205 protein-coding genes, 1 tRNA gene and 8 pseudogenes (2 of these 214 only partly in view) are annotated in these 225678 nt (G+C 62.7%); 124 read left to right on the forward strand and 90 right to left on the reverse strand.

All coding sequences use genetic code 11. The annotated features are described in order from the left end of the window. The 6 genes from leuA to AAEQ75_RS13915 form a co-directional block, all read right to left on the reverse strand. Positions 1-726 carry the 5' end (the start) of a 2-isopropylmalate synthase gene (gene leuA, locus AAEQ75_RS13890; RefSeq protein ID WP_343349337.1) on the reverse strand. Its footprint begins 945 nt before the window's first position, so 726 of the gene's 1671 nt are visible here — the first part of the coding sequence; the start codon lies at positions 724-726; its stop codon lies off the left edge, out of view. A 305-nt stretch (positions 727-1031) separates the two neighbouring features. Beyond that, positions 1032-1697, reverse strand: a complete 666-nt coding sequence (locus tag AAEQ75_RS13895) for a glutathione S-transferase family protein (protein WP_343349338.1) — start codon at positions 1695-1697, stop codon at positions 1032-1034. A 67-nt stretch (positions 1698-1764) separates the two neighbouring features. After that, positions 1765-3027, reverse strand: coding sequence for a mechanosensitive ion channel family protein (locus tag AAEQ75_RS13900; RefSeq protein WP_343349339.1), 1263 nt, complete (start codon positions 3025-3027; stop codon positions 1765-1767). 120 nt (positions 3028-3147) lie between these two features. Then, complete coding sequence (locus AAEQ75_RS13905) at positions 3148-4053, reverse strand: peptidoglycan DD-metalloendopeptidase family protein (protein WP_343349340.1); 906 nt, start codon at positions 4051-4053, stop codon at positions 3148-3150. A gap of 4 nt (positions 4054-4057) precedes the next feature. Then, entirely contained in the window at positions 4058-5437 is a 1380-nt protein-coding gene (gene xseA, locus AAEQ75_RS13910) for an exodeoxyribonuclease VII large subunit (RefSeq protein WP_343349341.1), read from the reverse strand. Between the two features lie 43 nt (positions 5438-5480). Then, the gene (locus AAEQ75_RS13915; protein WP_343349342.1) at positions 5481-6413 is read right to left on the reverse strand and encodes a LysR family transcriptional regulator; all 933 of its coding nucleotides are present in this window, start codon (positions 6411-6413) and stop codon (positions 5481-5483) included. 34 nt (positions 6414-6447) lie between these two features. On the opposite strand from AAEQ75_RS13915, the gene AAEQ75_RS13920 reads away from it, so the two are divergent. Both AAEQ75_RS13920 and AAEQ75_RS13925 read left to right on the forward strand, forming a co-directional pair. Beyond that, a complete protein-coding gene (locus AAEQ75_RS13920) occupies positions 6448-6915 on the forward strand; it encodes a multidrug/biocide efflux PACE transporter (RefSeq protein ID WP_072426048.1) in 468 nt (155 codons plus the stop codon). A 56-nt stretch (positions 6916-6971) separates the two neighbouring features. Further along, a complete protein-coding gene (locus AAEQ75_RS13925) occupies positions 6972-7526 on the forward strand; it encodes a sugar ABC transporter ATPase (protein ID WP_256836802.1) in 555 nt (184 codons plus the stop codon). 89 nt (positions 7527-7615) lie between these two features. Here the strand turns inward: AAEQ75_RS13925 and AAEQ75_RS13930 are convergent. Continuing rightward, a pseudogene (locus AAEQ75_RS13930) lies at positions 7616-9708 on the reverse strand (TonB-dependent siderophore receptor). A gap of 144 nt (positions 9709-9852) precedes the next feature. Here AAEQ75_RS13930 and guaB point away from each other — a divergent pair. From guaB to AAEQ75_RS13945, 3 genes and pseudogenes are all read left to right on the forward strand, one after another. Beyond that, a complete protein-coding gene (gene guaB, locus AAEQ75_RS13935) occupies positions 9853-11322 on the forward strand; it encodes an IMP dehydrogenase (RefSeq protein WP_104727015.1) in 1470 nt (489 codons plus the stop codon). Positions 11323-11584: 262 nt separating this feature from the next. Beyond that, positions 11585-13162, forward strand: a complete 1578-nt coding sequence (gene guaA, locus AAEQ75_RS13940; RefSeq protein WP_343349343.1) for a glutamine-hydrolyzing GMP synthase — start codon at positions 11585-11587, stop codon at positions 13160-13162. A 305-nt stretch (positions 13163-13467) separates the two neighbouring features. Next, positions 13468-14091, forward strand: a pseudogene (locus AAEQ75_RS13945) (tyrosine-type recombinase/integrase); the annotation flags it as partial. Positions 14092-14097: 6 nt separating this feature from the next. On the opposite strand, the gene AAEQ75_RS13950 reads toward AAEQ75_RS13945, so the two are convergent. Next, a protein-coding gene (locus AAEQ75_RS13950; protein ID WP_430523416.1) for an IS3 family transposase occupies positions 14098-15251 on the reverse strand; the annotation gives its coding sequence in 2 pieces (ribosomal slippage) (positions 14098-15014 and positions 15014-15251; 1155 coding nt in all). A gap of 61 nt (positions 15252-15312) precedes the next feature. After that, positions 15313-16419, reverse strand: a pseudogene (istA, locus tag AAEQ75_RS13955) (IS21-like element ISPst3 family transposase); the annotation flags it as partial. 234 nt (positions 16420-16653) lie between these two features. Between istA and AAEQ75_RS13960 the strand changes: the two are divergent. The 4 genes from AAEQ75_RS13960 to AAEQ75_RS13975 all read left to right on the forward strand — a co-directional run bounded on the left by AAEQ75_RS13960 (position 16654) and on the right by AAEQ75_RS13975 (position 19482). Next, the gene (locus tag AAEQ75_RS13960; protein ID WP_343349344.1) at positions 16654-16842 is read left to right on the forward strand and encodes a hypothetical protein; all 189 of its coding nucleotides are present in this window, start codon (positions 16654-16656) and stop codon (positions 16840-16842) included. 262 nt (positions 16843-17104) lie between these two features. Beyond that, the gene (locus AAEQ75_RS13965; protein ID WP_343349345.1) at positions 17105-18475 is read left to right on the forward strand and encodes a multicopper oxidase family protein; all 1371 of its coding nucleotides are present in this window, start codon (positions 17105-17107) and stop codon (positions 18473-18475) included. A 41-nt stretch (positions 18476-18516) separates the two neighbouring features. After that, the gene (gene tadA, locus AAEQ75_RS13970) at positions 18517-18993 is read left to right on the forward strand and encodes a tRNA adenosine(34) deaminase TadA (RefSeq protein ID WP_343349346.1); all 477 of its coding nucleotides are present in this window, start codon (positions 18517-18519) and stop codon (positions 18991-18993) included. 21 nt (positions 18994-19014) lie between these two features. Beyond that, the gene (locus AAEQ75_RS13975; RefSeq protein WP_343349347.1) at positions 19015-19482 is read left to right on the forward strand and encodes a hypothetical protein; all 468 of its coding nucleotides are present in this window, start codon (positions 19015-19017) and stop codon (positions 19480-19482) included. Positions 19483-19486: 4 nt separating this feature from the next. On the opposite strand, the gene mltF is transcribed toward AAEQ75_RS13975, so the two are convergent. Continuing rightward, the gene (gene mltF / locus AAEQ75_RS13980) at positions 19487-20953 is read right to left on the reverse strand and encodes a membrane-bound lytic murein transglycosylase MltF (protein WP_343349348.1); all 1467 of its coding nucleotides are present in this window, start codon (positions 20951-20953) and stop codon (positions 19487-19489) included. Between the two features lie 167 nt (positions 20954-21120). On the opposite strand from mltF, the gene purL reads away from it, so the two are divergent. The 3 genes from purL to AAEQ75_RS13995 all read left to right on the forward strand — a co-directional run bounded on the left by purL (position 21121) and on the right by AAEQ75_RS13995 (position 25898). Further along, on the forward strand, positions 21121-25017 hold the full coding sequence (purL, locus tag AAEQ75_RS13985; RefSeq protein ID WP_343349349.1) for a phosphoribosylformylglycinamidine synthase: 3897 nt from the start codon (positions 21121-21123) through the stop codon (positions 25015-25017). A 230-nt stretch (positions 25018-25247) separates the two neighbouring features. Further along, positions 25248-25424: a CDGSH iron-sulfur domain-containing protein gene (locus AAEQ75_RS13990; RefSeq protein WP_260679057.1), complete on the forward strand. Its 177-nt coding sequence runs from the start codon at positions 25248-25250 to the stop codon at positions 25422-25424. Between the two features lie 156 nt (positions 25425-25580). Continuing rightward, positions 25581-25898 carry a YqfO family protein gene (locus AAEQ75_RS13995; RefSeq protein ID WP_099526535.1) on the forward strand — a complete coding sequence of 106 codons (318 nt, stop codon included), beginning with the start codon at positions 25581-25583 and terminating at the stop codon, positions 25896-25898. A gap of 45 nt (positions 25899-25943) precedes the next feature. Here AAEQ75_RS13995 and AAEQ75_RS14000 read toward each other — a convergent pair whose 3' ends face one another. Beyond that, positions 25944-26447, reverse strand: a complete 504-nt coding sequence (locus tag AAEQ75_RS14000) for a L,D-transpeptidase family protein (RefSeq protein ID WP_090336169.1) — start codon at positions 26445-26447, stop codon at positions 25944-25946. Between the two features lie 18 nt (positions 26448-26465). Continuing rightward, entirely contained in the window at positions 26466-27020 is a 555-nt protein-coding gene (locus AAEQ75_RS14005) for an NUDIX hydrolase (RefSeq protein WP_143505914.1), read from the reverse strand. Positions 27021-27169: 149 nt separating this feature from the next. On the opposite strand from AAEQ75_RS14005, the gene AAEQ75_RS14010 reads away from it, so the two are divergent. The 5 genes from AAEQ75_RS14010 to AAEQ75_RS14030 are packed head-to-tail and all read left to right on the forward strand — an operon-like array spanning position 27170 to position 30451. Next, entirely contained in the window at positions 27170-27775 is a 606-nt protein-coding gene (locus AAEQ75_RS14010; RefSeq protein ID WP_143505983.1) for a CoA pyrophosphatase, read from the forward strand. A gap of 21 nt (positions 27776-27796) precedes the next feature. Then, positions 27797-28324 (forward strand): gamma carbonic anhydrase family protein, encoded by a 528-nt coding sequence (locus AAEQ75_RS14015; protein WP_003462726.1) that lies wholly within the window; start codon positions 27797-27799, stop codon positions 28322-28324. Continuing rightward, a complete protein-coding gene (locus AAEQ75_RS14020; protein WP_143505913.1) occupies positions 28311-28517 on the forward strand; it encodes a DUF1289 domain-containing protein in 207 nt (68 codons plus the stop codon). The genes AAEQ75_RS14015 and AAEQ75_RS14020 overlap by 14 nt, the downstream gene beginning before the upstream one ends. A 21-nt stretch (positions 28518-28538) precedes the next feature. Then, positions 28539-29720: a formate-dependent phosphoribosylglycinamide formyltransferase gene (purT, locus tag AAEQ75_RS14025; protein WP_143505912.1), complete on the forward strand. Its 1182-nt coding sequence runs from the start codon at positions 28539-28541 to the stop codon at positions 29718-29720. After that, positions 29717-30451 (forward strand): SGNH/GDSL hydrolase family protein, encoded by a 735-nt coding sequence (locus AAEQ75_RS14030; protein ID WP_143505911.1) that lies wholly within the window; start codon positions 29717-29719, stop codon positions 30449-30451. The genes purT and AAEQ75_RS14030 overlap by 4 nt, the downstream gene beginning before the upstream one ends. On the opposite strand, the gene AAEQ75_RS14035 is transcribed toward AAEQ75_RS14030, so the two are convergent. After that, a complete protein-coding gene (locus AAEQ75_RS14035; protein WP_143505910.1) occupies positions 30423-31709 on the reverse strand; it encodes an HlyC/CorC family transporter in 1287 nt (428 codons plus the stop codon). The genes AAEQ75_RS14030 and AAEQ75_RS14035 overlap by 29 nt on opposite strands. Positions 31710-31719: 10 nt before the next feature. Next, positions 31720-32520 carry a cytochrome C assembly family protein gene (locus tag AAEQ75_RS14040; protein WP_143505909.1) on the reverse strand — a complete coding sequence of 267 codons (801 nt, stop codon included), beginning with the start codon at positions 32518-32520 and terminating at the stop codon, positions 31720-31722. Between the two features lie 157 nt (positions 32521-32677). Between AAEQ75_RS14040 and ffh the strand changes: the two genes are divergently transcribed. The 10 genes from ffh to thrC all read left to right on the forward strand — a co-directional run bounded on the left by ffh (position 32678) and on the right by thrC (position 41535). Next, a complete protein-coding gene (gene ffh / locus AAEQ75_RS14045; RefSeq protein ID WP_343349350.1) occupies positions 32678-34057 on the forward strand; it encodes a signal recognition particle protein in 1380 nt (459 codons plus the stop codon). Positions 34058-34198: 141 nt separating this feature from the next. Beyond that, on the forward strand, positions 34199-34450 hold the full coding sequence (gene rpsP, locus AAEQ75_RS14050) for a 30S ribosomal protein S16 (protein ID WP_037003051.1): 252 nt from the start codon (positions 34199-34201) through the stop codon (positions 34448-34450). A gap of 8 nt (positions 34451-34458) precedes the next feature. Next, a complete protein-coding gene (gene rimM / locus AAEQ75_RS14055; RefSeq protein WP_143505907.1) occupies positions 34459-34995 on the forward strand; it encodes a ribosome maturation factor RimM in 537 nt (178 codons plus the stop codon). 5 nt (positions 34996-35000) lie between these two features. Next, positions 35001-35744, forward strand: a complete 744-nt coding sequence (gene trmD / locus AAEQ75_RS14060; RefSeq protein ID WP_092377102.1) for a tRNA (guanosine(37)-N1)-methyltransferase TrmD — start codon at positions 35001-35003, stop codon at positions 35742-35744. Between the two features lie 42 nt (positions 35745-35786). Beyond that, a complete protein-coding gene (gene rplS / locus AAEQ75_RS14065) occupies positions 35787-36137 on the forward strand; it encodes a 50S ribosomal protein L19 (RefSeq protein WP_045734872.1) in 351 nt (116 codons plus the stop codon). An 81-nt stretch (positions 36138-36218) separates the two neighbouring features. Beyond that, positions 36219-36632 carry an acyl-CoA thioesterase gene (locus AAEQ75_RS14070; RefSeq protein WP_092377099.1) on the forward strand — a complete coding sequence of 138 codons (414 nt, stop codon included), beginning with the start codon at positions 36219-36221 and terminating at the stop codon, positions 36630-36632. A gap of 106 nt (positions 36633-36738) precedes the next feature. Further along, the gene (gene xerD / locus AAEQ75_RS14075) at positions 36739-37635 is read left to right on the forward strand and encodes a site-specific tyrosine recombinase XerD (protein WP_343349351.1); all 897 of its coding nucleotides are present in this window, start codon (positions 36739-36741) and stop codon (positions 37633-37635) included. A 119-nt stretch (positions 37636-37754) separates the two neighbouring features. Next, entirely contained in the window at positions 37755-38480 is a 726-nt protein-coding gene (gene dsbC / locus AAEQ75_RS14080; protein WP_143505905.1) for a bifunctional protein-disulfide isomerase/oxidoreductase DsbC, read from the forward strand. 248 nt (positions 38481-38728) lie between these two features. Beyond that, positions 38729-40033: a homoserine dehydrogenase gene (locus AAEQ75_RS14085; RefSeq protein WP_343349352.1), complete on the forward strand. Its 1305-nt coding sequence runs from the start codon at positions 38729-38731 to the stop codon at positions 40031-40033. Between the two features lie 92 nt (positions 40034-40125). Next, a complete protein-coding gene (gene thrC, locus AAEQ75_RS14090; RefSeq protein ID WP_343349353.1) occupies positions 40126-41535 on the forward strand; it encodes a threonine synthase in 1410 nt (469 codons plus the stop codon). Positions 41536-41593: 58 nt separating this feature from the next. Here thrC and AAEQ75_RS14095 read toward each other — a convergent pair whose 3' ends face one another. Then, the gene (locus tag AAEQ75_RS14095; RefSeq protein WP_099525788.1) at positions 41594-41845 is read right to left on the reverse strand and encodes a hypothetical protein; all 252 of its coding nucleotides are present in this window, start codon (positions 41843-41845) and stop codon (positions 41594-41596) included. 286 nt (positions 41846-42131) lie between these two features. On the opposite strand from AAEQ75_RS14095, the gene AAEQ75_RS14100 reads away from it, so the two are divergent. The 13 genes from AAEQ75_RS14100 to AAEQ75_RS14160 all read left to right on the forward strand — a co-directional run bounded on the left by AAEQ75_RS14100 (position 42132) and on the right by AAEQ75_RS14160 (position 62437). Beyond that, positions 42132-42752: a YjfI family protein gene (locus tag AAEQ75_RS14100; protein WP_343349354.1), complete on the forward strand. Its 621-nt coding sequence runs from the start codon at positions 42132-42134 to the stop codon at positions 42750-42752. A gap of 14 nt (positions 42753-42766) precedes the next feature. Beyond that, on the forward strand, positions 42767-43462 hold the full coding sequence (locus AAEQ75_RS14105; RefSeq protein WP_343349355.1) for a PspA/IM30 family protein: 696 nt from the start codon (positions 42767-42769) through the stop codon (positions 43460-43462). A 59-nt stretch (positions 43463-43521) separates the two neighbouring features. Beyond that, positions 43522-44163: a hypothetical protein gene (locus AAEQ75_RS14110; RefSeq protein WP_343349356.1), complete on the forward strand. Its 642-nt coding sequence runs from the start codon at positions 43522-43524 to the stop codon at positions 44161-44163. Between the two features lie 89 nt (positions 44164-44252). Beyond that, entirely contained in the window at positions 44253-46298 is a 2046-nt protein-coding gene (locus AAEQ75_RS14115; protein WP_343349357.1) for a flotillin family protein, read from the forward strand. Between the two features lie 231 nt (positions 46299-46529). Then, positions 46530-51770, forward strand: a complete 5241-nt coding sequence (locus AAEQ75_RS14120) for a DNA repair ATPase (RefSeq protein ID WP_343349358.1) — start codon at positions 46530-46532, stop codon at positions 51768-51770. After that, a complete protein-coding gene (locus AAEQ75_RS14125) occupies positions 51767-52318 on the forward strand; it encodes a rhomboid family intramembrane serine protease (RefSeq protein ID WP_143500999.1) in 552 nt (183 codons plus the stop codon). Before AAEQ75_RS14120 ends, AAEQ75_RS14125 begins: the two co-directional genes overlap by 4 nt. A 13-nt stretch (positions 52319-52331) precedes the next feature. Beyond that, positions 52332-53021 (forward strand): phospholipase D-like domain-containing protein, encoded by a 690-nt coding sequence (locus tag AAEQ75_RS14130; protein ID WP_143498450.1) that lies wholly within the window; start codon positions 52332-52334, stop codon positions 53019-53021. Further along, positions 53021-55732, forward strand: a complete 2712-nt coding sequence (locus tag AAEQ75_RS14135; RefSeq protein WP_343349359.1) for a DEAD/DEAH box helicase — start codon at positions 53021-53023, stop codon at positions 55730-55732. The genes AAEQ75_RS14130 and AAEQ75_RS14135 overlap by 1 nt, the downstream gene beginning before the upstream one ends. A gap of 228 nt (positions 55733-55960) precedes the next feature. Continuing rightward, positions 55961-57400 carry a sucrose phosphorylase gene (gene gtfA, locus AAEQ75_RS14140; protein WP_343349360.1) on the forward strand — a complete coding sequence of 480 codons (1440 nt, stop codon included), beginning with the start codon at positions 55961-55963 and terminating at the stop codon, positions 57398-57400. Between the two features lie 64 nt (positions 57401-57464). Further along, positions 57465-58004 carry a YaeQ family protein gene (locus tag AAEQ75_RS14145; RefSeq protein WP_072425875.1) on the forward strand — a complete coding sequence of 180 codons (540 nt, stop codon included), beginning with the start codon at positions 57465-57467 and terminating at the stop codon, positions 58002-58004. An 87-nt stretch (positions 58005-58091) separates the two neighbouring features. Continuing rightward, positions 58092-59801 carry a single-stranded-DNA-specific exonuclease RecJ gene (gene recJ, locus AAEQ75_RS14150; protein ID WP_343349361.1) on the forward strand — a complete coding sequence of 570 codons (1710 nt, stop codon included), beginning with the start codon at positions 58092-58094 and terminating at the stop codon, positions 59799-59801. Positions 59802-59967: 166 nt separating this feature from the next. Further along, entirely contained in the window at positions 59968-60693 is a 726-nt protein-coding gene (locus AAEQ75_RS14155; RefSeq protein ID WP_143505890.1) for a tellurite resistance TerB family protein, read from the forward strand. 91 nt (positions 60694-60784) lie between these two features. Beyond that, positions 60785-62437 carry a GMC family oxidoreductase gene (locus AAEQ75_RS14160; RefSeq protein WP_125836587.1) on the forward strand — a complete coding sequence of 551 codons (1653 nt, stop codon included), beginning with the start codon at positions 60785-60787 and terminating at the stop codon, positions 62435-62437. Here AAEQ75_RS14160 and AAEQ75_RS14165 read toward each other — a convergent pair. Beyond that, positions 62430-64076, reverse strand: a complete 1647-nt coding sequence (locus AAEQ75_RS14165) for a GGDEF domain-containing protein (RefSeq protein WP_343349362.1) — start codon at positions 64074-64076, stop codon at positions 62430-62432. The genes AAEQ75_RS14160 and AAEQ75_RS14165 overlap by 8 nt on opposite strands. 163 nt (positions 64077-64239) lie before the next feature. Here AAEQ75_RS14165 and prfB point away from each other — a divergent pair. From prfB to AAEQ75_RS14205, 8 genes are all read left to right on the forward strand, one after another. Beyond that, positions 64240-65335, forward strand: a protein-coding gene (gene prfB, locus AAEQ75_RS14170; protein ID WP_099525772.1) for a peptide chain release factor 2 whose coding sequence is annotated in 2 segments (ribosomal slippage) — positions 64240-64311 and positions 64313-65335 — 1095 coding nt in all. Because the reading frame shifts where the segments join, the coding sequence is not laid out codon by codon here. Positions 65336-65436: 101 nt separating this feature from the next. Then, positions 65437-66939, forward strand: a complete 1503-nt coding sequence (gene lysS / locus AAEQ75_RS14175; protein WP_125836589.1) for a lysine--tRNA ligase — start codon at positions 65437-65439, stop codon at positions 66937-66939. 165 nt (positions 66940-67104) lie between these two features. After that, positions 67105-67818: a TetR/AcrR family transcriptional regulator gene (locus AAEQ75_RS14180; protein WP_099525770.1), complete on the forward strand. Its 714-nt coding sequence runs from the start codon at positions 67105-67107 to the stop codon at positions 67816-67818. A gap of 43 nt (positions 67819-67861) precedes the next feature. After that, positions 67862-68413, forward strand: coding sequence for a hypothetical protein (locus tag AAEQ75_RS14185; RefSeq protein ID WP_099525769.1), 552 nt, complete (start codon positions 67862-67864; stop codon positions 68411-68413). 8 nt (positions 68414-68421) lie between these two features. Further along, positions 68422-69711 carry a flavohemoglobin expression-modulating QEGLA motif protein gene (locus tag AAEQ75_RS14190; RefSeq protein WP_106734401.1) on the forward strand — a complete coding sequence of 430 codons (1290 nt, stop codon included), beginning with the start codon at positions 68422-68424 and terminating at the stop codon, positions 69709-69711. A gap of 77 nt (positions 69712-69788) precedes the next feature. After that, positions 69789-70535 (forward strand): TIGR00266 family protein, encoded by a 747-nt coding sequence (locus tag AAEQ75_RS14195; RefSeq protein WP_099525767.1) that lies wholly within the window; start codon positions 69789-69791, stop codon positions 70533-70535. Then, positions 70525-71418, forward strand: a complete 894-nt coding sequence (locus AAEQ75_RS14200; RefSeq protein ID WP_343349363.1) for an alpha/beta hydrolase — start codon at positions 70525-70527, stop codon at positions 71416-71418. Before AAEQ75_RS14195 ends, AAEQ75_RS14200 begins: the two co-directional genes overlap by 11 nt. After that, positions 71415-71738: a hypothetical protein gene (locus tag AAEQ75_RS14205; RefSeq protein WP_099525765.1), complete on the forward strand. Its 324-nt coding sequence runs from the start codon at positions 71415-71417 to the stop codon at positions 71736-71738. The genes AAEQ75_RS14200 and AAEQ75_RS14205 overlap by 4 nt, the downstream gene beginning before the upstream one ends. A gap of 127 nt (positions 71739-71865) precedes the next feature. Here AAEQ75_RS14205 and AAEQ75_RS14210 read toward each other — a convergent pair whose 3' ends face one another. From AAEQ75_RS14210 to AAEQ75_RS14220, 3 genes are all read right to left on the reverse strand, one after another. Next, a complete protein-coding gene (locus tag AAEQ75_RS14210; protein WP_343349364.1) occupies positions 71866-72651 on the reverse strand; it encodes an OmpA family protein in 786 nt (261 codons plus the stop codon). Positions 72652-72702: 51 nt separating this feature from the next. Then, positions 72703-73095 carry a DUF4398 domain-containing protein gene (locus AAEQ75_RS14215; protein WP_343349365.1) on the reverse strand — a complete coding sequence of 131 codons (393 nt, stop codon included), beginning with the start codon at positions 73093-73095 and terminating at the stop codon, positions 72703-72705. A gap of 300 nt (positions 73096-73395) precedes the next feature. Further along, the gene (locus tag AAEQ75_RS14220; RefSeq protein ID WP_003283832.1) at positions 73396-73734 is read right to left on the reverse strand and encodes a hypothetical protein; all 339 of its coding nucleotides are present in this window, start codon (positions 73732-73734) and stop codon (positions 73396-73398) included. Between the two features lie 251 nt (positions 73735-73985). On the opposite strand from AAEQ75_RS14220, the gene ppc reads away from it, so the two are divergent. From ppc to AAEQ75_RS14255, 7 genes are all read left to right on the forward strand, one after another. Further along, positions 73986-76625, forward strand: coding sequence for a phosphoenolpyruvate carboxylase (gene ppc / locus AAEQ75_RS14225; RefSeq protein ID WP_343349366.1), 2640 nt, complete (start codon positions 73986-73988; stop codon positions 76623-76625). Positions 76626-76848: 223 nt separating this feature from the next. After that, the gene (gene adk / locus AAEQ75_RS14230; protein WP_125836591.1) at positions 76849-77496 is read left to right on the forward strand and encodes an adenylate kinase; all 648 of its coding nucleotides are present in this window, start codon (positions 76849-76851) and stop codon (positions 77494-77496) included. A gap of 180 nt (positions 77497-77676) precedes the next feature. After that, on the forward strand, positions 77677-78438 hold the full coding sequence (locus tag AAEQ75_RS14235; RefSeq protein WP_099525759.1) for a 5'-nucleotidase, lipoprotein e(P4) family: 762 nt from the start codon (positions 77677-77679) through the stop codon (positions 78436-78438). Positions 78439-78744: 306 nt separating this feature from the next. Next, the gene (gene tsaB, locus AAEQ75_RS14240) at positions 78745-79428 is read left to right on the forward strand and encodes a tRNA (adenosine(37)-N6)-threonylcarbamoyltransferase complex dimerization subunit type 1 TsaB (RefSeq protein ID WP_343349367.1); all 684 of its coding nucleotides are present in this window, start codon (positions 78745-78747) and stop codon (positions 79426-79428) included. 113 nt (positions 79429-79541) lie between these two features. Continuing rightward, on the forward strand, positions 79542-79886 hold the full coding sequence (locus AAEQ75_RS14245) for a hypothetical protein (protein WP_343349368.1): 345 nt from the start codon (positions 79542-79544) through the stop codon (positions 79884-79886). Positions 79887-79928: 42 nt separating this feature from the next. After that, on the forward strand, positions 79929-80798 hold the full coding sequence (locus AAEQ75_RS14250) for a DUF72 domain-containing protein (protein ID WP_343349369.1): 870 nt from the start codon (positions 79929-79931) through the stop codon (positions 80796-80798). Between the two features lie 12 nt (positions 80799-80810). Further along, positions 80811-81512, forward strand: coding sequence for an extensin family protein (locus AAEQ75_RS14255; RefSeq protein WP_343349370.1), 702 nt, complete (start codon positions 80811-80813; stop codon positions 81510-81512). A gap of 234 nt (positions 81513-81746) precedes the next feature. Here AAEQ75_RS14255 and AAEQ75_RS14260 read toward each other — a convergent pair whose 3' ends face one another. Beyond that, the gene (locus AAEQ75_RS14260) at positions 81747-82514 is read right to left on the reverse strand and encodes a hypothetical protein (RefSeq protein ID WP_343349371.1); all 768 of its coding nucleotides are present in this window, start codon (positions 82512-82514) and stop codon (positions 81747-81749) included. 106 nt (positions 82515-82620) lie between these two features. On the opposite strand from AAEQ75_RS14260, the gene AAEQ75_RS14265 reads away from it, so the two are divergent. Next, positions 82621-83406, forward strand: coding sequence for a class I SAM-dependent methyltransferase (locus tag AAEQ75_RS14265; RefSeq protein ID WP_343349372.1), 786 nt, complete (start codon positions 82621-82623; stop codon positions 83404-83406). Positions 83407-83418: 12 nt separating this feature from the next. On the opposite strand, the gene AAEQ75_RS14270 is transcribed toward AAEQ75_RS14265, so the two are convergent. Beyond that, entirely contained in the window at positions 83419-84054 is a 636-nt protein-coding gene (locus AAEQ75_RS14270; protein ID WP_106734412.1) for a TetR/AcrR family transcriptional regulator, read from the reverse strand. Positions 84055-84145: 91 nt separating this feature from the next. Here AAEQ75_RS14270 and AAEQ75_RS14275 point away from each other — a divergent pair, with 91 nt between their 5' ends. Both AAEQ75_RS14275 and AAEQ75_RS14280 read left to right on the forward strand, forming a co-directional pair. Further along, a complete protein-coding gene (locus AAEQ75_RS14275; RefSeq protein ID WP_343349373.1) occupies positions 84146-85249 on the forward strand; it encodes an efflux RND transporter periplasmic adaptor subunit in 1104 nt (367 codons plus the stop codon). A 6-nt stretch (positions 85250-85255) separates the two neighbouring features. After that, positions 85256-88330 carry an efflux RND transporter permease subunit gene (locus AAEQ75_RS14280; RefSeq protein WP_343349374.1) on the forward strand — a complete coding sequence of 1025 codons (3075 nt, stop codon included), beginning with the start codon at positions 85256-85258 and terminating at the stop codon, positions 88328-88330. 128 nt (positions 88331-88458) lie between these two features. Here AAEQ75_RS14280 and bfr read toward each other — a convergent pair whose 3' ends face one another. The 3 genes from bfr to AAEQ75_RS14295 form a co-directional block, all read right to left on the reverse strand. Next, positions 88459-88929 (reverse strand): bacterioferritin, encoded by a 471-nt coding sequence (gene bfr / locus AAEQ75_RS14285; protein ID WP_003462607.1) that lies wholly within the window; start codon positions 88927-88929, stop codon positions 88459-88461. Between the two features lie 268 nt (positions 88930-89197). Beyond that, positions 89198-90727, reverse strand: a complete 1530-nt coding sequence (gene glpD, locus AAEQ75_RS14290; protein WP_343349375.1) for a glycerol-3-phosphate dehydrogenase — start codon at positions 90725-90727, stop codon at positions 89198-89200. Between the two features lie 206 nt (positions 90728-90933). Beyond that, positions 90934-91692, reverse strand: a complete 759-nt coding sequence (locus AAEQ75_RS14295; RefSeq protein ID WP_106734416.1) for a DeoR/GlpR family DNA-binding transcription regulator — start codon at positions 91690-91692, stop codon at positions 90934-90936. 98 nt (positions 91693-91790) lie between these two features. Between AAEQ75_RS14295 and ybaK the strand changes: the two genes are divergently transcribed. The 3 genes from ybaK (at position 91791) to AAEQ75_RS14310 (ending at position 94766) form a co-directional block, all read left to right on the forward strand. Next, entirely contained in the window at positions 91791-92261 is a 471-nt protein-coding gene (gene ybaK, locus AAEQ75_RS14300) for a Cys-tRNA(Pro) deacylase (RefSeq protein ID WP_104728835.1), read from the forward strand. 83 nt (positions 92262-92344) lie between these two features. Continuing rightward, the gene (gene glpK / locus AAEQ75_RS14305) at positions 92345-93832 is read left to right on the forward strand and encodes a glycerol kinase GlpK (RefSeq protein ID WP_343349376.1); all 1488 of its coding nucleotides are present in this window, start codon (positions 92345-92347) and stop codon (positions 93830-93832) included. 127 nt (positions 93833-93959) lie between these two features. Beyond that, on the forward strand, positions 93960-94766 hold the full coding sequence (locus AAEQ75_RS14310) for a PhzF family phenazine biosynthesis protein (RefSeq protein ID WP_343349377.1): 807 nt from the start codon (positions 93960-93962) through the stop codon (positions 94764-94766). Here AAEQ75_RS14310 and AAEQ75_RS14315 read toward each other — a convergent pair whose 3' ends face one another. Together AAEQ75_RS14315 and argF are read right to left on the reverse strand one after the other, a co-directional pair. Beyond that, positions 94767-95873: an ABC transporter ATP-binding protein gene (locus AAEQ75_RS14315; protein WP_125880607.1), complete on the reverse strand. Its 1107-nt coding sequence runs from the start codon at positions 95871-95873 to the stop codon at positions 94767-94769. Continuing rightward, positions 95870-96790, reverse strand: a complete 921-nt coding sequence (argF, locus tag AAEQ75_RS14320; RefSeq protein ID WP_125836748.1) for an ornithine carbamoyltransferase — start codon at positions 96788-96790, stop codon at positions 95870-95872. Before argF ends, AAEQ75_RS14315 begins: the two co-directional genes overlap by 4 nt. A 382-nt stretch (positions 96791-97172) precedes the next feature. On the opposite strand from argF, the gene AAEQ75_RS14325 reads away from it, so the two are divergent. Both AAEQ75_RS14325 and grxD read left to right on the forward strand, forming a co-directional pair. Next, entirely contained in the window at positions 97173-99281 is a 2109-nt protein-coding gene (locus AAEQ75_RS14325; protein WP_343349378.1) for a molybdopterin oxidoreductase family protein, read from the forward strand. A 324-nt stretch (positions 99282-99605) separates the two neighbouring features. Beyond that, on the forward strand, positions 99606-99932 hold the full coding sequence (gene grxD / locus AAEQ75_RS14330; RefSeq protein WP_074682640.1) for a Grx4 family monothiol glutaredoxin: 327 nt from the start codon (positions 99606-99608) through the stop codon (positions 99930-99932). Between the two features lie 42 nt (positions 99933-99974). Here grxD and AAEQ75_RS14335 read toward each other — a convergent pair whose 3' ends face one another. The 4 genes from AAEQ75_RS14335 to AAEQ75_RS14350 form a co-directional block, all read right to left on the reverse strand. Beyond that, positions 99975-101306, reverse strand: coding sequence for an IS4 family transposase (locus AAEQ75_RS14335; RefSeq protein WP_343349379.1), 1332 nt, complete (start codon positions 101304-101306; stop codon positions 99975-99977). Positions 101307-101431: 125 nt separating this feature from the next. Beyond that, positions 101432-101770, reverse strand: coding sequence for a YdbL family protein (locus tag AAEQ75_RS14340; RefSeq protein ID WP_099525740.1), 339 nt, complete (start codon positions 101768-101770; stop codon positions 101432-101434). A 41-nt stretch (positions 101771-101811) separates the two neighbouring features. Further along, a complete protein-coding gene (locus tag AAEQ75_RS14345; RefSeq protein ID WP_099525739.1) occupies positions 101812-102003 on the reverse strand; it encodes a YnbE family lipoprotein in 192 nt (63 codons plus the stop codon). A gap of 4 nt (positions 102004-102007) precedes the next feature. Further along, entirely contained in the window at positions 102008-104563 is a 2556-nt protein-coding gene (locus AAEQ75_RS14350) for an intermembrane phospholipid transport protein YdbH family protein (RefSeq protein ID WP_343349380.1), read from the reverse strand. Positions 104564-105194: 631 nt separating this feature from the next. On the opposite strand from AAEQ75_RS14350, the gene AAEQ75_RS14355 reads away from it, so the two are divergent. Together AAEQ75_RS14355 and rmuC are read left to right on the forward strand one after the other, a co-directional pair. Further along, positions 105195-105446 (forward strand): sel1 repeat family protein, encoded by a 252-nt coding sequence (locus tag AAEQ75_RS14355; protein ID WP_013716752.1) that lies wholly within the window; start codon positions 105195-105197, stop codon positions 105444-105446. Positions 105447-105625: 179 nt separating this feature from the next. After that, entirely contained in the window at positions 105626-106987 is a 1362-nt protein-coding gene (gene rmuC / locus AAEQ75_RS14360) for a DNA recombination protein RmuC (RefSeq protein WP_343352393.1), read from the forward strand. Between the two features lie 74 nt (positions 106988-107061). On the opposite strand, the gene AAEQ75_RS14365 is transcribed toward rmuC, so the two are convergent. Next, positions 107062-110550, reverse strand: a complete 3489-nt coding sequence (locus AAEQ75_RS14365; RefSeq protein WP_343349381.1) for a hybrid sensor histidine kinase/response regulator — start codon at positions 110548-110550, stop codon at positions 107062-107064. Between the two features lie 202 nt (positions 110551-110752). On the opposite strand from AAEQ75_RS14365, the gene AAEQ75_RS14370 reads away from it, so the two are divergent. Together AAEQ75_RS14370 and AAEQ75_RS14375 are read left to right on the forward strand one after the other, a co-directional pair. Continuing rightward, on the forward strand, positions 110753-111322 hold the full coding sequence (locus AAEQ75_RS14370) for a GNAT family N-acetyltransferase (protein WP_343349382.1): 570 nt from the start codon (positions 110753-110755) through the stop codon (positions 111320-111322). A gap of 5 nt (positions 111323-111327) precedes the next feature. Next, positions 111328-112167 (forward strand): helix-turn-helix transcriptional regulator, encoded by an 840-nt coding sequence (locus AAEQ75_RS14375; RefSeq protein ID WP_343349383.1) that lies wholly within the window; start codon positions 111328-111330, stop codon positions 112165-112167. 813 nt (positions 112168-112980) lie between these two features. Here the strand turns inward: AAEQ75_RS14375 and AAEQ75_RS14380 are convergent. Then, positions 112981-114318 (reverse strand): imelysin family protein, encoded by a 1338-nt coding sequence (locus AAEQ75_RS14380; protein ID WP_343349384.1) that lies wholly within the window; start codon positions 114316-114318, stop codon positions 112981-112983. Positions 114319-114507: 189 nt separating this feature from the next. Between AAEQ75_RS14380 and AAEQ75_RS14385 the strand changes: the two genes are divergently transcribed. Further along, the gene (locus AAEQ75_RS14385) at positions 114508-115080 is read left to right on the forward strand and encodes a LemA family protein (protein WP_003462549.1); all 573 of its coding nucleotides are present in this window, start codon (positions 114508-114510) and stop codon (positions 115078-115080) included. A 10-nt stretch (positions 115081-115090) separates the two neighbouring features. After that, positions 115091-115996 carry a GIDE domain-containing protein gene (locus tag AAEQ75_RS14390; protein ID WP_343349385.1) on the forward strand — a complete coding sequence of 302 codons (906 nt, stop codon included), beginning with the start codon at positions 115091-115093 and terminating at the stop codon, positions 115994-115996. 64 nt (positions 115997-116060) lie between these two features. Here AAEQ75_RS14390 and AAEQ75_RS14395 read toward each other — a convergent pair whose 3' ends face one another. Beyond that, positions 116061-118115 carry an EAL domain-containing protein gene (locus AAEQ75_RS14395; protein ID WP_179574222.1) on the reverse strand — a complete coding sequence of 685 codons (2055 nt, stop codon included), beginning with the start codon at positions 118113-118115 and terminating at the stop codon, positions 116061-116063. Positions 118116-118196: 81 nt separating this feature from the next. Between AAEQ75_RS14395 and AAEQ75_RS14400 the strand changes: the two genes are divergently transcribed. Next, positions 118197-118520: a hypothetical protein gene (locus AAEQ75_RS14400; protein WP_256833538.1), complete on the forward strand. Its 324-nt coding sequence runs from the start codon at positions 118197-118199 to the stop codon at positions 118518-118520. Between the two features lie 3 nt (positions 118521-118523). Here AAEQ75_RS14400 and AAEQ75_RS14405 read toward each other — a convergent pair whose 3' ends face one another. The 8 genes from AAEQ75_RS14405 to AAEQ75_RS14440 form a co-directional block, all read right to left on the reverse strand. Next, entirely contained in the window at positions 118524-119105 is a 582-nt protein-coding gene (locus AAEQ75_RS14405) for a superoxide dismutase (RefSeq protein WP_003462535.1), read from the reverse strand. A 244-nt stretch (positions 119106-119349) separates the two neighbouring features. Next, the gene (locus tag AAEQ75_RS14410; RefSeq protein ID WP_343349388.1) at positions 119350-120681 is read right to left on the reverse strand and encodes a DUF58 domain-containing protein; all 1332 of its coding nucleotides are present in this window, start codon (positions 120679-120681) and stop codon (positions 119350-119352) included. Beyond that, positions 120678-121712, reverse strand: a complete 1035-nt coding sequence (locus AAEQ75_RS14415; protein WP_343349389.1) for an AAA family ATPase — start codon at positions 121710-121712, stop codon at positions 120678-120680. The genes AAEQ75_RS14410 and AAEQ75_RS14415 overlap by 4 nt, the downstream gene beginning before the upstream one ends. Next, a complete protein-coding gene (locus tag AAEQ75_RS14420) occupies positions 121709-122890 on the reverse strand; it encodes a DUF4350 domain-containing protein (protein WP_343349390.1) in 1182 nt (393 codons plus the stop codon). Before AAEQ75_RS14420 ends, AAEQ75_RS14415 begins: the two co-directional genes overlap by 4 nt. Next, positions 122887-124476 carry a DUF4129 domain-containing protein gene (locus AAEQ75_RS14425; RefSeq protein WP_343349391.1) on the reverse strand — a complete coding sequence of 530 codons (1590 nt, stop codon included), beginning with the start codon at positions 124474-124476 and terminating at the stop codon, positions 122887-122889. Before AAEQ75_RS14425 ends, AAEQ75_RS14420 begins: the two co-directional genes overlap by 4 nt. After that, positions 124463-125443, reverse strand: a complete 981-nt coding sequence (locus AAEQ75_RS14430) for a stage II sporulation protein M (RefSeq protein WP_343349392.1) — start codon at positions 125441-125443, stop codon at positions 124463-124465. Before AAEQ75_RS14430 ends, AAEQ75_RS14425 begins: the two co-directional genes overlap by 14 nt. Further along, positions 125440-126165, reverse strand: a complete 726-nt coding sequence (locus AAEQ75_RS14435; protein ID WP_343349393.1) for an RDD family protein — start codon at positions 126163-126165, stop codon at positions 125440-125442. The genes AAEQ75_RS14430 and AAEQ75_RS14435 overlap by 4 nt, the downstream gene beginning before the upstream one ends. A 102-nt stretch (positions 126166-126267) precedes the next feature. Continuing rightward, a complete protein-coding gene (locus AAEQ75_RS14440) occupies positions 126268-127026 on the reverse strand; it encodes a hypothetical protein (protein WP_125880588.1) in 759 nt (252 codons plus the stop codon). A 182-nt stretch (positions 127027-127208) separates the two neighbouring features. On the opposite strand from AAEQ75_RS14440, the gene sbcB reads away from it, so the two are divergent. Continuing rightward, positions 127209-128657 carry an exodeoxyribonuclease I gene (gene sbcB, locus AAEQ75_RS14445; protein WP_343349394.1) on the forward strand — a complete coding sequence of 483 codons (1449 nt, stop codon included), beginning with the start codon at positions 127209-127211 and terminating at the stop codon, positions 128655-128657. 199 nt (positions 128658-128856) lie between these two features. Here the strand turns inward: sbcB and mvaT are convergent, their stop codons facing one another. Beyond that, entirely contained in the window at positions 128857-129231 is a 375-nt protein-coding gene (gene mvaT, locus AAEQ75_RS14450; RefSeq protein ID WP_343349395.1) for a histone-like nucleoid-structuring protein MvaT, read from the reverse strand. Positions 129232-129527: 296 nt separating this feature from the next. On the opposite strand from mvaT, the gene purU reads away from it, so the two are divergent. From purU to AAEQ75_RS14465, 3 genes are read left to right on the forward strand one after another with little or no spacing between them, the layout of a single operon-like run. Beyond that, positions 129528-130379: a formyltetrahydrofolate deformylase gene (gene purU, locus AAEQ75_RS14455; protein WP_125836841.1), complete on the forward strand. Its 852-nt coding sequence runs from the start codon at positions 129528-129530 to the stop codon at positions 130377-130379. A gap of 45 nt (positions 130380-130424) precedes the next feature. After that, positions 130425-130850 (forward strand): CBS domain-containing protein, encoded by a 426-nt coding sequence (locus tag AAEQ75_RS14460; protein ID WP_099525716.1) that lies wholly within the window; start codon positions 130425-130427, stop codon positions 130848-130850. 11 nt (positions 130851-130861) lie between these two features. Next, the gene (locus tag AAEQ75_RS14465) at positions 130862-131041 is read left to right on the forward strand and encodes a hypothetical protein (protein WP_099525715.1); all 180 of its coding nucleotides are present in this window, start codon (positions 130862-130864) and stop codon (positions 131039-131041) included. A gap of 41 nt (positions 131042-131082) precedes the next feature. On the opposite strand, the gene AAEQ75_RS14470 is transcribed toward AAEQ75_RS14465, so the two are convergent. Beyond that, complete coding sequence (locus AAEQ75_RS14470) at positions 131083-132960, reverse strand: methyl-accepting chemotaxis protein (protein WP_343349396.1); 1878 nt, start codon at positions 132958-132960, stop codon at positions 131083-131085. Positions 132961-133116: 156 nt separating this feature from the next. On the opposite strand from AAEQ75_RS14470, the gene AAEQ75_RS14475 reads away from it, so the two are divergent. Next, positions 133117-134601, forward strand: a complete 1485-nt coding sequence (locus AAEQ75_RS14475; RefSeq protein ID WP_343349397.1) for a helicase HerA-like domain-containing protein — start codon at positions 133117-133119, stop codon at positions 134599-134601. Positions 134602-134649: 48 nt separating this feature from the next. Here the strand turns inward: AAEQ75_RS14475 and AAEQ75_RS14480 are convergent, their stop codons facing one another. Beyond that, entirely contained in the window at positions 134650-134868 is a 219-nt protein-coding gene (locus tag AAEQ75_RS14480) for a hypothetical protein (protein WP_099525712.1), read from the reverse strand. A gap of 244 nt (positions 134869-135112) precedes the next feature. Next, positions 135113-135988, reverse strand: a complete 876-nt coding sequence (locus AAEQ75_RS14485) for an aldose 1-epimerase (protein ID WP_343349398.1) — start codon at positions 135986-135988, stop codon at positions 135113-135115. A gap of 107 nt (positions 135989-136095) precedes the next feature. On the opposite strand from AAEQ75_RS14485, the gene AAEQ75_RS14490 reads away from it, so the two are divergent. Further along, positions 136096-136851, forward strand: coding sequence for a FadR/GntR family transcriptional regulator (locus AAEQ75_RS14490; RefSeq protein ID WP_099525710.1), 756 nt, complete (start codon positions 136096-136098; stop codon positions 136849-136851). 80 nt (positions 136852-136931) lie between these two features. Here AAEQ75_RS14490 and AAEQ75_RS14495 read toward each other — a convergent pair whose 3' ends face one another. The 6 genes from AAEQ75_RS14495 to AAEQ75_RS14520 all read right to left on the reverse strand — a co-directional run bounded on the left by AAEQ75_RS14495 (position 136932) and on the right by AAEQ75_RS14520 (position 142608). Further along, positions 136932-137837 (reverse strand): EamA family transporter, encoded by a 906-nt coding sequence (locus tag AAEQ75_RS14495; protein WP_343349401.1) that lies wholly within the window; start codon positions 137835-137837, stop codon positions 136932-136934. 92 nt (positions 137838-137929) lie between these two features. Further along, positions 137930-139210, reverse strand: a complete 1281-nt coding sequence (locus AAEQ75_RS14500) for a TRAP transporter large permease (RefSeq protein ID WP_099525708.1) — start codon at positions 139208-139210, stop codon at positions 137930-137932. Then, positions 139211-139738, reverse strand: a complete 528-nt coding sequence (locus AAEQ75_RS14505; RefSeq protein WP_099525707.1) for a TRAP transporter small permease — start codon at positions 139736-139738, stop codon at positions 139211-139213. It lies immediately after the preceding gene. A gap of 59 nt (positions 139739-139797) precedes the next feature. Beyond that, on the reverse strand, positions 139798-140772 hold the full coding sequence (locus tag AAEQ75_RS14510) for a TRAP transporter substrate-binding protein (RefSeq protein ID WP_343349403.1): 975 nt from the start codon (positions 140770-140772) through the stop codon (positions 139798-139800). Positions 140773-140849: 77 nt separating this feature from the next. Next, complete coding sequence (locus AAEQ75_RS14515; protein WP_343349405.1) at positions 140850-141725, reverse strand: SMP-30/gluconolactonase/LRE family protein; 876 nt, start codon at positions 141723-141725, stop codon at positions 140850-140852. A gap of 55 nt (positions 141726-141780) precedes the next feature. Next, positions 141781-142608 (reverse strand): NAD-dependent epimerase/dehydratase family protein, encoded by an 828-nt coding sequence (locus tag AAEQ75_RS14520; protein ID WP_343349406.1) that lies wholly within the window; start codon positions 142606-142608, stop codon positions 141781-141783. A 372-nt stretch (positions 142609-142980) separates the two neighbouring features. Here AAEQ75_RS14520 and AAEQ75_RS14525 point away from each other — a divergent pair, with 372 nt between their 5' ends. After that, positions 142981-144006: a LacI family DNA-binding transcriptional regulator gene (locus tag AAEQ75_RS14525; RefSeq protein ID WP_143505979.1), complete on the forward strand. Its 1026-nt coding sequence runs from the start codon at positions 142981-142983 to the stop codon at positions 144004-144006. On the opposite strand, the gene AAEQ75_RS14530 is transcribed toward AAEQ75_RS14525, so the two are convergent. From AAEQ75_RS14530 to AAEQ75_RS14540, 3 genes are read right to left on the reverse strand one after another with little or no spacing between them, the layout of a single operon-like run. After that, positions 144007-145110, reverse strand: a complete 1104-nt coding sequence (locus AAEQ75_RS14530) for a DUF1513 domain-containing protein (RefSeq protein WP_343349407.1) — start codon at positions 145108-145110, stop codon at positions 144007-144009. It lies immediately after the preceding gene. Between the two features lie 2 nt (positions 145111-145112). Then, the gene (locus AAEQ75_RS14535) at positions 145113-146174 is read right to left on the reverse strand and encodes an imelysin family protein (protein WP_343349408.1); all 1062 of its coding nucleotides are present in this window, start codon (positions 146172-146174) and stop codon (positions 145113-145115) included. Between the two features lie 10 nt (positions 146175-146184). Continuing rightward, positions 146185-147597: a di-heme oxidoredictase family protein gene (locus AAEQ75_RS14540; protein WP_343349409.1), complete on the reverse strand. Its 1413-nt coding sequence runs from the start codon at positions 147595-147597 to the stop codon at positions 146185-146187. A gap of 254 nt (positions 147598-147851) precedes the next feature. Here AAEQ75_RS14540 and AAEQ75_RS14545 point away from each other — a divergent pair, with 254 nt between their 5' ends. Together AAEQ75_RS14545 and AAEQ75_RS14550 are read left to right on the forward strand one after the other, a co-directional pair. After that, positions 147852-148562 carry an AzlC family ABC transporter permease gene (locus AAEQ75_RS14545; protein WP_343349410.1) on the forward strand — a complete coding sequence of 237 codons (711 nt, stop codon included), beginning with the start codon at positions 147852-147854 and terminating at the stop codon, positions 148560-148562. Then, complete coding sequence (locus tag AAEQ75_RS14550) at positions 148562-148891, forward strand: AzlD domain-containing protein (RefSeq protein ID WP_084340564.1); 330 nt, start codon at positions 148562-148564, stop codon at positions 148889-148891. Before AAEQ75_RS14545 ends, AAEQ75_RS14550 begins: the two co-directional genes overlap by 1 nt. A gap of 109 nt (positions 148892-149000) precedes the next feature. Here the strand turns inward: AAEQ75_RS14550 and AAEQ75_RS14555 are convergent, their stop codons facing one another. From AAEQ75_RS14555 to AAEQ75_RS14585, 7 genes are all read right to left on the reverse strand, one after another. Continuing rightward, positions 149001-149588: a putative glycolipid-binding domain-containing protein gene (locus AAEQ75_RS14555; RefSeq protein ID WP_343349411.1), complete on the reverse strand. Its 588-nt coding sequence runs from the start codon at positions 149586-149588 to the stop codon at positions 149001-149003. 164 nt (positions 149589-149752) lie between these two features. Beyond that, on the reverse strand, positions 149753-150094 hold the full coding sequence (locus AAEQ75_RS14560; RefSeq protein ID WP_343349412.1) for a HopJ type III effector protein: 342 nt from the start codon (positions 150092-150094) through the stop codon (positions 149753-149755). Further along, positions 150091-150384 carry a DUF1244 domain-containing protein gene (locus AAEQ75_RS14565; protein WP_256833502.1) on the reverse strand — a complete coding sequence of 98 codons (294 nt, stop codon included), beginning with the start codon at positions 150382-150384 and terminating at the stop codon, positions 150091-150093. Before AAEQ75_RS14565 ends, AAEQ75_RS14560 begins: the two co-directional genes overlap by 4 nt. 76 nt (positions 150385-150460) lie before the next feature. Continuing rightward, positions 150461-150832, reverse strand: coding sequence for a dihydroneopterin triphosphate 2'-epimerase (gene folX, locus AAEQ75_RS14570; RefSeq protein WP_003462464.1), 372 nt, complete (start codon positions 150830-150832; stop codon positions 150461-150463). Continuing rightward, positions 150832-151392: a GTP cyclohydrolase I FolE gene (gene folE / locus AAEQ75_RS14575; RefSeq protein WP_343349413.1), complete on the reverse strand. Its 561-nt coding sequence runs from the start codon at positions 151390-151392 to the stop codon at positions 150832-150834. Before folE ends, folX begins: the two co-directional genes overlap by 1 nt. Before the next feature lie 22 nt (positions 151393-151414). After that, complete coding sequence (folM, locus tag AAEQ75_RS14580; RefSeq protein ID WP_343349414.1) at positions 151415-152125, reverse strand: dihydromonapterin reductase; 711 nt, start codon at positions 152123-152125, stop codon at positions 151415-151417. Between the two features lie 316 nt (positions 152126-152441). Then, on the reverse strand, positions 152442-153008 hold the full coding sequence (locus tag AAEQ75_RS14585; protein WP_343349415.1) for an antibiotic biosynthesis monooxygenase: 567 nt from the start codon (positions 153006-153008) through the stop codon (positions 152442-152444). A gap of 367 nt (positions 153009-153375) precedes the next feature. On the opposite strand from AAEQ75_RS14585, the gene AAEQ75_RS14590 reads away from it, so the two are divergent. Continuing rightward, entirely contained in the window at positions 153376-154329 is a 954-nt protein-coding gene (locus tag AAEQ75_RS14590; RefSeq protein WP_343349416.1) for a MerR family transcriptional regulator, read from the forward strand. A gap of 21 nt (positions 154330-154350) precedes the next feature. On the opposite strand, the gene AAEQ75_RS14595 is transcribed toward AAEQ75_RS14590, so the two are convergent. Together AAEQ75_RS14595 and AAEQ75_RS14600 are read right to left on the reverse strand one after the other, a co-directional pair. Further along, entirely contained in the window at positions 154351-154959 is a 609-nt protein-coding gene (locus AAEQ75_RS14595) for a hypothetical protein (protein ID WP_343349417.1), read from the reverse strand. Between the two features lie 66 nt (positions 154960-155025). Beyond that, complete coding sequence (locus tag AAEQ75_RS14600; protein ID WP_179574199.1) at positions 155026-155472, reverse strand: PAS domain-containing protein; 447 nt, start codon at positions 155470-155472, stop codon at positions 155026-155028. A 102-nt stretch (positions 155473-155574) separates the two neighbouring features. On the opposite strand from AAEQ75_RS14600, the gene AAEQ75_RS14605 reads away from it, so the two are divergent. The 8 genes from AAEQ75_RS14605 (at position 155575) to AAEQ75_RS14640 (ending at position 161075) form a co-directional block, all read left to right on the forward strand. Then, a complete protein-coding gene (locus AAEQ75_RS14605; RefSeq protein WP_099525688.1) occupies positions 155575-156024 on the forward strand; it encodes a flavodoxin in 450 nt (149 codons plus the stop codon). 188 nt (positions 156025-156212) lie between these two features. Continuing rightward, the gene (locus tag AAEQ75_RS14610; protein WP_430523417.1) at positions 156213-156989 is read left to right on the forward strand and encodes a class II aldolase/adducin family protein; all 777 of its coding nucleotides are present in this window, start codon (positions 156213-156215) and stop codon (positions 156987-156989) included. Then, a complete protein-coding gene (locus tag AAEQ75_RS14615) occupies positions 156986-157879 on the forward strand; it encodes an alpha/beta fold hydrolase (protein ID WP_343349419.1) in 894 nt (297 codons plus the stop codon). Before AAEQ75_RS14610 ends, AAEQ75_RS14615 begins: the two co-directional genes overlap by 4 nt. After that, on the forward strand, positions 157872-158402 hold the full coding sequence (locus AAEQ75_RS14620) for a DUF1569 domain-containing protein (RefSeq protein WP_343349420.1): 531 nt from the start codon (positions 157872-157874) through the stop codon (positions 158400-158402). Before AAEQ75_RS14615 ends, AAEQ75_RS14620 begins: the two co-directional genes overlap by 8 nt. 106 nt (positions 158403-158508) lie before the next feature. Continuing rightward, on the forward strand, positions 158509-158781 hold the full coding sequence (locus tag AAEQ75_RS14625; protein WP_084340571.1) for a hypothetical protein: 273 nt from the start codon (positions 158509-158511) through the stop codon (positions 158779-158781). A 112-nt stretch (positions 158782-158893) separates the two neighbouring features. Continuing rightward, on the forward strand, positions 158894-159805 hold the full coding sequence (locus AAEQ75_RS14630) for an SDR family NAD(P)-dependent oxidoreductase (protein ID WP_179574195.1): 912 nt from the start codon (positions 158894-158896) through the stop codon (positions 159803-159805). Positions 159806-160035: 230 nt separating this feature from the next. Beyond that, on the forward strand, positions 160036-160620 hold the full coding sequence (locus AAEQ75_RS14635; protein WP_343352395.1) for a DJ-1/PfpI family protein: 585 nt from the start codon (positions 160036-160038) through the stop codon (positions 160618-160620). A gap of 152 nt (positions 160621-160772) precedes the next feature. Next, on the forward strand, positions 160773-161075 hold the full coding sequence (locus AAEQ75_RS14640; protein ID WP_343349421.1) for a ribbon-helix-helix domain-containing protein: 303 nt from the start codon (positions 160773-160775) through the stop codon (positions 161073-161075). Between the two features lie 235 nt (positions 161076-161310). Here AAEQ75_RS14640 and AAEQ75_RS14645 read toward each other — a convergent pair whose 3' ends face one another. The 8 genes from AAEQ75_RS14645 to AAEQ75_RS14680 all read right to left on the reverse strand — a co-directional run bounded on the left by AAEQ75_RS14645 (position 161311) and on the right by AAEQ75_RS14680 (position 168235). Further along, positions 161311-162798: an ATP-binding protein gene (locus tag AAEQ75_RS14645; RefSeq protein WP_343349422.1), complete on the reverse strand. Its 1488-nt coding sequence runs from the start codon at positions 162796-162798 to the stop codon at positions 161311-161313. After that, complete coding sequence (locus tag AAEQ75_RS14650; protein WP_106734472.1) at positions 162795-163451, reverse strand: response regulator; 657 nt, start codon at positions 163449-163451, stop codon at positions 162795-162797. The genes AAEQ75_RS14645 and AAEQ75_RS14650 overlap by 4 nt, the downstream gene beginning before the upstream one ends. Positions 163452-163478: 27 nt before the next feature. Further along, positions 163479-164129, reverse strand: coding sequence for a tetratricopeptide repeat protein (locus AAEQ75_RS14655; protein WP_343349423.1), 651 nt, complete (start codon positions 164127-164129; stop codon positions 163479-163481). Positions 164130-164140: 11 nt separating this feature from the next. Next, a complete protein-coding gene (locus AAEQ75_RS14660) occupies positions 164141-164932 on the reverse strand; it encodes an SDR family oxidoreductase (protein WP_256833481.1) in 792 nt (263 codons plus the stop codon). A gap of 4 nt (positions 164933-164936) precedes the next feature. Continuing rightward, entirely contained in the window at positions 164937-165596 is a 660-nt protein-coding gene (locus AAEQ75_RS14665; protein WP_106734475.1) for a TenA family transcriptional regulator, read from the reverse strand. Further along, entirely contained in the window at positions 165593-167041 is a 1449-nt protein-coding gene (locus tag AAEQ75_RS14670; protein WP_343349426.1) for an AMP-binding protein, read from the reverse strand. Before AAEQ75_RS14670 ends, AAEQ75_RS14665 begins: the two co-directional genes overlap by 4 nt. Beyond that, positions 167025-167714: a thermostable hemolysin gene (locus AAEQ75_RS14675; protein ID WP_343349428.1), complete on the reverse strand. Its 690-nt coding sequence runs from the start codon at positions 167712-167714 to the stop codon at positions 167025-167027. Before AAEQ75_RS14675 ends, AAEQ75_RS14670 begins: the two co-directional genes overlap by 17 nt. Before the next feature lie 122 nt (positions 167715-167836). Beyond that, a complete protein-coding gene (locus AAEQ75_RS14680) occupies positions 167837-168235 on the reverse strand; it encodes a nuclear transport factor 2 family protein (protein WP_343349429.1) in 399 nt (132 codons plus the stop codon). 111 nt (positions 168236-168346) lie between these two features. On the opposite strand from AAEQ75_RS14680, the gene AAEQ75_RS14685 reads away from it, so the two are divergent. Genes AAEQ75_RS14685 through zapE form a run of 3 tightly spaced genes read left to right on the forward strand, consistent with a single transcriptional unit; the run spans position 168347 to position 170933 of the window. Further along, positions 168347-168937 carry a GNAT family N-acetyltransferase gene (locus AAEQ75_RS14685; protein WP_343349430.1) on the forward strand — a complete coding sequence of 197 codons (591 nt, stop codon included), beginning with the start codon at positions 168347-168349 and terminating at the stop codon, positions 168935-168937. After that, on the forward strand, positions 168934-169818 hold the full coding sequence (locus tag AAEQ75_RS14690; protein ID WP_343349431.1) for a carbon-nitrogen hydrolase family protein: 885 nt from the start codon (positions 168934-168936) through the stop codon (positions 169816-169818). Before AAEQ75_RS14685 ends, AAEQ75_RS14690 begins: the two co-directional genes overlap by 4 nt. Positions 169819-169823: 5 nt before the next feature. After that, positions 169824-170933 carry a cell division protein ZapE gene (zapE, locus tag AAEQ75_RS14695; protein ID WP_343352397.1) on the forward strand — a complete coding sequence of 370 codons (1110 nt, stop codon included), beginning with the start codon at positions 169824-169826 and terminating at the stop codon, positions 170931-170933. Between the two features lies 1 nt (position 170934). Here the strand turns inward: zapE and AAEQ75_RS14700 are convergent, their stop codons facing one another. After that, the gene (locus AAEQ75_RS14700; protein WP_343349433.1) at positions 170935-171483 is read right to left on the reverse strand and encodes a cysteine hydrolase family protein; all 549 of its coding nucleotides are present in this window, start codon (positions 171481-171483) and stop codon (positions 170935-170937) included. A gap of 94 nt (positions 171484-171577) precedes the next feature. Between AAEQ75_RS14700 and AAEQ75_RS14705 the strand changes: the two genes are divergently transcribed. Beyond that, a complete protein-coding gene (locus AAEQ75_RS14705; RefSeq protein ID WP_343349435.1) occupies positions 171578-172552 on the forward strand; it encodes a GlxA family transcriptional regulator in 975 nt (324 codons plus the stop codon). Here AAEQ75_RS14705 and AAEQ75_RS14710 read toward each other — a convergent pair. Then, positions 172549-173223 carry a DUF1028 domain-containing protein gene (locus AAEQ75_RS14710; protein WP_343349436.1) on the reverse strand — a complete coding sequence of 225 codons (675 nt, stop codon included), beginning with the start codon at positions 173221-173223 and terminating at the stop codon, positions 172549-172551. The genes AAEQ75_RS14705 and AAEQ75_RS14710 overlap by 4 nt on opposite strands. Before the next feature lie 140 nt (positions 173224-173363). Here AAEQ75_RS14710 and dsdA point away from each other — a divergent pair, with 140 nt between their 5' ends. Next, the gene (gene dsdA, locus AAEQ75_RS14715; protein ID WP_343349437.1) at positions 173364-174719 is read left to right on the forward strand and encodes a D-serine ammonia-lyase; all 1356 of its coding nucleotides are present in this window, start codon (positions 173364-173366) and stop codon (positions 174717-174719) included. Positions 174720-174770: 51 nt separating this feature from the next. Here the strand turns inward: dsdA and AAEQ75_RS14720 are convergent, their stop codons facing one another. Next, positions 174771-176294, reverse strand: a complete 1524-nt coding sequence (locus tag AAEQ75_RS14720; RefSeq protein ID WP_143505955.1) for a fumarate hydratase — start codon at positions 176292-176294, stop codon at positions 174771-174773. A 473-nt stretch (positions 176295-176767) separates the two neighbouring features. On the opposite strand from AAEQ75_RS14720, the gene AAEQ75_RS14725 reads away from it, so the two are divergent. From AAEQ75_RS14725 to AAEQ75_RS14735, 3 genes are all read left to right on the forward strand, one after another. After that, a complete protein-coding gene (locus tag AAEQ75_RS14725) occupies positions 176768-177895 on the forward strand; it encodes a GGDEF domain-containing protein (protein WP_125880545.1) in 1128 nt (375 codons plus the stop codon). Next, on the forward strand, positions 177888-178826 hold the full coding sequence (locus AAEQ75_RS14730) for an iron-sulfur-binding ferredoxin reductase (RefSeq protein ID WP_343349440.1): 939 nt from the start codon (positions 177888-177890) through the stop codon (positions 178824-178826). The genes AAEQ75_RS14725 and AAEQ75_RS14730 overlap by 8 nt, the downstream gene beginning before the upstream one ends. Before the next feature lie 61 nt (positions 178827-178887). Further along, positions 178888-179661 carry an enoyl-CoA hydratase gene (locus tag AAEQ75_RS14735; RefSeq protein WP_343349441.1) on the forward strand — a complete coding sequence of 258 codons (774 nt, stop codon included), beginning with the start codon at positions 178888-178890 and terminating at the stop codon, positions 179659-179661. A 147-nt stretch (positions 179662-179808) separates the two neighbouring features. Here the strand turns inward: AAEQ75_RS14735 and pyk are convergent, their stop codons facing one another. Both pyk and AAEQ75_RS14745 read right to left on the reverse strand, forming a co-directional pair. Then, entirely contained in the window at positions 179809-181260 is a 1452-nt protein-coding gene (gene pyk, locus AAEQ75_RS14740; RefSeq protein WP_017362690.1) for a pyruvate kinase, read from the reverse strand. 71 nt (positions 181261-181331) lie between these two features. After that, on the reverse strand, positions 181332-182240 hold the full coding sequence (locus tag AAEQ75_RS14745; protein WP_343349442.1) for a universal stress protein: 909 nt from the start codon (positions 182238-182240) through the stop codon (positions 181332-181334). 227 nt (positions 182241-182467) lie between these two features. On the opposite strand from AAEQ75_RS14745, the gene AAEQ75_RS14750 reads away from it, so the two are divergent. The 3 genes from AAEQ75_RS14750 to AAEQ75_RS14760 all read left to right on the forward strand — a co-directional run bounded on the left by AAEQ75_RS14750 (position 182468) and on the right by AAEQ75_RS14760 (position 183755). Then, positions 182468-182842, forward strand: a complete 375-nt coding sequence (locus AAEQ75_RS14750) for a tetratricopeptide repeat protein (protein WP_099525661.1) — start codon at positions 182468-182470, stop codon at positions 182840-182842. Positions 182843-182916: 74 nt separating this feature from the next. Next, positions 182917-183339 (forward strand): DUF4124 domain-containing protein, encoded by a 423-nt coding sequence (locus AAEQ75_RS14755; RefSeq protein WP_343349444.1) that lies wholly within the window; start codon positions 182917-182919, stop codon positions 183337-183339. Between the two features lie 59 nt (positions 183340-183398). Continuing rightward, a complete protein-coding gene (locus AAEQ75_RS14760; protein ID WP_125835502.1) occupies positions 183399-183755 on the forward strand; it encodes a PilZ domain-containing protein in 357 nt (118 codons plus the stop codon). 36 nt (positions 183756-183791) lie between these two features. Here AAEQ75_RS14760 and AAEQ75_RS14765 read toward each other — a convergent pair whose 3' ends face one another. Continuing rightward, positions 183792-184595: a SirB1 family protein gene (locus tag AAEQ75_RS14765; RefSeq protein WP_343349445.1), complete on the reverse strand. Its 804-nt coding sequence runs from the start codon at positions 184593-184595 to the stop codon at positions 183792-183794. 100 nt (positions 184596-184695) lie between these two features. On the opposite strand from AAEQ75_RS14765, the gene AAEQ75_RS14770 reads away from it, so the two are divergent. Both AAEQ75_RS14770 and AAEQ75_RS14775 read left to right on the forward strand, forming a co-directional pair. Further along, complete coding sequence (locus tag AAEQ75_RS14770; protein ID WP_343349447.1) at positions 184696-185718, forward strand: Leu/Phe/Val dehydrogenase; 1023 nt, start codon at positions 184696-184698, stop codon at positions 185716-185718. A 153-nt stretch (positions 185719-185871) separates the two neighbouring features. Beyond that, positions 185872-186114 carry a hypothetical protein gene (locus AAEQ75_RS14775; RefSeq protein ID WP_003462367.1) on the forward strand — a complete coding sequence of 81 codons (243 nt, stop codon included), beginning with the start codon at positions 185872-185874 and terminating at the stop codon, positions 186112-186114. A gap of 57 nt (positions 186115-186171) precedes the next feature. Here the strand turns inward: AAEQ75_RS14775 and AAEQ75_RS14780 are convergent, their stop codons facing one another. Continuing rightward, positions 186172-186435: a YebG family protein gene (locus AAEQ75_RS14780; protein WP_003462365.1), complete on the reverse strand. Its 264-nt coding sequence runs from the start codon at positions 186433-186435 to the stop codon at positions 186172-186174. 108 nt (positions 186436-186543) lie between these two features. After that, entirely contained in the window at positions 186544-187518 is a 975-nt protein-coding gene (locus AAEQ75_RS14785; protein ID WP_343349449.1) for an MBL fold metallo-hydrolase, read from the reverse strand. A 226-nt stretch (positions 187519-187744) separates the two neighbouring features. On the opposite strand from AAEQ75_RS14785, the gene AAEQ75_RS14790 reads away from it, so the two are divergent. Next, positions 187745-188239 (forward strand): phosphate-starvation-inducible protein PsiE, encoded by a 495-nt coding sequence (locus tag AAEQ75_RS14790; RefSeq protein WP_279532478.1) that lies wholly within the window; start codon positions 187745-187747, stop codon positions 188237-188239. A 15-nt stretch (positions 188240-188254) separates the two neighbouring features. On the opposite strand, the gene AAEQ75_RS14795 is transcribed toward AAEQ75_RS14790, so the two are convergent. Beyond that, entirely contained in the window at positions 188255-190885 is a 2631-nt protein-coding gene (locus tag AAEQ75_RS14795; RefSeq protein WP_343349451.1) for a DEAD/DEAH box helicase, read from the reverse strand. 200 nt (positions 190886-191085) lie between these two features. Further along, positions 191086-191957 (reverse strand): annotated as a pseudogene (locus AAEQ75_RS14800) (helix-turn-helix domain-containing protein). A 207-nt stretch (positions 191958-192164) separates the two neighbouring features. Between AAEQ75_RS14800 and bglX the strand changes: the two are divergent. The 4 genes from bglX to AAEQ75_RS14820 all read left to right on the forward strand — a co-directional run bounded on the left by bglX (position 192165) and on the right by AAEQ75_RS14820 (position 199498). Next, positions 192165-194459, forward strand: coding sequence for a beta-glucosidase BglX (gene bglX, locus AAEQ75_RS14805; protein ID WP_343349452.1), 2295 nt, complete (start codon positions 192165-192167; stop codon positions 194457-194459). 260 nt (positions 194460-194719) lie between these two features. Beyond that, entirely contained in the window at positions 194720-196255 is a 1536-nt protein-coding gene (locus AAEQ75_RS14810; protein WP_343349453.1) for a glucan biosynthesis protein G, read from the forward strand. After that, positions 196248-198788 carry a glucans biosynthesis glucosyltransferase MdoH gene (gene mdoH / locus AAEQ75_RS14815; RefSeq protein WP_343349454.1) on the forward strand — a complete coding sequence of 847 codons (2541 nt, stop codon included), beginning with the start codon at positions 196248-196250 and terminating at the stop codon, positions 198786-198788. Before AAEQ75_RS14810 ends, mdoH begins: the two co-directional genes overlap by 8 nt. A gap of 179 nt (positions 198789-198967) precedes the next feature. Then, positions 198968-199498 (forward strand): cytochrome b, encoded by a 531-nt coding sequence (locus tag AAEQ75_RS14820; protein ID WP_256833438.1) that lies wholly within the window; start codon positions 198968-198970, stop codon positions 199496-199498. Between the two features lie 352 nt (positions 199499-199850). Here the strand turns inward: AAEQ75_RS14820 and AAEQ75_RS14825 are convergent, their stop codons facing one another. Beyond that, the gene (locus AAEQ75_RS14825) at positions 199851-201737 is read right to left on the reverse strand and encodes a DEAD/DEAH box helicase (RefSeq protein WP_343349455.1); all 1887 of its coding nucleotides are present in this window, start codon (positions 201735-201737) and stop codon (positions 199851-199853) included. A 150-nt stretch (positions 201738-201887) separates the two neighbouring features. Here AAEQ75_RS14825 and AAEQ75_RS14830 point away from each other — a divergent pair, with 150 nt between their 5' ends. Continuing rightward, positions 201888-202781: a DMT family transporter gene (locus AAEQ75_RS14830; RefSeq protein WP_343349456.1), complete on the forward strand. Its 894-nt coding sequence runs from the start codon at positions 201888-201890 to the stop codon at positions 202779-202781. Positions 202782-203024: 243 nt separating this feature from the next. On the opposite strand, the gene mnmC is transcribed toward AAEQ75_RS14830, so the two are convergent. Next, the gene (gene mnmC, locus AAEQ75_RS14835; RefSeq protein ID WP_343349458.1) at positions 203025-204983 is read right to left on the reverse strand and encodes a bifunctional tRNA (5-methylaminomethyl-2-thiouridine)(34)-methyltransferase MnmD/FAD-dependent 5-carboxymethylaminomethyl-2-thiouridine(34) oxidoreductase MnmC; all 1959 of its coding nucleotides are present in this window, start codon (positions 204981-204983) and stop codon (positions 203025-203027) included. Positions 204984-205105: 122 nt separating this feature from the next. Between mnmC and pap the strand changes: the two genes are divergently transcribed. The 7 genes and pseudogenes from pap to AAEQ75_RS14865 form a co-directional block, all read left to right on the forward strand. Continuing rightward, the gene (pap, locus tag AAEQ75_RS14840) at positions 205106-206587 is read left to right on the forward strand and encodes a polyphosphate:AMP phosphotransferase (RefSeq protein ID WP_343349459.1); all 1482 of its coding nucleotides are present in this window, start codon (positions 205106-205108) and stop codon (positions 206585-206587) included. Positions 206588-206788: 201 nt separating this feature from the next. Then, a complete protein-coding gene (locus tag AAEQ75_RS14845) occupies positions 206789-207976 on the forward strand; it encodes a thiolase family protein (protein ID WP_343349461.1) in 1188 nt (395 codons plus the stop codon). A gap of 32 nt (positions 207977-208008) precedes the next feature. Then, complete coding sequence (locus AAEQ75_RS21995) at positions 208009-208170, forward strand: hypothetical protein (protein WP_430523418.1); 162 nt, start codon at positions 208009-208011, stop codon at positions 208168-208170. Then, entirely contained in the window at positions 208119-208739 is a 621-nt protein-coding gene (locus AAEQ75_RS14850) for a LysE family translocator (protein WP_343349462.1), read from the forward strand. The genes AAEQ75_RS21995 and AAEQ75_RS14850 overlap by 52 nt, the downstream gene beginning before the upstream one ends. Positions 208740-208802: 63 nt before the next feature. Beyond that, positions 208803-209207: pseudogene (locus AAEQ75_RS14855) on the forward strand (LysR family transcriptional regulator); the annotation flags it as partial. A 3-nt stretch (positions 209208-209210) separates the two neighbouring features. Continuing rightward, positions 209211-209474 (forward strand): annotated as a pseudogene (locus tag AAEQ75_RS14860) (LysR family transcriptional regulator); the annotation flags it as partial. Next, positions 209466-209750: pseudogene (locus tag AAEQ75_RS14865) on the forward strand (FAD-binding oxidoreductase); the annotation flags it as partial. The pseudogenes AAEQ75_RS14860 and AAEQ75_RS14865, both read left to right, overlap by 9 nt. 193 nt (positions 209751-209943) lie before the next feature. Here the strand turns inward: AAEQ75_RS14865 and AAEQ75_RS14870 are convergent. Then, positions 209944-210366 (reverse strand): annotated as a pseudogene (locus AAEQ75_RS14870) (SDR family NAD(P)-dependent oxidoreductase); the annotation flags it as partial. Positions 210367-210590: 224 nt separating this feature from the next. Between AAEQ75_RS14870 and AAEQ75_RS14875 the strand changes: the two are divergent. Further along, positions 210591-211076: a hypothetical protein gene (locus tag AAEQ75_RS14875; protein WP_143505934.1), complete on the forward strand. Its 486-nt coding sequence runs from the start codon at positions 210591-210593 to the stop codon at positions 211074-211076. Positions 211077-211182: 106 nt separating this feature from the next. On the opposite strand, the gene AAEQ75_RS14880 is transcribed toward AAEQ75_RS14875, so the two are convergent. Further along, entirely contained in the window at positions 211183-213231 is a 2049-nt protein-coding gene (locus tag AAEQ75_RS14880; protein ID WP_343349463.1) for a TonB-dependent receptor plug domain-containing protein, read from the reverse strand. A gap of 321 nt (positions 213232-213552) precedes the next feature. Between AAEQ75_RS14880 and AAEQ75_RS14885 the strand changes: the two genes are divergently transcribed. Together AAEQ75_RS14885 and AAEQ75_RS14890 are read left to right on the forward strand one after the other, a co-directional pair. Then, complete coding sequence (locus tag AAEQ75_RS14885; protein ID WP_343349464.1) at positions 213553-214443, forward strand: NAD(P)-dependent oxidoreductase; 891 nt, start codon at positions 213553-213555, stop codon at positions 214441-214443. Next, complete coding sequence (locus tag AAEQ75_RS14890; RefSeq protein WP_179574162.1) at positions 214440-215225, forward strand: TIM barrel protein; 786 nt, start codon at positions 214440-214442, stop codon at positions 215223-215225. Before AAEQ75_RS14885 ends, AAEQ75_RS14890 begins: the two co-directional genes overlap by 4 nt. 156 nt (positions 215226-215381) lie before the next feature. Here the strand turns inward: AAEQ75_RS14890 and AAEQ75_RS14895 are convergent, their stop codons facing one another. Further along, positions 215382-217478: a putative bifunctional diguanylate cyclase/phosphodiesterase gene (locus tag AAEQ75_RS14895; RefSeq protein ID WP_343349465.1), complete on the reverse strand. Its 2097-nt coding sequence runs from the start codon at positions 217476-217478 to the stop codon at positions 215382-215384. A gap of 498 nt (positions 217479-217976) precedes the next feature. Beyond that, positions 217977-218954: a zinc-dependent alcohol dehydrogenase family protein gene (locus tag AAEQ75_RS14900; protein ID WP_099525596.1), complete on the reverse strand. Its 978-nt coding sequence runs from the start codon at positions 218952-218954 to the stop codon at positions 217977-217979. Between the two features lie 171 nt (positions 218955-219125). Here AAEQ75_RS14900 and AAEQ75_RS14905 point away from each other — a divergent pair, with 171 nt between their 5' ends. Then, positions 219126-219827: a substrate-binding periplasmic protein gene (locus AAEQ75_RS14905; RefSeq protein ID WP_343352399.1), complete on the forward strand. Its 702-nt coding sequence runs from the start codon at positions 219126-219128 to the stop codon at positions 219825-219827. Positions 219828-219910: 83 nt separating this feature from the next. Then, positions 219911-221056, forward strand: a complete 1146-nt coding sequence (locus tag AAEQ75_RS14910; RefSeq protein ID WP_343352401.1) for a PQQ-dependent sugar dehydrogenase — start codon at positions 219911-219913, stop codon at positions 221054-221056. Between the two features lie 45 nt (positions 221057-221101). Here AAEQ75_RS14910 and AAEQ75_RS14915 read toward each other — a convergent pair whose 3' ends face one another. After that, positions 221102-221293, reverse strand: a complete 192-nt coding sequence (locus tag AAEQ75_RS14915; protein ID WP_003462311.1) for a hypothetical protein — start codon at positions 221291-221293, stop codon at positions 221102-221104. A 240-nt stretch (positions 221294-221533) separates the two neighbouring features. Between AAEQ75_RS14915 and AAEQ75_RS14920 the strand changes: the two genes are divergently transcribed. The 3 genes from AAEQ75_RS14920 (at position 221534) to AAEQ75_RS14930 (ending at position 222976) form a co-directional block, all read left to right on the forward strand. After that, positions 221534-222376 carry a CvfB family protein gene (locus AAEQ75_RS14920; RefSeq protein WP_279921536.1) on the forward strand — a complete coding sequence of 281 codons (843 nt, stop codon included), beginning with the start codon at positions 221534-221536 and terminating at the stop codon, positions 222374-222376. A 55-nt stretch (positions 222377-222431) separates the two neighbouring features. Further along, positions 222432-222507, forward strand: a tRNA-Thr gene (locus AAEQ75_RS14925). A 142-nt stretch (positions 222508-222649) separates the two neighbouring features. After that, the gene (locus AAEQ75_RS14930) at positions 222650-222976 is read left to right on the forward strand and encodes a hypothetical protein (protein WP_343349470.1); all 327 of its coding nucleotides are present in this window, start codon (positions 222650-222652) and stop codon (positions 222974-222976) included. A 4-nt stretch (positions 222977-222980) separates the two neighbouring features. On the opposite strand, the gene AAEQ75_RS14935 is transcribed toward AAEQ75_RS14930, so the two are convergent. Together AAEQ75_RS14935 and AAEQ75_RS14940 are read right to left on the reverse strand one after the other, a co-directional pair. After that, entirely contained in the window at positions 222981-224018 is a 1038-nt protein-coding gene (locus AAEQ75_RS14935; protein ID WP_343349472.1) for a GGDEF domain-containing protein, read from the reverse strand. A gap of 108 nt (positions 224019-224126) precedes the next feature. After that, positions 224127-224537, reverse strand: coding sequence for a GNAT family N-acetyltransferase (locus tag AAEQ75_RS14940; RefSeq protein ID WP_343349474.1), 411 nt, complete (start codon positions 224535-224537; stop codon positions 224127-224129). Positions 224538-224677: 140 nt separating this feature from the next. On the opposite strand from AAEQ75_RS14940, the gene AAEQ75_RS14945 reads away from it, so the two are divergent. After that, complete coding sequence (locus AAEQ75_RS14945) at positions 224678-225466, forward strand: PP2C family protein-serine/threonine phosphatase (protein WP_343349477.1); 789 nt, start codon at positions 224678-224680, stop codon at positions 225464-225466. 16 nt (positions 225467-225482) lie between these two features. Beyond that, a protein-coding gene (locus AAEQ75_RS14950; RefSeq protein WP_343349478.1) for a serine/threonine-protein kinase crosses the window boundary here: on the forward strand, positions 225483-225678 show its 5' end (the start). It continues 1283 nt past the right edge of the window; the window shows 196 of its 1479 coding nt (coding positions 1-196); the start codon lies at positions 225483-225485; the stop codon falls past the right edge of the window.

Consider the following 225678-nt stretch of genomic DNA (forward strand, 5'->3'; position numbering starts at 1 on the left):
CAGCACGCTGTCACGGCGGTCGACGTGACGACCGAACCACTCGATCTGGTCGGCGTAGTTATTCGGCGTGGCGCACTCGATGGTGGCGGGCAGGTTGAGGATCAGCTTGTTCGCCGGGGTCGGCTGGAACACGCCGATCACTGCGTTGCACACCTCGACGGCGAAGTCGATTTCGGTGCTGCTGAACACTTCCGGCGAATACTCGAAGCCCCACTGGGTTTCCGGCGCGGCATCGGCCAGGCGCTTGATGGTGGTGCCAGCGGCCACGGCGATAGCTTTGACGCCGGCCTTGTCCTGGTTGAAGACGATCTTGCGGAAGCTCGGTGCGCAGGCGTTGTAGTAGTGGACGATGGCCTTCTTGGCGCCTTTGAGCGACTCGAAGGTGCGCTCGATGAGGTCGTCACGGGCCTGGGTCAGCACCTGGATGGTCACATCGTCCGGAATGTGGCCGCCTTCGATCAGCTCACGCACGAAGTCGAAATCGGTCTGCGAGGCGGACGGGAAGCCCACTTCGATTTCCTTCAGACCCACGGCCACCAGGCACTTGAAGAAGCGCATCTTCTTCTCGGCATCCATCGGCTCGATCAGCGACTGGTTGCCATCGCGCAGGTCGGTGGACAGCCAGATCGGCGCCTTGTCGATGATCTTGTCCGGCCAGGTACGGTCCGGAATCTGGATCTGAGTGAACGGGCGGTACTTCTTCGACGGGTCTTTGAGCATGGTCATGAGCGGGTCCTGCGAAATGGGAGTCGAACACGAGGCCGGGCGGCCATGAAACGGGGTTTCAGGCGGGGCTTCGCAGTCGCGGGCTGACCAGTCGCAGGCATGCGAGCTGGCGGACGAGAAAGATGTTTTTCATGTGGGCACCCTATCCATAGCAGGTGGATATGGCAATGCTTGCTTAAAAAACGCCGATTTATTGCCGGATAGCTTTTGTTGGCGGATTTTATTGCTTTGAAAGTGATTTTTTCGGCGAATCGTGTTTCCAGGGGGCGTGCACAGGCTCGCCCCCGTCCCTCGATGATCCGTCTTCAGTCGGCGTAGTCGTAGGCGCCGCCTTTTTCCAGGGCACGGCGATAGGCTGGCCTGGCATGGATGCGTTGCAGGAAATCGCTCAGGCGCGGGTGGTTGTTGAGTACGCCACGGGCGGCAGCTGCTTCAAGTGGGAAACTGAGCTGAATATCGGCAGCGCTGAACGCATCGCCTGCGAACCAGTCGTGCTCGCTCAGTTGGCCCTCCAGGTAGTCGAAATGCAGTTTCAACTGCGGCGAGATGAACGCCTGACTGACCTTGTTCGCGATGCCGCGGGCGATTGGCTTCATGAAGAACGGCATTGGCGCGCTGCGCAGCTTGTCGAACACCAGCTTGAGCAGCAGTGGCGGCATCGCCGATCCTTCGGCGTAATGCAGCCAGTAGCGGCAGCGCAAGCGTTCCGCGCTGCCAGCGGCAGGCAGTAACCAATCGCCATAGCGCTCGGCCAGGTATTCGATGATGGCGCCGGACTCGGCAAGGGTCAGTTCGCCATCGGTGATCAGCGGCGACTTGCCCAGAGGATGCACCTGGCGCAATTCGGCAGGGGCGAGCATGGTCTGCGGGTCGCGCTGGTAATGCTTGACCTGATAGTCGATACCAATCTCTTCGAGCATCCATAGGATGCGTTGCGAGCGCGAGTTGTTCAGGTGATGCAGAGTGATCATGGCAAGCTCCGGCCGATTCTGGGGCAGGGTTCTGTAATACGTCGTTCCGGGACGCACCACTAGCGTTCTATTGCACCGCCCTTGGCTGCTCGGCGATGGTGGGTCGCAATTCGCGCATGTCCGCACCGCTCGGGTGCTGGAACACGCGCAGGCCGAACTCGGGGAGGATGGCCAGCAGGTGGTCGAAGATGTCCGACTGGATGCCTTCGTAGGCATTCCAGGCGATGGTGTTGGTGAAACAGTAGATTTCCAGCGGCAGGCCGTCGGCAGTCGGGCTGAGCTGGCGCACCAGCAGGGTCATGTTCTGGTGGATGTTCGGGTTGTGCCGCAGGTAGTGCTCGACGTAGGCGCGGAAGCTGCCGATGTTGGTGATACGGCGGGTGTTCACCGCCTCCTTGCCGTGTTCGGCCAGCCTGGTGTTCCAGTCCTGCAGCTCCTGATCCTTGCGGTCGAGGTATTCGTCGAGGAGCATGAAGCGGCGTAGCCGTGCGATTTCTTCGTCGCTGAGGAAGTGAACGCTGGTCTGGTCCAGAAACATCGCGCGCTTGATCCGACGTCCGCCGGACTCCTGCATGCCACGCCAGTTCTTGAACGGGTCGGTGATGAAGCGCTTGGTCGGGATGGTGGTGATGGTCTTGTCCCAGTTCTGCACCTTGACCGTGTGCAGGGCGATGTCGATCACATCGCCGTCGGCGTTGAGCTGCGGCATTTCCACCCAGTCGCCGACGCGGATGATATCGCTGGAGGAGATCTGCACGCTGGCCACCAGCGATAGCAGAGTGTCCTGGAAGATCAACATCAGCACCGCAGCCATGGCGCCGAGGCCGGACAGCAGAATCAGCGGAGAGCGGTCGATCAGGGCGGCCACCATCAGGATCGCGGCGATGGCGAAGATGGCAATCTTGATCACCTGCAGATAGCCCTTGATCGGCTTCAGGTGCGCATTCGGGCGGCGCTGGTAGAGGGTGTTGAGAATATCCAGCAGCGCGCCAATGGCCATGGCGATGGTCAGCACCACGAAGGCACCACAGACGTTGCGCGTCACTTCCACCACGGCAGCAGGCATGCCGGGTACCAAGACCACGCCGCTGGACAGCACCAGCGCCGGCACGATGTTGGACAGGCGCTTGATGATACCGCTTTCCTTGATCTGGCCATGGCGGCCCAGGGCGGTCGCGCCGACCAGTCGGTAGATGGCGCGGACCAGAATGCGTTTGACCACCCAGTTCGACAGCCAGGCGGCGACGATCAGGACGAGGGTAGCGGTGAGGGTGAGCAGTTCCGGCTGAGTGTTCAGCCAGTTCATCCAGGTAGTGAGCTCATTCGGCATTTCCGGCTCCGAAGCAGGCAGGAGGAAAGGCCGACGCTACACGGCCGGCCATCTGAGCCGCCGTACCCTAGCAAAAATGTGTCGTTAACCCAAACGGCAGGTGTTGCACGCTGCGTCGGTTCAGGGCTTGAACGCACCAATGAAGATCGCCGGATCAACCCGCGCATCGTTGAGGCTGACGTTCCAATGCAGGTGCGGGCCGGTGGCGCGTCCGGTGGCGCCGACCTTGCCGACATGGCCGCCTCGGGCGATTTCGTCGCCTAGCTTCACATCGATCTCGGACAGGTGGCAGAACATGCTGATCAGCCCCTGGCCGTGATCAAGGAACACCGTCTTGCCATTGAAGAAGTAGTCGCCGATGAGGATCACCTTGCCGGCCGCGGGGGCCTTGATCGGCGTGCCGCGGTTGGCGGCGAAGTCCAGGCCCGAATGCGGGTTGCGCTCCTCGCCGTTGAAGACGCGGCGCAGGCCGAACGGGCTGGACAGCGGGCCGTTGACCGGTTTGTCGAACATCAGGTTGCTCGGCTGGCGCGCGCTGAACTGCTGGTAGGCACGGGTCTGCTCGGCCAGCTCGCGCTCGATGCGTTTCAGGTTGGCGGCGTTGGGGGTGACCTGCTGCTGGTTCTTGATGGTGATGCGCTGCTCGGCGTAGTGCTTGGCGCCGACCTGGAAGGTCAAGTGGCCACCGCCCTCGATCTCGGCCTGTTGAGTCCCTGGCTTGACGCTGAGCGGGATGCCGACAACGGCGATCCAGCGTTGGCCATCTTCGTGAACGGTCAGCACCGGCTTACCCTGATAGCGCACTTTGGGTGCCTGCGCCGGGTTGCCCAGATCGACCACCGCCACACCGCCCGGCACCGGCTTGTTCAGCAGGCGAGTGATAAAACCTTCGGCATGGGCGGGTAGGGTAAGACACAGAGCCAGTACGAACAGACACAACTTGTGTAGGAGCGAGCTCTGCTCGCGAAAAGAGGGACTGAAAAAGCTTCGCGAGCAGAGCTCGCTCCTACGCAGAGATGCTGGCATTGGCTCAATCCAGTAGCGACAAGGTCGCCGGTTGTATGTGGTTGTCTTCGACGCGCACGTCCAGTTCGCCTTCGCTCAGGCGCGCCTTGAGGCGTTGGCCCGGGCGGGTCTGCGCGGCGCTGCGCACGGCCTGACCGCGTTCGTCGAGGAGGATGCTGTAGCCACGACCGAGGGTGGCCAGGGGGCTGACGATCTGCAGTTGCGCGGCCAGTGCGCCCAGTTGCTGGCGCTGGCTACGTAGCTGGCCTTGCATGGCGCGTGGCAGGCGCGTAGCCAGGCCATCCAGACGCTGTCGCAGCAGTGCCAGGTTGCGGCCCGGATGCTGGGAGGCGAGGCGCGCGTCGAGACGGGCCAGGCGTTCGCGCTGATTGGCCAGTTGCTGGTTGAAGGCGCGGCGCAGGCGCATGTCCAGGTCATCCAGGCGCTGGACTTGCTGGCGCAGGCGCTCGCCAGGGTGACGCAGGCGTTTGCTCACGCCTTCCAGACGCAGACGTTCGCGGGCCAGACGGCCCTGCATCTGCAGCACCAAGCGTCGTTGCAGATTGTGCAGGCGCTGCACCAGCTCACTGCTGTCCGGGGCCAGCAGTTCGGCGGCGGCCGACGGGGTTGGCGCGCGCACGTCAGCGACGAAGTCGGCGATGGAAACGTCCGTCTCGTGGCCCACGGCGCTGACTATGGGTGTTACGCATGCGGCTACGGCACGGGCCACGGCCTCCTCGTTGAAGCACCAGAGGTCTTCCAGTGAGCCGCCGCCACGGGCCAGGATCAGCGCATCGAAACCCTGCGTGTCGGCGCGTTGCAGGGCGCGCACGATCTGTGCGGTGGCCTCGCGCCCCTGTACGGCAGTGGGGATCAGGTTCAGCTCCACCTGCGGCGCGCGGCGGCGAAAGACGCTGATGATGTCGCGGATCACCGCGCCGGTGGGTGAGGTGACGATGCCGATGCGCTTGGGATGCGCGGGTAGGGCGATCTTGCGTTCGGTGGCGAACAGGCCTTCGGTGCCGAGCTTTTCCTTCAGCGCCTCGAAAGCCAGGCGCAGCGCGCCGTCACCGGCAGGCTCGACAGCTTCGAGAATCAGCTGATAATCGCCGCGCCCCTCGAACAGCGAGACCTTGCCGCGTACCTTCACCGCCAATCCGTCGCGCAGCGCCTGGCGTACGCGCGCAGCGTTCTGCCGGAACAGCGCGCAGCGCACCTGGGCCTGACTGTCTTTCAGGGTGAAGTAGATGTGGCCGGACGCTGGACGGGCGAGGTTGGAAATTTCCCCCTCGACCCAGATGCCGGCGAACACGTCTTCCAGCAGCAGCCGGGCGCGGTTGTTGAGCTGGCTGACGCTGAGCACCTCGCGGTCGAGGTTCAGGCGTGCAAAGGGATCATTGATCATGGGGCGGCATGATAAGCCGAGAGGCCCGCAGGTGCGACCTTCATCAGGTGTCCTGCAGCAGACGCTCGAGCAACCAGGCTGCGACCGGGCCGAGTTCGCGCTGGCGTGACCAGATGGCGTCCACCGTGACCCGCCGTGGCCAACCACTGCAGGGCAGTTCATGCAGGCTGTCGAAGCCGTAGGCATCGACCAGTTGTCGTGGCAGTTCGGCCCAGCCGAAGCCCAGGCGCGCCATTTCCAGCAGCATCAGGTAGTCCGGCGCGGCCCAGCAACGTCCGCCGCTGCCGGGCAGGTCATCGGTATTGGCATCGTCATGGGCGACGCTGCTCAGGCGCAGCAAGCGCCAGCGCGACAAGTCGTCCTGGCGTACCTGGGCCAGCCTGCTCAGCGGATGATCCTTGGCCACGAACAGGCCGAACTCGCTGCTCATTTCCAGGCGGGCGTGGGCGATATGCGGCGGGTAGGTCGGTTGCGCGCCTAGCAGCCCCAATTGCGCACGGCCCTGGGTGACCAAGTCGAGCACATCGGCTTGTTCGGCGATCAGGCTTTCGAACTGCAAGTCGGGGAAGCGCTGATCCAGCTCCTGCAGGCGAACCTCGTATTGTTTCGGCTGATACGCATCGGACAGAGCCAGGGTCAGGCGCGCTTCCTGGCCTCTGGCCAAACCTGCCGCGTGTCGCGCCAGGCGGTCGCTGGCACATAGCACCTCTTCTGCATGGGCCAGCAGGCTGGCCCCGGCGTCGGTCAGTTGCAATGTGCGTGGGCCGCGCTCGAATAGCGTCACGCCCAGGTCGATTTCCAGGCGCGCGACGGCCTCGCTGATGGTCGACTGACTCTTGCCCAGGCGCCGCGCCGCAGCGCTGAGCGAGCCGCAGTTGGCGGCTTGAGCGAAAGCTTGCAGCGATTCAGGTGAAATATTCATATCGGTTTTGTCGATGGCAGCTGCCTTTGGGTTGGCTGATATTCCGATGATCATAGCGCTCGTCGTCACTTATCACGAGGTTCGCTTCATGACTCAGCCCTTGCCGCGCTCTCTGCGTGAACGCATCGGTCACGCCCTGGCCTTCGAAGGTATTGCCGTGCTTATCTGTGCGCCGGCCATGGCCTGGTTCATGGATAAACCGCTGCTGCATCTGGGTGTGCTGACTCTGATGTTCTCCACCGTGGCGATGTTGTGGAACATGCTGTTCAACTACCTCTTCGACCGCGCACAGAGTCGTCTGGGCTTCGAGCGCGGTTTTCGAGCGCGGGTCAGCCATGCGCTGCTGTTCGAGGTGGGCTTGATCGTCGTGCTGGTACCGCTGGCGGCCTGGTGGTTGTCGATCGGTCTGCTCGAGGCGCTGCTCTTGGATATCGTGCTGATCCTATTTTTCCTGCCGTACACCATGGCGTTCAACTGGATCTACGACGTGCTGCGTGCTCGCTGGGTGGCCCGTCGTGAAGCGCAGCAGGCTGCTGTGATCTGTCGTGGGGCTTGATTTGCCGGCGGTAGCGCCTAAGCTGCCGCCCTTTCCTTGCCAGCCGTTCGAACACCATGACCGCGCAACTGATCCTCGTCCCGCAGATATCCACGCTTCCCGCTCACGAGCAAAAGGCCCAGGCCATGCTGCGCTGGCTGGTCAAACGGGAAATCGTCGAGGCATTGCCGACCACCTGCGGCCAGGGTGGTAACGGTATGGCCTACGCCATCGGACCAGGCGCGCGGCGTATCGCCCAGCGTCCCGATTTGCTGCCTTATGGCCAGGCGCACAATGGTCTGGAGATCATTACCCACCGCTGCATCTATGTACCGACGCGCGGCTTTCTCGAAGAGGCGGGCTGCGCCGAATGCCGAAGGGAAGTGGGTGTGCCGCTGTTCGACAGCCTGGAGGTGTGGTGGCCGGGGGAAACCGACAACTTCACCTGCCCGGAATGCGGGCATGAAGATGACATCAACGGTTTCCTGTTCCTGCAGCCGTGCGGCTTTTCCAACCTGGGCTTCATCTTCAACGGCTGGGCTGAAGCCGGCCTGCGCCCGGCGTTCGTCGAAGAGTTCGGCGAGCGTCTGGGCTTTGCCGTGAGCCAGGTGCGGGTCGACGATCCGGCTTGAGCGCGGCTTGCTCTCGCGCTTGTGGGAGGGGCTTTAGCCGCGATGTTCTCGAATCCCTTCGCGGCTGAAGCCGCTCCTACAAAGGCTTTTTAGAACTCGACACTGGCCGACAGGCGCAGCTCGCCTACGGCAACGCGTAGATTGCCGCCGCTGGAGGGGTAGTAGCGCTCGTTGAACAGGTTACGTACGTTCAATTGCAGGCGCGTCTTTTCTCCAAGCAATTGGCTGTCCCAAGTGACGAAGGCATCGGCCACGGTGTAGCTATCCAGCCAGAATGTGTTGGCGTTGTCGCCAGCACGCTCGCCGACGTAGCGGGCGCCACCACCCAGTTTCCACTGACCCAGCTCCAGGGGTAGATGCAGGTGATGGACGAGGTAGAGACTGCCGACATTGCGTGCGGCGTTGACCAGCTCGTTGCCTTCGTTGCTCGGGTCATCGAGGATTTCCGTATCGGTGTAGGCGTAGCTGCCGAGCAGCTCCCAGCGCTCGCTCAGGCGGCCACTGATATCCAGTTCCACGCCGCGCGAACCGACCTTGCCTGCTGCTTCCGATACGGAGTTGTTGGTGACCACGACGTTTTTCTTCTCGATATCGAACAGCGCCAGGCTGGCGCCGATGCCTTGAGGCAGATCGAGTTTCACCCCAGCTCGTAGCTGCGGCCCTCTTCGGGATCGAATGCCTGGCCAGTATTGGTATCGGAGGCATTGGGCACGAAGGAGCGGCTGTAATTGCCATAGAACGCCACCTGGTCGCTCAGCTGGAATACCAGGCCACCGAAGGGCAGGAAGGTGGTATCGGTACGGTCGGTGGTGCGGGTATAGGTAGCGCCGCGGCCCTGTTCCACGAGTTGCTCGAAGCGCTGGTAGCGGCCGCCCAGTACCAAAATCCATTGATCGCTCAGGTGCCAGTTGTCCTTGGCGTAGATCGAGCGCGAGTGCAGTTCGTCGCTGCGGTCACTGTCTTTGAGGCTCAGCGTCGAGGGCGCGGCGAGATTACCGTACACGGGGTTGTAGATATTGAAGCCGCCGATTGCCGGGCCGCGCCAAGTATCGCCACGGAAGTTGTCGACGCGCTCGTTGTCGGCGCCGATCAGCAGGTCATGACGTTGGTCGAACAACGTGGCGTTGCCGATCCAGTCCCAGGCCAGGTACTGGGTCTGGTTGTCATGCTCGCTACCGTCAGAACGGCGGCTTAGCGCGCCTGTAGTGGCATTCAGCTCGTTGGGGCGAGCTTCGGCATAGTCGTAGCGCTCGTTGTTCCAGCCATAAGTGACGCGGGTTGACCAGTCGTCGCTCAGCTGATATTCGGCGGTGGCGGTGAGCAGTTCGTCGATACCTTCAGCCTTGGACCAGCTTTCACCGAAGCGGTCGTTGTAGGACACCTTGGCCGGCTTGCCGTTGATGATCACCGTGCCGCGATCCACCGGGCTGCTGTATTCCTTGTATTCGTAGGCGATGTTGAGGCGCAGGCGTTCGCCTTCCCAGCTCAGCGAGGGTGCGATCAAACTGTGTTCTTCCTCGCCGAAATTGCGCCAGTAGTCTTCGTGCTGGCGCTCGGCAACAAGACGGAAGGCCAGGCCGCTGTCGGCAATGGGGCCGGTAACGTCGACTGCCAGGCTGCCTCCGCCGAAGCTGGAGCTGTCCGCGCTCAGTTGCGTGCCCCATTGGTACTGCGGCTTCTTGCTGATGACGTTGATCAGGCCGCCTGGCTCCAGCGCGCCATATAACAGCGAGGCCGGCCCTTTGAGCACTTCCACGCGTTCAGTGGTGGCGCTGAAGTTGCGCGACAGGCTGGATCGAATGCCGTCGCGCAGGATGGAGCCATCGGCGTTGCTACCAAAACCGCGTTTGACGAAGCCATCCTGCGTGCCAGCCAGGGTGTTGCTCTGGGTCATGCCACTGACGAACTTCATCGCATCGTCCAGCGATCTGACCTGAAAGTCCTCGATGGTCTGTGGCGTTACCACCTGTACCGACTGGGCTTCATCCTTGAGTGCCACTGAAGATTTGCTCGCCGTACTGGCACGCTTGGCCTGGTAGCCATTCTCGTCAGCCACGGGCGCCGCGACGACTTCCTGGCTGGGCAGCTCCAGCTCCTGGGCCAGCAGGTGGCCTGCTGGAAGCAGGCAAAAAGTGAGAAGGGCGGCGCCTTGGCCACTCAAGGAAAAGCGGTTGATTTTCATTTGGAACTCAAGTGCAAGAGTTTCTGAGAATCATTATTTTATGTGTTTCGAGGTATGACTGCCTAGAGACACACTTTGCATTGAGTGAAATGAGCTCGCTGGGTATAATGCCGCGCTTCTTATTTTCCCGCTCGGGAGCCCTCCATGCTGCGCATCAGCCAAGAAGCACTCACTTTCGACGACGTCCTGCTCATCCCCGGTTATTCCGAGGTGCTGCCCAAGGATGTCAGCCTCAAGACCCGCCTGACGCGCGGTATCGAACTGAATATCCCGCTGCTGTCCGCTGCAATGGACACGGTCACCGAGGCACGCCTGGCCATCGCCATGGCACAGGAAGGCGGCATCGGCATCATCCACAAGAACATGACCGTCGAGCAGCAGGCTGCCGAAGTGCGCAAGGTCAAGCGCTTCGAGTCGGGCGTGGTGAAAGACCCGATCACCATCGAGGCCGATGCCACCGTGGGTGATCTGTTCGACCTGACCCGGCAGAACAATATTTCCGGTGTGCCGGTGCTGCATCATGGTGATCTGGTCGGCATCGTTACCAGTCGAGATGTGCGTTTCGAAAGCAATATGGCTGCCAAGGTGCGCGACGTGATGACGCCCAAAGAGCGTCTGGTCACCGTCAAGGAAGGCGAAGACACCCAGGTGGTGCGCAAGCTGCTGCACAAGCACCGCATCGAGCGCGTGCTGATCGTCGATGACCAGTACCGCCTCAAGGGCATGATGACCGTCAACGACATCGAGAAGGCCAAGGCCTACCCGCTGGCGAGCAAGGATGATCAGGGCCGTCTGCGCGTGGGCGCTGCCGTGGGTACCGGTGCCGATACCGGTGACCGTGTTGCGGCGCTGGTCGCAGCCGGCGTCGATGTGATCATCGTCGATACTGCCCACGGCCACTCCAAGGGCGTGATCGACCGCGTGCGTTGGGTGAAAGAGAACTTCCCGGAAGTCCAAGTGATCGGTGGCAACATCGCCACGGGTGCCGCCGCCAAGGCGCTGGTCGAAGCCGGCGCCGATGGCGTCAAGGTCGGCATCGGCCCAGGCTCGATCTGCACCACGCGTATCGTTGCCGGCGTCGGTGTGCCGCAGATCAGCGCCGTGGCCAATGTGGCCGCCGCTCTGGCTGGCACCGGTGTGCCGCTGATCGCCGATGGTGGTATCCGCTTCTCTGGCGACCTGTCCAAGGCCATCGTCGCTGGCGCTTCCGCCGTGATGATCGGCTCCATGCTGGCCGGTACCGAAGAAGCCCCGGGCGAAGTTGAACTGTTCCAGGGCCGCTCCTACAAGGCATACCGTGGCATGGGTTCGCTGGGTGCCATGGCGCAGGCGCAAGGGTCGAGCGACCGTTACTTCCAGGACTCCTCGGCCGGTGCCGAAAAGCTGGTGCCGGAAGGTATCGAAGGCCGCGTTCCCTACAAGGGCGCGATGAGTGCCATCGTTCACCAACTGATGGGCGGCCTGCGTGCCTCCATGGGCTACACCGGTTGCGCCACCGTCGAGGAAATGCGCACCAAGCCCGAGTTCGTGCGCATCACTGGCGCTGGCATGGCTGAGTCGCACGTCCACGACGTGCAGATCACCAAAGAGGCGCCGAACTACCGCGTCGGCTGAAAAAATCGATTTGACGCTGCTGCGCTTGGGCATGCTGCGTTGGAGAAAAACTTGACACTGGCTAGCCAGTGAACGTCCGAAAGGACGGCCCGGAGGGCGAACGTAGTGAGTAAATGCTTGCTTCAGCAAACTCCGCTTTCTCGTTTCTCTCCGCCTTGCCTGTTCGTCGCTCGCGACGCGGCAAATCGATTTTTGCAATGTATGAATAACGGGGCTGTTCGATCAGCCCCGTGTCATTTGTGAACACCTACGAGAGACGGCCATGGCCCACGACATTCACGCCCACCGCATCCTCATTCTGGACTTCGGTTCCCAGTACACCCAGTTGATCGCCCGCCGCGTTCGCGAGATCGGCGTCTATTGCGAACTGCACCCCTGGGACATGAGCGACGAGGACATCCGTGCCTTCGCTCCGCGCGGCATCATCCTCGCCGGTGGCCCGGAGTCGGTGCACGAAGCCAATAGCCCGCGCGCGCCGCAAGCGGTGTTCGACCTGAATGTGCCGGTACTGGGCATCTGCTACGGCATGCAGACCATGGCCGAGCAGCTCGGTGGCAAGGTGGAAGGTTCCGACCTGCGTGAATTCGGCTACGCCCGTGTCGACGTGGTCGGCAAGAGCCAGCTGCTGGCTGGTATCGAAGATCATGTCGACGCCGACGGCGTGCTGGGCCTCGACGTGTGGATGAGCCACGGCGACAAGGTCACCCGCCTGCCGGAAGGCTTCCACATCCTCGCCAGCACCCCGAGCTGCCCGATCGCCGCCATGTGCGACGACACTCGCCACTACTATGGCGTGCAGTTCCACCCGGAAGTGACCCATACCAAGCAGGGTGGCCGTATCCTCTCGCGCTTCGTGCTGGAAATCAGCGGCTGTGAAGCCCTGTGGACCCCGGCCAATATCGTCGAAGACGCCATTGCCGCCGTGCGTGCCCAGGTTGGCGACGCCAATGTGCTGCTCGGCCTGTCTGGCGGTGTGGACAGCTCGGTGGTCGCGGCGCTGCTGCACAAGGCCATCGGCGACCAACTGACCTGCGTGTTCGTCGACAACGGCCTGCTGCGCCTGCACGAAGGTGACCAGGTCATGGCCATGTTCGCCGAGAACATGGGCGTCAAGGTGATCCGCGCCAACGCCGAAGAGCAGTTCCTCGGCAACCTGGCCGGCGAGTCCGAGCCGGAGAAGAAGCGCAAGATCATCGGCCGTACCTTCATCGACGTGTTCGATGCCGAGGCCAGCAAGCTGGACAACATCCAGTTCCTCGCCCAAGGCACCATCTACCCGGATGTGATCGAGTCGGCTGGCGCCAAGAGCGGCAAGGCTCACGTGATCAAATCGCACCACAACGTTGGCGGCCTGCCGGAGGAAATGAACCTCAAACTGGTCGAGCCGCTGCGCGAACTGTTCAAGGACGAAGTGCGCAAGATCGGTCTGGAACTGGGCCTGCCCTACGACATGGTCTACCGCCACCCATTCCCGGGGCCTGGCCTGGGCGTGCGCATCCTCGGCGAAGTGAAGAAGGAATACGCCGACCTGCTGCGCCGCGCCGACCACATCTTCATCGAAGAGCTGCGCAAGGCCGACTGGTACCACAAGACCAGCCAGGCATTCGTTGTATTCCAGCCGGTGAAGTCGGTTGGCGTCGTTGGTGACGGCCGTCGCTACGCCTGGGTCGTTGCCCTGCGCGCCGTGGAAACCGTCGACTTCATGACTGCTCGCTGGGCGCACCTGCCTTACGAGCTGCTGGAAACCGTCAGCGGCCGCATCATCAACGAAATCGAAGGCATCTCCCGCGTCACCTACGACGTGTCGAGCAAGCCGCCAGCGACGATTGAGTGGGAATGATCGGACGTCTGGAACGAACCGGCACCGATTAGCAATAAATGCCCTGAAGCCCGCGTAATTGCGGGCTTTTTGGTTTCTGCGTCTGGCAATCACTGGCAGCTTTTTGCATCGCCAAGCAACGATTTTGTATGGCATGGTACAGGGCATTGATCGAGCCCAATGCCATGCTCCGGCCGAGTACCATGCTGCGTTTTTCTCGCGCGGCATGGTATCAAAAACTTATATCCTGCTAATTTTAAAGCATTTTATGTATATGGAAGATTGGTTTTTGAGCATGGTATTTTTGCAGGAGGATTCTGGCGACCATGCTGACCGATACCAAGCTGCGACACCTCAAACCGAAGGACAAGCTCTACAAAGTGAATGACCGTGACGGCCTCTATGTAGCCGTTACGCCTGCTGGTTCGATCTCGTTCCGGTACAACTACTCGATTCACGGCAGGCAGGAGACCATCACTTTCGGGCGTTATGGCGTTGGCGGAATAAGCTTGGCTGAAGCCCGTGAACGACTGGGCGAGGCGAAGAAATTGATCGCCGCCGGTAAGTCTCCAGCGAAGGAAAAAGCGCGAGATAAGGCGCGTATCAAGGGCGCAGAAACCTTTGGCACCTGGGCTGATAAGTGGCTGCGCGGTTACCAGATGGCCGATAGCACCCGCGATATGCGTCGTTCGGTCTACGAACGCGAGCTGAAGCCTAGATTCGGCAACCAAAAGTTGGTCGAAATTACGCACGAGGACTTAAGAACCCTCACAGACGCAATTGTTGAGCGTGGGGCACCCGCCACGGCAGTGCACTCACGGGAGATTGTGTTGCAGGTATACCGCTGGGCAATCGAACGTGGCCAGAAGGTAGAGAACCCGGCCGATTTGGTGCGCCCTGCGACGATCGCTAGATTCGAGCCGCGTGATCGAGCGCTGACGCCTGACGAAAGGGTTCTACCCCATTTCCACGGACGGCTTGAAAAGGGCTGAAAACTTCAGATCTTGCCGGGCGACTCTACGACGCATACGTGGGTTATGAAACCGCTCGATGTAATCGAATAAATCCGCCCGGGCCTCATCGCGAGTCCGATACGACTGGTGAGCAACACGCTCCCGTTTGAGCTGACCGAAGAAGCCCTCACAGGCGGCGTTGTCGCCGCAATGACCGACGGCACTCATGCTGCAGATCAGCGTGTTGCGATTCAAAAAGCGCTGATAGTCCGCACTGGTGAATTGGCTACCGCGATCCGAATGCAGGATCACTGACCAGTCACCTTGGCGCTGCCAGATCGCCATCTCCACCGCTCGAATCACCATCAGCCGATCTTGGCGGTGGTGCATCGACCAACCGATCACCAGCTTGCTGTACAAGTCGAGCACCACGCATAGGAAGAGTTTGCCTTCCAGTGTGGCTATTTCCGTGATGTCCGTGACCCACTTGCGCTCCGGCTCCTGCGCAGTGAAATCGCGCTCCAGCAGATTTTTCACACCTGCTGGACGGCCGCTGGCGGCTCTTCCAAACCCACGCCTCTTCCGGCGTGGCCAGCCTTGAATTCGCTCAGCCGCCATCAGGCGAGCAACGCGGTTCAGGCTCACAGTTTCGCCCTCGTCGAGCAGATCCTCGTGCATACGTGGCGCTCCGATCACACCACGACTGTCCTCGTGAATCTCTCGAATGCGCTTCACCAAGCGCGCATTCTCTCGAGCGCGGGGGCTTGGATCACGATCCTGCCAGGCGTAATAGCCACTGGCAGAAACCTTAAGGCAACGGCACATCAGGCGTACCGGGTACTCGTTGCGGCAGCGCTGGATCACCGTGTACCGCTCGATGACTCCCTGGCAAAGTACGCTGCCGCGTCTCTTAAAAAATCACGTTCCTTGGTCACTCGGGCCAGCTCGCGCTTGAGGCGGGCAAGCTCCTCATCCCGCGGACTTCCCGTTCCTGGGAAGGCTTTCTCCATACCCGGTTGTGCTTCCCGAACCCAGCGGTTTAGCAAGCTCGGGGCCACTCCAATCTCTTGGGCAATTTGGCGGCAACTGGTCTCTGAACGACGAGCCAGTTCAACGGCTTCCCGCTTGAATTCGGGACTGTATTTCTTGCGTTTCATGAACACTCCTTCTGCTCAATATGAGCTTACTCGAAAGTGTCCGTGTTAACGGGGTAGAACCCCGATCCAGCAAGCGGACATGGCTGGCGATCAGCGCGTCGTCAGCCACCACCTCGATTCGCGTCGGATACAAACGGCTGCTGACCCACTTACCCGCGTACTCACACGGCACCGAGTAGCGGTTGCGCCCGACGCTGACCAGGCAGGTGCTGGAGACCCGCGCAGGCCGCTCGACGTAACCGTCGAATGGCGCTGGCACAGGCATCAGTTCAGCGCGCTCCAACTCAAGCACTTCGGCCACACTCAGCCCGCTGTATTGAGGGTGCGTCAGCTCGTTCCAAAGCGCGCGGCAGCGCTGGCCCAGCCAGGCATTGAGTTCCTCGAAGGAGTGAAACTGACAGTCCTGGGCGTCTAGCCAGATACGCCTGCGGCTGTCTTGCACGTTCTTTTCAACGATGCCCTTTTCCCAACCAGCGGCGACGTTGCAGAAGTCCGGATCGAACAGGTAATGCGCGCACATCACCGCAAAGCGTGCATTCACCGCCCGGCCTTTGCCCTTATTGACCTTGTCGACGGCGGTCTTCATGTTGTCGTAGATGCCCCGGCGCGGCACGCCGCCCAAGGCGCCGAACGAGCGTGTATGGGCGTCAAATAACATCTCATGGCCCTGGCTCGGATACGCCACAAGCCAGAACGCACGGCTGGCACACAGCTTCAGATGTGCCACCTGCATACGCCGGTAAATGCCGCCGACCAGCAAGCCTTCCTCGCTCCAGTCAAACTGAAACGCCTCGCCAAGAGCAAAGGTCAGCGGCACAAAGGCCTGCGACGCCTTGCCCTGTCCCCCTCGCCAGGCACGGATAAACGCGGTGAGCTGGCTGTAGCCACCGTCATAACCATCGGCTTTGATTTGCGCCAACAGCGCCTTGGCACTGCGCCGCTGTTGCTTGGGGCGCAGCGAATCGGCTTTTAGCGCCTGCTCTAGCGTGGCGTGAAAAGGGCTGAGTTTGTTAAAGATCGCGCGGCGTTGGTACACCGGCTGCTTGGCCTCAGGTGCTCTGACCCACTTGCGAATCGTGTTGCGCGCCAGCCCGGTGCGCTTGGCTATCTCATGCAGCGACAGCTTGTCGCGGAAATACATCCGCCGAATTTTGCCCATCATTTCCATACTGATCACCCTGTGTTCTCCTGCTCAAAAATTGAGCAGAAGCAGTTGAACACCTGGGTCAGTTTTCAGTCGGCAGAACAGCCTCTACTGGGTCAGTTTTCGGTCAGCGGCAACATCTTAGCCAATGCAGCGAAGCCCGATCATCGTTTGCGCACTCCAGGTGAACCTATGAGATGCGAATGATTCTCCTAGGTACCAATTTGGTTTGTTTCCAGCTAGGCAACGAGGTGGGGAATGAGAGATCGCAGTCACGATGAGGCAATGGCAGAGCTTTTCCTGGCTAATCCGGCTTATGCTGCTGAATTGGTTGCCGAAGTCTGTGCCGAAGGGGCGGTTGATGAGCTTGTGGTGTTGATGCGTCAGTTTTCTACTGGCGTCGCTTATAGAGATGTGGCTTCTGGCGACACAAACTCTCAAAAGTGATTTTGATCCTTTATGGTATTTCTCATGGTTTTAGAATTCTGCGTGCCTTATGGGCTAAGGATTTACTGGCCTGTGCGTGACTGTTGATAATAGAGTGGGAGTGATCCCGAAGCGCTGCATGAAAAGACCGGCTTAGGCCGGTTTTTTCATGCCCGCAGGTTGGAGCTGCGGCAACCCGACTCTGCTAGTGGGGTCGTTTTCCATTCGTTGAAAATGAGAAGATACCGCAATTGAGTATGCGCGCAGATTGCCGAGGATGAAGATGTCGTTTACCCGCAGACAAGTGCTTGCCGGCCTGGCTGGCCTGGGTGTGGCCGGCCTGGGCGCAGGTGGTGTGCGTTATTGGCTGGGGCGCCCGGCGAACGTGGCGAGCCATGACTATGAGCTGATCGCCGCGCCGCTTGATCTTGAGTTGGTGCCGGGGCACAAGACGCCGGCCTGGGGCTATGGAGGTCAGGCCCCAGGGTTGGAGTTGCGTTGCCGCCAGGGCGAGCGTTTGCGGGTGCGCTTCATCAACAAGCTCGATGTGCAAAGCACTATTCACTGGCATGGCATTCGTCTGCCGCTGGAGATGGACGGCGTGCCCTACGTTTCCCAGGCACCGGTGCTGCCGGGTGAATACTTCGACTATGACTTCATCTGTCACGACGCTGGCAGCTTCTGGTACCACCCGCACACCGCCAGTGCCGAGCAATTGGGGCGCGGCCTTGTCGGCCCGCTGATCGTCGAGGAGCGCGAGCCGACGGGGTTCCGTCATGAGCGTACGCTGAGCCTGAAAACCTGGCACATCGACGAGCAGGGCGCGTTCACCGAGTTTCTGGTGCCGCGCCAGGCCGCGCGCGAGGGCACGCGTGGGCGCCTGACCACCATCAACGGCGAGCCTAACCCGACACTGGAGTTGCCGGCCGGGCAGGTGGTGCGCCTGCGACTGATCAACGTCGACAACACCATCACCTACCGTCTCAACCTGCCGGGCGGCGACGCGCGTATCTATGCGCTGGACGGCAACCCCGTGCAGCCGCGCCCTTTGGGCAAGGAATACTGGCTCGGCCCCGGCATGCGCCTTGACCTGGCGCTCAAGGTTCCGGCTGCTGGAGAGGAGTTATCCCTGCGCAACGGGCCGCTGCGCCTGGCGACCGTGAAGGGCATCTCCAGCGCCGAAGCTGCCGGAGATTGGCCGCCGCCACTGCCGGCCAATCCGATTGCCGAGCCGGATCTGGCGCGCGCCGAGACGCTACGCTTCAACTTCGAGTGGGCGGCCATGCTGTCGGGGAATGTCGAGCGTGGCGGCAGCTACAAGTACTGGCAGATCAACGGTCAGGCCTGGGACATCAACGACAAGACCTGTGCGGACCGTCCGATCGCCACGCTGAAGAAGGACGGCCACTACGTTTTCGTGCTGCGCAACATGGCGCAGTACCAGCACCCGATCCACCTGCACGGCATGACTTTCAAGGTGCTGGGCTCGGACCGGCGCAAGATCATTCCGTATTTCACCGACACCTATCTGCTGGGCAAGAACGAGACGGCGCGCATCGCCTTTGTCGCCGATAATCCCGGTGTGTGGATGTTCCACTGCCACGTCATCGACCATATGGAAACGGGGCTGATGGCGGCGATCGAAGTGGTGTAGGGTGGGCGCCGTTTTTCGCCGGCGCCCTACGGATTGATGCAATGAAAAGACCGCAGATCATCGACCGCTCGCGTGACGAGCACTTCATGCGCCTGGCGCTGGCGCAGGCGCGCCTGGGCGCGGAGCAGGGCGAGGTGCCGGTCGGCGCTGTGCTGGTGCAAGACGGCGAAGTGGTCGGGCAGGGCTTCAATTGCCCGATTCTACGTCACGACCCCAGTGCCCATGCCGAGATGGTGGCGATCCGCGCGGCAGCGGAAAGCGTGCAGAACTACCGACTGCCCGGCAGCACCCTGTATGTCACGCTGGAGCCCTGCAGCATGTGCGCCGGCCTGATCGTGCATGCGCGCATCGCTCGGGTGGTGTTCGCCGCCAGCGAGCCGCGTGCCGGGGTAGCGATCAGCCAGGGGCAGTTCTTCGACCAGGGCTTTCTCAATCACCGCGTGTTGGTGGAGGGCGGGTTGCTGGCCGAGGACAGCGGGGCGCTGCTGAAAGATTTCTTCAAGGCTCGGCGAGGCTGAGCGTTCTTACAGGGAATAGGCATGAACAAACGGATCTTGAGTCTGCTGACGCTCCTGGCTGCGCCAGCGTTCGCGGAGCAGCCCGAGGTGTACCTGGTCGCTAGCGTGCAGTTGGGTGGCTCCAACCTGGCGCAAAGTATTTTCCTGCACGAGCCGCAGATCACCACGCTTGAAGAGTGTCAGGAGGCCGTGCGCGTCGGCCAGCGCGATCGCGACTGGCAGCGCTATCACCACATCTTCATGCGTGATCGCTTTCAGGGCTTTACCGGCCACCTGGACTACCGCTGCGTGTTCAGTGCTCAGCGGTTCAGCGCCTGGAACGATCGCGCGCGTTATAACCATCCCTACCTAATCAGCATCGATGCGCAGGCCAATCTGCAGGTTGAGCGGATATCGAGTCAGGCGCAGTGCGCCACGCGCCTCAAAGGCTTGCCACCGGCCAGGCAGGCAATCAGTCGCTGTGCGGTGGGCAATCAGGAGTTGCTCTGAGTGTTCAGAGCGGCGGGGTTTCTTCTTCAGGCTTGCGTTTGTCGATACCCGGAACATGGATACCGCTCTCGGCCACTTGCGTGCCTTCAAGCTGTGGTTGCGTCACCCAGGTGAGAATGTCGTAGTAGCGACGAATGTTGCGCACGAAATGCACTGGCTCGCCACCGCGGGCATAGCCGTAGCGGGTTTTGCTGTACCACTGCTTCTGCGCCAGGCGCGGCAGGATCTTCTGCACGTCGGCCCATTTGTTCGGGTCCAGGCCCTCGGTCTCGGTCAGCTTGCGTGCATCCTCCAGGTGACCGCCGCCAACATTGTAGGCGGCCAGAGCGAACCAGGTGCGGTCCGGCTCGGCGATGCTGTCCGGCAATTGCTGGTGCACCTGGATGAAGTAGCGGGCGCCGCCGTCGATGCTTTGCTTGGGGTCCAGGCGGTTGGACACGCCGACCGACTGGGCGGTGCGCTGGGTCAGCATCATCAGGCCGCGTACGCCGGTCTTGGACGTGGCGTTGGGCTGCCATAGCGACTCCTGATAGCCCATGGCTGCCAGCAGGCGCCAGTCGATCTGATGGCTGTGGGCGGCCTGGCGGAAGATTTTCTCGTAGCGTGGCAGGCGTTTCTGCAGGTGCTGGGCGAAGGTGTAGGCCCCGACATAGCCGAGCACGTCGACATGGCCGTAGTAACGCTCCTTCAGGCGCTGCAGGGTACCGTTGGCTTCGGCGCGCTTGAGGAAGGCGTCGATCTCCAGCAGCAGGCTGTCATCGTCGCCGGCAGCTACTGCCCAGCGCATGGTGTTGGTGTCGCCGAGGTCGAAGGCGACGCGCACGTTGGGGAAGTACACCTGGTTCATCGCCAGTTCGTTGGAGTCCACCAGGGTTAGATCGATCTGGCCCTCATCGACCATGCGTAGCAGGTCGACCACTTCCACTGCGTCGGATACCTCGAACTCCAGCTCCGGTTGTTCCAGCTTGAGCGCCGCCAGCTGTTCGGCGTGACTGCTGCCGGCCAGCACCAGAATGCGTTTGCCGACCAGGTCTTCGGGCTTGGTCGGGCGACTCTCGCCCTGGCGATAGATGACCTGCGGCGTGACTTCCAGATAAGGGATGGAGAAGCGTGCCTGACGCTGGCGCTGCGGTGTGTCCACCAGGCCGGCGGCAGCCATGACCGGGCCGTTGGCGCGGTCCAGGCTGGCGAACAGGTTGTCGAGGTTATCGGCGGTTTCGATCTTCAGTTCGAGGCCGAGGTCGGTGGCGAAGCGCTTGGCCAGTTCATATTCGAAACCGGTGGCGCCGTTGCGATCCTGGAAGTAGGTAGCGGGGCTGTTACGAGTGACCACGCGCAGCTCACCCTCCGCCTTTGCCTGCTCAAGTACGCTGGGCTTGGGTTCTTCGCCGCAGCCAGCAAGCATCAGGAGGGTTCCAATCGCCAACAGCCCTTTGGCGCAACGCATGCGTATCGCAGGTCGTGCAAACATCGGCGCAGTATACGCAAAGCGCAGGCGGCGCCATATATCGACAGCGCTTCGCTTCTCTGCTAGTGCGCGTTCGTCCTTTAAGCGCCTGGCTACAGGTGCCGCAGGCCAACGCTTTAGGGTAGAATGCCCGGCCTCCAGCACACCCCTTCCCAGAGGCTGTTCCGACGATGTTGATTCTGCGCGGCGCTCCCGCCCTTTCCGCTTTCCGCCATGGCAAATTGCTTGAGCAACTGACCAGCAAGGTGCCGGCCGTGACCGGGCTGTACGCCGAGTTCGCGCATTTCGCCGACGTCACCGGCGTGCTCAACGCCGATGAGGAACAAGTGCTGGCCCGGCTGCTCAAGTACGGCCCGAGCGTGCCGGTGCAGGAGCCCAGCGGCAAACTGTTCCTGACCATTCCGCGTTTCGGCACCATTTCGCCCTGGTCGAGCAAGGCCAGCGATATCGCCCGTAACTGCGGCCTGGCCAAGGTCCAGCGTCTGGAGCGTGGTATCGCCTATTACGTCAGCGGCGAGCTGAGCGAGGCCGACAGTGCGGCTGTCGCCGCGCTGTTGCACGACCGCATGACCCAGCTGGTGCTGGGTGCGCTGGAAGATGCCAGCGCGCTGTTCAGTCACGCCGAGCCCAAGCCGCTGACCGCCGTGGACGTGCTCGGCGGTGGCCGCGCCGCGCTGGAGCAGGCCAACCAGGATCTGGGCCTGGCCCTGGCCGAGGACGAAATTGACTACCTGGTAAAGAGCTTCAATGACCTGGGGCGCAACCCGCACGACATCGAACTGATGATGTTCGCTCAGGCCAACTCCGAGCACTGCCGCCACAAGATCTTCAATGCCAGCTGGGACATCGACGGCGAGAGCCAGGACAAGTCGCTGTTCGGCATGATCAAGAACACCTACCAGATGCACAACGAAGGCGTACTGTCCGCCTACAAGGACAACGCCTCGGTCATCGTCGGCCACACCGCCGGGCGTTTCTTCCCCAATCCTGAGACCCGCCAGTACGGTGCGGTGCAGGAGCCGGTGCACATTCTGATGAAGGTGGAGACGCACAACCACCCGACCGCCATTGCGCCGTTCCCCGGCGCCTCTACCGGCTCCGGTGGCGAGATTCGTGACGAAGGCGCGACCGGCCGTGGCGCCAAGCCCAAGGCCGGCCTGACCGGTTTCTCGGTCTCCAACCTGAACATCCCCGATTTCCTCCAGCCCTGGGAAAAGCCCTACGGCAAGCCCGAGCGCATCGTCAGCGCGCTGGACATCATGATCGAAGGCCCGCTGGGCGGCGCCGCGTTCAACAACGAGTTCGGTCGCCCGGCGCTCAACGGCTACTTCCGTACCTTCGAACAGGCGGTTAGCAGCCCGCGCGGTGAGGAAGTGCGTGGCTACCACAAGCCGATCATGCTCGCTGGCGGTCTCGGCAATATCCGCGAGAACCACGTACAGAAGGGCGAGATCTCGGTCGGCGCCAAGCTGATCGTGCTCGGCGGCCCGGCCATGCTCATCGGCCTCGGCGGCGGTGCTGCCTCGTCGATGGCCACCGGTGCCAGCTCGGCTGACCTGGACTTCGCCTCGGTGCAGCGCGAGAACCCGGAAATGGAACGCCGCTGCCAGGAGGTCATCGACCGCTGCTGGCAGCTGGGCGAGGCCAACCCGATCAAGTTCATCCACGACGTCGGTGCCGGCGGTATCTCCAACGCCCTGCCGGAGCTGATCAACGACGGTGGTCGTGGCGGCCGCTTCGAGCTGCGCAACGTGCCTAACGACGAGCCGGGCATGGCCCCGCACGAAATCTGGTGCAACGAGTCGCAGGAGCGCTACGTGCTGAGCGTGGACGCTGCCGACTTCGAGCGTTTCAAGGCTATCTGCGAGCGCGAGCGTTGCCCGTTCGCCGTGGTCGGCGAGGCCACTGCAGAGCCGCACCTGACCGTGACCGACAGCCACTTCAGCAACACCCCGGTGGACATGCCGCTGGAGGTGCTGCTGGGCAAGCCGCCGCGCATGCACCGTAGCGTCAGCCGCGAAGCCGAGCAGGGCGATGACTTCAGCGCTGCCAGCGTGAATATCGAAGAAGCGCTGGGTCGCGTGCTGCATCACCCGGCCGTGGCCAGCAAGAGCTTTTTGATCACCATCGGCGACCGCACCATTACCGGTCTGGTTGCTCGCGACCAGATGGTCGGCCCGTGGCAGGTACCGGTGGCCGATTGCGCCGTGACCGCCACCAGCTTCGACGTCTACACCGGTGAAGCCATGGCCATGGGTGAGCGCACGCCGCTGGCACTGCTCGACGCCCCGGCTTCCGGGCGCATGGCGGTGGGTGAGACCGTTACCAACCTGGCGGCGGCACGCATCGAGAAGATGTCCGACATCAAACTGTCGGCCAACTGGATGGCCGCTGCCGGCCACCCCGGCGAAGATGCTCGTCTGTACGACACCGTCAAGGCAGTCGGCATGGAGCTGTGCCCGGCACTGGGCATCACCATTCCGGTGGGCAAAGACTCCATGTCCATGAAAACCCGCTGGCAGGACGACGGCGTCGACAAGAGCGTGACTTCGCCGCTGTCGCTGGTGATCACCGGTTTTGCTCCGGTACAAGACATCCGCCAGACCCTGACTCCGCAACTGCGTATGGACAAGGGCGAGACCGATCTGATTCTGATCGACCTCGGTCGTGGCCAGAACCGCATGGGCGCCTCGATCCTGGCACAGGTCTATTCGCAGATCGGCCAGCAAGTGCCGGACCTCGACGACGCCGAAGACCTCAAGGCCTTCTTCGCCGTGATCCAGGGCCTGAACGCCGATGGTCACCTGCTGGCGTACCACGACCGCTCCGACGGCGGTCTGCTGACCACCGTGCTGGAAATGGCCTTCGCCGGTCATTGCGGTCTGTCGCTGAACCTTGATGCGCTGGCTGATGACAGCTCCGAGCTGCCGGCCGTGCTGTTCAACGAGGAGCTGGGGGCGGTGATCCAGGTGCGCCAGGACGCCACGCCAGAGGTGCTGGCGCAGTTCAGCGCTGCCGGTCTGGACGACTGCGTGGCCGTGATCGGTCAGGCCGTGAACAACAGCGACGTCAGCATCAGTTTCAATGGCGAGCCGGTGTTCGCTGGTGATCGTCGTCTGCTGCAGCGTCAGTGGGCTGAGACTAGCTATCGCATCCAGCGTCTGCGCGACAACGCCCAGGGCGCCGATCAGGAGTTCGACCTGCTACTGGAAGAAGACAACCCCGGCCTGTCGGTCAAGCTCGGCTTCGACGTCAACCAGGATATCGCAGCGCCCTACATCAAGAAGGGGGTGCGTCCGCAAGTGGCGATCCTGCGCGAGCAGGGCGTCAACGGCCAGGTGGAAATGGCCGCCGCGTTCGACCGCGCCGGCTTCTCCGCCATCGACGTGCATATGAGCGATATCCTCGCCGGCCGCGTCAGCCTTGAAGAGTTCAAAGGTCTGGTGGCCTGCGGCGGTTTCTCCTACGGCGACGTACTCGGCGCTGGTGAGGGCTGGGCCAAGTCGGTGCTGTTCAATGCGCGTGCCCGCGATGCTTTCCAGGGCTTCTTCGAGCGTCGCGACAGCTTCACCCTTGGTGTGTGCAACGGCTGCCAGATGATGAGCAATCTGCACGAGCTGATCCCGGGTACCGAGTTCTGGCCGCACTTCGTGCGCAACCGCTCCGAGCAGTTCGAAGCGCGCGTGGCCATGGTGCAGATTCAGGAGTCGGCGTCGATCTTCCTGCAGGGCATGGCTGGTTCGCGCATGCCGATCGCCATCGCCCACGGCGAGGGTCATGCCGAGTTCGAAAGCGAGGAGGCGCTGCTGGAAGCTGATCTGTCCGGCACCGTGGCTCTGCGCTTCGTCGACAACCACGGCAAGGTCACCGAGACCTACCCGGCCAACCCCAACGGTTCGCCGCGTGGCATCACCGGCCTGACCAGCCGCGACGGCCGCGTGACCATCATGATGCCGCACCCGGAGCGCGTATTCCGCGCCGTGCAGAACTCCTGGCGCCCGGACGAGTGGCAGGAAGATGGCGGCTGGATGCGCATGTTCCGTAACGCCCGAGTGTGGGTGGATTAATAACGGCCGCGTAGCGGCCTTCTGCTGACCCTCTCCCGCTCACGGGAGAGGGGGCAGGGCCGGTAGCCCGGGTGCAATCCGGGAAGCCGTTGCCAAACCCTCTGCTCGGATTCCATCCGAACCACACAGGCCCAACCATGGCCGATGATCCTCTGCCCATCCTTCCCGAAGTCCGCCTGGTCAAAGCCGGCGAAACTCATCATCTATGCCGCTGCGGGCATTCGCCCGAGATGCCTGACTGCCCACCCGACTGCGCACAATCCCTGATTCTGCAACCCGAGCGCGAGCAGCGTCTGCTGTTGTGCCGCTGTAGCCGATCCGCAGACCTGCCCTACTGCGATGGTAGCCACAGCCCGCCGACCAGCGGTCTGGCCGACAGATGGCGGCGCTTTTTCGGCGCTCGTTGAGAACGCCATGCCCGTCGCCTGAGTCGAAAGCAGCGAATCGTTTTAATGCTGCGTGTGGATTTGTGTGGGCGATCTCAAGACAACTCCATGGCGAAATGACATCATGTTGGCGTCATGGCTTGTCTGTTGTTCGGTTGCCCATCTGCGGAGAACTTGATGTACAAACTGTGTTTCTACGTGCCGGAAACCCATCTGGAACCGGTAAAAAAGGCGGTGTTCGCAGCCGGCGGCGGGCGCATAGGTCTTTACGACAGCTGCTGCTGGCAGGTGCTGGGCCAAGGTCAGTTCCGCGCTTTGGACGGCAGCCAGCCGTTCATCGGTCAGGTCGGCAGCGTCGAGCAGGTTGCCGAGTGGAAAGTGGAAATGGTCGTTGCCGACGAGTTGATCCACGACGCCGTCAAGGCGCTGAAGAAGACCCATCCCTACGAAACGCCGGCCTTCGACGTCTGGCGCTTGTCCGACCTGCAGTTTTGAGTCGATATGAAAAAGGCGCCGATGGCGCCTTTTCAATGCAGTGGCTCAAGGCCTGATTTCGATCAGCGTACCGTCCTTGACCAGGCTCCAGACCTCGCGCATGTCGTCGTTCTTCATGGCGATGCAGCCCTCGGTCCAGTCGAGGGTGTGGAAGAACCACTCCGGGTATTCCTCATCCAGCGGCGTGCCGTGGATCATGATCATGCTACCCGGCGGCACCCCGGCGTCATTGGCCTTGGCCAGGTCGCGCGCGTTGGGGTAGGAAATGTGCAGCGACAATTGGTACTTGTCGCTCGGCTTGCGCCAGTCGATCCAGTAGAAGCCTTCCGGCGTGCGCAGGTCGCCTTCGCGTTGCTTGGCGCCATTGGGCTGTTTGCCCAGGGAAATACGGTACGACTTGATGGTCTCGCCGCGCTGCTGCAGGTGCAGTTTGCGCTCGGATTTGAGTACCAGCACCTTGTCCACGGTGCGGCTGCTGGTCGCTGGCGTGGTGCTGGCCAGGACGTTGAAGCTGAGGGTCAGGCAAAGCAGGGGCAACAACCAGCGCATCGGGAACGTCCGCAAGGGTCAACGGGGTGTGTAGTGGGCACGCAGCGCTTCGAGTGGCTCATTGCGTACCGGAAAGAGATTCTGCCGACGGTCGGCGAAGAAGCATTCTAAGGTACGGCCTATGGTCGGGAAAGCCAGCTCTGACCAAGGGATTTCGCTCTCTGCAAACAACCGCACCTCCAGGCTTTCCTCGCCGACGGCAAAATCCAGGTCGACCAGTTCGGCGCGAAACAGCATGTACACCTGGCTGATGTGCGGCAGATCGAAGAGGGTATAGAGGCTCAGGTCGCGTACGCGGGCGCAGGCTTCTTCGAGGGTCTCACGGGCGGCGGCCTGTTCGGTTGTTTCGCCGTTCTCCATGAAGCCGGCCGGTAACGTCCAGTAGCCGCGGCGCGGCTCGATGGCGCGGCGGCACAGCAGCACCTGGTCGTCCCACACAGGCAGGCAGCCGGCAACGATACGCGGGTTTTCGTAATGCACGGTGGCGCAGTTGCCGCAGACATGGCGCATGCGATTGTCGCCCGCGGGGATCATGCGGGTGACCGGGTTGCCGCACTGGCTGCAGAACTTCATGCCCGTTCCTCTATTTCTGGCGCTATCTTGGCCGGCTGAGAGGTGGCCGGCAAGCCCGCTATTGCGGCCGGCCTGTCCTGTCGTCGGGGTTGGGCGGCCGCGTGCTTTCATGCCATGATGCCTGGCAAAACAAGACTCCGAGTATGCCCATGCTGGACGAGTTGCTCCATCGTGTGCGCGGTTACAGTCCGCGCTCTCTGGAGACCGAGCGCAGCTTCCCCGAGGCGGCGGTGCTGGTCCCGATTACCCGCAGTGACGAACCTGAGCTGGTGCTGACCCTGCGCGCCAGTGGTTTGTCGACCCACAGTGGCGAGGTCGCCTTTCCCGGTGGCCGGCGCGACCCGGAAGATCGCGATCTGGTGGACACCGCGCTGCGCGAGGCCGAGGAGGAAATTGGCCTGCCACCTGGTTTGGTCGAGATGGTTGGGCCGCTCAGCAGCCTGGTGTCGCGTCACGGCATTCAGGTCACGCCCTATGTCGGGCTGGTGCCGGATTACGTCGAGTACAAGCCCAACGACGCCGAGATCGCCTCGGTATTCTCGGTGCCGCTGGAGTTCTTCCGCAGCGACCCGCGCGAAGTCACCCACCGTATCGACTACCTAGGACGGAGCTGGTACGTGCCGTCCTACACCTATGGCGAGTACCGCATCTGGGGCCTGACCGCGATCATGGTGGTGGAGTTGGTCAACCTGATCTTCGACGATGCGCAGATCGCTCTGCACCAGCCCCCCGAACACTTCATACACCTGCGCTGATAGCGCCGAGGACTGACAAGCATGAAATACCGCCTGGGAAGCTCCCGTGTCGACGCCCATCCCGAGAGCTGGGTCGCACCAAGCGCCGACCTGATCGGCAAGGTTCGCCTGGAGGCCGGTGCCAGTGTCTGGTTCGGCGCCGTGTTGCGCGGCGACAACGAACTGATCCATATCGGCGAGAACAGCAACGTGCAGGACGGTAGCGTCATGCACACCGACATGGGCTTTCCGCTGACGCTGGGCAAGGGCGTCACCGTCGGCCACAACGTGATGATGCACGGCTGCAGCGTGGATGATTACAGCCTGATCGGCATCAACTCTGTGATCCTCAACGGCGCCAAGATCGGCAAGTACTGCATCATCGGCGCCAACAGCCTGATTCCCGAGGGCAAGGTGATTCCCGACGGCAGCCTGGTCATGGGCAGCCCGGGCAAGGTGGTGCGCGAGCTCACCGAGCCGCAGAAGAAGATGCTGGAGGCCAGCGCTGCGCATTACGTTCATAATGCGCAGCGTTATTCCCGTGAGCTGGTGCCTGATGACGACGAGTGATATAGAAAAACCGGTGCGTTCACCCTGTGTGCATGTCTGCGCGCTGGATGAGCAGGATATCTGCATCGGCTGTCAGCGTACCGCCGCCGAAATCACCCGCTGGGGCCGCATGGACAATGCCGAGCGCCGCGAGGTACTGCAACGCTGCCTGGAGCGCGCCCGCGCTTCCGGTCTTTTACTGACTCCGTCCTGATTCACTGTTCGAGGAACACTCATGCCCCGTATTGGAACCCCTCTGTCGTCTTCTGCGACCCGTGTACTGCTGTGTGGCTGCGGCGAACTCGGCAAGGAAGTGGTGATCGAACTGCAGCGCCTGGGCTGTGAAGTCATCGGTGTTGATCGTTATGCCAATGCGCCGGCCATGCAGGTGGCGCACCGCAGCCACGTCATCGACATGCTCAATGGTGCAGCCCTGCGTGCAGTGATCGAAAAGGAACAGCCGCACTACATCGTGCCCGAGATCGAGGCGATCGCCACTGCCACGCTGGTCGAGCTGGAAACCGAAGGCTTCAACGTGGTGCCGACCGCGCGTGCCGCACAGCTGACCATGAACCGCGAGGGCATTCGTCGTCTGGCGGCCGAGGAGCTGGGCCTGCCGACCTCGCCGTATCATTTCTCCGACACCTTCGAGGACTACGCCGCAGCAGTGAAGTCCGTCGGCTACCCCTGCGTGGTCAAGCCGATCATGAGCTCTTCCGGCAAAGGCCAGAGCGTCCTGAAAAGCGACGCCGACCTGCAGCGCGCCTGGGACTACGCCCAGGAAGGCGGCCGTGCCGGCAAGGGGCGGGTGATCGTCGAGGGGTTCATCGACTTCGACTACGAAATCACCCTGCTTACCGTGCGTCATGTCGGTGGCACCAGCTTCTGCGCACCGATTGGCCATCGCCAGGAGAACGGTGACTACCAGGAATCCTGGCAGCCGCAACCGATGAGCCCGAAAGCGCTGGCCGAGTCCGAGCGTGTTGCCCTGGCGGTGACCGAAGCGCTGGGCGGGCGTGGTCTGTTCGGTGTCGAGCTGTTCGTCAAAGGCGATCAGGTGTGGTTCAGCGAAGTTTCGCCGCGCCCGCACGACACCGGCCTGGTGACGCTGATCTCCCAGGAGCTGTCCGAGTTCGCCCTGCATGCCCGCGCCATTCTTGGTCTGCCGATTCCGACGATCCGTCAGATGGGGCCGTCTGCTTCTGCGGTGATTCTGGTGGAGGGCAATTCGCAGCAGGCCAGTTTCGCCAACCTTGGCGCTGCGCTGAGCGAGGAAGACACGGCGCTGCGCCTGTTCGGCAAGCCTGAAGTCAAAGGCCAGCGCCGCATGGGCGTGGCGCTGGCACGTGACGAATCCATCGAGGCTGCACGTGCCAAGGCACTGCGCAGCGCGCAAGCGGTTCGCGTCCAGCTGTGAGTCGGCATGCGCTGTGGTGGCTGGCAACTGTGCCATTGCTGCCACTGGCGCTGCCTCTGGCCCTGAACACCCGGCGTACCGCCTTGCGTCTGCCGGTTGCGCAGGGCGAGCCGATCGGCGTCGCCGCTGCGCATCTTCCTGGTGAGCCGCTGCACCTGCTGTTGATCGGTGAGTCGACCGTGGCAGGCGTTGGGGTCACCCGCTTCGATCAGTCCCTGGCAAGTTGCCTGGCCGCCGCCCTGGCTGAACGTCTGGGGCGACCGGTGCGCTGGCGCGCCTGTGGCGAGAATGGCATCACCGCGCCTGAGGCCCGTGAGCGCCTGTTGCCGCAGGCATTGACGGAGCCCGCGGACCTGGCGCTGCTGGTGTTCGGCGTCAATGACACCACTCACCTCACACCGAGCAAGCGTTGGCTGCAGTCACTGGCCGGGATGGCCACTGCGCTGGGCGAGCAGGGCTGTCACGTGGCATTCAGCGGCGTACCGCCGTTGCAGCATTTCAGCGCCTTGCCCTGGTTGCTGCGGCAGTTGATGGGCTGGCGGGCCCGCTTGCTGGATGCTGAGTTGCAGGGCCTGGCGCAACGCCTTGGCGCATTGCATTGCCGGCTGGACCTGCCGTTCGAGGCGCATTACCTGGCCGAGGATGGCTATCACCCGTCGGCACTGGGCTACCGGCGCTGGGCCGATGGCCTGGCCGAGCGCCTCACTCCGTCGCTGCAGCGTCCGGTTTGACCTTTTTCACCTGCCACACGCGGACGCTCTTCACCCGGTTGTCCGCCGCCTGCAGGATCTCCAGGCGATAGGGGCCGATCTTCAGGCAGACGCTGCTGTCAGGGATGGTCTCCAGGGCTTCGGTGATCAGGCCATTGAGGGTCTTGGGACCATCGCTGGGCAGATGCCAGCCGAGGGTCTTGTTCACTTCGCGAATGTAGGCGGCGCCGTCGATGACCAGCGTGCCGTCTTCCTGAGGGTGGATGTCGGGGCTGCGCAGGCTGTCCTGGTTGCTGAAGTCGCCGACTATCTCTTCGAGGATATCTTCCAGGGTGACGATGCCGATCACCTCGCCATACTCGTCGACGACGATGCCGATGCGCCGCTTCTGCTTCTGGAAATTGATCAGCTGGGTCGCCAGCGGCGTGTTTTCCGGGATGAAATAGGGCTCGTTGCAGGCTGCCAGCAAGCTGTCCTTGGTCAGCTGGTTGTGGCTGAGCAGACGGGCTATCTGGCGCATGTGTACCACGCCTTCGACCTGGTTGATGTCGCCACGAAACACCGGCAGGCGCGTATGCGAGGTACTGCGCAACTGGCCGATGATGACTTCCAGGTCGTCGTCGAGATCGATGCCGGTCACTTCGTTGCGCGGGATCATGATGTCATCCACCGTGACCCGTTCCAGGTCGAGGATGCCCAACAGCATGCTCTGGCGATTCATCGGCAGTTCCGAGCCGGACTCACGCACCACGCTGCGCAGCTCCTCGGTAGACAGGCTGTCGCTGGCGCGCTGTGACGGATCGACGCCGAACAGACGCAGTAGGCCACTGCTGATCGCGCTGGTCAGCCACACCACCGGGTAGAGCACGCGCAGCAGCAGGCTGAGCACGCGACTGGCGGGGAAGGCCACCAATTCCGGGCGTAGGGCGGCCAGGGTCTTGGGCGTGATCTCGCCGAAGATCAGTACGATGATGGTCAGGCCTGCGGTGGCGATGGCGATACCTGCCTCACCCCACATGTCCACCGCCAGCACTGTGGCGATGGAGGCGGCGAGGATGTTGACCACGTTGTTGCCGACCAGAATGGTGCCGAGCAGGCGATCCGGACGGTCAAGCAGGCGGGTGACGCGCTTGGCGCCGCTGTGTCCTTCTTTGGCCAGGTGCTTGAGCCGATAGCGATTGAGGCTGAGCATGCCGGTCTCGGAGCTGGAGAAGAACGCCGAGCAGAGGATGAGGAAAATCAGCAGGCCGAGCAGGTAGCTCGAATGTATGTCGTCCACGACGTCTGCCTCAGATGTGCAGGATGAATTCGCGTACCAGCTTGCTGCCGAAGTAGGCCAGCATCAGCAGGCAGAACCCGGCGAGGGTCCAGCGAATGGCCTTGTGGCCGCGCCAGCCAAGCTGGTGGCGACCCCACAGCAGAACGGCGAAAACCACCCAAGCGAAGCAGGAAAGAATGGTCTTGTGCGCCAGGTGCTGGGCGAACAGATCATCGATGTATAGCGCGCCGGACAGCAGCGACAGCGACAGCAGCAGCCAGCCCGCGAAGAGAAAGCCGAACAGCAGGCTCTCCATGGTTTGCAGGGGTGGAAAGTTGCGGATCAGCCCGGACGGGTGTTTGTGCTTGAGCTGATGGTCCTGCAACAGCAGCAGGATCGACTGGAACACGGCGATGGTGAGCATGCCGTAAGCCATGATCGAGAACAGGATGTGGGCAAGGATGCCGGGGTGCTCGTCGATCGGGTTGATGGTGCCGCTGGGCATGAATTCGGCCGCCAGCACGGTCAGCGTGCCGAGCGGGAACAGCAATAGCAGCAGGTTTTCCACCGGAATGCGCAGGCAGGCCAGCAGAATCAGGCCGATGACCGCCCAGGCGATCAGGCTGGCTGCGTTGAAGAAGTCCAGATTGAGGCCGTGTACGTCATACAGCTGGTAGAACAGGCCGATGCCGTGCAGGCACAGGGCGAGCACACCTAGCGACGCCAGCAGGCGTTTGTCGGGGATGCTGCGCTGCGTCAGACGCAGGCCTTGGTAAGCGGCGGCGCCGGCGTAGAGGAGGGCGGCGGCGAGACTGGGCAACAGAGGGTGCATAAATCCGTGTAAGGCGAGCCCGAAAGGCGCTGAGTGTGGCACAGATGGGCGTCGGCACGAAAGACTGCCGGCGGTGTCGGCAGCTCGGCGACTTCGCTATAATCCGCCGCCTGTCGCACACCCGGCGCGCCGGGTCGCACCTATCAAAGGAACGCGCATGTTCGAAAATCTTACCGATCGCCTGTCCCAGACGCTGCGTAACGTCACGGGCAAGGCCAAGCTGACCGAAGACAACATCAAGGATACGCTGCGCGAAGTGCGCATGGCCCTGCTCGAGGCCGACGTGGCTCTGCCGGTGGTCAAGGACTTCGTCGGCAAGGTCAAGGATCGCGCCGTTGGTACCGAAGTCTCCAAGAGCCTGACCCCAGGACAGGCTTTCGTGAAGATCGTCCGCGCCGAGCTGGAAGAGCTGATGGGCGCGGCCAACGAAGATCTGGCGCTCAACGCAGCCCCGCCCGCCGTGGTGCTGATGGCAGGTCTGCAGGGGGCGGGTAAGACCACCACCGCCGGCAAGCTGGCCAAGTTCCTCAAGGAGCGCAAGAAGAAGTCTGTGCTGCTGGTGTCGGCTGACGTCTACCGTCCGGCGGCAATCAAGCAGTTGGAAACCCTGGCGGGCGACCTCGGGGTGACTTTCTTCCCCTCCGATGCCAGCCAGAAGCCGGTGGATATCGCCAACGCAGCGATCCGCGAAGCCAAGCTGAAGTTCATCGACGTGGTCATCCTTGATACCGCCGGTCGCCTGGCCGTGGATAGCGAAATGATGGCCGAGATCCAGGCGCTACATGCGGCGGTCAAACCGGTCGAAACGCTGTTCGTGGTCGATGCCATGACCGGCCAGGACGCCGCCAACACCGCCAAGGCCTTTGGTGAGGCGCTGCCGCTGACTGGTGTGGTGCTGACCAAGGTCGACGGTGACGCCCGTGGTGGCGCTGCCTTGTCCGTCCGTCATATCACCGGCAAGCCGATCAAGTTCATCGGTATGGGCGAGAAGAGCGACGCGCTCGAGCCCTTCCATCCGGATCGTATCGCCTCGCGCATCCTCGGCATGGGTGATGTGCTCAGCCTGATCGAACAGGCCGAGCAGACCCTTGATCGCGAGAAGGCCGAGAAACTCACCAAGAAGCTGAAGAAGGGCAAGGGCTTCGATCTCGAAGACTTCCGTGATCAGCTGCAGCAGATGAAAAACATGGGCGGCCTCGGCGGTCTGATGGACAAGCTGCCGTCCATCGGTGGCGTTAATCTGTCGCAGATGGGCAATGCTCAAGGTGCGGCGGAGAAGCAGTTCAAGCAGATGGAGGCGATCATCAACTCGATGACGCCTGCTGAGCGCCGCGACCCGGACATCATCAGTGGCTCGCGCAAGCGCCGTATCGCTCGGGGCTCCGGTACCCAGGTGCAGGACATCGGCCGCTTGATCAAGCAGCACAAGCAGATGCAGAAGATGATGAAGAAATTCACCGCCAAGGGCGGTATGGCCAAGATGATGCGCGGCATGGGTGGCATGCTTCCGGGTGGCGGCGGAATGCCGAAATTCTGAGGCCTGTACGCCGGCCGATGGTCGTCCGGAAAAAGAGATTTGCAAACCGCCGCATAATCCTTAAAATATGCGGCCTTTCGGGCCTAGGCCCATTTTTGATGTGTGCCTCAAGTTAGCACCGACTACAGGAACGATGTTCTCATGGTAACTATTCGTCTCGCTCGTGGCGGCTCCAAAAAGCGCCCCTTCTACCACCTGACCGTGACCAACAGCCGCAATGCGCGCGACGGTCGCTTCGTAGAGCGTATCGGTTTCTTCAACCCGATCGCCGCGGGTGCTGAAGTCAAGCTGTCCGTCAATCAAGAGCGTGCTGCCTACTGGCTGAGCCAGGGCGCGCAGCCGTCTGAGCGCGTTGCTCAGCTGCTCAAGGAAGCTGCCAAGGCTGCTGCCTAAGCATCTTTATGAGTACGACGCCGGCCGTCGCCGAGGATTTGATCGTTCTCGGCAAGATTGTTTCGGTGCACGGCGTCAAGGGTGAAGTGAAGGTGTACTCCTTTACCGATCCCATCGATAACGTGCTCGATTACCGCAACTGGACGCTCAGGCGTGACGGTGAGGTAAAGAAAGTGGAACTGGCCAGCGGCCGCCTTCAGGGCAAGGTGCTGGTAGCCAGGTTGAAGGGTCTGGATGATCGCGAAATTGCGCGTACCTACGCCGGTTTCGAGATCTGCGTGCCGCGTAGCGAGCTGCCAGAGCTGGAAGATGGTGAGTTCTACTGGTACCAGTTACAGGGCTTGAAGGTCATTGATCAGGCAGAGCAGATGCTCGGTGTGGTCGACCACTTGTTCGAGACCGGTGCCAACGATGTGATGGTGGTCAAGCCCTGCGCGGGCAGTCTGGATGATCGCGAGCGTCTGTTGCCCTACACCGGGCAGTGCGTGCTTTCGATTGACCTGGCAGCTGGCGAGATGCGGGTCGACTGGGATGCGGATTTCTAAGGCTCATGCGTGTAGAAGTCATCACCCTGTTCCCGGAAATGTTTGCCGCCATCGGCGAGTACGGCATCACCAGTCGAGCGGTCAAGCAGGAGCTGCTAAAGCTCAATTGCTGGAACCCGCGAGACTACACGACTGATCGTCACCATACGGTGGATGACCGCCCTTTCGGCGGTGGTCCGGGAATGGTGATGAAAATCAAGCCTCTCGAGGATGCCTTGGCCAGTGCCAAGCAAGCCGCGGGAGAGACGGCGAAGGTGATCTACCTGTCGCCGCAGGGCCGTAGCCTGAATCAGGCGGCGGTCCGCGAGCTGGCGCAGGAGGATGCACTGATCCTGATCGCCGGTCGTTATGAAGGCATCGACGAGCGTTTCATTGAGGCGCATGTCGATGAGGAATGGTCGATTGGCGACTACGTCCTGTCTGGCGGTGAGCTGCCGGCCATGGTGCTGATCGACGCGGTGACGCGCCTTTTGCCTGGTGCATTGGGTCATGCCGATTCGGCCGAGGAGGACTCCTTTACGGATGGCCTGCTCGACTGCCCGCACTACACCCGCCCGGAGGTGTATGCGGATAAACGTGTTCCCGAAGTGTTGCTTAGTGGCAACCACGAACACATCCGGCGCTGGCGTTTGCAGCAGTCCCTTGGTCGGACCTGGGAACGCCGCGCTGATCTTCTGGATAGCCGCTCGCTTTCTGGAGAAGAGAAGAAGCTGCTGGAGGAATACATCCGCCAGCGGGACGATAGTTAACGTATCGATGATGGGCCGGGAGGCTTGTCTTAGGAGCGCAGCATGACCAACAAGATTATCCAGATGCTCGAAGCTGAGCAGATGAACAAAGAAATCCCGACTTTCGCACCGGGCGACACCGTAGTCGTACAAGTGAAAGTAAAGGAAGGCGACCGTCAGCGTCTGCAGGCCTTCGAAGGCGTCGTTATCGCCAAGCGTAACCGTGGCCTGAACAGCGCCTTCACCGTGCGCAAGATCTCCAGCGGTGTTGGCGTTGAGCGTACCTTCCAGACCTACAGCCCGCTGGTTGACAGTCTGGCAGTCAAGCGTCGCGGTGACGTACGCAAAGCCAAGCTGTACTACCTCCGCGATCTGTCCGGCAAAGCCGCGCGCATCAAGGAAAAGCTGTCCTAAGTTCGGACGCTTCTCTGACAAAGGCAGCCTAAGGGCTGCTTTTGTCGTTTCTGGCTTGCAGTAATCATGAGTGGCATTGAGATGACCCCGAGAGAGCAAGAGATCCAGCGACGCATCGCGCTGTCGGAAACCCGTGTGACCAAGGCGGTGTTTCCACCGACCACCAATCATCACAACACCCTCTTCGGCGGCACCGCGCTGGCCTGGATGGACGAAGTGTCGTTCATCGCTGCTACGCGGTTCTGCCGTCTGCCGTTGGTCACCGTTTCCAGCGATCGCATCGATTTCAAGCACGCGATACCGGCGGGCTCCATCGTCGAGTTGGTTGGGCGGGTAATCAAGGTTGGCAATACCAGCCTCAAGGTGGAGGTCGAAGTATTCGTCGAGGGGCTGTATCAGGAAGGGCGCGAGCGGGCGATCAGCGGCAGCTTCAGCTTCGTCGCCGTCGATGATCAGCAGAAGCCGGTGCCGGTACTGCCGGGATTCTCTAGCTAGCCATTTGCTGGCCTTGGGCGAGGGCCGCTGATCGTCAGCCTGGTCTGCTGGTGCGTCGGGTGTTGGCTGTGGAACACTTGCCTACCCTGTAATTGAAGGTCAATCGATGCCTGCGCTGACTCACCCTCTGATCGAGCGCTTTCTCGAAGCCCTATGGTTGGAAAAGGGGCTTTCCGCCCATACTCAGGCCGCCTATCGCAGTGATCTGGAGCACTTCAATGGCTGGCTCGATGGGCGTGGCCTGGCGCTGCAGCATATCGGTCGCGACGCCATTCTCGACCACCTGGCCTGGCGTCTCGAGCAGGGCTATCAGGCGCGCTCCACGGCGCGCTTTCTCTCCGGTGTGCGCGGCTTCTACCGTTTTTTGCTGCGTGAAACGCTGATCAGTGAAGATCCGACGCTGCAGATCGAGTTGCCGCAGATAGGTCGACCGCTGCCCAAGTCATTGTCCGAAGCGGATGTCGAGGCGCTGTTGCAGGCGCCGAACCTGGATGACCCCATCGGCCTGCGTGATCGCGCCATGCTCGAAGTGCTCTACGCCTGCGGTTTGCGTGTCAGCGAGCTGGTCGGTCTGACGCTGGAGCAGGTCAATCTGCGGCAGGGCGTGTTGCGGGTGTTCGGTAAAGGCAGCAAGGAGCGTCTTGTACCGTTGGGTGAAGAGGCTATTGCCTGGATCGAGCGCTACATGCGCGAAGCACGCCCGCTGTTGTTGGGTGGTAAACCCAGCGATGTGCTGTTTCCCAGTCTGCGCGGCGAGCAGATGACTCGGCAGACCTTCTGGCATCGCATCAAGCATCAGGCTCAGGTCGCAGGCATCAGCAAGGCGTTGTCGCCTCACACATTGCGCCACGCCTTCGCCACGCATCTGCTCAATCACGGCGCCGATCTGCGGGTGGTGCAGATGTTGCTGGGTCACAGTGACCTGTCCACCACGCAGATCTACACCCATATCGCACGTGCCCGTTTGCAGGAGCTGCATGCGCAACACCACCCGCGTGGCTGATGCTCTTGCGGAATGGGCGTCCGTTGGCTGCGCCATCTGTTAGCTGGCCGGCTGTACGGTGCTGCATCTGTGGTAGGCTGTTGCGATTTTCACCGGCCCGCCTTTCGACAGGAGTGTTCATGTCACTGACCCGTATTTCCATTGCCCTGGCACTCGCGCTGGGCAGTAGCGTCACCCTGGCTGCCGACCCTGATCAGGCCATTCGCCAGTCGCTCAAGTCGCTCGACGCCAATTTGCCGATCGAGGCGATTGCCGAAAGCCCGTTGCCGGGTATCTATCAGGTGCAGCTGGAGGGCGGCCGTCAGCTGTATACCAGTGCCGATGGTCAGTTCCTGATCCAGGGCTATCTGTTCCAGGTCAAGGACGGTAAGGCCGTCAACCTGACCGAGATCGAAGAAAGCCGTGCGGTGGCACAGCAGATCAACGCCATTCCGGCCAAGGAAATGGTGGTGTTTGCGCCCAAGGCGCCGAAGACCCATATCACCGTCTTCACCGATACCGACTGCGGTTACTGCCAGAAGCTGCACAGCGAGGTGCCGGAGCTCAACCGCCTGGGCGTCGAAGTGCGTTATGTGGCTTTCCCGCGCCAGGGCCTGAACAGTCCGGCGGCCAAGGAGCTGGTCAGCGTCTGGTGCGCCAAGGATCAGCAGGATGCGATGAATCGCGCCAAGACTCGCCAGAGCGTTGCTGACGCTACTTGCGATAACCCAGTGGCCAAGCAATATCAGCTTGGTCAGATGATTGGGGTCAACGGCACGCCGGCCATCGTTCTGGCTAACGGCAAGATGATTCCGGGTTATCAGCCGGCGCCACAGTTGGCCAAAATTGCGCTGGAGTCGAACTAAGAACCTGTCCACGAGCTGCTGTGCGTCGGCTCTGCTGCGTTAAAAACAGGCTCGGAATGCTCATTTACACCTCGTAAACTGCGCTTCCTCGCCTGTTTTTGCCTTGCATAGCTCTAGCTCGTGAGCTCGTGATCAGGTTCTGTGAGCGGTGGATTGACTAACAAACAGCCGCTTCGTAAGGTGCGGCTCTTTATCTGCGGCCGGGGCATGCTCCGGCCGTTTCGTGCAGTGCTGATGGGGAATTGAGTGTGAAGCCGGTCAAAGTAGGCATCTGTGGGTTGGGCACCGTCGGTGGCGGTACGTTGAATGTACTCAAGCGCAATGCCGAGGAGATTACCCGGCGCGCCGGTCGCGGCATCGAGATTGCCCAGATCGCCATTCGCTCGCCCAAGCCGCAGTACGACACCACCGGCATTGCCATGACCAGCGACGTGTTCGAGCTGGTCAACAACCCCGAGATCGATATCGTCATCGAGCTGATCGGCGGCTACACCCTGGCCAAGGAACTGGTGCTCAAGGCCATCGACAACGGCAAGCATGTGGTCACCGCCAACAAGGCGCTGATCGCCGTGCACGGCAACGAGATCTTCGCCAAGGCGCGCGAGAAGGGCGTGATCGTCGCTTTCGAAGCCGCCGTGGCTGGCGGCATCCCGGTGATCAAGGCGATTCGCGAAGGCCTCTCGGCCAACCGCATCAACTGGCTGGCCGGCATCATCAACGGCACCGGCAACTTCATCCTCACCGAGATGCGCGAGAAGGGCCGTGCCTTCGAGGACGTGCTCAAGGAGGCGCAGGCGCTGGGTTACGCCGAGGCCGATCCGACCTTCGACGTCGAGGGCATCGATGCCGCGCACAAGCTGACCATCCTCGCGTCCATCGCCTTCGGCATTCCGCTGCAGTTCGACAAGGCCTACACCGAAGGCATCACCAAGCTGACCACGGCTGACGTGAACTACGCCGAGGCGCTGGGCTATCGCATCAAGCACCTGGGCGTGGCTCGTCGCACCGATGCCGGTATCGAGCTGCGTGTACACCCGACGCTGATTCCGGCTGACCGCCTCATCGCCAACGTCAATGGCGTAATGAACGCAGTGATGGTCAACGGCGATGCGGTTGGCAGCACCCTGTATTACGGCGCCGGTGCCGGTATGGAGCCGACCGCCTCGGCCGTGGTGGCCGATCTGGTGGACGTGGTGCGTGCGCTGACCACCGACCCGACCAATCGCGTGCCGCACCTGGCCTTCCAGCCGGACTCGCTGTCCGATCACCCGATCCTGCCGATCGAGCAATGCGAGAGCGCCTATTACCTGCGCATCCAGGCCAAGGATCATCCGGGTGTGCTGGCTCAGGTGGCGAGCATCCTGTCCGAGCGCGGCATCAACATCGAGTCGATCATGCAGAAGGAAGTCGAGGAGCAGGACGGCCTGGTGCCGATGATCCTCGTCACCCATCGTGTGGTCGAGGCGCGTATCATCGAGGCCATTGCCGCCATGGAAGCGCTGGATGGCGTGACCTCGCCGGTCATGCGTCTGCGCGTCGAACAGCTCAACTAACTCGGGCTGCAGGCTGCAGGCTACAGGCCGCAGGCGAATTTGCCTGAAGCCTGAGGCCTGAGGCCTGAGGCCAAAACCGAAGGTTTTGAACAATGCGCTATATCAGTACCCGCGGCCAGGCGCCGGCCCTGAATTTCGAAGACGTGCTGCTGGCTGGCCTGGCCAGTGACGGCGGCCTCTACGTGCCGGAGAATCTGCCGCGTTTCACCGTCGAGGAAATCGCTTCCTGGGCCGGTTTGCCGTATCACGAGCTGGCCTTCCGGGTGATGCGCCCGTTCGTTGCCGGCTCCATCGCCGACGCCGATTTCAAGAAGATTCTCGAGGAAACCTACGGCGTGTTCGCTCATAACGCCGTGGCGCCGCTGCGCCAGCTGAACGGTAACGAGTGGGTGCTGGAGCTGTTCCACGGCCCGACCCTGGCGTTCAAGGACTTCGCTCTGCAGCTGCTCGGTCGCTTGCTCGACCATGTGCTGGCCAAGCGCGGCGAGCGCGTGGTGATCATGGGCGCCACCAGTGGCGACACCGGCTCGGCGGCCATCGAAGGCTGCAAGGCCTGCGATAATGTCGATATCTTCATCATGCACCCGCACAACCGCGTGTCCGAGGTGCAGCGCCGGCAGATGACCACCATCCTCGGTGAGAACATCCACAACATCGCCATCGAAGGCAACTTCGACGACTGCCAGGAGATGGTCAAGGCCAGCTTCGCCGACCAGGGCTTCCTCAAGGGCACTCGTCTGGTGGCGGTCAACTCGATCAACTGGGCGCGGATCATGGCCCAGATCGTCTACTACTTCCACGCGGCACTGCAGCTCGGTGCGCCGGCGCGTTCCATCGCCTTCTCGGTGCCGACCGGCAACTTCGGCGACATCTTCGCCGGCTACCTGGCGCGCAACATGGGCCTGCCGGTCAGCCAGCTGATCGTCGCGACCAACCGCAACGACATCCTGCACCGCTTCATGAGCGGCAATCAGTACGTCAAGGAAACCCTGCACCCGACCCTGTCGCCGTCGATGGACATCATGGTCTCGTCCAACTTCGAGCGCCTGCTGTTCGACCTGCACGGCCGCAATGGCGCCGCCATCGCTAGCCTGATGGACAGCTTCAAGCAGGGCGGCGGCTTCAGCGTCGAGGAAGATCGCTGGACCGAGGCGCGCAAGCTGTTCGATTCGCTGGCGGTGAACGACGAGCAGACCTGCGAGACCATCACCGAGGTGTACAAGGAGTGCGGCGAGCTGCTGGATCCGCACACCGCCATCGGCGTGCGCGCCGCGCGTGAGTGCCGTCGCAGCCTGGCGACGCCCATGGTGGTGCTGGGTACTGCGCATCCGGTCAAATTCCCTGAGGCAGTGGAAAAGGCCGGCATCGATGCGGTCCCTGCACTGCCGGCGCACCTGACCGATCTGTTCCAGCGCGAGGAGCGCTGCACGGTGCTGGCTAACGACCTGAAGGCCGTGCAGCAGTTCGTCGCGGCTCACGGTAATCGCGGCAAACCGCTCTGAGGTGTTCTGCTTCGATGAAACCGGCGCCCTTGTGGCGCCGGTTTCGTTTGTGGCTGGCTCAGAGGGCGAAGATCAGTGCCAGCAGCGCCATCAGAATGATCAGGATCAGCCAGATCAGTGCGTTCAGGCGACTGGCTCGCACGACGCCGGCGCCGCGCAGATGCACGGGTGGATCGTCTTCCAGGTATTGATCGATGCGACGTTCGGCTTCCTGCTGATCGTTGGCCAGGTATTCGCTCAGTAGGTCGATGGCGGCCTGACGTTGGCCTGCATGCACGAGCTGGCGTACTGCGGGTGGGAGTTCATTCATGGCACTGTCTGTCTCTCGGGTTGGCGGTCATAACTGAGACCCGGTTAGCGCTTTTTTGCGTGCGCAACGAAGGTACCTGGGGTTTAATTCGACACTTCGCGAATGGATGCGTTTTAGCCGAATCATGGATGAGCCCAGGTGCCTGCCTCTCTTCTTCCCATTCCAGTCCGCTTTTCGGTTGTCTTGCGCCGAGGATGACGCCTGCGCGCTCGTCTGACGAACGGCATCACATTTATCACATGTGAGTTCTTTACATGTTCACATGTAAGGGTCTAGTCTGCGACTCATGGACAACAAATCATCAGCCCATTACCAGCGTCTTTATCGCCAGCGTCTGCGTGAGCAGGGGTTGGTCAAGAAGGAAGTCTGGATCTTGCCCGAGCATGCGCCGTTGTTGGTCGCGTTCGAGCGCAAACTGCGCCAGCCACAGTCACTGCTGGCTTCGATGGAGAAGGAGGAGGGTATGAGCATGCCTCAAGTTTGGACCGCCCAGGCGCTGCATGAAGCGCTGGCGGCAACGGAACTGTTCCAAAGCGCTCAGGCCAGTATCGAGCTGATTCAAGGTGCCGATGCCAGCCTGCACATCACCATGCGTGAGTACGGCGACCTGCCGTTGTTCATCGCTGTATTCGGTGAGCAGATCATCGTCGAGGCGTTGCTCTGGCCGGCGGCGGACGTGAAGGATGCGGCGACATTCAACGAAGAAGTACTGCGTACCCACAAGCTGTTCCCGCTGTCGTCCATAGGCCTGGAAAAAATGGGCGACGGGCGCGATTGCTACACCATGTTCGGCGCGTTGAGCTCGTCCTCGACCTTGTCCGATGTGGTGTTCGAAATCGAGTTGCTGGCGGACAACGTGATCAAGGCCACCGAAGCCTATGAAGGCTTCCTCAAGTCCGGCGCCTGAGAGGAGAGAAGACGATGAATGTCTGGAGCAAAATGCTGACGGCACTGCGTGGCGGTGCCAATGAAGTGGGTGAGGCGGTGGTCGACAGCCAGGCCCTGCGCATCCTCGATCAGGAAATTCGCGACGCCGATGTCGAGCTGCGCAAGTCCAAGGAAGCACTGGCCGAGATCATGGCCAAGCACAAGCTGGCAAGCGACAAGGTGAACAAGAGTGCGGCGAGCATCGCCGAGTACGAACAGTACGCGCTCAAGGCGCTCGAGGCCGGCAACGAGACCCTGGCCAAGGAAGTCGCCGAGAAGATCGCCAATCTGGAAATCGAACAGGCCAGCGAGCGCGAACAGGCCGATGGCTTCGCCGCCAGCGTGGCGCAACTGCGCAAGGCCGTGACCCAGGCCGAGGGCAACATCAAGCGCCTCAAGCAGCAGGTGGATACGGTCAAGGCTACCGAGAGCGTGCAGAAGGCGCAGATGGCCGTGGCCCAGCGTTACGGCGGCTCGCAGGCCAAGCTGCAGACTGCGGTCGAGTCGCTTGAGCGTATCAAGCAGAAGCAAGCCGAGCGCGCGGCGAAGATGGAGGCCTCGGCCGAGCTGGCTGCTACCAGCGCGCCGGACGATTCGCTGGAAGCCAAGCTGCGTGCGGCCGGCATCAAGGCCGACAATGCCAGCGCCGACAGCGTGCTGGCCAGGTTGAAGGACAAGGCCAAGTCCTGAACGATGCGTAGATAACGGGGCGCTGGCGCCCCGTTTCCCTAACCCAGGGAAAGGAAAAAATGGAACTCTTCCTGCAGACAGCGCTGTCATTCCCCACCGCCATCTACAGCTTCCTGCTGTGCGTGGCGGTGATCTATTGGCTGGTGGTCGCCGCCGGCCTGCTCGAAGTCGATCTGCTCGACGTCGAGGCCGACTCGATGATGGATGGCGCCGGTCAGACCGAAGGTCTTGCCGGCCTGCTCTACAAGCTCAAGCTCGATGGCGTGCCGGTCACCCTGGTGCTGACGCTGCTGTTCTTCTTCGGCTGGTTCATCTGTTACTTCATCGAACTATGGCTGCTGCGCCACCTGCCGCTGGGCATCCTGCGTTACCCGCTGGGATTGGTGGTGATCGCTGGAGCCTTCGTGGTGGCAGCGCCTCTGTGCGCGGCGATCTGCCGGCCGCTAAGACCGCTGTTTCACAAGGTCGAGGCGATCAGCAGCAAATCCGTGCTGGGGCAGGTAGCGGTGGTGCGCAGCGGCCGAGTCACCGCCAGCCATGGCGAGGCGGTGCTGGAAGATGGCGGCGCCGGTTTGATCCTGCGCGTGCGCGCCGACGAGACGCTGGGCTTCAAGCGCGGTGACCGTGTGGTGCTGCTGGAGTATCTGGCGGCCGAACACGCCTACCGCATCATTACCGAAGAAGAATTTCGAGGCGTCTAGCCTCTGCCGACAATCCGTACGTAACAGAGGGTAGGCAGCCTAGGCGTGGCCGAACCTGCCTGCACAACTAGCAAAGGAGTACAGCTGTAATGGAAAACGTCATTCCCTTCATCGTCGGGGCAGGGCTGGTCGTCCTCTTCATCATTGCCCTGATTGCCCTGTTCAAGGCCTTCTACATCAAGGTTCCGCAGGGCACGGCGCTGATCGTCAACGACATGTCGTCCACGCCCAAGGTGCATTTCACCGGCTCGCTGGTGTACCCGGTGATCCACCTCAAGGAGTTCATGAAGATCTCCCTGATCACCCTGGAAGTGGATCGTCGCGGCAAGGACGGCCTGATCTGCCGCGATAACATGCGTGCCGACATCACCGTGGCGTTCTACCTGCGCGTCAACGAGACCCAGGAAGACGTGCTCAAGGTGGCCAAGGCCATCGGCGTCGAGCGCGCCTCCGACCGCGCGGCGGTCAACGAGCTGTTCAACGCCAAGTTCTCCGAGGCGCTGAAGACCGTCGGCAAGCAGTTCGATTTCGTCCAGCTATTCGAGAATCGCCAGGACTTCCGTGATCGTATCGTCGAGGTCATCGGCAACGACCTCAACGGCTACGTGCTGGAAGACGTGGCCATCGACTACCTGGAGCAGACGGCCAAGCATTCGCTGGACCCGAGCAACATCCTCGACGCCGAAGGTATCCGCAAGATCACCGAGCTGACCGCTGCGCAGAACGTCATCACCAACGAGCTGGAGCGCAACGAAGAGCTGGCGATCAAGAAGAAGAACGTCGAAACCCGCGAGGCGACCCTGGCTCTGGAGCGTCAGCAGGCCGATGCCGAGGCGCGGCAGAAGCGTGAGATCGAAACCATCCAGGCGCGTGAGCAGGCCGAGACCCTCAAGGTCAAGGAAGAAGAGCGCCTGAAGGCCGAGCAGGCACGCATCCAGACTCAGGAGCAGATCGACATCCGTGAGGAGAATGCCTCGCGCGAAGTCGAAGTGGCGGAGCAGAACCGCGAGCGTGCGGTCACGATCGAGAAGGAAAAGGTCGTGCGTGCCCAGCAACTGGAAATCGTTGCCCGCGAGCGTGAAGTCGAGCTGCAGCGCATCGAGAAGGAAAAGGCGCTGGAAGAAGAGCGCAAGAACATCGCGGCGGTGATTCGCGAGCGCGTGGCGGTCGAGAAGACCGTGGCGCAGGAAGAAGAGCGCATCAAGGAAGTGCGTGAAGTCTCCGAGGCAGAGCGCCTCAAGCAGGTCACCGTGCTCAATGCCCAGGCCGAAGCCGAGCAGGAGCTGGTGCGCCAGGTCAAACAGGCCGAAGCCGACGAGACCCGTTCCAAGCACAAGGCGGTGGAGATCAACACCCTGGCCCAGGCCGAGCTGGAAGCAGCGGCCAAGAGTGCCGAGGCCAAGAAGAAGCTGGCCGAAGGGATCGAAGCCGAGCGCGCTGCGCCCGGTCTGGCCGACGCCAAGGTGCGTGAAGTCACTGCTGCGGCCAAGGAGAAGGAAGGCCTGGCCGAGGCTCGCGTGCAGGCCGAGCGTCTGATCGCCGAAGCCAAGGGCGAGCAGGAGAAAGGTCTGGCGCAGGCGCGTGTCATCGAGGCGCAAGCCGCTGCCAAGGAAAAAGACGGCCTGGCCGACGCCAAGGTGCTGGAAGAGAAGCTCGGCGCCCAGGCGCGCGGCGAAGAACAGCTCGGCGCGGCCAAGGCCAAGGCCACCCAGGACCTGGGTCTGGCCGAGGCGCAGGTGCTGCTGGAGCGTCTGAACGCCGAGGCCGAAGGCCTGGGCAAGAAGTTCGGCGCGCTGGATTCGCTCAGCGACAACGCGCGTGCTCACGAAGAGTTCCGCATGCAGCTGGAGAAGAGCTTCGAGGAAGCCATGGCCGCCATCGCCGCCAACAAGGACATCGCCAAGGATCAGGCCGAAGTGCTGGCCACCGCGCTGGCCAAGGCGAAGATCGAGATCGTCGGCGGCGAGGGCGACTTCTTCAACTCCTTCGCCAAGTCGCTGTCGGTGGGCAAGGCCATCGAAGGCGTGGTGGGCAAGAGCCCGGTGGTGCAGGACGTGCTGTCGCGTCTGCTGGCTGGCAAGGCCGCAGCTGCCGCGCCGGTGGCTGCGCCGAGCGCAGGCCCCGAGCAGGCCTGAGCACCCAGCCTGTAGGGTGGGCTTCAGCCCACCAAGCAGGTAGTCGGTAGGGTGGACGACGCGCAGCTTGTCCACGTCGCCAATGCTGGACAAAAACAGCGTTGTCCACCCTGCCGATCATGCCGAGCCTTGTGGGAGGGGCTTTAGCCGCGAGCCTCCCGCGTTTTTTCAGAGCCCTCGCCCTGCTGAGCGGGCGAGGGTGCTCGATGCCGCCTATCCAGGAATAACACGATGTCGGACGCACAGACACAGGACGTATTGGACAAGGCCGTCGCCGAAGGCGGCGCCTACGAGGTGCTGCAGCGGCGCCTGCAGGAGCAGGGTCAGCGCCTGCGCAGTTTGACCGAAACGCTCAACGGCCAGCGTCTGGCCGAGTTCGGCAGCAGTGCGATGGAGGCCATCGGTCGGGTACGCATCCGCACCGAGAACAACTGCATCGCCCGCGATATCGTCCAGGTCGGCGAGTGCCTGCTGTTCGGCTACAACGTGTTCATCGGCCTGAAGAAGGAAACCAGCGTCGCCGACGTGTTCTCCCTCTACCGCCTGGTCGAGGGGCCTGAAGGCTATGACGCCGAGCCGGTGCCGCTGGAGGGCAGTTTCCTCGCTCAGGCCAGTTTCGTCGCCGACTTCAACGAGCTGTACACCTACTACAAGAACACCCGCCTGCTGCAACTGGCCATTCGTGACGGCAAGCTGCTGGCGAGTTTCCAGATCGGCGAGCGTGTCACTGACATCCGTGTATTCCGCTGGTCGATCTCGGTCGACGGGCGCGAAGTGCGTTACATCGACAACCGCGGCGAGCGCGATATCGCGCTGCCGGCGCCGTTCGACTTCGAATGGCAGAAGACCTCGCGCGAGATGGTGGTCAGTGGCCGCCATCCGCACATGAACATTCTCGACACCGTATTCGTCGAAACCGTTGGCGGCGACCTGACCATCAAGGTCGAGAACAACACTCAGGACGGCCTGGGTATCTACCGCGAACCGGTGGTGGACAAGACCCAGTCGCTGGACGACGCGCAGATCGAATACGCCCGCCTGGGCAGCCTGATCCTGCTGAAGATCCTGCCGTACCGCGAGGAGCAGTGGCGCTACCTGGTGTTCAACAGCCTGACCAACCAGGTCGAGCGCATCGACGCCATCGGCCTGGCCTGCGTGCAGCTGCCCGAAGACCACGGCATCATCTTCCCCGGCGGCTACTACCTGCAGAGCGGGCAGTACAAAACCTTCGAGCAGCCCATGGGCGGCATGCGCTTCAAGCGCTCGGTGCGTTCGCCCAACGGCGAGGACGTGCAGTACGTCTTCTACCACCCGGAAGAAGGCCGTTCGGCGCTGTTCACCTACAACATGATCAACCGCCAGCTGCACAACCCGATCTTCGGCCACGGCTACGCGCGCCTGGAAGACGGGCGCATGGTGATATTCGCCGCCGAGGGCAGCGAGCCGACGCGCATCCACCCCATGCAGATCTGGCAGACACCCTTCGAGAGCGAGGATTACGCTGCCCGTCAGCCGGCGCGCAGCGGCTTCTTCGGGCGTATCGGCAATGCCGAACTGGTGCGCGGTGTGTCCGACCTGCTCAACCTCAGCCGTGAGATCGACAGCCGCGAAGTGTCGGTGGCGCGTTACACCCAGCTGTGCCAGAACACCCGCCGACTGTTCGACGTCTACCATTGGCTGGATGACGCCCAGTGTGCCGAGCTGGCGCCGCTGTTGCGCGAGATCGCCGCCACTGGTGAGCTGGTGCTCGACGAGTTCGAGAAGGTCGAGAGCATCCGGCAGCAGTCTGCCCGTGCCATGGCCGAGGCCGAAACGCGGCAGAAGAGCCTGCTCTCCGGCCTGCTGGTGGACAGCTGGGACGAGGTGCAGCACTTCGTCGAGGCGCTCAATGCCATTACCGCGCAGCGTGGCCAGCTGCTGACCATCCGCGACTACCGCTACATCGACGTGGCGCGCATCGATGCCATGGAGGCCGAGCTGCTCGCAGCACAGGAGCGTGTGGCCACGGCCACCTCCGCCTTCCTCGCCAGCGACGCCGCGCTGCAGCCTTACGTGCAGCGCCTGGGCGAGCTGGACGCGCTGGCGCAGAAGGCCGAGAGCGTCACCCAGCTCAACGAGCCGCTGGCCGAGATGCAGGCCATGGCCGGCAATCTGGACATGCTGTCGAGCCTGATGGCCTCGCTGAAGATCGACGACGCCACCCAGCGCACTGCCATCGTCGAGTCGATTTCGGAAGTCTACGCCCACCTCAACCAGGCCAAGGCGCGCGCCGAGCAGCGGCGCAAGGGCCTGGGCTCGGCCGAGACCGTGGCGCAGTTCGGCGCCCAGTTCAAACTGTTCGGTCAGGGCATCACCAACGCCCTGGCGCTGGCCCAAGACCCGGAGAAGTGCGACGAGCAGCTGTCGCGTCTGCTGGTGCAGCTCGAAGAGCTGGAAAGTCAGTTCGGCGACCACGAGGAGTTCCTCAGCGACATCCTCGGCAAGCGCGAGGAACTGCTGGAGACCTTCGAGTCGCACAAGCAGAGCCTGCTCGACGATCGCCAGCGTCGTGCCCAGGGCGTGCTCGACGCTGCCCAGCGCATCCTCGACAGCCTTGGCCGGCGCACCGCGCGCCTGACCCAGATGGAAGAGCTCAATGCCTTCTTCGCCGCCGACCCGCTGATTCTCAAGCTGCGCGAGATGGCCGAGCGCCTGCGCGAGCTGAAGGACAGCGTCAAGGCCGATGATGTCGAGGCGCGCCTCAAGGCCGCCCGCGACCAGGCCGTGCGTGCCCTGCGCGACAAGAGCGAGCTGTTCGAAGAGGGCGGCAACGTCATCAAGCTCGGCCCGCGTCACCGCTTCAGCGTCAACACTCAGGAACTCGACCTGACCCTGATGCCGCGCGGTGATCAGCTCTATCTGCACCTGACCGGCACCGATTTCCTCGAGCCACTGCATGACGAGACCCTGGACGGCCTGCGCGACTACTGGCAGGTGTCGCTGGAATCCGAGTCGCCCTCGCTGTACCGCGCCGAATACCTCGCCGGTCTGGTGCTCGACGCCGCTGTGACGGGCCGTGAAGGTCTCACCCTCGATCTGCTCAAGACCCACCTGGCGCAGCCGGAAACCCTGACCCGCCTGATTCGCGACTTCGCCGCACCGCGCTACAAGGATGCCTATGAGAAGGGTATCCATGACCACGACGCGGCGTTGATCCTCGCCCAGTTGCTGCCGCTGCGCGAAAGCGCCGGGCTGCTGCGTTACGCGCCGGCCGCGCGCGGTTTCGCCGCGCTGTTCTGGAACCGTTGGGGGCAGGACATCGAGGCCGAGCTGTGGCCGGAGCGGGCGCGCAGCAGCCTGCACCTGCGCCAGTTGTTCGGCAGCGAGGATGGCGTGCAACGCCTGCGCGAAGAGATCGATGCAGCCATGCAGCGCTTTTTGGGCCAGCACCCGCTGCCGGTGGACGCAGCGCAGCGCCAGGCGGCAGCAGCTTATCTGGTGGAGGAACTGGCAGCCAAGCCGGTCGAGTTCAGCTTCAGCAAGTACGCCCGGCAACTGCTCGATACCCTGCAGCAACGCATGCAGGCTAGCCATGTCTGGGACGACTACCGCGCTGCGCTGGACAACCTGCGTGGCCGTCCGGTGCAGCGCTGGTCGCTGGCGCAGACCTGGTTCGACGGCCTGTGCGCGCAGGACGCCGCCATGAATGAACTGGCCGACTACGTGCCCGAGGCAATCGCCGTCAGCCTGCTGGATGAAGAATTCCCGCGGCGTTTCACCGAGGTCGATCTGCGTTTCTCCGTCAGCGGCCTGCTTGGCGATCATCCGCGTGTGCAGAACGGTACGCTGCTGCTGGCCATCGACGACTACTTCGCCCGTCTGCGCCAGCATCTGGATCATTTCGTACCGCAGCTTTCGCGCTACCAGGCGCTGCGCCAGGAGGTCATCAACCGCGAGCGCGATGCACTGCGTCTGAGCGAATTCAAGCCACGGCCGCTGTCGTCCTTCGTGCGCAACAAGCTGATCAACGACGTGTACCTGGGCTTCATCGGCGACAACCTGGCCAAGCAGATGGGCACCGCCGGCGAGAACAAGCGCACCGACCTGATGGGCCTGCTGATGCTGATTTCGCCGCCCGGCTACGGCAAGACCACATTGATGGAGTACGTGGCGCACCGTCTCGGCCTGATCTTCATGAAGATCAACGGTCCGGCCCTCGGTCACGAGGTGCGCTCGGTGGACCCGGCGCAGGCCCCGGACGCCACCTCGCGTCAGGAGCTGGAAAAGCTCAACCTGGCGCTGGAAATGGGCAACAACGTGATGCTCTATGTCGACGACATCCAGCACACCCATCCCGAATTCCTGCAGAAGTTCATCTCGCTGTGCGACGGCACGCGGCGTATCGAAGGCGTGTGGAAGGGCAAGACCAAGACCTACGACATGCGCGGCAAGAAGTTCTGCGTGGTGATGAGCGGCAACCCGTACACCGAGTCCGGCGACGTGTTCAAGATTCCCGACATGCTCGCCAACCGCGCCGACATCTACAACCTCGGCGACACCCTGGGCGGCATGCAGGAGGCTTTCGCGCTGAGCTACATCGAGAACAGCCTGACCTCCAACCCGGTGCTGGCGCCGCTGGCCACCCGCGACATGGCGGACGTCTACCGTTTCGTCGCCAAGGCCGAGGGCAAGCCGTTCTCCGCCAACGAGCTGAGCCATACCTACAGCGCCGCCGAGATCAACGAGATCACCGCCACCCTGCAGCGCCTGATGCAGGTGCGTGACGTGGTCGGTCGGGTCAACCAGCAGTACATCGTCAGCGCCGCGCAGGCCGACAGCTACCGCACCGAGCCGCCGTTCAAGCTGCAGGGCAGCTACCGCAACATGAACAAGATGGCGGAGAAGATCAGCTCGGTGATGAACGATGCCGAGCTGCTGCAACTGATCGCCGACCACTACCAGGGTGAGTCGCAGCTGCTCACCACTGGCGCCGAGGAGAACCTGCTCAAGCTCGCCGAATTGCGCGGCAACATGACGCCCGAGCAGGCCGAGCGCTGGGCGCAGATCAAGCGCGACTTCATGCGCAACAAGGCCATGGGCGGCAGCGATACGGATGTTGGCGGGCGTGTGGTGGCGCAGCTCAATGATCTGGTGGAAAGCGTGCGCGGCCTGGGCGCTACCGGCAAGCCGGCCGGCGCGGCGCCGAGCATTCCCTGGGAACAGTTGCTGGCCGGGCTGGATAACCTGGGCAAGCTGCGCCCGCAGGTGGAGGTGGTTGCGCCGCCACAGCCGGGCACGCAAAAATTGCTCGAAAGCCTGGCCGATAGCCTGGAAAACAGCTTCCTGCCGCTGATCAGGGCGATGGACAAGAAGATCGACATCGATTTGCGCACCCACAACCGCATGCTGGAAATCTCCACGCAACTACGTGATCTCGGCACGCTGCTCGGGCATGAGCAGCGCAGCGACGCCGCGGACGACGAGGCGCCGTGAGGCGAGGCTGGCTTGTCGAGTTGCGCCCGCTGATCGTGATCAGCGGCGCGATGTTGCTGGTGCAACTGGTCAATGGCGCCCTCGGCGGCGCCTTGAACCTATGGGGCCTGGTGCCCCGGCATATCGAGGCGCTGCCCGGCATTTTCCTTGCGCCCTGGCTGCATGGCAGTTGGGCGCATCTGCTCAGCAACCTCAGCGGCCTGCTGGTGCTCGGTAGCCTGGTGCTGCTGCGCTCGCGCCGCGATTTCTTCTTCGCCAGTGCCTTCATCATCATCGGCAGCGGCATGCTGGTCTGGCTGTTCGGCCGCACCGGCCTGCACGTCGGTGCCAGCGGCTGGCTGTTCGGCTTCTGGGGGCTTTTGCTGGCACGGGCCTGGTTCGAGCGCAGCCTGCTCGACCTGTTGCTGGCGGTGCTGGTGTTCTTCCTCTACGGCGGCTGGTTCTTCGGCCTGCTGCCGCGTGCCGGCGTTTCCTTCGAATACCACCTGGCGGGAGCTTTCTGCGGTGTGCTGTACGCCGCGCTGACTCGTCGCCGCATTCAACGATAAAAAGGGACTTTTAATGGATTTCAATCGCCTCGATCAGCAACTGCGTGACAGTTTGGCCGACCTGCGTCTGAGCAACGAGGAACGCGACGAGCTGCGCCAGCTGGGCAGCGAGCTCAGTAGTGATCAGGTGCGCTTCATGCGCAACCGCGCTTTCGCCCTGGCTCGCGAGTTGATGCGCGAGCCGGCCAACATCGAACCGGTGCTGAAGTGGCTGGAGCAGGTGATCAAGACCCTCGACAGCGTCGGTAGCGCGCCCCGCGTGGAGCATGCCAGCGCTCACTTCAGCCCGGGGGAGAGCTGCCGGCGCAAGATTCGCGAGCTGTGCCGCCAGGCACGCAGCAGCGTGGATATCTGCGTCTACACCATCTCCGACGATCAGCTCAGCGAGGAGGTGCTTGCCTGCCATCAACGCGGCATTGCCGTGCGGGTGATCACCGACAACGAAAAGCAGTTCGACGAGGGCAGCGATATCCAGTGGCTCCGCGACAAGGGCGTGCCGCTGCGCATCGATGCTGGGCCCTTCCACATGCATCACAAGTTCGCCCTGTTCGACGGGCGCCTGCTGCTCAACGGCAGCTTCAACTGGACGCGCAGCGCCACCACCAGCAACGAGGAAAACCTCCTGGTGATCGATCATCCGCAGCTGGTCGCGGCCTATGGCCGTGAGTTCGAAGCACTCTGGGCGCGCTACGCAGGCAACTGATGGATCACCCTCACGCCCGCCAACTGCTCGGCTTCTATCGCAGCTGCTACCTGGCCGATAGCCGCGACCTGGATCTGGACAACCTGAGCAAGCTGCCCGCCAATCGCTGGGCCTGGCTCGATGGGCGCGAGGAGCTGGCCAGCGGAGGCTTGCCGCTGCTGCCATTGGCGGCCGAGCTGGGCCGCAGCCTGGCCGAGGCGCAGGCGCTGTATCAACGCGAGCTGCAACTGGTCTACGGCGTGTTGCCGATCTGTGGCCGGCTGCAGCTGGATAGCGGTGGTTCACAGGCAATCTGCGGCCCGCTGTTCTATTACGAGGCGAGCCTGCAGCCGACGACGGATGGGCAGAGCCACTTGCTCGCCATCGACCCGCAGCAGGTGCATGGAAACTGGCGTCTGCTGCGCCGTCTGTTCGATGAAAGTGGCAACGCTAGCCTCGATGGACTGCCACTGCCGACAGGCGCACTGGATGCGGCCTCGCTGGGCCAGTTGCTCGCCTGGGTGGCGCGCAATACACAGGTGCGCGAGGTCAGCGAGGCCGCTGGTTTCCCGCAGTTGGTAAGCGATGAAGTGTTGGCCAAGGCCCTGCGGCGTCGCAGTTTGTCGCTGCAGGCCGGTGCCTTCGTCGCGCTGGTGCCGCGCGGCAGCGGTAGCCGTGGCATCGCCCATGAGTTGCAACTGCTGCAGGACGCCGAGCGACTGTCGCCGGCCTTGTTGCAACTGCTCGGCGAAACACCTCCTGTGCAGACGGCAGGCTCGACCAGCAGGCCGCAGCGCCTGCCGGCGCAGCTCAGCGCTGCCCAGTGCCAGGCGCTGGCCAATGTCGCGCGCCACCCGCTGAGCCAGATTTCCGGTCCGCCCGGTACCGGCAAGAGCTACAGCCTGGCGGCGCTGGCGCTGGATCGTTATCTGCAGGGTGAGAGCGTGCTGCTGGTCAGCCGTAGCGCCCAGGCTGTGCGCGTCATCGCGCACAAGTTGCGGGAGGATTTCGGCTTGCGCGACGGCGTGCTCGAAGGCGATGGGCAGAGCCTGCGCCAGGCCTTGCGCGAGCGCCTGGAGCGGTTACTGCAGGGTGAGTTCGAGTGGGTGTCGGAGCAGGTCGAAGAGCGTCAGCGCAGCGAGCTGGAAGTGCTGACCGAGGCCGAGCGGCGCCTGTCGGCAGATTTCCGTAAGCGTTGCGAGCAGGCCGTGCGCTGGAGCCGCCTGTTGCTGCGTGCCGAACGCGGCAGCCTGGCTTTCTGGCAGCGCTGGTTGCAGGTGCCCTGGGTGCGCAAACGTATCGGCAGCAGTGTGCGCCCCTGGGCATTGCTGGATGAGTTGCGCGATTGCCAGCAGCGCCGCCAGCTGCTCAGTCGTGAGCACCTCAATAGTCATCGCGCCCTGAATGTCAAGCGTCTGCTGGTCAGCGACCGCGCGCTGTTCGTGCGCTACAACCAGGCCATCCGTGCGCGCAATTCGCAACGTCAGCTGGCGCTGTTCGAAGGTATCGATCCGGCGCGTCTACTGGCCGCTTTTCCGATCTGGGTGGTGACCCTGGACGAGCTGCACCGCCTGTTGCCGCTGCGTCCGGAGCTGTTCGACGTGATGGTGATGGACGAGGCGACCCAATGCGACATCGCTTCGGCGCTACCGGCTTTCCAGCGCTGCAAGCGCGCCGTGGTCACCGGCGATGCGCGTCAGTTGCGGCATATTTCCTTTCTTTCCTGTGTGCGTGAAACGCAGCTGCTGCAGCGCGCCGGCCTGCAAGCCGAAGAGCGCGAGGCCTGGAGCTACCGCGACAACAGCGTGCTGGATCTGGTCGGCTTGCAGCTGGGCAGCCAGGAGGCGGTGGTGTTTCTCGACGAACACTTTCGTAGCCGTCCGGCGCTGATCCGCTTCAGCAACGAGCTGTTCTACGACCAGCGCTTGCGCGTGATGAAAGAACGGCCCGGCCTTGATGCCTGCGACAGCCTGCAGCTGCTGCGTATTGACGGCCAGCGCGGGCGCAACGGTGTCAATGAGGCTGAGGTCGAGCGGGTGCTGGAGCTGATCACCGCGCACCTGGCCGAGTACCAGAGCAGCCCGCTCAAACCCAGCATCGGCGTACTGTCGCCGTTTCGCGATCAGGTCGAGCGCATCCGCTTGCGCATCGGCGAAACGCTGCCGCTGGAGCAACTGCGCGAGTTCCGTCTGCTGGTGGATACGCCATATGGCTTCCAGGGCGAGGAGCGCGACCTGATGATCCTCAGCTTCGCCATCGACCGCGAATCGAGCCAGGCGGCCAACTACCTGAACCGTGCCGACCTGTTCAACGTCGCCATCACCCGCGCCCGCGAGCGCCAGGTGCTGCTGTTCAGTGGTGACGAGCGGCAGCTGTCCGCCACGCATCTGCTGCGCCGCTACCTGGAATTCCTGCAGAAACCTGGTGTCAGTTGGCAGGCGGGAGCCGTGGAGGACACCCGCCAGAACTTGTGTCAGGCGCTCGAAGGGCAGGGCGTCAGCGTGTGGAGCCACTACCCGCTGGCAGGACAGGTGCTGGACCTGTTCTGTCGACGCGGCGACAAGTGCCTGGCCATTGACCTGATCGGCTTTCCGGGGGAGGGCGAAGGCTTTCTTGAACTGGAGCGCTACCTGGTGCTGGCGCGCGCTGGTCTGGAGACCTTGCCACTGAGCTATGGTCTATGGCACGAGGCGCCGGAGCAGGCAGTGCAGGCGGTACTGGCACGGCTTTGACGCTTCATTCGCCGGGCGCGGCGATCGTGGCCTAGGCCTTAGAGCCTGTTTACGATCTCGCGAGCTAGAGCGATACAAGGCAAAAACAAGCGAGGAAGCGCAGTTTACGAGTGGTAAATGAGCATTCCGACCGGGCTGGCGCTCCAGCTTGTTTTTAACGCAGTAGCGCCGACGCGCAGCAGATCGTAAACAGGTTCTTAGCAGACCATCAAATGTACCGGGGGGCTCATGGCGCTGCGCAACGCTATTCAACTGATCACCTATCCCGACCGCCTGGGGCGCAACCTGGGGGAACTCTACCAATTTCTGGATCGGCATCTGGGCGATGCGCTGGGCGGCGTACATATCCTGCCGCTGTATCCGTCCAATGCCGATGGTGGGTTCTCGCCGCTCACGCACATGGAGGTGGACCCGCGCTATGGCGACTGGGCGGATGTCGAGCGCATCTCTGCCCGCTTCGACCTGTGCGTCGACCTGGTGATCAGCCACATCGCGGACGAGTCGCCGGAATTTCTCGATTTCGTTGCACATGGCCAGGACTCGCCCTACGCGGATCTCTTCGTTCAGGTAGACAGCTTCGGCGAAATCACTCATGACGACCTGGCCAAGATCCATATTCGCCGGGAGAAGGAGCCGTTCCGCGAGGTGCGGCTGGCCAACGGCGAGACCTGTCGGGTCTGGTGCACCTTCACCGAACGGCAGATCGACCTCAATTACGACTCGCCGAAAACCTACCAGTTGATGGAGCAGTACATGGCCTTCCTCGCTGCGCGCGGGGTCAAGCTGTTTCGCCTGGATGCCTTCGGCTACACCACCAAGCGTATCGGCACCACCTGCTTTCTGGTGGAGCCGAACGTGTATCGCATCCTTGAGTGGTTCCGCGAGACCGGGGCCAAGTACGAGGCCGAGATGCTGCCGGAGGTGCATGACCACATCAGCTACCAGTACGCCATCTCCCGGCGGCAGATGCGTCCCTACGGCTTCGCTCTGCCGCCGTTGGTCTTGCACGCGTTGCTCAGTGGCAGCAGCCGCTATCTGAAGAACTGGTTGCGCATGTGCCCGCGTAATCAGATCACCGTGCTCGATACCCATGACGGCATCTGCATCCCGGATGTCGAAGGCATGCTGCCCGAGGCGCAGATCCAGTACCTGATCGATGAGGTTTCGATGCGCAGTGCCGACCCGATCATGCGTCGCTCGGCGGTGAACGTGCACAGCGTCGGGGCCATCTATCAGCTCACCTGCACCTTCTACGAAGCATTGATGCGTAACGACGAGGCCTATATCGCCGCGCGTGCCATACAGTTCTTCGTGCCTGGTATCCCGCAGGTTTACTACGTTGGTCTGTTGGCAGGCTGCAACGACTTCGACCTGCTCGAACAGACCGGCGAGGCGCGCGACGTCAATCGTCACTACTACAGCCTTGAAGAGGCCGAGCAGGCCTTGCAGCAACCTCTGGTGCAGCGTCTGCTGGCGCTGATGCGCTTCCGTTGTCAGCATCCGGCTTTCGAGGGGCGTTTCGAGCAAAACTATTCGGCTGACGACCAACTGCTGCTGGCCTGGCGGCATGGCGAGCATTACTGCCGTTTGCACCTCGACCTCAGCAGTCTGCAGGCGACTATCGAATACACCGACGCACAGCAGGGTATCTGCCGTATGACCTGTTGAAGGTCGGCGTGGGCCATGCATTCGCGTTAGACTTGCGCTCTTTCGACCAGCCAAGAAGCCCGCCATGGCCCTGCCATCGACCACCTACAAGATCGAACTGAACCTCACCGATATGGATCGCAGCGTTTATGAAAACCTGCGTTTCACCGTCGCTCGCCACCCGTCCGAGACCGAAGAGCGCCTGGCCGCGCGGCTGATCGCCTATGCGCTGTTCTACCACGAGCAACTGGCGTTCGGTCGCGGCCTGTCGGACGTCGACGAACCTGCGTTGTGGGAGAAGAGCCTGGACGACCGCGTGCTGCATTGGATCGAAGTCGGCCAGCCGGACAGCGAGCGCATCACCTGGTGCTCGCGGCGCACCGAGAAGTTCAGCCTGGTGGCCTACGGCAACCTGCGTGTGTGGCAGGGCAAATGCCTCGACCCGGTGCGCAGCCTGAAGAACATCAACGTGGTCGCTCTCGGCCAGGAGGCGCTGGCCGACCTGGCGCTGGACATGCCGCGTTCGCTGAACTGGAGCGTGATGATCAGCGATGGTGAGTTGTTCGTCACCGACGAGCGCGGTCAGCACGAGATTCCCATTGAGTGGCTCGCTGGCGAGCGTTGAATCCACGAAATCTGATGCTGTAGGGCGGGTGTAACCCGCCAGATCACCTGTGGCGGGTTGCACCCGCCCTACAAGAAAAGACCCAAGATGCGTATCGAAGCCCGTCCCTTACCCGCACAACTGCCTGACCTGGGCAATCTGCCGCCTTTGCTGACCCGTCTCTACGCCGCCCGCGGTGTGCAGTCTGCCGAGGAGCTGGACAAGGGGCTGGCGCGGCTGATCCCGTACCGGCAGCTCAAGGGCATCGACGCCGCGGTCGAACTGCTGGTGCAGGCGCTTGAGCAGCGTCAGCGCATTCTTATCGTCGGTGACTTCGATGCCGATGGTGCCACTGCCAGCTCGGTCGGTGTACTCGGCCTGCGCCTGCTCGGCGCGGCGCATGTGGATTACCTGGTGCCGAATCGTTTCGAGTATGGCTACGGCCTGACCCCGGAGATCGTCGCCGTGGCGCTTGAGCGCCAGCCCGACTTGTTGCTCACCGTCGACAACGGCATCTCCAGCGTCGACGGTGTGGCGGCCGCCAAGGCCGCAGGGCTCAAGGTGCTGGTCACCGACCACCACCTGCCTGGGCCGGAGCTGCCGGCGGCCGATGCCATCGTCAACCCCAATCAGCCGGGTTGCGAGTTTCCGAGCAAGGCCATGGCTGGTGTCGGCGTGATGTTCTATGTGCTGTTGGCGCTGCGCGCGCGGCTGCGCGAGATCGGCTGGTTTGCCAGCCGGCAGGAGCCGAATCTGGGCGAGCTGCTCGACTTGGTGGCGCTGGGCAGTGTCGCCGACGTGGTACCGCTGGATGCCAACAACCGCATCCTGGTGCACCAGGGCCTGGCGCGCATTCGTGCCGGCCGGGCAAGGCCGGGCCTGCGGGCGATTCTCGAAGTAGCCGGGCGCGATCATCGGCGTATCACCTCCACTGATCTCGGTTTCATCCTTGGCCCTCGGCTGAATGCGGCCGGGCGCCTGGATGACATGAGCCTCGGTATCGAATGCCTGCTCTGCGACGATGAGGCGCTGGCCCGCGATATGGCGGTGCAGCTCGACCAGCTCAACCAGGATCGCAAGGCCATCGAGCAGGGCATGCAGCGCGAGGCGCTGGCCCAGCTCAAGGACCTGTCACTGGACGACATGCCATTCGGCTTGTGCCTGTTCGAGCCGGACTGGCACCAGGGCGTGATCGGCATCCTCGCTTCGCGCCTGAAAGAGCGCTATCACCGTCCGGCCATCGCCTTCGCCGATGCTGGCGAGGGCATGCTCAAGGGCTCGGCACGTTCGGTGCCGGGGCTGCATATCCGCGATGCGCTGGACGCCGTGGCGGCGCGTCATCCGGGGCTGATCAGCAAGTTCGGCGGGCATGCCATGGCTGCCGGGATGTCGCTGCCGCAGGAGAATTTCGGCGCGTTCGCCGTCGCCTTCGACGCCGAGGTACGGCGCCAGTTGTGCGAGGACGACCTGACTGGCCGCCTGCTCTCCGACGGCCAGCTAGATGCCACCGAATTCCATCTGGAGCTGGCCCGCGCTCTGCGCAACGCCGGGCCCTGGGGGCAGCACTTTCCCGAACCGCTGTTCCATGGCGTGTTTCAGATCGTCAATCAGCGCATCGTCGGTGAGCGTCACCTGAAGCTGGTACTCAAGACCGAGTGCGGCAGCGTGCAGCTCGACGGCATCGCCTTCAACATCGATCGCGAGGTCTGGCCCAATCCGACGCTGCGCTGGGCCGAAGTGGCGTACAAACTCGACCTCAACGAGTTTCGTGGCAATGAAACCGTGCAACTGATGGTGGCGCATATCGCCCCGCGCTGAGCGCGGCGGTTATGAAATTCGGCGTTACCAATATGCCCGGCTGGTTGGGGCGAACTCTGCTAGAAATTCACGTCCGTTCAACCGCTGTCGGTTGAAGAACATACGGGATTTCCCGGCGCTTTCCGGGGTCGGATGTTCCGGTGTCTACTTTTCAGGAGAGTTCGTGATGAACACCAGCAATCTGCTCGACCAACTGCTCAAGGCCGGCCAGCAGGCCATGCAAAAACCTGCGGCGAAGAGCCCTCAGGGGCAGCAGGCAGGCGGTCTAGGCGGTCTGCTCTCTGGCGGAGGCCTGGGCAGTCTGCTCTCGGGCGCCGGTGGCGGCGCGTTGGCGGCCGGTGCGGTCGGCCTGCTGTTGGGCAGCAAGAAGGCGCGCAAGATGGGCGGTAAGGCGCTGACCTATGGTGGCCTGGCTGCGCTCGGCGTGATGGCGTACAAGGCCTACGGCAACTGGCAGGCGCAGCAGGCTCAGCAGGGTGGGGCGCAGCCGGTCGAGCCGCAAACCCTGGATCGTTTGCCGGCGCCGCAAGTCGAGCAGCACAGCCGCGCCATTCTCAAGGCGCTGGTGGCGGCGGCCAAGGCTGATGGTCATGTCGACGAGCGTGAGCGTCAGTTGATCGAAGAGGAGTTGGGCAAGCTCGCGCAGGACGGCGAACTGCAGACCTGGCTGCACACCGAACTGAACAAGCCGCTGGACCCTGCCGATGTGGCGCGCGCCGCAGCGACCCCGGAAATGGCCGCCGAAATGTACCTGGCCAGCGTGCTGATGGTCGACGAAGAGCACTTCATGGAGCGCGCTTACCTTGAAGAGCTGGCGCGTCAACTACAGCTGGCACCTGCACTGAAGAGCGAGCTGGAAGCTCAGGTGCGTATCGAGGCGCAGCGCGTCTGACGCGCCGCCTCAGACCAAAAGATCATTCATTCTCGCACCCGGCTTGTTTTAGGCTGTTGGCCAATGACAAGAACGACACGCGAGGATGCTTATGTCGCAAGCGCCACTGGATGCCTATGACTATCTGATCGTCGGCGCCGGCCCGGCCGGCTGCCTGCTGGCCAATCGGCTTTCCGCCGACCCTGGCGTCAGCGTGTTGCTGATCGAGGCGGGTGGGCGCGACAACTATCCCTGGATTCATATCCCGGTCGGCTACCTCTACTGCATCGGTAATCCACGCACTGACTGGTGCTACAACACCGAGGCCGATCCCGGCCTGCATGGCCGCTCGCTGAAATACCCGCGTGGTCGTGTGCTCGGCGGCAGCTCCTCGATCAACGGCATGATCTACATGCGCGGCCAGGCTGCCGACTACGATGGCTGGGCCGCCGCGGGCAATCCGGGTTGGGCCTGGCGTGATGTGTTGCCGTTGTTCAAACGCTCGGAGAATCATTTTTCCGGCACCGGCGAACTGCACGGTGGCGACGGCGAGTGGCGGGTCGAGCGTCAGCGCCTGTCCTGGGAAATTCTCGAAGCCTTCCGTGGCGCCGCGGCGCAAAGTGGCATTGCCAGCGTCGAAGATTTCAACGCTGGAGACAACGAAGGCTGCAGTTACTTTCAGGTCAACCAGAAACGTGGCGTGCGCTGGAATGCCTCCAAGGCGTTTCTGCGAGATATCCGCCAGCGCCCTAATCTGCAGGTACTGACTGGCGCCGAGGCCGAGCGTCTGGAACTGGAGGACGGGCGCGCCAGTGCGCTGCACCTGCGTTGTCAGGGCCGTGCGCTGCGCGTTACGGCGCGCCGCGAGATCATCCTGTGTGCCGGTGCCATTGGCTCGCCGGCCTTGCTGCAGCGCTCCGGTATCGGCCCACGGCCGCTGCTGGAAAAGCTGGGCATCGGCGTCAGGCACGAGCTGCCAGGTGTTGGCAGCAACCTGCAGGATCACCTGCAGTTGCGCTTGATCTATCAGGTAGAGGGCGTGAAGACGCTCAATCGTATCGCGGCCACGCCCTGGGGCAAGCTGGGCATGGGCCTGGAATACCTGCTCAAGCGCAGCGGGCCGCTGTCGATGGCGCCCAGCCAGCTTGGCGCCTTCGCCAAGTCCGACCCCGGGCAGGCGCGCGCCAACCTGCAGTATCACGTTCAACCCTTGTCACTGGAGCGCTTTGGCGAGCCCTTGCACGACTTCCCGGCGTTCACCGCCTCGGTGTGCAACCTGCGCCCGCACAGCCGTGGTAGCGTCGAAATCGCCTCGGTCGATGCCAGCGTCGCCCCGCTGATTCGCCCCAACTACCTCAGTGACGAGCGGGATTTGCGTGTGGCCGCCGACGCCATTCGCCTGACCCGGCGTATCGTCGCTGCACCGGCATTGGCCGGTTACCGACCTCAGGAGTACAAGCCCGGCCCGGACTATCGCAGCGAGGAGGATCTGCAGCGTGCGGCAGGCGAGATCGGCACCACCATCTTCCACCCGGTGGGTACCTGTGCGATGGGGCAGGGGCGTGAGGCCGTGGTCGATGCCCGCTTGCGCGTGCATGGCATCGCCGGTTTGCGCGTGGTCGATGCGTCGATCATGCCGAGCATCACCTCGGGCAACACCTGCTCGCCGGTATTGATGATCGCCGAGAAGGCAGCGCTGATGATCACTGAGGACGCGCAGCCGCAACGACAGGCGACCCGGGTAACCGAGCCCGCGCTCAGCTGAGGCTGGTTTCCTGGCTGCTGTGGAATATCGCGCGGTTACGCCCACCGTGTTTGGCTTTGTACAGCGCCTCGTCAGCCAGTTGCAGGACGACGCTGAGCTCGATGTGGTCCTCAGGCCAGAGTGCTCCGCCGACGCTGCAGCCGATGCGCACCTCGCCGACTTCCAGCAGTACCGGCTGGCCGAGTGCGGTGATCACGCGCTCGGCCACCTGGTGGGCGTGATGCTGTGCATCCTGTCCCGGCACTTGCAGCACCATGAGAAACTCGTCGCCGCCCAGGCGCGAGACCATGTCGCCGTCACGCAGGCAGCCGCGCAGACGTTGGGCTACCTCCCGTAGCAGATGATCCCCTGCTGCATGGCCATGGGTGTCATTGACTGGTTTGAAACCATCGAGGTCGAGATAGAGCAGGGCCAGGCAGCCATGCTGCAGGCGGCTGCGTTGTTGGGCCTGAGGCAGAAATTTCTCCAGCGCCATGCGGTTGGGCAGGCCGGTCAGCGCGTCGTGGTAAGCGAGGCTTTCCATCATGCCCAGCGCGGTCTGCTGCAGGGTCAGGCTTTCCACCAGATGACGGATGGACTGACTCAGCTGATGAATTTCACGGCTACCCCGCAGCTCTGGGATTTCGGTGATTTCACCCGCGCTGAGACGGTCTGCTGCGTTAGCGATGTCGCGCAGTGGCCGGGTGAAGTAGCTGCTGACCAGCCAGCCGATCACCGCGAATACCAGTGCCAGGCCGCTGCCCCAAAGCAAGATGCTTTGCAGCAGGTTCTGCGCTGGGGCATCGGCGACCTCGAGCGATTGCCGCGCCACCACTGTCCAGCCCAGCCCTGGGTAGTCCTGATGGCCCTGGCTCAGCGTCAGGCCGGTGAGGTAGTCGTTACCGTCCGGCCACTGCTGCACTTGCCAGCGACTTTGTCCAGGTTTCAGCCCTTCCAGTGCCGGTAACTCCAGTTTCTGACCGATCATTTCCTGCGGGCCAAGCAGGATGCCGCGATCCTGACCAATGACGAAGAATTCGACCATATGCCGATCCTGGCTCGGGCCGAGAATCGACTCGCGTACCTCGTCGGCCCAGGCCCAGGACAGGTGGCTGGCCAAAACGCCGGCCAGGCTGCCGTCGCTGGCGAAGATCGGCAGGCTGATGTCGACGAATTTCATCGCCTCGCCGCTTGGGTTGGGCAGCAGCTTGGCCAGCAGTACCGCTTCATGCACGTCACCGATGAACAGTCCGTTGCGCCCCTCCAGATAGACCGGCCTCTGCGCAATGCTGACGCTCTCCAATATGCCGTTGCTGGAGGCCAGCACCAGGCCGTGCGGGTCGGTGAAGCCGATCCAGGCGATGCTGGGGATTTCCTTCTGCAGGCTGTCGAGCAGGCGCTGCACCTCGGCGATGTCATCAGGCTGACGCAACGCCTGCAGATTGCCGAGCACCTTCAGCACCGCGGCGCGCGAGGCCATGTCGCGATCCAGGCGATCAACCATTGCGTAGGACACCTCGGCCATGTCACGGCCCACGTCCTCGCGAATCTGCTGGCTGGTGTACTGGCCGATCAGTGTGCCCAGAAGCCAGCTGAGGGCGCAGACCAGAAGGGCAACGAAGAGGGCGATATGGCTACGCATGCTTTGCGCTGGGGGCATGTTTTGATTCCCGGGTAGGCCACTGCAATCGGCTGTGTGACCAGTATAGTGCGCCGTTGATCCATTGAGCTGTGATCACCTGCCGATAGTGGGCTGCCAGCCTGGGCTGGCTCGGGTATAATCGCCGGCTTTTCCGTCCGATTTGCCGCGAGCGCCGACTACCATGGAAATCAATCCGATCCTCAACGCCATCAAGGACCTGTCCGAGCGAACCCAGTCAATTCGGGGGTATCTTTGACTACGATCACAAGCATGATCGTCTGGTCGAAGTAAACCGCGAACTGGAAGACGCCAGCGTCTGGAACAAGCCCGAGTACGCGCAAGCGCTGGGCCGTGAGCGCGCCATGCTGGCGCAGATCGTCGAAACCATCGACGACCTCACCGGCAGCCTGGTCGATTCCAAGGACCTGCTGGAAATGGCTGCCGAAGAAAACGACGAAGGCGCGGTGAGCGATATCGTCGCCGAAGTAGACCGCCTGCGCGAAATCCTCGAGAAGCTGGAATTCCGCCGCATGTTCAGTGGCGAGATGGACCCAAACAACTGCTATCTGGACATCCAGGCCGGTTCCGGCGGCACCGAGGCGCAGGACTGGGCCAACATCCTGCTGCGCATGTACCTGCGCTGGGCCGACAAGCGTGGCTTCGACGCCACCATCATCGAGCTGTCCGAGGGCGAGGTCGCCGGCATCAAGGGCGCCACCGTGCATATCAAGGGCGAGTACGCCTTCGGTTGGCTGCGCACCGAGATCGGCGTGCACCGTCTGGTACGCAAGAGCCCGTTCGACTCCGGCGCCCGTCGTCACACCTCGTTCTCGGCGGTGTTCGTGTCCCCTGAGATCGACGACAAGGTCGAGATCGACATCAACCCGTCCGACCTGCGTATCGACACCTACCGCTCCTCCGGCGCCGGTGGTCAGCACGTCAACACCACCGATTCGGCGGTACGTATTACCCACGTGCCGACCAATACCGTGGTGGCCTGCCAGAACGAACGTTCCCAGCACGCCAACAAGGACACCGCCATGAAGATGCTGCGGGCCAAGTTGTACGAGCTGGAGATGCAGAAGCGCAACGCCGCCTCGCAGGCGCTGGAAGACAGCAAGTCCGATATCGGTTGGGGTCATCAGATCCGCTCCTACGTGCTCGATGACTCGCGCATCAAGGATCTGCGTACCGGCATCGAGCGTAGCGACTGCCAGAAGGTTCTGGATGGCGATCTCGACCAGTATCTAGAGGCCAGCCTCAAGCAGGGCCTTTAACCGCAACCCTGTAGGAGCCAGCGTGCTGGCGATGCTCTTCGCGGCCAGCTGGCTCCTACCAAACCTCATTTGCATATACACGCCAGGCAGATAAAACGACCATGAGCGACCAACAACTCGACCAGAACGAACTGCAACAGGAAGAAAACAAGCTGATTGCGCTGCGCAAGGAAAAGCTTGCTGCCATCCGTGAGCAGGGCAACGCCTTCCCCAACGACTTCCGCCGCGACAACTACTGCGCCGACCTGCAGAAACAGTACGTCGACAAGACCAAGGAAGAACTGGAAGCCGCTGCCATTCCGGTCAAGGTTGCCGGGCGCATCATGCTCAACCGCGGCGCTTTCATGGTCATTCAGGACATGACTGGCCGTATCCAAGTCTACGTCAACCGCAAGACCTTGCCGGAAGAAACCCTGGCAGCGGTCAAGACCTGGGACATGGGCGACATCATCGCCGCCGAAGGTACCCTGGCCCGTTCTGGCAAGGGCGACCTGTACGTCGAGATGACCAGCGTACGTCTGCTGACCAAATCGCTGCGTCCGCTGCCGGACAAGCATCACGGCCTGACCGATACCGAACAGCGCTATCGCCAGCGCTACGTCGACCTGATCGTCAACGAAGAAGTGCGTGACACCTTCCGGGTGCGTTCGCAGGTCATCGCTCATATCCGCAAGTTCCTTGCCGAGCGTGACTTCCTCGAGGTGGAAACACCGATGCTGCAGACCATCCCTGGCGGTGCCGCAGCCAAACCGTTCGAGACCCACCACAACGCGCTGGACATGGCCATGTTCCTGCGCATCGCGCCGGAGCTGTACCTCAAGCGCCTTGTGGTCGGTGGTTTTGAAAAGGTCTTCGAGATCAACCGCAACTTCCGTAACGAAGGCGTCTCGACCCGGCACAACCCCGAGTTCACCATGCTCGAGTTCTACCAGGCCTACGCCGACTACGAAGACAACATGGACCTGACCGAGGAGCTGTTCCGCGAGCTGGCTCAGGCTGTTCTCGGTAGCACCGACGTGCCATACGGCGACAAGGTGTTCCACTTCGGCGAGCCGTTCGCGCGCCTGTCGGTGTTCGATTCGATCCTCAAGTACAACCCCGAGCTGACCGCTGCCGACCTGCAGGATGTCGACAAGGCCCGCGCCATCGCCAAGAAGGCTGGCGCCAAAGTGCTTGGCCATGAAGGCCTGGGCAAGCTGCAGGTGATGATTTTCGAAGAGCTGGTGGAGAGCAAGCTGGAGCAGCCGCACTTCATTACCGAGTATCCGTTCGAGGTATCGCCGCTGGCCCGCCGCAACGACCAGAACCCCAACGTCACCGACCGCTTCGAGCTGTTCATCGGTGGCCGCGAGATCGCCAACGCCTACTCCGAGCTCAATGACGCCGAAGACCAGACCGAACGCTTCCTGGCCCAAGTGGCCGAAAAAGACGCCGGTGACGACGAAGCCATGCACTACGACGCCGACTTCGTCCGCGCTCTGGAGTACGGCATGCCGCCTACCGCCGGTGAGGGCATCGGCATCGACCGCCTGGTGATGTTGCTGACCAACTCGCCGTCGATCCGCGACGTCATCCTGTTCCCGCACATGCGCCCGCAGGCTTGATGCCAGACAGAAAGCCGCCTTCGGGCGGCTTTTTGCTATTTGTCGTTATGCATTTCGCGGCGATTTCGCTGGGTGCCTGGCCTGGAAGCGAAACGGAGCCTTTTGCTTGCATGTCCAAGCCATTACTCTCCCTGTCATAACTAGAACGTAGAGGGTCGACCCACCGTGAGCTCCGTGTCTGCGCCCCCCAATGCCACACAGGCAGCCAACGCTGTCGCCGAAAGTGTCCAGTATCAGGGCCGCAAGGCCAGTCGCCAGGGCAGTGAGCAGCGCCGCCAGGCGATTCTCGATGCCGCCATGCGCATCATCGTGCGCGATGGCGTGCGCGCCGTGCGTCACCGCGCGGTGGCGGCCGAAGCGCAGGTACCTCTGTCGGCCACGACCTACTATTTCAAGGATATCGATGATCTGATCACCGATACCTTCGCCCAGTTCGTCGAGCGCAGCGCCGCGCAGATGGCGGCGTTCTGGAGCGGTACTCAGGGTGCGCTGGAGGCGATGGTCGGGCGTCTGGATGGCAGCGAGCAGGCACGCAGGCAACTGGCCGATGAGATCGCCGGGCTGGCGGTGCAGTACGTGCAGCGCCAGTTGTGTGAGCGTCGTGATCACCTGATCGCCGAGCAGGCGTTTCAGCAGGAAGCCTTGCTCAATCCACGACTGCGCGAGCTGGTGCGAGCTCACCGGCAGATCCTGCAGCAGGGTGTCACCCACTTTTTCGAAGTGCTGGGTTCGCGCCAGCCCGAACAGGATGCCGTGCTGTTGACGGCCGCCATCGTGCGGATGGAGTATCAGGGCCTGCTAGACGGCATAGAGCACTTGGACAGCCAAGGAATGCTGGCCATCCTTAAGCGTTACATGAATCTGGTTCTGGGGTTGTAAACCGTCGATCATCGGGTCGAACGGTCTTCACAAGGAGAGCGTAATGAAAGCCTGGCGCGCATTGGTCGCCCTGTCCTTCCTGCTGTTGAGTGGCTGCCTGGTCACCTTCAAGGACCCGATTCCGGCCAACGAGGCTGCGCCCATACCGCTGCTGGGCGTATGGACCCGGCAGGACGAGTGGGGCGATCAGTTGTTTCTGGAGATCACCCGTGCCGGCTCCAATCTCTACCTGGCGCGCATTTACGAAGGTAGCGCGGACAACCTCGGCAGCCTCGAGGAGTTCGGCTTCACCGTCGCTCACCATGGTCGCCGCTGGTACCTCTCCGCGGGCTTGCCGAAGAGCCTGGGCGCCAACTTCGCCATCGCCGGTTTCGAGTTGACCAAGGACAACGAACTGGTGCTGTACAACCTCGACACCGACCGCATTCTTCAGGATATGGAAAAGGGCCTGCTGCAAGGGCAGACCGTTTCCATGCCCGAAGCTGATGGTGCATTGATCACCAGCCCGCTGGACAAGGTGTTTGCCTATCTCGACGACCCGGCCAATGCCGACCTGTTCGTCGAGGTGGCGCGTTATCAGCGAGCCGCCGAGTAGGAACTGCAATGAATAGCCAGCAAAAACTGGACGACTATCAGCTCTGTATCCGTGCCCTCAGTGACCGCATCGTCGATGCGCAAACGCCCATCCGCGTACTCGATGCGGTGAAGTGGGACGATGGCATCCGTGATGGCTTTCTCAAGGCCAAGGGCAAGCAGCCGCCAGCCGTGGATCGCGACTACTACCTGAGTCGACCGCTGGCTTTCGATGCCACTGCGAAGAAGTTGGAATTCCAGAACATCGAGCGCGACATCACCCGTCAACTTGGCCAGTTCAATCCGGTCGGGCAGATCATGCGGCGCATGTGCAAGGAATACCGCATGGTCATCCGCATGCTCGAGGCGCGTGGCACCGAGGACTTCGGCCTGATCAGCCAGGAACTGTATGGCGCTGCCTCCGACGCCTTCCATGCGGGTGATCCGACCTTGGCCGATCTCGGCCTGATGCTTTCGGACTACCTCAACAACATCGCCGCGCGTGGCGACCTGGAAGACGAGGCCAAGACCCTCGGTGCCAGTGATGCGGTGAACATCCTGCAGCAGCGCCTGGCTGGCGTATTTGGCGACGAAACCATTCGTGTGTTCGAGTCCGACGGTATTCTCGCCGATGCCGCCGCTGGGGCCGACTACATCAAGATCCGCAGCGACGCGCGTTTCAACGAGCGTGACGTCAAGGCGCTGGAGGTGCACGAAGGTCTGGTGCATGTCGGCACCACGCTCAATGGGCTCAACCAGCCGATCTGCACGTTTCTGGCCAAAGGGCCGCCCTCATCGACGGTGACCCAGGAAGGTTTGGCCATTCTCATGGAGGTGATCGCCTTTGCTTCCTACCCCACGCGTTTGCGCAAGCTGACCAACCGCACCCGCGCTATCCACATGGCCGAAGAGGGCGCGGATTTTCTCGAGGTATTCGAGTTCTTCCGCGAGCAGGGCTATGGCCTCGAAGGCGGCTACAGCAACGCCAGCCGGGTGTTCCGTGGCTCCTTGCCGACGGGCCTGCCGTTCACCAAGGATCTTTCCTACCTCAAGGGTTTCATCCTCATCTACAACTACATCCAGCTGGCGGTGCGCAAGGGCAAGCTGGAGCAGATTCCGCTGCTGTTCTGCGGCAAGACCACCCTGGAAGACATGCGCACGCTGCGCAAGCTGGTGGATGAAGGACTTGTGCAGCCACCCAAGTATCTGCCGCCGCAGTTTCAGGACATGAACGCGCTGTCGGCCTGGATGTGCTTCTCCAACTTCCTCAATCACTTGAGCCTGGATCGCATCGAAGCGGACTACGCCAATATCCTTTGATCGCAGTCCGGTAGGGTGCGCTGCGCGCACCGCTGCCGTAGCCCGGATGAAATCCGGGAAGCCTTGGAGACCGTCCCGTGCCCAGCCATCAACTCGAATACGAAATCCTCGGCGCTTCGGCGCAATCGGTGGAGATCATTCTCGACCCCGGTGAGACGGTGATCGCCGAAGCCGGGGCGATGAACTACATGACCGACGGCGTGCGCTTCGAGACGCGCATGGGTGATGGCTCGTCAAATGGTCTGCTGGGCAAGCTGTGGAGCGTCGGCAAGCGCATGCTCACCGGTGAGTCGCTGTTCATGACCCACTTCAGCAATGCCGGCAAAAGTCAGGCACGGGTCGCCTTCGCCGCGCCTTATCCGGGCACCGTGGTGCCCATCGACCTGGCAAAGATCGGCGGTCGCTTGATCTGCCAGAAAGACGCCTTTCTCTGCGCCGCGCATGGCACCAGCATCGGCATCAGCTTCGCCAAACGCCTGGGCGCCGGTTTTTTCGGCGGCGAGGGCTTCATCCTGCAGAAGCTCGACGGTGACGGCCTGGCTTTCGTGCATGCTGGCGGCACCGTGATCCGCAAGGAGCTGAACAACGAAACCCTGCGCCTGGACACCGGTTGCCTGGTGGCTTTCAGCAGCGGTATCGATTACGACATTGCCCTGGCTGGCGGCCTGAAAAGCATGCTTTTTGGTGGCGAAGGCATTTTGCTGACCACGCTCAAAGGTACCGGTACGGTGTGGATTCAGAGCCTGCCGTTCTCGCGCCTGGCCGAGCGCGTCTATGCGGCGACCGTTCAGGCTCGCGAAGAGGTGCGCGCCGGTGGCAAGTAGCCTGCGGGCGCTGGTGTTGCTGCTGGCCAGCCTGTGGCTGGCTGGTTGCAGCGGCCTGCTGTTCTACCCGGAACCAGGGCTGCCGATTACCCCGGAGCGTGCCGGGCTGGAATACCGCGACATCGAGCTGCGCGCCGCCGATGGCACGCGTTTGCACGCCTGGTGGCTGCCTGCCAAGGCTGGGGTGAGGGTCAAGGGCACGGTACTGCACCTGCATGGCAATGGCGGTAACCTGGCATGGCACCTGGGCGGCGTTCACTGGCTGCCGGAACAGGGCTATCAGGTGCTGATGCTGGATTACCGGGGGTATGGCCTGTCCGCTGGCAAGCCGCGTTTGCCCGAGGTTTACCAGGATATCGACGCGGCCTTCACCTGGCTCGATCAGGCGCCGCAGGTACAGGGCACGCCGCTTTTCCTGCTTGGGCAGAGCCTCGGCGGCGCCCTGGCCGTGCATTACCTGGCGCAGCATCCTGAGCGCCAATCGGCCTTGCAGGCCATGGCGCTCGATGGTGTGCCGGCCAGTTATCGCGATGTGGCTCAGCATGCGCTTAGCACGTCCTGGCTGACCTGGCCGCTACAGGTGCCGCTGTCCTGGCTGGTACCGGACGGCGACAGCGCGATTCGCAGCATCGAGCAACTCGAAGGTGTGCCCCTGCTGATTTATCACAGCATTGACGATACGATCGTGCCGCTTTCCAATGGCCAGCGCTTGTATCAAGCTGCGCGTCCGCCGCGCGCCTTTCAGGCGACCCGTGGCCCGCACGTGCAAACCTTTGCCGAGCCCGCCTGGCGCCAGTCACTGCTGGCGTTCTTCAGTGCGCCGCAGGCTTTTGTCGAGCGCCAGGCGCCGACCATCGAATCCGCAACAGAGAGTCCGCAATGACCGAACGCAATCCTATCCCTCTGATCCTCACAGGTGTCGCCAGTATCGTTGGTACCATCGGTGTGCTCTGGTTCTACGGCTATGTGCATTTCGCCAAACCGGAGGATGCACTGCTGCTCTCCGACTTCACCATGCTCAAGACCATTCCCGGCGAGGACTACAAGGTCTCGCTGAAACCGGCCGATCAGGTGGCGCAGTGCATCGATGGCGTGCTGGTGTTGTTCGATCTGCAGCAGAAAGGGCTGACTGGCGTGCTGGTGGACAACAAGAAGCAGGCTGTGCGTTGCATCGGTCAGGAAACTCCGGCGCTGGAGCAGTAAGGCAAAACGCTTACGTAGGGTGTCGCGGGGCCGCCTAGGCCGTGCGTATCGAAACGTCGGCGTGAGTCTCGGTTGCACCAAAAAAGAAACCCGCCTGATGGCGGGTTTCTTCATTGCAGCGGTGCTATCAGGCGCCGGCAGACGAGCGCGGAGCGACCGGCTGGTTGTCGTTGGAGATGGTCACCTCCACGCGACGGTTCTGCGCACGACCAGAGTCGCTGGAGTTGTCCGCAACCGGATACTCCTTGCCATAACCCTGGGCGACGATGCGCGTCGGTTCCACACCGGCGCGAATCAGTGCGCGACGGACGGACTCGGCGCGACGCTCGGACAGACCCTGGTTGTAGCTGGCCGAGCCGACGCTGTCGGTGTAACCCTCGACGATCACCTGACGCTCCGGGTTTTCCTGGAGAAAGCGTGCCAGTTGGGTGACGTTGGGCAGCGCACTGCTCTTCAGTTCGGCCTTGTTGAAGTCGAACAGAACGTCACCGAAGGTCACCAGCGTGCCGCGTTCGGTCTGCTTGGCCTGCATGTCTTCCTGCAACTTGCGGATCTGCGCCTCGCGGGCTTCGAGGCGGGCTTCGGCTCGTTGTGCCGAGGCCTTGCCCAGATCCTGCTCCGCTGCACGCAGCGCGATGGTCTGCTCAGCCAGTTCGATGCGGCGTTTGGTCAGGTAAGCCAGCTGATCTACGGTCTCTTTGTCGGCATCGTCCAGGTAGGCCTTGTTCGCCTTGTCCAGCATGTTGCTGGCGTCTTGAGTTTCCAGGGCCGCGACCTTGCTGGCGCGTGCATCACTCTGTAGGGCTGAGAAGCTGCTACGCGCTTCTTCCAGGTTTTCATTGGGCTGAGTTGCGCAGGCCACCAAGCCAATGCTCAGAGCCAGCATAGTGGGTAGGGTTACGAGCTTATGCATGACGAGTTCATCCTTTGCTGCTGTAAATGGAATGTCGAACCTGGGCGCGCATTAGCGAACGCTGCGCATGCCTTCTTCGCGCAGCTCGCGGATACCCTGCTGCGCGTCGTCGACGGCCTTCTGCGCCTTGGCCGCTTGGGCCTTGCGCTCGGCGACGCGGGCATCCCATTCGGCCTGTTCGGCCAGCTTGCGGGCTTGTTCGTAGTTTTTCTTTTGCATGGCCATTTCGGCCTCTTTCCATTTTTCCTGTGCGGCGCGCATTTCCACTGCGGCGAACTCGGTGCCGCCGGCGCTGACTGCGCTGCGCACTGCCGACTCAGTCACGGCGAGCTGCTCGGTCGGTGGGTTGCCGGCACATGCCGTCAATAGCAGGCCGCCAAGCGCAATGGCTGCCAGCTTGGGTAGCTGAAATCTCGAAGCGTGTGTTGCGACAGCTTTGTTCATGGTCAGTCTCCAGTTCGAATTGCTCAACGAATAGCTACCGTCCCTGGCCGCTCAGTGTGCTGAATAGGGCACTACCGATGTCAGGATATATTTTTTTGAGGCCAAATGGCCATAATCGTTCAGTGAAAGTTGGCGAGCTAGAGCGGTTGTAAACGAGCAGACGGACACCGGAGTGCTGCTGCGGCAGCGCAGAGCGTCTAGGCGGGAGGGACTTTCACGGCCTAGCCTTCGAGATACAGGCGCCCGTATCGGGCGCCGGGTTGGAATGCTAGCCGGTGGTTATTACCGGCAAGATCAACATCAAGACTGCGACTCCTCATTGAGCATCTGCTGCAGATGTCTGCGCGAGAGTTCGAGGAAGCGCGGGGTAGGGCCGACGTCTTCGTAAACCGGGTCGCCCTGCTCGTCGGTAGCGATCACCTGGGTACCGCGCACGTACGGCAAGCTGGTTTCGACCGCCTCGAGCGCCGCACCGACCAGTTCGCCGAGCAGCGCTTCGGTGCTGCGCTTGGGGTACATCTCGGCGAGCGCCGCGAGCCTTGCAGCGCTCTCGACATCCAGCGGAATGTTGTAGCTGGTCTGGCTCATGCGGCCTTTGGCATCCCTTTCCCAATGGCTGACAAGCTCGGAAATTCTCATGATTACTCCTTCGCCCACGCTGACGGGCGGTAATGACTTGTGCAATCGTGCCTGCGCCAAAATGCTCCGCCGCATTGATGCCTTGTCAGGGCCGAGCGTGGTGGGCACTCTGGTTGGAGGTAATTTCAGCGTAGCCGTTCAGGATCGTTTTCTCCGCGGTGCGTCTGATCAAAAGCGGCGAGTCAGTCGCGCATGCCGCGCGTATGCGGCACGCGTGGGGCGGCGGCATTGGCGGGAGGAGCAAATAGGTCATGGCGAAAATCATTGATGCGCGCTTGCGCGACAACGTACACCTGCTCGGCGAACTGCTCGGGAACACCATCCGTGCGCAGCACGGAGATCAGTTCTTCGACAAGATCGAGCGCATTCGCAAGTCGGCCAAGGCCGGTCGTCGTGGCTCTGCCGCGGGTGCCGAGCAGTTGACCAGCACCCTGGGGGACCTGGGTGACGACGAACTGCTGCCGGTGGCGCGGGCCTTCAATCAGTTTCTCAACCTGGCCAACATCGCCGAGCAGCAGCACCGTGTGCGCCGTCGCCGTGCCGGTGAGCCCGAGCCATTCGAGTTGCGCGTGCTCGACGAGCTGCTCGAGCGCCTGCTCGCTGCCGGGCAGGGCAGCGATGATCTGGCGCGGCAACTGGGGCGTCTGGACATCGAACTGGTGCTGACCGCGCACCCCACCGAAGTGGCGCGGCGTACGCTGATCCAGAAATACGATGCCATCGCCGCGCAACTGACGGCGCTGGATCACAGCGACCTGTCGCCGAGTGAACGTGAGCGCATCGTCGAACGTTTGCAGCGGCTGATCGCCGAGGCTTGGCACACCGAGGAAATTCGTCGTAGCCGGCCCAGCCCGGTGGACGAAGCCAAGTGGGGTTTCGCTGTCATCGAGCATTCGCTATGGCAGGCCGTGCCGCAGTTCCTGCGCCGTGCCGATCAGAGCCTGCAGGCCGCTACCGGCCTGCGTCTGCCGCTGGAGGCTGCGCCGATTCGCTTCGCCTCGTGGATGGGCGGTGACCGTGACGGCAACCCCAATGTCACCGCGCGCGTGACCCGTGAGGTGTTGCTGCTGGCGCGCTGGATGGCCGCGGATCTCTACCTGCGCGACGTGGACAATCTGGCCGCGGAACTGTCCATGCAGCAGGCCAGTGACGAACTGCGCGCGCAGGTGGGCGACAGTGCCGAACCGTACCGTGCCTTGCTCAAGCAGCTGCGCGAGCGCCTGCGCGAAACGCGTAGCTGGGCGCAGCAGGCCCTCACTGCCGATGTGGCGCCGAGTACTGCAGTGCTGTGCGACAACCATGAGCTGCTGGCGCCGCTGCAGCTCTGCTACCAGTCGCTGCATGCCTGCGGCATGGGTGTGATTGCCGATGGTCCGTTGCTCGATTGCCTGCGCCGGGCAGCCACCTTCGGTCTATTTCTGGTACGCCTCGATGTTCGTCAGGATTCCTCCCGGCACGCTGCGGCGATGTCGGAAATCACCGATTATCTCGGCCTCGGTCGCTACGTCGAATGGGATGAGGAGGCGCGCCTCAGTTTTCTCCAGCGCGAGCTGGATAACCGCCGGCCACTGCTGCCGAACGACTATCGTCCTTCGGCCGATACTGCCGAGGTACTCGCCACCTGCCGCGAGGTGGCTGCCGCTCCCGCCGCATCGCTGGGCTCCTACGTGATCTCCATGGCCGGTGCTGCCTCCGACGTGCTGGCCGTGCAACTGCTGCTGAAAGAGGCCGGGTTGCGCCGGCCGATGCGGGTGGTGCCACTTTTCGAAACCCTGGCCGATTTGGACCACGCCGGGCCGGTTATCGACCGGCTACTGGGGTTGCCCGGCTATCGCGCGCGGCTGCATGGCCCTCAGGAAGTGATGATCGGTTATTCCGATTCGGCCAAGGACGCCGGTACAACCGCGGCAGCCTGGGCGCAGTACCGCGCCCAGGAGGAACTGGTGCGCCTGTGTCGCGAGCACCAGGTCGAACTGCTGTTGTTCCACGGTCGCGGTGGCACCGTCGGCCGTGGCGGTGGCCCTGCTCACGCAGCCATTCTGTCGCAACCCCCGGGCTCGGTGGCGGGCCGTTTCCGCACCACCGAGCAGGGGGAAATGATCCGCTTCAAGTTCGGCCTGCCGGATATCGCCGTGCAGAACCTCAACCTCTATCTGGCCGCGGTGCTGGAAGCCACGCTGCTGCCGCCACCGGTACCGGAGCCAAGCTGGCGGGCGATGATGGACCGCCTTGCCGATGTCGGCGTGAAGGCCTATCGCGGCGTGGTGCGCGAGCATCCGCAGTTCGTCGAATACTTCCGCCAGGCCACGCCGGAGCAGGAGCTCGGCCGTTTGCCGCTGGGCAGCCGCCCGGCCAAGCGGCGCGAAGGCGGTGTGGAGAGCCTGCGGGCGATCCCGTGGATCTTCGCCTGGACCCAGACGCGACTGATGCTGCCGGCCTGGCTCGGCTGGGAGCAGGCCCTGGGACAAGCCCTGCAAGGCGGTGATGCTGACCTGCTGAAAAGCATGCGCGAACAATGGCCGTTCTTTCGCACCCGCATCGACATGCTGGAAATGGTCCTGACCAAGGCGGACGCCAATATCGCTGCCCTGTATGACCAGCGCCTGGTCGAGCCGGCACTGCAGCCGCTGGGGGCGCAGTTACGCGACCTATTGTCGCAGGCGTGCGCTGCCGTGCTGGAATTGACCGGGCAGTCGCGCCTGCTCGCGCACAATCCGGAAACCCTGGAATCGATCAGCGTACGCAACACCTACCTCGACCCGCTGCACCTGCTGCAGGTCGAGCTGCTGGCGCGCTGCCGGCAACGTCAACAGGCGCCCGAGAGCCCTCTGGAGCAGGCGTTGCTGGTCAGCGTGGCAGGTATCGCTGCAGGTTTGCGCAACACCGGTTGAAGGACGGCAGGTGCTGGCCGTCATATGCCTGGCCAGCGTCATATACTGGATTCAGGCCGCCAGGAGGAGGGGTTTTATCCGACTTTTGGCGGCTTGTGCGCCTGGGGTGCGCTGTGTATCTTGAGCAGCCTTTTGGCCGCTACGGCAGCCGCACTACATTCAAGAGATTGGCCCCACGAGGCGAGTCCGACCGATTACTACATAACTCTTGAGGAGCACATCGATGCGCGTGATTCTGCTGGGGGCGCCCGGTGCCGGCAAAGGTACCCAGGCTCGCTACATCACCGAGAAATTCGGCATTCCGCAAATCTCCACTGGCGACATGCTGCGTGCTGCGGTCAAGGCTGGCACCGAACTCGGCCTGAAGGCCAAGAGCGTGATGGATGCCGGTGGTCTGGTCTCCGACGACCTGATCATCAATCTGGTCAAGGAGCGCATCGCTCAGGCCGATTGCGCCAATGGCTTCCTGTTCGACGGCTTCCCACGCACCATTCCGCAAGCCGAAGCGCTGCGTGATGCTGGCGTCGCTCTTGATCACGTGGTCGAGATTGCCGTGGAGGACGAAGAGATCGTCAAGCGTCTGTCTGGCCGTCGCGTTCACCCGGCTTCCGGCCGTGTCTACCACATCGAGTACAACCCACCGAAGGTTGCCGGCAAGGATGACATCAGTGGTGAGGAACTGGTCCAGCGCGAAGACGACAAGGAAGAAACCGTGCGTCATCGCCTGTCCGTCTATCATTCGCAGACCAAGCCGCTTGTGGACTTCTATCAGAAGCTCTCCGCTGCATCCGGTACCCCGAAATACAGTCATATCCCGGGTGTTGGCAGCGTCGAAGAAATCACCGCGAAGACCCTGGCAGCCCTGGGCTGAGTCCAGCTCGCCGAGTGTCATCGCAACAAGGCCCCGAAAGGGGCCTTGTTCGTTTATGGAACCTGATACGTTCTGGTCGCTCTCAAGCATGGCCGCGCAATGCGGGCCGACTAATATCGACGATGCAGCCTCCGGCCGGCGCCGGGGCGTGTCGATAACCTATAAGGAAGAGGGCATTCAATGACCGAGAAACGCATCTGGCTGGGCCTTGCGGTATCGCTGCTGGCCACTCCGCTGGCATTTGCTGACAGCAAAGAAGATTGTTCCGTCGCCGAATTCACCATGGGTTTGCGCTTTCAGCAGCAGTCCGCTGAGGTCCAGGCGCTGCAACTGCAGGCCTACAACATCGCCACGGAGAAGCTCGACAAGGCTGTGGCGGCGGCGAAGGATCCCTCGAAGCTGGCCATCGTCACCGACCTCGACGAAACCGTGATCGACAACAGTGCGCTGCTGGCGCGCGATCTGGCCAACTGTCATCAGTACGATGCCTGGGACACCTGGCTGCCCTGGGAACGTGACGGTACGCCGGAGCTGATCCCTGGCGCGAAGAAGTTTCTCGAGCATGCCGACAAGCTCGGCGTGACCATCCGCTACGTCTCCGATCGTGCCGACGAGCAGAAGAAATACACCCTGGCTACCCTGAGCAAACTGGGCCTGCCGCAGGTATCGGAAGAGAGCGTGCTGCTGCTCGGGCCGCCCAAGGTCGAGCGTCGCGCCATCGTCAGTGCCGATCACCAGATCATCATGCTGCTGGGCGATACGCTGCATGACTTCGATGCGCGCTTCCGTAAAACGCCGCTCGACGCGCAGCGCAAGACCGTTGCCGAAGAATCGGACAAGTGGGGTGTGGAGTGGATCGTGTTCCCCAATGCCGGATATGGCACCTGGTCCAAGGCGCCGCTCAAAGGCTGGGAGGCCGAGCCGGTAGTCGAGCCCTGGTAAGAGCCTGTTCAAAGTCTGCTGCGCGTCGGCCCTGCCGCGTTAAAAACAGGCGCGGAAAGCCGCTTGCGGCTAACGCGCTTTAGCGCGGCCCGAAGGGCGAACGAAGTGAGTAATGCTCATGTACAAAAGTACACTCCGCTTTCTCGCCTGTTTTTGCCTTGCATTGCTCTAGCTCGCGAGACTTTGAGCAGGCTCTAAGGGTGCCCATCGGTCGCTCGGCGCAAGTCGGGCGCCGACATGGTGCTGGAAAAAATGTCGTCGAGCCGGTCTAATGCCGGCTCTTTTTTATTCAACTGTCCGAATGCAATGACCACTCTCCTGGCCCTCGATACCGCCACCGAAGCCTGCTCCGTCGCGCTGCTGCATGATGGTCGCGTGCTCAGCCACTACGAAGTCGCCCCGCGTATGCACGCGCAGCGTCTGTTGCCGATGATTCAGCAACTGCTGGGCGAGGCGGGTATCGCCGCTTCGGCACTTGATGCCATTGCCTTCGGCCGTGGTCCGGGTGCGTTCACCGGGGTGCGTATCGCTATCGGCGTGGTACAGGGCCTGGCCTTTGCACTGGATCGACCGGTGCTGCCGGTTTCCAATCTGGCCGTGCTGGCCCAGCGCGCGCTGCGTGAGCAGGGCGCGACTCAGGTTGCCGCCGCCATCGACGCGCGCATGGACGAGGTTTACTGGGGGTGCTACCGCGCAGAAGCCGGCGAGATGCGCCTGCTTGGCCAGGAAGCGGTGTTGCCGCCGGAGCAAGCTGAAGCGCCGCGTGGCAGCGATGGTGAGTGGTTCGGCGCCGGCACGGGCTGGGGCACCTTCGCCGCGCGTCTCGCCCTCAGGCCTGTGGGCATGGATGGCAGCCTGCTGCCGCATGCCGAAGACTTGCTGAGCCTGGCTCGTTTTGCCTGGGCCCGTGGCGAGGCGTTGTCGGCTGATCAGGCGCAACCGGTGTACCTGCGTGATCAGGTCGCCACGCCGAAAGCACCGCAGGCATGACAGCTGGTCGGATGCTTGACGTCAGTATTCCCTTGGCATTTGCCAACGACGCAGGCCGCCGCTACATTGCCAGCACTGTCCCTTGTTCAGCCGAGTCCACCGAGCAGTCCTAGATGCGGATCGACGGTTACTTACCCTCCTACTCGCCAGATCGTGGCCCCCGTTCGGGAACCGCGGTCACGCCCTATCGTGAGGCGCAGCGGGAGGTCGAGGCTCAGCGTGAACAGCCGGCTGCACCCTCCAGCAGCCAGGGGCTGGAGCAGGCGCCGCAGATTCGCCGCGTACAGGCCAGCAGCAGTAACACCGACAGCCTGCCGACCCGTTCGCAGGATCTCGGTTATCAACAGCTTGCGTTGAGCAACCGTGCTGCTCAGGCGTTGGCCAGCTACAGCACCACCGCCGCTTACGCCAGCGATTACGATGCGCAGGAAGTGCTCGGGCTCGATCTCTACGCGTAACCCCGTTTCACACCCTCTCAGCCAGGCCCGCTAAACAGATCGATGAGCGCTGCGCTTCCCTATTACCTCGGTTGCCCATCTTGGAGCGAAGCGGCCTGGCGCGCCACGCTGTATCCGCAGGATACCCGGCCAACCGAGTTTCTCAGCCGCTACACCGAGGTATTCAACGCGGTGGAAGGCAACACCACGTTCTATGCCAGACCCAGCGAGCAAACAGTGGCGCGCTGGGCGCAGGCCATGCCGGCGCACTTTCGGTTCTGCGCCAAGTTGCCGCGAGACATCAGTCACAGCGAGGATCTCTGTCAGCAACTGGATGAGGTCACGCAGTTTCGTCAGTTGCTGGCACCGCTCGGCGAGCGGGTGGCGCCATACTGGCTGCAACTACCGGCCAGCTTCGGTCCGTCGCGGTTGGCGGAGCTGGCGGCGTTCATCGAGCAGTGGGGAGACTGGCCGCTGGCGATAGAGGTGCGCCACCCGGAGTTCTTCGCCAAGGGCGATGCCGAACGCGTGCTCAATCGCCTGCTGCACGAGCGCGGTATAGAGCGCATCTGTCTGGATTCGCGTGCGCTGTTCAGCTGCGATTCGCAGGAGCCCGCCGTGCTGCATGCGCAAGCCAAGAAGCCGCGCTTGCCGACTCGTCCTACCGCGTTCAGTCAGAGCCCGCAGTTGCGCTTCATCGGCCATCCCGAGTTGTTGGCCAACGACCCCTTCATGCTGCCCTGGCTGGACAAGGCTGCCGGCTGGATCGAGCAGGGGTTGCGCCCTTACGTCTTCGCCCATACCTCGGACAACCGCCTGGCACCGGAGCTGGCGCGGCGTTTTCATGAGCAGCTGATGCAGCGCCTGCCTGGCTTGCCCGAACTGCCGGTTTTGCAGACGGAGCCGGAACTGGAGCAGCTTGGCTTACTCTGATGGAGCATGGATATGCTGATACGGATAATCGGCCGTTTGCTGTTTCTCTCCGTGCTACTGGGCGCGGCGTTGCTGGTAGCGCTGTGGCGTGGTTGGCTGGATGTGGCGCCGCGTTTCAACCCCTGGGCGCCGCTGGACGTGCGAGAAACGCCGAACCTGCTGACCCCCTTCAAACTCTGGCGCCGGAGCGAGGATCGTGAGCTATGCGACCTGGCCCTGGCGACTTCTGACCTGCGTTTTACCCGTCTGCCCGACAGCACGCCGCATCCTGGCTGCCCGATTGAAAATGCCGTGCGTATTCAGGGGGCCAGCGTTGGTCTGAGCAGCAGTTTCATGGCTACCTGCCCGTTGGCTGTGAGCTTCGCTTTGTTCGAGCGACATGGCTTGCAGCCGGCTGCACAGGCGGTGTTCGGCCAGCCGGTGACCCGTGTCGAACACGTCGGCAGTTTCGCCTGTCGCAGTATTGCCGGGAGCCAGCGGCCCAGTCAGCATTCCTATGCCAATGCGCTGGACATGGTCGGTTTCCGTCTGCGCGACGGCCAGCACATCAGCGTGTTGCGCGACTGGCCGGGACAGGGCGACAAGGCGCGCTTTCTGCGCCTGGTACAGGAAGCGGCCTGTGACAGCTTCAATGTCACTCTGGGACCTGAATACAACACCGCGCACCGCGATCACTTTCACGTGGACATGGGCATGTGGCGCATGTGCCGCTGACGCGCTTGCGATCTGTAGGGCGGGTGCAACCCGCCATAGCGCCAATGGCGGGTTGCACCCGCCCTACGGCAACGAAAAAGCTTCGCCATCCCTAGCAGGCTGTTGAAAAACTACCTGCGTTGCCATTGCTGCGTTAAAAACAGGCTCAAAATGCTCATTTACAACTCGTAAACTCCGCTTTTCGCCTGTTTTTGCCTTGCACTGGCTGCCTCGCCTACGTTTTTCAATGGCCTGCTAGCGTTTGGCCAATAGCAGATCGGCCGCCTGTCCGCTGCGCCCATCGGCGAATTCGAAGCGACCCAGCTGTGCGATCTGGTCGTAAGCGCTGAGGGCGATGCTGACGTCGCGGGCGCGCAGGTCGATGGCGCTGACGCCGGCTTCGCCAAGCGTTTGCAGCTGCTGGCGGCCCTGGGCGTCGAAACGCAGCAGGCGCAGTCTGTCGAACACGGCATCGGCTGTATCGATACGGCCGTCGTCGTTATCGTCGAAGCGTGCCAGTTCGGCGAAGCCATTGGCGGCCCCATGCTGATCGCCGAAAAGTTCGCGGCCATCGTCGATGCGCCCATTGCCGTTACGATCCAGCGCCAATAGCGCATCGTCACCGGTGGGTGCGCTGATCGAATCCATACGGCCGTCGGCATCCAGATCGAAACGCACCGGACGGCCAAGACCACTGGTTGAGAAGCCGTTGCCAGCCATATCCAGCACCAGCGGGTCGACCTGCTGGGGCGCCTGGCCCACGCTGACATTCAGTTCCAGACCGCGTTGATCGATTACCGCCTGGCTGACCACGGCGGCGCTGCTGGGCACGGCAGGTGGCTCGGCGGTTTCCCGCAGCTCACGAGCGATCTCACCGGGCTTCTGCTCGTCTTCGATACCCAGGGTGCGGCGCAGAATCTGATAGTTGATGGATTCGTGCGTCGCGCGGTCGAGTTCGTCATCGAGAGGACGAGCGCTGACGGGGCTGTTATTTGGGCGTGGGGCGGAGAGGGCGTCGAACATGTTCACTCTCGATGCGGCTGTCGGCGGCCGGGTCTGGCAGAATGCCGCTTCTTCGATATCGGCCGTGTGGCCGGTGCTTTGAGTGATTTTTGAGCAGAACGAGCCAATGACCGACGAGTGGCACAACGCCAGCATCCGCATCCAAGCCTTGCATCCTCAGTACGCCGAAGCGGCCGCCCGGTGGGCGTCACGTCTGGGTCTGGCGCAGGAGGGCGAGACTGAGTTCGCTCTGCAACTGGGTGACGACGGGCTGCAACTGGTCGAGCTGGGCGACAAGGCGCCTGGTCCGGTGCGGGTGGATTTCGTCGAGGGGGCGGCGGCGCATCGCCGCCAGTTCGGCGGCGGCAGTGGGCAGATGATTGCCAAGGCCGTAGGCGTGCAATCGGGCATTCGGCCATGGATTCTCGATGCGACGGCGGGGCTGGGGCGTGACTCGTTCGTGCTGGCCAGCCTGGGCTGCGAGATGACCCTGATCGAGCGTCAGCCGCTGGTCGCTGCGCTATTGGAAGACGGCCTGCAGCGTGCGGCGCTGGATTTCGATGTGGCGCCCATCGTCGCGCGCATGCGCCTGCTTACCGGAAATGCCATCGAGCTGATGCGCAACTGGCAGGACGAGGCACCGCAGGTGATCTACCTCGATCCGATGTTCCCGCATCGTGACAAGAGTGCGCTGGTGAAGAAGGAAATGCGCCTGTTCCGCCCGTTCGTCGGTGATGATCTGGATGCGCCGGCGTTGCTCGAAGCGGCGCTGGCGCTGGCCACTCATCGCGTGGTGGTCAAGCGCCCACGCAAGGCGCCGGCCATTGAAGGGAGCAAGCCGGGCTATGTGCTGGAAGGCAAGTCGAGCCGTTACGACATCTACCCGAAGAAGAAGCTGGAAGCCAGCGCGTAGCGCCTCCCCGGTTCAGGGTCGGTAAGCGCGCAGAAACAGCTGTACCGCGTCCTGCACATGATGTTCCGCGGCTTCCCCCTCAAGCGGCTCGCCACAGCCGATCAGCAGGCGGAAATGCGCGCCGCCCTTGAGCAGGCTGAAGAAGTGGTCGGCGGCCAGGTGCGGATTGTCCAGGCTCAGCAGTCCGCGCTGGGCCGCTTTGTGCAGCAGCACTTCCATCTCATCCTGCACCCGTTTCGGGCCGGCTTCGTAGAACATCTGCGACAGCTTGGAGCCCTGGCTGGCCAGGCTCACCATCATCCGGTGCATTTCCACGGATTCGCGGCTATTGACCAGCGCCAGGAAGCCGCGCGCGATGCCCATTAGCTGGCTTTCCAGCGGTACGTTGTCCGGTAGCTCGAACAACAGTTCGGGGAGTTGCTCTTCGCATTTGGCCTTGATCGCCGCGGAGAACAGGGTCTCCTTGTCGGTGAAGTGGCTGTACACCGTGAGCTTGGAAACGCCCGCCTCGGCAGCGATGGCGTCCATGCTGCTACCGTCATAACCATTACGCAGGAACAGGCTCTTGGCCGCCTCGAGGATGGCGCGACGTTTGGCGGGGTCTTTCGGACGACCGGGGCCGGAAGGTTGTAACAACTTGTCAGGCATTGGCGGATTTTAATACTGGACTGGCGAGTTTGCTATTTTTACTATACCCGCCAGTACAAATATTCCAAACCTTCTCTGAAAGGTCTTACACATGTCTCGCCATGTTCTCCCGCTCGTTGCTTCTCTGGGTCTCGTCTTCCTGTTGTCTGCCTGTGGTACCGGTGAACAGGCGGAGCAGCCGATCCGTCCTGCCATGGTGGTGCAGCCGCAGCCCGCTACGGCGCTGGTCGACAGCTATCCGGGTGAGGTGCGCGCCCGCTACGAGCCGGAGCTTGCCTTCCGTATCGCCGGCAAGGTGAGCAAGCGCACGGTGGATGTCGGTGACCGGGTGAAGAAGGATCAGGCCCTGGCCGAACTGGATCCACAGGACGTGCGTCTGCAACTGGAGGCCACTCGCGCGCAGATGGCGGCAGCCGAGGCCAACCTGCAAACCGTGCGTGCCGAGCGTGAGCGCTACAAGAAGCTGCTTGAGCGCAATCTGGTCAGCCGTTCGCAGTTCGACAACGTCGAAAACCAATACCGCTCCGGCGAAGCGCGCTTGAAGCAGGTCAAGGCCGAGTACGACGTGGCCCGCAACCAGACCGACTATGCCGTGCTGCGGGCCTCGCAGGACGGGGTGATCGCCCGTCGCGCGGTCGAGGTGGGGCAGGTGGTGGCGGCCGGTCAGACGGTGTTCACCCTGGCTGCCGACGGCGAGCGTGAAGTGTCGATCAGCCTGCCGGAGCAGAGCTTTGGTCGCTTCGAAATTGGTCAGGTGGTCGAGGTCGAGCTGTGGTCGCAGCCTGATCAGCGTTTCCCCGGCCGCATCCGTGAGATGGCCCCGGCGGCCGATCCGCAGTCGCGCACTTTCGCCGCACGTGTCGCGTTCACCGAAGGCAAGGTGCCGGCTGAGTTGGGCCAGAGTGCGCGGGTATTCATCGCCAGCAATGGCGAGGTACCGCTGGCCGTACCGCTGTCGGCACTCAGCGCCGAGCAGGGCCAGGCGTTCGTCTGGGTTGTCGATCCCAAGGAGCACCGCGTGCAGCGTCGTCCGGTGCGTGTCGGCGCCTATGGTGATGAGCGTGTGCCGGTGCTGGAAGGGTTGACCGCTTCCGATTGGGTCGTCGCCGCCGGGGTACAGATTCTTCGCGAAGGCCAGCAGGTGCGCCCGGTCGATCGGGACAATCGCAACGTCGAACTGGCCGCCAAGGAGTAAGCCCGCATGAGCTTCAACCTGTCTGCCTGGGCGCTGCGTCATCGCCAGATCGTCCTCTACATCATGCTGTTGTTCGCCGTGGTGGGGGCGCTTTCCTACACCAAGCTGGGCCAGAGTGAAGACCCGCCGTTCACCTTCAAGGCCATGGTGATCCGCACCAACTGGCCGGGCGCCAGCGCCGAAGAGGTATCGCGCCAGGTCACCGAGCGCATCGAGAAGAAGTTGATGGAGACCGGCGAGTACGACCGCATCACCAGCTTCTCCCGCCCGGGCGAATCGCAGGTCACCTTCATGGCGCGCGACTCCATGCGCAGCTCCGAGATTCCCGAGCTGTGGTACCAGGTGCGCAAGAAGATCAGCGACATTCGCCACACGCTGCCGCCCGGTATCCAGGGGCCGTTCTTCAACGATGAATTCGGCACCACCTTCGGCAATATCTATGCGCTGACTGGTAGCGGTTTCGACTACGCGGTGCTCAAGGACTACGCCGACCGTCTGCAGCTGCAACTGCAACGGGTCAAGGATGTGGGCAAGGTCGAGCTGGTGGGGCTGCAGGACGAGAAGATCTGGATCGAACTGTCCAACACCAAGTTGGCCACCCTCGGTTTGCCACTATCTGCCGTGCAACAGGCGCTGGAGGCGCAGAACGCGGTAGCGGCTGCCGGCTTCTTCGAGACCCCCAGCGAACGTATTCAGTTGCGCGTGACTGGGCGTTTCGAGTCGGTGGAGGAAATCCGCGATTTTCCCATTCGCGTTGCTGATCGCACCTTCCGCATTGCTGACGTTGCCGAGGTCAAGCGCGGTTTCAACGACCCACCCGCGCCGCGCATGCGCTTCATGGGCGAGGACGCCCTGGGCATTGCCGTATCGATGAAGGACGGCGGCGATATTCTGGTGCTGGGCAAGGCATTGGAAGACGAGTTCGCCCGTCTGCAACAGACGCTGCCGCTGGGCATGGAGCTGCGCAAGGTGTCGGATCAGCCGGCGGCGGTGAAGACCGGCGTGGGCGAGTTCGTCAAGGTGCTGGTTGAGGCGTTGGTGATCGTGCTCGCGGTCAGCTTCTTCTCCCTCGGTCTGCGCACCGGCCTGGTGGTGGCGTTGGTGATCCCGCTGGTGTTGGCAATGACCTTCGCCGCTATGTACTACCTCGGCATCGGCCTGCACAAGATTTCTCTCGGTGCGCTGGTGCTCGGCCTCGGCCTGCTGGTGGACGACGCGATCATCGCGGTGGAGATGATGGCGATCAAGATGGAGCAGGGCTACGACCGCTTCAAAGCGGCCAGTTTCGCCTGGACCAGTACGGCTTTCCCTATGCTCACCGGCACCCTGATCACCGCTGCCGGTTTTCTGCCTATCGCCACGGCGCAGTCCGGTACGGGTGAGTACACACGGTCGATCTTCCAGGTGGTGGCCATTTCGCTGATAGCCTCATGGATCGCGGCAGTGATGTTCGTGCCCTATCTGGGCGACAAGCTGCTGCCGGACCTGGCCAAACTGCACGCTGCCAAGCACGGCGGCAGCGATTCAGGTCACGACCCTTATTCGACGCCGTTCTACCGCCGCGTTCGCGCCACGGTGGAGTGGTGCGTGCGCCGTCGTGGCATCGTGATCCTGCTGACCATTGCACTGTTCGTTGCGTCGGTGCTGCTGTTCCGTTTCGTGCCGCAACAGTTCTTCCCGGCCTCCGGGCGTCTGGAGCTGATGGTCGATATCAAGCTGGAAGAGGGCGCTTCGCTGAGCGCCACCGAAGCCGAGGTGCATCGCCTGGAAAAACTGCTCAAGGAGCAGCCTGGCATCGACAACTACGTGGCCTACGTCGGCACGGGGTCGCCGCGTTTCTACCTGCCGCTCGATCAGCAGTTGCCGGCGGCCAGCTTTGCCCAGTTTGTGGTACTGGCCAAAAGCATCGAAGAGCGCGAGCGCCTGCGTGGTTGGCTGATCAAGGTGATGAACGACGAGTTCCCGACCCTGCGCAGTCGCGTCAGCCGCCTGGAGAACGGGCCGCCCGTGGGCTACCCGATCCAGTTCCGCGTCAGCGGTGAGCACATCGCCGAGGTGCGCGCCCTGGCCCGCCAGGTGGCGGACAAGGTGCGCGAGAACCCGCATGTGGTGAATGTGCACCTGGACTGGGAGGAGCCGAGCAAGGTGGTGATCCTCAATATCGATCAGGATCGTGCCCGTGCCCTGGGCGTCAACACCGCCGAGTTGTCGCGCTTCCTGCAGGGTTCGCTTTCCGGTACCAGTGTTAGCCAGTATCGCGAAGGTAATGAGCTGATCGAGATTCTCCAGCGCGGCACGCCGCAGGAGCGCAAGGCCCTGAGCCTGCTGCCGAGCCTGGCGGTGCCGACCGACAGCGGTCGCAGTGTGGCGCTGTCGCAGGTGGCGACCCTGGAGTACGGCTTCGAGGAAGGCATCATCTGGCACCGCAACCGTCTGCCCAACGTCACCGTGCGTGCCGACGTCTATGGCAAGCAGCAGCCGGCCAATCTGACCCAGCAGATCCTGCCGACGCTCGACCCGATCCGCGCCGAGCTGCCTGCGGGTTATCTGCTGGAGGTCGGTGGCACGGTTGAGGATTCCCGGCGCGGACAGAAGTCGGTCAACGCAGGTATCCCGCTGTTCATCGTGGTGGTGTTGACGCTGCTGATGCTGCAGCTGAAAAGCTTCTCGCGTTCGGCGATGGTATTTCTTACCGCGCCGTTGGGCCTGATCGGCGTGACCCTGTTCCTGCTGATCTTCCGCCAGCCGTTCGGCTTCGTCGCCATGCTCGGCACCATTGCCCTGGCTGGGATGATCATGCGCAACTCGGTGATCCTGGTCGATCAGATCGAGCAGGACATCAGCCACGGCCTGGACCGCTGGCACGCCATCATCGAGGCGACGGTGCGCCGCTTCCGGCCGATCGTGCTGACAGCCCTGGCGGCGGTGCTGGCGATGATCCCGCTATCGCGCAGTGTGTTCTTCGGGCCGATGGCGGTGGCCATCATGGGCGGGCTGGTGGTGGCCACGGCATTGACCCTGCTGTTCCTGCCAGCGCTGTATGCGGCGTGGTTCCGGGTCAAGGAGAGCGAGGCGCAGTAGGCTGCGGGAGGCGCTTTAGCGGCGAGCTTTTAATGCTGTCGCGGCTTTCAAGCTCTTCCCGCAAAGTTGCTGATAGCAATAAAAAACGGGAGCCATTGGCTCCCGTTCTTTTATGTAGCGGGTAAGGCTTATTCGTCCATCTGCGACTGCAGGTAGTTCTGCAGGCCTACTGCTTCGATCAGGCTGAGCTGGGTTTCCAGCCAGTCGATGTGATCTTCCTCGGAGCAGAGGATTTCTTCCAGCAGTTCGCGGCTGGCGTAGTCACCAATGCTCTCGCAATAGGCAATGGCAGCCTTCAGGTCGCCATGGGCCTTGTGCTCGATCTTCAGGTCGCATTCGAGCATTTCCTTGGTGTTTTCACCGATCAGGATCTTGCCCAGGTCCTGCAGGTTCGGAATGCCCTCAAGGAACAGAATGCGCTTGATCAGCTTGTCGGCGTGCTTCATCTCGTCGATGGACTCGTGGTACTCATGCTCGCCGAGTTTTTTCAGGCCCCAGTCTTCATACATGCGCGCATGCAGGAAGTACTGGTTGATGGCGACCAGTTCGTTACCAAGAATCTTGTTCAGGTGTTGAATGACCTTCTTGTCGCCTTTCATGACCGCTCCTGCAGTTTCAATGACAGTGATAGCCTTGAATTTTCGGCCTCGTTCTTCTTTATGTCAAACCTAAGTGTTTGAAACATAAGTAAAAATAAAACCGAATAAGAATGTTTTTATTCCGCATCATGGCGCCAAGTTATTGAATTGACGCAATAAATAAGTTGCTGAAAGTTCAGGCATGACGTCATCGGGCAACTAGCGCCGGTATTTTATTTTTCGCGCCCATAAAAAAGCCCCGCAAAGCGGGGCATGGGGCACGCAGAATTCAGGCGGCGTGAGCCGAATGCGGGTCGCGGCTATTCAGGTAGTCCTGCAGACGTGTCTGCTGCGCCGGGGTCATGAACAGGCCCAGCTTGCTGCGCCGCCAGAGGATGTCGGCGCTGCTGCGCGCCCACTCTTCGCGGCGCAGGTAGTCCACTTCGCGGGTGTAGAGCCCGGCACCCAGGTGTTCGCCAAGGTCGGTGAGGTTGTGCACGCCATCGAGCAGACTCCAGGTGCGGCTGCCATAACTGGTTGCCCAGCGTCTGGCCAGGCTGCTGGGCAACCAGCCGTGGCGTTCGCAAAGTGCTTCGACCAGGGCGCTCTGGCTTTGCAGATCTTCGCCGCCGGGCAACGGGGCACTGGCTGTCCAGCTCGGGCCCAGTTTCGTGAAGTGCGGCGCCAGTTGTTGCATGGCGGACTCGGCCAGCTTGCGGTAGGTGGTCAGCTTGCCGCCGAATACTGACAGCAACGGCGCTTCGCCCGGCGCACCGGAGAGCGACAGGGTGTAGTCACGGGTAATGGCCGACGGCTCATCGGATTCGTCGTCGCACAGCGGCCGTACGCCTGCGAAGCTGTGCAGTACATCGTCGCGGCTGAGCTGCTGTTTGAAATGGTCATTGACCACTTTGAGCAGGTAGTCGGTTTCCTTGGCAGTGATCGTCACCTGAGCAGGGTCGCCCTGGTATTCACGGTCGGTGGTGCCGATCAGGGTGAAACGTTCCAGATAAGGGATGGCGAAGACGATGCGGCGGTCTTCGTTTTGCAGGATGTAGGCCTGCTCGCCTTCGTACAGGCGCGGCACGACGATGTGGCTGCCCTGGATAAGACGAATGCCATACGGCGATTGCTGCTTGAGGTCGTCACGAATGAAGCGAGCGACCCAGGGGCCGGCGGCATTTACCAGCGCCCGTGCACGGATGGACAGCAGGCTGCCGTCGCTGCGTTCCAGATGGATATGCCACAGGCCCTTGCTGCGTCGGGCGCTGACGCAACGGGTGCGCGGGTGAATGTGCGCGCCTTTTTCCCGTGCGGCCATGGCGTTGAGTACCACCAGGCGGGCGTCGTCCACCCAGCAGTCGGAATATTCGAAGCCGCGGCTGATCTCCGCCTTCAGCGGGCTGCCGACGCCGAAACGCAGACCGCGCGAAGCCGGCAGACGCTCACGTTTGCCCAGGTGATCGTAGAGGAACAGGCCGGCGCGAATCATCCAGGCCGGACGCAGATGCGGGCGGTGCGGCAGAACGAAGCGCATCGGCTTGACGATATGCGGCGCCTTGGCCAGCAGCACTTCGCGCTCGGCCAGGGCTTCACGCACCAGGCGAAACTCATGGTGTTCCAGATAGCGCAGGCCGCCGTGGATCAACTTGCTGCTGGCCGAAGAGGTATGGCTGGCCAGGTCATCCTTTTCGCAAAGGAACACGGAAAGGCCCCGACCGGCTGCATCGGCTGCGATGCCCGCTCCATTGATACCACCGCCAACGACCGCGAGGTCATAGACTTCTGCAACGGGGCTGGCGAACTGGTCGTGGGGCATGTGGCACGCTCGGCTATTTGGATTCGAATGTGTTTATGTTCACTTTCGAAAATATGCTAAACGAAGATGCGCAGCTTCGCTACCCCGGCACGCGATTGCGCGCCGAGCGGTAGTTAAGAGGTGGGTTTGCAGTAGGGCGGGTGCAACCCGCCGATACGTTGCTGGCGGGTTGCACCCGCCCTACGCGATAGCCGTTGAGAGGCCAGTCAAACCAGGTCGAGCTGGACCTTGTGGCTGTGCAGCAGGCGGGTGATGGCGGCCGACGGCGCGCTGTCGGTGAAGACGCGGTCGACCAGGGCGATGGAGCCCAGGCGCACCACGGCGTTGCGGCCGAACTTGCTGGAGTCGGCGGCGAGGAAGACCTGTCTGGCGTTGTCGATGATCGCCTGGGAAACCCGTACTTCCTGGTAGTCGAAGTCGAGCAGACTGCCGTCGTCGTCGATACCGCTGATGCCGACGATGGCGTAATCGACCTTGAATTGCTGGATGAAATCCACTGCGGCCTGGCCGACGATACCGCCGTCGCCGCGCACCGTGCCGCCGGCCACCAGCACCTCGAAGTCGGCCTTGGCGCTGAGCTGGGCGGCGACGTGCAGGTTGTTGGTGATGATCTTCAGACCCTTGTGGTTCTGCAGCTCGCGGGCGATGGCTTCGGTGGTGGTGCCGATGTTGATGAACAGCGAGGCGTGATCGGGGATCTGCGCGGCCACCGCCTCGGCGATGCGCTGTTTCTCCTCGCGCATCTGCCCCGCGCGCATGCCGTAGGCGGTGTTCTGGATGCTTGACGATTCGCATGCCGCGCCGCCATGGGTACGGCGCAGCAGGCCGTGCTCGGCCAGCTGGTTGATGTCGCGGCGAATGGTCTGCGGGGTCACGGCGAACGCCTGGGCCAGTTCGTCGATGCTGACGTAGCCGCGTTCACGGGCGAGGTTGAGAATGTCGTGCTGGCGCGGAGCGAGGTTCATGAGCGCTTCCTGTGATGGTCACTCATTATAGGGTGTGGCGGTGGTGGATTTGAGCCTGTTACTGTAAGGCATCTTTTATCGCGTTTTCACATTCGAACATGACTCCCGCAATCGATCTGTTGAAAAAGGCCAAGGCCGAACACCGCGTGCACAGCTACCAGCACGATCCTAAGGCGCCGTCCTACGGGTTGGAGGCGGCCGAGAAGCTGGGGCTGGCACCCGAGTGCGTGTACAAGACCCTGCTCGCAGCGACCGAGAAGGGCGAGCTGCTGGTGGCAGTCGTGCCGGTGGCGGGCAGCCTCGATCTCAAGGCGCTGGCAGCAGCTGCTGGGGCGAAGAAAGCGGACATGGCCGACCCGGCAGCCGCACAGCGCGCCACTGGGTATCTGGTTGGCGGCATCAGCCCGCTGGGGCAGAAGAAGCGCCTGCGTACCTTCATCGACGAAAGTGCACGCCAGCATCCCACCATTCACGTCAGTGGTGGCCGACGAGGGTTGGAGCTGGAGCTCTCGGCCGAGACCCTGGCGCAGCACACTCAGGGGCAGTTCGCCGCTATCGGCAAAGCCTGAAGCGATCAGTATGCTCGCCAGCAAAATAAGCCACTCTGCGGTCAACAGCAGCGAACGTTACCGATAACAACAAGGAATCTCGCATGACCCAATACCTGCTAGCCATCGACCAGGGCACCACCAGCTCCCGCGCCATCATCTTCAATGATCAGGGGCTGCCGGTTGCGCGCGCCCAGCAGGAGTTCAAGCAGTACTTCCCTCAGGATGGCTGGGTCGAGCACGACGGTGAGGAAATATGGTCCTCCACGCTCAAGGTTTGCCACGATGCCATTGCCAGTAGCGGTCTGCAGCCCGAAGCTATTGCCGCCATCGGCATCACCAACCAGCGCGAAACCACCCTGGTGTGGGATGCTGTCAGTGGTAAGCCTATCCATCCGGCCATCGTCTGGCAGGATCGTCGCACCGCCGACTATTGCGCCGGGCTCAAGGAGCAAGGCCACGAGGCGGCGGTTTCGGCCAAGACCGGCCTGCTGATCGATCCGTATTTCTCCGCCACCAAGCTGCGCTGGATTCTGCATAACGTGCCGGGCGCTCGTGAGCGGGCCGAGCGCGGTGAGCTGCGCTTCGGCACCGTCGACAGCTTCCTGTTGTGGCGTCTGACCGATGGCAAGGTGCACCGCACCGACGCCAGCAACGCCTCGCGCACGCTGATGTTCAACATCCATACCCAACAGTGGGACGAAGAGCTGCTCAAGCTGTTCGAGATCCCGGTCAGCCTGCTGCCCGAGGTGCTCGATTGTGCCGCCGAGTTCGGTCATACCGACAGCGCGCTGCTCGGCGCCAGTATTCCGGTGCTGGGCATGGCCGGTGACCAGCAGGCGGCCCTGATCGGCCAGGCCTGCTTCGAGCCTGGCATGGTCAAGAGCACCTACGGTACTGGCTGTTTCATGATCCAGAACACCGGCGATCAGCCGGTGAGTTCGAAGAATCGCCTGTTGACCACGGTCGGCTATCGCCTCGATGGCAAGGTCACCTACGCGGTGGAGGGCAGTATCTTCGTCGCAGGCGCGGCGGTGCAGTGGTTGCGTGACGGTATCAAGCTGATCAGCCATGCGCGCGAAAGCGAGGCGCTGGCCGAGGCCACCGGTGAAGCCTGCGGCGTCTACCTGGTGCCGGCATTCACCGGCCTGGGGGCGCCGTATTGGGACCCCAAGGCGCGTGGAGCCATCTTCGGCCTGACCCGCGATACCGGGATCAAGGAGATTGTCACCGCCGGCCTGCAGTCGGTGTGCTACCAGACCCGTGACCTGCTCGAAGCCATGCGCCAGGACGGCGCGGCGGCGCCTAGCGCCCTGCGTGTCGACGGCGGCATGGTAGAGAACAACTGGGTCATGCAGTTTCTCGCCGACATTCTCGGCGTCAGTGTCGAACGTCCGGAGGTCACCGAGACCACTGCGCTCGGCGTCGCCTATCTGGCAGGCCTGAAGCTAGGCCTGTACCAGGACCTGAAAGCCATCGCCAGTCACTGGCATCGTCAGCAGCGTTTCGAGCCGCGGATGAACGATGCACATCGCGAACGTCTTTACGCTGGTTGGCTGGATGCGGTGAAGCGGGTGCGCAGCGAGCCTTGAAGCACCCTGGGATCGTAGAAGCGGCTTTAGCCGCGATGCTCGGGCTTAACTGGAAAACAGCAACTGTATCTGTTGCGGCTTACCTGGCGTAGGCATGCTGGCGGCTCTAATCTGGCCGGAATGCAGCATGCCTCTCGAATTCCATCAAGTTGACGCCTTTACCGATCAGCCGTTCGCGGGCAATCCCGCCATGGTCTATCGCCTGAATGCCTGGCTCGACGATGCCCTGATGCAGCGCATCGCTGCCGAGCACAACCTGGCCGAGACCGCATTCGTGGTGAAAGAGAGCGGTGCCTGGCATATCCGCTGGTTCACCCCGGTCAGCGAGGTGCCGCTGTGCGGGCATGCCACCCTGGCGGCGGCCAAGGTGCTATTCGACATCTATCAGGAACCGGCAGAGGTGCTGGATTTCACCTGCTTGTCCGGAGCGCTGCAGGTCACCCGGCAGGGCGAACGTCTGCAACTGGATTTCCCGGTGCGGCGCGCGGAGTTGGTGGCGCGGGAATTACACGAGCAGGCCGAGCGTGCGCTGGAGCGTCAGGTGGAGCAGGTACTGGCGTTGGGCAATGCCGATGGCAGCGTGCAGGAACTGATGGTGGTGCTGGATTCCGAGGCCGAGCTCCGCGAGCTGAAGCCGAACCTGCCCGCGCTGGCCACCCTGCCTGGGCTTGGCGTGCTGGTCACGGCTGCCGGGGCCCAACATGACTTCGTTTCGCGCTACTTCGCGCCCAGTATCGGTATCGATGAAGACCCTGTCACCGGTTCGACCCACTGCATCCTTATGCCCTATTGGGTCGAGCGTCTGGGCCGCAACACGCTCAGTGCCTTCCAGTGTTCGGCGCGTGGTGGTGAGTTGCTCTGTCGTCTGGAGGGCGAGCGGGTGAAGATCGCTGGCCACGCGCGGCATATCGCCAGTGGCCAGCTGACGCTCTGATCAGTTGCTGCTGACCCGGCGCACGCCAGCTGATTCGCTCAGCTGCAATTGCGCCGCGACGCTGCCAAGGGCCGGGAAGGCCACCAGGTGGTCGGCGGCGATGCGGATGCCCACCTCGTCGCCCGGCTGGTGATCGGCATGACTGGGAAAGATCGATTCCAGCTGGCTGCCGGTCGGTAGTTGCAGTCGGTAGAGCGTGGCCGCGCCGAGGAAGGTCTTGCCGACGATACGCGCCTTCAGTTCGCTGCTTTCGTCCGGAACGATATCGTCCGGGCGCAGTAACACGTCCACCGCGCTGCCCTGCGCCCAGGTATAGGCACGGTTGCCGCGGATCACGCCGAGTTCGGTCTGTACCGTTTCCGGGCTGAGCAACTGGCCGCGGATGAAATAACCCTGGCCAATGAAGCTGGCGACGAAAGGTGTCAGCGGCTCGTGGTAGAGGTTGAACGGCGTGTCCCACTGCTCCAGACGGCCATCCTTGAACACGCCGACGTGATCGCTGACGGCGAAGGCTTCTTCCTGGTCGTGGGTCACCAGGATGGCGCTGGTGCCGCGCGTCTTGAGTATCTCGCGCACTTCATGGCTCAGGCGCCGACGCAGTTCGCCATCGAGGTTGGAGAAGGGCTCGTCGAGCAGCAGCAGCTTCGGCTCTGGAGCCAGGGCACGGGCCAGGGCCACGCGTTGTTGCTGGCCGCCGGACAGTTCATGCGGGTAACGCTTGGCCAGGTGCCCGAGCTTGACCAGCTCCAGCAATTCCTGGGTGATGCGCTCGGCATTGGCGTGCTTGCGAATGCCAAAGGCGACGTTCTCCGCCACGCTCAGGTGGGGGAACAGGGCATAGTCCTGAAACACCATGCCGATCTGGCGTTTCTCCGGTGCCAGGGTAAAGCCGGCGCGGGAGATCACCTGGCCGTCGAGTTCTATCTCACCTTCGAGCACTGGCTCGAAACCGGCGATGGCGCGCAGCGTAGTGGTCTTGCCGCAACCCGATGGGCCGAGCAGGCAGCCGATATCGCCCGGGTTCAGGTGCAGGTCGAGATCCTGCACCACCTTGTGGGCGTGGTAGCCGCAGTTCAGCCCGCGTAGCTGCAGCAGGGGCTGGCTCATGCGTGGTGGTACGCCGGGTCGACCAGCATCTCCAGCAGCGCCTTCTGGGCGTGCAGGCGGTTCTCGGCTTGATCCCATGCAACCGAGCGCGGGTCATCGAGCAGGTCGAAGCTGATTTCTTCGCCACGATGCGCCGGCAGGCAATGCATGAACAGCACGTCTTCGGCGGCGGCGTCGAGCAGCTCGCGGGTGACCTGATAGGGGCGGAACAACGCCATACGCTGCTCGGCCTCGTCTTCCTGGCCCATCGAGGCCCAGACGTCGGTGCTGACCAGATGCGCGCCGGTCACCGCTTCGCGCGGGTCACGCAGCACCTGCACACGCTCGCCGGCCTGGGCCAGGAAACGTGCGTCCGGCTCATAGCCAGCAGGGCAGGCGACCTTCAGTTGGAAGTCGAACTGCATCGCCGCTTCGATATAGGAGTTGCACATGTTGTTGCCGTCGCCGATCCAGGCCACCGTCTTGCCGGCGATGCTGCCGCGGTGTTCGAGGAAGGTCTGCATGTCGGCGAGCAACTGGCAGGGGTGCAGGTCGTCGGACAGGCCATTGATCACCGGCACCTTGGACTTGGCGGCGAACTCGGTGAGGTTGCTGTGGGCGAAGGTGCGGATCATCACCGCATCGAGCATGCTCGACATGACGATGGCGGCGTCGCCAATCGGCTCGCCGCGGCCCAGCTGGGTATCACGCGGCGAGAGGAAGATGGCTTGGCCGCCGAGCTGGATCATGCCGGCTTCGAAGGACAGGCGGGTGCGGGTCGAGGCCTTCTCGAAGATCATGCCCAGCACGCGATTCTTCAGCGGCTCGAAGAGTACGCCGCGATTACGCAGATCCTTCAGCTCGATGCCTCGGCGGATCAGTCCCACCAGTTCGTCCGGTGTGTAATCCATCATCGAGAGAAAGTGTCTGACGCTCATCGTTAACTACCTTTATCACTACAGTTCGCAAGCTTGCGTTCGGGGATAAAACCGACAAAAACAGCAGAGCTTGCGGCAGGAGGCCGCAGGGTGCGACGAAACAGGGGAAGGCGCGATCCTATAAGGAAATGACGAGACGGCGCAAGTTAACGCCTACGGGCGCGCAGAATGATGCTTTACAAGCCTTTTTAGCCAAAGCGCTGGCGCCAGTGATATTGAACGCAGTCGTGCCAGGGGACACGTACGTGGTGCTGCTGAATCGGCAGGCTTGATGCCTGTCGATTCATGAGGCGAACGCTGCTGGCGTCGCCCTTGCGCTCGGCTCATAGTTCATGGCCTGCGACCTGACCGGTCGTCTCGGATCAGAACAAGAGGCCAGGCCATGACCAAGTCCCTCCATTACCGTGCATGCCATCTGTGCGAAGCCATATGCGGCCTTGCCATCGAAACTGAAGTGCAGCCTGATGGCAGCACGCAGATTCGCTCGATCAAGGGCGATGCACAGGATAGCTTCAGCCGTGGCCATATCTGCCCCAAGGCCGTGGCGCTGCAGGACATCCAGAACGACCCCGACCGTATCTGTCAGCCCATGCGCCGCATTGGCGAGCAGTGGCAGGCCATCGGCTGGGAGGAGGCGTTCGAGCTGGTGGCTGAGCACCTGAGCACGATTCAGGCCGCCCATGGGCAAAATGCCGTGGCCGTGTATCAGGGCAACCCCAGCGTGCATAACTATGGGCTGATGACCCACAGCAACTATTTCCTCGGTCAGTTGAAAACCCGCAATCGCTTTTCAGCCACCTCGGTCGATCAACTGCCGCACCACCTGACCACCCATCTGATGTATGGCCACGGCCTGCTGATTCCGATTCCCGATATCGATCACACCGACTTCATGCTGATTCTGGGCGGCAACCCCTTGGCCTCCAACGGCAGCATCATGACTGTGCCGGATGTGGAGAAGCGCCTGAAGGCCATCCAGGCCCGCGGTGGCAAGTTGGTGGTGGTCGACCCGCGTCGCAGCGAGACCGCCGCCATCGCCGACCAGCACCTGTTCGTGCGCCCCGGTAGCGATGCCGCGCTGCTGCTGGCTCTGCTCAATACCCTGTTCGAGGAGGGCCTGACGCGCGACAGCCATCTGCCGGTAGAAGGGCTGGAGCAGGTGCGCGAAGCGATTGCCGGATTTGGTGCCGAGGCCATGAGCGCGCGCTGTGGCGTGCCGGCAGAAACCATCCGCCAACTGGCGCGGGATTTCGCCGCTGCAGACAAGGCCGTGTGCTACGGACGCATGGGCGTTTCCACCCAGGCGTTCGGCACCCTGTGCCAATGGCTGGTACAGATCATCAATCTGGTGACCGGCAACCTCGATCGCGCGGGCGGCGTGCTCTGCACCACGCCGGCGGTGGATCTGGTAGCGAGCACCTCGGGCGGGCATTTCAATCGCTGGCAGAGCCGGGTATCCGGCCTGCCGGAATACGGTGGCGAGCTGCCGGTTTCGGCGCTGGCCGAAGAGATGCTGACGCCGGGCGAAGGGCAGATCCGTGCCCTGGTCACGGTGGCCGGCAACCCGGTGCTGTCCACACCCAATGGGCGCCAGCTGGAGCAGGCGCTGGACGGCCTGGACTTCATGCTCTCGGTGGATTTCTACATCAACGAGACCACCCGTTACGCCGACCTGATCCTGCCGCCGACTGCGCCGCTGGAGCACGATCACTACGACACTACCTTCAATGTGTTCGCGGTGCGTAATGTCACCCGCTTCAACGAGGCAATCCTGGCCAAGCCGGACGGTGCATTGCACGACTGGGAAATCTTCGTCGGTCTGGCCAAAGCTTTCGCAGCGCGCAATGGTCTTGAACTGAAACCGACCATGGCGCCGGAGCAGATGATCGACATGGGCCTGCGTTTTGGCCCCTATGGTGATCGCAGTGAGCACAAGCTCAGTCTGGCTGCATTGCGTGAGCATCCGCATGGGGTCGACCTGGGGCCCTTGCAGCCGAACCTGGCCGCGCGCTTGAAAACGCCGAGCAAGGCGGTGCAGGCAGCACCTGAGTTGCTGCTCGCCGATCTGGCACGCTTCGCCGAACAGCCGCAGCCGGCAGCCGATGAGCTACTTCTGATCGGTCGTCGTCACGTGCGCAGCAACAACTCCTGGATGCACAACTATCACCGCCTGGTGAAGGGCAAGCCGCGTCATCAGTTGTTGATGAATCCGCAGGATCTGGCCAGTCGTGGCTTGGCCGATGGCCAGCGCGTACGTGTGCGCTCGCGGGTTGGCAGTATCGAGGTAGAGGTGGCAGCCAGCGATGAGGTGATGGCTGGCGTGGTCAGCCTGCCCCATGGCTGGGGGCATGCCCGTCCTGGCGTGCAGATGGACATTGCGCGCGCCCAGCCGGGTGCCAGCGCCAATGATCTGACCGACGAGCGCCAGCTCGATGCGCTGTCCGGTAATGCCGTACTCAATGGTGTGCCGGTGGAGGTGGTGGCTGCGTAACGACCTGCTGCGCGTCGGCCCTGCTGCGTTAAAAACAGGTTCGGAAAGCCTCTTGCGGCTAACGCGCTTTAGCGCGGCCCGAAGGGCGAACGAAGTGAGTACTGCTCATTTACAACTCGTAAACTCGAACGCGACTCCGACCGCTCCTCGCCTGTTTTGACCAGCCGGAGGCTGTTACTAACGTAGCGCCTTGCATGTCTCTAGCTCGCGAGGTCGTAAGTAGGTCTAGGGAGGACGGCAAGGCCGAGCATTATGCTCGGCTTTTCGCTACAATCGCGCCACCGTGGCGACCGTCGGGTCGCGAAGTCTATGCTGAGGTGCCCCATGGATATCATCGAAACCATCAAAGAGCAGATCGCCAACAACACCGTTCTGCTGTACATGAAAGGCTCGCCCAACGCGCCGCAGTGTGGCTTCTCGGCCCGTGCTGCTCAGGTCGTGATGGGCTGTGGCGAGAAGTTCGCCTATGTCGACATCCTGCAGAACCCGGAAATCCGCGCCAACCTGCCGAAGTACGCCAACTGGCCGACCTTCCCGCAGCTGTGGGTCGGCGGTGAGCTGGTCGGCGGTAGCGACATCCTCACCGAGATGTACGAGAAGGGCGAGCTGCAGACCCTGATCAAGGATGCTGTGGGGAAGGCCGACGCCTGATCACTGCATTTGCAAAAAAGAACCCGCCTAGGCTAATGCCAGTCAGTTAAGCTGACTGGCATTTTTATTTCTGGTCGGATACTTGGACGGCTTGGGTTTGACCGCTCGCGGATAACTGCGATCCTCACGGCGATGAGGTAGGACGTAGTGCATGGCCGAGGCCTGTAGTTCGGCCAGGTAGCGAGGGATATTGCCTGGATGATTCAAAGAGACCCCGTTCAAGAAGCCCAGAATCGCCCAGGTGCAAGCGGTGAAACTCATTTCGCAGGGGTAGATGCCAGGGCGGTGGCTGCTCATTTCCAGCATTTGATAACGCAGCAGGTTGTACCCCAGTAGTACGCCCCACAGTTCTTGTTCAATCATCTCCGGTGTTTTACTACGCAGTGTGTAGTGACCCGCGAGCATGCCTTGCTTCATTTCTCGATAGCCCAGTTCGATTTCCCAGCGCTGGCTATACAGATCCACGATTTCGTCGGGTGGGAAGCGCAGAGGATCGATCATTGAGGTCAGTACCTGCCGCACTTTGCCCTTGATGGTCTTGCTTAATAACCGAGCCTGTAGCGTTTCTGGCAGATCGGGCCATTGTTTACGCGCCTGCGGCGAGGTCTTTAGCGAGACGATGGCATCGTGGCGCCCTAACTTACGCAGCACCTCGTATTGAGCATCCTTGCGCAGCGGCAGTAACCAATGGCGCTGAGTGCCTGTCTGTTGCCAGCGATGAAGTAACCCCAGTGAATAGAAGCCACGGTCGAACAAGGTCAGCGAGTGATCGGGTGTACTGTCGATCAGTTGTTCGGCCAGTTTCATCTCGTTGCTGTGGTAGCCGGCAAAAGCACTACTCACCAGCATGTGGCTGGTCAGCTCCATCTGGCAGACCATGCGAACTTGGGGATAGCCGGTATCGCCATGCTGATTACTGGCGCTGCCATAGTGCTTGCGGTTGTCGTCCGTATCCGGTGTGCGCCAGACCACGCCATCGACACTGAGCAGGCGCAAACCGGCCCAAGTGGGGTGATTGGCGCTGGCATGCCAGCGTTGTTGAGTCAGGGAAAAGACTTCTCGCACCGCAGCGCTGCCCAAACGCTGGCGACCTTGCACGATTGCACTGGGTGCTACCAATGGCTTCTGCCCAGGCAGCATGATGCCCATACGGCTCGCGGCATCCCAGGCCGACATCCGGCGAAACAACGCCATGGCGATCACGCACCAGAGCATGGCTTCAAGAGGGAGACGTCGCTTACGCAGGGTCGCCACTCCCGCCGTTTCCAGTGCGGTGCTAACTAGGCCTGGATCAAGCAGCGCCCCCAGCTCGTCAAGGGAGTGGGTGGCAGAAGCCGCTTCGTGAGTCAGTGCCAAGGCGCGGGAAAGTCGCATAAAAAAATCCGATGCTCAAAACAAGCATCGGATTTTCGTTTCAGCGCGCAGAAGGTCAAGCTGTAGCGCTTAACTGACTGGCATTACCCGCCTAGGCGGGTTCTTTCGTTTCTGCCATCTGCTGTCTATTTCTGCAGCCACTGGCCGTTCAGCTGGATGAACTGACCCTTGGGCGTGCGCTCGATGGCCTTCTTGCCGGCGATGGCTTCCACGTCGTTCAGGCTGATGCCGTTGTCCTGCGCGACCTTCTGGTATTCGGCGCGACGTGCCTGGTTGATCAGCCGGGCGATTTCATCGGCCTGGCCACCGGCTTTGACCACGCCGAGATAGCCGTTGGGTTGCTCGCCGAGTTGACCGCTGGCCTTGGCGTCGCCCAGCGCGCTCATGGCCTGGTTGAGGTTCAGTGCGTAGGCCGGCAGGCTGAGTGTGAGTGCCAGCAGCAGGGTCGAAATGTATCGAATCATCGTCTCTCTCCGTAGGACCTGTTCATGCCAAAACAGTGGGCTCAAAACAGACCGCTGCCTTCGCTAAATACACTGTCCAGCGCCTTGTCCACCTTGATGTAGATTTCGTGCTCGACCTTGACGTTCAGGTTGATGTTGATCGGCTCGTTAGGCATCGCCAGTTGTACCGTCGGGGTACAGGCCTGGCACAGCAGCCCCAGGCTCAGGACTGCGAGGAGGCGGTACGTGCGCATGGCGCTACTCCTTTGATTCTTGGGGGACACGCTGGCGCATCCATTGCTGAATCCGTTGCTGGATGATGCCACTTACCTTGTCGGTCAGTTGCAGGCTGGCCAGCAAGGCCGGAATGTCTTCTTCCAGATTGATATTGAAGTGGATGGGCCGGCCCTTTTCGATGGCCGGGTTCTGTCCATGCAGGCGCATGCCTAGCTGCAGTGTGCCGGACTGATCATAGTCGACGCTACTGCTGAGCAGATCGTAGTGGAAGTCCTCCAGTGCGTCGGTGACCAGCTTCATACCCGGGTTGGCCTGGCCCATGGCGCGAATGCGCGGCGAGTGAAAGCTCAGCTGCCCTCCTGGTGGCCTGGCTTCGATCAGGCCCTGTTCGATGCTGATGGCGCCGCCCAGGCGCAGCGGCAAGGTGCCGTCGATCAGCCCATTGCCGGCGAGCCCTTCGGCTGGATAGACGCGAAACAGCTCCTGCAGATCCAGGCCGCTGAGCTTCAGTGGCAACAACTGGCTGGGGCGATCCAGTGCCCAGGTCGCTGGTTCCAGGCTCAGGCTGCCGCCGAGGATGCCCAGTTCCGCGCGTTGATGGCTGAGGTTGCCAGCCAGAGGGCGTTGCAGGCTGGCCTGATAACTGGCTTGCAGCTGCAAGGGGCCGAGAGCGATACCGGGGTCGAGCTGTTTCGCGCTCAGGCTCGGCAGCTCCAGTGTCAGGCGCTCGCCCGCGAGGCGCAGGTGCAGTTCGACGTCCACACCGCTCAGCGTGCTGCGGTCATAGATGCCGGCCAGGCCTTTGCCGCTGAGCTTCGCCCTCAGTTGCAGGGGCTTGCCAGTGGGCAGGCTCAGGTTGGCGTTGCCCTGAATGCGGCCGTTTTCCAGGGTCAGCAGTGGCGGCCAGCTCGCTAGCGTATGGGCCAGCGGGTTGCCCGCGCGTAGGAAGAGTTCATCGACTGTGGCGTTCAGCCCCAGTGCATCGGCGGTGTTGTTCAGGCGCAGCGCCATGCTCAGCCCCGAGTCCGCCAGCAATGCACCATCGAGTGCCTGGCTGACGCTGTCAGCCTCCAGCCGGCCTTGCCATTGCCAGCCCTGGGCCTGTAATTGTGCGTGCTGCAGATTCTGCACGCGCAGCGTCAGTGGGCCGGACAGCGTTGGCACATGTGGCGCGCCGGCCACGCCCAGGCCGGCGAGGGTCAAGCGGGCCTGTTGCAGATCCAGGTCGGCACCGCGTAGGCGCTGGATATCCAGGCGCGAGTTGGCGGCCAGCGTGAGTTGCAGCAGGTGCGCGGTGACATTGCCAGACAGGTCGAGATTCAACTGCAGGCCATCGGCTCGAATGCCATCCAGGTCCACGCGTTTGCTGCGGGCATCGAGCTGCAACTGGCGCACCTCCAGCGCCCAGTCGCGCGATTGCTGCAGGCCGAGCTCGGCGTCGATCTGCCCCTGCAACGCCCCTTCCGCGACGAGCTTCAGCTGCAGGGCCAGTGGGGTATCCGGGTTGCTTTCCAGCGGCTGCAGCTGTAATTGCAGGCGGCTTGTTCGCAGGCCGTTTGGCAGGGCGGTCAGCCAGGGCGCATCCTGGGTATCGAGTTGCAGGTTGCCGTGCAGCTTTCGCCCTTGCCAGGCGCCTGCGGCATTGCGCAGGTCGAGCTGCAGTTCACCGCTGAGCAGGCCGATGCCGGGCAGTGGCCAGGGCTGCGGCAGTTGGGCGTCGACACGTAACCATCCAGGCGCGGTCAGCAGCTCGCCGAGCTGGCGGGTGGTCTGCGGCAGCTGCAGTTGCCACTGGGCGATGATGCCGGCCTGCTGCGGCGTCTTTGGCAGATTGGCGGTGTCCAGTGATGTCCACTCGCTCAGCCAGGCGGCGACCCAGGCGATTTCCTGCAGCGGTGCCAGCAGCAGGTCGCCGTTCCATTGCAGTGCATCGCCCTGAACTGCCAGGTCGCTGTGCAGCTCCATCTGCTGTTGTTCATCGAAGTGCAGGGTCATCTGCAGCTGGCGCGCACTATCCAGGGCGCCATCGAGTCCCTGCAGGTGCGCTTGCAATACTGCGCTGTGGTTTTCGCGTAGCAGTCGCACGCGTAGATGCAAGGCATCGTCCAGACGCTGCAGGTCGAGCTCGCCATCGAGTGCGCAACGGCCATTGATGCAGGGCAGTTGCGCATGGAGGTCGCGTAGTTCGGTCCGCCTCGGCAGCCAGGGCAGGGCATTCGATATCGTCTGAACGGTTTCGTCGAGGCCGCTGTCGGTCGGGCTCTGCGCTTCTGAATCCGCCGCTAGCCAGTCCACGCGCAGACCCTGCACAGCCAGGCGGTAGCGCGGCGCCTCGCTGGCCAGCCATTGCAGGTGAAGCTGCTTGGCATGAGTGTGCAATTCACCCTGGTCACGCTGCACCAGACTCACCTCGTGCAGCTGCAGGCCACGCCAGCTGAGGCTGAAACCCTGCCAGTCCAGTTCGACATGCTGCTCGTCGAGCAACTGCTGCACGCGATAGATGGCGTAGCAGGCGAGCAGCGAGAGCAGCACCGCAAGCGCCATGCAGATGCTCAGCCAGAAACGCCGGCGGCTCATGAGTTCTCCTTGCCTGGTGCCGTTGCGGGACGGTACCCCATGCTCCAGAGAGTGCCAAGCCGATCTGGGGGTTGCATTGCGGCGCTTGTTCGAATCCGCGTGCGATGCGGTATGGATTGGCGGACCGATCAAGGCCGTTTCGCTGGGCTCGGTTTCTGCTGCAGGGCGAGGTCATCGCAGTGCCGCATGACGGCTGCATTCGCCGTTTGGATGCCGCGAAACAGAGCGCTGCGCGGATCTGTCGCAGGGAGTTGTGCACAATGCTGAAGCAGGCTGTCACATCACTGTCAGAAACGCCGCTAACCGCTTGATTTTCCGTGGTTGATTTTTAAGTCAATGAAAAATATGCACTTTTTTCATTGGTGAAAAAATCGACAGTTTGACTGCGAGCCCCATGGCATCAGGCCTGTGAGTTCTTTCGCCCAAGTTGTGCACGGAGTTATCCACAGCTTCTGTGGATTGTGAGGGAACTCTTTCTGGCAGCCGCAATCGATCTGGCAGGCAAGGCTTTACCTTCGAGAAAAAAGGAGTAGAGTGGCGCGCCCCGGCAGTCACCCCCCCCCCTGTATTTATGCCTCGCGCTTTACCTGCTTCATCCTCTGCGACCCGTCCCGGTTCTTCTCGTCTGCCCATGCGCGTTGCGCTATGGCTGCTCGACAGCCCGCGTCTGGGGCAAACCCCCAGTGTCAAACGCATCGCCGGCAACCTGCTCAAGCAGCCTGCGCGCAAGGGCTGTGTTCAGGCACAAAGCCGGTTGGGCCAACTGCTCTGTCGCGACTGCGGTAATACCCGTGATCGCCGCATCGGTTATGAACTCCTGCGCCAGGCTGCGCGCGCGGGCGACCGTGGCGCTCAGCTCGAGCTGGAGCGTCTTTCACGCTGATTGCGTGCTGGCGCCGTGTAAATCGCCGGCGGGTATACTGCACGGCGGTCAAACATGGAGCGTCTATGCCAATCGATCCCCTCTCTCTTGCTATCGGCATCGCCGTTGCGCTGGTTCCGCTATTGGTCGGCCTTTGGTCCTTGCAGCGCCGGCTGGCTCGCGAGCAAGGCGAACAGGCGTTGCTGCGGGAGCGCCTGGAGCATGCGCAGCTCAGCCAGACCGGTTTGCTGGCGCAACTCGATGATTGCCGTGCCGAGTTGGCCGAGGTCAGCGAGATTAAGGTGGAGCAGCAGACCGAGTTGGCCGGTTTGCGCCGTGAGAACGAGCTGCTGCAGCAGGAGCGACACATTGCCCGCGAGGCCGCGCAGTCGTGGAATCAGCAGCGCGAACGTAATGAAGCTGAATTGCGTCGGCTCACCGCCGAGCGTGCGGCGCTGGCTGCCGAGCTGCAGGAAAACCGCGACAACCAGCAGCAGCGTCTTGATGATCTGCAGGGCGCGCGCAACGAGCTGCGCGCCCAGTTTTCCGAACTGGCAACGAAGATCTTCGATGAGCGTGAGCAGCGTTTCGCGGAGACCAGCCAGCAGCGCCTCGGCCAGTTGCTCGACCCACTCAAGGAGCGCATCCAGGCGTTCGAGAAGCGCGTCGACGAGAGTTATCAACAAGAAGCGCGTGAGCGTTTTTCCCTGAACAAAGAGTTGGAGCGTCTGCAGCAGCTCAACCAGCGTCTGGGCGACGAGGCAACCAATCTGACCCGTGTACTCAAGGGCCAGAAGACTCAGGGTAACTGGGGCGAGTTGGTGCTGGAGCGAGTGCTGGAACATGCCGGCCTGGAGAAGGGGCGTGAGTACCACACCCAGGTCAGCCTCAAGGGCGCTGGTGGCGAGCGTTTTCAGCCCGACGTGCTGATCCGCCTACCGGGCGACAGGCAGGTGATCGTCGATGCCAAGGTCAGCCTCAGCGCTTATCAGCAGTATGTCGCCGCAGCGGACGAACCGATTCGCCAGCAGGCGCTCAAGCAGCACCTTATCTCGCTGCGCAGCCACCTCAAGGGTCTGTCCGGCAAGGATTACCAGCGCCTCGAAGGTTTGCACAGTCTGGATTTCGTGCTGCTCTTCGTGCCCATCGAGGCGGCCTTCGCCGCGGCGCTGCAGGCCGAGCCGGATCTGTTTCAGGAGGCCTTCGAGCAGCAGGTGGTGATCGTCAGCCCGACCACCTTGCTGGCTACGCTGCGGGTGATCGACAGCCTCTGGCGCCAGGAGCGTCAGGGCCAGAATGCGCGCGAGATCGCTGAGCGCGCCGGTCAGCTATACGACAAGTTCGTCGCCTTCGTCGCCGATCTGGATGAGATGGGCAGCCGTCTGCAGCAGTTGGACAAGGCTTACGCCAGTGCCCGCAACAAGCTGGTGGACGGTCGTGGCAACCTCATTGGTCGTGTGGAAAATCTCAAGCTGCTGGGCGCCCGTGCGAGCAAGAGCCTGCCAGGCGAGCTGCTCGAGCGCTCTGCAGATCTGCCGGTGCTGGACGAGCTGGGCGAGTAAGCGGACACCGCATGCCGCGCCGGTGGCACGCTCAGCAGTGGTTACAAGGGCGCAAGCCTCCGGCCAAGATCCGGCTAGCCACGCAGCGTCAGGTGGCGACTGAGCAATGCCCGCAGGGCCGCAGGCTTGACTGGCTTGGGCAGATAGTCGAGGCCGGCGGCATGGACCTCGGCGACCAGTTCCGGGCGGCCGTCAGCGCTGATCACCACGCCCGGTACCGGTTCGCCCAGGCGCGTGCGTAGCCAGGCCATCAGTTCGGTGCCGGTTTCGCCCTCGTCGAGGTGGTAGTCGATCAGCGCCAGTTGCGGGCGAACGTCCTCGCTGAGCAGGTGCTCGCACTCCAGGCGATTGCGCGCCGTCCACACCTGGCAGCCCCAGCGCGACAGCAGGCTGTACATGCCGGTGAGGATGCTGTCCTCGTTGTCGATGCAGATCACTTGAGTGCCCTGCAGCGGTTGGCCATCGACTACCGATGCGCTGGTGCCTTGTGGTTTCGGCGCCGGTTTTCTCGCCAGCGGTACGCTGACGCTGAACACGCTGCCTTTACCTGGCCAGGAGCGCACTTCCAGGCGGTGGGAGAGTACGCGGCAGAGACCGTCGGCAATCGCCAGGCCCAGGCCCAGGCCTTTCTCGGCGCGGGTCTGGTGGCTATCCAGGCGCTTGAACTCCTCGAATATCACCTTGCGCTTGTCCTCGGGGATGCCCATGCCGCGGTCCCAGACCTCCATGCGCAATTGCTCGCCTTCGCGGCGTACGCCCAGCACCACGCGTCCCTTGGCATAGCGGAAGGCGTTGGTCAGGAAGTTCTGCAGCACCCGGCGCAGCAATTTGATGTCGCTGTCGATCCATTGCCGGCTGCCATGCACGCGCAGATCGATGCCCTGTTCGGCAGCCAGCACGCCGAACTCAGCAGAGAGGGTGTCGAACAGGCTGGACAGGGCGAAGGGATGGCGATCAGGCGTGATCCGCCCGTTCTCCAGGCGCGAGATATCCAGCAGGTCGGTGATCAGGTCTTCGGCTGAGCGCAGCGAGCTGTCCAGGTGCCTGACCAGCTCCTGGGCTTCGCTGGGCAGGGCCTCATCCTGATGAGCCAGTGCCGCGGAGAACAACCGCGCGGCATTGAGCGGTTGCATCAGGTCATGGCTGACTGCAGCGAGAAAGCGCGTTTTCGACTGGTTGGCGGCCTCGGCATGGGCCTTGGCCTCGGTCAGTGCCTGGTTCAGTTTCGACAGTTCGAAGGTCCGTTCGGCGACCCGCTGTTCGAGGCTTTCGTTGGCGTCCTTGAGGGCGCGTTCGGCTTCGCGGAACTCGGTGATATCGGTGAAGCTCATGACGAATCCACCGCCGGGCATGGGATTGCCGATCAGCTCGATCACCCGACCATTAGGGAATACCCGTTCATAGCTGTGGGCGGTGCCCTGACGCATCCAGTACAGGCGCTTGGCGACGTTCTCTTCGACATTGCCGCCACCGAGCATGCCGCGCTCGGCATTGAAGCGGATGATCTCTGCAATCGGCCGCCCCACGTAGATCAGTCCTTCGGGGTACTCGAACAATTCCAGGTAGCGATGGTTCCAGGCCACCAGGCGCAGGTTCTGGTCGACCACGCTGATGCCCTGGGTGATGTTCTCGATCGCTCCCTGCAGCAAGGCACGGTTGAACTGCAGCACTTCACTGGCTTCGTCGACGATACGCACCACATCCTCGACCTGCATTTCGCGGCCTTCGATGGCGGCCTTGACCACTGCGCGGGTCGACGAGGCGCCGAGCACGCCAGCGAGCAGACGTTCGGTATGCGCGATCCATTCGCTATTGGCCGGCTGGTTGGGATCGAAGTCCTTGCCTTTGCCCTGGCGCAGAGCGAAGCGGGTGAAGCTCTGGCGCGCACGTTCCTCGCCGACGAAACGGCTGGAGAGCATCAGCAGGTCGGCCACCTGCACCGCCAGCAGGCTGCGGCCGCTGGGCTTGGTGCCCAGGTCATGGCCAATGAAACGCCCAGCCTGCCAGTGCTCGGAAACTCGGGTTCGGGAGAACCAGGAAACCCAGGCGAACAGCAGCATGTTGCCAGCCAGTGACAGCACCACGCCGCGCGTCAGCGGGTCGACCTGCAGGCCGATGGGGGCGTAGAGCAGGGCGGTGAGCCCGGGGAAGCTGTCCAGCGACCAACCCATGCCACGTGCCGCCAGCGGCAGCACCAGGGTGTAGAACCAGAGCATGGCGCCGAAGATCAGGCCGGCGAAGACGCCACGACGGTTGGCCTGCTTCCACACCAGCGCGCCGAACATGGCCGGCGCCAGCTGGCCGATGGCGGCGAACGAAACCTGGCCGATGGTCGCCAGGCTGGTGCCTTCACCGAGCAGGCGATAGCAGACGTAGGCCAGCAGCAGAATCAGCACGATGCTGACGCGGCGGGCGGTGAGCATCCAGTGGCGAAACGCCTCGAACGGCCGCTCGGTGCTCTGCCGGCGCAGCAGCCAGGGCAGCAGCATGTCGTTGGAAATCATGGTCGACAGCGCAACCGAGGCGACGATCACCATGCCGGTGGCTGCCGAGGCGCCGCCGATGAAGGCCAGCACCGCGAGTCCCGGATGGGCTTCGGCCAGCGGCAGACTGATGACGAAGGAATCTGGTGTGATGCCGGCTGGCAGCAGCATCTGGCCGGCCAGGGCGATAGGGACGACGAACAGCACGGCCAGCACCAGATAGGCCGGGAATACCCAGCGCGCCAGGCGCAGGTCCTTGGGCTCGATGTTTTCCACCACGGTGACGTGGAACTGCCGCGGCAGGCAGACGATGGCGATCATGGCCATGCCGGTCTGCACCAGCATCGCCGGCCAGTTCACCGCCTCGTTCCAGAAGTCGTCCAGCTCGACGGTGTTGTGTGCCTGCTCCAGCAGGTCGTTGAAGCCGTTGTACAGGCCGAAGGTGACGAATGCGCCGACGGCGAGGAAGGCCAGCAGCTTGACCAGCGATTCGAAGGCGATGGCCAGCACCATGCCGCGGTGGTGCTCGGTGACGTCGAGGTTGCGCGTGCCGAACAGAATGGTGAACAGCGCCAGCGCCAGCGAAACGATCAGTGCGGTGTCCTGCGCGCTGGTGCCGGTGTCCTGGGCGTGCACGCCGATCAGCAGATTGACACCGAGCACGATGCCCTTGAGCTGCAGGGCAATGTAGGGCAGCACGCCGACCAGGCAGATCAGGGCTACGACGATGGCCAGCGACTGCGACTTGCCGTAGCGCGCGGCGATGAAGTCGGCGATGGAGGTGATGTTCTCCTGCTTGCTGATCATCACCATCTTCTGCAGCACCCAAGGCATGGTCAGTAGCAGGATGATCGGACCGAGGTAGATCGGCAGGAACGACCACAGCTGTTCGGCTGCCTGGCCGACTGCGCCGAAGAAGGTCCAGCTGGTGCAGTACACCGCAAGCGACAGCGAGTACACCCAGGCCCGGACTTTCGGTGGCATCGGCGCGCTGCGGCGGTCGCCATAGAAGGCGATGGCGAAAAGAACGGCCATGTAGATCAGGGCGACCGCGGCGATCAGCCCGGGGGACAGCGACATGCAGACTCCGAAACACGCAGTGGAACGAAACAGGACGAAACGATGTTGATCAGTGTTGCACAAAGCCGGACGCTGTCGGCTGCGACCAAGGTCGCAGCCGAGCGGGTGTGCTTTGCGACGGGGCTCGATTGTGCAGCAGCGCAGGGCCTGATAGCTTGGTCGGTTTGCGATTCTGCCCAAGGACGGACCCGAGGAAGCCTCTATGTTCAAGCCGCAGCTGGTGACTTTGCAACGTGGCGCTTTGCGCCTAGAACCGCTCTCCGATGCGGATATCCCGGCGTTGGTAGCGTTGGCCGAGGCCAATCGCGAAGAGCTGCTGTACATGAGCGGTACCCAGCGGCTGGACTGGTACCGCAGCGCCCTGGCCGATCTGCGCGAGCAGCGCGCACTGCCGTTCGTCATTCGCCTGGGTGACGAGTTGGTGGGCACCACCCGTTTCGCCGATTTCATGAACACCCTGCCGGCCTGTGAAATTGGCTGGACCTGGCTTGATCACCGCCAGCATGGCAGCGGGTTGAACGCCAGCATCAAGTATTTGATGCTCAAGCACGCTTTCGAAAATTGGGGGATGGTCCGCGTGCAGCTGAAAACTGCCGCCAGCAACCTGCGTTCGCAGCGCGCTATCGAGAAGCTCGGCGCAGTTCGTGAAGGGTTGCTGCGCAACCATCGCCGCCTGGCTGATGGCCGGCTCGATGACACCGTGCTGTACAGCATCACCGACCTGGAATGGCCGGCGCTGCGTGAGGCGATGGAGGCGGGCTTCAACGCCTGAGCCGTATGCACAGTCGTGAGCAGACCCGCTTCTGGCAAGCTTCCGCATTGAGCGGTGTCGAGCTGTTGCAGGCGCGCTACCTTGAGCAGCGTTTCGCGCCGCACGTACATGAAGGGTTCGTCTTCACCGTGATCGAGCATGGCGCCCAGCGCTTTCGCCACCGTGGCTGCGATCACCTGGCGCCACAGGGCAGCATGGTGTTGATCAACCCTGATGAAGTGCACACCGGCTCCAAGGCGCACGAAGACGGCTGGCGCTATCGCGGTTTCTATCCCGACAACGCCCAGGTACTGGGAGCGCTACAGGAGCTGGGTCTGGCCAAGGCTGGCATGCCGTCGTTTACCTTCAGCGTGCTGCATGATCCGCGTTTGCACGCGGCCTTTCTGCAACTGCACCAACTGCTCGAACATGGCGCCGAGGCGTTGCAGCAGCAACTGGCCTGGCGTGAGGCGATCTTGCTGCTGTTCCAGCACCATGCGCAGCTTGCCGAACCGCCTGCGCCTGGGCGCGAGCCCTGGGCCGTGGCCTGCGCCAAGCAAATGCTCGCCGAGCGACTGGTCGAGCCGCCGTCGCTGGAAGAGCTGGCGGCTGCGGTCAACCTCTCACCTTTTCACTTCGCGCGCGTATTTCGCCGCGCGACCGGCTTGCCGCCGCATGCCTGGCTCAAACAGCGTCGCCTCGAACAGGCGCGGGCGTTGCTCAAGACGGGCTGCACGGCGGTCGCTGTGGCGATGCAGTTGGGCTTCGCCGATCAGAGCCACTTATCGCGACAGTTCAAGCAGGTTTATGGCGTGAGCCCAGGTGAATATCGCAGCGCGGTGGCCCGGAGCTGGCAGCAGGAATAAAAAGGTTCTTCGCATTTTCGCGCGGAGGATACGCCCGACACCGGACTGGCAATTACATGTTAGCTGCCGGTGCAGGCACTATCCGTTAGCGCGTCGTCTGATCTGAAGGGTTTCGCCCCTTACGGGCGAGTCACTTTCTCTTGCTTGCCCAAGAGAAAGTAACCAAAGAGAAGGGCACCCCACCATCCGGCCCCGGCTACGCCGGGGTTTCCTCGCTCCATCACCACTCCAGGGGCACGCTGCGAAGGGCCATCCCTGGCCCATCGCAGCTCTCGCGACATCCATGTCGCTCAACCCCTTCCACGGTGATTCCACTCGGCCTCCTGAAGGGGATTTGGGCGTCGTCTGTAAGATCGCGGTGAAAGAGCAAAAGCCAGACGCTACCGACTTTGATCTGCTGAAGATTTCGCAAGCTCGCGAATAGGTCCCCTTCAGGAGGCCGAGCAGAGGTGTTGCGTAGGGGAGTGAGCCGCATGGATGCGGCGAAAGGCTTAAAGGGCCAGGGATGGCCCTTGTAAGCCGGCCCCCGGAGCAATGCCGGAGCGAGGGAAGTTTCGCGTAGCGAAACCCGAATGTCGGGGTGCCTTTCTTTGGCACACCTTTCTTGGGCAAGCAAGAAAGGTGTGGCGCCCGTAAGGGGCGCAACCCAAACGTTCAGCAGACGCGGTAATGGATGGTGCCAAGTCAGTAAGCGATACGCACACAAACTTGCCAGTACGGTGTCAATCCGTACCTTCACCACACTATGCGAAGAGCCAAAAAAAAACCGGCGCTCCTTGCGGAGGCGCCGGCTTTTTCAGTCCGCTATGTCGATCAGAATTCGTGATCGGCAGTGTCCGGGTTAAGGTCGCTGATGCCTAGCTTGCCCGCGGCCTGTTCGATGGCACCGGTCTGCTTGACAAGGGCGGCGATGGCGTCACGTACCAGTTGCTGACCTTCGGCATTGCCTTCCGCGATCAGCTGGTCGAAGTGCACGTTGTTCTTCTCGGCGCTGTCGACCAGGGCCTGCAGTTTGGCTTCGGTTTCCTGCAGGTCGGCCTTGAGCGTGGCATCGGCCTGGGCGTCGGCCTTGGCGACCAGCTCGGACAGGCTCGGGCCGGTCAGGGTGGTGCCGTCGACCTTCTTGTATTCGCCCAGGTAAACGTTGCGAATGCCTTTGCCGTTGTAGAAGTGCGAGTTGTGGGTGTTGTCGCTGAAGCAGTCATGCTCGTCTTCGGTGGAGTTGGCCTCCAGTGCGACCTTCATGCGCTCGCCTGCCAGTTCGCCGAGGGACAGGCTGCCCATGCCGAACAGCATCTTGCGCAGACCGTTGTCGGCCGAATCGGCGACCAGTTCGCTACGATAGTTGCCTTCTACGCCGTCCTTCCACTGCTCGACCATGTCGTTCAGGTCGCTGACCAGCAGGTCAGTAGCCGCCTTGAGGAAGGCGCGGCGGCGCTCGTTGTGGCCACCGGTGGCGCCTTCACCTACCAGGTAGTCGGTGTAGGGACGCTCGCCAGCACCTGGTTCGGTGCCATTGAGGTCCTGGCCCCAGAGGAGGAATTCGATGGCGTGGTAGCCAGTGGCGACGTTGGCTTCGGAACCGCCCAGTTCGTTCAGGCTGGCCAGCAACTCGCCGGTGATCTCGCTGACATCGATCTTGTCTTCACCGACCTGAATCTCAGTGTTGGCGATGATGTTGGCTTGCGCGCCCGGGTTACCCAGGGCGTGCTGGTAGTCCTCGGCGACATAGTCGATCAGACCTTCGTCCAGCGGCCAGGCATTGAGTTGGCCTTCCCACTCGTCGACTACCGGGTTACCGAAGCGGAACACTTCGGTCTGCATGTACGGCACGCGCGCGGCCAGCCAGGCTTCACGGGCGGCTTTCAGGGTCGCTTCGCTGGGGGCGGCGAGCAGTGCATCGACTGCAGCCTGCAGTGCCTTGCCGGTGCTCGCGGCGTCGCTGAACACGGCCAGGGCGAGATCGGCGTAATGATTGACCACGGCCTTCGCCGCTGCTTCGTCGACCTTCGCCGCGGTGGCTGGCGCCGCGCTTTCGGTGGCGGCGGCAGGCGCTGCAGCCTGGGTGGCAGGGGCTTTGTCTTCGCCGCAGCCAGCGAGGGAAATGGCGATGGCCAGCAGGCTGGCGGAGGCCAGGAGCATACGAATCATGGCGGAGTCCTTTGCATGTACGAATGTGGACGGTACGCAGGGGTACCTGAAAAACCGCAACATAATGCAAATGTTTCGCATTATGTGTAAAGGCCATTATTCATCCTTGTGCAGGATATCGCTGCCCAAGGCCATCGCTGCCGCTAGAATGCCAGCACCTGATACGCAGTTCTGCATGGAGAAAACTGCATGAGCCTGACCGCCGTGATCGTTATCGTCGTCCTCGTCCTGCTCGGCGCCTACGCGGTGTCCCTCTACAACGGCCTGGTGCGCCTCAAGCATGGAGTGAGCAAGGCCTGGTCGAACATCGACGTGCTGCTCAAGCAGCGTCATGACGAATTGCCCAAGCTGGTGGAAACCTGCAAGCAGTACATGCAGTACGAAGGCTCGACCCTGGAGCGGGTGATTGCAGCGCGTAGCGCCGTTGCCAGTGCTCGCGAACAACATGATGTCGGCGCCCTGGGCAAGGCTGAAAGTGGTCTGCGCGCGGGCCTCGGTCAGCTCTTTGCCCTGGCCGAGAACTATCCCGAGCTGAAGGCCAACGACAGTTTCCAGCATCTGCAGCAGCGTATCAGCGGCCTGGAAAACGGCATCGCCGATCGCCGCGAGCTTTACAACGAGGCGGTCAACCTCAACAACGTGCGCATCGAGCAGTTCCCCGATGTACTCATCGCGCGAATGTTCAACTTCCAGGCTGCCGAGTTGCTGGTGTTCAGCGAGGCGGAGAAAGCCGATGTGGATATGAAGTCGCTATTCAATTGAGCGTCAGCCGATGATGCAGGCGGACCCCTTCGGCTTCTTTTTCACGCTCACGTTCACTCTCGGCGCCTGCCTGGGCGGCGCCTGGTGGTGCCTGCGGGGTTGGTCGCAGGCGCGCCATCTGCTCGACACGCCGACCTCGAAGATTCGCTCGGCGGCGCAGGGTTACGTTGAGCTCTATGGGGTGCTTGAGACGCTGCCGGACATGCAGTTGAGTGGACCCCTGACCGGTAAACCCTGCCTATGGTGGCGCTTTCGTATCGAGGAATATCGTTCCAGCGGCAAGAAGCGCAGCTGGCGGGTGATCGAGAGTGGGGCCAGCGATGCCTGGTTACGCCTGGTCGATGGCACCGGCGAATGCCTGATCGATCCACGTGGTGCCGAGATTCATGCGGCGGTGCGTGACGTCTGGGAGGGCAACCTGCGGCACCCGCTGGGCCCGGCCAAGAGCGGATTGTTCGGTTTTCTCACCAGCGGTCAGCGTTATCGCTACTGCGAGGAGCGCTTTCACGTTGGCCAGCCGCTGTATGCCATCGGCGACTTTCGCACCCGTGGCGCTGCGCAGCAGGGGTTCGACAGGCAGGCCGCTCAGGGCGAAGTGATCCGTGAATGGAAGGGCGATTACGTCGGCCTGCTGCGGCGTTTCGACAGCGACGGCAACGGCGAGCTCGACGAGCAGGAATGGAATCGCGTGCGACTGGCGGCGCAGCTGGAGGCAGAGGATCGCCATCGGCAAAAGGCATCCGAGCCGGCGCGGCATCACATGGCCAAGCCTGGCGAACGGCAGCCGTTCATCCTCTCCAATAGCGGTGAGGACGAACTGGCTCGTAGATTCTATTGGCAAGCCGCCGGTGGCGCCGTGCTGTGCCTGGTAGGTGCGTTGGCTACAGCCTGGTTACTCGGTGTGCAGAATTGGTAAGCCGGGTTTGCGGGCTCGAACAAAAAACGCCGCGACGAATCGCGGCGTTTTTTGTGGCTGACGTTTACAGCGTCGCGGCTGAGCTCAGGCGTCGTGACTGCTTGAGGAACAGCGTCAAATCGCGCGCTGGCAGCGGTTTGCTGTACAGGTAGCCCTGACCCTCATGGCAGCCCTGGGCGATGATGTAGGCCTCCTGCTCGGCGGTTTCCACGCCTTCGGCGATCACTTGCATGCCCAGGCTCTTGCCCAGCTGAATGATGGCGCGAACGATGGTGGCGTCGTCTTCGTCTTCGAGCAGATCCTGCACGAAACTCTTGTCGATCTTGATCTTGTCCAGCGGCAGGCTCTTCAGATAGCTCAGCGAGGAGTAGCCGGTACCGAAGTCATCGATGGCGATCAGCGCGCCGGAGCGGCGCAGGCTGAGCAGATGCTGGGCGGCGGTACTGATGTCTTCCATCAGGCCGGTTTCGGTGACCTCCAGCTCCAGGCTTTTCGGCGGCAGGCGGTAGACCTGCATCAGATTGTTGACCACGCGCGGCAGCTCGGCGTGGTGCAACTGCACGGTGGACAGGTTGATGGCCATGCGCAGATCGCTGAAGCCCTGGTCATGCCATTCGCGCAGTTGGCGGCAGGTCTGGTCGAGAATCCATTCACCAATGGGAATGATGGTGCCGTTCTGTTCGGCCAGTGGGATGAACAGGTCCGGTGCGACGAAGCCATGCTGCGGGTGCTGCCAGCGCAGCAGTGCTTCGACGCCGACCACGCGGTGGTCGCGGTAGTCTATCTGGGGCTGGTAGACCAGGTGCAACTGGTTCTGCGCCAGAGCATCGCGCAGATCCTTTTCCAGCTCACGACGGCGACGCATCTCGCTGTCGACGCTGGCGATGTAGAACTGGTAGCGATTACGCGAACGACTCTTGGCCAGGGTCATGGTCTGTTCGGCTTTCTGCAGCAGCTTCTCGGTGCTGTCGCCGTCTTCCGGGAACAGGGTGATGCCGATGGTGGCGCGCAGGCGCACTTCGTGCTGATCGAGGAGGAAGGGCAGCTCCAGGTCGTCGAGTACGCTCTGCGCCAGCTCAGCGGCTTCGTAAGGCTGCTCGATATCGGCCTGCACCAGAGCGAACTGGTCGCCGCCCAGGCGGGCCAGGGCACCGAGGCGGCCGCTATGGCTGCGCAGGCGGTCGGACAATGCGAGCAGCAACTGGTCGCCGCTCTGGTAACTGAATTGTTCGTTGATGCCCTTGAAATCATCCAGGCCGACGCAGAGTACGGCAACGCGGCGCTGCAGGCGGCCGGCGTCTTCGAGAATCTGGTCGAGTTGCTGTTGAAGTTGCTGACGATTGGGCAGACCGGTGAGGAAGTCGTACTGAGCCATGCGCAGCAGGCTGTTCTCGGCTTCACGGCGCAGGTGGGTGTTGCGTTCGATGGAGGCCAGCAACTGATTGGCGGTGTTGATCCAAAGACCCAGCTCGTTCTTCTCGTTGCCCTTGAGCATGGGCAGCTTGTGTTCGCTGGGGCGGTCGGGATTGATGTTGGTGAGGTGCTCGATGATCTTCGACAGCGGTTTGGTCAGCAGCCAGTGATAAACCAGATAGAGCACCAGGCCCATGGCCATGGCGCGCAGCACACCTGAGATGAAGATGATCACCGAGTTGGTGACGAAGCTCTCGCCATAGGGCGCCGTATCGAGGGTGATGTTGAGGTCGCCGTAGTATTCGCTGTAAGGACCACGGCCGACCAGCTTGGTCGAGAATAGCTGCTCCTGACCGAGGATCGGGTCGGTCAGCCAGCGCGTGGGTATTTGCGCCAGATCACGCGAACGTTCTGCGAGCATCGGCTCGTTGGGGTGACCAATGGACGCATAGCGCACCGACTCGTGCTGGAACAGCCCCTCGATCACCTGCATGCCCATCTCGCGGTCCAGGCTGTACACCGCCTGAGTCGAAGGGTCGCGGAACATGCCGAGAATGCGATGGGCGTCATTGGCCACGGCCTGACGGGTCTTGTAGGCGTCGAAGACAATCTGCGCGCAACTCAATACCACCCCGACTACGAGTGCTGATAACAGCACCACGCGGAGCAACTTGAGTGACAAGCTGTTCTTCAATTCCAGCTTCAAAGGCAATTCCTTGTGTCGATGCTTACAGCCTCAGTCAGACGAGAGTATTGGCAATCTAGGCCTGGCCGTCAAAGGGCCATCATGTCTGTCGGCACTATTTATCCACAAGCGGCACGCCGGGTCGCGAATTGGTGTTACGACGTCGGCCGACCGCTCTGTGTCGTAGAAATTACCGCGGACTTGAGCGCCTTTGGTCGGATTGTCTGCCTGTCACAGCTGCGCTTCTGTATGGCGCTGCTCGTCATCGATCCGATGAGCTGGCAAATACACGGCGAAGATCGTGGGTTTGCCATCGGTTATAAGGTATTGCGAGCGCCTACGGTGTTTCGTCCTGCACGCCGGATGCGCAAGCCAAAAACGAAAAAACCCGGCCACAAGGGCCGGGTTTTCGCATTACGGGGCTGAGATTCAGGCCGCGTAGTTCTGGGCGACGAAGTCCCAGTTCACCAGGTTCCAGAACGCCTCGACGTATTTCGGACGCAGGTTGCGGTAGTCGATGTAGTAGGCGTGTTCCCAGACGTCGCAGGTCAGCAGCGGGGTGTCGCCGGAGGTCAGCGGGCAGCCAGCGCCGATGGTGCTGGCCAGAGCCAGGGAACCGTCAGCTTTCTTCACCAGCCAGCCCCAGCCGGAACCGAAGGTGCCGATGGAAACCTTGCTGAACTCTTCCTTGAACTTGTCGAAGGAACCGAAGGCAGCGTTGATGGCGTCAGCCAGGGCGCCGGTGGGCTGGCCACCGCCGTTCGGCGACAGGCAGTTCCAGTAGAAGGTGTGGTTCCACACCTGAGCGGCGTTGTTGAAGATGCCGCCTGAGGAAGTCTTGACGATTTCTTCCAGGCTCTTGCCTTCGAACTCGGTGCCCGGCACCAGGTTGTTCAGGTTCACGACGTAGGTGTTGTGGTGCTTGTCGTGGTGGAACTCGAGGGTCTCGGCAGAAATGTGCGGCTCGAGGGCATTCTTTTCGTAAGGCAGCGGCGGCAATTCAAAAGCCATGGTCTATCTCCTACTCAGGTCGTGTGCGGTATGCGCAAGGCCGATCACGGGCGGCCTATGGGCGGCGTCGAGTTTGTACTCTTTGCGCCGCAGACTCGGAATCATAGCACCCGGCCACGGCCATAACCACGCAACATCTGTGTGGGAAAGCCGGTGCCAGGGCCTCTGCAGCATTGGGTTCGACAAGCAGAGGCGCCAGCAGTTGCCTCTTTCGACGCGCTCGTGCGCAAACGCCAACATACCTTTAGAGTGCGCCGGCCTTCTTCCAGGCCAGATAACTGCTCACCAGTTCCGGGCCGAGTTCGCCTGGGCGAGCATCGAGCACCGGTACGCCGTGGGCGGCCAGGCGCTCGTGCAGGTCGGCGCGGGCGTTGAGGTAGTCCAGCGTACCGCAGTAAGCCAGGGCCTGATCGAATTGCTCTACGGGCGTCTGGTGCAGGCGGTCCAGCGCCTCCTCACGCAGGCTGGCGATCAGCACGCGATGCTGACGCGACAGGCGACGCACGGCGGCGAGCAGGTCCTGGTCATCCTCGTCGCGCAGGTTGGTCACCAGCACTACCAGCGAGCGGCGCCGCTGACGTGCCAGCAGCAAGTCGGCAGCGGCGCTGAAGTCGGCCGGTTGCTGGCTGGTTTCGAGGTCGTAAACGGCATTGAGCAGCACGTTCAACTGAGCCGGGCCTTTGACCGGCGCCAGGTAACGCGACTGGTTGCCGGCGAAGGTTGCCAGGCCGACGGCATCGCCCTGGCGCAGGGCGACGTAGCTGAGCAGCAGACAGGCATTGAGGGCGTGGTCGAAGTGCGATAGCTCGTCGTCCTGGCTACGCATACGGCGGCCGCAATCGAGCAGGAAGACGATCTGCTGGTCGCGCTCGTCCTGATACTCGCGAGCGATGGGTGTGCGCTTGCGCGCGGTGGCCTTCCAGTCGATCTGGCGCAAGGTGTCGCCGTCACGAAATTCGCGTAGCTGGTGAAATTCCAGACCCAGGCCGCGACGCGGGCGTTGGCGTACGCCCAACTGACTCAGCCAGTCGTCCACGGCCTTGAGCTGCGCGCCGTAGAGGCGGGCGAAGTCCGGGTAGACGCGACTCTCGTCAGCCAGCGGCAGCAGGCGTTTGGCCTGCCACAGGCGCAGCGGGCTGGGCAGCTTCAGCTCGCACAGGTCGAAATGGAAATGCCCGCGGATCAGCGGCTTGAGGCGATAGCTGGCGTGGGTTTGCTGGCCCGGGTGTAGGGTGACGCGTTGCGGCAGGAAGTCGAAGGCCATGCCTTCCGGTACATGGTCGAAGACCTCGATTTCCTGGGTTTGGGCAAAGTCATGGTGAACGATCAGTTGCACCTCGCTCCAGCGCCCGAGCGGCAGATTACCCGGCAACACGCGCTCCAGACGCGGAGATGGCTGGCGCCGCAGCCACAGGGCGTCGACAGCGGCGATCAGCAGCAACGCCAGCAACAACCCCCAGGCCACTGGCATCAGGCTATCTGCCAGGCGAATGCCGAGCAGGGGCAAGGCACCGAGCAATACGGCGGCGGCGAACAGGCCGCCGAGCAGCCCGAGGAGCAGGCGCGAAGGTTTCATAGGCGCGGTGCCGGCACCTGATCGAGCAACTGTTGCAGAACCTGATCCACCGACAAGCCTTCGATATCCAGCTCTGGCGCCAGGCGTACGCGATGGCGCAGCACGGCCAGGGCACAGCTCTTGATGTCATCCGGCAGGACGAAGTCGCCGCCGCGCAGCAGCGCACGCGCGCGGGCGCCGCGTACCAGGGCGATCGACGCACGCGGCCCGGCGCCCATGGCTAGGCCTGGCCAACTGCGGGTGGCGCGGGCCAGGCGCACGGCGTAATCGAGCACCTGATCATCCAGGGCCAGATCGCTGGCGATCTTTTGCAGCGCCAGCACGTCCTTGGCTTGCAGCAGGGTGCGCAGCGGGCTGACTTCGAGCATGTCGGCCTTGGCCGAGCGCGTCACCTGGCGCACCATGTTCAGCTCTTCGTCCTGCTGCGGATAATCAATACGCAGTTTGAGCATGAAGCGGTCCAGCTCGGCTTCCGGCAGCGGGTAGGTGCCTTCCTGCTCGATCGGGTTCATGGTCGCCAGCACCATGAACGGCAACTGCACGGGCAGGGCGCGACCTTCCAGGGTTACCTGGCGTTCCTGCATCACTTCCAGCAGGGCGGCCTGGGTCTTGGCCGGTGCGCGGTTGATTTCGTCAGCCAGCAGCAGGTTGGTGAACACCGGGCCCTTGCGCAGCTTGAACTGCTCGCTCTGCATGTCGTACACGGCATGGCCGGTGACATCGCTGGGCATCAGGTCCGGGGTGAACTGGATGCGCGCGAACTCGCCGCCGAAGCAGCGCGCCAGGGCGCGTACCAGCAGGGTCTTGCCCAGCCCCGGCACACCTTCGACCAGCACATGGCCACCGGCGATCAGCGCGGTGAGCACATCGTCGATCACCGCGCTCTGGCCGATCACGGCCTTGCGCAGCTCGGCGCGCAGAGCCTGGGCCAACTGGCTGGCACGCTGGCGCTGCTGCGCTTGCGGGTTGCTCGGCGCGGCGGTCGGGGTTTCCTGCACCGGCAGGTTGTCGTTCTCGGGGATCTCGCTCATAGGGCATTCCTGAGGGTTTGCAGGTGGGCGACCTGGCGGGTGAAGTCACTGGCGGATAGGCGCTGCGGTGGCAGTGGGCGCATGGCCTGGCTGATGTTCTTGGCGGGCAGGCGGGTCAGGCGGCCGAGCACTTGCCATTGTTCGGCGACGGCGAGTTTCTCGAAACCGGGGTGGCGGCGGCGTGCGCGTCGATTGATGTCCTGCTGCAGACCTTTGAGCAGGCTGTGCTGACCACTGCGACGGAGGAGGAAGTCGGCACTGCCGCGCAGGTGTTCTTCGAGCTGGCGACGGGCGCGCCTGGCCGGCGCCTGCAGTGGGCCATGGCGCACACCGACGTGCCACAGGGTAGCGATGATCAACAGCGCCAGCACCAGCAGCGCCAGCGGGAAGTGGCGCAGCAGCAGGCGGGCCAGGCCGTCGCTGTCGGCGTGATAGAGCAGGGTCACGGCGCTGTCCTGGCTCAGGTACCAGAGCAGCCAGGCGTGGTCGTATTCGTTGATATTGCGGTTTTGCCAGATCCACGGATCGCTCAGTACGGTGATCAGGCCATCGCCGTGGTAAAGCTGCAGCAAGTGCGTGGCAGAGTCGCTGTTGGCCCATGCGTGTGCCCGGTTCTGCGCGTCGTACAGATGAAAGTCGGTGTCGAAGGCGATGTAGGCCGGGGCCTGTTCGTTCTCCAAGTAGAGTTTGGTGAGTTGCGGGTAGGCCTCGTGCTCTTGGTTTTCCGGCTCGGGCTCACTGGCTTCTTCGTCATCCAGGTCGTCACTCATGTATTGCTGGATGCCGAGCAGATCGAGTAGCAGGTCGCCGCTCTCGCCTTCCTCTTCGTTCCACAGGCGTTCGGCGATGAATAGCAGGTGACCGCCATTGGCCGTCCATTGCAGCACGCGTTCGACCTGGCGTGGCGTCATGTTGCCGCGGTCGGCCAGCAGCATCAGGGTCTGACCTTCGCTGGGCAGGCTGTCCAGCACGTCCAGGCCTTCGGCGCGGCGAGCGGCGATGCCCTGTTTGCGCAGGAAGTGTTCCGCCGCCAGGTAAGGGCTGCTGGCAACCTCGGGAGAAGGGCCGTGTTCGACCACGTCCTCATAAGGTTCGAGCTTGCCCAGCACATAACTGGCCAGCAGTCCCAGGCCCAGCAGAAGGGCCATGGCGAGGATGAAACCGGCGCGCCGACTCATGCTGCACGCTCCTGACCAAAGAGGCTACGCCAGCCCTGGCACAGGCCCTGGCGCAGTGACTCGTCAGGCAGGCGATGACCATAGGCCAGGACCTGCCAATGCAGGGTGAGCTGGCGACTGTAGTCTTCCAGATTCTGCTGCTCAAGACCGGCGACCAGGTGCAGAACTTCGCCTTCGGTGTGCGACTGTTTCAGGGGCAGGCGGTGCTCGTGCAAAAGCCGGCTGAGCAAGGCGCGGTAGAGCAAACCGAGTGCTGCGCGCGGCTGTTCGGCCCAGAGCTGCTCGGCTTCGCTGGCGACGTCATCGGGTAGTGTCTCCGGCGCCAGTTCCAGACCGAACAGCTGTTGCGGCGCGACCTGCCGGCGTCGTGTCGGCAGGCCGATACGTTCGCCAAAGGCCTGCAGCCACTCGCGGTAGCGCCACAGAACGAAGGCCAGCAGCGCAGCCAGTGCCGCCCACAGCAGCACTTCGAAGATCTGCGCGACGACATCCAGACTCTTCCACCATTCGCCGAGCTTGAGCAGGTTCTTGAGCATATCGAGGAAGGCTTCGACGTCTTCCGGTTTGGGCTCCTCAGCGGGCTTTTCTTCGCCCAGTCGCCAGCGCGTGACGGTTTCGCGGTGCTGGAAGGGCGGTTCGTCGAGCAGCGCTTCGATGCTTTCACGCGCGGCCTGGCTGCTCAGCGGCTGCTGGAGCAGGCGTGGTGCCTCGGGGCCTTGCGGGTCGTCGGCCTGCTCGACGTCTTCGCTGACGATTGGTTGCGTGTCGGCCCAGGCGTCGCCTGGCAGCTGCGTCAGCAATACGGCGCAACCGAGCAACAGGGCGTAGGCGCTGCCGGTCAGGCGTTGGCGCAGGCGGCGGAAGGTCAGCTCGATATCCCAGGCTTCCAGGGCGGTGCGGCGGTTGAGGTAGAGGGTGAAACCACAGGCGACGTAGACCGGCTCCCAGATGATCAGCAGTAGCACGTAAAGCAGGTTGGACAGGTGCTCCAGCCACAGCCATTGGCCACTGCTGGCGGCGATCATGCTTTCCCAGGTCCAGTTCAGCTCCACCTGTTGTGGCAGCATCAGATAGAACAGGGCGACCAGGCCCATCCATAGGGCGACTTCCAGGTGCATGCCTACCAGCGTCAGCCAGGTAGCGGCGGCGCTGTCGCGCTGGCCGAGCACTACCAGGCGCTGGCTGCGCGCTTGCCCGGCCAGGCCCTCCAATTGCAACACGGGTAGATCGAAGCTGCGCGTTGGGCTCAGTCGGCGCCAGGTCAGGCTGGCCAGCAATTGTGGTCGCAGCAGTTTTGGTATGGCGCGCAGGGCCTGTTTCAGCGAGGGCGTATTGCCGAACAGGGCTTGCGAAAGGATGTACAGCGGCAACCGTTCATAGGCGGGTTTGAGCCACCAGAACAGAAAGATTGCCCAACCCGGATACTGCCAGAGCAATGCGCAGAGCAGGGCGAACAGAGGCAGTGTGACCAGTGCCCAGCTGGCCATCAGCAGGCCGGCGTGACGGCGGGCGAGTAGCACGCCGAGGTCGATGGCTTCCCAGGCACTGCGCGGACGGATGGCGACGCTGGCTTCAGTCAGGCGCATGCTGCCTCCGCCCGGCCAACAACAGATAACTCAGCACCAGTGCCCAGAGCCCGGCACCGACGGCGTACTTGATATTCGGGCTGGCGAATGTGGTGGATGACCAGAACGCCTCGATGAACGCGGCCAGCAGCAGGAACAGGATCACCCCGGCCACCAGCTGTATCGCCTTGCCAGCGGCCAGGCGCAAAGCCTCGCCACGGGGCAGGCGGCCGGGGGCGAGCAGCGCCCAGCCGAGCTTGAAACCGGCCGCGCCTGCCAGGGCGATGGCGGTCAGCTCGAAGGCACCATGGCCGATAACGAAGGACCAGAACGGCTCGCCGTAGCCGATGCGCGTCAGATGGCCGGCCACTGCGCCGATCATCAGGCCGTTGAAGAGCAGGAAGAACAGGCTACCCAGGCCCAGCAGCAGACCGCTGGCGAAGGTCTGAAAGGCGATGCCGATGTTGTTCATGATGTAGAAGCCGAACATCACCCAGTCGTCGCCCGAACCGCGCTCGCTGAAGCGGCCGAGGCGTCGCGCGTCGGGATCGTACATGCCTTCCATTTCGCTGACCTGATCGGGGTTGACCAGGCTGAAAATCAGCTCGGGATAGAGATAGGTCAGCAGCCCCATCAATGCCAGGCTGCCGAAGAACAGCAGGCTGGCCACGCACACGCTGCGCCACTCGCTGCGTACCAGGCGCGGGAAGCCGCCGAACAGAAAGCGGATCATCTGCGCGCCAAGGTGGCTGCGATGGCGGTAGAACTGCTGGTGGCCGCGCATCGCCAATTGCTGCAACTGGTCGATCAGGTGGCTGCTGTAGCCGCGCGCCTGAGCCAGCGCCAGATGCTGGCAAAGCTGCCGGTAGCTGGCGGCGAAGCCATGGTAGGCCTGCGTTTTGGACTTGCCGCGCTCAAGCGCCTCGAGTTGGCTGTTGAAGGCATCCCAATCCGGCTGATGGCGACTTTCGAACAGGCTCTGTTTCACGGTGCACTTCCCAGCAGGCCGCGCGCGATGCCGTTGAGGCGCGGTTCGGCCTGTTCGGCAGGCACTTGCAGTGGCTCGGCCAGCAGTGCCGCCAGCTCGGCACGGCGTGCTGCAGAGAGTTGCCCGCCACGTTCGGCAAAACCGAGGACGGCGCGCTGCTCGTCAAGATTGAGCGGGAAGGGAGCTGGCATTGGCTCTGCGTCGGCGAGTAGCGGTTTGCTCAGTGGTGCATCGCGATAGACCACCAGCGTGCCGGCAGCGATATCGCCAAGGCGCTTAAAGGCCGGGTGATTCAGGCAACTGATGATGCCCAGGGTGTAGCCAAACGGCAGGATATCGACGAAGCGCAGCAGGTTGCGCGTCAGCGATGCGGCCCAGCCGATGGGCGTACCGTCATCGTGCACCACGCGTAGGCCGAGCATCTGCTTGCCGGGAGAGCGGCCCTGGTTGAGCACCTCAAACAGCACCATGTACCACCAGGTCACGAGAAACAGCAGGATGGTGCCCAGGCCCATGCCGAACTGACCAAGCAGGCCGAGGACGATGAACATCAGGGCGAGGATCAGGCCGCGAATGGCCAGGTCGATGGCGAACGCCAGGGCGCGCGGGACCAGCCCGGCTGGTCGCAGATGCAGATCGATACCTTCCGGCGTCTCGACCTGATAGCGAGTATCCAGGGGCGGCAGTGGGGATGAAAAGCTGGCGCTTGAGCGTGAGGGCATCGGCGGACTGCATCAAGGAAAGCCCGATGCTAGCGAGCAGCGGGCCACGAACGCAACCGGGCCAGCGAACTGGCCCGAGTCACGTCGACTTATTGGCTGGCCTTATTGGGCAGCAGGCAGTACGCCAAAGATGGTGCGATACAGCACACCCATGGCCACGACCATCAGCGGAATGCTCCACACCAGACCGATACCCAGCGGGATGGCGCTGACCATGACGATCAGGCCGAGCAGCAGGAACAGGCCGAAGACCTTGAACCAGTGCTGAGTGATTGCCTTGCGCGAGGCTTCCAGTGCCTGCCAGGGCGACAGACCACGCTCGACCACCAGCGGAATGGCCAACAGATAGGCCACAGCCAGGTAGATGCCGGGGATCAGCAGCAGGATCATGCCGAGGTAGATCAGCAGCATCATCACCACGGCGGTGATGATCAGCGGCACGGTGCGGCCGAAGTGGCTGAAGATTTCGTTGAAGTTCAGCGGCTGGTCGGCGGCGCGGCGAATGCCAACCATGTTGATGCCGGCCATGAAGGGGTAGGCCAGGGCCGATGCCAGCAGCGAAATCAGAATCTCGCCGATGAACATCAGGGCGATGCTATCGCTCAGCGCGCCGAAGATGCCCACTACGCCGCCGAGGATGAAAGTGGCTGCCAGAAGCACCACGTAGAACACCAGGAAGCCACCGATGATGATGCCTTTGGTGCCCTTGACCTTGCTCCAGGACTCGCTCAGCAGGTCGCCGATGTTGAAGTCATAGCCGCGTGCTAGGGCTTCTTCGATGCTCGGTACCTGGTTGGACGGCACTTGTTGCAGGTCGCTGGTGGGGGCGGCATAGGGATTGGGGGTGATCGCGTCACTCATGGTTGCGTCCTTGTACAGAGTGCTAGAGGAGCGCCAATGCTAATGGTTACAGCATTTTTCTCAAGTGCAGTGCGTCCGCTCATGCGGCGCCTGTGCGCTGGTTCATGCTTTTTGCCGGCAGCGGCTGGGCCAGAGGTGAATGATAGACTGGCGGCAATTTTGCCTTGGGTACGGAGCCGCCAATGACTTCCAGCATCTTCTGGTACGACTACGAGACCACCGGTATCAATCCGCGGTGTGACCGCCCGCTGCAGGTGGCAGGTATCCGTACCGATGAGGCGCTGAACGAGATCGGCGAGCCACTGAACATCTACTGCCGCCCCAGTGACGATATCCTGCCGCACCCGGCTGCCTGCCTGGTGACCGGTATCGATCCGCAGCGCCTGCAACAGTCGGGGCTTGACGAAGGCGAGTTCATGACCCGCGTGCATGCCGCGCTCTCGGCACCGGGCACCTGTGGCGCCGGATACAACAGCTTGCGTTTCGATGACGAGGTGACGCGCTACAGCCTCTATCGCAACTTCTTCGACCCCTATGCGCGCGAGTGGCAGGGCGGCAACAGCCGCTGGGACCTGATCGATCTCGTGCGCACGGCCTATGCGCTGCGTCCCGAAGGCATCGAGTGGCCTGAGGAAGAGGGGCGGGTCTCGCTCAAGCTGGAGCGCCTGACCCAGGCCAATGGCATCGATCATGGTCAGGCGCACGACGCTCTGTCCGATGTGCGCGCCACTATTGGCCTGGCACGGCTGCTGCGTGAGCGTCAGCCAAAGCTTTACGACTTTCTCTACCAACTGCGCAGCAAGCAGCGAGTGCTGGATCAGATTCGTCTGCTGCAGCCGCTGTTGCACATTTCCGGACGCTTCTCTGCGGCACGTCATTATCTGGCGCCCGTGTTGCCCTTGGCTTGGCATCCTCGCAACCGCAATGCGTTGATCGTCTGTGACCTGCAGGCCGATCCGTCGCCCTTGCTGAATCTGGATGCCGATACGCTGCGTAGTCGTATCTACACGCGCCGTGAGGATCTCGCCGAGGGCGAGTTGCCGGTGCCGCTGAAGCTACTGCACATCAATCGCTGTCCGGTCGTGGCGCCGCTTTCGGTGCTGCGCGAGGCGGATCGACAGCGTTTGCAGCTGGACTGGTCGAGTTGTGAGCGCAATGTCGAAGTGTTGAAAAATGAACAACCGCTTTGGCAGGACAAGTTAGCGGTCATTTACCGTGAAGAGGCTTTCGCGGGCAGTAACGACCCCGAGCAACAGCTGTACGATGGGTTTATCGGTGACCGTGACCGTCGTTTGTGTGAGCAGGTGCGTAACGCTCAACCCGATGCATTGGCCAACGACAAAAAGTGGCCATTCGATGATGCCCGGCTGCCAGAGTTGTTGTTTCGTTATCGCGCGCGCAATTTTCCCGCCAGTCTGTCAGCGGCTGAATCTCAGCGCTGGGCAGAGTTCTGCCGGCAGCGTCTGAACGATCCGGAGTTCGGTGCCCCCAATACACTGACGCAATTTCACGCAGCGTTGGAGCAGTTGCGCGCTGACTGCAGCCCAAGCCAATTGCGACTTTTGCAGCAGTGGCAGACCTATGCACAGGCGCTGCAGGCGCGTTTTGCTATCAATCCCGCTAGCGTTTAAAGCGGACAGCAGGCCGCCGGGGCAATGCGCGGGGCGATGGCCGTTTCTGTGCGTTGTAAGAAAAATCGGGATGCGGGAACTTTTCGTTCGTTCAGTATTACTGCTAATGCAAGCAATTACCCGGAGCGGCTACTTCCGAAAAAAAACATCGGCAATAAAAAACGCCAGCATGGCTGGCGTTTTGGGTGTCGCTAAGGAGTTAGCCCAGCAGAGTGGCCCAGCCTTCGACTACGTCGGAGCCCCACTTGGCTTTCCACTCTTTAAGCGTCTTGTGGTTGCCGCCTTTGGTTTCGATCACTTCGCCGCTATGCGGGTTCTTGTACTGCTTGACCTTGCGTGCGCGCTTGACGACGGCAGGCTTGGCTGCACGAACGCCTTTGGCAGACTTGGCTTCAGGGTCGAGCAGGGCGATGATATCGCGCAGCGACTTCTGATATTCGCCCATCAGGGTGCGTAGTTTGCCTTCGAATTCCAGCTCTTTCTTCAGCTTGTCGTCTTGCGACATGTTCTTCAGACGCTCTTGGAGCTCTTTGATGCTTTCTTCGATGTTGCGGTATTCGTTGATCAGCGACATGGGCATTACCTTGGCGTGAATAAATCTGTGGTAGTAAACAGTGATCCAATAATAGTCACGCACTTATAACAAGTAAACAGCAGGCCACAAAATTACCGAAATGCAATGCAACCCTATGTGTCGTTCTGGCTTAAGTTAAATTGGCTACAGCAACTAGGTCATGAAGTTTTCCGTGCGCTCAAATAGTGCGTTTTCTAGGTGCTCAGTCGCGGGCTGTTGCAGGTGCGTGGCTGCTGCAGTTTTTTCGCCATATCGTTAGAATGGCCGACTTTTGCGCCGCCATTGGGGTTTTAGTTATGCGTACGTTCAGATTAGTCATCTCCTGCCCTGACCGCGTCGGTATCGTTGCCAAAGTCAGTAATTTCCTTGCCACCTATAACGGCTGGATTACCGAAGCCAGTCACCACTCCGATACACAGAGCGGCTGGTTCTTCATGCGCCACGAAATTCGTGCCGACTCGCTGCCGTTCGATCTGGATGGTTTCAAGCAGGCGTTCTCGCCGATTGCCCGTGAGTTCTCCATGGAGTGGCGCATCACTGATTCGGCGCAGAAAAAGCGCGTGGTACTGATGGCCAGCCGCGAGTCGCACTGCCTGGCCGATCTGCTGCATCGTTGGCACAGCAATGAACTCGACTGCGAGATTCCCTGTGTGATCGCCAACCATGACGATCTGCGCAGCATGGTCGAGTGGCACGGCATTCCGTACTTCCATGTTCCGGTCGACCCCAAGGACAAGGCACCGGCCTTCGCCGAGGTGGAGCGGCTGGTTAAAGAACATCAGGCCGATGTCATCGTCCTGGCGCGTTACATGCAGATCTTGCCGCCGGCGCTGTGTGCCGAGTTCTCTCAGCGTGTGATCAATATCCACCACAGCTTTCTGCCCTCGTTCGTCGGCGCCAAGCCCTATCACCAGGCCTCGCTGCGTGGCGTGAAGCTGATTGGCGCCACCTCGCACTACGTGACCGAAGAACTGGATGCCGGCCCAATCATCGAGCAGGACGTGGTACGCGTGACCCATCGCGATGACATCGAGGAAATGGTGCGTCTGGGCAAGGACGTGGAGAAGATGGTACTGGCGCGTGGGCTACGCTATCACTTGGAAGACCGAGTGCTGGTGCACGACAACAAGACGGTGGTGTTCGACTGATCTTGCTGCGTGGGCCGGCCCGATGCACGTCAGAGGAGAACGCCCATGCTCAAGTCCATCAAGGTGCGCGACTACATGACTCGCCATCTGGTGACCTTCAGGTCGGATACTGATCTGTTCACCGCCATCAATCGATTGCTGGAACACCGTATTTCCGGGGCTCCGGTGGTCGATTCTCAAGGCCACCTGATTGGCTTGCTGTCGGAGGGTGACTGTTTGCGTGGCATTCTCTCCGGTGCCTACTACGAAGCGGTTGGCGGTACCGTCAGCACCTATATGACCACCGAAGTCGAGACGGTGAGTCCGGAGGCGGACATCATCGAGCTGTCAGAACGCTTTCTGAGGGGGCGGCGTCGGCGCATGCCGGTGATCGAGAGCGGCCGTCTGATCGGTCAGATCAGTCGTCATGACGTGCTTCGTGCCGTCAAGGAATTCGCCCAGCATGAGCAGGGTGAACTGAGCGTCGGTTGAGGAGAGGTGCAATGAGTGATCCGCTGGACAAGGCGACCTCCAAGGCGCCCCCGACGCTGGGGGAAGGCTGCGTGCGGCGTTACGACCCTGATGCATTGAGCGAAGAGGATGGTACTGAGTTCGCCGATGCGGCCGAGCTGTGGCGCCAGTTGCAGGAGCAGACCCAGGACAAGCCTGAGCACGAGCGGTAAACAGGAAGGGCGCCTTGGCGCCCTTCTTGTTACTGGCTGTTTCAGATTCGGAAGCTGTCGACCATCTGCTTGAGGCGTGCGGCCTGCTGCTCCAGATCGCCGCAGGCGCGCAGGGTGGCCTGCAGGTTCTCCACACCTTCCTGGTTGAGGGTGTTGATCTCGATGATGTCCATGTTCAGTGACTCGATTACCGAGGTCTGTTCTTCGGTGGCGGTGGCCACCGACTGGTTCATCCCATCGATCTCGCCGATACGGGCGGTCACCGTGCCCAGGCGTTCGCCAGCCTGGTTGGCGATGTCCACGCTTTCTTCGCTATAGCGCTGGCTCTCGGTCATGGTGGTGACCGATTCTCGTGATCCGACCTGCAGTTCCTCGATCATTTTCTCGATTTCCTGCGCCGACTCCTGGGTGCGGTGCGCCAGGTTGCGCACCTCATCGGCGACCACGGCGAAACCGCGTCCCGCCTCGCCGGCACGAGCCGCCTCGATGGCGGCGTTGAGTGCGAGCAGGTTGGTCTGCTGGGAGATGCTCTTGATCACCTCGAGGATCTGGCCGATGTCCACGGTCTTGCTGTTGAGCATCTCGATCTTGGCGCAGGCGTCGCTGATCTTGTTCGACAGTTCACTCATCGAACGGATCGCTTGCTGCACCACCTTGCCGCCGTCTTCTGCCTGATGGCGGGCATCCGATGCCTGGCTCGAGGCGTCGGCGGCGTTGCGGGCGATTTCCTGTGCAGCCGCGCCGAGCTGATTGATGGCAGCTGCCACGCTGTTGGTGCGACTGGCCTGTTCGTCGGAGTTGACCATCGAGGAGTTGGAGGCATTGACCACCAGCTTGGCTACTTCGTTGACCTGGACGGTGGCCGATGACACTTCACGGATCGAGCTGTGGATACGTTCGACGAACTGATTGAACGAGCGCGCCAGGGCGCCGAATTCGTCATTGGACTGGATCGCCAGACGCTTGGTCAGGTCGCCTTCGCCCTTGGCAATATCCTCCATGGCCTTGCCCATGGCGGTCAGCGGCTGCATCAGCACACGGATCAGCAGGCCGAGCAGGACAATGATCAGCACCACGGCAATCACCGTGACGATGATGGCCGAGGCGCGGAATTCGCTGAGCATGGAATAGGCCTTGGCCTTGTCGACCGACAAGCCGATATGCCAGTTGACCGAAGGCAGGCCCTTGACCGGCGTGAAGGTGAGGATGCGGGTGTCGCCATCGAGCTGCGCTTCGCTGAATTCACTGCTGATGCGCGGGGTGTCCTGTGGATAGATCTCCTTGAGGTTCTTCATGACCAGGTCTTTGTCCGGGTGCACCAGAACCTTGCCGTCGGCACTGACCAGGAAGGCATGGCCGATGCCGTCGAAATCCAGGGCATTGATGATATCGACCAAGGTTTGCAGGTTCAGATCGCCGCCGACCACGCCAGCGGGCCTGGCCGGGGTGGCAACGGTCATGATCAGCTCGCTGGTTGCTGCATCCATGTAAGGTTCGGTCAGGGTCGTGTTGCCGGCAGCCATGGCGTCCTTGTACCAGGGGCGGCTGCGCGGGTCGTAGTCGGCGGGCATCTGCTCATCCGGGCGCATGGTGAAGCCGCCGCTCTCGGTGCCCAGGTAGGTAAAGGCGAAGGAAGAGGTCAGCGCCTTCTGTTCCAGCAGTTTGATCACGCGCTCCTGCTCGCTGTCATTGCTGATCGACTGGGCGGCGCTTTCCACCAGCAGGATGCGCCCGGACAACCAGTTTTGAATATTGCTGGCCGTTACATTGCCCATTTCATGCAGGTAGTTCTCCAGGTCTTCGCGGATGGCATTGCGTTGCAGGTAATCGTTGTAGAGAGTGAACAGGGAAAAGGCGACGATGACCACAAGGGATGCGGCGAGCAAAATCTTGTGGCTGAACTGCAGGTTTTTGTTCATCTTGTCTTGTATCCGGATGGCTCTGGAACCAGTCTTGTGTTCCACCATGGCGTTCTTGGGGCGCTGTGGTGGGCTGTTGCAGCAGGCAGGGTGACGTTTCGTTCTATTTGTATGTCGGCATACCTGCAGTAAAGCTTTAACCCAGAGGATGGCAAGATGCCTTTGATTTCGCAGTTTGTATTGGGTGCTGGCAGTGATGGGCAGGCGGTGGCGCAACCGTTGCGCCTGGCCAATCGTCACGGGCTGATCGCGGGCGCAACCGGTACCGGTAAAACGGTGACCCTGCAGCGCCTGATCGAGACTTTCAGCGATGCCGGTGTGGCGGTGTTCGCTGCTGACGTCAAAGGGGATCTGTGTGGTCTGGGCGCGGCCGGTGCGCCGCAGGGCAAGGTCGCCGAGCGTATCGCCAGCATGCCCTGGCTGAATCATCAACCACAGGCCTACCCGGTGACACTGTGGGATGTGCATGGCCAGAGTGGCCACCCACTGCGTACCACCCTCAGCGAGATGGGGCCGTTGCTGCTTGGCGCGTTGCTTGAGCTGACCGACAGTCAGCAGGCGGCGCTCTACGCGGCGTTCAAGGTGGCTGACCGCGAAGGTCTATTGCTGCTCGACCTGAAAGACCTGAAAGCTCTGCTCGGCTACCTCAAGGACAGTCCGCAGGTGTTGGGCGAGGACAGCGCGCTGTTCACCAGTACCTCGGCACAGGCGTTGTTGCGTCGCCTGGCCGGGCTGGAGCAGCAGGGCGCCGAAGCCTTGTTCGGCGAGCCTGCGCTGCAGCTCGAAGATCTGTTGCACCCTGACCGCGACGGCCGCGGTCGTGTGCACCTGCTCGATGCCTCCCGCCTGGTTCATGAGGCGCCCAAGGTTTATGCGACCTTCCTGTTGTGGCTGTTGGCGGAACTGTTCGAGCAACTGCCGGAACGTGGCGACGCCGATAAACCGGTACTGGCGTTGTTCTTCGACGAGGCGCATCTGCTCTTTCAGGGCACCCCAAAGGCCCTGCAGGAGCGTCTGGAACAAGTGGTGCGGCTGATTCGCTCCAAGGGCGTCGGGGTGTATTTCGTCACCCAGTCGCCGAGCGATCTGCCGGACGATGTCCTGGCCCAGTTGGGGTTGCGCATCCAGCACGGCCTGCGTGCTTTCACCGCCAAGGAACAGAAATCCCTGCGGGCAGTGGCTGACGGTTTTCGCCCGAACCCGGCGTTCAGCACGCTCAGCGTGCTCACCGAGTTGGGGATTGGCGAGGCGTTGGTCGGTACGCTGGAGGAGAAGGGCACGCCGGCCATGGTTCAGCGAGTGGCCATCGCCCCGCCGCAATCGCGCATCGGCCCGCTGAATGAGTCCGAGCGTGCGGCGTTGGTGCGTCAGTCACCCTTGGCTGGGCGTTACGACAAACCCATCGACCGCGAATCGGCCTATGAGCTGCTCACTGCTCGTGCTGCGCAGGCATCCGCTGAGGTATCCGCGCAATCGAGTACCAAGGGCAAGCCCGCAGCGCAGGAGCAAGGGCTTGGACAGATGGCGGGCGACTTGCTCGGCGGTGCGATGAAGAGCGCCCTGCGGCAAGCGGCCAATCAACTCGGTCGGCAACTGGTGCGGGGCTTGATGGGGTCGCTTATGGGAGGCAAGAAGCGCTGAAGTTACTTGCAGCCGCGTTTCGCGCGGCTGCAATGCGCCCTCGGGGCGTCAGTCGTATTCGCTGGCGGCTTCTTTCTTTTCCAGGCGTTCCTTCTCGATTTTCTCGATTTCTTTATCGAAGGCCTGGTCGAGCAGGCTGGGTTTCTTGCGCCAGGGTTTGCGGTCGGGGTCCGGTTGAGCGGCGTAGGTAATGACCTCGCCGCCGTATACATCTTTGTAACGCTGCGCCTGGCGCTCGAGTTCGGCGCGCAGTTCGTCTTTCGTCACTGTTTTTACCTGTAGGTTGTGATCGGCCCACACGACAGCTGAAACGCGAGGTTTCATTGTTGCGCTGAGGGATCAATCAAAAGTGCTTCGCCTTGGTCGGCTGGGAGAAAAATTTGCAAAGTTTCACGCTTTGCATCTTTCTCTTTTCTCTTCAGTTACTTATCTATTTGTAAGTTTTTTTCGAGAAAAGTTGCATGGAGCAACTGGCGGGTATTATCACCAGCTCCTTTTGAATGTCCAGTAATCAGCCCACAAGCGCCTGATAATGCAGGCTCAAACTCATCTGGCAGCTTTCCTTCGCTGCCAGCAGCTTTAGCCCAGGCTGCCCCGGTAAATGATGGGCGTTGACCGGATGGGTAACGGGTTCGAAACAGAAGAAATTCTGTGCCTCTGGGCAGAACAATAGAAACACATCGCAGCCCTCCGCCTCGCAGACTAGCTGATAACCGGCGTCTGCTTGAATGATAAGCGCCTTGCCGGGCCAGTGGGTAAAGGCATTATCGACAAGTTGCTGTGGCAACAAGGTGGGTTTGGTGAAGTTCCAGGCCTGCGGTAATTCGACCCACTGACTGGACAGTTTGTCTTCACCGCATAACCAGACGCCGCCTGCTTGCGCTTGTACGCGTGTATGCGCAGTGCGCGGCAGATAAGGATGAAGGCCGAGTCCGTACCAGGTGGGCTGCTCGCCAAGATGGGTGGCTTGTAACGTCAGTCGCAGGCAGCCGTCAGTTAGTTGTACGTGGAAATTGGCGCGATAGGGAAAAGGCGATTGGCTGTGCAGTTCCAGACTGGCGCTGTCGGACGTCACATCGACTACCTGCCAGGGTTGTTGCCAGGCACTACCGTGTATCGGCAGTGCTTCGTGTTCGGTGTTGGCATTCAGTGCTTGCCAGCCGCTAGGCGTAGCGAAACCGCCCCCGCCGATGCGGTTGGACCAGGGCAGCAGTGGGTAGCAGGCCAGGCGCCGAGGATTGGAGGTGGCCAGCGCCAGATCGTCACTGTGGCGCAACAGCGGCTGACCATCGCTCAGGCGCACCCAGTTGACCAGGCTTGCACCCAGTTTCGGGGCGAGAGTCAACTGTGTCACGTTATCGCTCAGAGTCAGCAGAGTCGTTGGCATTTGACGCACCTAGGGCTTTAATTGTCGGGAATTCATAGTGTCATCGTACAACTGCTAGGCTATCATTACGGCAAAGCCTCAAGCCTTAATTCGAGAACTCGTCCGCCATGGAAATGCAAAACGCTCAACCTCGTGCTCGTCGCAAGCACCGCAGTCTGGCTCAGGAACTGGTAGCCGATCTGTCGCAGCGCATTCGCGATGGGTTGATCAAGCGCGGTGAGAAGCTGCCGACAGAGTCGGCGATCATGGAAGAGCAGGGCGTCAGTCGCACCGTGGTGCGCGAGGCGCTGTCGCGTTTGCAGGCCGCTGGCCTGGTCGAGACTCGTCACGGCATCGGCACCTTCGTGCTGGATACGCCCAGCGCCAGTGGTTTTCGCATCGACCCGGCAACCATCGTCACCTTGCGCGATGTGCTGGCCATTCTTGAGCTGCGTATCAGCCTTGAGGTGGAGTCTGCCGGGATGGCTGCTCAGCGTCGTAATGATGTCCAGCTGAAGGCCATTCGCGAGGCACTGGATGCCATCAACGAGAGTGCGATGCATGCCAGCGATGCAGTTTCCTCGGACTTTCATTTTCATCTGCGTATTGCCGAGGCCACTGGCAACCGCTACTTCACCGATATTCTCAGTCACCTGGGCACCAGCATCATCCCGCGTACCCGGGTCAATTCCGCCAGCTTGGCGCGTGACGATCAGACCCATTACATGGCGCGCCTGGAGCGCGAGCATGAGCAGATCTTCGAAGCCATCGCGCGCCAGGATGCCGAGGCGGCGCGGGCAGCGATGCGCCTGCACCTGACCAATAGCCGCGAGCGTCTGCGTCAGGCGCACGAAGCGGCCGAGGCTGAAGCGCTGCACGGCTGAAACCTGTTCAATGCACTCGGCAGCCTTGAGCCGCCGAGTGCGTTTTAGCGGTAGGGAAAACTGGACGCGCATGCCGCCATCTAGCGGCGGTAGGCCAGGGCGACGATGCCGCCGACCACGATCAGACCACCGACGACCTGCAACGCCCCCAGTACCTGACCCAGAACCAGCCAACCCAGGATCATGCCGGCCACCGGCTCCATGTTCATCACGGGTGCATTGCGCGCGATGTTCAGGCGCGGCATGCAGATGAACAGGGTGGAGAAGGCCGCGCCGTAGAGCAGCACCAGGCAGGCCAGTGCGATCCAGCCAGCGCTGGCGTTGGGCATACTAAGGCCGCCCGGAATCAGGCCGCTGCTACCCAGCAGGGTCGAGGCGCTGAACACCACGGCCAGGGTCAGCATGCTGCGCACCGAGCCGGCAATTTTCGACAGGCGATTTTCGGTGATCCATAGCGCCACGGCGAACACGGCGGCAGCGGTCAGGCTGAACAGGATGCCGGCGACCCACTCACCATCTGGCGCATCGGCGCTGGCCAGGCGACCCGGAACATCGAGCACCAGCACCAGGCCGAAGAGAATCACGCCCATGATGGCCAGCGCCTGGCGGGTTGGCGCCGCACCGCCGAGCGCCCAGGTGAGCAAGGCCAGCAGGATCGGCGAAAGGTTGACCACCAGCAGTGCCAGCGCCACTGGAATACGCGCTACCGCCGAGTAGATACAGAAGCTCTGGATGGCGATCAGCAGGCCCAGCAGGAATTGCCAGCCCCAGGTAGCGCGACCCAGTTTCAGCGATTCACGTCGCCACAGTACCAAGGCGGCCAGCGCGACCAGCGTCACGCCGGCACGCGCGAGCATTGCCAGCAGCAGTCCGGTGTCGTGGTCGAAGGCGATCCGCGCAGCGATGTGGTTGCCCGCGAACGAGCAAGCCAGTGTGGCGAGGATCAGGACGGCGATGTGACGCGGAAACGGGGTGGAACCTTGCATGACGAAATCCTGTTGTCATGGTCTTGAAATCAGGCCCTGAAGCAAAACGCCGCCCGATTGAGCGGCGTTGTCGTTTAGTGCCCGGGTTGCTGTCAGAGCACGACGCTCGGCAGCCACAGGGAGATAGCCGGGACGTAAGTCACCAACATCAGCACCATGAACAGTGCCACGTAGAACGGCAGCAGTGCCTTCACGGTATTTTCGATGGTGACCTTGCCGATTGCGGCGCCGACGAAGAGCACAGCCCCTACCGGTGGCGTGATCAGGCCGATACCCAGGTTGACCAGCATGATCATGCCGAAGTGTACCGGGTCTACACCGAAAGAGGTGACGACAGGCAGCAGAATCGGGGTGAGGATCAGGATCAGCGGAGCCATGTCCATCAGCGTGCCCAGCACCAGCAACATGAAGTTCACGCACATCAGGATCACGTAGCGGTTGTCCGAGAAGGCCAGGAACGCAGTGGTGATCTTCGACGGAATCTGCATCAGGGTCATGATGTAGCCGAAGGCGGCGGCGAAGGCGATGAGGATCATCACGATCGACAGCGTACGCACGGTGCGGTGCAGCATCTTCGGCAGTTCACGCCACTTGTAGTCGCGGTAGATGAACATGGTCACGAAGAAGGCCCAGATCACGGCCACGGCAGCGGACTCGGTGGCGGTGAAGATGCCGGAGAGAATGCCGCCGAGGATGATGAACATGGTCATCAGGCCCCACAGCGCTTCCACGCAGATCTTGATCGCCTGGCGCAGCGGAATGACTTCGCCTTTCGGGTAGTTACGTTTCTTGGCGAACCACAGGCACAGCGTGGCCAGGGTTGCACTCATCAACAGACCCGGGCCGATACCGGCCACGAACAGCGCGGCGATGGACACTGTGCCGCCAGCGGCCAGTGAATAGATCACCGAGTTGTGGCTGGGCGGAGTAAGCAGTGCTTGCACCGAACCGGACACGGTGACCGCAGTGGAAAACTCGCGCGGGTAGCCTTTCTTTTCCATTTCCGGGATCAGCACCGAACCGACCGAGGCGGTATCGGCCAGGGACGAGCCGGAGATTGCACCGAAGAAGGTCGAGGCGGTGATGTTGACCAGTGACAGGCCGCCACGGACAAATCCGACCAGCACCCCGGCGAACGCCACCAGGCGGCGAGCCATGCCACCTTCGGCCATGATCGCGCCGGCCAGGACGAAGAACGGAATGGCCAGCAGAGAGAATTTGTTCACGCCGCCGGAGATCTGGATCATCACGGCATGCAGGGGAATATCGATCCACCAGGCGCCGATCAGCGCGGAAACGCCGAGCGAATAAGCAACCGGAACGCGCAGGAGGATAAGGACAATAAAACTGCCCAGGAGAATGGCGGCATCCATTTACACTGCCTCCTTGGAATCTTCAGTGTGTTCGAAGTCGACGGCACGGCGCTTGTGTTGATCGCCGTACAACAGTTGTTCGATGACGAACAGGAGGGTGATGAAACCGCCCAGCGGAATGGGCATGTAGCTGATGCCGACGCGTACCGAAGGCAGTGTGCTGAGGTACTGGTTCCAGGTCGCTGCGCAGAGCTTGTAACCCCAGATCAGCATGAACAGCGCGATGCCGCCCATGACCAGGCGCACGAAAAGCGTGATCAGCGGCTCCAGTGTTTGAGGCAGGCGATCGGTCAGTGAGGTCACGGCCATGTGGGCACTCGCGCGGTAGCCGGCAGCGGCACCGACGAAGGTGAACAGCACCATCAATAGCACTGAAATGGGCTCGGGCCAGCCCAGCCCTTGACCCAGCACATAACGGCTGAAGACGCCCCAGGGGATGATCGTGGCCATGATCACGATCGCCAGGCCGGCGGTCGCGATACAGGCACGGTAGATGGCGTCATTGACGCCCAGAACCAGGTTTTTCATGAGACTTCACCGGTTGCGCGGCGCAGGCGAGATGCCGGCGCCGCGCGCTTGCGCGTGGATTACTGAACGGCTTCGATGCGCTTGATCAGGTCGGCGAACTGAGCACCGTACTTCTCACGTACCGGGGCGGTAGCGTCGTAGAACGGCTTGGTGTCGACTTCGATGAACTCGACGCCTTCAGCCTTGAGCTTCTCGTCGCTGGCCTTTTCCTTGGCAACCCACAGGTCGCGCTCTTCCAGCTGGGCTTCTTTGGCCAGCTTCTTGATCAGTGCTTGCTGATCCGCAGTCAGCTTGTTCCAGGTGGTCTTGGACATCAGCAGCGGTTCGGGGAGGATCAGGTGATGCGTCTGGGTGTAGTACTTGGCCGCACGGAAGTGGTTGTGCTCGAGCAGGGTCGGCGAGTTGTTCTCGGCGCCGTCGATCACGCCGCTCTGCAGGGCGCTGAAGATCTCGCCGGTGTCCATGGCGATGCCGTTGGCGCCCATGGCGTTGAGGGTGTCGATGAACAGCGGGTTGCCGATCACACGGATCTTCATGCCCTTGAGGTCTTCGAGTTTACGTACCGGCTTCTTGGTGTACAGGCTGCGGCTACCGGCTTCCATCCACGCCAGGCCGACCATGTTGAAGTCGGAGTTGGTGATGGCGTCGAGGATTTCCTGACCGATTTCACCGTCGACCACTTTGCGCATGTGGTCGATATCGCGGAACACGAACGGCATGTTGAAGACGTTGGTGGCAGGCACTACCGGGCCGACCGAGCCAAGGCTGACGCGAGTCAGCTGGACGGCGCCGATCTGGGTCTGTTCGATCACTTCCTTCTCGGAACCCAGCACACCACCCGAGAACATTCGGGACTTGATTTCGCCGTTGGTGGCCGCTTCCAGCTTCTTGCCGAGGTTTTCCATTGCGACTACGGTCGGGTAGCCGGCCGGGTGGATTTCGGCAATTTTCAGGGTCGTCTCGGCCTGTACGAAGGAGGACAGACCGAGCGCTAGAGGAAGTGTGGCGAGAAGCAACTTACGTTTCAGGTTCATGCGGAAAACTCCGTCTTGTTGTTGTTGGTGTACAGCAGTGTGAGTCCGGTGCCGCGAGCGGCCCGGGGTGAATCGGGTCAGGGGTGGAAAGCCGGCTCCTCTACGCCGCAGACGCCGGCTTGCAGAGCGAACACACCGCCGGCCAGTGGCTGGTCGGAGAGGTCGCCGCCGGGGCGGATTGAGGTAACGAACAGGGTGTCCAGATTGGCGCCGCCGAAGGCGCACATGGCGGGCTTCTTCACGGGAACCTCCAGCGAACGGTCGAGGCGGCCATCCGGGGTGAAGCGATGGATCAGGCCTGCGTCGTTGCCGCAGATCCAGTAGCAGCCGTCGACATCCATCGCGGCGCCGTCGGGGCGGCCTGGATGCTGCTTCATGTCGATGAACAGGCGGCGGTTGTGCGGCGTGCCGCTCTCGGTGTCGTAATCGAAGGCCCAGACGCTTTGTACGCTCAGGTGCGAATCGGACAGGTACATGGTGCGGCCGTCAGGGCTGAAGGCCAGGCCGTTGGGTACGATGAGGTCGTCGAGCACCTGTTGCAACTGGCCGTCGTAGCGATACAGAGCACCGACGCGTGCGCCCTGAGCCATGTCCAGCAGCATGGTGCCGGCCCAGAGGCGGCCTTGGCGGTCGCAGCGGCCATCGTTGAAGCGCATTTCCGCGCGGGCATGTTCGACCTGCGCCAGGCGCTCGGCTTTTACGCTGCCATCGTCTTGCGGACGCAGGTGGAAGATGCCGCTCTGCATGCCTGCGATCCAGCCACCAGCGGGATGCATGGCGATGCAGGCGAGCATCTCATCAGCCTGCCAGCTCTGCGTCTGACCATCAGCCGCGGACCAGCGGTGCAGGCGGGCGGCAGGGATATCGGCCCAGTACAAAGCCTGTTCGGCAGCGTTCCAGACTGGGCTTTCACCCGTGGCGTTGCGCGCATCGACAATCAGTTCGGCTGTCATGGCATTCAGGCGCTCTATTTTGTTGTTATGGCGTAGGGCAGCGGTGGCGCCGTGTTCAGTCGTCGCCGAACGGGCCGGCGGCGACGAAGGCTCCGCCCTGGTAAATACGTGCGGGGTCGTCGGCTGCAGGCATCGGCTGTGCTTCCACCTTGTCGCGGAAGATTTCCGAACTGTCCTTGGGCTGGAAGCCCAGGTGCGCGGCCTTGCTGTTGTCCCACCACACGTCGCGGTTGTTAGACATGCCGTAGACCACCGTGTGGCCAACGTTCGGGGCGTACAGGCAGCGTTCTATCAGGTGGGTGAGGTCGTCGTAGCTCAGCCAGGTGCTCATCATGCGGCGGTTAGCGGGCTCGGGGAATGAGGAGCCGATGCGGATGCTGACGGTCTCGATGCCGTAGCGATCGAAGTAGAAACTGGCCATGTCTTCGCCATAGGACTTGGACAGGCCGTAGTAGCCATCCGGGCGGCGCTGGCAGTTGGCGTCGAGATGTTCGTCCTGCTTGTAGAAGCCGATGACGTGGTTGGAGCTGGCGAACACCACGCGTTTCACGCCATGGCGGCGGGCCGCCTCATAGACATGGAACACGCCGCAGATGTTGGCACCGAGGATTTCCTCGAAGGGGCGCTCGACCGAGACGCCGCCGAAGTGCAGGATGGCATCGACGCCTTCGACCAGTTGATGCACGGCCGCTTTGTCTGCCAGGTCGCAGCGCACCACTTCTTCGTGGGGGCCGGCAGCAGGGGCCATCTCACCGATATCGGAGAGACGCAGGATAGTGGCGTAGGGGCGCAGGCGTTCGCGCAGTACCTTGCCCAGGCCGCCGGCGGCGCCGGTCAGCAGCAGGCGATTGAAGGGGCGCAGTTCGCTGGAGGTTGTGGTCATGGCGGGGCCTGGACTCTTGTTGCTTGTTGTTATTGGTTTGTCATACGTTGTCGTATGACTTGGATCGATTATCAGCACCCACTTCGGCAATGTCAACGCGACAGAGGTGGAAATCGAGGTGTTTCGTTTGCTCGTAACTGAGCCGATTCAGTCTGCTCAGTGAGTCGATCTGGGGAGCGGAAATATAGCTTGGTTGGCTCTATCACGGCAGTTAATCGTGTTGGTACAGTTTATTCGAGCAGTTCGGGTAGCATCAGGCTGGTGCAGGGTCGGTATGCTCGATGCCTGTTTGACTAAAGTTGTATGACAACATATCTCGATCAGGTTGGTGTGCCTCCTTATGCGAGGTGTTCGAGTGACTGGAGGCGTGACATGGGCAGGAAACCTGCTGGCATCCGCAGCAGTGCGGCCCCGACCTTGATCGATGTCGCCAAGGTCGCAGGGGTGTCGCCGATTACAGTATCGCGTGCACTCGGCCGGCCTGAAGTGGTCACCGATGCGACCCGTAAGCGCGTGCTGGAAGCGGTTCGGGCGACCGGTTATGTCCCCAACCTTGCCGCGGGGGCGCTGGCTTCAAGCCGTAGTCGGCTGGTGGCGATTTTCCTGCCGACCATTGCCAACTCCATATTCGCCGACACTGTGCAGGCGCTGACCGACCGCCTGGCAGCGGCGGGCTATCAGACCCTGCTGGGCCTGACTGGCTATCGTCCGGAACAGGAGGAAGCCTTGCTCGAGGCGGTGTTGGGGCGTCGACCGGATGGCATCGTGCTGACCGGTACCGAGCACACCCAGGCCAGCCGCGAGCGCCTGGCGCGAGTCGGTATCCCCCTGGTCGAGGCCTGGGATCTGTGTGAGCACCCGGTGGATATGCTGGTCGGCTTCTCGCACGAGGCTGTTGGCCAGGCGGTGGCGAGCTATCTGATCGGCAAGGGCTACCGTCGCGTGTCGGTGGTGGGCATCGATGACCCACGTGGTATGCGCCGTTATCGAAGCCTGACAGAGGCGCTGGAAGGTCATGTAGATGCGCCGGTGGCTGCACAGATTTTGCCCGCGCCGGCGACTCTGGCGGTTGGCCGCGAGGGGCTGGGCAGGCTGCTGCGCGAGGGCGTCGCTGGCGACGTGGTGGTCTGCAGTTCCGACACCGTAGCGCAAGGGGTGATGGCCGAGGCGCTCAGCCGCGGCCTGCGCATTCCTGAGGATCTTGCGGTGATGGGCTTCGGCGACCTGTCCAGCGCCGCCCATACCCATCCGCCGCTTTCCACCGTGCGAGTGGACGGGCCGCGTATCGGCTGTGCCATCGCCGATGCGCTGCTGGCGCGTATTGCCGAGCCGGCCGCTGCGCGTCAGCCGCTGCGCATGGATGTGGGTTTCGAACTGATCGAACGCGGCAGCGCCTGATCAGGCCAGGCGCAGGTGGTTGTCCCACAACCCGGCGGGTAGTTGCAGAGCCTGGGTGGCGATGCGTTCGCCGCGGCAATCGTACAGGCGACAACGGCCCTGGCCCGAGGTCACCACGAAACCATCGGCCACCGCACCGACACCTGCGCAGTCCGGCAGCGGCACGTCCAGGCGCACCTGTGCACTGTCCAGATCCCAGATGAAGAAGCGGTTGCCGCGCGGTGCGGTCATCGCCAGCAGGCGCAGCTCGTCATGGATCGCCACGCTGGCGGTGTACTGGTTCATCGCCGCCCGCTGAGGCTCGCCCAGGCCGAACGGCTGGAAGGGCTGACCGGGGCGTTTGATCGCCAGTAGCGGTACTTGATCGTGCAGGTCGCCCATGTACTGCTGGCCGCTGACCACCGTGCCGTCGCGCGCGACAGCGAGGTGGCGGATGCTGTTCTGCTGGTCGGCCAGATACTCCTGGCTGACCAGGCTGCCGTCGCGCTGCATCAGCACCAGGCTGGCCTGCATGGCGTCTAGGTTCATGTCGACGCGGCTTTCCGCTTCGGTGCGGATGCCGCCGTTGGCCACCACCAGGGTTTCGCCATCGGGCATCCACAGCAGTTGGTGCGGGCCTACGCCGTGGCTGCTGTGTTCAGCTGCGCGCAGTAACTGCTCGCCTTGCAGGCGATAGGTGCCAATCACGCCACGGCCTGGCTCGGTGGTGTCGTTCTCGGTGGCGTACAGCCACTCGCCGCCCTTGTGGAATACCGCGTGGCCGTTGAAATGACGCTCGGCCGGCGAGGTCAGCGTTTGCACCAGGCGACCGTCGCGGGTGTCGATCAGGTAGCTCTCGGTGCTGGGGCGGCGACCGACGAACAGGGCCATGGGCAGGCTGGGGTGCGGCACCACGTCATGACAGCGTTCGGTCACCGGAGTGGCGAAGGCGCGTTCACCGTCGAGGCGATAGCCAACCGCGTAGTGGTTGCCGTCGCCATCGTCACGGGCTGACAGCAGCAACGGTTGTCCTGATGGGCCGAACAGCGTCCAGCCGCCAAAGACACCCGCGGCCGCCAGGCTGGCGGCGGCTGCACTGAGGCCGAGGAAGGCTCTGCGTTGCATGCTCAGTCTCCGTCGTGGGCGTTGAAGCCGATCTGCACGCCGAGCGCTTTGGCCAGCTCACTTTCCTGCAGGCGGTGCAGACGATTGAGGCTGTCGTACAGCTCGTTCAGGGCGGTGCGACCGGCTTCTTCGGCGAGCAGTTCGACCAGTGGGCTGTCGAGTGCAGCCAGGCGCTGGCGGGTGTCCTGGTAGGCGGCGTCGATGCGTTTGGCCAGGTCGGCCTGATCCTCGCCCAGTAGCGATTGAATGCCATCACGGTTGCTGCCGTGCCACAGCAGTTCGGCGTTGGCCAGCGCCGCACCCTGGTTGGCCAGGCTGGCGGCACTGCGCCAGGCTTCTGCCTGGTAAGGCTGGGCTATGCCCTTGCTCTGGCGGCCCATCGGCGCACCGAGCTTCTTCTTCAGGCCGTCCAGGGCGCTGACCTGCACCCGCAACAGTTCGGCGATGGCCTCGTTGGCGTCGGCGTAGCGTTCGTTGGGAAACTGCTTCAGCTGTTCGGCCATGCCAGATTTGGCTTGCCACTCGCCGACGATCTCCGCAGCCAGGGCTTGCTGGTGCTTGCCGATGGCCTGCAACAGCGGGCAGTAGCGGGCTTTCTGCTCGGCCTGGGCGAGGTCCAGATTGGGGTCGAAGAGAATGTATTCGTAGGCGGTCAGGCCCTGCACCACCACGCTGGCATTGGACAGGTCATCCGCGCTGAGCTGCGGCTTGTTCTTCAGCAGGGCTTCGACCTGGCGCTGGACCAGGTTCTTCTTGTCCGGCCAGAACTGAATCTGCCAGGCGCGGTTGCCTTCGGCCAGCGGCCCGACCAGCAACGGCTGCAAGCCGGCCCAGGCACTCTGGGCACCGAGAAAGGCCTGGCGGGCGGTGCTCAGATCGGCGCTGCCGGCGCAGAAGGCCTCGGCATTCACGGCCAACTGGCGGTCGGCCTCCTGCCAACTGCTGTAGGCCGGCAGCAGCACGCCATCGGTCAGCGCCGCGCTGACCTTGGCTTTCGGGTCCTGCTGGCCGCAGCCGACCAGGGCCAGGCCGAGTAGAGAGGCGATCAGGGTTTTGTGCAACATCGCAGGCTCCTTAAAGAGAATTCAGGAAGGCGAGCAGCGCTGCTCGCTCATCGCTATCAAAACGCAGCACCTGCTGCTTGGCCGCTTCGGCCTCGCCACCGTGCCAGAGAATGGCTTCCAGCAGGTTACGGGCACGGCCGTCATGCAGGAACTGAGTATGGCCATTGACCGTTTGCGTCAAACCAATGCCCCACAGCGGCGCCGTGCGCCATTCACGACTGTTGGCGAGAAACTCCTCGCGGCCATCGGCCAGCCCCTCGCCCATGTCGTGCAGCAGCAGGTCCGTATAAGGCCGGATCAGTTGGCTGGCCAGTTCCGGCTCCGCCGCATCGGCCGATGTGGTGAAACTGGGGGTGTGGCACTTCTGGCAACCGGCCTGGTGGAACAGGCTCTTGCCCTTGAGCGCGTCAGGCGAGTCGACGTCACGCCGTGCCGGCACGCCCAGGTTACGACTGTAGAACAGCACGCTGGCGAGGATGTTGTCGCTGACTTCCGGTTCGCCGCCATGGGGCGCAGCCAGGCAATCGGTTTGCGCCGTGGTGCAGTTGTCGTGAGGGATCAGCGAGCTGGTCAGGCCCATGTCATTGGCGAAGGCTTCGGCATTTTGCTGATTGAGGTTGGGTTGGCCAGCCTTCCAGCCGAAACGGCCAAGTGCACTGCGCTGCTGCTGGCGGTCCCAGACCCAATTGGGACGACCGGAAATACCATCGCCATCGGCATCGTCCGGGTCGGCGCCGGCCAGGATGTCTTCTTCGGCGATGGCTTCGAGCAGGCCGAGGCCGATCATCGGCGGGGCGATGCGTGCCGAGAACCGGGTGTCGGGGTGCATGTCGCCGTAACCGAGCTGGCTGATGATCAGCTCTGGCTTGCGCAATTCCACCACTGTGCCGTCGGCGAAGCGCAGAGGCACGCTGCTGTAGGTCACGCGTACCTTGCCTTCGGGGGTAACACCGGGGTTGGCCATGTCCTGCATCTGGGTGCCGTAGGTGGGCTCGGCGACCACGCCCTGTTGGATCAGCACCTCGGCATGCTCCGGGCCGGCCGGTATCGACAGACGCACCAGCATCGAAGTGGCGCTGACCGCGTCTAGCCCCGGTGGATGGCCGCGACCGTCCTTGATATGGCAGTTCTGGCAGGCATTGGTATTGAACAGCGGGCCCAGGCCATCGCGCGCTGTGGTGGTGGCTGGCGCCGTGACCCAGGGATTACGGAAGAAGCTGTTGCCCACGGCGAAATCCAGGCGACGGCTGGGTGCGAGGTTCGCCGAAGGCAGGGAGAAGGCGTTTTGATCGAACTTGCGTACCGTCGCCGCACCGGCCGAGAGATGTTCGCCAGGCTCTGCCTGGGTCAATTCAGGCTGCTGTTCGCAAGCGATCAAAGACAGGGCCAGAAAGGGCAGCAGGCAGTGCTGGAGCAGCGACATCGAGGAACAATCCGAACAGGCAGAGAAGCGGGGCGCCAAGATTAGCAGGCTAACGGAATTTAAATAAGATGGATTAGCGTTATCTAGACGCGGCCAGAGGTCGCGGGGTATGCCGGCATCATTCCTTCCCTGTCATCAGCTTCTTCGATTATCTATGCAGTGGCTGCGGCTTCAGAGAGTGGTGCTGATTGAGAGCAAGAATGTTCAAGACCTGCCTGGGGCGTTTGGCTAAGATCGCCTACCTAGGAGGTTCCATGTCCCGTCATCACGAATTCACCCAAGGCGCCCGCGATATGCTGCCGATGCTGCTCGGCGCCATTCCCTTCGGCATCATCTTCGGCAGCCTGGCTGGCGCTGCAGGGCTCGATCCCTGGCAAACACTGGGTATGTCCGCGCTGGTGTTCGCCGGCTCTGCACAGTTCATCGCCATCAGCCTGTTGGCTGGTGGCGCTGGCATCGCCGTGGTGCTGTTGACCACCTTCGTGGTCAATTTGCGTCATGCCCTGTACAGCGCCAGTATGCAACCCCACGTGCGCCACCTGCCCAAGCGCTGGCGCGTGCCATTGGCCTTCGGTCTGACCGACGAGGCCTACGCGGTGGTGGTGCAGCGCTATGCGCGGGGCGACAAGGGCGCTTTCCGTCACTGGTATTTTCTCGGCGCGGCGTTGGCCATGTACTGCAACTGGCAGCTGTGCACGCTGGTCGGCGTGCTGTTCGGTCAGGCAGTGCCAAACATCGGCGAGTGGGGGTTGGACTTCGCCATGCTGGCGACTTTCATCGGCATCGTCGTGCCGATGTTGCGTAGCCAACCACAAGTAGCGGCCGCCCTGGTGGCGGGCGCCGTGGCGCTGGCGTGCCATGCCTTGCCCTACAAGCTCGGGCTGATGGCTGCGGCGGCCAGTGGCATCGTCGTCGGCGTGTGGTTGGAGCGGCGTAATCCGGCGTTGCAGGAGGAGTTGGTCTGATGGATATCTGGTTGCTGATTCTGGGCATGCTGGCGATCACCTTCATCACCCGCTACAGCCTGTTTGCCTTCCCTGATCTGCGCTTTCCGCCGCTGATCAGGCAGGGGCTGCATTACGTGCCGACTGCAGTGCTGACGGCCATTGTGGTGCCCGGCATGCTGATGCCGGACGGACAGTCCTGGATGCTCAGCTGGAGCAACGCCTACCTGCTGGCAGGTGTGGCGGCCATTGCTATCGCGGCGTTCACGCGGCACTTGCTGGCGACCATCGGTGGGGGATTGTTGGTGTTCTTTCTGCTGCGCTGGGCGTTCGGGCAGTTACCGATCTGAGTGGCGCATGCCTTGGCTTTGCGTAGGGTGCGTTGCGCGCACCAGACAAATACCGCCGTATTCACAGTGTGCGTGGCGCACCCTACCGGGGAGGATCGCTGGAAGCCCGCTACACCAGCGCGCTGACCTTGAGCTCGCGCTGGCTCAGGCGCAGGTAGTGCTCGTCTGTCTTGAGCAGCAGCGCCTGGTCGTCGACGCTCAGTTCCTCGTGCGCACGTCCTTCGGACTGGCTGCGGTAGAGACTTTCGCCCGGGCGACGACGCAGGCAGTGATAGCGCTGCTGGCGCGGTTCCACCTTGAGGCTGAGCATGTCGATGTAGGCAACCTGCATCTCATCACTCTGCCCGGCTTCCAGGGCGCTGCGTTGCAGGGCTGGGGTGTGGGTGAAGGGCGAGGCCGAGAGCATGACGTGCTGGCATTGCTGCAGATCGGGACGCGGTACGCCATTGAGCAGCCAGTTGCCGCGCAGATCACGCTGCAGGCAGAGGTTGCGCTGGCCGTGGTTGTCGACTTTCAGCCAGAGACGACGGAAGCGCCAGCGCGGGTCGCAATCGATCAGGTAGTTGGCAACGATGCTGTTGCCCTTGATGACTTGCATGAGATGGCTGGTCGCGTGGATGCCATTGGCATCCTGGCTCAGGCGCAGGGTTTCCAAGCCGGGGGTGTACCAGGGTTTCCATACCAGGGTTTGCTGCATCGGTCGACTCCATGCCGAGCGCGAAACAGGAGGGAAGGGCGCCATTGCCCTCAGAACACGTTCCCTCGTGTTCCATGTTTGTTATGGCGTGCAGGATAAAGCGATAGCGATGTGATGTCTGTCAGCTTTTGCCGACAGTTGCGCAGGTTTTTTGCGCTATAGATTCAGCCTTTCGGTTTGAGTGGTTGCTGTTCGAACTTCACGCCGTCCAGGCAATGCACCATCAGAGCGCGGATGTTGCCGTGGTCACTGCCTTGCGGCGTGGTCAGCACGCTGCGGTAGTGCTCGCCGAAAGCACGCAGCGCCTCGTCGTTGCTGAACCCTTCCAGCAGGGCCAGACCCAGGGTCTTGCAGGAACCTTCGTTCTGGCCCGCGGCGTTTTCCACGTTGCCATTGCGGAAGGCGCTGGGCTGATAGTCATAGTGCTCGGCGACGAAGGCCAGGGTTTCACTGAAGGCGTAGTCGTCCTGCTGCAGGCGGCTGCGCAGTTCTTTCAGGGCGGTCATTCATGCTTTCCTTTTGCAAAGGCGGCTTGCTGTTCGGCCGACGCTTCTTTCTGATACTTGGCCTTCCAGTCGGCATAGGGCATGCCGTAGACGGTCTCGCGGGCCTGGTCGGCGCTGACCTCGACACCGAAGTCGTCGGCGGCGGCCTTGTACCACTTGGACAGGCAGTTGCGGCAGAAACCGGCCAGGTTCATCAGGTCGATGTTCTGCACGTCAGGACGGCTGCGCAGGTGCTGCACCAGTGCGCGAAAGGCTGCAGCTTCCAGTTCGAGGCGTTCTTGCTCGGTCATGGTGGGCTCTCCGGGATTAGGTGGCGGGCGATGATAAGAGCCGCGCTGGGAGGCGACAAGCCGCCGAAGGCGGCTGTCAGCGATGGCCTGCCAGAGTAATGGATACCGACTCGGCGAAACGCAGGGCATGTGGTTTATCTACTTCCACTTCCGCATAGCGCACGGCCTGATGGGTCATCACCAGGTCGAGGATTTCCTGGGTCAGGCGCTCGAGCAGGGCGAAGCGATTGCCTTCGACATGGGCGATGATCGCCTTGGTGATGGTGCGGTAGTTCAGCGCATGCTCGATGTCGTTGACCTCTACCGCATCCACGGCGGGGTAGAGGATGGTCAGGTTGATCAACACGTCCTGCTTGTTGTTGATCTCTTCTTCCTTGATGCCGATGTAGGTGCGCAGGCGCAGGTCCTTGACGCGGATGCGCGCCATTCCGGGTTCCAGTCGCGGCATTAGTTGTTCCGTCCGATCAGTTGCAGAAATTCGTGGCGAGTGTTGCAGGACTCGCGGAAAGCGCCAAGCATCACCGAGCTGCTCATCACCGAGTTCTGCTTCTCCACGCCACGCATCATCATGCACATGTGCTTGGCCTCGATCACCACCGCGACGCCAGCGGCGTTGGTCACCTGCTGGATGGCATCGGCGATCTGCTTGGTGAGGTTTTCCTGGATCTGCAGGCGCCGTGCATACATGTCGACGATGCGTGCCACCTTGGACAGCCCGAGTACCTTGCCGGTGGGGATGTAGGCGACATGTGCCTTGCCGATGAAGGGCAGCAGGTGGTGTTCGCACAGCGAGTACAGCTCGATGTCCTTGACTATCACCATCTCGTCGTTGTCGGACTCGAACAGCGCGCCGTTTACGATTTCCTCCAGCGACTGCTGATAGCCATGGCAGAGGTACTGCATGGCCTTGGCCGCGCGTTTGGGTGTATCGAGCAGACCCTCACGTTCGGGGTTTTCACCGAGGCCTACGAGAATTTCGCGGTATTGCTGGGAAAGAGGTTGGCTCATGGCAGTGTCCTGAGCAGTCGCTTCACTTGAGGTGGCGACCGCCGTTGAGGGTAAGGGTGGTTCCGGTTACGTAGGGGTTGTCCAGCAGATAGCGCAATGTCTGGTAGAAGGCTTGCGGGCCGGGTTCTATGCCCAGCGCCGATTTGGCCAGAGTCTTGGTGCGGTAGGCGTCGTCATCACTATCGTTGAACATCAGCAGCGCCGGGGCGATGCTGTTGACCCTGATGTGTGGCGCCAGGCGTGCGGCGAACGACAGCGTCAGGCTTTCCAGGCCAGCCTTGCTGGCGCAGTAGGCAGGGCGATTGGCGCTGCCCTTGCGCACCACGTCATCGCTGACGTGAACGATATCGGCCTGTTCCGACTGCAGCAGCAGGTCGCTGCAGTGCAGGTTGATCAGATACGGTGCGAGCATGTGCACGTTGAACAGCTGGCGAAAGGCATCGGCTTCTTTGCCGGGTGTTTCGGCCAGCCAATCCGAGGCGTTGTGCACGATTGCGCGCAGGCCACTGCAGTGCGCCTTGATCTGCTCGATGAATGCGAGAATCCCTACCTCGTCACTGAAATCGGCTTGAAATGCTGTGGCGCCGCGCTCACGCAGTCGGGAAATACTATCGCGCTCATGGCGGTAGCTGATGATCACCGGCTGGCCTTCGTCGAGCAGGCGTTCGACGCAGTAGAGGCCGACCCTTTGGCTGGCGCCGGTGATCAGGATAGGGAAGCTGGCAGCGCTCATGTGCAACTCGTGAAAAAGGAATGAAGGCCTGGCTCGTACCGCCTCGGGATACCTGACCAGTGGCAGGCGCTACTCACCAGGCCGTGGATAAAGCTATACCAGAGCAGCAGGTTGTACAACCATGTGCGACATGTGGTTTTGCTATCAGGCTGAGTGGATTTGCCTATTTTGCTGAGTTTTAAGGATTTTTACTGAGGTGGTTGAGAAGGGTATTTTGTACTTTGCCTGTACGAGTTAGTGTTTTTGTATAGATATTGGCTGCTTTACAACGAAATCGGCCAGCACGAGGCTGGCCGATTGGTGGAAGTGGATGCTTTCAGGGCTTGCCAATGCTGGCGGCTCGCCTGCTCAGGCGCTGCGGGTAGTTACCTTGTAGCCAGGGTTCCAGCAGGCGAGTGGAAAGCGGGATGAACCAGTAGGTCATCAGTGGCGTCAAGGCCAGCGTCGATAGCAGTACGCGGGTGACCAGCGAAAGGTCGGCGAGCGAGGGGCCCAGCAGCAGGTTGAAGGCCAGGGATACCGGAAAGAATGCCAGCCAGATCGCCACACTCTGCTTCCAGCGCGGAGGCTGTCGATGGGCACTGCCGAACCAGGCGTCGAGGCCTACTGCACGCTTCTCCAGCGGTTGGGCAAAAAGGCCCGCGCCACGCTGCAGCCAGGCCTGGCGTGAGGCTGAGTGCTCCCAGGAAGCCATGGTCTGTTCGTCGCTGAAACGGAAAACGATCTGGAACTCATCATCGCCGGCAGGCGGTGCCAGTACGCCGGAGCCGAGGTAGCCAGGGAAGTCGGTGGCCAGGTGTTCGCCTTCACGCAGCCAGGCGATGAAGTCGTGATAGCGACCATTGGCGACGCGGCGCGCCACCATCAGGGTTACGGGGGACATTGTGTATCTCCTCGAGTGTTGCCGTCAGCCGGGGTGTGGCGTAGGGCGCGATCGAGCACGGGGTGGTGTGCTCGACGAAAAATGCAGCAAGGATTATTCCCGTTTCGTGACAATTTGCCAGCCCCGCCTGACAAGGGGCTCCAGACGGGTTAAAGGAGAAACCTTGGTCGGGATTTGCACCATTCAAGGGCATGGGCTGTGTGCGATGGTTCGGTGAAGGGCGCCAGGCATGGATAAACACCGCGCTTGAGGCTGCCGTTATCCTTGTTGTTGTGCTTGGTATGGTTTTGTACATATCTTGCACAATGCCAGTGAGCAGTTGCTGGGTTACAATTGCCCAATATTCGTTGCCGTGATGCCCGAAGCCATGCCCGAACTCGCCTCCGTCACATCGCTCGCGTCCAGCGCTTTGAAACAGGAAGAGCTGTTCCCTATTCGCGAGGTTTCCCGCCTTACCGGTGTCAATCCGGTCACCCTGCGTGCCTGGGAGCGGCGTTACGGCCTGATTCAGCCGACACGGACCGATAGCGGCCATCGCCTGTATTCGCAGGCCGACATCGACGCGGTGCGCAGCATCCTCGCCTGGATCGAGCGTGGCGTCGCGGTCAGCAAGGTCGGTTCGATCCTGGCCAAGAGCGCCAGCAGTCGTAGCGTCGCCACGCCCGCCTACAACGACGTCGTCAGTGACGACTGGAGTCAGTGGCAGGATCAACTGCGCAGCGCGCTGCAGAACTTCGATGAGTCTCGTCTTGAGCGTGTGTACGGGCAGATTTTCTCCTGCTATCCGCTGCAGGTGGTATTTCAGAGCATCTTCATGCCGGTCTGGCAGGAGCTTCTGCTGCGTCAGGACGAAGTCGGTCAGCGCGGCGAGTGGCTGATGCTCGACGGCTTCCTGCGTGGGCGTTGCTGGCAGCGACTGCAACTGGGACGCGATGATTCGCGCGAGCGCGTGCTACTGGTGGCGCTACCTGGCCACTGCCGAGAGCTTGAGCTGCTGATTGCTGCGTTGCTGTTGGGCAATCAGGACATCGACGTGGCGGTGATGGGGCCCGGTGTTCCGATGGCCGATCTGGCCTTGGTTTGCGAACGCATGCAGCCGCAGGCGCTGGTGGTTTTCAGCAATCAGCCGCCAGGTGATGAATTTCCGCGGCAACTGGCGCGTCTCGCGCTTGGTCTGGAATGTCCGGTGCTGCTGGCCGGAGACAGTGCCGATCTGGCGGAGGAGAGCTTGGCCGGCTCGCCCATCGCGTGCCTGGGTAGCGAAGGGCGTCTGATGCAGCGTCGTCTGCAGCAGTTCCTGGCTGGCCATCTCGATACCTGAGATGGCCCTGGCTGCTGAGTCTCAGTTGGCTGCTACGGTCTGCGGTTGTTGTTCGTTGTGCTGTTCGAACAGGTACTGACGCAGGGTCTGTTCATCTTCTTCATGTAGCGTCTGCAGGCTGTAGGCGTAACACGTCTGGCTGACACGTCTTGCCAGCTGTGCGCGCAGTTGAACGCGACGCTCCTGAGGCAAGATCAGCTGTAGCAACTGATCCTTGGCCGGCATGCCTGCTTTGCTGTATTCCACCAGAACTGCATTGTTCGATAGCTCCAGCGCCTTCAGGCCGCTGGGCTGGTCGCTGCTGTCCAGTAGCGTCAGCGCAGTGGTTAGAGCGAGGCGCCATGGGCGTTCGTTCACCCCTTGTTCGAAGATCAGCGGGGCCCCCAGTTCCAGGCGCGACTGGCTGTGGTCGTCCTGAATCAGGTGCAGGGGAAAGCTCAGATGCTGATTGTCGGTATGGGTGTCCAGGCTTAGCTGCTCTTCGTTGCCCAGGCGAGCCAGAAGCTCACTGAGTCGATCGCCCAGAGCCAACTGCGGCGCTGCGTTAGAGCGCCGCTTTTGCGGAGGTTTGAAGAGGATCTTCTGGAGGAAATCCAGTTCGTCCTGAGTCAGCAGCGGGTCGCTTTGCATGGAGTAAATACTGCAAGGGGGCAAACCCTTCTGACTGCCGCGCCAGACGATAGTTTTATCCGTTCATCAGCTTTTCAGACGCGCCAGTTCGGCCTTCAGCTCCGCTACTTCCACCTCCAACTCGCGTACGCGCTGCTTGGCTTCGACCTGTTCGGTGACATCCTTCTGGATGCCGATGTAGTAGGTCAGTTGGTCGCTTTCATTGAGCACTGGAGTGATCGACAGCTCGTTCCAGAAAGCGCTGCCGTCCTTGCGGTAGTTGCGGATGATCTGTCGGCAGGGTTTGCTGGCCTTGACGGCTTCGCGAATGGCCTGCAAGCCGAACTGGGCCCGGTCACTGCCCTGCAGGAAGCGGCAGTCCTGGTAGAGGATGTCATCGCTGGTGTAGCCAGTCAGGCGTTCGAACGCCGCGTTGGCGTAGATCAGGATATTGTCTTCGCCCTCCTGCTCGGCCACCACGATTCCATCGTTGGAGGCGTCTACTACCAGTTGCAGCAGTTTGGCATTGATCATGAGTCCGGTTCCGCGATGGATATGCGCTGCATTCTAAAACATCGGGTCGGGCTGTCCACTTGCGGCATAATGCGCGGCGTTTTTCCTGTTTCCGGAGTTGTCATGAAAGTCGCCATTGTCTCGGGTTCGGTCTACGGTACGGCCGAAGAAGTTGCACGCCACGCCGAGCGCCAGCTCAAGGCCGCCGGGTTGGATGCCTGGCACAAAGCGAATATGAGCCTCGAGGAGTTGCTGGCCTTCGCGCCGGACGCATTCCTCACCGTGACGTCTACCACCGGCATGGGCGAACTGCCTGACAACCTGTTGCCGCTGTACAGCGAAATCCGCGATCGTCTGCCGGCCTGGAGCGGCAAACCGGCTGCGGTGCTGGCGCTGGGCGACTCCAGCTACGACACCTTCTGCGGCGGCGGCGAGCTGATTCGTGAGCTGTATGCCGAGCTGGGTCTGCGCGAAGTGGTAGAGATGCTGCGCCTGGATTCCAGTGAGACGGTGACCCCGGAAACCGATGCCGAGCCCTGGCTGCAAGCATTCGCTGCTGCGCTGAAGGCCTGACATGTCCCAATACCCCGAGCAGGTATGAGCTGCCGATAAAAGCGGCGAATACCTCACCATCGCACCGCGGCGCGCCAGCGCCGTGACCTGCAAAGCCATCAAGATGGCTGCCAGGGCAACTACCGCCAGCGGCGCGTCTGGCTAGACTGCGGACACCACCGATCAACAAGAATATCGAGGTGACCGCCGTGAATGCTCCGCTGAAACTCCCTGCTGTGAAGAATCTGGTTTCCGAGGCCGAATGGCGCGCGCGCGTGGATCTCGCTGCCTGCTACCGACTGATCGCTCTCTACGGCTGGGACGACCTGATCTTCACCCACATCTCCGCCAAGATTCCGGGCACCGAGGATTTCCTCATCAACCCCTATGGCCTGATGTTTCACGAAATCACCGCGTCGAGCCTGATCAAGGTCGACCTGGCGGGCAACAAGCTGATGGAAAGCCCGTTCGACATCAACCCGGCCGGCTACACCATCCACAGCGCCGTGCACGAGGTACGCCACGACGTCGGCTGCGTACTGCACATCCATACGCCTGCCGGTATCGCCGTATCGGCGCAGAAGCAGGGCTTGCTGCCGCTGTCGCAGCAGTCGCTGTTCGTCCTCGCCAGCCTGGCCTACCACGGCTATGAAGGGGTGGCGCTGAATCATGACGAGAAGGCGCGGCTGCAGGCGGACCTGGGCGACAAGAATTTCATGATCCTGCCCAACCATGGGTTGCTTACTGCTTTCGGCGGCATCGCCGACGCTTTCCTGGGTATGTTCATCCTGCAGCGTGCCTGCGAAATCCAGATCATGGCGCAGAGCGGTGGTACCGAACTGATCCATATTCCGCAGCAGATTCTCGACGGTGCGCGGGCGATGATCGCCGGTGTGATGAAAACGCCACAGGGTATGGGTGGCTCGCTGCCCTGGCCGGCGCTGCTGCGCAAGCTCGACCAGCAAATGCCGGGCTACGACCAGTGAGCGACTTGCCAGGCATCGCCCTGGACGACTGGTGCGCTCAAAGCCGGACACTGGATTTTCGCGGCCATGCCATTCGTTACTGGGTCGCCGGTGACGCCGATGCCGAGCCGCTGCTACTGATTCACGGCTTTCCCAGCGCCAGTTGGGACTGGCATCGTCTGTGGGCGCCGCTGGCCGAGCGTTACCGGCTGATCGCCTGCGACATGCTCGGCTTCGGTTATTCGGCCAAGCCGCGTGGGCACGCCTATAGCCTGCTGGAGCAGGCCGACCTGCAGCAGGCGCTATTGGCCCATATTGGCGAGCAGCGCGTGGTACATGTGCTGGCCCATGATTATGGCGACAGCGTCGCGCAGGAGCTGATCGCGTGGCATCAGGAGGGGCGGTTACAACTGGCGAGTTGCGTGTTCCTCAACGGCGGCCTGTTCCCCGAAACGCATCATCCGGTGCGGGTGCAGAAGTTGCTGCTCGGGCCGCTGGGACCGCTGATCGGGCGTCTGTTTTCGCGGCGCAAGCTGGCGCAGAGTTTTGCCCGTATCTTCGGCCCGCACACCCAGGCCAGTGAGGCCGAACTGGATGCCCTGTGGCAATTGGTGGCCTACAACAACGGCCCGGCGGTGATGCATCGTCTGATTCGCTACATGCCCGAGCGCCGCCAGCAGCGGCAACGCTGGGTGGCAGCGATGCAGGCGACGACCCTGCCGATGCGGGTGATCGATGGCGCCTTCGATCCCATTTCAGGAGCGCACATGGTGACGCGTTACCGTGAGTTGATCGCCGACGCCGACACGGTGCTGCTCGACGGCATCGGCCACTATCCGCAGCTGGAAGCGCCGGCTGCGGTGCTCGATCATTACCTGCAATTTCGCCACGCAAGGAGCTTGCATGCGTAGACGTACCCTGTTGAAAGGCGCTGCGCTCGGTGGCGTCGCAGCGCTTGGAGTCGGTTACTGGGCGTTGCCTGCGGGGCCGCGACCGGCGGCTGTCAGCCTGGAGGGCGCGCGCCAGGTGTTGGCGGACCTACACGGCAAGACGCTGCAAAGCCTGCGTGGCTGGAGTCCGGCCGAGGTGTTCAATCACTGCGCGCAGAGCATCGACTATTCCATCGACGGTTATCCCGAGCTGAAGCCGGCCTGGTTTCGTCACAGTGTCGGGCCAGCCGCATTCGCCGTGTTCAGCGCCCGTGGCGCCATGCGTCATCCGCTGGATGAAGCGATCCCCGGCGCCGCCACGCTCAGCGAGCCGGCCAGTCAGGTGCTGGCGTTGCAGCGCTTGCAGGCGGCGTTCGAACGCTTTGCCGGTCACGAGGGCGAGTTACAACCGCACTTTGCCTACGGTGCGCTCGATCACACCGAGTATGCCGAGGCGCACGTGCTGCACCTTTACAACCACCTGAGCTTGATCCGCATTGCTTGAGCACGCGTGAATTTGAACCAGTTGGCGCTGAAACAATTTTTGTCGAACCTCTGCCGCCGAGAGTGACTCAGTAACTCTGTCACTCACAGGAAAGTAGAGGTTAACCATGAACAAGAAGTTATCTGCACTGCTGCTGAGCGGGATTCTGGGCGCGATGGCTTTGCCTGCCTTCGCTAGCAGCGACACCAATGCTCCGGGCACCCCGGGGACTACCACGCCGACCACTCCGGGCGACACCAATCCGATGAACCCGGGCGATGACGGTGAGGGCATCCCTCCTGTTCAGGGGCCCAACACCGATGGCAACCCCGGTGGTGATGGGGCTGGTTCGGGTGATGGCAGCGGCGGCGACGGCTCGGGTTCCGGCGCCGGTAACTGAGCCGCATAAGGTCGCATTATCGGCCGTCATTCAGCAGCCCCGCGCGCCTTGTGAAGCGCGTGGGGCTGTTTGACACTCGGCGCATTAACAACCTGCCCCGAGGACGCTGTCGATGAGCGATGCCATCCGTTTCGAAGATCAAGTAGTCATAGTCACCGGTGCCGGCGGTGGCCTGGGCCGTGCCCACGCGCTGTTGTTTGCCCGCCACGGTGCCAGGGTGGTGGTCAACGACCTCGGTGGTAGCACCCACGGTGAAGGAGCCAACGCCTCTGCTGCCGACAAGGTAGTGGAAGAGATTCGCGCCTTCGGTGGGACCGCGGTGGCCAACCATGATTCGGTGACTGACGGCGACAAGATCGTGCAGACCGCGCTGGATCATTTCGGTCGTATCGATGTGCTGGTCAACAACGCCGGTATCCTGCGCGACAAGAGCTTCCACAAGATGGAGGATGCCGACTGGGATCTGGTTTACAAGGTCCATGTCGAAGGCGCCTACAAGACCACTCACGCTGCCTGGTCTCACTTGCGCGAGCAGAACTTCGGCCGCGTTATCTTCACCTCGTCCACATCTGGTATCTACGGCAACTTCGGTCAGAGCAACTACGGCATGGCCAAGCTCGGCCTGTACGGGCTGACGCGCACCCTGGCCATCGAAGGCCGCAAGAACAACATCCTGGTCAATGCCATCGCCCCCACCGGTGCCACACGCATGACCGAAGGATTGATCCCGCCGCAGGTGTTCGAACAGCTCAAGCCCGAGCTGGTCAGCCCGTTGGTGGTGTATCTCGGTAGCGCCGCCTGCCAGGACACCGGTGGCCTGTTCGAGGTCGGTGGTGGTTGGGTTGGCAAGGTGCGCTGGGAGCGCAGCCTCGGCGCAGGTTTCGACCCCAAGGCCGGTTTCAGCCCGGACGACGTGGCGGCGCAGTGGCAACGTATCTGCGATTTCGAGGGCGCTGCGCACCCGGCGGACAACGTCGAAGCGCTCAAGGAAATGATGGCGAACCTGCAGAAGTACGCGCTCTAGGCCGCAGGCCATCACTGAAAGGCCGGTAGCGATCAGGCAACGCGGTGTTTCGTGGTCCGGCTCCGGGGCGAGGCTTGGCCAGGCCATGCCGCTCTGGTTCGCGGCGGGGCGCCGCTCCTACACAGTCGGTATATCGACGCTTGGCTTTTTGTTGAGTAGTACTCGGCTGTTACCTGTCGGAAGAAATAGGGGCGAATAATGGCGTTCGTTCCACCTACCTTCAGGAGACGATCATGGCTGCCAAGAAGATTCTCATGCTGGTCGGCGACTACGCCGAGGACTACGAAACCATGGTGCCGTTCCAGGCACTGCAGATGGTTGGCCATACCGTGCATGCGGTCTGCCCGGACAAGGTAACCGGGCAGACGGTACGCACCGCCATCCACGATTTCGAGGGCGACCAGACCTACAGCGAAAAGCCCGGCCACAACTTCGCCCTCAACTATGACTTCGCCAAGGTGCGTGCCGACGAATACGACGCGCTGCTGGTACCCGGTGGCCGTGCGCCCGAGTACCTGCGCCTGAACGCCGATGTCATTGCCTTGGTCAAGGCGTTCGCGGCGGCTGACAAGCCCATCGCTGCCGTCTGCCACGGTGCCCAGTTGCTGGCGGCAGCAGGGGTGCTGGAGGGACGTGAATGCAGCGCCTATCCTGCTTGTGCGCCGGAAGTGGCGCTGGCCGGTGGCAAGTACGTGGAAATCCCGGTGGACCAGGCGCACGTACAGGGCAAGCTGGTCAGCGCGCCGGCCTGGCCCGCGCATCCGGCATGGCTGGCAGCGTTTCTCAAGGTGCTCGGCACGGAAATTCGCCTGTAACCTCCGTAGCCGGATGTAATCCGGGCGCATCATCGCCGGCATTCACGCACTGACTGCACCGGGCTATGGCGCGAGCAAGACGTAGGGCGGGTGCAACCCGCCAGTCCATACGTGGCGGGTTGCACCCGCCCTACCTTTCAGGAGCACGACCTATGTGCGAACTGTATGTAAAGGCCGACCCCATCCTCTACGAATCGCGCTCACGCTCATTGCGCATCCGCGGTGTGGTCACCACGTTGCGTCTGGAAAATCAGTTCTGGGACATCCTGCGCGAAATCGCCGAAGTTGATGGCATGACCACCAACCAGCTGATCGCCAAGCTGCATGACGAGATCATGGATTTTCGCGGCGAAGTGGTCAATTTCGCCTCGTTCCTGCGTGTCAGCTGCACCCGCTACCTGGCACAGAAGGCCGGGCGTCAGGTGCCGCTGAGGGTGGTTGGGGTCAGCGGCTGAATCACTGGTACATCCAGAAGTTCGGATGTTCCTGCGCGTTCGGGGTGCTGGGTTGCTGGCTAGGCTGGGGTGGTTGGAAGAAGCGTTTGATCAGGCTCATGCGACGTTACTCCTGTAGGGGTTGTTGAACAGGTGTGCATGATCGGAGACGCGCTTCGATTGATAAAACGGATTGTCTCTATCTTGATGATTGGGTATGGCTATACCTAATCTTGATGCCTGCCCTCGTGATCACTCAAGCATGGCTGCCGGGACGCCGGGGCAAGCGCACGCTGACGCGCAGGCCGCCAAGTGGTGACTCGTCCAGGGCGATGCTGCCCTGATGCAGTTCCACCACGCGGCGCACGATGGACAGCCCCAGGCCAGCGCCCTGGCCTTCGCCAACGCGGAAGAAACGCTCGAACAAGCGCTCGCGCAGTTCCACCGGCACACCTGGGCCACTATCGAGCACTTGCAGTACCAGGTCTTGCGGCGTGGCCTGGAGTTGCACCTGAATGCAGCCGCCTGCCGGGGTGTACTGCACGGCATTGCTCACTAGATTCTGCAGCAGGATACCCAGGCTGGGGCCGTCAGCCGGCAGATGATATTCGCCCGGCTCCTGGGCCTCGAGGATCAGCTCCTGGCCGCGATTGAGGGCCAACGGGGTCAGCTCGGCCAATTCGCTGCGCAGGAAGGCCAGCAGGTCGAGGTCATTCATGTTCAGGCGCACGCCATTGGGATCCAGTCGCGCCAGGGTCAGCAGTTGGGCGACCACGCGGGTGGCACGGTCGACGCCGCTACCCAGCTGTTTCAACGCCTCTTCGCGGTCACCGGGGTCCGGCGCCTCCAGGGCGTTCTGCGCGTGGATGCGCAGCACCGCCAGCGGCGTGCGCAACTCGTGGGCGGCATCGGCGATGAAGCGCTTTTCCTGCTCGAGCAACTGGTTGACCTGCATCAGCAGGCGATTGAGTGCGGCGGCCATCGGCTCCAGTTCGTTGGGTAAGGGCGGGAAGACCAGCGGCGCCAGGTTGTCCGGTGCGCGGCCGCGGATGGCATCGGCCACGCGCTTGAGCGGATACAGGCCCCAACCCACGGTCAGCCACAGCAGCAAGCCGACGATGGGAAGGCCGATCAGCAGCGGCTGCAGGCTGCGCCGGGCGATCTTGCCGATCAACTCGCCGCGTACGTCCTCGCGCTCGCCCGCCAGTACCCAGTGGTAGTCGCGGCTGTCATGCAGGACGAACACCCGCCAGTTGTGTTCGCCGATGGTCAGGTTGTGGTAACCGATCAGGTAGCGAGCCAGCTGCGCCAGGCGTTCGCGCATCGGTTGGTCATCATTGGGCAGAGCCAGGCCGAGCTGTTGGATCATGTCGTTGAGCAGACCGGGTGGCGCGCTGGCAGACTGGAACAGCAGCTCGCCATCATCGTCGAGCATCTGGAAGGCCAGCTTGCCTTCGTATTCGTGGCCGAACAGGTTCTCCGGATTGCGCGAGCTGTGCAGCAGCAGGGCTTCATCGAGCACTGCCTGCATCTCACGGCGCTCGGTCTCGCTGAGGTCGTGGCGTACCAGGCCCATGAGCAGGCGGGCGGTCTGCGCCAGCTGCGCATCGAACAGCTCGCGTACTTCATGCACCGAGTCGTTGTAGATCTTGTGGCTGATCAACCCGAAGCTGGCCGCTACCAGCAGTAGCAGCAGGGCGAGCAGACGGGTGCGGATGGAGCCGAAGGTTTTCAGCAACCTCATTTGTCCACCAGATAACCGACGCCGCGTACCGTGCGGATCAGTTCCGGGAAGAATTTCTTGCGCAGGTGGTGCACGTGCACTTCCAGGGCGTTGCTTTCCACTTCCTCATCCCAGCCGTACAGCGCCTGTTGCAGCTTGTCGCGAGTCAGTACGCGACCGGGCTGGATCAGCAACTCGTGCAGCAAGAGGAATTCCTTGCGTGGCAGGTTGATGGTCTGGCCCTGGTATTCGACCACCTGGCTGGCCGGGTCGAGGCTGATACCGCGGTACTCCAGCGCCGGTTGCGGGCGTTGGAAGCTGCGCCGCAGCAAAGCGCGTAGACGCGCCTTGAGCTCGGCGACGTCGAAGGGCTTGATCAGGTAGTCGTCGGCGCCGGCATCGAGCCCGGCGATGCGGTCGCTGGTGGCATCACGCGCGGTCAGTATCAGCACCGGCACCGGATTGGCCGCAGCGCGCAGGTGCTTGAGCACCTGCAGGCCGTCCATGCGCGGCAGGCCGAGGTCGAGAATGGCCAGCTCGAAACTCTCGTGGCTCAGCGCATGCAGCGCACTGGCGCCATCCTGCAGCCAGTCCACGGTGTAGCCTTCGGGTTTCAGCGCGGTGCGAATGCCTTCGCCCAGGGCCTGATCGTCTTCGACGAGAAGAATGCGCATGGCAACTCCTGTAGGGATGCGTCCGAGTTACTGGAGTTTACGCTCGACTTGCCGCAAAAGCGCCGTGGCTTCTGCGCGGCGGCCCTTGTCAGCCAGTTCACGGCCGGGGCGATCCTTGGCGGCCAGGGCTTTCTCCAGGGCTGCGCGGGATTCCTCGTAGCGTTTCTGCCGTTGCAGGTAGTCGCCGTAGAAGTAGTTGGGGTCGAGGCCGTCCGGGTTGATCGCCAGTGCCTGTTGGAGCATCTGCTCGGCCTTCTCGTCATCGCCGAAACCGATCGGCCAACCCGGTACCTGGTAGTACAGGCTACCGAGGCTGGTGTAGGCCGAGCCGGCCAGGGCTTGCGGATCGATGGCCAGGGCCTGTTCCAGGCTGGCCTTGGCTTCCTTGACCAGGCCCAGGGCGCCGAGACCACCTTTGGCGCCGGCCTCGGTGCTGAGGATGATGCCGCGCCAGATCAGCAGCTCAGCTGCCTTGGGCTCGCTGGCTAGCGCGGCGTCGGCCTGCGTGACGAGCTTGGCGAAGGCCTCTTCACGCTGCTTCTCCGGCGTCTGGTAGTTGATCTCTGCCCAGCGTGTTTGCAACTGATGCAACTGAGCCTGGCCGTTGTCACTGAGGGCGAAGGCGGGCAGGGCGGTGAAGCCGAGGGCGGCGATGATCAGGGTGCGAAATGCGTTCACGGGAAATCTCCTCAGTGCTTGTGGCGGGCAAAGCGTTGAATGATCGGCAACTGCTTGCGCAGGGCCTGGTCGACCACGCGTGGCAGCAGGCCGTTGAGGCGCACGAACAGGCGTTCCGGCCAGCCCAGGTGACGTTCCTCCTGCTCGCGGCGGATGGTGTCGAGCAGTTCCTTGGCCACCTGCGCGGGGTCGTCCATGGCCACGCCAAGCTCATCGTTCATCGCCACCACGCTAGGGGCGTTCATCGACGTGCGGGTGGCGCGCGGCGCGAAGTAGAGGACGCGTACGTGCGTGTCGGCCAGTTCGCGGCGCAGCGCCTCGGAGAAGCCGCGCACGGCGAACTTGCTGGCGCAGTAGGCAGCGAAGCCGGGGTAGCCGATGGCGCCGAAGGTGGAGCCGACGTTGATCACCAGCGCACGCCGTTGCGCGCGCAGCAATGGCAGCAGGCGTTGGGTCAGTTGAAGCGTGGCGGTGACGTTGAGGCCGATCAGCTCGGCGATCTGCTGCTCGTCCTGCTGGTCGAGCAGGCCGAAGCGGTTGACCCCGGCGGCGTTGATCAGGCAATTCAGTCCGCCAAAGTTCTGCGCCGCGGCGACCAGTGCATCACGGCCGCTGCGGGTGGCGATGTCGGCCTGCACCAGCTGCACGTTCTGTGGGAAGCGTTGCAACAGCGGTTGCAGGGGCTCCAGGCGACGGCCCACCAGCAGCAGATGGGCACCTTCGCTGGCCAGACGATGCGCCAGGGCCAGGCCGATGCCACCACTGGCACCGGTGAGCAGAGCACGGCAATCCGTCGGTTGCATGACCTTACTCCTCGCTCGACAGCGGCAGGCTGCGGAACATGTCGCCGTACAGGCGGTAGACGACCTTGGCGGTGTGCACCACGGCGGCCTTGTCATCGTCGTTGTCCAGTTGGTTCATCAGCTTCTTGAAGAACTCGATGTGCTCCAGGTCCAGACTGCCGTGGGAGTTGAGGTAGCTGAAGGCCTTGTTCGGCAACTGCAGCTTGTCCTGAATGATGCCCGCTGCCTGGGTGGCCAGGGCGATGCTGGTGCCTTCGAGCACGTTGACCATGCCGAAGAAACTCACCGGGTTGTGCCGGGCGATGCGGTCGTATACGTAGGCCACCATCAACTCGGTCGGCAGCTGCGGAGTGCCATGGCGCACCGCTTCTTTATCGGCACCACAGGCGGCGATGTCGTTGAGGATCCACTCCTGGTGGCCGGTTTCCTCCTCGATGTACTCGGCGATGGCCTCGCGCAGCCATTCCAGACGTTCCGGCAGACGCGCACCGCAGGCCATCAACAGCGGCACGGTGTGCTTTACGTGGTGGTAGGCCTCGGTGAGGAAGGCGATGTAGCTGCGCAGGGCGACCTGGCCGGTCATGGCCTGCTGGATGATCGGTGCGCCGAGCAGGTAGTCGCGTTCGGCTTGGGTCTGGGCCAGCAGGGATTCGTAGAAGCTCATGCGTGTACTCCTTCTGCCACCAGGTCATGGATGGCGCTTTGGTAATGGTTGAACAGGGCAGCGCGGCGCAGGCGGCCATTGGCTGTAGCCAGGTCATTGCTCGCGCTGAAAGGGGCATCGGCGCGCAACCAGTGGTGCACGCGGGCGTAGTCCGGCAGGCCGTGATTGACGGCGTCCACGGCTTCCTGCAACTGCGCATCGGGGGTATTGGCGAAGCGCGGCACCAGCACCGCGACGTTTGCTGCCAGCGCCTCGCCGTGCAGCCAGGCCTGGGCGATGGGCAACTGTTGCACTAGCTCGGACTCGACCCATTCCGGGTTGACGTTGCGCCCGAAGGCAGTGATGAACTGATGTTTCTTGCGCCCGTGCAGCACCAGAAAACCGTGCTCGAAATGACCGAGATCGCCGGTGCCCAACCATTCTCCTTGCGGCGCCGGCTCACCGAGGTAGCCGAGCATGCGGGCGCCCTTGACCAGCACTTCGCCATCGGTTGCCAGGCTCACCTGCAGATGGCCAAGCGGCTGGCCGGTGCTGCCGATGCGGCGCTGTTCGGGCGTGTTCAGGCACACCACCGAGGCACATTCGGACAGTCCGTAACCTTCGAAGATCGGCAGACTCAAGGCGTCGGCGCGCTCGAGCAACTGCGCGGAAACCCGCCCACCACCGACGGCGACGAAACGCAGCGAATGCGGCACCGGCAGCTTGCGTTCGCCGGCGCTGACCAGCGCCAGCAGCAATTGTGGCAATAGGATCAGGCTGTGCGGCTGGGCGGCGTGCAGGGCCTGGAGAAAGCGCACCAGGTCGAAGCCGCTGGCCCCGGTCAGGCCGATCTGGGCCATGGGCATCAGTTCGATCCGGGCGCCGGCCAGCAGCGGCGCGTAAACCCCAGCGATGTTCTCCAGCAGGGTGGCCAGCGGCAGGATGCACAGGTGCCGCTGCACCTCGCGGCTGGCGCTGGCCTTGACCAGGCTGTCGGCCACCGCCAGTTGCGTGTCCAGGTCCAGGCACACGCCCTTGGGTTGGCCGGTGGTGCCGGAGGTGTAGGTGATCTTGCAGGTGCCGGCGTGCAGCTCGGCCGGTTGCGCCACCATGCGTCGATGAATGTCGTTCTCGACGGTGGCGAAACCAGGAGCGCCGTTGCCGATCAGGCAGTCGATGCCGGCACTGTCGAGCACATGACGCTGCTGCTCGGCAGAGAAGAACGCCGGCACCGGTACGCAGACCAAGCCTGCGTGCAGCACAGCCAGGTCCCACAGCACCCAGTCGATACCGTTGTCCAGGGCCAGTGCCACGCGGTGGGCGCCGAGGGCCCGCAGGTGTCTGCCTCGTGCGGCGACCGCACCGAGCAGCTCGGCGTAGGTGAGGGTGCGTTCGCCTTCGGCCAGCGCAATATGCGTACCGAACTCACCGAGGCGTGCGAAGAAGGATTCAGCTGCAGACCACATCGGGCATGTCCTCCAGGGCATACAGCGGTTGATGACCGAGACGCGGATAGGCGCCCAGCTGCAGCAGACGCTGATGGCCGCCATGGATGTCGCCGGCCATGACCAGCGGACGGTTGTCGTAGTAGCTGCCCCAGTCGGCCAGCTCATCGCCCATGCGCGCCGGATCGGCTTCGCCGAGGGCGATTGGAGTCAGGCTCAGGCGCTGGAAACTGTTGAGTAGGGTTGGAGTGCCAGTGAAGGTGACCCAGCGAAAACCCAGCGCCACCAGTAGATCGGTCAGGGCGACGATCAGCAGGCGCGCGGCGCCGGGGCTATCGGCGGCCAGGTTGCCGACTTCCACCAGCTCGCCACGGCTCGGCACGCTGTTGCCCAGGCGCGCGCCGATGGCGCTCTGGATCGGCTCGTCCAGGTAACGTTCGAGAAACAGCGGGCCGCTGTTGCCGCTGCGCACGCCGACTGCGCCGAGCAACTGGCCGGTCTGGTTTTCCAGGCCGAACAGACAGGGCATGAAGTGACGGATACGTGCGCCGTGCTGCAGTTCGAAGCGCTGGCAGACGAACTGCTCCAGGGCAACGCGACGTGCGCTGCCGGGCGACGCCAGGTGGAGTTCGTAACTATCGCCGCGCCCGATACGGGCAACGGGACGATCATGATGCGCCCAGGGTAGTTCCATGCTCGGAACCTCGGTGATGAACCTGGGGGCGATTGTGTGAGTGGTTGGCTTAACGCTGTATTAAGCCTTTGAGAATGTTTCAGGCGTTGCGCAGATGGACGCCCACGTGGCTTGCGTGCTTTTCAGCCCACCTGCGCAACCCAGTCGTTGAGGTTGTAGTAGTTGCTGATGCGCGCCACCTTGCCGTTCCTGATCTCGAAGAATGCACCGGCCGGCAGCACGTAGGTCTGGCCGTTGGCCGGTGGCAGGCCCTCGTCCTTGGCCAGGTATTCGCCGTGTACCACGAACTCGGCAGCGGCGCGGTCGCCTGCGGCGTTCTGCATCACCACGATGTCGCTCAGGCGCTCGCGGTAGCAGCGGTTCATCTTGTCCATGAAAGCGGCGAAGGTGGCCTTGCCGACCTGACGTTCACCCTGGTTGATGTCGTGCACCACGTCGTCTGCCAGCAGGTCGAGGAAGGCGGGCATGTCGCCGGCGTTGAAGGCGGTGTAGTAGGCCTGAACCAGTTCGGTGGCGGTCATGGCTAAGTTCCTTTCGTAGCGTGGTTAGTGGTTCGTTGGCCCGCATGATAAGTTCGCCGTTTACCGCTGGTATAGCTGCCGGCGTCACCCTGTTGCTGGCGAGCGACTGCAATGGATATCCGACTGCTCCGGGGGGCGGAGATCGAACCCCATATCGACGACTTGGCGCGTCTGCGCATCCAGGTGTTCCGCGAGTTTCCCTATCTCTACGACGGCAACCTCGACTACGAGGTCGAGTACCTGGCCACCTACGTGCGCAGTGCCGATAGCCTGTGCGTGCTGGTACATGACGAGGGCCGTGTGGTCGGCGCCTCCACGGCGCTGCCGCTGGCCGATGAAACCGAAGAATTCCAGCAGCCGTTCATCGCTGCGGGTTGGAGCCCGGCGCGCATCTTCTACTGCGCCGAATCGGTGGTGTTGCCGGCCTGGCGCGGGCGTGGACTCGGCGTGCGCTTCTTCGTCGAGCGCGAGGCCCATGCGCGCAAGCTGGGCGGCTTCGACTGGTGCGCCTTCTGCGCCGTGCAGCGTCCCGTCGATCATCCGAGGCGGCCAGCCGACTATCAACCGCTGGACGCCTTCTGGGCGCGCCGCGGCTATCGCCATCACCCCGAATTGCACACCTATTACCACTGGCGCGATCTGGATGAAGCCGAGGAGTCGGCCAAACCCATGTCGTTCTGGTTGAAGGAGCTCGCTTCATGATCAAGGTTGCCGCCTGCCAATATCACATCGACCTGTTCGTCACCTGGGACGAATATGCCGAGCACCTCACCACGCTGTGTGAGGATGCAGCCGGGCAGGGCGCCGAGTTGCTGCTGCTGCCGGAATACGCCGGCCTGGTGCTGACCGGCCAGTTGCCGGAAGCTGAACGGGGCGACCTGCACGGCTCCATCGCCGGCATCCAGCCGCTGCTGTCACGCTGGCTGGAACTGTGCGAGAGCCTGGCGCGGCGGTTGAATATCTACCTGCAGCCCGGTTCGGTGGCTGTGCTGGATGATGACGGCATCTACCGCAATCGCGCCTGGCTGTTTGGCCCGGACGGCTGTCTGGGCACTCAGGACAAGCTGATCATGACCCGCTTCGAGCTGGAGCAGTGGCACATCGCGGCGGGTAACGGCCTTAAGGTGTTCGATACAGATTTGGGCAAGCTGGGCATCCTGATCTGCTACGACAATGAGTTTCCGCTGCTGGCGCATACCCTGGCCGAAGCCGGGGTCGACCTGATTCTCGCGCCCAGTTGCACCGACACCGTGGCTGGTTTCCACCGCGTGCGCATCGGCGCCCAGGCCCGTGCGCTGGAGAACCAGATCGCCGTGCTGCATTCGCCTACCGTCGGTCTGGCGCCCTGGTCGCCGTCGCTGGACGAAGGCTATGGCCGCGCCTCGCTGTACGTACCATCGGACTACGGCATGCCGGCTAGCGGCATCGTCGCCGAGAGCGAGGAGCTATGCCCCACGCGCAGCCACTGGCTGATCTGCGAGCTGGATCTGGATGAAGTACGCCGCGTGCGTGAGCAGGGCCAGGTGTTCACCCGTCGTGACTGGCCACGGCAGTTCGATGACGGCCGGCTGGTGCTACGTTGACCGCGATGCAGGCGCCGCACGATTCGCCCCAGGCCGCCTATCAGCGTGCGCTTGCTGCCGGTTTCGTAGTCGATGCCGCGCAGCGCCGTGCGGTCGAGGCGCTGCAGCACTGTCATGAGGCTGTTGAGCGAGGTGAAAGGCCTCTTGGCGTCTACCTCTGGGGGCCGGTCGGGCGTGGCAAGACCTGGCTGATGGACAGCTTTTTCAACGCTTTGCGCGTGCCGGCGCGGCGGCAGCATTTTCATCATTTCATGCAGTGGGTGCATCGCCGGCAGTTTCAGCTCACTGGCAATGCCGACCCGCTGCGCCTGCTGGCCGAGGAGTTGGGGCGTGAGGTGCGCGTGCTGTGTTTCGACGAGCTGTTCGTCAGCGATATCGGCGATGCCATGCTGCTCGGCCGCCTGCTCAGTCTGGTCGTGGAGCAGGGTATGGTGCTGGTGGCGACCTCCAACCAGCCGCCGGATCAGCTCTACGCAGAGGGCTACAACCGCGAGCGCTTCCTTCCGGCTATCGCCGCGCTCACGGCGCACATGCAGGTGGTGGCGGTCGACGGCGAGCAGGATCACCGCCTGCATCCCGGTGCAGAAGTGCAGCGCTATTGGGTACGGCAGCCGCAGGCGTTGGGCGAGCTGTTCGCTCAATTGAGCGAGGGGCAGGTCATTAGCGGTGAACCTGTGGAGTTGGCCCACCGCAGCGTGGTGACCCTCGGTCAAAGCCCGGCGGCACTCTGGTGCCGTTTCCGCGATCTATGCGAGCAGCCATTGGCAGCGGTGGATTTCATCGAATTGTGCGAGCGCTTTCCGGCCATCCTGCTTGGCGAAGTGCCGCGCCTGGATGGCGAGCAACGCGAGGGGCGCATCGCCCGTGGCACCGAGGACGGTGCCGAACGGGTCGATGCCGGGGATCGGCAATTGCCGGCTTTGTCTCGTAACGACGATGCGGTGCGCCGCTTCATCGCCCTGGTCGACGAGTGCTACGACCGCCGCGTGCCACTCTACATCGAGGCCGCGGTGGCCCTGGATGAACTCTACACTCAGGGCTACCTCGATTTTGCCTTCCGCCGTACGCTCAGTCGCCTTCGCGAGATGCAAATGCAGCGATTTGGCGCCAGCTGATTCAGCCGGCCAGATACTGCTCGGTCGAAACCACGTTCGCGTAGGCGAAGGCCAGTGCGGCCATATAGGCGGCATGCACCTGGGCGGCCGGAATCGATTGCCCCTCGAATTCCTGGTCGCGCGTCGCGCAGGCATCGTGAATGACCGTGGTGACATAGCCGAAGTCGCTGCTGGCACGGGCTGCGGCATCGATGCACATATGACTCATGGCGCCAACCAGGGTGATCTGCTCGATGCCGGCGGCGTCCAGCTGAGCCTTGAGGTCGGTGCCGAGGAAGGCGTTGACCTGATGCTTGAGCACCACCACTTCGCTCTCCAGCGGCTGCACCTGCGGATGGATGTTCGCACCAGCGCTGCCGGGAACGAAGAAGGGCGCGTCGGCGCTTTCGAATTCATGGCGTACATGGATCACCTTATCGCCCGCCTGGCGTGCTGCCGCCAGCACGCGGGCGGCGTTGGCGGTTGCTCCGTCCATGCCTTCGAGCGACCACTTGCCGCCGGCAAAATAGTCATTCTGGATGTCGATCAGGATCAGGGCGCGCTTGCTCATGGTTGTCTCCGTGGGATGATGTGCGGCAAACCTTATCGCCCTGGCGCGCCTGCGAGGATGGGCGCGGCCGACAATCTGCGGGGAAAAACTGACAATGAGCGAGCGCTGTCTGGAGATTGGCCTGTTGCGCTACCCCGGTGCCCAGCTGGCAGCGGTGTATGGTCTGGGCGATCTGTTCGCGGTGGCCAATCGCATGGCCGCCGGGCAGGGGCGTGAGGGGCTGCCTCGGCTGCGGGTCAGTCACTGGCAGGCCGATGAAGCAGGACAGCTTCAGCGCATGTTCGACAGCTTGCCGCAGGCCGAGGGTACGCCGCAGGTAGTGATCTTGCCGCCCTGTCTGGACGATGCTGCTGAGCAGCCGCTCGCTGCCGTGTACCGTGACTGGCTGCGTGCACAGCACGGCGCCGGCGTGCTGCTGGCTTCGGTCTGTGCCGGCGCCTTTGCGCTGGCCGAGTCCGGTTTGCTCGATGGGCGCACGGTGACTACCCACTGGGCGCTGGCAGCGCAGATGGCGGCGCGTTTTCCACAGGTGCAGGTACTGCCCGAACGCATGGTGATCGATGACGGTGACCTGATCACCGCCGGTGGTCTGATGGCCTGGACCGATCTCGGTCTGGCCATTGTTACTCGCCTGCTGGGGCCGACCATCGCCGCCGAGACCGCGCGCTTTCTGGTGGTGGACCTGAACCGTGAATCGCAGCGCCATTTCAGCAGCTTCGCGCCCAGCCTCGATCACGGCGATGCCGCAGTGCTTGCCGTGCAGCGCTGGTTGCAGGGGCAGGAGGGCGCCGAGGCGAGCCTGGCCGATATGGCCGCGCGTGCCGGGCTGGGGGAGCGCACCTTTCTGCGTCGCTTTCGCGCCGCCACCGGGCTGAAGCCCACCGAGTACTGCCAGCGGCTACGTGTGAGCAAGGCGCGCGAAATGCTCGAGTTCACTCGCCAGAGCATCGACCAGGTGGCCTGGCAGGTGGGGTATCGCGACAGTGGCGCGTTTCGCAAGGTCTTCACTCGTCTGGTGGGCCTGTCGCCTGGCGATTACCGGCGGCGTTTCGGCACCACTGCGCGTTAGACCGAGTCTTCCGCCGCCAGGCCCGCTGGATTATCGCGAGTCGGCATGGCAAGAATTTCTGGCAGTACTTCGCGGGCGAAAACCTTGTGCAGTCGGCGCAGCTCGGCCACCGGGTCGAGGTGATGGTCAACGCGGATGTCCCACAGCGGATACTCCTCCTGATCGACCACGTAGATCACCGCGGAGGATTCGCCATGACTGTCGCCGCCGCAGCGGTCGCCAGCGGCCAGGGCTTCGATCAGTCGCTCGATCAGTGGGCGTTTCTCCGCGTGGCGGAAGGCTTCGGCCACGGCGTCCAGAACCTGCGGGCCGACCAGGCGATTGCCCTGCACGGAGAACTGTTCGCCGCTCAGCGAGCCGGCCCAGGGCAGGCACTTGTCGCCGGTCCAGCACAGGCTGTCACCCTGAGCGTCGATCAGCGCGCATTGGCGCAGTTCCATGCACGGATCGGTGTCTTTGAGCCGCTCCAGCACTTCCTTAGCCGACAATCCCTGACGCAGTAGCGCCAGTCCATCCAGACCCAGATAGGGGTTGACCTGCGCCTGGGTGGCTACCGCTCCTGCACCGGCGGCAGCATGACTGAGTAGTTTGCCGACGGCGGGCATCGCAGTGGCCGCGGCGACGCCGAACTGTCCGCTGTGTGGGCAGCGGGCAACGATGGAAAAGGTCATGGCAACTCCTTGGCGGTTTCCCGGTTAGGCCACTCCTGGGCAGGTATCGTTCCGCTTACCTGCCGCTCGTGGCCTTTGCCAGATGGCTGTCAGCGTCATCTAATGGGCGTTGTTAACGGCCTGCAATGAGGAAACTGCCGATGATCCTTGGTCAGCCGCTCGCCCAGTGGCGCGCGCAATACCCGCTACTCGACGAGCTGATCGCCTTGCGTGAAACAAGCTGGTTCAACCCCGCCGTGGCACCTGTCAGCGAGGCGCTGGGGGATGTGGGCTTGAACGCCGCAGACGTGGCCGACGCCAGCGCCCGTCTCGCGCGGTTCGCGCCTTATCTGGCTCGCGTGTTTCCGCAGACGGCCACCAGCGGTGGCATCATCGAGTCGGACATCCTGCCCGTGTCGCAGATGCGCGAGTTGCTCATTAATGAGGCCCAGGCAGACGGCGAGATCGGCGCCCTGTGGCTCAAGCGCGATAGCCACCTGCCCATCTCCGGTTCGATCAAGGCCCGTGGCGGCATCTACGAGGTGCTCAAACATGCCGAGGACCTGGCACTGGCTGCTGGGCTGCTGAGCCTCGATGACGATTATGCCTGCCTCGACAGCGAAGAGATGCGCGCCTTCTTCGGTGGCTATCAGGTAGCCGTCGGCTCTACCGGCAACCTGGGGTTGTCCATCGGCATCATCAGCGCGCGGCTGGGTTTCCAGGCCACGGTGCACATGTCCGCTGATGCGCGCCAATGGAAGAAGGGCAAGCTGCGCGCCCATGGCGTGACGGTGGTCGAGTACGCCAGCGATTACAGCGTTGCGGTGGAGCAGGGGCGGCGTCAGGCCGAAGGCGATCCGCGCTGCCACTTCGTCGATGACGAAAATTCCAGGCACCTGTTCCTCGGCTACGCGGTGGCCGGCGAACGCCTCAAGCAGCAACTGGCGACGGCCGGTGTCGTGGTCGATGCCGAGCATCCGCTGTTTGTCTACCTGCCCTGTGGCGTCGGCGGTGGACCGGGTGGCGTGGCCTTCGGCCTGAAGCTGGCGTTCGGCGATGCGGTGCACTGCCTGTTCGCCGAACCGACCCATTCACCGTGCATGCTGCTCGGCGTTCATACCGGACGGCATGAAGAATTGGCGGTGCAGGATTTCGGTATCGACAACCGCACGGCTGCCGACGGACTGGCCGTGGGGAGACCATCCGGCTTCGTCGGCCGCGCCATGCAGCGCCTGATCGATGGCTATTACACGGTCAGCGATGAGCAGCTGTTCCGTTACCTGGCACTGCTTGAGCGTGCTGAAGGTCAGCGCCTCGAACCTTCGGCCCTGGCCGGCATGCCGGGTGTGCTGCGTGTGCTGGGTGAGCAGCAGGGCTATCGCTCGCGCATCGGCCTGACGGCGCAGCGCCTGGCGCGGTCCACCCACCTGGTGTGGGCGACCGGCGGCAGCATGGTGCCGGAAGCGGAGATGGACCATTACCTGGCGCGTGGCCGGCAGTTGCTGCAGGACGCCTGAAAACACAGAAGCCCGGCACTTGGCCGGGCTTCTGCTTTGCAGCGTTGACGCTTACTTCACTTCCACTGCCAGGCTTTCGGCGATCTTCTTGTTCCAGATCGCCGGGCCGGTGATGTGTACCGATTCGCCGTTGCTGTCGACAGCAACGGTAACCGGCATGTCCTTCACTTCGAACTCGTAGATCGCTTCCATGCCCAGTTCGGCGAAGGCCAGCACCTTGGACTTCTTGATCGCCTGGGCCACCAGATAGGCAGCGCCGCCGACGGCCATCAGGTACACGGCCTTGTTGTCCTTGATCGCTTCGATGGCGGTCGGGCCGCGCTCGGATTTGCCGATCATGCCCAGCAGACCAGTCTGCTCGAGAATCTGCCGGGTGAACTTGTCCATCCGCGTGGCGGTGGTCGGGCCAGCCGGGCCTACCACTTCGTCACCGATCGGATCGACCGGGCCCACGTAATAAATGAAGCGGCCTTTCAGATCGACCGGCAGTTGTTCACCCTTGTTGAGCATCTCGACCATGCGCTTGTGCGCGGCGTCGCGGCCAGTGAGCATCTTGCCGTTGAGCAGGATGGTCTCGCCCGGCTTCCAGCTCTGTACGTCTTCCGGGGTGAGGGTGTCGAGGTCGACGCGACGTGCGCTCGGGCCGGCTTCCCAGACGATTTCCGGATAGGCGTCCAAATCCGGTGCTTCCAGCTCGGCCGGGCCGGAGCCGTCGAGCACGAAGTGGGCGTGACGGGTGGCGGCGCAGTTGGGGATCATGCACACCGGCAGCGAAGCTGCGTGGGTCGGGTAATCCATGATCTTGACGTCGAGCACGGTGGTCAGGCCGCCCAGGCCCTGGGCGCCGATGCCCAGCTGGTTGACCTTCTCGAACAGCTCCAGACGCAGCTCTTCGATCTTGTTTTGAGGGCCACGAGCCTGCAGTTCGTGGATGTCGATGTGCTCCATGAGCACTTCCTTGGCCATCACCGCGGCCTTCTCGGCGGTACCGCCGATGCCGATGCCGAGCATGCCGGGCGGGCACCAGCCGGCGCCCATGGTCGGCACGGTCTTGAGTACCCAGTCGACGATCGAGTCGGACGGGTTGAGCATGGCCATCTTCGACTTGTTCTCGGAGCCGCCGCCCTTGGCCGCGACGTCCACTTCCACCTTGTCGCCAGGGACGATGGAGTAGTGGATCACCGCCGGGGTGTTGTCCTTGGTGTTCTTGCGGGCACCGGCCGGGTCGGCCAGGATCGAGGCGCGCAGAACGTTCTCGGGCAGGTTGTAGGCGCGACGCACGCCCTCGTTGATCATGTCGTCGACGCTCATGGTGGCGCCGTCCCAGCGCACGTCCATACCGACTTTGATGAATACGGTGACGATGCCGGTGTCCTGGCAAATCGGGCGGTGGCCGGTGGCACACATGCGTGAGTTGATCAGGATCTGCGCCATGGAGTCCTTGGCGGCCGGCGACTCTTCCTTCAGGTAGGCCTCGTGCATCGCCTGGATGAAGTCGACGGGGTGGTAATAGGAGATGAACTGCAGTGCGTCGGCAACGCTCTGAATCAGGTCGTCCTGCTTGATCACGGTCATTGGGGCGCTCCTCTATCAGGGAACATCAACAAGGAAGCGCCGGACAAGACCCGGCGCAACGGCGGAAGGGCAGCTCTGAAAATTACCTTTGATATTTTTCAGAGCTGCCCAAAAAGGCGCGGCAGTATACCGCAGCCAGCCGTGACGGGCACAGCAGCCAAAGGTCGATGGCAAGCGCAGTGGGCGGTTATCGGGCGTTTGCAGGACGACCTCGGTTTTGGCTTTCTGCGTCGCTGTGCCAACTACATCCACACGGTCGTGCCTTGTCAGCGCTATTTGATAATTGGCGGGACGCCAGCCGGGTCACATGCTCATTCATCGCTTGTAACGTCGAGCGCGACTGCAAGCGTTTTCGACTGTTCTCTCTTGCGCCGACTGGCTCGCTGCGATTTTAGGCGGCCCCCTACTGCGGCCTAGGTTTTTTGTGATCACAGGGGTAGAGTACGGCCAGATGCCAGTATGGGATGGAGCCCATGAGCTCAACGACTCGCCGGGGAACGCAACGCAGCCTGCAGAGCCTCCTGCTCAAACGCTTCGCCATGGCCTTCGCTACTTACGCGATGATGGCGCTCGTCTGCTGGTTCGCTGTATTCAATGGCCTTTTCTTCGGTTCCATCAGCACCGCTGCCTGGCTGACCCTGGGTGTTTTCGGCAGCCAATTGGTATTTCTCTGGCTGTTTCTGTCCGGCCGCAACCTGCGATGTGAAGATCCCAGCCTGACCGAAGCCCAGGTACTGGTGGCGCTGGCCTGGCAGCCACCGGTGCTGGCGCTGTTCGACAGCGCGCGCGGCGTGATGATGGTCTTCTACGTACTGATTCTGCTGTTCGGCGTGTTCCAGCTGCCGCCGCGGGTGTTCGTGCGTTGCGCCGCGTTCGCTTTCTTCGGTTTCACTGCGATGATACTGGTCGAGGCCTACCGCATGCAGTTGGTTGACCCGAGCATGGCCTGGCTACAGGTGTGGGTGCTGTTCATCTTGCTGGTCTGGCTATGTCTGTTCTCCAGCTACGTGCAGGCCATGCGCAAACGCATGCGCCAACGCCGCTTCGCCCTGCAAGCGCACCAGGACACCCTGCGTGGGATGATGCGTCAGCTCGAGGACCTGGTCGCCACCGATGAGCTCACCGGCCTGTTCAATCGTCGTCATTTCCTGCGTCTGGCCACCCGCGAACTGGGGCATCTGGACCACGGGCGGCATCACGGCCTGGCGCTGATCGACCTGGACCATTTCAAGCGAATCAACGATGCTCATGGCCATGCTGCGGGTGATCGGGTGCTGCAAACCTTCGCCGCGGTGGCCCGTGCCTGTCTGCGTGACGGCGACATCATTGCCCGCTATGGCGGTGAGGAATTCGTCCTGCTATTGCCCAATACCGATGCTGATCAGTTCACCGCCTGCTGCGAGCGCTTGCGCGAAGCCTTCGCCAAGGCCGAGCCAGTGGGCGTGAAGGTCGATAATCTGAGCCTCTCCGCCGGCATGACACTGTTGGTCGCCGGGGACGATCTCGATGAAGCGCTGCAGCGTGCCGATCAGGCGCTCTATCAGGCCAAGCGCGGCGGCCGCAATCGTTGCGACGCCAGCTGGGAGAACGCGGGTGCCTGAGCTGCGCGTCGGTGACCAGCTACTGCAAGTCGCCCAGCAAACCAACCTGCTCGATGCGTTGCTCTGCGGCGGTGTGGCGGTGCCCTACAGCTGTCGTGCCGGCAGCTGCCATGCTTGCCTTGTGCGTTGCGTTGCCGGCGAGCCGCTGGACCGTCAGCCCGAGGCACTGGCGGTCGGCAAGCGCGCCGAGGGCTGGCGCCTGGCCTGCCAGTGCCAGGTGATCGAGGATCTGCAGGTAGAGCCCTTCGACCCGCAGCATGACGGCCTGGCAGCCAAGGTGCTCGCACTGGACTGGCCCAGCCCGCAGGTTTTGCGCCTGCGCTTGCAACCGGCCAAACCACTGCGCTATCGCCCCGGCCAGCACCTGCTGCTGTGGAATGAGCAGGGTGTAGCGCGTCCCTATTCGTTGGCCAGCGTGCCGGGTGAGGACGACTGGCTGGAGTTTCACATCGACTGTCGCCTGCCCGGCGCGTTCTGCGATGCTGCGCGGCGCTTGCAGGTTGGCGACACGCTGCGGCTCGGCGAGCTGCGCGGTGGCGCTCTGCATTACGACGCCGATTGGCAAGCGCGACCACTGTGGTTGCTTGCCGCCGGTACGGGGCTGGCGCCGTTGTACGGGGTCTTGCGTGACGCGCTTCGTCAGGAGCACCAGGGTGCCATCCGCCTGCTGCACGTGGCGCATGAGCCGGCCGAGCATTATCTGGCGCACGAACTTCAGGCACTGGCTGCGCAGCACGCCAACCTGCAGGTGGAACTGGTGACGGCGGCGCAGTTGCCGGCTGCTTTGGCCGAACTGCGCCTTGTTTCGCGGCAAACCCTCGCCTTACTCTGCGGCCATCCCTTGACGGTCGACAGCTTCGCGCGGCGCCTCTATATGGCCGGTTTGCCACGCAGTCAGATGCTCGCCGACGTTTTTCTCACTCGCGCATAGGCTATGCCGGGCCGGTCAGGCCTTGCGCCGGTGCGTATGACGCACCCATTGGAGCCCTGGCATGAGCGAGCACCTGCATATCGAGCGCGACGGCGGTCTGTTGACCCTGGGCATGCACCGTCCGGACAAGAAGAATGCGCTGACTCGCGCCATGTACGCCGGCATGGCCGATGTGCTGGACGAGGCCGAGCGCGACCCGGGCGTGCGCGTGGTGCTACTCACTGGTGGTGAGGCGTGTTTCACCAGCGGTAACGATGTCGCCGACTTCATCAAGGCGCCGCCCACCGGCCTGAACAGCGAAGTGTTCCAGTTCATGCGCGCGCTGTTCGAATTCAGCAAACCGGTGGTCGCCGCAGTGGCTGGTCCGGCGGTGGGCATTGGTACCACCTTGCTGCTGCATTGCGATCTGGTCTACGTCAGCCGTGATGCGCAGTTGAAAATGCCCTTCGTCAATCTTGGTCTGTGCCCGGAGTACGGTTCCAGCCTGATTCTGCCGCGTCTACTGGGACACGCACGGGCCGCCGAGTTGTTGCTGCTCGGGCATGGCTTCAGCGGGGAGCAGGCGGCAGAGTGGGGTATCGCCAATCAGGCACTGGAGGATGGCGCCGCGACGTTGAACAAGGCGCGCGAGATGGCACAGCGTTTTCTCCAGCTGGCACCCTCGGCGGTAGCCGACAGCAAACGGCTGATGCGCGCACCGGATCGCGAGCAATTGCGCCAGGTGATCGAGGAGGAGGGTGCGTTGTTCGGCCAGCGTCTGCGTTCGCCGGAGGCCATCGAGGCGTTGACGGCCTTCATGCAGCGCAGGAAGCCGGATTTTTCCAAATTCGCGTAGGGTGCGTCTCGCGCACCAGGGCTGGTTGTGGCTGGAAGACAGTGCACCACGAAAAATCGGTGCGCACGGCGCACCCTACCGGCAAGCGGCTCACTACCAAAAAACAAAAGGCCGCTCGATGAGCGGCCTTTTGCGTTCAAGGGTGGATCACACCATCTGATCGCCGACGTGCAGGATCTTCATGGTGTTGGTGCCGCCGGTACCGTGGTAGCTGTCACCCTTGGTCAGGATCACCCAGTCGCCCGGCTCGACCACGCCGCGCTTGAGCAGTTCGTCCACCGCCGCCTGGCTGACCTTGTTCGCTGGCAGCGAGGCCGGGTCGAACGGCACGGTGTAGACGCCACGGAACAGTGCCACGCGGGCCTGGGCTTCACGGTGCGGGGTGAAGGCGAAGATCGGGATCGACGAGCGGATGCGCGACATGATCAGCGGGCTGTAGCCACTCTCGGTGAGGCTGATGATTGCCTTCACGCCGGGGAAGTGGTTGGCGGTGTACATGGTCGCCAGGGCGATGCTTTCGTCGCAGCGCTCGAAGGTGCGGCCCAGGCGGTGGCTGGACTGCTTGCTGGTCGGGTGCTTCTCGGCGCCCAGGCACACGCGGGCCATGGCCTGCACGGCTTCGACCGGGTATTCCCCAGCGGCGCTCTCGGCCGACAGCATCACCGCATCGGTGTAGTCCAGCGCGGCGTTGGCCACGTCCGAGACTTCGGCGCGGGTCGGCATCGGGCTGTGGATCATCGATTCCATCATCTGCGTGGCGGTTATCACTGCTTTGTTCAGGCGTCGGGCGTGGGCGATGATCTTCTTCTGGATGCCGACCAGCTCGGCATCGCCGATTTCCACGGCCAGGTCGCCACGGGCGACCATCACCGCGTCACTGGCGCGGATCAGGCCGTCCAGCGCTTCGTCATCGGCCACGGCTTCGGCGCGCTCGATCTTGGCCACTAGCCAGGCGGTACCGCCGGCTTCGGTGAGCAGGCGACGGGCGTAGTCCATGTCGGCGGCATCACGCGGGAAGGACACAGCCAGGTAATCCAGGTCCATCTCGGCGGCGACCTTGATGTCGGCCTTGTCTTTCTCGGTCAGCGCTGGCGCAGTCAGGCCACCACCGCGGCGGTTGATGCCCTTGTTGTCCGACAGCGGGCCGCCGATCAGTACGCGGCAGTGCAGTTCATCGGCGCCCTTGAGTTCGACGCGCATGACCACGCGGCCGTCGTCGAGCAGCAGTTCGTCACCGACATCGCAGTCCTGGATCAACGCCGGGTAGTCGATGCCGACCACTTCCTGGGTGCCGGCCGTGCGCGAGTGGCTGGAGGAGAGGCGGAACAGGTCGCCGTCCTTGAGCTCGATACGCTTGTTCTCGAACTTGGCGATACGGATTTTCGGGCCTTGCAGGTCGCCGAGCAGGGCGACATGGCGGCCGTGCTTGGCGGCCAGCTCACGAACCAGAGCGGCGCGCGCCTTGTGGTCGTCCGGCGTGCCGTGGGAGAAGTTCAGACGGGCCACGTCGAGACCGGCGAGGATCAGTTGCTCCAGCACTTCCGGCGAGCTGCTGGCCGGGCCCAGGGTGGCGACGATTTTGGTGCGGCGAAAGGTCATGCACGAACTCCCTAGTGAACTATGTTCGAGAGGCTACTACGCCATTCAGCTGTAGTCATTGTTCCTGTGCACTACCCTTTGCCATCCGGTTTGATCACCAGCAGATCGCACTCGACGCGTTCCAGTACCCGCTCCGCGGTGTGGCCGATCAGCAGGCTGTCCAGATGGCCGCGGGCGATGGCACCCATTACCAGCACGCCGATATTGTGCTCATGCACGAATTTTGGAATGACTTCCTCGGCAAATCCGTCCAGCAGGTGGGCCTGCGCCCGATCGATGGCGTACTGGCCAATCAGTTTGTCGAAGGCGTCGCGGTGCTCGCGGCGGCACTGGATCACGTAGTCGTCATACGCCTGCGCTACCTCGGCATCGAACAGCAGCGAGTGCGGCAATGGCGCCTGCGCATGCAGGTATTCAGCCTGCAGACCGAGCGCGGCCTGCAGGGCCTGGCTGGCGCGAATCAGCTGATGATCGAGGGCGGCAGGCTTGTCGGCGCTGTGCAGCGGGTCGAGCGCGACGCACAGGCTCTGGCCTCGGGGCTCGGCGTCGTGCACCAGCCACAGTGGCGCCGGGCAGCGGCGGATCAGTTGCCAGCTGGAATCGCTGAACAAGAGGCGGCGTAGTGCACTGCTGGGGTGGGTCGACTTGAACAGGATGTCCGGCTGCAGCACGGCAACGCGGGCGAGTATCTCCTCGTGGCTGCGTTTGCCCCAGCGTACGTCCACTTCGATTCTGAAGCCTTCATCGCTCAGGTGGGCGACGCTGGTGCGTAGCGCCTCATGGCTCTGCCGCAGGATGGCTTCACGGGCGCGGTTGAGCAACTGACTGTCCAGCAGGCCGCTCTCCAGGCTCGGGTGATACTCGACCTGCAGCAAGTGCAGGGCGGCGCCGGTCTCGCGCGCCACTTCGACGGCCCGCTGCAGGGCCGGTTGTGGCTGGTGTTCGGCGTCGATGACGGCCATCAGCCGTTGCAGTTTCATGGCAGCGTCCTCACCTGGAGTCTGTGCCTGCATTACAGGCCATGTTCAGGCGAGCGGCATTGATATGGATCAGCGATTTGGCGCTGGTTCGAGAGGGCGAGTAGTCGTGGCGCTGGCGCGGACAAAAAAGGTGAGGCAATGGCGTCATGCGGGGCGTTGCCAGAACAACTATTGCTGTTCAGTTTTCCCCTCGGCTGTCGATACACTGCTCATTGGAGGAATTGCCCATGCGTACCCTGATCATTCTGGCCGTGGCCCTGGTTGCCACGGGCTGTACCCGTGTCTCGCTCGACCATCATCTGAACAACGCCTACCGCGCCTACAACGAAGGTGATTGTGCGCAGGTCGCGCTGGAGCTGTCGCAGGCCGAGCGCAAGAGCCGCTCGCGCAATTACCTGCAACCTGAGATTTCCCTGTTGCGCGGTCAATGCCTGGAGCGCGAGAGCCTGTTCGTCGATGCCGCGCAGACTTACCAGTTCATCATCACGCGTTATCCGGCCAGCGAGTACGCCTACCGTGCCCGCGCGCGTCTGCAGACGCTGGAGCAACTGGGGCATCACAGTCCGGCGCCGGCAGCCAAGGTCAGTCCGGCCACACTCTGAACCTTCGGTCGTTCGGCGTTCTTCAGGGGCGCGTGGCGGTATAAGCTGGCGTATGTCTCTCATGGAGGATGAACATGCGTCACTGGTTGTTGATCGCTGTACTACTGCCCTCGCTGGTCACGGCGGAAATCTATCGCTGGACGGACGAGCAGGGGCGGGTGCATTTCGGCCAGAGGCCCGTGGCCGGGGCTGAAACCGTGCAGGTGAAACCGCAGGTGATTGAGCGCGACCAACATACGCGTGAGCGTGAGGAGCGCCGTCAGCGTTTCTACGATGCGCGGCGTGAAGAGCAACAACAGGCTGCGGCGACAGCAACTGCGCAGCGCGAAGAGCGGGCCAGTGAATGCCGTGATCTGCGCCGACACCTGGCGCAGATGCCTGAGGGCTTTCGCTACTATCGCGAAGGCGCCGGCGGCGAGCGCATCTACTACAGTGATGATGAAACAGACGCCGCTCGTCGCCAGTTGCGCGAGCGGATAGCCCAACGCTGTTCTTGAGGATGGTTAAGTGGTCGTAGTAGGGCCATACTCAAGTCCCTTTGTAGCGATTTGCCACTATGCGTAGCCAGCGCCGAATCGAACGCCATCAGTTGCCCTACTACCTGAAGGTGTTCAATCGCATTACCGACAAACCGATGGGCTCCATCGGCAATGTCTCCCTCGACGGTCTGATGCTGATCAGTCAGTTGCCGATGCTGGTGGGCGCACGCTTCGACATGCGCCTGAAGATTCCAGGCCAGCATGGCATGCATTTCATCGACTTCTCCGCCAACTGTAAGTGGTGCCGTGAAGACGTCAATCCCGGTGTCTACGATTCCGGCTTCGCTCTGGTGGCGCCACCTGCCGACTACGTCGAGATGATCGACGCGCTGCGTTACTACTTCAGCTTTCACAGCCTGGCGGCGTCTGCCTGATATTTCGCTGGTTCGAGGTTGTCGTGCGCTGCGGCGTCAATGCACTGCTGGCGCACGTGCCAGGCTGCGCAAGCGCTGGCTCAATTGCAGGCGCAAACCTTCCTCCTCGCAGAACAGCAGGGCGTGTTCAAGGTCATAGCGCTCACCCTGTGGGCAATCCAGTTGCCGATAGACGTCCGCACGAGCCAGATGATCGGCCAGGTTGGGCGGGCCGAGCTGCAGGACGCGTTCGGCATCCTTGAGCGCTGCTTCCGGGGCATCGTGCTGCATGTGCAGCAGGCGCAGGTTGCGCGACAGGCGTCGCAGCATGTCAGCGGCATCGGCTGTCTGCAGGTGCACCGCGCTGAGTTCGACATCCGGGCCCAGTTGGCGATAGAGCTGATCACGGCAGTCGCGGGTGTACAGGCGGCGTCCGCCGCAAGGGTCGAGCAGGTGATCGGCGCCAGGTACACGGAGCATGAAGTGACCAGGGAAATTCACGCCCTGGAGTGGAATATCCAGGCGGCGCGCCAACTCCAGTGCAATCAACGCCAGGGGTAGCGGTTGGCCGCGTCGGCGGCGTAGCACTTCATGCAGCAGGGCATGGCGCGGTCGTGTCACGCCTTCGTCGTCTTCCTGATAGTCGAGTTCGGCCAGTCGGCGCAGCAGCGGCTGTGCCAATTCGCGAGCGGGCAGGGCGGGTAACCCGGCGCTGACCTGCAATAACAAACTGTGCAGGTCGCTCAGTATCTGCGCGGGCTGAAGCTGATCATCGTGTTCGGCAGCGATCCACAGTGCCGCCTCGAACAGGGCGGGAGGGTCGCGTTGCAGGCACTGCAGGCAGGCTTGGCGTGGGCTCATCGCATTCTCCGCTGACTTCTGCTCTTTTAGCTCCTGGCAAGGTCGTCGTCCAGCGCGGCTCTCCTATACTGAGGCCTGAAGTCCAGCCGGGAGCTCGCCCATGTTCAGCATGATGGAAGCCGCCCGCCTCGAGGCCCTGCATCTGGCCGAGGATCCGGCCAGCGGTCTCAAGGCCGTTATCGCCATTCACAACACCCGTTTCGGGCCAGCGCTTGGCGGTTGTCGCTACCTACCCTATGCCGATGAACAAAGCGCCATTGCCGATGCCATCCGCCTTGCCCAGGGTATGAGTTACAAGGCAGCGCTGGCCGGTATCGATCACGGTGGCGGCAAGGCGGTGATCATCCGCCCGGCTCATCTGCAGAGCCGCGCCGCGCTGTTCGAAGCCTTCGGCCGTTTTATCGAAACCCTCAATGGTCGTTACATCACCGCTGTCGACAGCGGCACCTCCAGCGCCGATATGGACTGCATCGCCCAGTACACCCAGCACACCACCAGTACGACCCGCGAGGGTGATCCGTCACCGCACACGGCACTGGGCGTGTTCGCAGGTATCCGCGCCACGGCCCAGGCACGCCTGGGGAGTGACGATCTGGAAGGGCTACGGGTCGCCGTGCAGGGGTTGGGCAATGTCGGCTTCGCCCTGGCCGAAGCGCTGCATGCCGCTGGCGCCGAGCTGCTGGTCAGTGACCTCGATGCCGGGCGTGTGCAACTGGCTGTCGAGCAACTGGGGGCGCACCCGATAACCAGCGATGCGCTGCTTACCACGCCTTGCGACATTCTCGCGCCCTGCGGCCTGGGTGGTGTGCTGAATGCGCAGACGGTTGCCCATCTGCGTTGCGCTGCGGTGGCTGGAGCGGCCAATAATCAGCTGGCCAGCCCTGAGGTGGCCGATCAGCTGGAAGCTCGCGGGATTCTCTACGCGCCGGATTACGTGCTCAATGCCGGAGGGCTGATCTACGTGGCACTGCGCCATCGCGGCGAGGAACTAGCGGCGATCACCGCGCACCTGGCGCAGATCAGCCGGCGCCTGACTGAAATCTACGCCCATGCGCAGGCTGAAAAGCGATCCCCGGCGCGAGTCGCTGACTACCTGGCAGAGGGGCTGCTCTATCGCACCTAGCGGTTGCCGAGCCCGTTCAAACTGTGGGGGCGCGAAGATAATCGGTAGGCGGCGCCCGGTCGAACTGATGGGTGCACGGCGCAGCGACCTGCGGCAACGCCACACTTGGCGATGCTCACAGGCTAAATTAGCGTGGTGCAAGGAGGATTCACCATGGACTACTTCATTATCGTCGTCACCACCGCTGCCGGCCTTTACTTTCACTGGTGGTTGTTCCGTCGCATTCGCCAGTGGAGTGATCGCGACCTGGCGCTTTCCTTTGCCGAGGGCGATGAGCGCAAACGTCAGTACATGCTCGAACAGCTGGCCCGTGCGCGAGGTGAGGGCGTCAAACGACGTGATTTGCCGGCATGGCTGGAGCAGGTCGCGGGGCAATACCCAGGCAGCAGAGCATGATGCTGGACGGTTTTACCGAGCAGACCCCTCGTGCGAAAGAGGGGCCGCGCTACACGGTCACTCGCTGGCGGTCTCGATCTCGAGTTCCTCGAGTGCGTCCGGCTGGCTCTTGAACGCCTTGGCAAAGACGTCGCGATTCTTGGCCATGAAGATACCCAGCTCCTCGCCCTGTTCCTCGCTCAGGGATGGAACCGCCTTGTGCAGCACCTCGCTCAGGCGCTCGGCCAGTTCCAGCATCTTGTCGTAACGGTCGGCTTCGGCCTTATCCATGAACAAGCGCTCCGGATCGCGACTGCTGCGATACACCACTTCGACGGCCATTCATCACCTCATCTGCCTTCATGCGTGTCTGTTGGTAACTGTTTATTTATACAGTGATCCAAGCATAAAGAACTCGCTACCGTTTTGCCAGCAGCGAGTGTCGAGAATTCAGCGGTCGCTACGGATCGGGCTGAACTCGACGGGTACCCAGGCGTAGCCTTGGGCTTCCTTGCGTACGTGGCCCAGGCCGGGGAAGGGCAGGTGCGCACCAGCGACCCACAGCTTGTCTGTGGCCGCTTCGGTCAGGATGCGTTGGCGGGATTGCCTGGCCTTGGCGCTGTCGACATCGAACTCGATGACCACTTCAGGCTTGGCGAACTGCACGGCGTGGTTATGCAGAATGTCGCCCCATACCAGCAGGCTCTGTCCACCCGATTTGAACAGGTAAGAGGTATGTCCGGGCGTGTGTCCCGGGCTCGCTACCAGGCTGACGCCAGGCAACAATTCGCCTTCTGTCTTGTAGGGCTTGAGCTTGTTCATCTTGGCATAGGGTGCGACTGCCTGTTGCGCCATCTTGAACATGCCTTGCATGCCTTCGGGGGCCTTGGCCATGGTCACCTCGTCGAGCCAGAATTCAGCCTCCGCCTGCGGCACCTCCACGGTCGCGTTGGGGTAGGCCGGGCTGCCGTCGGCGTTGACCAGGCCGCAGGCATGGTCCGGGTGCAGGTGGGTGAGCAGCACGGTATCAACCTGCTCCGGCTGGTAGCCGGATGCCTTGAGGTTGGTCTGCACCACGCCGAGAGTCGGGCCGAAGCACTGGGCGGCGCCGGTATCGATCAGCACCAGGTTGTCGCCAGTGTTGATCAGGTAGGCGTTGACCGCAGTCTGCACGCCTTTCTCCGACGCCACGAACATGCGTGCCAGCAGCGATTGCAGGTCCTTGTCATCGATGCCCTTGAGCAGGCTGGCAGGCAGGTCGACGTAGCCGTCATACAGAGCGGTGACTTCGAAGTCACCGAGTGCCATACGGTAGTAGCCCGGTACCTGGGTCTTCTGTTGTGCCGGTGCGGCCGCCTGCAGCGGCAGGCTGACCAGGGCGATCATGGCGGACGACAATGAGGTGCTCAGCGAGAAAAGACGCATGGGGGATCCTTCATTGAGAGTGGCGATGCCGCAGTGTGCGACGCGTCGGGGTACTTTGGCGAGCCCGTGATGTCAGTTTCAGCCTCGTCGCGGTTGGCTGGAGCGTGCCAAATCGTCACATCGCAGCGGCATCCTCGGGCTGGTCTTTTTCCTGCATGATTGTGTCTTGCGAATACCCGAGGTGGGGATTCGGGGTGGTTTGCCAGGTCTCGTGGGGAGTTGAAGGATGAATTGGGCTGAGCGCTTGCGCGAAAACATGCACGGCCTGGCGGAGTCGCTGGGCAATCTGTTGATGGAGGCCTTCCATTACCTGGCGCTGTTCGCCATCGGGGCGATCACGGCCTGGGCGGGGGTGATGACTTTCATCGGCATGCTGGAGAAGGGCCACATCACGGTCGATGACATTCTGCTGCTGTTCATCTACCTGGAATTGGCAGCGATGGTGGGCATCTATTTCAAGACCAACCACATGCCGATCCGCTTCATGATCTATGTGGCGATCACCGCGCTGACCCGTTTGCTGATTTCCGACATTTCCCACACCCACAAGCCGAGCTGGGGCGTGGTGATGGTGTCCGGGGCGATCCTGCTGCTGGCCTTGGCGATTCTGGTGGTGCGCTACGCGTCGTCGCGCTTTCCGGCCGTGGCCGGCCCGCATCCGCGCAGCAAGGCGCGCAACCGTGAGGATGCCGAGGCCGAGCGCGACGATACCTCGGATTGAGTCGCCGTTGCGCTGTCAGTCGAGCGGCGCGAACAGCGCCGCCAGATCGTCCTCGTTCAGTTGCCACTGGCCCTGGCTGCCGCCGTCGAGTACGCCCCTGGCCAGGTTGGCCTTGGCCTGCTGCAGTTGCTGGATCTTTTCCTCGACGCTGCCGCGGGCGATCAGCTTGTAGACGAACACCGGCTTGTCCTGGCCGATGCGGTAGGCGCGGTCGCTGGCCTGGGCTTCGGCAGCCGGGTTCCACCAGGGGTCGAAGTGGATCACGGTGTCGGCGGCGGTCAGGTTGAGTCCGCTACCGCCCGCCTTGAGGCTGATCAGGAAAACCGGAAATTCGCCGGCCTGGAAGCGCTGCACCGGTGTGCGGCGGTCCTGGGTGCTGCCGGTGAGCTTGGCGTAGGCGATCTTGCGTGCCTGCAGTTCTACTTCGATCAGCGCCAGCATGGAGGTGAACTGGGAGAACAGCAGCACGCGACGGCCTTCGTCGACCAGCTCCTGAAGCATATCCAGCAAGGCGCTGAGCTTGCCCGAATCGCTGGCGCTCAGCTCGCCATTATCGTCACCCAGCAGGCGCAGGTCGCAGCAGCTCTGGCGCAGGCGCAGCAGCGCTTCGAGGATGACGATATGACTGCGCGCCAGGCCCTGGCGGGCGATCTCGTCGCGTACCTTCTGGTCCATGGCCAGGCGCAGGGTTTCGTAGCGGTCGCGCTGCAGTTGGGTCAGCTCGACCCAGTGGGTGATCTCGGTCTTTGGCGGCAACTCGCTGGCCACCTGCTCCTTGGTACGGCGCAACAGGAAGGGGCGAATGCGCCCGTTCAGGTGATTGAGGCGCTGGGCGTCGCCACGTTTCTCGATGGGCGTGCGGTAGTCGCGGGTGAAGGTCTTGGCATCGCCCAGCCAGCCCGGCATGAGGAAATGGAACAGCGACCAGAGTTCGCCCAGGTGGTTTTCCAGCGGGGTACCGGTCAGGCACAGACGCAGTTCGGCTTGCACCTGAGCCGCTGCAGTGGCCGCCTTGCTGCGCGGATTCTTGATGTTCTGCGCTTCGTCGAGAATCAGCAGGCGATAGCGCTGCTGGTTCAGCGCCTTGAGGTCGCGTGGCAGCAGGGCGTAGGTGGTGAGGATCAGATCGTGCTCAGCGATCTGTTCGAACAGCGCCTTGCGCTTGCTGCCATGCAGGGCCAGCACGCGCAGTTGTGGGGTGAAGCGCGCCGCCTCGTCCTGCCAGTTGGGAATCAGGCTGGTGGGCATGACGATCAGCGCGGGCTTGTCGAGACGACCCGCCTGTTTCTCGCAGAGGATATGCGCCAGGGTCTGCAGGGTCTTGCCCAGGCCCATGTCGTCGGCCAGCACGCCACCGACGCGCAGCTCGGCCAGGGTCTGCATCCAGTTCAGGCCCTGCAGCTGATAGCTGCGCAGTTCGGCCTGCAAGCCCGTGGGTGGTGAGACTTCACGCACTGCCAGACTCTGCAGGCGTTGGGCGAAACCGCGCAGTTCATCGCCGCCTTGCCAGCTGAGTTCAGGGCCCTGCGCCAGTTCGGCCAGGCGAGCGGCGTCGGCGCGACCCAGGCGCAGCGGCAGATGATCGTCGCCAGGGTCGCGGAAATACAGCTCGCCGAGCGTGGCCAGCAGCGGCTTCAATCGGGCGAAGGGCAGGGCGATGCGTTTGCCGCCCTGCGGCAGGCTGACCAGCAGGCGATCTTCGTCGGCGCGCTGGGCCAGCGCTTCGGGCGCCAGCAGCCAGGGCGTTCGGCGAATGGCCTGGAGCAGGATCGGCAGCAGACTCAGGCGCTGGCCTTCGACTTCGATGCCCAGCTCCAGATCGAACCAGTTCTGCTGCGGGTCTTCCTCGACCTCGGCATACCAGTCATCGACCTCGGTGAGGTTGTACTGGAAGTCGGGGCGCATGTGGATCTGCCAGCCTTCTGCGCGCAATTGCGGCAGTTGCTGCTGGACGAAATCCAGCCAGTCGCGCTCGCGTTCCAGCTCGAACGGCTCGCCAGCTTCGGCCGGTAGCGCCTCGCTCTGGCGCAGGGCTACCTGCAGACCGAGGCTTTCCAGGCGTTTGCGCAGCGTGGCTTCGGCTGCGCCGTCACGGATCAGGCGCAGGTTGGTTTGCTCATCCAGGCGCTTGACCAGGTCCTTGGCCGGCTTGCCGAAGACCTTGTGCCCGGCATAGTCGAAGGCCAGCGCGGCGCGGTGCTGGGTTTGTTCCTGCATGCGTCCCTTGCGTGCGTCGAAATGCACGCGCACCTGGCTGCCCAGGCTGAGGACGGCGGTGGGGGCGATACCTTCCAGGCGCGTTTCCGCCAGTTCCTTGTTGATCACGATGATGTCCGACAGGTCGCTGCCTGCGCGCTGTTGCGCTTCCAGGGTGAGCAGGGCGGCAGCCACATGCTTGCAGTTGAAACCCACCGGGCAGGTGCAGTGCCCGGTCACGCTCCATTTGCGCCCATAGGGGTGCAGGGTAATGCGCTGCTGGTAGGTCTGCCCACCGGAGCCACGGCAGTTGGCGAGTAAGCTGTTGTCCTTGATGCTGAGCAGCTTGCTGCGTTTCTCCTCGGCGTAGCCGATGCCGCGACGCAGGTCACCGGCGCCGAATTCCGAGCGCCAGTCTTCCTGGCGGAGTTGGTGGATATCCAGGGGCATCAACGAAGCCCCGAGGCAGAAATGAATGGGCGCATGACTGGGCCGTGGCAATGCAAAGCCGCAGATTTTCGCATAGCCGCGTGACGATTAGCAGGCGTGGTGCCGAGATTGCCGACGTGCTGTAGTGGCCATCGCTTCAGGCGTTCGGCGAGTAGGGCGGGTGCAACCCGCCGCAGCGGAGTTAGCGGGTTGCACCCGCCCTACAGAAAGGCCGCGCGGTACTGTCTGGGCGTTGCACCCAGTGCCTGGCGAAAACGGTTGCTGAAATGGCTGGCGCTGGCGAAGCCGCAGGCCAATGCCACCTCGCTCAGAGCAGGGGCTGGCTGACGTAGCATCTGGTAGGCACGCGCCAGACGCCGAGCCAGCACGTAACGATGAGGTGGCAGGCCGAAGCTGCTCTGAAACATGCGCGCGAAGTGGTATTCCGACAGCGCGCAGAGTGCGGCCAGCTGGCTTAGCGGCAGCGGCGTGTCCAGGTGCTGCTCGATGAACTCGCGCACGCGCCGGCGTTGCTGCGGTGCCAGGCCGCCCTTGAGGCGCAGCCCCTGGCGCAGGCCGACCTGGTTGAGCAGGGCATGGTCGAGTAGTGGTGCGCCAGGCTGCTGGCCAGCAGGCGTTCGCCCGGCTCCTGCCAGTCAAGGGTGCACAGCTGGCGAAAGCGCGCGGACTGTTCGGCGTCTTCGAGGAAGGTCGCTTCTTCCAGTTGCAGGCTGCACGGCTCGCGATCGAGCAGGGCGACCGCGCCAAGGGCGAACTGCTCCTGCTCTGTATAGAGGTGGGCGAGCTGGATCTCGCCGTTGATGATCCAGCCCGACTCGTGCTCGGCCGGCAGGATGTACAGCTTGTCCGGCGCACCCTTGTTGCCGGGCTGCTCGCGGCGAAAGGTGCCAGTGCCATCGCTGAGGTAGCACGATAGCGTGTTATGGCTGGGGGCGAGGTAGTCGCGTGCGTCATGGGCATTGCTCCAGCGGGCCACTGCCATGCCGTTGCCCAGTTCAGCCATCGCGTCCAGGCGTGCGTTGGGTGAGCGACTCATGCTCTGGAATACCTGCAGATGTTCGAATTGCGCCATCACCTTCTACCCGAATGCAGCCGTGCTACGCCTGCCAGTAGGCAAAACCAGAGGCGAAGAAAAAATGCGCAAGTCTGGGGTCGTAATCTCTGGAACGCCTTTGACTGGTGCTTAAGTTTTTTTGCACTAACCCGCGGCGCGGCAGGAGGACTCGGAGTATCGTGGCGGCCATTCAAACAATGATTTGCATCCCGGATGCCGCTCCCGATGAAATACCTGCGTAAGTTCGCTCTTGCCTCTGCCTTGATCACCCCCAGCCTGCTGGCTGCCGCTCCGTCCATCGATGATAAATCGGCCTTCATCGCCGACCTGGTCGGGCGCATGACCCTTGAGGAAAAGGTCGGTCAGCTTCGTCTGATCAGCATTGGCGGCGACATGCCGCGTGAGCGCATCCGCGAGGAGATGGCCGCGGGGCGTATCGGCGCCACCTTCAATTCGGTGGTACGCCCGGAGAACCGTCCGATGCAGGAGGCCGCACTGCGCAGTCGTCTGGGCATCCCGGTGTTCTTCGCCTACGACATCATCCATGGTCATCGCACTACCTTTCCCATCGGCCTGGGCCTGGCGTCCAGCTGGGACATTCCAGCCATCGAGAACAGCGCCCGGATCGCGGCTTTCGAAGCCAGTGCCGATGGCCTGGACATGACTTTCGCGCCGACCGTCGACATCTCCCGCGATCCACGCTGGGGACGCACTTCCGAGGGTTTCGGCGAAGACCCCTACCTGGTTTCTCGTATCGCCACGGCCATGGTGCATGGCTTTCAGGGCAAGGACCCCAGCGACCCGCAGCGCATCATGGCCAGCGTCAAGCACTTCGCCCTGTATGGCGCGGTGGAGGGCGGGCGCGACTACAACGTGGTCGACATGAGCCCGATGCGCATGTATCAGGACTACCTGCCGCCTTATCGCGCCGCCATCGATGCTGGCGCCGGTGGGGTGATGGTGGCGCTGAACGCGATCAATGGCGTGCCGGCTTCGGCCAATACCTGGTTGCTGCGTGATCTGCTGCGCCGCGACTGGGGCTTCAAGGGCGTAGCGCTCAGCGACCACGGCGCGATCACCGAACTGCTGCGCCATGGTGTGGCAGCCGATGGCCGAGAGGCGGCAAAACTGGCCGTCACCGCAGGTGTTGGGATGAGCATGGCCGACACGCTCTACGATCACGAGCTGCCGGCGCTGGTGCGCAGCGGCGCGGTACCTCAGAGCGTGCTGGATGAGGCCGTCACCCATGTGCTGAACACCAAGTACGACCTCGGCCTGTTCCACGATCCGTTCCGCCGTATCGGCCGCGCCGAGGACGATCCCGCCGACGTCAATGCCGAAAGCCGACTGCACCGCGCCGATGCGCGGGCCATGGCGCGCGACTCCCTGGTGCTGCTGGAAAACCATGGCGACACGCTGCCCCTGAGCAAGAAAACCACCGTCGCCTTGATTGGTCCGCTGGCCGACTCGCCGGTGGACATGCTCGGCAGTTGGTCAGCGGTGGGCGTGGCGGAGCAGGCGGTGACCCTGCGCAAGGGCATGGAAGCGGCGCTCAACGGGCAGGGCAAGCTGCTCTACGCCGTTGGCGCCAACGTCACTGACGATGCCCATGTGATCAATTACCTCAATCAGCTCAACTGGGATCGCCCGGAAGTCGTGCTGGACAAGCGCACCCCGCAGGCGATGCTGGAGGAGGCGGTGCGTGTGGCAGCCCAGGCCGACGTTATCGTTGCCGCCGTGGGCGAAGCTCGCGGTATGTCCCACGAGTCGTCCAGCCGCACGCGTCTGGATCTGCCGGACAGCCAGCAGGCGCTGTTGCGTGCGCTCAAGGCCACCGGCAAACCGCTGGTGCTGGTGTTGATGAATGGTCGGCCGCTGGCGCTCGGCTGGGAAAAGGAAAACGCCGATGCGATGCTGGAGACCTGGTACAGCGGCATCGAGGGCGGCAACGCCATCGCCGACGTGCTGTTCGGTGAGCACAACCCCTCCGGCAAGCTGCCGATCACCTTCCCGCGTTCGGTCGGGCAGATTCCCACCTACTACAATCATCTGCGCTTGGGCCGTCCGTACACGCCTGGCACGCCAGGCAACTACACCTCGCAGTATTTCGAGGAACCCAACGGCCCTCTGTATCCGTTCGGCTACGGGCTGAGCTACAGCGACTTCCAGCTGTCGGCGCCGAAGCTGTCCGCCGAGCGCATGACGCCGGGCGAGAAGATTCGCGTCAGCGTCACGCTGAAGAACGCCGGGCCACGGGCTGGCGCTACCGTGGTGCAGCTGTATCTGCACGACGAGGCCGCTTCGGTGATCCGTCCGGTGAAGGAACTCAAGGATTTTCGCAGGGTCAAGCTTGAAGCAGGTGAGGCGCGCGAGCTGAGTTTCGAGATCGACGAAACCATGCTGCGTTTCTACAACGCCAGCCTGCAGCATGTCAGCGAGCCAGGTGCCTTCCGTGTCCAGTTGGGGCTGGATTCGGAGAGCGTGCAGGAGGCGCGTTTCGAACTGTTGCCACGCCAATGAGAGCGTGGCCCAAGGAGGCGAAAAATATACTCGCGCGAGCACCTGTGCCGGACTTCACGATCTGGTAATAATGCGCAGAAAGAATCCGCGCATGCGGAGACGTCACCGTCCGGTTGGCTGTCTGCATCGTGCTCGCGTTGTATTTGTACCATTCGCCCGTTTTCAACTCCCTGCAGCGGCCGCCCCTGGGCTTGCCGCTGCTTGTCAGTACGTGTTGCCCTGGAGGCTGTGTGTCGATGAGTCGTTGTTCTGGAGCCCGTATGGGTAAGGCCGGCAAGCTGGCCCTCTGTGTGCTCCCGCTGTTGTTCGCTGCCCAGAGTTGGGCCTTCGATCTGGATGATGTGGCGGTCAAGGCCAAGGCGCTTGCCGCCGAAAGCTACAGCGCCCCGCAAAGCAATCTGCCGGCTGCGCTGCGCGAATTGCCGTTCGCTGGCTATCAGAAGGTGCGCTTCCTTGAGGAAAAAGCACACTGGGCTGATGGCAAGACGCCGTTCCGGCTGTACTTCTTCCACCAGGGCATGCACTTCGATGTGCCGGTGAAGATCAACGAAGTGACCGCCGAAGGCACCCAGGAAATCAAGTACGACCCGTCGATGTTCGACTTCGGCGATCTCAATCTGAACCCGGATGACCTCAAGGATCTCGGTTTTGCCGGCTTCAAGGTGATCAACGAGATCAACACCAACGGTCGGCACGATGAGGTGATGAGCGTGCTGGGCGCCAGCTACTTCCGCATCGTCGGCAAAGGGCAGGTGTTCGGTCTTTCCGCGCGCGGTCTGGCTATCGACACCGCGCTGCCATCGGGCGAAGAGTTCCCGCGTTTCAGCGAGTTTTGGATCGAGAAGCCGCAGCCCGATCGCCGCAGCCTGGTGATCTACGCACTGCTCGACTCGCCGCGCGCCACCGGTGCCTATCGCATGGAGATCAAGCCGGGCCGCGACAGCGTGCTCGACGTGCAGTCCAAGGTTTACCTGCGCGAGAACGTAGAGAAACTCGGCATCGCACCGCTGACCAGCATGTACCTGTTCGGCGCCAACCAGCCGTGGCCGCGTCCGAATTACCGCCCGCAGCTGCATGACTCCGATGGCCTGGCCATCCATGCCGGCAACGGCGAGTGGATCTGGCGTCCGCTGAACAACCCGCAGCGTCTGAACGTCAGCAGCTATCGTATCGACAACCCGCGTGGCTTCGGTTTGATGCAGCGCGGTCGCGATTTCAACCAGTACCAGGACCTCGACGACCGCTACGAGCTGCGCCCGAGCGGTTGGGTGGAAACCGTCGGCGATTGGGGTGCCGGTCATGTCGAGCTGGTGGAGATCCCCACGCCGGACGAAACCAACGACAACATCGTCGCCCTGTGGCGTCCCGAGAAGCTGCCGGCACCGGGCGAGTCGCTGGATGTGGCCTATCGCCTACACTTCAGCCGTGACGACGCCAAACTGCACGATCCACAACTGGCCATGGTCAGCCAGACCCGGCTGTCGGAGGGTGATATCAAGCAGGCCAACCTGATTCGTCAGGCCGATGGCAGTACCGCGCTGGTGGTCGATTTCGTCGGTGAGGAGCTGGCCAAGCGTTCGCCCGACGCGGCGCCGACTGTTCAGGTCAGCGTCGATGGCAACGCCGAGTTGCTGGAAGACAGCCTGCGTTACAACCCGGTCAGCAAAGGCTGGCGCCTGATGTTGCGCATCAAGGTCAAGAACCCGGCGCAGCCGGTGGAGATGCGCGCTGCCCTGGTCGAGGACGGCAAGCCCTTGTCAGAAACCTGGAGCTATCAGCTGCCTTCCCATGAATAACACTCTAGATCCTACGCAAATCCAGGAGTATCTGGGAGAACTGCCGCTCGATCATGAGCGGCAGCAGGCCTTGGCTGATCGCGTCGAAGAGGAGGGCGGCGATCTTGCGACACTGCATCGCGCCCTGCACGAGGACGATCTCGCGGCCGTTGAACCTCTGGAAGAAACCCGCGAGATGCTCGACTCGGTGCCGGCTCGGCTGGCGCTGGGCTGGCCGGATGCGCTCGAGCGTGGCTGCCGCATCGTGCAGGATCATCAGGGGCGTCCGACCATCGACTCGACGCCACCGATCACGCGCACGCGTATGGTGCCGGAGCCCTGGCAGACCAATATCCTGGAACGTGGCTGGCGCCGTCTTAAAGGCGAGAAACCTGCGCCGCGGCCGCGTACGCGTGAGAGCGAAGACTTCGCCGAAGAACGTTGGCGGCATGTTGCGGCGGTGCGCCGAACCGCGCTGCTGGTGCTGATGATCACGCAGACGGTGGTCGCCACCTGGTACATGAAGTCGGTGCTGCCTTATCAGGGCTGGTCGCTGGTCGATCTTGGCCTGGTGTTCGAGCAGCCGCTACGCGAGTCAGCGCGGCAGATCCTGCCCTATGTGGTGCAGACCAGTATCCTGGCACTGTTCGCCCTGCTGTTCTGCTGGGTGTCGATGGGTTTCTGGACCGCGCTGATGGGCTTCTTCCAGCTGCTCAAGGGGCGTGATCGCTATAGCATTTCCGCGAGCAGTTGTGGTGATGAACCGATCTCGCCACGGGCGCGTACCGCACTGGTGATGCCGATCGCCAACGAGCACGTGCCGCGCGTGTTCGCCGGCCTGCGCGCGACGTTCGAATCGCTCAAGGCTACCGGGCAGCTCGATCATTTCGACTTCTTCGTTCTCAGCGACAGCAACGACCCGGATATCTGCGTGGCCGAACAACAGGCCTGGATGGAGTTGTGCCGCGAAGTGGAAGGCTTCGGCCATATCTTCTACCGCCGCCGTCGCCGTCGGGTGAAACGCAAGAGCGGCAACATCGACGACTTCTGCCGGCGCTGGGGCAGCAACTATCGCTACATGGTAGTGCTCGATGCCGACAGCGTGATGAGCGGCGATTGCCTGACCCGCCTGGTGCGCCTGATGGAGGCCAACCCCGGGGCGGGCATTATCCAGACCGCCCCCAAGGCATCGGGCATGGACACCCTGTACGCGCGCCTGCAACAGTTCGCCACCAGCGTCTACGGACCGCTGTTCACCGCAGGGCTCAACTTCTGGCAGCTGGGTGAATCGCACTACTGGGGTCACAACGCGATCATTCGGGTCAAACCCTTCATCGAGCACTGCGCTTTGGCGCCCTTGCCGGGCACTGGTTCTTTCGCTGGCGCAATTCTCTCTCACGACTTCGTCGAAGCCGCGCTGATGCGCCGTGCCGGTTGGGGCGTGTGGATCGCCTACGACCTGCCGGGCAGTTATGAAGAGCTGCCACCGAACCTGCTCGACGAGCTCAAGCGTGATCGTCGCTGGTGCCACGGCAACCTGATGAACTTCCGCCTGTTCCTGGTGCGTGGCATGCACGCCGTGCATCGCGTGGTGTTCCTTACAGGCGTCATGTCCTACCTGTCGGCGCCGCTATGGCTGTTGTTCCTGGTGCTGTCGACCTGTCTGCTGGCGATCCATACGCTGATGGTGCCGGAGTACTTCCTGCAGCCCAATCAGCTCTACCCGTTGTGGCCGCGCTGGCAACCCGAAGAGGCCGTGGCGCTGTTCTCGGCGACCATGACGCTGCTTTTCCTGCCCAAGCTGCTCAGTGTGCTGCTGATCTGGATCAAGGGCGCGGAAGCCTACGGTGGTCGTACGCGGGTGCTGCTGTCGATGCTGTTGGAGGCCTCCTGCTCGGTGCTGCTCGCACCTGTGCGCATGCTGTTCCACAGCCTGTTCGTCACCGCTGCTTTCCTCGGCTGGTCGGTGCAGTGGAACTCGCCGCAGCGTGTGGATGACTCGACCCCCTGGAGCGAAGCGTTCCGTCGTCACGGTACCCAGGTGCTGATCGGTATCAGCTGGACGGCACTGGTGGCCTGGCTCAACCCGGACTTCCTCTGGTGGCTGGCGCCTATCGTGGTGTCGCTGGTGCTGTCGCCTGTGGTCTCGGTGCTGACCAGTCGTACTGGGCCAGGACTGGCAGCGCGGCGCATCAAGCTGTTCCTGATACCGGAGGAGCACAAGGTGCCAGTGGAGCTGAGCAACACCGCCGAGTACGAGCAATTGAACAGCTCACGGGCTCTGCGCAAGGGCTTCCTGCGTGCAGTGGTCGACCCGCTGTACAACGCCCTGGTCTGCGCCATGGCCCGCGCCCGCCATGCCAAGGTGGTGCCGGCTGCCGAAGCGCTGCGCAACGAGCGTATCGATGAGATCCTCAGCGCCGGACCTGAGGGTAAGGTAGAGGCGACCCGCTGGCGTCTGCTCAACGATCCTGACGGCATGGCGCGCCTGCACGCGCGCATCTGGCAGGAGCCGCAATATCACGCCTGGCGCGAAGCGCTGCGCGATGCCTGATCAGCACGCCACGCCCGCAGTCGTCGGGGGCGTGGCGTGATGCCTTTCTGACATATCCGCTAACATCTGCAGGCGCAGTCTCGTGCTGCTGCAAGGCACCATTGCGTCTGGAACGGGTTTTTGCCAACGATTGGTGGCTCGAACACCGTGTTCGTTGATGACATTGAAGAGGATGCACGATGTCGAATCTGCATGATTGCGCGCAGCGCTATGGCTTGGTTACACGCCTGCTGCACTGGGGTATGGCCATTGTGCTGGGGTGGCAGTTCGTCACCGTACTGGCCCATGTCCTGCTGGAAGACAGCGTGCTGGACAAGTTCGCCTGGGGCACGCACAAGGCAACAGGACTGCTGCTGATGGTGCTGGTGGTGATTCGTCTGCTTTGGGCGTTTTACAACCGCAACCGCCGTCCTGCCGCAGTCAGCATCCCGGCGCGCCTTGGGCATCTGGCCCTGTATGCACTGCTGTTCGTGATTCCTTTTGTCGCGCTGCTGCGTCAGTACGGCTCGGGCCGGGAGTTCGTGGCATTCGGCATGACCGTCATGCCCGGTTTTGACGGCAAGATCGAGTGGATGATCGCTCCAGCTGGCCTGTTGCATGGCAACCTGGGCTGGCTGTTGCTGTTCATGGTGATTGGCCATGCCGCCATGGCCTTTGTCCATCGCCGCCAGGGCGGTGAGGATGTATTGGCGCGAATGATCGGTCGCTGAAGCAGTCGTCTATGGCGAATGTCTTACAGGCGATAACGGTAACCGCCACTGTTGCCCGTGCGGGCCGATCACTAATCTACACCCATCCCCTGCAGCGATGGAGCGCTGAGGATCAAGGAAGATGACCAGGCCAAGATGGCTACCGACAGGATGTCGGATGGTTGGGAGGAAACCCGCTTCGGCGGGTTTTTTGTTGCCTGTAGAAAGTACCGGGTCATAACGAGAGCCCGATCAATCGCCTAGCCCCAGCGTTTTAGGCGTGGCGCTGACCTGAAAAGCTTCGCCCCGAGGTGGGGCTCCTACGCCAGGCTGCTTTGTTAGCTTTAAGGGAGCGGAGTATTCGCCGGGTGTTCTAGCTGGCCAGGCACTGCGTCGCACCCTGCGCCTTGCGCGTGTACCACAGCACCCGGCTCACGCCACGGGTGATGGCCACGTAGGCCAGGCGCCGGGCTTCGTCCTGCATGGCCTGGTCGTAGCTGCCGGCGAAGGAACCGCACTGGGCGTATAGCGCGTTGCGCAGCGGGTGTTTGTCCGCCGGCAGGCAGTCGTCGAGGATGATCGCCACCTCGGCCTGCAGACCCTTGGCGCGGTGGATGGTCATGGTTTTTACCGGCAGCGCCTTGTCCAGCTGCGCGCGCACCTGCTGCAGCGGCTCGTTGCGTCGGCTGAGCAGCAGTACGGCGGTGCGGTCGGCGTTCGGGCGGCTGGCGACATGAGTGCACTGCGCGCGTATTTCCTCCAGCAGACGCGGTAGGCCGCTGGCCAGATCGAAGCGCTGGATCAGCTTGACGCCGTGGTCGCCCGGTTGCATGGCCTTGGCCGCGACGCAGGTCTTGGCCTGCTTGCTGTGCACCTCGGCCAGCACCTTCTCACCATCGCGGATCACCGGCTCGATGCTGCGGTAGTTGGTGCCCAGCAGCAGGGTGGTGCTTTTGCCGCGTCCACGGTTGGGGAAGTGGCGGTCGAAGTCGATGAACAGCTCCGGCGAGCTGCCGCGCCAGCCGTAGATCGATTGCCAGTCGTCGCCGATAGCCATCAGGCTGATGCGCTCGCCCGCAGCATGCAGGCGACGGTGCACGGCTTGTAGCCACAGCACGATCTGCGGCGAGATGTCCTGGAATTCGTCGATCAGCAGGTGGCTCAGGGCGAGCAGGGCGGGGCCGGGTTTGCCGCCGTCGCTGCTCAGTCGCTCGCTCAACTGTGCGAACGCGCCGTTGAAGCTGATCAGCCCCTGGCTCTGTAGCAGGGCGCTGAAGTGCTGGTGAAAGCGCTGCATGGCCTCGATGAAATCACGTTCGCGGGGCGCGCAGCCCAAGGCCTTCACGTCCAGGCGCTCAAGACGAATCCCCAGGCTCTCGGCGAAGTCGATCTGCCCGTGCAGCAGCTCGAATAACGGCAGGGCGGCGAACTCACCGGATAGCTTGCACGCATCCAGTGGCGCCTTGGGTTTGCTCTGTGGCGGCTCTTCAGGTGCCGGCAGTTTGAGCAGGCGATGAGTCAGGGCGCGAAAGCGTGCGTCCTCGGCGTAGGCGTTCTGGTAGGCCTGCTTGAGCAGGCGCTGCTGCGCGGGGCGCAGGCGCCCGCCAGTGAGCGGGTTGTCCGGCTCCTCGCCGGGTTCGTCCAGTTGCTCGAACCAGCGCGGGTTGCCCAGCTGTTCCTTGGCCAGCGTGGCCATGGCCGCATGGAAGGTGCGCACGCACTGGCGTGCATCGTGCGGGTAGTGCCAGAAGTCGAGCAGGCGTTGCAGGCGCTCGCGCAGTTCGTGGCAGGAGGCGTTGGTGAAGGAGATCACCGTCAGGCGCTTGGGGTCGACCTCCAGGTGACAGAGCAGGAACACCACACGCAGTACCAGCGTGCTCGACTTGCCCGAGCCGGCGCCGGCGAAAATGCGCGCCAGCGGCGCACGGCATAGAATCATCGCCCATTGTTCGTCCGACGGTGCTCCGATCAGCCCGGCATTCACCGCCTGGGCCACGCGCTCGCGCATGGCCTGCACCTGGGCGTCTTCGATCTTCAGCCGGGTGGCGGGGTAGATGCCGGCGGGGCCAGGCTTGCCGCTGGCGGCCTTGCGAGTGCCGGCTTTCTTGTTGCCAGCGGACTTCTTCTTGCTCTGCTTGCGCACGGGCTTGCGCGGCTGCGCAGCTTCGCACTCGGCGCGCAGGTAGGCGGTAGTGTGGGGGAAGTAGCGGGCGAGGGCGCTGGACAACAGTTGTTTGTAGCGCGCGACGGCGGAAAACATGCGGTGAGAATGACCTGACTGATAAAACCCGCATGATAAAGCCATCAGCGCCATGGCAGGCAGTGATGGCGCGGCGATAAATGCGCAACTTTGTGCAAGTGCCTGGCGCCTATCGCTTACAGACTGTGCTCCAGTTTTGGGAGATTCTCGATGAACCTGTCGCTTTACCTGCTGACCGTATTGATCTGGGGCACCACCTGGATCGCCATCAAATTTCAGATGGGCGAGGTGGCCGTCGCTGCTTCCATCGCCTATCGCTTCGCATTGGCCTCGGCAGTGCTGTTCGCCATGCTCTGGTTCAGCGGCCGCCTGCAGCCGCTGGATCGCCGTGGCCAGGGCATTTGCCTGGTGCAGGGGCTGTGCCTGTTCTGCCTCAACTTTCTGTGCTTCTACACCGCCAGCCAGTGGATCCCCAGTGGCCTGATCGCGGTGATCTTCTCCACCGCCACCCTGTGGAACGCGATCAATGCGCGGTTGTTCTTCAAACAGCGTATCGCCGCCAACGTGCTGCTCGGTGGCGCGCTGGGGCTGGTCGGCCTTGGCCTACTGTTCTGGCCGGAGTTGGCCGGGCACGAAACCAGCCGCGAAAGCCTGCTCGGCATCGGCCTGGCGCTGTGCGGCACGCTGTTTTTCTCGGCCGGTAATATGCTTTCCAGCCTGCAGCAGAAGGCCGGACTCAAGCCGCTGACCACCAATGCCTGGGGCATGCTCTATGGCGCGCTGATGCTGGTGGGTATCTGCCTGGTCAGCGGTACGCCGTTCGCCTTCGAATGGAACGCGCGCTACGTGGGTTCGCTGCTGTACCTGGCGATTCCCGGATCGGTAATCGGCTTTACCGCCTACCTGACCCTAGTCGGACGCATGAGCCCGGAGCGCGCGGCCTATTGCACGGTGCTGTTCCCGGTAGTGGCGCTGAACATCTCGGTGTTCCTCGAGGGCTACCAATGGACGACCCCGGCGCTGCTCGGCCTGGGTCTGGTGATGCTGGGCAACGTGCTGGTGTTTCGCAAGCCCAAACCGGTGCTTACCGAGGCGAGGGCATAGGATTCATCGAAATGCCGGGCGCTTGTCGTAGGGCGGACTCAGGAGCGCCAGCGAACAGTCCGGCGGCCCTTGCCAGCGCAAACGCCATGCTCTCCAGGAAACCCTCTCTGGCACCTATACCATCACTTAGAATCCGCTACTGCGTACTGCTCCGCGACGACTGCATGGATGCAGGAGGTAGAGCGACGCAGGAAGCCAAAGCCGAGTACGCCCTACGTGACCGGATCGACTCCCGGTACCTTCCTATATCCCGCGAATCAGCTTGCGCAGCATAAAGCGATTGGGGTGGCTGGCCTCCGCTACCTCGCGTGGTACTGGTAGTGGCTCATTCTCCAGCCAGGCGGCGATCAGTTCGCCTGACAGTGGCGCGGTGATCAAACCGCGTGAGCCGTGGCCGCTGTTGATGTACAGGCCGTGCAGCCAGGGGCAGGATGCATCCGGCACCTGGCGGGCGTCCCTGGCCAGCACCGCATAGGTCTCGGTAAAGGCTTTGGCATCAGCCAGCGGCCCGACTATCGGCAGGTAGTCCGGGCTGGTGCAGCGGAACGCGGCGCGACCTTCCAGCGTTGCGGGGTCGATATGATCGGCCTGCAGGCGCTCGGCCAGGTCAGTGGATATCTCCCGAAGTAGCTCCAGGTTGCCGGCATTCTCGGCGACGCTGGGCGTGAGATCGTCGCTGTGGAAGTCGAAGCTGGCGCCCAGGGTGTGTTCGCCTTCGCGCGGTGGGGCGACGTAGCCTTCGGCGCAGACCACGGTGCGCAATTGACTGCTGAGCGAGTTGGCCGGCAGGCGGCTGATCTGCCCGCGAATGCGCTTGAGCGGCAGGTTGGTATCCGGCAGCAGGCGGGAGATTTCGGCGGCACAAGCCAGCACCAGCACCGGCGCCTCGGCCAGCACGCCGCTCTGCCCGTCGACGCGCCAGCGTTCGCCCTGTCGGCTCAGGCTCAGCGCCTCGTGATAGGGACGCAGTTCGATCAGCGGGTGTTGCAGCAGTTGCCGGCATAGCGCTGGTGGGTGTACCCAGCCAGCATCCGGGTAGAACAGGCCGCCGGCCGGTAGGCCGATGCCGGCACGTTGCTCGGCCTCATCCTGGCTCAGCGCGTGCAGCAGGTCGTTGGGGAAGGCTGCGGCCAGTTTGGCCTGGCGCTCGGCTTCCTTGGCATCGAAGGCCAGTTGCAGCACGCCGCAGGCATCCCAATCGACCCCACGCTGCAGGCGTTCGAGCAGGCGGCGGGTGTGGCCGAAGCCGGCGACGATCAGCTGCGACAGTGCGGTGCCGTGAGCCGACAGTTTCAGGTAGAGCACGCCCTGGGGATTGCCGGATGCCTCGCGGGCGACATCGTCATGCCGCTCCAGCACAGTCACGCGCCAGCCGCGTGCGGCCAGGCTGGCGGCCGTGGCGCAGCCGGCCAGGCCGGCGCCGATCACCACCGCGTGTTTTTCCTGGGGGGGAGCGGGGCGAGCGAACCAGGGCTTGCCGACGGTTTGCGGCTCACCGATGAACAGCCCTTTAGCCACTTCCCATTTTTTGCCCAGGCCTGGCACGCGTATCATCTTGAAGCCGGCTTCATTCAGTGCGCGCCGTACCCGGCCGGCACTGGAAAATGTGCCGATGGTGGTGCCGGGAGCCGACAGACGCGCCAGTTCGGCGAACAACTCGGGTGTCCACATCTCAGGATTCTTCGCCGGATTGAAGCCGTCGAGAAACCAGGCGTCGATACGCGCATCCAGTTGCGGCAATTGCTCCATCACGTCGCCGATCAACAGCGTCAGCACCACCCGACCACCGGCCAACAGCAGGCGCTGGAACCCGGGGTGAATGGCGCGGTATTGAGTCAGCAGTTCTGCGCTGAACGGTGCCAGCTCTGGCCACAGGGCCAGGGCGCGCTGCAGGTCGTCGTGATGCAGCGGATATTTTTCGACACTGACGAAGTGCAGGCGCGCGCCAGCGGGAGCCTGTTGCTCGAACAACTGCCAGGCGCAGAGGAAATTCAGCCCGGTGCCGAAACCCATTTCGCCGATGTTCAGGCATTCACCGTCGGCGAGAGCGGCGAAGCGCGCCGCCAGATCGTTGTTGGCGAGGAAGACGTAGCGCGTCTCTTCCAGGCCGTTTTCCTGGGAGAAATAGATGTCGCCGTAGCTGCGCGACAGAGGCTGGCCGCGCTCGTCCCAGTCGAGCTGGGCGTGATGGGTGTCTGACATGGCTGGGTTCCGCTGGATCGTACGGTGATTCTACCGTGCACAGATGCCATGGCGCTGGTATCAGCGGGCAAAGCATCGGATGTTCCGTTAGGCTGTGAGGATCATTCCAGGGAGGTTGCTTTATGTTCGAGTCCGCCGAAATCGGCCGCAGTATAGACAAGGCCAAGTTCGAGGCCGAAGAGCCGGCGCTGCGCGAGGCGCTGCTGGAGGCGCAGTACGAGCTCAAGCAGCAGGCGCGTTTTCCGGTGATCGTACTGATCAACGGCGTCGAGGGCGCCGGCAAGGGCGAGACGGTGAAACTGCTCAACGAATGGATGGATCCGCGGCTGATCCAGGTCAGCACCTTCGATGTGCAGACCGATGAAGAGCTGGCGCGGCCGCCGGCCTGGCGCTACTGGCGACAACTGCCGCCGAAGGGGCGCATGGGAATCTTCTTCGGCAACTGGTACAGCCAGATGCTGCAGGGGCGGGTGCATGGCCAGTTCAAGGATGCCGTGCTGGATCAGGCCATCGATGCTGCCGAGCATCTGGAGCGCATGCTCTGCGATGAGGGGGCGCTGATCTTCAAGTTCTGGTTCCACCTGTCCAAGCAACAGATGAAGACGCGCCTCGAAGCGCTCAAGGATGACCCGCTGCACAGTTGGCGCATCAGCCCGCTGGACTGGCAGCAGTCGAAGACCTACGACAAATTCGTGCATTACGGCGAGCGCATCCTGCGCCGCACCAGCCGCGACTACGCGCCCTGGTACGTAGTCGAGGGCGTCGATCACTATTACCGCAGCCTGACGGTCGGGCGCATTCTGCTCGAAGGCTTGCAGGCGGCGCTGGCGCGGCAGCAAGGCGCAGTGGGGCGACCACATGCTGCACCGGTTTCCGGACAGAGCAGCGGCCTGTTGGCCAGCCTGGACATGACCCAGGCGCTGAGCAAGGACGACTACAAGGAGCAACTGGCCACCGAGCAGGCGCGCCTGTCCGGGCTGATGCGTGACAAACGCATGCGCAAGCACGCCCTGATCGCTGCATTCGAGGGCAACGATGCCGCCGGCAAGGGCGGTGCCATCCGCCGCGTGACCGGTGCCCTCGACCCACGCCAATACCGCATCGTGCCGGTGGCGGCGCCGACCGAGGAAGAGCTCGCCCAGCCCTATCTCTGGCGCTTCTGGCGGCATATACCGGCGCGCGGACATTTCACCATCTTCGACCGCAGCTGGTATGGCCGTGTGCTGGTGGAGCGAGTCGAGGGCTTCTGCAGCCAGGCCGACTGGCTGCGCGCCTATGGCGAGATCAACGACTTCGAAGAGCAGTTGACCAATGCCGGGGTGATCCTGGTGAAGTTCTGGCTGGCCATCGATCAGCAGACCCAGCTGAAGCGTTTCAAGGAGCGTGAGCAGATCCCGTTCAAGCGCTTCAAGATCACCGAAGAGGATTGGCGCAACCGTGAAAAGTGGGACGACTACGCCGATGCGGTGGGCGACATGGTCGACCGTACCAGCACCGAGATCGCGCCCTGGACGCTGATCGAAGCCAACGACAAGCGTTTCGCCCGGGTCAAGGTGCTGCGTACCATCAACGAGGCCATCGAGGCGGCGTTTGCCAGGGATTGAAGCGTTAATCGCGGCTAAAGCCGCTCCTACGAGTCGTCGCCATCGGCAGGAGCGTGGGAGCGGCTTCAGCCGCGATGCTTTTGTGTTGCTCCCGGTGGCCCCGACATCGCCCCGTATACGCCAGATCAATGATGGTCGTACCCGGGGATGGGCTGGATTTATCTTCACGTCATTCGTCATCCAATAACAACGAGGTGCGTCATGCGTGAAGTGGTGATCGTCGATAGCGTGCGGACTGGCCTGGCCAAGTCCTTCCGCGGCAAGTTCAATATGACCCGGCCGGACGACATGGCCGCTCACTGCGTTGATGCGCTGCTGGTGCGCAACGGCATCGACCCGAAGCTGGTCGATGACTGCATCGTCGGTGCCGGCTCCAACGAGGGCGCGCAGGGCATGAACATCGGCCGCAACGTCGCCGTGCTCTCGCGTCTGGGCAATCCGGTGGCGGGCATGACGCTCAACCGCTTCTGCTCCTCGGGCCTGCAGGCCATCGCCATCGCCGCCAACCAGGTGGCGTCCGGTTGCAGCGACATCATCGTCGCCGGTGGCGTCGAGTCCATCACCATGACCCTGAAAAGCATGAACATGGACAACCTGTTCAACCCGCTGCTGCACAAGGACAACCCCGGCATCTACTACCCCATGGGCAAGACTGCCGAGATCGTCGCCAACCGCTACGGCATCACCCGTGAAGCCCAGGATGCCTATGCCTTGCAGAGTCAGCAGCGTACCGCGCGGGCTCAGACCGAAGGCCTGTTCGCCGATGAAATCGTGCCGATGACGGTGAAGTATCAGCTCGAAGATAAGGCGACCGGCGAGAAGAAGATCCTCGACGGCGTGGTCGAGGCCGATGACTGCAACCGCCCTGACACTACCCTGGATTCACTGGCCAAGCTGCAACCGGCGTTCGACCCGGCTGGCAGCGTGACGGCCGGCAACGCCTCGCAACTGTCCGACGGCGCTTCCATGACCCTGGTGATGAGCCTGGAAAAAGCGCTGGAGCTGGGCCTGACACCCAAGGCCTATTTCCGCGGCTTTACCGTGGCCGGTTGCGAGCCGGACGAGATGGGCATCGGCCCGGTGTTCTCGGTGCCCAAGCTGCTCAAGGCCAAGGGCCTGAGTGTGGCCGACATCGATCTGTGGGAGCTCAACGAGGCGTTTGCTTCGCAGTGCCTGTACTGCCGCGATACGCTCGGGATCGACAACGATAAGTACAACGTCAACGGCGGTTCCATCTCCATCGGCCACCCGTTCGGCATGACCGGCTCGCGCCAGGTCGGCCATCTGGTGCGTGAGTTGCAGCGCCGCGAACTGTGCTACGGCATCGTCACCATGTGCGTTGGCGGCGGCATGGGTGCTACGGGGCTGTTCGAGGCGTATCGCGGATAAACACCGCTGGCACCACCGGCAACACGCATCGCATGAACGAACCGCGGTCCGCGCGGCGCACCCTACTACATCGCTGGCCCCACGACGGCCAGCGATGCGCTGTTTATACTCGCGCTCTGCCCAGTGTACGGAGCGCCTGCCGATGCCCTTTGCCGAAAACCTCATCGCCTTCACCCTGGCGGCCACGCTGCTGACCCTGACGCCGGGGATCGACACGGCGCTGGTGCTGCGTACCGCTGCGGTCGAGGGCCGGCAGCAGGCGTTTCGCGCGGCGCTGGGCATCAATGCCGGTTGCCTGCTCTGGGGCGCAGCGGTGGCCTTCGGCCTCGGCGCGCTGCTGGCGGTTTCCGAATTCGGCTACAACCTGCTCAAGTATTGCGGTGCGGCGTATCTGGCCTGGCTCGGGCTGAACATGCTGCTGCGCCCGCGCACCTCATTGGCTCCGGCGCAGGCCGGCGGCCAGTCCGGTGCCAACTGGTTCCTGCGCGGCCTGCTGGGTAATGTGCTCAACCCCAAGGTGGGGATTTTCTACGTGTCCTTCCTGCCGCAGTTCATTCCGCAGGGGCAGCCGCTGATGGCCTGGACATTCGGTCTGGTGGGCATCCATGTGGCGCTCAGCCTGGCCTGGGCGCTGTTGCTGATCGGCGCTACCCAGCCGCTCGGCCACTGGTTGCGGCGTGAGGTGGTGATCAAGTGGATGGATCGCAGCACGGGGCTTATCTTCGTCCTCTTCGCCGCGCGTCTGGCCTTGAGCCGGCGCTGAGTCCGGAGGTGGCCTCGTCATGAGGTACGCTGCGTCGGTGCAACAGAAAAGCAGGCGGTGCCGATGGATCGGTTTCAGGAAATGAGGGTGTTGCTGGCAGTGACCGAGGCCGAAAGCTTCGCCGGTGGCGCCAAGCTGCTGGGCATTTCGCCGCCTAGCGTGACCCGCGCCGTCGCGGCGCTGGAGGCTCGCCTGGGTACGCTGTTGCTGGCGCGCAGCACGCGTAGCTTGCGTTTGACCGAGGCCGGCCAGCGCTATGTCGAGGACTGCCGGCGCATCCTGCTGGAGCTGGAAGAGGCCGAGGAACTGGCCGCTGGTGGCAGTGTGCGCCCGCGTGGGCGACTCACCGTGACCGCGCCGGTGATGTTCGGCGAGCTGTGCCTGATTCCACGCATCGCCCAGTACCTCGACACCCACCCGGACGTGGAGGTCAATGCGCTGCTGGTCGACCGCGTGGTGAACATGATGTAGGTGGGTATCGACGTGGCCCAGGCGGGCAGCCTGGCCGCTGCTGCTCGCCAGTTGCAGCTGTCGCAGGCCACGGTGATGCGTACCCTAGCTGCGCTGGAAAGTCGTCTGGACAGCACCTTGCTGCTGCGCGGGCCGCGTGGTGTGAGCCTGAGCGCGGCGGGTACCGCTTTCGCCGACAGTTGCCAGCGCATTCTGCAGCGGGTTGAGGAGGCCGAGCGCTCGGTGACCGGCCTGCATGCCAGCCCCGTCGGACAACTCAACCTCTTCGAGGGTGCCGAACGGCTATGGACCCTCGACGTCGAGCAGGTGGTGCTACGTCCGGCCGCGACCTCATTGCGTTGGGCCTTCGAGGAATATGCACCGACCAGCCTGATGACCGGCACCTGGGCAGAAACCGATGCGCGTCTGCGCGAGCGTGAGCAGCGCAATCAGTGGCAGCGCTGGCGCGTGCTCAGCCTGCAGCAGGAGAGCGCCGATATCCGCTCGTTCGTGCTGGCACCGGAGCAGGGCGCTGCACCGCGCTTCGCCGCCGGTCAGCACGAAGTGGAGATCGGCTATCTGGCATCGCAGTTGTTACTGCCGCGCGAATTGCCGAGGTACGCACCTGAAGGCTCGAGGTTCTGGCAACGCATGGTGCGGCGTTTACGTGATTGGCCGTTGAGGGATTGGTGAGGCTTGCGGGTTGCTGAAGGGGTGGCTTCGGTGGCTCGGGTGAGGGCGCAGGGTGGGCTGGGCCAAGCGCTGTCATGTCCGTGAACACCTTGTTCAGGTCCGGCATGTCGCGCACGGCGCCGCCGAGAAAATCCGTCTCGATCGCGCCGGGTGCCACGGTATTGACTGCGATACCCCGGCTGCCCAGCTCCTTGGCCAGGTAGACGCTCAGCACCTCTAACGCTCCCTTGACGGCCGAGTGGGCCGCAAAGCCCGGGTAGGCGATGCGTGTCAGCCCAGAAGAGATATTGACGATACGAGCGCCGTCGGCCATCAGCAGCAGTACCTGGGTGAGGAAGAACACCCCTTTGAAGTGTACGTTCACCAGTGCGTCGAACTGCGCCTCGGTGGTCTCGGCAATCGACGCCATGTCCCCGTGCCCGGCGTTGTTGACCAGGTGATCGAAGCTGTCGCGCTGCCAGGTGTCGCGTAGCGCCTGGCGCAGCAACGCATAGCCGTCGTGGTGGAGTTGTGCGCGGTCCGTCATGGTCAGGCTCCCGTCATCCATGCATCCCGAACAAAACAGGTGGAAGTCGAAGAAGAAAGCCCGTTCTTCAATGCATGACTCTCCGTCTGCAAATTCAGGCGCAGGCCATGACCAAGACTGAATACAATGGCGCCTGAACTTTCCGCGCCATGCACATGGCTGTATCGAACGAGGAACGCCCCATGGCCTCCCCAGACAAACAGAAGAAGCGCGCCCAACGGGCCAAGACCAAGGCCAAGCAGAACCGCATGGGCAAGCCCAAGGCGCAGGCCAATGTCGTCCACCCGATTCTCGCCAACCCGCTGATCAACGAGCCGTTCGATGATGTCGAGCTCGACCTGAGTACCTTCGATTTCAAGGACATCGAGGAAAACGGCTTCGACCCCGCGCACTTCGATGACCTGTTCCAGGCGATGAAAGCCGGCGAGGGCATCAGCCTGCTCGCCCTGTGCCTGATATTCCTGCAATACCCTGTGCTGGAACTGGTGGTTGCCGAGGAGTCGGAAGAGGCTGCGACCGATTTCATGATGGGCCTGCTGATCGTCTACCGCGGCATCTTCCACGATGAAGACGAGGACGCTGCGATCACCTGGATCGGCAGCGAAGCCTTCCAGAGCGCCTATAACGAAGCGTCGTTGATCCTGCAGAAGAAGAACGCCCGCGTCTGATTCATTTCTGCAGTCTGAGTCTGTAGGAGCTTGATGCCGACGCTACCAGAACGAAAAAGGCCCCCGACGCTGGCGCATCGGGGGCCTCTGAGTGGCGCGCGAACAATCAGAATGCGGTTTGCACACGCACGTAGAAGGTGCGGTAGGTGCCTTCCTCGGTCAGGCTGTTGCTTTCCAGCAGGCCATTGGCGCCGTAGGTCGTGGCGCGGCTGTCCTCGTTCTGGGCGAACAGATTAAGTACCGACAGGTTGAGGCTGGTGTTCTGGCTGAGTTGGGTGCGCGCGGAGATATCGACACGGCCAACTGCGTCCTGGTCGTTCTCTGCCGTCTGGCCCGAAGTCAGTCGATACTTCTGGTTGTAGCCGCTGTTCCAGTTGTAGTTGACGCCGAAGGTGGTGCGCAGGCTGGCCAGGTAGTAGTCGGCGCCAGCGTTGAACAGGTAGTCCGGCTGATCGAGGAAGCGTCGGGTTTCACCAGTGGCTTCGCTCTTCAGGCGGGTGTGCACGGCGGTGGCGTTGGACCATAGCGTCAGTTGCGGCAAACCGAGCACGTCCAGTGGCGCGCGTGCTTCCAGTTCCAGGCCGCTGGCCTGGCCGTCGCCGGCGTTCTCCGGGCGGCTCAGCCAGCGGCCGTTGCTCTGCTCGCTGAGCACGTTTTCGATCTTGCCACTGAACTGACGGTGGAACAGGTTGGCCGAGAGCAAGCCGCGCTGGTCGTTGAAGAAGTGATCCAGCCCCAGGTCCACGCCCCAGATGGACTCCGGTGTCATCCCCGGGTTGCCACCGGTATCGGGCCGGGCCAGGGTGCCGGAGTCGGTGGTGACGGTCGGGCTCAGCTCGCGCAGATCGGGTCGGCGCAATGTGCGGGCGATACCCAGGAGCCAGTCGGTGTTGGCACTGAGATGGCCGAGGTAGCTGATCGACGGCAGGGGGCTGAGCTTGCTGGTCTGCTGCTTGGCACCGTTGAAGTCGCGGGTGCGGGTGTGGGCGTCTTCCAGGCGCAGGCCGTAGGTCAGGCTGTCGCCCCAGGGCAGCAGCCAGGTGTCCTGGGCGAACAGGTGAGTGATGTCTTCACGGATCTGGTAGGTGCGCGCGGCATTGATGGGGCGGACGGTGCCGTTCTCGATGTTGCTGTTGTCTTCCTCGCGGGTCTCGCGGCGCGCCCCGGCGCCCCATTCGAGGCTGTGGGCGTCGAGCAGCGTCTTCACCTTGAGGGTCGGCGAGACCGAGGTCATGTGGATGTTCTCGTCACGCAGGCGCGTGCGATCCAGGGTGCCGTTGGCCCGGTAGCGTTTGGCGTCCCGGGTGGTGTCCTCGTCGGCCTTCTGCAAGTCGAGGCTCAGCAGCAGCTCGGTGTCGTCGCTCCACTGGTGCGTCCAGTCGCTGAGCAGGCCGAGGTTGGTGCGCTTGCGCTCGCGATCCTCGAACTCGGTTCGACTCACCGCGTTCTGCGCAGTTTCCAGCTCGGCGGCGATGTCGTCGCGGTATTCGGTGGTCTTCAGGTAATCGAGCTGGAAGTTCAGGCGGTTGTCGCCGTTCAGGCGCAGCTCCAGCGACGGCAGGAAGTTGCCTTGCTCGAAGCGACGCTCGTTGCTGCCCAGTTCACCGCCATTGGCGCCGCTGTTGCTGAACACCAGCGAGTCCTTGCTTTCGTTGCGGCGCTGCAATTGCACGCCGCCGGCCAGGTTCAGCGTGACGTTGTCGTTGCCCAGGCTGTAGAAGACGGTGGCATCCCCCAGGCCACCGTTGCTTTCTATATGCCCGGCGCCGATACCGATCTCGCCATTACCGCCCTTGGCGCGCTGCTTGAGAATGATATTGACGGTGCCCGCTGCGCCCTGGCCCTCCTGGCTGGCCAGTGGCGAGCGGATGATCTCCACACGCTCGACCAGCGAGCTGGGGATGCGATCCAGCTGCACACTGCGCTTGGAGTTGGCATCGAGGATGCGCCGGCCATTTACCAATACCTGCGCATACTCCGGGCCGATGCCGCGCAGTTGCACTTCACGGGCACGGTTGGCGCCGGCGAAGGAGACACCGACCAGACGTCGCAGGGCATCGCCCAGCGGCTGGTCGCCAAACTGGTTGAGTTGCTCGGCCTCGATCACCGTTTTTGAATTGCTCGCATTGCGTCTTTCCGCGTGGGCGCGTTGCACGGCGTCCTCGATGGGGCGCTGGAGATTTCCATGGCTTCCAGGCTGATGACCTGAGCGGCAAGCGGTGCGCTGCAGCTGGCGAGCAGAAGGCCCAGCAGAGCGTTCTTATTCCTGTTGTGCATGATGGATCTTATCTTTTTAGATTCAATTAATGATAATTATTACTAAATGTACAAATCAATCATGCGCATAAGTATTTTGTGAGGAGGCGGGCTGAGGTCTGTGGCCGAGATCGCGGGACTGATCGATGAAAGCTCCAGACGAAGCCCCCGTCGCGGTTAGTATTGGCTGATCGATTTTCCACTGCCTCTGGAGCCTTGTATGACCGCTTCACTGCCTGCCATCGCCTTCGCCGGTATCGGCCTGATGGGTCTGCCGATGACCCGCCGCCTGCTCGCTGCCGGCTACCCGCTGACACTCTGGAACCGCACGCCGGACAAATGCACGTCGCTGCTGGAGCAGGGTGCGCACCGCGTGGAGAACCCCGCTGATCTGTGCCGCGATGCCAATGTGGTGATGCTGTGCCTGGCCAATACCGAGGTGGTACGTGAGGTGGTGTTCGGTCCGGGTGGGATCGTCGAAGGAGCAAGGCCGGGGCAGCTGCTGGTGGATTTCTCCAGCCTGGAGCCGGCTGCCACCCGTGAGATGGCCGCTGAGCTGGAAGCGCGCACCGGTATGCGCTGGGTGGATGCGCCGGTTTCCGGCGGTACGCCAGGGGCCGAGGCCGGCACCTTGGCGATCATGGCCGGTGGTCGCGAAGAGGACGTGGAGCGTATACGCCCGATTCTCGCGCACCTGGGCCAGCGCCTGACGCGCATGGGCGAGGTCGGCGCGGGGCAGGTGACCAAGGTGTGCAATCAGATGATCGTCGCTTGCAACGCCCTGGTGATCGCCGAAGTGGTGGCGTTGGCCGAGCGCTCCGGCGTCGATGCCAGCCTGATCGCTCCAGCACTGGCCGGTGGTTTCGCCGACTCCAAACCGCTGCAGATTCTGGCGCCGCAGATGGCGGCCAGCCAGTTCGAACCGATCAAGTGGCACGTGCGCACGCTGCTCAAGGACCTCGATACGGCGGTCAAACTGTCCCGCGAGCAGGGCAGTGCCACGCCTATGAGCGGCCTGGCCGCACAGTTGATGCGCCTGCACGGCAGCCAGGGCAATCTGGAGCGCGACCCGGCTACCCTGGTGGAAATGTTGCGGGAGCAATGCCCATGAAGATCGCTGCCAATCTGTCCATGCTGTTCACCGAGCTGCCACTGCGCGAGCGTGTACTGGCGGCGATGATGGCGGGTTTCGAGGGTGTGGAAGTTCAGTTCCCCTACGAATTGCCAGCGGTCGCCCTGAAAGAAGTGCTGGAGTTGACCGCGCTGCCGTTGGTGCTGATCAACGTGCCAGCGGGCGATCTGATGACGGGTGGTCCCGGCCTGGCCAGCGTGCCGGCGCGACAGGTGGAGTTCGACACCGCGCTGCAGGAAGCGCTGACCTACGCCGCCATGGCGCGCCCGGCCTGCATCAACGTGCTGCCCGGGCGCCTGGCTGAAAGCGTGAGCCGCGAGCAGGCGCTGGACTGCCTGGCCGCCAACCTGCGCAAGAGCGCCGAGGCTTTCGCGGCGTTGGGCATTCGCGTGCTGGTGGAGGCGATCAACCCCATCGACATGCCAGGTTTCCTGATCAACACGCCGGAGGATCTGGATGCGCTGCTGCGCGCGGTGGATCACCCGAATCTGGCGGCGCAATACGACCTCTACCACATGGCGCGCCAGGGAATCGATGTGGCGGCAGGCATGCGCCTGCTGGCTGGACGCATCGGCCATGTGCAGTTCGCCGATATGCCGGGGCGCGGTGCGCCGGGGACGGGGGAATTGGCCTTTCCGGCGCTGCTCGGTGCGTTGCGTGACAGCGGTTACAGCGGCTGGCTGGGCGCCGAGTACAAACCGGGCGAGGTGGGCACGCAGGCCAGCCTCGGCTGGTTGGCGCAGTGGCAGCAGCGCGCCTAGGGGCGCTGTGCGCAGGGCGATTCACATGCTGGGTGGCTGGACCGGTGATGGGTGTTTGGCTCGGTGCGCATGGCGCACCCTACGGCGCATCGGCGCATCGGCGTATCGCGGTTCGGGTAGGGTGCGCCGCGCGCACCAGATGTTTGCCTCAGGATCTTAGAACCGCGTGCCGACCCGCTCCAGCGGCCGGTAATGCGGCGGGAAGAGGGCGACGATTTCCTCGAGCGGCACCGGTTTGCTGAACAGATAACCCTGCACCTGATCGCAGTCGCGCTCCTGCAGGAACGCCAGCTGTTCGGCGGTTTCCACGCCTTCGGCGACGACCTTCAGGTGCAGGGCGTGGGCCATGGCGATGATGGCGTGGACGATCTCGCGGTCCTGACTGGAGTGGGCGACGTCCTGGATGAAGGAACGGTCGACCTTCAGCGTATCCAGCGGTAAGCGGCGCAGGTAGGCGAGCGAGGAATAGCCGGTGCCGAAGTCGTCGATGGACAGGCTGACGCCCAGCGCGCGAATGTTTTCCAGCAGGCCGATGGCGCGGTTGATGTTGCTCAGCAGCGCGCTTTCGGTCACCTCCAGTTCCAGGCAGTGAGCAGGGCAACGGGTCGCGTTCAACAACTGCTCGATGCGCCCGGGTAACTGATCGTTGGCCAGGTTCAGGGCCGAGCAGTTGACCGCGATCTTCAGCCCTGGATAGCCCATGTGATCGAGGCTGTTGAGGTCCAGGCAGGCGCGGCGCAGCACCCAATTGTCGAGCAGGTCGATGAAGCCGTTGGCCTCGGCAATGGCGATGAAGCGCTCCGGTGTGAGCAGGCCGTGCTGCGGGTGATGCCAGCGCACCAGGGCTTCGAGCTTGCTCAGCTCGCCGCTGCGCAGATCGATGATCGGCTGGTAGTAGAGAATCAGCCCGTCATCCTGTTGCAACGCCTGGCGCAGGTCTTCTTCAAGTTGCAGCTCGTACGAGGCTTTCTGCTTCAGGTGCGGGTTGAAGAAGTGCACCACATTGCGGCCGCTGCCTTTGGACTGATACAGCGCCAGATCGGCATGTTTGAGCAGTTCGTCGGTGCTGCTGCCGTCCTGTGGGAACAGGCTGATGCCGACGCTGGTGGTCATCACGATCTTGCGCCCAGCCAGGCCAATTGGCTCCTTCATGTGCTCCAGCATGCGCGCGGCCAGGGCGCGTGGGTCGGCAGTGCTGTCGAGGCTGGCGATCACGCAGAACTCGTCGCCGCCGAAGCGCGCGATGATGTCGCGCTCACGCAACGCGCTGCGGATGCGCTGTGCCACCACGCGTAGCAGTTCGTCGCCGGCATCGTGGCCAAGGCTGTCGTTGATGCGCTTGAAGTGATCGACATCGAGAAACATCACCGCCAGGCTGCGGCCGGTCACCGCGTGCTCCTCCAGGGTGGCAGCGAAAACCCGGTTGAAGCCACGGCGGTTGAGCAGCTCGGTCAGTGGGTCGATATGCGCCACTTGCTCAAGCGAGGCCTTGGCCTGATCGAGCTGCACCAGCAAGGTGTTGACCCGCTGCAGGTCGCGCTCCTTGTCGTCGAGCTTGCGTCCGGCCCAGGCTGCGGCCAGGCTCAGGCCGAGAATCAGCAGGGTGATGGAGGCGACGATCAGCACCAGTTGCACGCTATTGTCGGCGCTGCGCAATTGCAGTGCAGTGCCGTCCGGCACCACCAGGTTGAGCGCGCTCATGCCGGTGTAGTGCATCGAGGCAATGGCCGCGCCCATCACCAGCGCTGCCGAATATTTCATCCAGCGCTGTCGACGCGGCGAGCCATGGCGTACATAGCGGTTGAGCAGCAGCGCGGCGAAGCTGGCGCTGATGGCGATGACGATGGACAGGGTGAACAGGCCGCCGTGGTAGTAGGCCTGAGCATCCGAGCGGATCGCCGCCATACCGCTGTAGTGCATGGCGCTGATACCCAGGCCGATGATGCTGGCGGCCAGCAACTGTCGGCTCAAGCCGGGGCGCGGCATGACCATGTAATAAACGGCGAGAAGGGCAGCGGCCAGGGCCACCAACAGCGACAGCACCGTGGTGGCAAGGTCGTAGCGAATGGCGACAGGCGCCTGGAACGCCAGCATGCCGATGAAGTGCATGGACCAGATGGCACCCGCCAGGCACAGCCCGCCGAGCAGGCCCCAGATCAGACGCATGCTGCGTCTTTGCACCTGGTCGAGATGGCGGGCGATGGTCAGTGTACTCAGGCTGCCGACGCTGGCGATGACGTACGAAAGGGCCACGAGCCAGGGATCGTGTTGGCAATCGAGCAGGAGCCGTCCCTGTTCTGGCATATCGACAAGAAAGCGGATCGAGAGTCCTTCCATAGCCATCTCCCCCCGCCTCGCGGCGGTGTGAGCGTCCAATTCGATGAATTACAGGCTTACATTGCCAGTCAGTCGGGTATTGGTCAAAAGATGACCGGCTCCATTGTTCTAGCACGGAATAAAGCCCTCTGCCTTATGTCTGCCGGCTATCAGCTTGAGTGGCGTCTGCCGACATTGGCTTGCATAGAACGAGGGCGTGGCTGCAGGCGTGTTGCGCCAAGGACATGGATATCCGTAAGCCGGGTTCAGGCCCAGGAGGATAGCGCCAATGCAGCGCATGCAGGGCGCATTGATGTGCATGAGAAGCGGGCCGCGTTATCACGGTGGGCCGGTGAACGGTGCGCCCTTAGCAGGTGGACGCACCGTTTGAATGTCGGAGTCAGGGTGAGCTGCGCGCAGCAATCACCCACAGCATCAGGGCACCAGCAGAATCTTGCCATCACGCTCGCCGCTGGCGGCAGCGGCTACGGCGTCCTTGATGTGCTCCAGGTCATAAGTCGCCGCGACGCGGGTCTTCAGTTTGCCGCTGGCGATCAGTTGCACCAGTTCGCCGAACACCTTCATCTGTTGCGCTGGGCTGGCCTGCTGGAACCACTTGGCCAGCCAGAAACCGCGTAGGGTCACGTCGCGGAACACGAAGGAGGCCGGCGACACCTGGCAGGCCTGGCCGCTCATCATGCCGTAGTTCACCAGCACGCCGCCGTTGGCCAGGGCCGCTGCCAGGTTGTCGGTGCTGACGCCGCCAACTGCGTCGATACCCAGGCGGACTTCAGCGCCGCCCGTGGCTGCGCGCACGCGCTTGGCTAGGTCCGGGCCATCGACCAGCACCAGGTCACCGCCCTCGGCCTCGACACCGGCAATGGCCGAATCACGGCGCACCACGTTGATGGTCTTGAAACCGCGCAGCTTGGCCAGCTGAATCAGGTAGCTGCCGACACCCGAGTTGGCGGCGTTCTGGATTACCCAGTCGCCTGGCTTGAGGTCGACGAACTCGCTGAGCAGCAGCGAGGCGGTGGGCGGGTTGACGGTGAGCATGGCCAGTTGCAGCGGGTCGGCATCCGGCAGCGGAATGAGTTTCTCGGCCGGGGCGTTCAAGGCCGTGACCCAGGTACCGCAGCCGACCGGCAGCAGCACGGTCTGGCCGACCTTGAAGTTGCTGACGCCTTCACCAAGCGCCTCGACCTTGCCGACGCCTTCGTTACCGCCCACGGCCGGCAGTGGCGGCAGCATGCCGTAGGCGCCGGTCAGGGTCAGTACGTCGGACGGGTTGATCGGTGCAGCCAATACCTTGACCCGCACCTGCCCGGCAGCGGGCTCCGGCAGTTGCAGTGGCACTGCGCTGATCACGTCTTGCGGTACCGGGCCGCGCTGTTGGTATTCGGCTTTGAGCATGGTCTTGGTCTCCTGAAGGCAGGCGCAAAATGCGTGCAGCCAGTCTAGCCGCGATAGGGCAAAGCGGAATGAATCAGCCGGCATCCACTCTGGTTATGAAGGTGGTCAGGCGTCTATGCTCTGGCGGGTCCGATAACGAGGTAGACGATGGTCAGATGGTGGCTGGGATTGATGCTGGCGTGCCTGAGCGCGACGGTTGCGGCCGAGGTGCTGCATGTCGGCTTTGGTACGCACAAGCCGCCTTATGTCTACGAAGGTGAGCCGCGTGGCCTGGAGTATGAATTGGTGGAGCGTGCCGCGCGTAACGCCGGTTTTGAAGTGACCGCCTATTACGCGCCGATAGAGCGCCTGCACCTGATGCTGCGCCGCGGTGAGATCGATGCCATCACCACTACCCACGAGCGCAGTGGCGTGCAGGCCTTCTATTCGGACGTCTACATCCATTACCAGAACGTGGCAGTGGCGCTAGCCAAGCGCGGTTATCACATCGAGCAGATCTCCGACCTCAGCCAGTACGCGGTCAGCGCCTTCCAGCGTGCGCGACTGCTGATGGGGCCGGAGTTCGAGCGCATGGCCATGAACAACCCGCGCTATCGCGAGGAGGCGCTGCAGATTAATCGCAACCGCCTGCTCTACAGCGGCCGCACCGATGTGGTGGTGGGCGACGAGCGCATCATCCGCTACCTGGATCGCGAGGTGAACGACCAGGTCGACGTCACCCAGCCACTGGCCTGGTTCGAGATATTCCCGCCCACGCCATACAGCGTCGGCTTTCGCCGGGAGGAACAACGTCGGCGCTTCGACGAGGGGCTACGCTTGCTGCGTGAGTCCGGCGAATACCAGCGCATCGAGCAGCGTTACCTGACGGACTGAAACCTGAGGAAACTTTTACGGGGCTGCCACGGTTGAGGGGCTGTTGCACTATTGCCGCTTGTCTGACGCCTGGAGACGCCATGATGCCGCGCCTGAAACCCCTCGCAGCCCTCGGTCTGGTCGCCCTGTTCGGTTACCAGTACAGCTTCGCCGAAGATCGGCAACTGAGCTCCGAGCTGGGGCCGCTGAACGTTCACACCGTCGCCGAAGGTCTGGCCAACCCCTGGGCCGTCGCCTTTCTACCGGAGGGACAGGGTTATCTGGTGAGCGAGCGGCCAGGCGCCTTGCGCCGGGTAAGCGCCGAGGGTGAAGTATCCGAACCACTGCGCGGTGTGCCCAAGGTGTTCGCCGTTGGCCAGGGTGGCTTGCTCGACGTGGTGTTGTCGCCGGACTTCGCCAAGGATCGCCTGGTCTACCTGTCCTACGCCGAGGAGGGCGACGGTGCCGCAGGTACGGCCGTAGGGCGCGGCAAGCTGTCGGCCGATGCCTCGGCGCTGGAAGGCTTCGAGGTGATCTTCCGACAGCAACCCAAGCTGTCCAGCGGCACGCACTTCGGTTCGCGCCTGGTGTTCGACCGTGACGGCCATCTGTTCATCGCTCTGGGCGACAACAACAATCGCCCCACCGCGCAGGACCTCGACAAGCTGCAGGGCAAGCTGGTGCGGATCTTCCCGGACGGGCGCATTCCTGAGGACAACCCCTTCACCAGCCGTGACGGCGCGCGCGAGGAAATCTGGTCCTACGGCCATCGCAATCAGCAGGGCGCGGCACTCAATCCCTGGAGTGGCCGCTTGTGGACCCATGAACACGGCCCACGTGGTGGCGACGAAATCAACATTCCCGAGGCCGGCAAGAACTACGGCTGGCCGCTGGCGACCCATGGCATCAACTATTCGATGCTGGCGATTCCCGAGGCCAAGGGCAAAACCGTGGAGGGCACCGAACCGCCGCATCATGTCTGGGAAAAATCACCGGCCATCAGCGGCATGGCGTTCTACGATGCCGAGCGTTTCCCGGCCTGGCAGCACAACCTGTTCATTGGTGCGCTCTCCGGTCAGGCGCTGATTCGCCTGCAGCTCGACGGCGACAAGATCACCCATGAGGAGCGGTTGCTGGAATCGCTGAACGCACGGGTACGCGACGTACGGCAGGGGCCGGACGGCTATATCTATGTGCTGACGGATGCGCCGAAAGGGCAGTTGCTGCGCCTGGGGCTGGCGAGCGAGTAAAGCAGGAGGGGGAGAGGCTGGGTGCGCATCGCGCACCCGAGGCGATCACTTCTTGCTGATGGTGATCTGGCGAGTGCCGCCGTAAGTCTGGCCGCTGACGCCCTTGGCGATCTGCTGGATCTCGCCGCCGCCCTGCAGGAAGGCAGCAATCTGCGCCTCGATGGACTCGCGGGTTTCCACGGCAGGGGCGGGTTTGCTGACTTTGCTGGAGGAGGACTTCACGCGCAGGGTGGCCATGACCTTGATCTCTTTCAGATGGGCGGCCGGCCATTATGCCTCAAGCAGCCTCTTTCTGCTTGGTTAATCGCCATGATGAATACCATAACGCCGCGCATGGGCGGCTTTTCGCGACAATTTATGGCTTGTTTCCCAGTTACTTACGCCACCAGTCGACCGGCCGTCGATTCGCCACACCGTCAGCCCGGTCGAGGATTAACTCGGGTAGAATGGCCGGCTGTTTTGGTGAGGTGAAACGCGATGGCCTTGATTGGGCGGATGAATTCTTTGCAGGTGGTCAAGCACACCGACTTCGGTCTGTACCTGGACGGTGGTGCGGACGGCGAAATCCTCCTGCCCAAGCGCTACATCCCCAAGGACACGCCGAGCGAAGTCGAGGACTGGCTCAACGTGTTCCTCTACCTCGACAGCGAAGACAAGCTGATCGCCACTACCCTGAAACCGAAGATCCAGCTCGGTGAGTTCGCCAGCCTCAAAGTGGTGGACATCAACCGCGTTGGGCTGTTCTTCGACTGGGGCCTGCCCAAGGATCTGCTGCTGCCGCACTCTGAAGAGAAACGCCCGCTGCAGATCGGCGACTACTGCGTGATCTACCTCTATCTGGACAAACGCACCCGCCGCCTCACCGCCACCGCGCGCCTGGATCGCCACCTGGACAAGGTGCCGGCCAACTACCAGGTCGGCCAGGAAGTCGACCTACTGGTGGTCGAGCGTACCGATCTCGGCTTCAAGGCCATCATCGACGGCAAGCACTGGGGCCTGATCCACAAGAACGAGCTGTTCAAGTTCATCCGCAGCGGCATGCGCGAGAAGGGCTACATCAAAGAGCTGCGCGCCGACGGCAAGATCAGCCTGAGCCTGCAGCCCATTGGTCACGAAGCTGCCAGTGGCCTGGCCGAGCAGATCATCGAACGACTGCGTGCGCAGGATGGTGTACTGCCGCTGGGTGACAAGAGCCCGCCAGAGCTGATCTCCGAGCATTTCCGGGTCAGCAAGGGCAACTTCAAGAAGGCCATCGGCGGTCTCTACAAACAGGGCTTGATCCGCATCCACGACGACCGCATCGAACTGCTCGACAGCTGATGCTTCAGCGACTTGAGCGCGAGCGTGGCAACTCGCATAATGCCGACGTTTTCCCGCCGGTGTAGCTCAGTCGGTAGAGCAGCGCACTCGTAACGCGAAGGTCGTAGGTTCGATTCCTATCTCCGGCACCATTTCCAGCAAAGGGTCAGCTTCGGCTGACCCTTTGTCGTTTCAGGTATGAAAATTCCCTCGTGTTGTTGTCAAAGCCGGTGTGATGATGGTTTTCGGGTTTCAGGCGGGCAATGCCTGGCCCCGCTCAGATGGGAGGTACTCATGTTCGTTCGTTCGCTTGTGTTGATCCTGGCTACGATGTTGGCCGGTGCTGCGTTCGCTGATCAGCCGCAGACCATTCGCGTCATTCCCAAGAGCTACGTCAGCCCCGGTGCCAGTGGCAGCGTCTCGGGCTCGTCGAGTTATGAGCAGCACAACCTCTATGGCGGGCAGCGTCTGCCGCAGGGCAGCGTGCGTCAGGAAAGCAGCTATGGCAGCTATTCCAGCGAAACCCGTGGTGGTATTCGCCAGAGCACCGAATATCCGGGTGGATTGATCATCGAGCGTCAGCCAGGCAGTGGCCGTTATCAGCAACAACGCAGCCGCTGAGACCTCATGACGCGGCGGCAGCCTGGTTCAGGCTGTCGGCGATCACGGCGCGGTTACGTCCTTCGCTTTTGGCCCGGTAGAGGCATTCATCGGCGCGCTGCAGCCAGCTTTCCCAATGTTCGCCGCTATGCAGGATAGCGCCGCCGATGGAGACGGTGACTGCGCCGCCCGGGCTTTCCAGTTCACTGGCGACCTTGTCCAGCAGATGCCGCGCGGCAGTGCGCAGACCCTCTGTGTCGGTGTTGGGCAGCAAGAGCAGAAATTCTTCACCACCGAAGCGAAACAGGCGGTCTTCCTTGCGCGAGCAGCGCATGATCAGCTCGACGAAGGCCACCAGTACCTGGTCGCCGACATGATGGCCAAAGCGGTCGTTGATCTGTTTGAAGTGATCCAGGTCCATCACCAGCAGTCCGTAGCTGTCGCTGTGGCGGCGGTGGCTGGCCATGGCGATCTTCAGTTCTTCGTTCATGGCCCTGCGGTTGCGGGCGCCGGTCAGCGGGTCATGCAGAACCATCTCCTGCAGTTGGTCGCGCTGGTTGCGGGTACGGAAGGCGAAAATGAAGCTGAGCACGCTGGCCATCATGCAGGTGACCAGGAATGACACCATCTGATAATGGCTTTCGAACACGCTGCCGGGTATCAGCAGAGCATGGCTGGTCAGGCTGCCCAGAACCAGCGAACTGGCGAGCAAGGCCTTGCCAGGGGTGACCATGAAGAAGTTGAACAGGATCAGCGGATAGATCCAGAACAGGCCATTGACCCCCAGGTTGATGGCGATCAGCGTGGCGGCGATAGAGAGCACGGCTGCCAGGAAAATGCCAGGTTTGACCGTATCCCGGGTGAGCCAGGCATAGCGCACGGCAAAGAGCGTGGACAGGACGATGATGGTGTCGGCGATACCGACCAGGTAGTTGCCTTCCAGCAGGCGGTAGACGGCATAGGGCGAGATGCCGATCACGCCGAACAGACCCATCAGGGTGATGATCGACAGCTGGAAATCGTTGCGCAGGCGCTTCAGCAAACGAGCGGTCTGGGTAGCCATAGCATTTCTTTTCGTTGTTATGGAACAAGCATGCAGAGCTTTGACCGCGAATGGCAAGGGGCATTCCTGAGCAAAGTGCCAGTATTTTTGCCCAGGGCGACAGGCCGCTCAGTGGATGCGCAGCGAGATTAGCGACTTGTTGCGCTGATAGCGGGTCAGTCGTTCGGCCAGCTCGGCCGGCAGGCTCTGACAGTCCTCGAAGCCCAGGCGCTGATAGAGGGTGTGCAGCTCGGGGTGACAGAACAGCCAGACTGGCTCGGGATGTAGCGCCAGGCTGCGATTGAGCAATGCTGCTGCCACGCCTTGGCGCCGCAGCGCGGGGGCGACGAACAGGCCAGTCAGCCACTGTCCTCCCGCTACAGGGCGAAGGCTCAGGGTTGCGACGATCTCGCTGGCGTTTTCCGCCACCCACAGTTCATCCCCCGCCTGGCTGCGCATCGGCGAGCGGTGGTCGCGGTAGAACTTGTCGACCAGAGGTCGCAACTGCAGGGGCAAGCGGCGAAAACGCGGTGAGGTCATGGGTTCAGGTGGCGGATCTGGCGACTTATTTAACCATCGCATTTTGGTTAACGGTTGCGCATTTACGGCCTTGCGGGCGGTGACAGCCCGTTCGCGTCGCCGCATCATGGGGAATCGCATTTTGCTCAAGGATTCGCCGCGTGTCTCAGTCCTCCCCTGTATCCGTGGTGTTCGCTGCGCAAAGCGTTGCCGGCCAGGTACGCACGCATAACGAGGATGCTCTGGTCTGCCGTCCCGATCTGGGGCTGTGGGCGCTGGCCGATGGCATGGGTGGGCACGAGCGTGGCGAGGTGGCCAGTGCCTTGGCGCTGGAGGAGCTGGTGGGCGCCGTGCAACAGGGCGAGGAGCTATTTGCAGCGGTGCATGCAGCCCACCTGGCTATCGCCGCGGCGGCGCAACCTGTTGCGGGCGGGGCGGGCATGGGCAGTACGCTGGTTGCCGTGCGCCTGAACGGGGATGAGTTCGAGCTGGCCTGGGTTGGTGACAGCCGCGCCTATCGCATCGGCAGCGAACATATCGAGCAGCTCAGTCACGACCACAGCTGGGTTCAGGTCATGGTCGATGCTGGCCAGATGAGCACCGAGGAGGCGCGTGAGCACCCACGCCGTAACGTGATCGTGCAGTGCCTGGGGCAGGTTGGAGATGCACCTGATGTCGGCCTGCTGCGCGTCCGACTGGAGCCGGACGAATTGCTGCTGCTGTGCAGCGACGGGCTGACCAGCGAGCTGGACGACGCTGCCATCCAGCGCTGTTGCGCTGAGGCGGCCACGCTCGAAATGATGGTCGAGCAACTGGTGGGGTTGGCCAATAGCCATGGCGGCAGAGACAATATCAGCTGTATCGTCCTGGGCCTTGGCCCGGCTGCCGAACCCCGTGAAGCGTCGCCCCTCGGCCTGCTGCGCAAGTTGTTCAAATCCCTTAAACCCTGAGCGCCAGTCGAGCCGCATGAGCCAGCCCACCATCAGAGTACCCGGTTACAGCATTCACCATCGCCTCGGCAAAGGCGGCATGGCCGAGGTCTATCTGGCTACCGAGCAGGCGCTGCAGCGCCAGGTGGCGCTCAAGGTGCTGTTGCATCGCGAGGACGCAGCCTTCACTCAGCGCTTCATCAAGGAAGGCCATACCGTCGCGTCCCTGCAGC

The sequence above is a fragment of the Pseudomonas sediminis genome, from assembly GCF_039555755.1.
Lineage (GTDB): Bacteria > Pseudomonadota > Gammaproteobacteria > Pseudomonadales > Pseudomonadaceae > Aquipseudomonas > Aquipseudomonas mendocina_D.

Coding starts and splice junctions, on each gene's coding strand:
- AAEQ75_RS13895 (WP_343349338.1), bottom strand. CDS start 1,697: ATGATCACTCTGCATCACCTGAACAACTCGCGCTCGCAACGCATCCTA.
- AAEQ75_RS13900 (WP_343349339.1), bottom strand. CDS start 3,027: ATGCCGAATGAGCTCACTACCTGGATGAACTGGCTGAACACTCAGCCG.
- AAEQ75_RS13905 (WP_343349340.1), bottom strand. CDS start 4,053: ATGCCAGCATCTCTGCGTAGGAGCGAGCTCTGCTCGCGAAGCTTTTTC.
- xseA (WP_343349341.1), bottom strand. CDS start 5,437: ATGATCAATGATCCCTTTGCACGCCTGAACCTCGACCGCGAGGTGCTC.
- AAEQ75_RS13915 (WP_343349342.1), bottom strand. CDS start 6,413: ATGATCATCGGAATATCAGCCAACCCAAAGGCAGCTGCCATCGACAAA.
- AAEQ75_RS13920 (WP_072426048.1), top strand. CDS start 6,448: ATGACTCAGCCCTTGCCGCGCTCTCTGCGTGAACGCATCGGTCACGCC.
- AAEQ75_RS13925 (WP_256836802.1), top strand. CDS start 6,972: ATGACCGCGCAACTGATCCTCGTCCCGCAGATATCCACGCTTCCCGCT.
- guaB (WP_104727015.1), top strand. CDS start 9,853: ATGCTGCGCATCAGCCAAGAAGCACTCACTTTCGACGACGTCCTGCTC.
- guaA (WP_343349343.1), top strand. CDS start 11,585: ATGGCCCACGACATTCACGCCCACCGCATCCTCATTCTGGACTTCGGT.
- AAEQ75_RS13960 (WP_343349344.1), top strand. CDS start 16,654: ATGAGAGATCGCAGTCACGATGAGGCAATGGCAGAGCTTTTCCTGGCT.
- AAEQ75_RS13965 (WP_343349345.1), top strand. CDS start 17,105: ATGTCGTTTACCCGCAGACAAGTGCTTGCCGGCCTGGCTGGCCTGGGT.
- tadA (WP_343349346.1), top strand. CDS start 18,517: ATGAAAAGACCGCAGATCATCGACCGCTCGCGTGACGAGCACTTCATG.
- AAEQ75_RS13975 (WP_343349347.1), top strand. CDS start 19,015: ATGAACAAACGGATCTTGAGTCTGCTGACGCTCCTGGCTGCGCCAGCG.
- mltF (WP_343349348.1), bottom strand. CDS start 20,953: ATGTTTGCACGACCTGCGATACGCATGCGTTGCGCCAAAGGGCTGTTG.
- purL (WP_343349349.1), top strand. CDS start 21,121: ATGTTGATTCTGCGCGGCGCTCCCGCCCTTTCCGCTTTCCGCCATGGC.
- AAEQ75_RS13990 (WP_260679057.1), top strand. CDS start 25,248: ATGCCTGACTGCCCACCCGACTGCGCACAATCCCTGATTCTGCAACCC.
- AAEQ75_RS13995 (WP_099526535.1), top strand. CDS start 25,581: ATGTACAAACTGTGTTTCTACGTGCCGGAAACCCATCTGGAACCGGTA.
- AAEQ75_RS14000 (WP_090336169.1), bottom strand. CDS start 26,447: ATGCGCTGGTTGTTGCCCCTGCTTTGCCTGACCCTCAGCTTCAACGTC.
- AAEQ75_RS14005 (WP_143505914.1), bottom strand. CDS start 27,020: ATGAAGTTCTGCAGCCAGTGCGGCAACCCGGTCACCCGCATGATCCCC.
- AAEQ75_RS14010 (WP_143505983.1), top strand. CDS start 27,170: ATGCTGGACGAGTTGCTCCATCGTGTGCGCGGTTACAGTCCGCGCTCT.
- AAEQ75_RS14015 (WP_003462726.1), top strand. CDS start 27,797: ATGAAATACCGCCTGGGAAGCTCCCGTGTCGACGCCCATCCCGAGAGC.
- AAEQ75_RS14020 (WP_143505913.1), top strand. CDS start 28,311: ATGACGACGAGTGATATAGAAAAACCGGTGCGTTCACCCTGTGTGCAT.
- purT (WP_143505912.1), top strand. CDS start 28,539: ATGCCCCGTATTGGAACCCCTCTGTCGTCTTCTGCGACCCGTGTACTG.
- AAEQ75_RS14040 (WP_143505909.1), bottom strand. CDS start 32,520: ATGCACCCTCTGTTGCCCAGTCTCGCCGCCGCCCTCCTCTACGCCGGC.
- ffh (WP_343349350.1), top strand. CDS start 32,678: ATGTTCGAAAATCTTACCGATCGCCTGTCCCAGACGCTGCGTAACGTC.
- rpsP (WP_037003051.1), top strand. CDS start 34,199: ATGGTAACTATTCGTCTCGCTCGTGGCGGCTCCAAAAAGCGCCCCTTC.
- rimM (WP_143505907.1), top strand. CDS start 34,459: ATGAGTACGACGCCGGCCGTCGCCGAGGATTTGATCGTTCTCGGCAAG.
- trmD (WP_092377102.1), top strand. CDS start 35,001: ATGCGTGTAGAAGTCATCACCCTGTTCCCGGAAATGTTTGCCGCCATC.
- rplS (WP_045734872.1), top strand. CDS start 35,787: ATGACCAACAAGATTATCCAGATGCTCGAAGCTGAGCAGATGAACAAA.
- AAEQ75_RS14070 (WP_092377099.1), top strand. CDS start 36,219: ATGACCCCGAGAGAGCAAGAGATCCAGCGACGCATCGCGCTGTCGGAA.
- xerD (WP_343349351.1), top strand. CDS start 36,739: ATGCCTGCGCTGACTCACCCTCTGATCGAGCGCTTTCTCGAAGCCCTA.
- dsbC (WP_143505905.1), top strand. CDS start 37,755: ATGTCACTGACCCGTATTTCCATTGCCCTGGCACTCGCGCTGGGCAGT.
- thrC (WP_343349353.1), top strand. CDS start 40,126: ATGCGCTATATCAGTACCCGCGGCCAGGCGCCGGCCCTGAATTTCGAA.
- AAEQ75_RS14095 (WP_099525788.1), bottom strand. CDS start 41,845: ATGAATGAACTCCCACCCGCAGTACGCCAGCTCGTGCATGCAGGCCAA.
- AAEQ75_RS14100 (WP_343349354.1), top strand. CDS start 42,132: ATGGACAACAAATCATCAGCCCATTACCAGCGTCTTTATCGCCAGCGT.
- AAEQ75_RS14105 (WP_343349355.1), top strand. CDS start 42,767: ATGAATGTCTGGAGCAAAATGCTGACGGCACTGCGTGGCGGTGCCAAT.
- AAEQ75_RS14110 (WP_343349356.1), top strand. CDS start 43,522: ATGGAACTCTTCCTGCAGACAGCGCTGTCATTCCCCACCGCCATCTAC.
- AAEQ75_RS14115 (WP_343349357.1), top strand. CDS start 44,253: ATGGAAAACGTCATTCCCTTCATCGTCGGGGCAGGGCTGGTCGTCCTC.
- AAEQ75_RS14120 (WP_343349358.1), top strand. CDS start 46,530: ATGTCGGACGCACAGACACAGGACGTATTGGACAAGGCCGTCGCCGAA.
- AAEQ75_RS14130 (WP_143498450.1), top strand. CDS start 52,332: ATGGATTTCAATCGCCTCGATCAGCAACTGCGTGACAGTTTGGCCGAC.
- AAEQ75_RS14135 (WP_343349359.1), top strand. CDS start 53,021: ATGGATCACCCTCACGCCCGCCAACTGCTCGGCTTCTATCGCAGCTGC.
- gtfA (WP_343349360.1), top strand. CDS start 55,961: ATGGCGCTGCGCAACGCTATTCAACTGATCACCTATCCCGACCGCCTG.
- AAEQ75_RS14145 (WP_072425875.1), top strand. CDS start 57,465: ATGGCCCTGCCATCGACCACCTACAAGATCGAACTGAACCTCACCGAT.
- recJ (WP_343349361.1), top strand. CDS start 58,092: ATGCGTATCGAAGCCCGTCCCTTACCCGCACAACTGCCTGACCTGGGC.
- AAEQ75_RS14155 (WP_143505890.1), top strand. CDS start 59,968: ATGAACACCAGCAATCTGCTCGACCAACTGCTCAAGGCCGGCCAGCAG.
- AAEQ75_RS14160 (WP_125836587.1), top strand. CDS start 60,785: ATGTCGCAAGCGCCACTGGATGCCTATGACTATCTGATCGTCGGCGCC.
- AAEQ75_RS14165 (WP_343349362.1), bottom strand. CDS start 64,076: ATGCCCCCAGCGCAAAGCATGCGTAGCCATATCGCCCTCTTCGTTGCC.
- lysS (WP_125836589.1), top strand. CDS start 65,437: ATGAGCGACCAACAACTCGACCAGAACGAACTGCAACAGGAAGAAAAC.
- AAEQ75_RS14185 (WP_099525769.1), top strand. CDS start 67,862: ATGAAAGCCTGGCGCGCATTGGTCGCCCTGTCCTTCCTGCTGTTGAGT.
- AAEQ75_RS14190 (WP_106734401.1), top strand. CDS start 68,422: ATGAATAGCCAGCAAAAACTGGACGACTATCAGCTCTGTATCCGTGCC.
- AAEQ75_RS14205 (WP_099525765.1), top strand. CDS start 71,415: ATGACCGAACGCAATCCTATCCCTCTGATCCTCACAGGTGTCGCCAGT.
- AAEQ75_RS14210 (WP_343349364.1), bottom strand. CDS start 72,651: ATGCATAAGCTCGTAACCCTACCCACTATGCTGGCTCTGAGCATTGGC.
- AAEQ75_RS14215 (WP_343349365.1), bottom strand. CDS start 73,095: ATGAACAAAGCTGTCGCAACACACGCTTCGAGATTTCAGCTACCCAAG.
- AAEQ75_RS14220 (WP_003283832.1), bottom strand. CDS start 73,734: ATGAGAATTTCCGAGCTTGTCAGCCATTGGGAAAGGGATGCCAAAGGC.
- ppc (WP_343349366.1), top strand. CDS start 73,986: ATGGCGAAAATCATTGATGCGCGCTTGCGCGACAACGTACACCTGCTC.
- adk (WP_125836591.1), top strand. CDS start 76,849: ATGCGCGTGATTCTGCTGGGGGCGCCCGGTGCCGGCAAAGGTACCCAG.
- AAEQ75_RS14235 (WP_099525759.1), top strand. CDS start 77,677: ATGACCGAGAAACGCATCTGGCTGGGCCTTGCGGTATCGCTGCTGGCC.
- tsaB (WP_343349367.1), top strand. CDS start 78,745: ATGACCACTCTCCTGGCCCTCGATACCGCCACCGAAGCCTGCTCCGTC.
- AAEQ75_RS14245 (WP_343349368.1), top strand. CDS start 79,542: ATGCGGATCGACGGTTACTTACCCTCCTACTCGCCAGATCGTGGCCCC.
- AAEQ75_RS14250 (WP_343349369.1), top strand. CDS start 79,929: ATGAGCGCTGCGCTTCCCTATTACCTCGGTTGCCCATCTTGGAGCGAA.
- AAEQ75_RS14255 (WP_343349370.1), top strand. CDS start 80,811: ATGCTGATACGGATAATCGGCCGTTTGCTGTTTCTCTCCGTGCTACTG.
- AAEQ75_RS14260 (WP_343349371.1), bottom strand. CDS start 82,514: ATGTTCGACGCCCTCTCCGCCCCACGCCCAAATAACAGCCCCGTCAGC.
- AAEQ75_RS14265 (WP_343349372.1), top strand. CDS start 82,621: ATGACCGACGAGTGGCACAACGCCAGCATCCGCATCCAAGCCTTGCAT.
- AAEQ75_RS14270 (WP_106734412.1), bottom strand. CDS start 84,054: ATGCCTGACAAGTTGTTACAACCTTCCGGCCCCGGTCGTCCGAAAGAC.
- AAEQ75_RS14275 (WP_343349373.1), top strand. CDS start 84,146: ATGTCTCGCCATGTTCTCCCGCTCGTTGCTTCTCTGGGTCTCGTCTTC.
- AAEQ75_RS14280 (WP_343349374.1), top strand. CDS start 85,256: ATGAGCTTCAACCTGTCTGCCTGGGCGCTGCGTCATCGCCAGATCGTC.
- bfr (WP_003462607.1), bottom strand. CDS start 88,929: ATGAAAGGCGACAAGAAGGTCATTCAACACCTGAACAAGATTCTTGGT.
- glpD (WP_343349375.1), bottom strand. CDS start 90,727: ATGCCCCACGACCAGTTCGCCAGCCCCGTTGCAGAAGTCTATGACCTC.
- AAEQ75_RS14295 (WP_106734416.1), bottom strand. CDS start 91,692: ATGAACCTCGCTCCGCGCCAGCACGACATTCTCAACCTCGCCCGTGAA.
- ybaK (WP_104728835.1), top strand. CDS start 91,791: ATGACTCCCGCAATCGATCTGTTGAAAAAGGCCAAGGCCGAACACCGC.
- glpK (WP_343349376.1), top strand. CDS start 92,345: ATGACCCAATACCTGCTAGCCATCGACCAGGGCACCACCAGCTCCCGC.
- AAEQ75_RS14310 (WP_343349377.1), top strand. CDS start 93,960: ATGCCTCTCGAATTCCATCAAGTTGACGCCTTTACCGATCAGCCGTTC.
- AAEQ75_RS14315 (WP_125880607.1), bottom strand. CDS start 95,873: ATGAGCCAGCCCCTGCTGCAGCTACGCGGGCTGAACTGCGGCTACCAC.
- argF (WP_125836748.1), bottom strand. CDS start 96,790: ATGAGCGTCAGACACTTTCTCTCGATGATGGATTACACACCGGACGAA.
- AAEQ75_RS14325 (WP_343349378.1), top strand. CDS start 97,173: ATGACCAAGTCCCTCCATTACCGTGCATGCCATCTGTGCGAAGCCATA.
- grxD (WP_074682640.1), top strand. CDS start 99,606: ATGGATATCATCGAAACCATCAAAGAGCAGATCGCCAACAACACCGTT.
- AAEQ75_RS14335 (WP_343349379.1), bottom strand. CDS start 101,306: ATGCGACTTTCCCGCGCCTTGGCACTGACTCACGAAGCGGCTTCTGCC.
- AAEQ75_RS14340 (WP_099525740.1), bottom strand. CDS start 101,770: ATGATTCGATACATTTCGACCCTGCTGCTGGCACTCACACTCAGCCTG.
- AAEQ75_RS14345 (WP_099525739.1), bottom strand. CDS start 102,003: ATGCGCACGTACCGCCTCCTCGCAGTCCTGAGCCTGGGGCTGCTGTGC.
- AAEQ75_RS14350 (WP_343349380.1), bottom strand. CDS start 104,563: ATGAGCCGCCGGCGTTTCTGGCTGAGCATCTGCATGGCGCTTGCGGTG.
- AAEQ75_RS14355 (WP_013716752.1), top strand. CDS start 105,195: ATGCGCGTTGCGCTATGGCTGCTCGACAGCCCGCGTCTGGGGCAAACC.
- AAEQ75_RS14365 (WP_343349381.1), bottom strand. CDS start 110,550: ATGTCGCTGTCCCCCGGGCTGATCGCCGCGGTCGCCCTGATCTACATG.
- AAEQ75_RS14370 (WP_343349382.1), top strand. CDS start 110,753: ATGTTCAAGCCGCAGCTGGTGACTTTGCAACGTGGCGCTTTGCGCCTA.
- AAEQ75_RS14375 (WP_343349383.1), top strand. CDS start 111,328: ATGCACAGTCGTGAGCAGACCCGCTTCTGGCAAGCTTCCGCATTGAGC.
- AAEQ75_RS14380 (WP_343349384.1), bottom strand. CDS start 114,318: ATGATTCGTATGCTCCTGGCCTCCGCCAGCCTGCTGGCCATCGCCATT.
- AAEQ75_RS14385 (WP_003462549.1), top strand. CDS start 114,508: ATGAGCCTGACCGCCGTGATCGTTATCGTCGTCCTCGTCCTGCTCGGC.
- AAEQ75_RS14390 (WP_343349385.1), top strand. CDS start 115,091: ATGATGCAGGCGGACCCCTTCGGCTTCTTTTTCACGCTCACGTTCACT.
- AAEQ75_RS14400 (WP_256833538.1), top strand. CDS start 118,197: ATGTCTGTCGGCACTATTTATCCACAAGCGGCACGCCGGGTCGCGAAT.
- AAEQ75_RS14405 (WP_003462535.1), bottom strand. CDS start 119,105: ATGGCTTTTGAATTGCCGCCGCTGCCTTACGAAAAGAATGCCCTCGAG.
- AAEQ75_RS14410 (WP_343349388.1), bottom strand. CDS start 120,681: ATGAAACCTTCGCGCCTGCTCCTCGGGCTGCTCGGCGGCCTGTTCGCC.
- AAEQ75_RS14415 (WP_343349389.1), bottom strand. CDS start 121,712: ATGAGCGAGATCCCCGAGAACGACAACCTGCCGGTGCAGGAAACCCCG.
- AAEQ75_RS14420 (WP_343349390.1), bottom strand. CDS start 122,890: ATGAGTCGGCGCGCCGGTTTCATCCTCGCCATGGCCCTTCTGCTGGGC.
- AAEQ75_RS14425 (WP_343349391.1), bottom strand. CDS start 124,476: ATGCGCCTGACTGAAGCCAGCGTCGCCATCCGTCCGCGCAGTGCCTGG.
- AAEQ75_RS14435 (WP_343349393.1), bottom strand. CDS start 126,165: ATGCCCTCACGCTCAAGCGCCAGCTTTTCATCCCCACTGCCGCCCCTG.
- AAEQ75_RS14440 (WP_125880588.1), bottom strand. CDS start 127,026: ATGAGTGACGCGATCACCCCCAATCCCTATGCCGCCCCCACCAGCGAC.
- sbcB (WP_343349394.1), top strand. CDS start 127,209: ATGACTTCCAGCATCTTCTGGTACGACTACGAGACCACCGGTATCAAT.
- mvaT (WP_343349395.1), bottom strand. CDS start 129,231: ATGTCGCTGATCAACGAATACCGCAACATCGAAGAAAGCATCAAAGAG.
- purU (WP_125836841.1), top strand. CDS start 129,528: ATGCGTACGTTCAGATTAGTCATCTCCTGCCCTGACCGCGTCGGTATC.
- AAEQ75_RS14460 (WP_099525716.1), top strand. CDS start 130,425: ATGCTCAAGTCCATCAAGGTGCGCGACTACATGACTCGCCATCTGGTG.
- AAEQ75_RS14465 (WP_099525715.1), top strand. CDS start 130,862: ATGAGTGATCCGCTGGACAAGGCGACCTCCAAGGCGCCCCCGACGCTG.
- AAEQ75_RS14470 (WP_343349396.1), bottom strand. CDS start 132,960: ATGAACAAAAACCTGCAGTTCAGCCACAAGATTTTGCTCGCCGCATCC.
- AAEQ75_RS14475 (WP_343349397.1), top strand. CDS start 133,117: ATGCCTTTGATTTCGCAGTTTGTATTGGGTGCTGGCAGTGATGGGCAG.
- AAEQ75_RS14485 (WP_343349398.1), bottom strand. CDS start 135,988: ATGCCAACGACTCTGCTGACTCTGAGCGATAACGTGACACAGTTGACT.
- AAEQ75_RS14490 (WP_099525710.1), top strand. CDS start 136,096: ATGGAAATGCAAAACGCTCAACCTCGTGCTCGTCGCAAGCACCGCAGT.
- AAEQ75_RS14495 (WP_343349401.1), bottom strand. CDS start 137,837: ATGCAAGGTTCCACCCCGTTTCCGCGTCACATCGCCGTCCTGATCCTC.
- AAEQ75_RS14500 (WP_099525708.1), bottom strand. CDS start 139,210: ATGGATGCCGCCATTCTCCTGGGCAGTTTTATTGTCCTTATCCTCCTG.
- AAEQ75_RS14505 (WP_099525707.1), bottom strand. CDS start 139,738: ATGAAAAACCTGGTTCTGGGCGTCAATGACGCCATCTACCGTGCCTGT.
- AAEQ75_RS14510 (WP_343349403.1), bottom strand. CDS start 140,772: ATGAACCTGAAACGTAAGTTGCTTCTCGCCACACTTCCTCTAGCGCTC.
- AAEQ75_RS14515 (WP_343349405.1), bottom strand. CDS start 141,725: ATGACAGCCGAACTGATTGTCGATGCGCGCAACGCCACGGGTGAAAGC.
- AAEQ75_RS14520 (WP_343349406.1), bottom strand. CDS start 142,608: ATGACCACAACCTCCAGCGAACTGCGCCCCTTCAATCGCCTGCTGCTG.
- AAEQ75_RS14525 (WP_143505979.1), top strand. CDS start 142,981: ATGGGCAGGAAACCTGCTGGCATCCGCAGCAGTGCGGCCCCGACCTTG.
- AAEQ75_RS14530 (WP_343349407.1), bottom strand. CDS start 145,110: ATGCAACGCAGAGCCTTCCTCGGCCTCAGTGCAGCCGCCGCCAGCCTG.
- AAEQ75_RS14535 (WP_343349408.1), bottom strand. CDS start 146,174: ATGTTGCACAAAACCCTGATCGCCTCTCTACTCGGCCTGGCCCTGGTC.
- AAEQ75_RS14540 (WP_343349409.1), bottom strand. CDS start 147,597: ATGTCGCTGCTCCAGCACTGCCTGCTGCCCTTTCTGGCCCTGTCTTTG.
- AAEQ75_RS14545 (WP_343349410.1), top strand. CDS start 147,852: ATGTCCCGTCATCACGAATTCACCCAAGGCGCCCGCGATATGCTGCCG.
- AAEQ75_RS14550 (WP_084340564.1), top strand. CDS start 148,562: ATGGATATCTGGTTGCTGATTCTGGGCATGCTGGCGATCACCTTCATC.
- AAEQ75_RS14555 (WP_343349411.1), bottom strand. CDS start 149,588: ATGCAGCAAACCCTGGTATGGAAACCCTGGTACACCCCCGGCTTGGAA.
- AAEQ75_RS14560 (WP_343349412.1), bottom strand. CDS start 150,094: ATGACCGCCCTGAAAGAACTGCGCAGCCGCCTGCAGCAGGACGACTAC.
- AAEQ75_RS14565 (WP_256833502.1), bottom strand. CDS start 150,384: ATGACCGAGCAAGAACGCCTCGAACTGGAAGCTGCAGCCTTTCGCGCA.
- folX (WP_003462464.1), bottom strand. CDS start 150,832: ATGCCGCGACTGGAACCCGGAATGGCGCGCATCCGCGTCAAGGACCTG.
- folE (WP_343349413.1), bottom strand. CDS start 151,392: ATGAGCCAACCTCTTTCCCAGCAATACCGCGAAATTCTCGTAGGCCTC.
- folM (WP_343349414.1), bottom strand. CDS start 152,125: ATGAGCGCTGCCAGCTTCCCTATCCTGATCACCGGCGCCAGCCAAAGG.
- AAEQ75_RS14585 (WP_343349415.1), bottom strand. CDS start 153,008: ATGTCCCCCGTAACCCTGATGGTGGCGCGCCGCGTCGCCAATGGTCGC.
- AAEQ75_RS14590 (WP_343349416.1), top strand. CDS start 153,376: ATGCCCGAACTCGCCTCCGTCACATCGCTCGCGTCCAGCGCTTTGAAA.
- AAEQ75_RS14595 (WP_343349417.1), bottom strand. CDS start 154,959: ATGCAAAGCGACCCGCTGCTGACTCAGGACGAACTGGATTTCCTCCAG.
- AAEQ75_RS14600 (WP_179574199.1), bottom strand. CDS start 155,472: ATGATCAATGCCAAACTGCTGCAACTGGTAGTAGACGCCTCCAACGAT.
- AAEQ75_RS14605 (WP_099525688.1), top strand. CDS start 155,575: ATGAAAGTCGCCATTGTCTCGGGTTCGGTCTACGGTACGGCCGAAGAA.
- AAEQ75_RS14620 (WP_343349420.1), top strand. CDS start 157,872: ATGCGTAGACGTACCCTGTTGAAAGGCGCTGCGCTCGGTGGCGTCGCA.
- AAEQ75_RS14625 (WP_084340571.1), top strand. CDS start 158,509: ATGAACAAGAAGTTATCTGCACTGCTGCTGAGCGGGATTCTGGGCGCG.
- AAEQ75_RS14630 (WP_179574195.1), top strand. CDS start 158,894: ATGAGCGATGCCATCCGTTTCGAAGATCAAGTAGTCATAGTCACCGGT.
- AAEQ75_RS14640 (WP_343349421.1), top strand. CDS start 160,773: ATGTGCGAACTGTATGTAAAGGCCGACCCCATCCTCTACGAATCGCGC.
- AAEQ75_RS14645 (WP_343349422.1), bottom strand. CDS start 162,798: ATGAGGTTGCTGAAAACCTTCGGCTCCATCCGCACCCGTCTGCTCGCC.
- AAEQ75_RS14650 (WP_106734472.1), bottom strand. CDS start 163,451: ATGCGCATTCTTCTCGTCGAAGACGATCAGGCCCTGGGCGAAGGCATT.
- AAEQ75_RS14660 (WP_256833481.1), bottom strand. CDS start 164,932: ATGCAACCGACGGATTGCCGTGCTCTGCTCACCGGTGCCAGTGGTGGC.
- AAEQ75_RS14665 (WP_106734475.1), bottom strand. CDS start 165,596: ATGAGCTTCTACGAATCCCTGCTGGCCCAGACCCAAGCCGAACGCGAC.
- AAEQ75_RS14670 (WP_343349426.1), bottom strand. CDS start 167,041: ATGTGGTCTGCAGCTGAATCCTTCTTCGCACGCCTCGGTGAGTTCGGT.
- AAEQ75_RS14675 (WP_343349428.1), bottom strand. CDS start 167,714: ATGGAACTACCCTGGGCGCATCATGATCGTCCCGTTGCCCGTATCGGG.
- AAEQ75_RS14680 (WP_343349429.1), bottom strand. CDS start 168,235: ATGACCGCCACCGAACTGGTTCAGGCCTACTACACCGCCTTCAACGCC.
- AAEQ75_RS14685 (WP_343349430.1), top strand. CDS start 168,347: ATGGATATCCGACTGCTCCGGGGGGCGGAGATCGAACCCCATATCGAC.
- AAEQ75_RS14690 (WP_343349431.1), top strand. CDS start 168,934: ATGATCAAGGTTGCCGCCTGCCAATATCACATCGACCTGTTCGTCACC.
- zapE (WP_343352397.1), top strand. CDS start 169,824: ATGCAGGCGCCGCACGATTCGCCCCAGGCCGCCTATCAGCGTGCGCTT.
- AAEQ75_RS14700 (WP_343349433.1), bottom strand. CDS start 171,483: ATGAGCAAGCGCGCCCTGATCCTGATCGACATCCAGAATGACTATTTT.
- AAEQ75_RS14705 (WP_343349435.1), top strand. CDS start 171,578: ATGAGCGAGCGCTGTCTGGAGATTGGCCTGTTGCGCTACCCCGGTGCC.
- AAEQ75_RS14710 (WP_343349436.1), bottom strand. CDS start 173,223: ATGACCTTTTCCATCGTTGCCCGCTGCCCACACAGCGGACAGTTCGGC.
- dsdA (WP_343349437.1), top strand. CDS start 173,364: ATGATCCTTGGTCAGCCGCTCGCCCAGTGGCGCGCGCAATACCCGCTA.
- AAEQ75_RS14720 (WP_143505955.1), bottom strand. CDS start 176,294: ATGACCGTGATCAAGCAGGACGACCTGATTCAGAGCGTTGCCGACGCA.
- AAEQ75_RS14725 (WP_125880545.1), top strand. CDS start 176,768: ATGAGCTCAACGACTCGCCGGGGAACGCAACGCAGCCTGCAGAGCCTC.
- AAEQ75_RS14735 (WP_343349441.1), top strand. CDS start 178,888: ATGAGCGAGCACCTGCATATCGAGCGCGACGGCGGTCTGTTGACCCTG.
- pyk (WP_017362690.1), bottom strand. CDS start 181,260: ATGACCTTTCGCCGCACCAAAATCGTCGCCACCCTGGGCCCGGCCAGC.
- AAEQ75_RS14745 (WP_343349442.1), bottom strand. CDS start 182,240: ATGAAACTGCAACGGCTGATGGCCGTCATCGACGCCGAACACCAGCCA.
- AAEQ75_RS14750 (WP_099525661.1), top strand. CDS start 182,468: ATGCGTACCCTGATCATTCTGGCCGTGGCCCTGGTTGCCACGGGCTGT.
- AAEQ75_RS14755 (WP_343349444.1), top strand. CDS start 182,917: ATGCGTCACTGGTTGTTGATCGCTGTACTACTGCCCTCGCTGGTCACG.
- AAEQ75_RS14760 (WP_125835502.1), top strand. CDS start 183,399: ATGCGTAGCCAGCGCCGAATCGAACGCCATCAGTTGCCCTACTACCTG.
- AAEQ75_RS14765 (WP_343349445.1), bottom strand. CDS start 184,595: ATGAGCCCACGCCAAGCCTGCCTGCAGTGCCTGCAACGCGACCCTCCC.
- AAEQ75_RS14770 (WP_343349447.1), top strand. CDS start 184,696: ATGTTCAGCATGATGGAAGCCGCCCGCCTCGAGGCCCTGCATCTGGCC.
- AAEQ75_RS14775 (WP_003462367.1), top strand. CDS start 185,872: ATGGACTACTTCATTATCGTCGTCACCACCGCTGCCGGCCTTTACTTT.
- AAEQ75_RS14780 (WP_003462365.1), bottom strand. CDS start 186,435: ATGGCCGTCGAAGTGGTGTATCGCAGCAGTCGCGATCCGGAGCGCTTG.
- AAEQ75_RS14785 (WP_343349449.1), bottom strand. CDS start 187,518: ATGCGTCTTTTCTCGCTGAGCACCTCATTGTCGTCCGCCATGATCGCC.
- AAEQ75_RS14790 (WP_279532478.1), top strand. CDS start 187,745: ATGAATTGGGCTGAGCGCTTGCGCGAAAACATGCACGGCCTGGCGGAG.
- AAEQ75_RS14795 (WP_343349451.1), bottom strand. CDS start 190,885: ATGCCCCTGGATATCCACCAACTCCGCCAGGAAGACTGGCGCTCGGAA.
- bglX (WP_343349452.1), top strand. CDS start 192,165: ATGAAATACCTGCGTAAGTTCGCTCTTGCCTCTGCCTTGATCACCCCC.
- AAEQ75_RS14810 (WP_343349453.1), top strand. CDS start 194,720: ATGGGTAAGGCCGGCAAGCTGGCCCTCTGTGTGCTCCCGCTGTTGTTC.
- mdoH (WP_343349454.1), top strand. CDS start 196,248: ATGAATAACACTCTAGATCCTACGCAAATCCAGGAGTATCTGGGAGAA.
- AAEQ75_RS14820 (WP_256833438.1), top strand. CDS start 198,968: ATGTCGAATCTGCATGATTGCGCGCAGCGCTATGGCTTGGTTACACGC.
- AAEQ75_RS14825 (WP_343349455.1), bottom strand. CDS start 201,737: ATGTTTTCCGCCGTCGCGCGCTACAAACAACTGTTGTCCAGCGCCCTC.
- AAEQ75_RS14830 (WP_343349456.1), top strand. CDS start 201,888: ATGAACCTGTCGCTTTACCTGCTGACCGTATTGATCTGGGGCACCACC.
- mnmC (WP_343349458.1), bottom strand. CDS start 204,983: ATGTCAGACACCCATCACGCCCAGCTCGACTGGGACGAGCGCGGCCAG.
- pap (WP_343349459.1), top strand. CDS start 205,106: ATGTTCGAGTCCGCCGAAATCGGCCGCAGTATAGACAAGGCCAAGTTC.
- AAEQ75_RS14845 (WP_343349461.1), top strand. CDS start 206,789: ATGCGTGAAGTGGTGATCGTCGATAGCGTGCGGACTGGCCTGGCCAAG.
- AAEQ75_RS21995 (WP_430523418.1), top strand. CDS start 208,009: ATGAACGAACCGCGGTCCGCGCGGCGCACCCTACTACATCGCTGGCCC.
- AAEQ75_RS14850 (WP_343349462.1), top strand. CDS start 208,119: ATGCCCTTTGCCGAAAACCTCATCGCCTTCACCCTGGCGGCCACGCTG.
- AAEQ75_RS14875 (WP_143505934.1), top strand. CDS start 210,591: ATGGCCTCCCCAGACAAACAGAAGAAGCGCGCCCAACGGGCCAAGACC.
- AAEQ75_RS14885 (WP_343349464.1), top strand. CDS start 213,553: ATGACCGCTTCACTGCCTGCCATCGCCTTCGCCGGTATCGGCCTGATG.
- AAEQ75_RS14890 (WP_179574162.1), top strand. CDS start 214,440: ATGAAGATCGCTGCCAATCTGTCCATGCTGTTCACCGAGCTGCCACTG.
- AAEQ75_RS14900 (WP_099525596.1), bottom strand. CDS start 218,954: ATGCTCAAAGCCGAATACCAACAGCGCGGCCCGGTACCGCAAGACGTG.
- AAEQ75_RS14905 (WP_343352399.1), top strand. CDS start 219,126: ATGCTGGCGTGCCTGAGCGCGACGGTTGCGGCCGAGGTGCTGCATGTC.
- AAEQ75_RS14910 (WP_343352401.1), top strand. CDS start 219,911: ATGCCGCGCCTGAAACCCCTCGCAGCCCTCGGTCTGGTCGCCCTGTTC.
- AAEQ75_RS14915 (WP_003462311.1), bottom strand. CDS start 221,293: ATGGCCACCCTGCGCGTGAAGTCCTCCTCCAGCAAAGTCAGCAAACCC.
- AAEQ75_RS14920 (WP_279921536.1), top strand. CDS start 221,534: ATGGCCTTGATTGGGCGGATGAATTCTTTGCAGGTGGTCAAGCACACC.
- AAEQ75_RS14930 (WP_343349470.1), top strand. CDS start 222,650: ATGTTCGTTCGTTCGCTTGTGTTGATCCTGGCTACGATGTTGGCCGGT.
- AAEQ75_RS14935 (WP_343349472.1), bottom strand. CDS start 224,018: ATGGCTACCCAGACCGCTCGTTTGCTGAAGCGCCTGCGCAACGATTTC.
- AAEQ75_RS14940 (WP_343349474.1), bottom strand. CDS start 224,537: ATGACCTCACCGCGTTTTCGCCGCTTGCCCCTGCAGTTGCGACCTCTG.